General features: G+C 60.1%; 194 protein-coding genes, 4 tRNA genes, 2 rRNA genes and 1 pseudogene (2 of these 201 cut by a window edge). 70 read left to right on the forward strand and 131 right to left on the reverse strand.

Annotated features, from left to right (window positions below; genetic code table 11):
- The 4 genes from RB216_RS25380 to RB216_RS25395 all read right to left on the reverse strand — a co-directional run.
- Window positions 1-838: the 5' end (the start) of a xanthine dehydrogenase family protein molybdopterin-binding subunit gene (locus RB216_RS25380; protein WP_308908022.1), read on the reverse strand. Its footprint begins 1,346 nt before the window's first position; the window shows 838 of its 2,184 coding nt (coding positions 1-838); the start codon lies at window positions 836-838; its stop codon lies off the left edge, out of view.
- Window positions 835-1,824, reverse strand: a complete 990-nt coding sequence (locus RB216_RS25385) for an FAD binding domain-containing protein (protein ID WP_308908023.1) — start codon at window positions 1,822-1,824, stop codon at window positions 835-837. The genes RB216_RS25380 and RB216_RS25385 overlap by 4 nt, the downstream gene beginning before the upstream one ends.
- Window positions 1,821-2,327, reverse strand: a complete 507-nt coding sequence (locus RB216_RS25390; protein ID WP_028618020.1) for a (2Fe-2S)-binding protein — start codon at window positions 2,325-2,327, stop codon at window positions 1,821-1,823. Before RB216_RS25390 ends, RB216_RS25385 begins: the two co-directional genes overlap by 4 nt.
- Before the next feature lie 96 nt (window positions 2,328-2,423).
- Window positions 2,424-2,870: a DUF4879 domain-containing protein gene (locus tag RB216_RS25395; RefSeq protein WP_028618021.1), complete on the reverse strand. Its 447-nt coding sequence runs from the start codon at window positions 2,868-2,870 to the stop codon at window positions 2,424-2,426.
- Between the two features lie 173 nt (window positions 2,871-3,043).
- On the opposite strand from RB216_RS25395, the gene RB216_RS25400 reads away from it, so the two are divergent.
- Window positions 3,044-4,339, forward strand: a complete 1,296-nt coding sequence (locus tag RB216_RS25400) for an NCS2 family permease (RefSeq protein ID WP_028618022.1) — start codon at window positions 3,044-3,046, stop codon at window positions 4,337-4,339.
- Window positions 4,336-5,415: a tRNA (uridine(54)-C5)-methyltransferase TrmA gene (trmA, locus tag RB216_RS25405; protein ID WP_308908024.1), complete on the forward strand. Its 1,080-nt coding sequence runs from the start codon at window positions 4,336-4,338 to the stop codon at window positions 5,413-5,415. Before RB216_RS25400 ends, trmA begins: the two co-directional genes overlap by 4 nt.
- On the opposite strand, the gene RB216_RS25410 is transcribed toward trmA, so the two are convergent.
- The 9 genes from RB216_RS25410 to RB216_RS25450 form a co-directional block, all read right to left on the reverse strand.
- On the reverse strand, window positions 5,398-5,868 hold the full coding sequence (locus tag RB216_RS25410; protein WP_028618024.1) for a DUF2442 domain-containing protein: 471 nt from the start codon (window positions 5,866-5,868) through the stop codon (window positions 5,398-5,400). The two genes, trmA and RB216_RS25410, sit on opposite strands and share 18 nt — an antisense overlap.
- On the reverse strand, window positions 5,865-6,293 hold the full coding sequence (locus tag RB216_RS25415) for a DUF4160 domain-containing protein (protein ID WP_308908025.1): 429 nt from the start codon (window positions 6,291-6,293) through the stop codon (window positions 5,865-5,867). Before RB216_RS25415 ends, RB216_RS25410 begins: the two co-directional genes overlap by 4 nt.
- A 134-nt stretch (window positions 6,294-6,427) precedes the next feature.
- Window positions 6,428-7,744, reverse strand: a complete 1,317-nt coding sequence (locus RB216_RS25420) for a TolC family outer membrane protein (RefSeq protein ID WP_308908026.1) — start codon at window positions 7,742-7,744, stop codon at window positions 6,428-6,430.
- Entirely contained in the window at window positions 7,741-9,066 is a 1,326-nt protein-coding gene (locus tag RB216_RS25425; RefSeq protein ID WP_308908027.1) for an HlyD family type I secretion periplasmic adaptor subunit, read from the reverse strand. The genes RB216_RS25420 and RB216_RS25425 overlap by 4 nt, the downstream gene beginning before the upstream one ends.
- Window positions 9,063-10,799 (reverse strand): type I secretion system permease/ATPase, encoded by a 1,737-nt coding sequence (locus tag RB216_RS25430; RefSeq protein ID WP_308908028.1) that lies wholly within the window; start codon window positions 10,797-10,799, stop codon window positions 9,063-9,065. The genes RB216_RS25425 and RB216_RS25430 overlap by 4 nt, the downstream gene beginning before the upstream one ends.
- 161 nt (window positions 10,800-10,960) lie before the next feature.
- Window positions 10,961-11,581: a heme acquisition protein HasA gene (locus tag RB216_RS25435; RefSeq protein WP_028618028.1), complete on the reverse strand. Its 621-nt coding sequence runs from the start codon at window positions 11,579-11,581 to the stop codon at window positions 10,961-10,963.
- 81 nt (window positions 11,582-11,662) lie between these two features.
- Entirely contained in the window at window positions 11,663-14,320 is a 2,658-nt protein-coding gene (locus tag RB216_RS25440) for a TonB-dependent receptor (RefSeq protein ID WP_122683608.1), read from the reverse strand.
- Between the two features lie 148 nt (window positions 14,321-14,468).
- Window positions 14,469-15,467: a FecR family protein gene (locus RB216_RS25445; RefSeq protein WP_122683607.1), complete on the reverse strand. Its 999-nt coding sequence runs from the start codon at window positions 15,465-15,467 to the stop codon at window positions 14,469-14,471.
- Between the two features lie 63 nt (window positions 15,468-15,530).
- Window positions 15,531-16,052, reverse strand: coding sequence for an RNA polymerase sigma factor (locus tag RB216_RS25450; protein ID WP_028618031.1), 522 nt, complete (start codon window positions 16,050-16,052; stop codon window positions 15,531-15,533).
- 207 nt (window positions 16,053-16,259) lie between these two features.
- Between RB216_RS25450 and aroQ the strand changes: the two genes are divergently transcribed.
- Window positions 16,260-16,709 (forward strand): type II 3-dehydroquinate dehydratase, encoded by a 450-nt coding sequence (aroQ, locus tag RB216_RS25455; RefSeq protein ID WP_028618032.1) that lies wholly within the window; start codon window positions 16,260-16,262, stop codon window positions 16,707-16,709.
- Window positions 16,706-17,554: a shikimate dehydrogenase gene (locus RB216_RS25460; RefSeq protein ID WP_308908029.1), complete on the forward strand. Its 849-nt coding sequence runs from the start codon at window positions 16,706-16,708 to the stop codon at window positions 17,552-17,554. Before aroQ ends, RB216_RS25460 begins: the two co-directional genes overlap by 4 nt.
- A gap of 39 nt (window positions 17,555-17,593) precedes the next feature.
- On the opposite strand, the gene RB216_RS25465 is transcribed toward RB216_RS25460, so the two are convergent.
- A complete protein-coding gene (locus tag RB216_RS25465; RefSeq protein ID WP_028618034.1) occupies window positions 17,594-18,235 on the reverse strand; it encodes a TetR/AcrR family transcriptional regulator in 642 nt (213 codons plus the stop codon).
- Between the two features lie 78 nt (window positions 18,236-18,313).
- The gene (gene quiC, locus RB216_RS25470; RefSeq protein WP_028618035.1) at window positions 18,314-20,215 is read right to left on the reverse strand and encodes a 3-dehydroshikimate dehydratase QuiC; all 1,902 of its coding nucleotides are present in this window, start codon (window positions 20,213-20,215) and stop codon (window positions 18,314-18,316) included.
- Window positions 20,216-20,425: 210 nt separating this feature from the next.
- Here quiC and RB216_RS25475 point away from each other — a divergent pair, with 210 nt between their 5' ends.
- Complete coding sequence (locus RB216_RS25475; RefSeq protein WP_016976741.1) at window positions 20,426-21,760, forward strand: MFS transporter; 1,335 nt, start codon at window positions 20,426-20,428, stop codon at window positions 21,758-21,760.
- Between the two features lie 2 nt (window positions 21,761-21,762).
- On the opposite strand, the gene RB216_RS25480 is transcribed toward RB216_RS25475, so the two are convergent.
- Window positions 21,763-22,641 (reverse strand): DMT family transporter, encoded by an 879-nt coding sequence (locus RB216_RS25480; protein WP_016976739.1) that lies wholly within the window; start codon window positions 22,639-22,641, stop codon window positions 21,763-21,765.
- A gap of 178 nt (window positions 22,642-22,819) precedes the next feature.
- Between RB216_RS25480 and RB216_RS25485 the strand changes: the two genes are divergently transcribed.
- From RB216_RS25485 to RB216_RS25495, 3 genes are read left to right on the forward strand one after another with little or no spacing between them, the layout of a single operon-like run.
- The gene (locus tag RB216_RS25485) at window positions 22,820-23,236 is read left to right on the forward strand and encodes a lipoprotein (protein ID WP_068931992.1); all 417 of its coding nucleotides are present in this window, start codon (window positions 22,820-22,822) and stop codon (window positions 23,234-23,236) included.
- A gap of 53 nt (window positions 23,237-23,289) precedes the next feature.
- Complete coding sequence (gene ypfJ / locus RB216_RS25490; protein WP_308908030.1) at window positions 23,290-24,177, forward strand: KPN_02809 family neutral zinc metallopeptidase; 888 nt, start codon at window positions 23,290-23,292, stop codon at window positions 24,175-24,177.
- Entirely contained in the window at window positions 24,178-25,152 is a 975-nt protein-coding gene (locus tag RB216_RS25495; RefSeq protein ID WP_122683603.1) for an alpha/beta hydrolase, read from the forward strand.
- 64 nt (window positions 25,153-25,216) lie between these two features.
- Here the strand turns inward: RB216_RS25495 and RB216_RS25500 are convergent, their stop codons facing one another.
- Genes RB216_RS25500 through RB216_RS25510 form a run of 3 tightly spaced genes read right to left on the reverse strand, consistent with a single transcriptional unit; the run spans window position 25,217 to window position 27,278 of the window.
- Window positions 25,217-25,804 (reverse strand): HAD family hydrolase, encoded by a 588-nt coding sequence (locus RB216_RS25500; RefSeq protein WP_068931995.1) that lies wholly within the window; start codon window positions 25,802-25,804, stop codon window positions 25,217-25,219.
- Entirely contained in the window at window positions 25,801-26,670 is an 870-nt protein-coding gene (gene tesB, locus RB216_RS25505; protein WP_025858197.1) for an acyl-CoA thioesterase II, read from the reverse strand. Before tesB ends, RB216_RS25500 begins: the two co-directional genes overlap by 4 nt.
- Before the next feature lie 38 nt (window positions 26,671-26,708).
- Window positions 26,709-27,278, reverse strand: coding sequence for a GNAT family N-acetyltransferase (locus tag RB216_RS25510; protein WP_068931996.1), 570 nt, complete (start codon window positions 27,276-27,278; stop codon window positions 26,709-26,711).
- Window positions 27,279-27,353: 75 nt separating this feature from the next.
- Here RB216_RS25510 and RB216_RS25515 point away from each other — a divergent pair, with 75 nt between their 5' ends.
- The 3 genes from RB216_RS25515 to RB216_RS25525 all read left to right on the forward strand — a co-directional run bounded on the left by RB216_RS25515 (window position 27,354) and on the right by RB216_RS25525 (window position 33,272).
- Window positions 27,354-28,274 (forward strand): histone deacetylase family protein, encoded by a 921-nt coding sequence (locus RB216_RS25515; RefSeq protein WP_016976732.1) that lies wholly within the window; start codon window positions 27,354-27,356, stop codon window positions 28,272-28,274.
- 229 nt (window positions 28,275-28,503) lie between these two features.
- Window positions 28,504-31,827, forward strand: coding sequence for a type III effector HrpK domain-containing protein (locus RB216_RS25520; RefSeq protein ID WP_308908031.1), 3,324 nt, complete (start codon window positions 28,504-28,506; stop codon window positions 31,825-31,827).
- A gap of 218 nt (window positions 31,828-32,045) precedes the next feature.
- On the forward strand, window positions 32,046-33,272 hold the full coding sequence (locus RB216_RS25525) for a TIGR03862 family flavoprotein (protein ID WP_028618044.1): 1,227 nt from the start codon (window positions 32,046-32,048) through the stop codon (window positions 33,270-33,272).
- A 131-nt stretch (window positions 33,273-33,403) separates the two neighbouring features.
- Here the strand turns inward: RB216_RS25525 and rhlE1 are convergent, their stop codons facing one another.
- On the reverse strand, window positions 33,404-34,738 hold the full coding sequence (gene rhlE1 / locus RB216_RS25530; protein WP_068931999.1) for an RNA helicase RhlE1: 1,335 nt from the start codon (window positions 34,736-34,738) through the stop codon (window positions 33,404-33,406).
- A 48-nt stretch (window positions 34,739-34,786) separates the two neighbouring features.
- Window positions 34,787-35,683 (reverse strand): drug/metabolite exporter YedA, encoded by an 897-nt coding sequence (gene yedA, locus RB216_RS25535; protein WP_016976726.1) that lies wholly within the window; start codon window positions 35,681-35,683, stop codon window positions 34,787-34,789.
- 160 nt (window positions 35,684-35,843) lie between these two features.
- On the opposite strand from yedA, the gene RB216_RS25540 reads away from it, so the two are divergent.
- Both RB216_RS25540 and RB216_RS25545 read left to right on the forward strand, forming a co-directional pair.
- Window positions 35,844-36,305: an Lrp/AsnC family transcriptional regulator gene (locus RB216_RS25540; RefSeq protein WP_028618046.1), complete on the forward strand. Its 462-nt coding sequence runs from the start codon at window positions 35,844-35,846 to the stop codon at window positions 36,303-36,305.
- A 41-nt stretch (window positions 36,306-36,346) separates the two neighbouring features.
- A pseudogene (locus RB216_RS25545) lies at window positions 36,347-36,565 on the forward strand (DUF6124 family protein); the annotation flags it as partial.
- A 202-nt stretch (window positions 36,566-36,767) separates the two neighbouring features.
- Here the strand turns inward: RB216_RS25545 and RB216_RS25550 are convergent.
- From RB216_RS25550 to RB216_RS25560, 3 genes are all read right to left on the reverse strand, one after another.
- Window positions 36,768-37,379: a 3'-5' exonuclease gene (locus tag RB216_RS25550; RefSeq protein WP_028618047.1), complete on the reverse strand. Its 612-nt coding sequence runs from the start codon at window positions 37,377-37,379 to the stop codon at window positions 36,768-36,770.
- 25 nt (window positions 37,380-37,404) lie between these two features.
- Window positions 37,405-37,881 carry a LabA-like NYN domain-containing protein gene (locus RB216_RS25555; protein ID WP_308908032.1) on the reverse strand — a complete coding sequence of 159 codons (477 nt, stop codon included), beginning with the start codon at window positions 37,879-37,881 and terminating at the stop codon, window positions 37,405-37,407.
- Between the two features lie 117 nt (window positions 37,882-37,998).
- Window positions 37,999-38,736, reverse strand: coding sequence for a DUF2076 domain-containing protein (locus RB216_RS25560; RefSeq protein ID WP_305382973.1), 738 nt, complete (start codon window positions 38,734-38,736; stop codon window positions 37,999-38,001).
- Window positions 38,737-38,912: 176 nt separating this feature from the next.
- On the opposite strand from RB216_RS25560, the gene RB216_RS25565 reads away from it, so the two are divergent.
- Window positions 38,913-39,572, forward strand: a complete 660-nt coding sequence (locus RB216_RS25565; RefSeq protein WP_025999910.1) for a YciC family protein — start codon at window positions 38,913-38,915, stop codon at window positions 39,570-39,572.
- A 40-nt stretch (window positions 39,573-39,612) separates the two neighbouring features.
- Window positions 39,613-40,701 (forward strand): endonuclease/exonuclease/phosphatase family protein, encoded by a 1,089-nt coding sequence (locus RB216_RS25570; protein WP_068932003.1) that lies wholly within the window; start codon window positions 39,613-39,615, stop codon window positions 40,699-40,701.
- On the opposite strand, the gene hrpB is transcribed toward RB216_RS25570, so the two are convergent.
- Window positions 40,702-43,209, reverse strand: coding sequence for an ATP-dependent helicase HrpB (gene hrpB / locus RB216_RS25575; RefSeq protein ID WP_308908033.1), 2,508 nt, complete (start codon window positions 43,207-43,209; stop codon window positions 40,702-40,704).
- 251 nt (window positions 43,210-43,460) lie between these two features.
- Here hrpB and pmcY point away from each other — a divergent pair, with 251 nt between their 5' ends.
- Window positions 43,461-43,880 (forward strand): periplasmic Zn2+ metallochaperone PmcY, encoded by a 420-nt coding sequence (gene pmcY / locus RB216_RS25580; protein ID WP_010206751.1) that lies wholly within the window; start codon window positions 43,461-43,463, stop codon window positions 43,878-43,880.
- A gap of 15 nt (window positions 43,881-43,895) precedes the next feature.
- Entirely contained in the window at window positions 43,896-44,789 is an 894-nt protein-coding gene (locus tag RB216_RS25585; RefSeq protein WP_016978609.1) for a cation diffusion facilitator family transporter, read from the forward strand.
- On the opposite strand, the gene RB216_RS25590 is transcribed toward RB216_RS25585, so the two are convergent.
- The gene (locus tag RB216_RS25590; protein WP_028618051.1) at window positions 44,786-45,814 is read right to left on the reverse strand and encodes a DUF6515 family protein; all 1,029 of its coding nucleotides are present in this window, start codon (window positions 45,812-45,814) and stop codon (window positions 44,786-44,788) included. The two genes, RB216_RS25585 and RB216_RS25590, sit on opposite strands and share 4 nt — an antisense overlap.
- Window positions 45,815-46,211: 397 nt before the next feature.
- Here RB216_RS25590 and RB216_RS25595 point away from each other — a divergent pair, with 397 nt between their 5' ends.
- Window positions 46,212-46,691 (forward strand): Lrp/AsnC family transcriptional regulator, encoded by a 480-nt coding sequence (locus RB216_RS25595; protein ID WP_003194418.1) that lies wholly within the window; start codon window positions 46,212-46,214, stop codon window positions 46,689-46,691.
- Window positions 46,692-46,880: 189 nt separating this feature from the next.
- Window positions 46,881-47,090: a DUF2788 domain-containing protein gene (locus RB216_RS25600; protein WP_025999909.1), complete on the forward strand. Its 210-nt coding sequence runs from the start codon at window positions 46,881-46,883 to the stop codon at window positions 47,088-47,090.
- Here the strand turns inward: RB216_RS25600 and RB216_RS25605 are convergent.
- The 4 genes from RB216_RS25605 to RB216_RS25620 all read right to left on the reverse strand — a co-directional run bounded on the left by RB216_RS25605 (window position 47,085) and on the right by RB216_RS25620 (window position 53,561).
- The gene (locus tag RB216_RS25605) at window positions 47,085-47,720 is read right to left on the reverse strand and encodes a pseudouridine synthase (RefSeq protein ID WP_122683591.1); all 636 of its coding nucleotides are present in this window, start codon (window positions 47,718-47,720) and stop codon (window positions 47,085-47,087) included. The two genes, RB216_RS25600 and RB216_RS25605, sit on opposite strands and share 6 nt — an antisense overlap.
- Before the next feature lie 71 nt (window positions 47,721-47,791).
- A complete protein-coding gene (gene amn / locus RB216_RS25610; protein ID WP_164672983.1) occupies window positions 47,792-49,264 on the reverse strand; it encodes an AMP nucleosidase in 1,473 nt (490 codons plus the stop codon).
- Between the two features lie 66 nt (window positions 49,265-49,330).
- Window positions 49,331-50,977, reverse strand: a complete 1,647-nt coding sequence (locus tag RB216_RS25615; RefSeq protein ID WP_308908034.1) for an acyl-CoA dehydrogenase family protein — start codon at window positions 50,975-50,977, stop codon at window positions 49,331-49,333.
- A gap of 193 nt (window positions 50,978-51,170) precedes the next feature.
- Window positions 51,171-53,561 (reverse strand): hybrid sensor histidine kinase/response regulator, encoded by a 2,391-nt coding sequence (locus RB216_RS25620; protein ID WP_308908035.1) that lies wholly within the window; start codon window positions 53,559-53,561, stop codon window positions 51,171-51,173.
- Window positions 53,562-53,837: 276 nt separating this feature from the next.
- Here RB216_RS25620 and RB216_RS25625 point away from each other — a divergent pair, with 276 nt between their 5' ends.
- From RB216_RS25625 to RB216_RS25640, 4 genes are all read left to right on the forward strand, one after another.
- Window positions 53,838-54,635, forward strand: coding sequence for a hydroxymethylpyrimidine/phosphomethylpyrimidine kinase (locus RB216_RS25625; RefSeq protein ID WP_308908036.1), 798 nt, complete (start codon window positions 53,838-53,840; stop codon window positions 54,633-54,635).
- A gap of 21 nt (window positions 54,636-54,656) precedes the next feature.
- Window positions 54,657-55,280 carry a thiamine phosphate synthase gene (gene thiE, locus RB216_RS25630; RefSeq protein ID WP_028618056.1) on the forward strand — a complete coding sequence of 208 codons (624 nt, stop codon included), beginning with the start codon at window positions 54,657-54,659 and terminating at the stop codon, window positions 55,278-55,280.
- 17 nt (window positions 55,281-55,297) lie between these two features.
- A complete protein-coding gene (hemL, locus tag RB216_RS25635) occupies window positions 55,298-56,581 on the forward strand; it encodes a glutamate-1-semialdehyde 2,1-aminomutase (RefSeq protein WP_016973898.1) in 1,284 nt (427 codons plus the stop codon).
- 225 nt (window positions 56,582-56,806) lie between these two features.
- Complete coding sequence (locus tag RB216_RS25640; protein WP_010206766.1) at window positions 56,807-57,361, forward strand: tetratricopeptide repeat protein; 555 nt, start codon at window positions 56,807-56,809, stop codon at window positions 57,359-57,361.
- Here RB216_RS25640 and RB216_RS25645 read toward each other — a convergent pair whose 3' ends face one another.
- From RB216_RS25645 to RB216_RS25670, 6 genes are all read right to left on the reverse strand, one after another.
- Entirely contained in the window at window positions 57,362-58,474 is a 1,113-nt protein-coding gene (locus tag RB216_RS25645) for a succinylglutamate desuccinylase/aspartoacylase family protein (RefSeq protein ID WP_308908037.1), read from the reverse strand.
- Between the two features lie 9 nt (window positions 58,475-58,483).
- Window positions 58,484-59,194: an ABC transporter permease gene (locus RB216_RS25650; protein WP_068932015.1), complete on the reverse strand. Its 711-nt coding sequence runs from the start codon at window positions 59,192-59,194 to the stop codon at window positions 58,484-58,486.
- Window positions 59,194-59,907, reverse strand: coding sequence for an ABC transporter permease (locus tag RB216_RS25655; RefSeq protein ID WP_028618059.1), 714 nt, complete (start codon window positions 59,905-59,907; stop codon window positions 59,194-59,196). Before RB216_RS25655 ends, RB216_RS25650 begins: the two co-directional genes overlap by 1 nt.
- Window positions 59,908-59,923: 16 nt before the next feature.
- Entirely contained in the window at window positions 59,924-60,682 is a 759-nt protein-coding gene (locus RB216_RS25660) for a transporter substrate-binding domain-containing protein (protein ID WP_308908038.1), read from the reverse strand.
- Window positions 60,683-60,720: 38 nt separating this feature from the next.
- Window positions 60,721-62,775 (reverse strand): oxidoreductase, encoded by a 2,055-nt coding sequence (locus RB216_RS25665; RefSeq protein ID WP_308908039.1) that lies wholly within the window; start codon window positions 62,773-62,775, stop codon window positions 60,721-60,723.
- Between the two features lie 228 nt (window positions 62,776-63,003).
- Entirely contained in the window at window positions 63,004-63,330 is a 327-nt protein-coding gene (locus RB216_RS25670) for a DUF1820 family protein (protein WP_003194436.1), read from the reverse strand.
- Between the two features lie 131 nt (window positions 63,331-63,461).
- On the opposite strand from RB216_RS25670, the gene miaB reads away from it, so the two are divergent.
- The 5 genes from miaB (at window position 63,462) to lnt (ending at window position 68,772) form a co-directional block, all read left to right on the forward strand.
- The gene (miaB, locus tag RB216_RS25675; protein WP_028618062.1) at window positions 63,462-64,790 is read left to right on the forward strand and encodes a tRNA (N6-isopentenyl adenosine(37)-C2)-methylthiotransferase MiaB; all 1,329 of its coding nucleotides are present in this window, start codon (window positions 63,462-63,464) and stop codon (window positions 64,788-64,790) included.
- Between the two features lie 113 nt (window positions 64,791-64,903).
- Window positions 64,904-65,908: a PhoH family protein gene (locus RB216_RS25680; RefSeq protein WP_016978598.1), complete on the forward strand. Its 1,005-nt coding sequence runs from the start codon at window positions 64,904-64,906 to the stop codon at window positions 65,906-65,908.
- Entirely contained in the window at window positions 65,901-66,359 is a 459-nt protein-coding gene (gene ybeY, locus RB216_RS25685; protein WP_308908040.1) for an rRNA maturation RNase YbeY, read from the forward strand. The genes RB216_RS25680 and ybeY overlap by 8 nt, the downstream gene beginning before the upstream one ends.
- A 41-nt stretch (window positions 66,360-66,400) precedes the next feature.
- Window positions 66,401-67,240: a CorC family transporter gene (locus tag RB216_RS25690; protein ID WP_010206772.1), complete on the forward strand. Its 840-nt coding sequence runs from the start codon at window positions 66,401-66,403 to the stop codon at window positions 67,238-67,240.
- 8 nt (window positions 67,241-67,248) lie between these two features.
- Window positions 67,249-68,772 (forward strand): apolipoprotein N-acyltransferase, encoded by a 1,524-nt coding sequence (gene lnt, locus RB216_RS25695; protein WP_305382993.1) that lies wholly within the window; start codon window positions 67,249-67,251, stop codon window positions 68,770-68,772.
- 91 nt (window positions 68,773-68,863) lie between these two features.
- Here lnt and RB216_RS25700 read toward each other — a convergent pair whose 3' ends face one another.
- Window positions 68,864-69,625 carry a YdcF family protein gene (locus tag RB216_RS25700; protein WP_126570782.1) on the reverse strand — a complete coding sequence of 254 codons (762 nt, stop codon included), beginning with the start codon at window positions 69,623-69,625 and terminating at the stop codon, window positions 68,864-68,866.
- A 114-nt stretch (window positions 69,626-69,739) separates the two neighbouring features.
- Window positions 69,740-70,057, reverse strand: a complete 318-nt coding sequence (locus tag RB216_RS25705; protein WP_028618066.1) for a hypothetical protein — start codon at window positions 70,055-70,057, stop codon at window positions 69,740-69,742.
- A 261-nt stretch (window positions 70,058-70,318) separates the two neighbouring features.
- Here RB216_RS25705 and leuS point away from each other — a divergent pair, with 261 nt between their 5' ends.
- From leuS to RB216_RS25730, 5 genes are all read left to right on the forward strand, one after another.
- Complete coding sequence (gene leuS, locus RB216_RS25710; RefSeq protein WP_122683569.1) at window positions 70,319-72,925, forward strand: leucine--tRNA ligase; 2,607 nt, start codon at window positions 70,319-70,321, stop codon at window positions 72,923-72,925.
- Between the two features lie 88 nt (window positions 72,926-73,013).
- A complete protein-coding gene (locus RB216_RS25715; RefSeq protein ID WP_028618068.1) occupies window positions 73,014-73,619 on the forward strand; it encodes an LPS-assembly lipoprotein LptE in 606 nt (201 codons plus the stop codon).
- 39 nt (window positions 73,620-73,658) lie between these two features.
- On the forward strand, window positions 73,659-74,696 hold the full coding sequence (gene holA / locus RB216_RS25720) for a DNA polymerase III subunit delta (protein WP_016978592.1): 1,038 nt from the start codon (window positions 73,659-73,661) through the stop codon (window positions 74,694-74,696).
- Between the two features lie 194 nt (window positions 74,697-74,890).
- Window positions 74,891-75,055, forward strand: coding sequence for an alternative ribosome rescue factor ArfA (arfA, locus tag RB216_RS25725; protein WP_003176285.1), 165 nt, complete (start codon window positions 74,891-74,893; stop codon window positions 75,053-75,055).
- Window positions 75,056-75,116: 61 nt separating this feature from the next.
- Entirely contained in the window at window positions 75,117-76,442 is a 1,326-nt protein-coding gene (locus RB216_RS25730; RefSeq protein WP_028618069.1) for a lytic murein transglycosylase, read from the forward strand.
- A gap of 130 nt (window positions 76,443-76,572) precedes the next feature.
- On the opposite strand, the gene RB216_RS25735 is transcribed toward RB216_RS25730, so the two are convergent.
- The 13 genes from RB216_RS25735 to RB216_RS25795 form a co-directional block, all read right to left on the reverse strand.
- Window positions 76,573-77,493 carry a S66 peptidase family protein gene (locus RB216_RS25735; RefSeq protein WP_308908902.1) on the reverse strand — a complete coding sequence of 307 codons (921 nt, stop codon included), beginning with the start codon at window positions 77,491-77,493 and terminating at the stop codon, window positions 76,573-76,575.
- 108 nt (window positions 77,494-77,601) lie between these two features.
- A complete protein-coding gene (gene lipA / locus RB216_RS25740; RefSeq protein ID WP_017735632.1) occupies window positions 77,602-78,603 on the reverse strand; it encodes a lipoyl synthase in 1,002 nt (333 codons plus the stop codon).
- A gap of 26 nt (window positions 78,604-78,629) precedes the next feature.
- The gene (lipB, locus tag RB216_RS25745) at window positions 78,630-79,277 is read right to left on the reverse strand and encodes a lipoyl(octanoyl) transferase LipB (protein ID WP_028618071.1); all 648 of its coding nucleotides are present in this window, start codon (window positions 79,275-79,277) and stop codon (window positions 78,630-78,632) included.
- On the reverse strand, window positions 79,277-79,552 hold the full coding sequence (locus RB216_RS25750) for a DUF493 domain-containing protein (protein ID WP_015886061.1): 276 nt from the start codon (window positions 79,550-79,552) through the stop codon (window positions 79,277-79,279). Before RB216_RS25750 ends, lipB begins: the two co-directional genes overlap by 1 nt.
- Window positions 79,553-79,636: 84 nt before the next feature.
- Window positions 79,637-80,794, reverse strand: a complete 1,158-nt coding sequence (locus tag RB216_RS25755; RefSeq protein ID WP_027605239.1) for a D-alanyl-D-alanine carboxypeptidase family protein — start codon at window positions 80,792-80,794, stop codon at window positions 79,637-79,639.
- A 180-nt stretch (window positions 80,795-80,974) separates the two neighbouring features.
- A complete protein-coding gene (locus RB216_RS25760; protein WP_028618072.1) occupies window positions 80,975-81,973 on the reverse strand; it encodes a septal ring lytic transglycosylase RlpA family protein in 999 nt (332 codons plus the stop codon).
- Window positions 81,973-82,983 carry a lytic murein transglycosylase B gene (gene mltB, locus RB216_RS25765; RefSeq protein ID WP_010206788.1) on the reverse strand — a complete coding sequence of 337 codons (1,011 nt, stop codon included), beginning with the start codon at window positions 82,981-82,983 and terminating at the stop codon, window positions 81,973-81,975. The genes RB216_RS25760 and mltB overlap by 1 nt, the downstream gene beginning before the upstream one ends.
- 17 nt (window positions 82,984-83,000) lie before the next feature.
- Window positions 83,001-84,104, reverse strand: coding sequence for a rod shape-determining protein RodA (gene rodA, locus RB216_RS25770; protein ID WP_050587903.1), 1,104 nt, complete (start codon window positions 84,102-84,104; stop codon window positions 83,001-83,003).
- 31 nt (window positions 84,105-84,135) lie between these two features.
- Window positions 84,136-86,034: a penicillin-binding protein 2 gene (mrdA, locus tag RB216_RS25775; protein WP_028618074.1), complete on the reverse strand. Its 1,899-nt coding sequence runs from the start codon at window positions 86,032-86,034 to the stop codon at window positions 84,136-84,138.
- 15 nt (window positions 86,035-86,049) lie between these two features.
- The gene (gene rlmH, locus RB216_RS25780; protein WP_003176297.1) at window positions 86,050-86,517 is read right to left on the reverse strand and encodes a 23S rRNA (pseudouridine(1915)-N(3))-methyltransferase RlmH; all 468 of its coding nucleotides are present in this window, start codon (window positions 86,515-86,517) and stop codon (window positions 86,050-86,052) included.
- 9 nt (window positions 86,518-86,526) lie between these two features.
- Window positions 86,527-87,021: a ribosome silencing factor gene (gene rsfS, locus RB216_RS25785; protein ID WP_010206793.1), complete on the reverse strand. Its 495-nt coding sequence runs from the start codon at window positions 87,019-87,021 to the stop codon at window positions 86,527-86,529.
- Window positions 87,022-87,090: 69 nt separating this feature from the next.
- The gene (gene nadD / locus RB216_RS25790) at window positions 87,091-87,735 is read right to left on the reverse strand and encodes a nicotinate-nucleotide adenylyltransferase (protein ID WP_122683563.1); all 645 of its coding nucleotides are present in this window, start codon (window positions 87,733-87,735) and stop codon (window positions 87,091-87,093) included.
- A complete protein-coding gene (locus RB216_RS25795) occupies window positions 87,735-89,000 on the reverse strand; it encodes a glutamate-5-semialdehyde dehydrogenase (RefSeq protein ID WP_016978581.1) in 1,266 nt (421 codons plus the stop codon). Before RB216_RS25795 ends, nadD begins: the two co-directional genes overlap by 1 nt.
- A 175-nt stretch (window positions 89,001-89,175) precedes the next feature.
- Here RB216_RS25795 and RB216_RS25800 point away from each other — a divergent pair, with 175 nt between their 5' ends.
- Both RB216_RS25800 and RB216_RS25805 read left to right on the forward strand, forming a co-directional pair.
- On the forward strand, window positions 89,176-89,859 hold the full coding sequence (locus tag RB216_RS25800; protein WP_028618077.1) for a DNA-3-methyladenine glycosylase: 684 nt from the start codon (window positions 89,176-89,178) through the stop codon (window positions 89,857-89,859).
- Window positions 89,860-89,964: 105 nt separating this feature from the next.
- Window positions 89,965-91,281 carry a bifunctional DedA family/phosphatase PAP2 family protein gene (locus RB216_RS25805; protein ID WP_028618078.1) on the forward strand — a complete coding sequence of 439 codons (1,317 nt, stop codon included), beginning with the start codon at window positions 89,965-89,967 and terminating at the stop codon, window positions 91,279-91,281.
- Here the strand turns inward: RB216_RS25805 and RB216_RS25810 are convergent.
- The 3 genes from RB216_RS25810 to RB216_RS25820 are packed head-to-tail and all read right to left on the reverse strand — an operon-like array spanning window position 91,278 to window position 92,956.
- A complete protein-coding gene (locus RB216_RS25810; protein ID WP_122683561.1) occupies window positions 91,278-91,868 on the reverse strand; it encodes an LON peptidase substrate-binding domain-containing protein in 591 nt (196 codons plus the stop codon). The genes RB216_RS25805 and RB216_RS25810 overlap by 4 nt on opposite strands.
- A 21-nt stretch (window positions 91,869-91,889) precedes the next feature.
- A complete protein-coding gene (locus RB216_RS25815; RefSeq protein ID WP_068937069.1) occupies window positions 91,890-92,606 on the reverse strand; it encodes an LrgB family protein in 717 nt (238 codons plus the stop codon).
- Window positions 92,603-92,956 (reverse strand): CidA/LrgA family protein, encoded by a 354-nt coding sequence (locus RB216_RS25820; RefSeq protein ID WP_308908041.1) that lies wholly within the window; start codon window positions 92,954-92,956, stop codon window positions 92,603-92,605. Before RB216_RS25820 ends, RB216_RS25815 begins: the two co-directional genes overlap by 4 nt.
- Window positions 92,957-93,133: 177 nt before the next feature.
- Between RB216_RS25820 and RB216_RS25825 the strand changes: the two genes are divergently transcribed.
- The 3 genes from RB216_RS25825 to RB216_RS25835 all read left to right on the forward strand — a co-directional run bounded on the left by RB216_RS25825 (window position 93,134) and on the right by RB216_RS25835 (window position 96,188).
- The gene (locus RB216_RS25825) at window positions 93,134-93,589 is read left to right on the forward strand and encodes a MaoC family dehydratase (RefSeq protein ID WP_028618082.1); all 456 of its coding nucleotides are present in this window, start codon (window positions 93,134-93,136) and stop codon (window positions 93,587-93,589) included.
- Between the two features lie 209 nt (window positions 93,590-93,798).
- Window positions 93,799-95,517: a C13 family peptidase gene (locus RB216_RS25830; RefSeq protein WP_308908042.1), complete on the forward strand. Its 1,719-nt coding sequence runs from the start codon at window positions 93,799-93,801 to the stop codon at window positions 95,515-95,517.
- A 29-nt stretch (window positions 95,518-95,546) separates the two neighbouring features.
- A complete protein-coding gene (locus RB216_RS25835) occupies window positions 95,547-96,188 on the forward strand; it encodes an oxidoreductase (protein WP_068937066.1) in 642 nt (213 codons plus the stop codon).
- 110 nt (window positions 96,189-96,298) lie between these two features.
- Here the strand turns inward: RB216_RS25835 and RB216_RS25840 are convergent, their stop codons facing one another.
- The 4 genes from RB216_RS25840 to RB216_RS25855 are packed head-to-tail and all read right to left on the reverse strand — an operon-like array spanning window position 96,299 to window position 100,507.
- Window positions 96,299-96,583, reverse strand: coding sequence for a YceK/YidQ family lipoprotein (locus RB216_RS25840; protein WP_028618085.1), 285 nt, complete (start codon window positions 96,581-96,583; stop codon window positions 96,299-96,301).
- The gene (ubiX, locus tag RB216_RS25845) at window positions 96,576-97,205 is read right to left on the reverse strand and encodes a flavin prenyltransferase UbiX (RefSeq protein ID WP_028618086.1); all 630 of its coding nucleotides are present in this window, start codon (window positions 97,203-97,205) and stop codon (window positions 96,576-96,578) included. Before ubiX ends, RB216_RS25840 begins: the two co-directional genes overlap by 8 nt.
- A complete protein-coding gene (mpl, locus tag RB216_RS25850) occupies window positions 97,202-98,551 on the reverse strand; it encodes a UDP-N-acetylmuramate:L-alanyl-gamma-D-glutamyl-meso-diaminopimelate ligase (protein ID WP_122683554.1) in 1,350 nt (449 codons plus the stop codon). The genes ubiX and mpl overlap by 4 nt, the downstream gene beginning before the upstream one ends.
- A gap of 57 nt (window positions 98,552-98,608) precedes the next feature.
- On the reverse strand, window positions 98,609-100,507 hold the full coding sequence (locus tag RB216_RS25855; RefSeq protein ID WP_028618088.1) for a sigma-54-dependent Fis family transcriptional regulator: 1,899 nt from the start codon (window positions 100,505-100,507) through the stop codon (window positions 98,609-98,611).
- A 271-nt stretch (window positions 100,508-100,778) separates the two neighbouring features.
- Between RB216_RS25855 and exaC the strand changes: the two genes are divergently transcribed.
- The 9 genes from exaC to RB216_RS25900 all read left to right on the forward strand — a co-directional run bounded on the left by exaC (window position 100,779) and on the right by RB216_RS25900 (window position 110,031).
- Window positions 100,779-102,299 carry an acetaldehyde dehydrogenase ExaC gene (gene exaC / locus RB216_RS25860; protein ID WP_028618089.1) on the forward strand — a complete coding sequence of 507 codons (1,521 nt, stop codon included), beginning with the start codon at window positions 100,779-100,781 and terminating at the stop codon, window positions 102,297-102,299.
- Window positions 102,300-102,378: 79 nt separating this feature from the next.
- A complete protein-coding gene (gene eat, locus RB216_RS25865) occupies window positions 102,379-103,812 on the forward strand; it encodes an ethanolamine permease (RefSeq protein ID WP_028618090.1) in 1,434 nt (477 codons plus the stop codon).
- A 52-nt stretch (window positions 103,813-103,864) separates the two neighbouring features.
- Entirely contained in the window at window positions 103,865-105,259 is a 1,395-nt protein-coding gene (locus RB216_RS25870) for an ethanolamine ammonia-lyase subunit EutB (protein ID WP_028618091.1), read from the forward strand.
- A complete protein-coding gene (gene eutC, locus RB216_RS25875; RefSeq protein ID WP_028618092.1) occupies window positions 105,256-106,089 on the forward strand; it encodes an ethanolamine ammonia-lyase subunit EutC in 834 nt (277 codons plus the stop codon). Before RB216_RS25870 ends, eutC begins: the two co-directional genes overlap by 4 nt.
- A gap of 92 nt (window positions 106,090-106,181) precedes the next feature.
- Window positions 106,182-106,640: a GNAT family N-acetyltransferase gene (locus tag RB216_RS25880; protein WP_017735604.1), complete on the forward strand. Its 459-nt coding sequence runs from the start codon at window positions 106,182-106,184 to the stop codon at window positions 106,638-106,640.
- A 284-nt stretch (window positions 106,641-106,924) separates the two neighbouring features.
- Entirely contained in the window at window positions 106,925-107,581 is a 657-nt protein-coding gene (locus RB216_RS25885) for a DedA family protein (RefSeq protein WP_122683552.1), read from the forward strand.
- A 6-nt stretch (window positions 107,582-107,587) separates the two neighbouring features.
- Window positions 107,588-108,403 carry a M90 family metallopeptidase gene (locus RB216_RS25890; RefSeq protein ID WP_028618094.1) on the forward strand — a complete coding sequence of 272 codons (816 nt, stop codon included), beginning with the start codon at window positions 107,588-107,590 and terminating at the stop codon, window positions 108,401-108,403.
- A gap of 109 nt (window positions 108,404-108,512) precedes the next feature.
- The gene (gene ppa, locus RB216_RS25895; RefSeq protein ID WP_003219382.1) at window positions 108,513-109,040 is read left to right on the forward strand and encodes an inorganic diphosphatase; all 528 of its coding nucleotides are present in this window, start codon (window positions 108,513-108,515) and stop codon (window positions 109,038-109,040) included.
- A gap of 214 nt (window positions 109,041-109,254) precedes the next feature.
- Complete coding sequence (locus RB216_RS25900) at window positions 109,255-110,031, forward strand: LexA family transcriptional regulator (protein ID WP_068937062.1); 777 nt, start codon at window positions 109,255-109,257, stop codon at window positions 110,029-110,031.
- 274 nt (window positions 110,032-110,305) lie between these two features.
- On the opposite strand, the gene RB216_RS25905 is transcribed toward RB216_RS25900, so the two are convergent.
- Complete coding sequence (locus tag RB216_RS25905; RefSeq protein ID WP_028618097.1) at window positions 110,306-110,542, reverse strand: hypothetical protein; 237 nt, start codon at window positions 110,540-110,542, stop codon at window positions 110,306-110,308.
- A gap of 453 nt (window positions 110,543-110,995) precedes the next feature.
- Between RB216_RS25905 and ycaC the strand changes: the two genes are divergently transcribed.
- From ycaC to RB216_RS25920, 3 genes are all read left to right on the forward strand, one after another.
- Complete coding sequence (ycaC, locus tag RB216_RS25910) at window positions 110,996-111,628, forward strand: isochorismate family cysteine hydrolase YcaC (protein ID WP_016978556.1); 633 nt, start codon at window positions 110,996-110,998, stop codon at window positions 111,626-111,628.
- 150 nt (window positions 111,629-111,778) lie between these two features.
- Window positions 111,779-112,345 (forward strand): hypothetical protein, encoded by a 567-nt coding sequence (locus tag RB216_RS25915; RefSeq protein WP_028618098.1) that lies wholly within the window; start codon window positions 111,779-111,781, stop codon window positions 112,343-112,345.
- A 29-nt stretch (window positions 112,346-112,374) separates the two neighbouring features.
- Window positions 112,375-112,809 carry a hypothetical protein gene (locus RB216_RS25920; RefSeq protein WP_028618099.1) on the forward strand — a complete coding sequence of 145 codons (435 nt, stop codon included), beginning with the start codon at window positions 112,375-112,377 and terminating at the stop codon, window positions 112,807-112,809.
- Between the two features lie 15 nt (window positions 112,810-112,824).
- Here the strand turns inward: RB216_RS25920 and RB216_RS25925 are convergent, their stop codons facing one another.
- Complete coding sequence (locus tag RB216_RS25925) at window positions 112,825-113,856, reverse strand: PDDEXK nuclease domain-containing protein (RefSeq protein WP_308908043.1); 1,032 nt, start codon at window positions 113,854-113,856, stop codon at window positions 112,825-112,827.
- 186 nt (window positions 113,857-114,042) lie between these two features.
- Here RB216_RS25925 and RB216_RS25930 point away from each other — a divergent pair, with 186 nt between their 5' ends.
- The 6 genes from RB216_RS25930 to RB216_RS25955 all read left to right on the forward strand — a co-directional run bounded on the left by RB216_RS25930 (window position 114,043) and on the right by RB216_RS25955 (window position 120,305).
- The gene (locus RB216_RS25930) at window positions 114,043-114,687 is read left to right on the forward strand and encodes an NAD(P)H-dependent oxidoreductase (protein WP_308908044.1); all 645 of its coding nucleotides are present in this window, start codon (window positions 114,043-114,045) and stop codon (window positions 114,685-114,687) included.
- Window positions 114,626-115,003 (forward strand): MerR family transcriptional regulator, encoded by a 378-nt coding sequence (locus RB216_RS25935; RefSeq protein ID WP_236317678.1) that lies wholly within the window; start codon window positions 114,626-114,628, stop codon window positions 115,001-115,003. The genes RB216_RS25930 and RB216_RS25935 overlap by 62 nt, the downstream gene beginning before the upstream one ends.
- A gap of 158 nt (window positions 115,004-115,161) precedes the next feature.
- Complete coding sequence (locus tag RB216_RS25940; protein WP_003176346.1) at window positions 115,162-115,404, forward strand: exodeoxyribonuclease VII small subunit; 243 nt, start codon at window positions 115,162-115,164, stop codon at window positions 115,402-115,404.
- On the forward strand, window positions 115,401-116,288 hold the full coding sequence (gene ispA, locus RB216_RS25945; protein WP_028618102.1) for a (2E,6E)-farnesyl diphosphate synthase: 888 nt from the start codon (window positions 115,401-115,403) through the stop codon (window positions 116,286-116,288). Before RB216_RS25940 ends, ispA begins: the two co-directional genes overlap by 4 nt.
- A 110-nt stretch (window positions 116,289-116,398) precedes the next feature.
- Window positions 116,399-118,297: a 1-deoxy-D-xylulose-5-phosphate synthase gene (gene dxs, locus RB216_RS25950; protein ID WP_028618103.1), complete on the forward strand. Its 1,899-nt coding sequence runs from the start codon at window positions 116,399-116,401 to the stop codon at window positions 118,295-118,297.
- A 118-nt stretch (window positions 118,298-118,415) separates the two neighbouring features.
- Window positions 118,416-120,305: a TonB-dependent receptor domain-containing protein gene (locus tag RB216_RS25955; protein ID WP_028618104.1), complete on the forward strand. Its 1,890-nt coding sequence runs from the start codon at window positions 118,416-118,418 to the stop codon at window positions 120,303-120,305.
- Here RB216_RS25955 and RB216_RS25960 read toward each other — a convergent pair.
- From RB216_RS25960 to nrdR, 11 genes are all read right to left on the reverse strand, one after another.
- Window positions 120,302-121,087 (reverse strand): cobalamin-binding protein, encoded by a 786-nt coding sequence (locus RB216_RS25960; RefSeq protein WP_028618105.1) that lies wholly within the window; start codon window positions 121,085-121,087, stop codon window positions 120,302-120,304. The two genes, RB216_RS25955 and RB216_RS25960, sit on opposite strands and share 4 nt — an antisense overlap.
- Window positions 121,084-121,503 (reverse strand): nuclear FMR1 interacting 1 family protein, encoded by a 420-nt coding sequence (locus RB216_RS25965; RefSeq protein WP_028618106.1) that lies wholly within the window; start codon window positions 121,501-121,503, stop codon window positions 121,084-121,086. The genes RB216_RS25960 and RB216_RS25965 overlap by 4 nt, the downstream gene beginning before the upstream one ends.
- Window positions 121,500-122,117: a GTP cyclohydrolase II gene (gene ribA, locus RB216_RS25970; RefSeq protein WP_016978544.1), complete on the reverse strand. Its 618-nt coding sequence runs from the start codon at window positions 122,115-122,117 to the stop codon at window positions 121,500-121,502. The genes RB216_RS25965 and ribA overlap by 4 nt, the downstream gene beginning before the upstream one ends.
- A gap of 230 nt (window positions 122,118-122,347) precedes the next feature.
- Window positions 122,348-123,067 carry a substrate-binding periplasmic protein gene (locus RB216_RS25975; RefSeq protein ID WP_028618107.1) on the reverse strand — a complete coding sequence of 240 codons (720 nt, stop codon included), beginning with the start codon at window positions 123,065-123,067 and terminating at the stop codon, window positions 122,348-122,350.
- Between the two features lie 66 nt (window positions 123,068-123,133).
- Complete coding sequence (gene thiL, locus RB216_RS25980; RefSeq protein ID WP_068937055.1) at window positions 123,134-124,099, reverse strand: thiamine-phosphate kinase; 966 nt, start codon at window positions 124,097-124,099, stop codon at window positions 123,134-123,136.
- Between the two features lie 18 nt (window positions 124,100-124,117).
- The gene (gene nusB, locus RB216_RS25985; RefSeq protein ID WP_010206836.1) at window positions 124,118-124,618 is read right to left on the reverse strand and encodes a transcription antitermination factor NusB; all 501 of its coding nucleotides are present in this window, start codon (window positions 124,616-124,618) and stop codon (window positions 124,118-124,120) included.
- A complete protein-coding gene (gene ribH / locus RB216_RS25990; RefSeq protein WP_003176356.1) occupies window positions 124,615-125,091 on the reverse strand; it encodes a 6,7-dimethyl-8-ribityllumazine synthase in 477 nt (158 codons plus the stop codon). Before ribH ends, nusB begins: the two co-directional genes overlap by 4 nt.
- Before the next feature lie 90 nt (window positions 125,092-125,181).
- Window positions 125,182-126,273 carry a bifunctional 3,4-dihydroxy-2-butanone-4-phosphate synthase/GTP cyclohydrolase II gene (gene ribBA / locus RB216_RS25995; protein ID WP_016978541.1) on the reverse strand — a complete coding sequence of 364 codons (1,092 nt, stop codon included), beginning with the start codon at window positions 126,271-126,273 and terminating at the stop codon, window positions 125,182-125,184.
- 15 nt (window positions 126,274-126,288) lie between these two features.
- Window positions 126,289-126,951: a riboflavin synthase gene (locus RB216_RS26000; protein ID WP_028618109.1), complete on the reverse strand. Its 663-nt coding sequence runs from the start codon at window positions 126,949-126,951 to the stop codon at window positions 126,289-126,291.
- Window positions 126,952-126,996: 45 nt separating this feature from the next.
- Window positions 126,997-128,133, reverse strand: coding sequence for a bifunctional diaminohydroxyphosphoribosylaminopyrimidine deaminase/5-amino-6-(5-phosphoribosylamino)uracil reductase RibD (gene ribD, locus RB216_RS26005; protein ID WP_016978539.1), 1,137 nt, complete (start codon window positions 128,131-128,133; stop codon window positions 126,997-126,999).
- Window positions 128,130-128,594, reverse strand: coding sequence for a transcriptional regulator NrdR (gene nrdR / locus RB216_RS26010; RefSeq protein WP_010206843.1), 465 nt, complete (start codon window positions 128,592-128,594; stop codon window positions 128,130-128,132). Before nrdR ends, ribD begins: the two co-directional genes overlap by 4 nt.
- Before the next feature lie 140 nt (window positions 128,595-128,734).
- On the opposite strand from nrdR, the gene RB216_RS26015 reads away from it, so the two are divergent.
- From RB216_RS26015 to trxA, 3 genes are all read left to right on the forward strand, one after another.
- Entirely contained in the window at window positions 128,735-129,190 is a 456-nt protein-coding gene (locus RB216_RS26015; protein ID WP_028618110.1) for a YbaY family lipoprotein, read from the forward strand.
- On the forward strand, window positions 129,187-129,843 hold the full coding sequence (locus RB216_RS26020; protein WP_028618111.1) for a class I SAM-dependent methyltransferase: 657 nt from the start codon (window positions 129,187-129,189) through the stop codon (window positions 129,841-129,843). Before RB216_RS26015 ends, RB216_RS26020 begins: the two co-directional genes overlap by 4 nt.
- 151 nt (window positions 129,844-129,994) lie before the next feature.
- Window positions 129,995-130,867, forward strand: a complete 873-nt coding sequence (gene trxA / locus RB216_RS26025) for a thioredoxin (RefSeq protein WP_028618112.1) — start codon at window positions 129,995-129,997, stop codon at window positions 130,865-130,867.
- Here the strand turns inward: trxA and RB216_RS26030 are convergent.
- Window positions 130,864-131,205 (reverse strand): hypothetical protein, encoded by a 342-nt coding sequence (locus tag RB216_RS26030; protein ID WP_028618113.1) that lies wholly within the window; start codon window positions 131,203-131,205, stop codon window positions 130,864-130,866. The genes trxA and RB216_RS26030 overlap by 4 nt on opposite strands.
- Window positions 131,206-131,335: 130 nt before the next feature.
- Between RB216_RS26030 and RB216_RS26035 the strand changes: the two genes are divergently transcribed.
- The 5 genes from RB216_RS26035 (at window position 131,336) to RB216_RS26055 (ending at window position 135,251) form a co-directional block, all read left to right on the forward strand.
- The gene (locus tag RB216_RS26035; RefSeq protein WP_028618114.1) at window positions 131,336-131,941 is read left to right on the forward strand and encodes a DUF2796 domain-containing protein; all 606 of its coding nucleotides are present in this window, start codon (window positions 131,336-131,338) and stop codon (window positions 131,939-131,941) included.
- 6 nt (window positions 131,942-131,947) lie between these two features.
- A complete protein-coding gene (locus tag RB216_RS26040; protein WP_068937053.1) occupies window positions 131,948-132,658 on the forward strand; it encodes an ABC transporter ATP-binding protein in 711 nt (236 codons plus the stop codon).
- A 1-nt stretch (window position 132,659) separates the two neighbouring features.
- A complete protein-coding gene (locus RB216_RS26045) occupies window positions 132,660-133,925 on the forward strand; it encodes an ABC transporter permease (RefSeq protein WP_068937052.1) in 1,266 nt (421 codons plus the stop codon).
- 11 nt (window positions 133,926-133,936) lie between these two features.
- Window positions 133,937-134,458 carry a DUF3299 domain-containing protein gene (locus tag RB216_RS26050; protein ID WP_028618117.1) on the forward strand — a complete coding sequence of 174 codons (522 nt, stop codon included), beginning with the start codon at window positions 133,937-133,939 and terminating at the stop codon, window positions 134,456-134,458.
- A 94-nt stretch (window positions 134,459-134,552) separates the two neighbouring features.
- On the forward strand, window positions 134,553-135,251 hold the full coding sequence (locus RB216_RS26055; protein ID WP_028618118.1) for an OmpW/AlkL family protein: 699 nt from the start codon (window positions 134,553-134,555) through the stop codon (window positions 135,249-135,251).
- A 113-nt stretch (window positions 135,252-135,364) separates the two neighbouring features.
- On the opposite strand, the gene RB216_RS26060 is transcribed toward RB216_RS26055, so the two are convergent.
- Both RB216_RS26060 and RB216_RS26065 read right to left on the reverse strand, forming a co-directional pair.
- Window positions 135,365-136,249 carry a sugar nucleotide-binding protein gene (locus tag RB216_RS26060; RefSeq protein ID WP_122554833.1) on the reverse strand — a complete coding sequence of 295 codons (885 nt, stop codon included), beginning with the start codon at window positions 136,247-136,249 and terminating at the stop codon, window positions 135,365-135,367.
- Window positions 136,250-136,335: 86 nt separating this feature from the next.
- The gene (locus tag RB216_RS26065; RefSeq protein WP_028618120.1) at window positions 136,336-138,420 is read right to left on the reverse strand and encodes a mechanosensitive ion channel family protein; all 2,085 of its coding nucleotides are present in this window, start codon (window positions 138,418-138,420) and stop codon (window positions 136,336-136,338) included.
- 170 nt (window positions 138,421-138,590) lie between these two features.
- Between RB216_RS26065 and RB216_RS26070 the strand changes: the two genes are divergently transcribed.
- Genes RB216_RS26070 through RB216_RS26080 form a run of 3 tightly spaced genes read left to right on the forward strand, consistent with a single transcriptional unit; the run spans window position 138,591 to window position 141,566 of the window.
- On the forward strand, window positions 138,591-139,370 hold the full coding sequence (locus tag RB216_RS26070) for an endonuclease/exonuclease/phosphatase family protein (RefSeq protein WP_122683525.1): 780 nt from the start codon (window positions 138,591-138,593) through the stop codon (window positions 139,368-139,370).
- Window positions 139,367-140,629, forward strand: coding sequence for a cardiolipin synthase ClsB (clsB, locus tag RB216_RS26075; protein WP_068937047.1), 1,263 nt, complete (start codon window positions 139,367-139,369; stop codon window positions 140,627-140,629). Before RB216_RS26070 ends, clsB begins: the two co-directional genes overlap by 4 nt.
- Window positions 140,619-141,566 (forward strand): lysylphosphatidylglycerol synthase domain-containing protein, encoded by a 948-nt coding sequence (locus tag RB216_RS26080; protein ID WP_308908045.1) that lies wholly within the window; start codon window positions 140,619-140,621, stop codon window positions 141,564-141,566. Before clsB ends, RB216_RS26080 begins: the two co-directional genes overlap by 11 nt.
- A gap of 5 nt (window positions 141,567-141,571) precedes the next feature.
- Here the strand turns inward: RB216_RS26080 and RB216_RS26085 are convergent, their stop codons facing one another.
- The 3 genes from RB216_RS26085 to RB216_RS26095 all read right to left on the reverse strand — a co-directional run bounded on the left by RB216_RS26085 (window position 141,572) and on the right by RB216_RS26095 (window position 144,557).
- Complete coding sequence (locus RB216_RS26085; protein ID WP_028618124.1) at window positions 141,572-142,327, reverse strand: alpha/beta hydrolase family protein; 756 nt, start codon at window positions 142,325-142,327, stop codon at window positions 141,572-141,574.
- Window positions 142,317-143,426, reverse strand: a complete 1,110-nt coding sequence (locus RB216_RS26090) for a DUF3182 family protein (RefSeq protein ID WP_308908046.1) — start codon at window positions 143,424-143,426, stop codon at window positions 142,317-142,319. The genes RB216_RS26085 and RB216_RS26090 overlap by 11 nt, the downstream gene beginning before the upstream one ends.
- Window positions 143,427-143,597: 171 nt before the next feature.
- Window positions 143,598-144,557 carry a GlxA family transcriptional regulator gene (locus RB216_RS26095; protein WP_308908047.1) on the reverse strand — a complete coding sequence of 320 codons (960 nt, stop codon included), beginning with the start codon at window positions 144,555-144,557 and terminating at the stop codon, window positions 143,598-143,600.
- 96 nt (window positions 144,558-144,653) lie between these two features.
- Here RB216_RS26095 and RB216_RS26100 point away from each other — a divergent pair, with 96 nt between their 5' ends.
- Entirely contained in the window at window positions 144,654-145,205 is a 552-nt protein-coding gene (locus tag RB216_RS26100; protein ID WP_028618127.1) for a cysteine hydrolase family protein, read from the forward strand.
- Window positions 145,206-145,238: 33 nt separating this feature from the next.
- Here RB216_RS26100 and tam read toward each other — a convergent pair whose 3' ends face one another.
- Complete coding sequence (gene tam / locus RB216_RS26105; RefSeq protein WP_308908049.1) at window positions 145,239-146,000, reverse strand: trans-aconitate 2-methyltransferase; 762 nt, start codon at window positions 145,998-146,000, stop codon at window positions 145,239-145,241.
- A gap of 101 nt (window positions 146,001-146,101) precedes the next feature.
- On the opposite strand from tam, the gene RB216_RS26110 reads away from it, so the two are divergent.
- Complete coding sequence (locus tag RB216_RS26110) at window positions 146,102-147,022, forward strand: LysR family transcriptional regulator (RefSeq protein WP_028618129.1); 921 nt, start codon at window positions 146,102-146,104, stop codon at window positions 147,020-147,022.
- A gap of 57 nt (window positions 147,023-147,079) precedes the next feature.
- Here the strand turns inward: RB216_RS26110 and RB216_RS26115 are convergent, their stop codons facing one another.
- Complete coding sequence (locus RB216_RS26115) at window positions 147,080-147,595, reverse strand: single-stranded DNA-binding protein (RefSeq protein WP_003232445.1); 516 nt, start codon at window positions 147,593-147,595, stop codon at window positions 147,080-147,082.
- 9 nt (window positions 147,596-147,604) lie between these two features.
- The gene (locus RB216_RS26120) at window positions 147,605-148,999 is read right to left on the reverse strand and encodes an MFS transporter (protein WP_010206876.1); all 1,395 of its coding nucleotides are present in this window, start codon (window positions 148,997-148,999) and stop codon (window positions 147,605-147,607) included.
- A gap of 178 nt (window positions 149,000-149,177) precedes the next feature.
- Between RB216_RS26120 and uvrA the strand changes: the two genes are divergently transcribed.
- Window positions 149,178-152,012 carry an excinuclease ABC subunit UvrA gene (gene uvrA, locus RB216_RS26125; protein WP_028618130.1) on the forward strand — a complete coding sequence of 945 codons (2,835 nt, stop codon included), beginning with the start codon at window positions 149,178-149,180 and terminating at the stop codon, window positions 152,010-152,012.
- A 67-nt stretch (window positions 152,013-152,079) separates the two neighbouring features.
- On the opposite strand, the gene bfr is transcribed toward uvrA, so the two are convergent.
- From bfr to RB216_RS26380, 51 genes are all read right to left on the reverse strand, one after another.
- Window positions 152,080-152,544 carry a bacterioferritin gene (gene bfr / locus RB216_RS26130; protein ID WP_003176400.1) on the reverse strand — a complete coding sequence of 155 codons (465 nt, stop codon included), beginning with the start codon at window positions 152,542-152,544 and terminating at the stop codon, window positions 152,080-152,082.
- A gap of 155 nt (window positions 152,545-152,699) precedes the next feature.
- The gene (locus tag RB216_RS26135) at window positions 152,700-154,148 is read right to left on the reverse strand and encodes a catalase (protein WP_308908050.1); all 1,449 of its coding nucleotides are present in this window, start codon (window positions 154,146-154,148) and stop codon (window positions 152,700-152,702) included.
- A gap of 238 nt (window positions 154,149-154,386) precedes the next feature.
- Complete coding sequence (gene rplQ / locus RB216_RS26140) at window positions 154,387-154,773, reverse strand: 50S ribosomal protein L17 (protein WP_003176402.1); 387 nt, start codon at window positions 154,771-154,773, stop codon at window positions 154,387-154,389.
- Between the two features lie 41 nt (window positions 154,774-154,814).
- Window positions 154,815-155,816, reverse strand: a complete 1,002-nt coding sequence (locus tag RB216_RS26145) for a DNA-directed RNA polymerase subunit alpha (protein ID WP_003176403.1) — start codon at window positions 155,814-155,816, stop codon at window positions 154,815-154,817.
- A gap of 22 nt (window positions 155,817-155,838) precedes the next feature.
- Window positions 155,839-156,459, reverse strand: a complete 621-nt coding sequence (gene rpsD, locus RB216_RS26150) for a 30S ribosomal protein S4 (RefSeq protein WP_003176404.1) — start codon at window positions 156,457-156,459, stop codon at window positions 155,839-155,841.
- 18 nt (window positions 156,460-156,477) lie between these two features.
- Window positions 156,478-156,867 (reverse strand): 30S ribosomal protein S11, encoded by a 390-nt coding sequence (rpsK, locus tag RB216_RS26155; protein ID WP_002555466.1) that lies wholly within the window; start codon window positions 156,865-156,867, stop codon window positions 156,478-156,480.
- Window positions 156,868-156,897: 30 nt separating this feature from the next.
- Window positions 156,898-157,254 carry a 30S ribosomal protein S13 gene (gene rpsM, locus RB216_RS26160; protein WP_003194635.1) on the reverse strand — a complete coding sequence of 119 codons (357 nt, stop codon included), beginning with the start codon at window positions 157,252-157,254 and terminating at the stop codon, window positions 156,898-156,900.
- A 129-nt stretch (window positions 157,255-157,383) separates the two neighbouring features.
- The gene (rpmJ, locus tag RB216_RS26165) at window positions 157,384-157,500 is read right to left on the reverse strand and encodes a 50S ribosomal protein L36 (RefSeq protein WP_002555468.1); all 117 of its coding nucleotides are present in this window, start codon (window positions 157,498-157,500) and stop codon (window positions 157,384-157,386) included.
- Between the two features lie 28 nt (window positions 157,501-157,528).
- Window positions 157,529-158,857: a preprotein translocase subunit SecY gene (secY, locus tag RB216_RS26170; protein WP_003194637.1), complete on the reverse strand. Its 1,329-nt coding sequence runs from the start codon at window positions 158,855-158,857 to the stop codon at window positions 157,529-157,531.
- Complete coding sequence (rplO, locus tag RB216_RS26175) at window positions 158,858-159,295, reverse strand: 50S ribosomal protein L15 (RefSeq protein WP_003176407.1); 438 nt, start codon at window positions 159,293-159,295, stop codon at window positions 158,858-158,860.
- Window positions 159,296-159,298: 3 nt separating this feature from the next.
- A complete protein-coding gene (gene rpmD / locus RB216_RS26180; RefSeq protein WP_003186033.1) occupies window positions 159,299-159,475 on the reverse strand; it encodes a 50S ribosomal protein L30 in 177 nt (58 codons plus the stop codon).
- Between the two features lie 2 nt (window positions 159,476-159,477).
- Window positions 159,478-159,978 carry a 30S ribosomal protein S5 gene (gene rpsE, locus RB216_RS26185; RefSeq protein WP_003176409.1) on the reverse strand — a complete coding sequence of 167 codons (501 nt, stop codon included), beginning with the start codon at window positions 159,976-159,978 and terminating at the stop codon, window positions 159,478-159,480.
- Window positions 159,979-159,981: 3 nt separating this feature from the next.
- Window positions 159,982-160,332 (reverse strand): 50S ribosomal protein L18, encoded by a 351-nt coding sequence (gene rplR / locus RB216_RS26190; RefSeq protein ID WP_003186037.1) that lies wholly within the window; start codon window positions 160,330-160,332, stop codon window positions 159,982-159,984.
- 10 nt (window positions 160,333-160,342) lie between these two features.
- On the reverse strand, window positions 160,343-160,876 hold the full coding sequence (gene rplF, locus RB216_RS26195; RefSeq protein WP_003194640.1) for a 50S ribosomal protein L6: 534 nt from the start codon (window positions 160,874-160,876) through the stop codon (window positions 160,343-160,345).
- Window positions 160,877-160,888: 12 nt separating this feature from the next.
- On the reverse strand, window positions 160,889-161,281 hold the full coding sequence (gene rpsH, locus RB216_RS26200) for a 30S ribosomal protein S8 (protein ID WP_010206883.1): 393 nt from the start codon (window positions 161,279-161,281) through the stop codon (window positions 160,889-160,891).
- A 206-nt stretch (window positions 161,282-161,487) separates the two neighbouring features.
- Window positions 161,488-161,793: a 30S ribosomal protein S14 gene (rpsN, locus tag RB216_RS26205; RefSeq protein ID WP_003176414.1), complete on the reverse strand. Its 306-nt coding sequence runs from the start codon at window positions 161,791-161,793 to the stop codon at window positions 161,488-161,490.
- Window positions 161,794-161,806: 13 nt separating this feature from the next.
- The gene (gene rplE / locus RB216_RS26210; protein WP_003194642.1) at window positions 161,807-162,346 is read right to left on the reverse strand and encodes a 50S ribosomal protein L5; all 540 of its coding nucleotides are present in this window, start codon (window positions 162,344-162,346) and stop codon (window positions 161,807-161,809) included.
- A gap of 22 nt (window positions 162,347-162,368) precedes the next feature.
- Window positions 162,369-162,683: a 50S ribosomal protein L24 gene (gene rplX, locus RB216_RS26215; RefSeq protein WP_003176416.1), complete on the reverse strand. Its 315-nt coding sequence runs from the start codon at window positions 162,681-162,683 to the stop codon at window positions 162,369-162,371.
- 11 nt (window positions 162,684-162,694) lie between these two features.
- A complete protein-coding gene (gene rplN, locus RB216_RS26220) occupies window positions 162,695-163,063 on the reverse strand; it encodes a 50S ribosomal protein L14 (protein ID WP_002555479.1) in 369 nt (122 codons plus the stop codon).
- Between the two features lie 23 nt (window positions 163,064-163,086).
- Window positions 163,087-163,353, reverse strand: coding sequence for a 30S ribosomal protein S17 (rpsQ, locus tag RB216_RS26225; protein ID WP_003176419.1), 267 nt, complete (start codon window positions 163,351-163,353; stop codon window positions 163,087-163,089).
- A 2-nt stretch (window positions 163,354-163,355) separates the two neighbouring features.
- Window positions 163,356-163,547, reverse strand: a complete 192-nt coding sequence (rpmC, locus tag RB216_RS26230) for a 50S ribosomal protein L29 (RefSeq protein WP_002555481.1) — start codon at window positions 163,545-163,547, stop codon at window positions 163,356-163,358.
- Window positions 163,547-163,960: a 50S ribosomal protein L16 gene (rplP, locus tag RB216_RS26235; protein WP_003176421.1), complete on the reverse strand. Its 414-nt coding sequence runs from the start codon at window positions 163,958-163,960 to the stop codon at window positions 163,547-163,549. The genes rpmC and rplP overlap by 1 nt, the downstream gene beginning before the upstream one ends.
- Before the next feature lie 12 nt (window positions 163,961-163,972).
- Window positions 163,973-164,659 carry a 30S ribosomal protein S3 gene (gene rpsC, locus RB216_RS26240; protein ID WP_003176422.1) on the reverse strand — a complete coding sequence of 229 codons (687 nt, stop codon included), beginning with the start codon at window positions 164,657-164,659 and terminating at the stop codon, window positions 163,973-163,975.
- Between the two features lie 13 nt (window positions 164,660-164,672).
- Window positions 164,673-165,005: a 50S ribosomal protein L22 gene (rplV, locus tag RB216_RS26245; protein ID WP_003103908.1), complete on the reverse strand. Its 333-nt coding sequence runs from the start codon at window positions 165,003-165,005 to the stop codon at window positions 164,673-164,675.
- Window positions 165,006-165,016: 11 nt separating this feature from the next.
- Entirely contained in the window at window positions 165,017-165,292 is a 276-nt protein-coding gene (rpsS, locus tag RB216_RS26250; RefSeq protein WP_003232420.1) for a 30S ribosomal protein S19, read from the reverse strand.
- A gap of 16 nt (window positions 165,293-165,308) precedes the next feature.
- Window positions 165,309-166,133, reverse strand: coding sequence for a 50S ribosomal protein L2 (rplB, locus tag RB216_RS26255; RefSeq protein WP_003186055.1), 825 nt, complete (start codon window positions 166,131-166,133; stop codon window positions 165,309-165,311).
- Between the two features lie 14 nt (window positions 166,134-166,147).
- Entirely contained in the window at window positions 166,148-166,447 is a 300-nt protein-coding gene (rplW, locus tag RB216_RS26260) for a 50S ribosomal protein L23 (protein WP_002555488.1), read from the reverse strand.
- Window positions 166,444-167,046, reverse strand: a complete 603-nt coding sequence (gene rplD / locus RB216_RS26265) for a 50S ribosomal protein L4 (protein ID WP_003176424.1) — start codon at window positions 167,044-167,046, stop codon at window positions 166,444-166,446. Before rplD ends, rplW begins: the two co-directional genes overlap by 4 nt.
- A gap of 12 nt (window positions 167,047-167,058) precedes the next feature.
- Entirely contained in the window at window positions 167,059-167,694 is a 636-nt protein-coding gene (gene rplC / locus RB216_RS26270; RefSeq protein WP_003194649.1) for a 50S ribosomal protein L3, read from the reverse strand.
- Between the two features lie 81 nt (window positions 167,695-167,775).
- A complete protein-coding gene (gene rpsJ / locus RB216_RS26275) occupies window positions 167,776-168,087 on the reverse strand; it encodes a 30S ribosomal protein S10 (protein ID WP_003186070.1) in 312 nt (103 codons plus the stop codon).
- Window positions 168,088-168,246: 159 nt separating this feature from the next.
- Entirely contained in the window at window positions 168,247-169,440 is a 1,194-nt protein-coding gene (gene tuf / locus RB216_RS26280; protein ID WP_003176426.1) for an elongation factor Tu, read from the reverse strand.
- Between the two features lie 30 nt (window positions 169,441-169,470).
- Window positions 169,471-171,576: an elongation factor G gene (gene fusA / locus RB216_RS26285; protein WP_010206921.1), complete on the reverse strand. Its 2,106-nt coding sequence runs from the start codon at window positions 171,574-171,576 to the stop codon at window positions 169,471-169,473.
- A gap of 30 nt (window positions 171,577-171,606) precedes the next feature.
- Window positions 171,607-172,077: a 30S ribosomal protein S7 gene (gene rpsG / locus RB216_RS26290; protein WP_002555493.1), complete on the reverse strand. Its 471-nt coding sequence runs from the start codon at window positions 172,075-172,077 to the stop codon at window positions 171,607-171,609.
- A gap of 118 nt (window positions 172,078-172,195) precedes the next feature.
- A complete protein-coding gene (rpsL, locus tag RB216_RS26295) occupies window positions 172,196-172,567 on the reverse strand; it encodes a 30S ribosomal protein S12 (protein WP_002555494.1) in 372 nt (123 codons plus the stop codon).
- A gap of 216 nt (window positions 172,568-172,783) precedes the next feature.
- Complete coding sequence (gene rpoC / locus RB216_RS26300; protein WP_028618132.1) at window positions 172,784-176,983, reverse strand: DNA-directed RNA polymerase subunit beta'; 4,200 nt, start codon at window positions 176,981-176,983, stop codon at window positions 172,784-172,786.
- A gap of 64 nt (window positions 176,984-177,047) precedes the next feature.
- Entirely contained in the window at window positions 177,048-181,121 is a 4,074-nt protein-coding gene (gene rpoB / locus RB216_RS26305; protein WP_019819139.1) for a DNA-directed RNA polymerase subunit beta, read from the reverse strand.
- 219 nt (window positions 181,122-181,340) lie between these two features.
- Window positions 181,341-181,706, reverse strand: coding sequence for a 50S ribosomal protein L7/L12 (gene rplL / locus RB216_RS26310; protein WP_028618133.1), 366 nt, complete (start codon window positions 181,704-181,706; stop codon window positions 181,341-181,343).
- Window positions 181,707-181,784: 78 nt separating this feature from the next.
- Window positions 181,785-182,285 carry a 50S ribosomal protein L10 gene (gene rplJ / locus RB216_RS26315; protein WP_016977599.1) on the reverse strand — a complete coding sequence of 167 codons (501 nt, stop codon included), beginning with the start codon at window positions 182,283-182,285 and terminating at the stop codon, window positions 181,785-181,787.
- A 199-nt stretch (window positions 182,286-182,484) separates the two neighbouring features.
- Window positions 182,485-183,180, reverse strand: a complete 696-nt coding sequence (gene rplA / locus RB216_RS26320; RefSeq protein WP_003176434.1) for a 50S ribosomal protein L1 — start codon at window positions 183,178-183,180, stop codon at window positions 182,485-182,487.
- Window positions 183,180-183,611 (reverse strand): 50S ribosomal protein L11, encoded by a 432-nt coding sequence (rplK, locus tag RB216_RS26325; protein WP_003176435.1) that lies wholly within the window; start codon window positions 183,609-183,611, stop codon window positions 183,180-183,182. The genes rplA and rplK overlap by 1 nt, the downstream gene beginning before the upstream one ends.
- 117 nt (window positions 183,612-183,728) lie before the next feature.
- Window positions 183,729-184,262, reverse strand: a complete 534-nt coding sequence (gene nusG / locus RB216_RS26330; RefSeq protein ID WP_003176436.1) for a transcription termination/antitermination protein NusG — start codon at window positions 184,260-184,262, stop codon at window positions 183,729-183,731.
- A 9-nt stretch (window positions 184,263-184,271) separates the two neighbouring features.
- Window positions 184,272-184,640 (reverse strand): preprotein translocase subunit SecE, encoded by a 369-nt coding sequence (gene secE / locus RB216_RS26335; protein WP_003194658.1) that lies wholly within the window; start codon window positions 184,638-184,640, stop codon window positions 184,272-184,274.
- A 45-nt stretch (window positions 184,641-184,685) separates the two neighbouring features.
- Window positions 184,686-184,761 (reverse strand) — tRNA-Trp (locus tag RB216_RS26340).
- Between the two features lie 161 nt (window positions 184,762-184,922).
- Window positions 184,923-184,998: transfer RNA gene (locus RB216_RS26345), tRNA-Thr, on the reverse strand.
- A 26-nt stretch (window positions 184,999-185,024) separates the two neighbouring features.
- Window positions 185,025-185,098 (reverse strand) — tRNA-Gly (locus tag RB216_RS26350).
- A 24-nt stretch (window positions 185,099-185,122) separates the two neighbouring features.
- Window positions 185,123-185,207: transfer RNA gene (locus tag RB216_RS26355), tRNA-Tyr, on the reverse strand.
- Between the two features lie 143 nt (window positions 185,208-185,350).
- On the reverse strand, window positions 185,351-185,797 hold the full coding sequence (locus tag RB216_RS26360; RefSeq protein ID WP_028618135.1) for a hypothetical protein: 447 nt from the start codon (window positions 185,795-185,797) through the stop codon (window positions 185,351-185,353).
- A 7-nt stretch (window positions 185,798-185,804) separates the two neighbouring features.
- On the reverse strand, window positions 185,805-186,554 hold the full coding sequence (locus RB216_RS26365) for a pantothenate kinase (RefSeq protein WP_068931339.1): 750 nt from the start codon (window positions 186,552-186,554) through the stop codon (window positions 185,805-185,807).
- Complete coding sequence (birA, locus tag RB216_RS26370; protein ID WP_236317705.1) at window positions 186,544-187,503, reverse strand: bifunctional biotin--[acetyl-CoA-carboxylase] ligase/biotin operon repressor BirA; 960 nt, start codon at window positions 187,501-187,503, stop codon at window positions 186,544-186,546. The genes RB216_RS26365 and birA overlap by 11 nt, the downstream gene beginning before the upstream one ends.
- 166 nt (window positions 187,504-187,669) lie before the next feature.
- A 5S ribosomal RNA gene (rrf, locus tag RB216_RS26375) occupies window positions 187,670-187,785 on the reverse strand.
- A gap of 156 nt (window positions 187,786-187,941) precedes the next feature.
- Window positions 187,942-189,658 (reverse strand): 23S ribosomal RNA (locus tag RB216_RS26380) (it continues 1,176 nt past the right edge of the window).

Below are 189,658 nucleotides of genomic sequence, written 5' to 3' on the forward strand. Positions count from 1 at the left end.
GCAGAGTGCGCGGGCGATAGCCGAACGTGAACATTTGCTGGCGCGTCAGCGTTACCCGCACCGAACGCTTGAGCGCCAACGAGGCCATCACTGCCAGCGGCAATTGGTACTGCGGACGCAGGCCGGAACCAAACGCGCCGCCGACAAACGCGGCAAAGATGCGCACCTGGCTTTTCTCCAGGCCGAAAACTTTTTGCACATAGGCCTGACAGTTCTGCGGGCCCTGGGTCTTGTCATGGATATGCAGGGTGCCGTCCGGCTGATACAGCACCGTGCTGGCGTGGGGTTCCATCGGGTTGTGGTGTTCGATGGGCGTGCTGTAGTGCACGTCCAGGCTGACGGCCGCGTCGGTCCATACTGCCTGGAAGTCACCGCGGGGTTTGGGCGGGGTTTGCGGCGAGGCGTGAGCCTGTTGCTGCATGGCCAGCAGGTCGGTTTCGAAGGCTTCGGTTTCGTACTCGATCTCCACCAGAGAGCCGGCATGCCGCGCCAGCTCAAGGTTGTCGGCGATCACCAGGGCCAGGGGCTGGCCGCTGTACAGCACGCGGTCGTTGTAGAGCGGACGAAACGGCGAGCCGTCGGCGGCGTCGGCGTCCTGGAAAGCGTCGTCGTAGCTGGCGATTCTTGGCCGGTTGAGGTGATCAATTACCGCCACCACCCCCGGCAGCGCCAACGCCCTGGAAGCGTCGATACGCAGCACGCGGCCCTTGGCGACGGTGCTGGACACCACGCTGCCATGCAGCAGGCCGTCCTCGGGAAACTCACCGGCGTAACGCGCTTTGCCTGTGACCTTGAGCAGACCGTCGACCCGGTCCAAGGGTTTGCCGATGGTGGTCATGGGCGTTCTCCTGCAACAGCGGCGTCACTCAGGGCACGAATGATGCCCCGGCGCGCCAACTTGATCTTGAAGCCGTTGTGTTCCAGAGGTTCTGCGTCTTGCAGCAGCGCGTCGGCGGCGTGGCTGAAGGTTTCGCGGCTGACGAGCTGGCCGATCAGCGCGGCTTCCACCGCGCGATCACGCCAGGGTTTATGGGCTACGCCACCCAGGGCCAGACGTGCGTCGACGATACGGTCGCCGTCCAGCTCCAAAGCTGCAGCGACGGACACCAGGGCGAACGCATAGGAAGCGCGGTCACGAATTTTCAGGTAGTTGCTGTGGTTTGCCATATTGTCGGCGGGCAGTTCGATGGCGGTAATCAGCTCATCGTCAGCCAATTGGTTGTCACGCTGCGGCGCATCGCCGGGCAGGCGATGGAAGTCGGCAAACTCGATAACGCGAGCACCTGCACGTCCCTCCACATGCACCCGCGCTTCCAACGCCGCCAACGCCACGCACATGTCGGAAGGGTGCGTCGCGACGCACTGTTCACTGGCGCCAAGGATGGCATGAATGCGATTCAGACCCGTGCGTGCCGGGCAGCCGCTACCGGGCTCGCGTTTGTTGCAAGGCACCGTGGCGTCATAGAAGTAGTAGCAACGGGTGCGTTGCAACAGGTTGCCGCCGGTACTGGCCATATTGCGCAACTGCGGCGAGGCGCCAGCGAGGATGGCCTGGGACAGCAATGGATAACGTTGTTCGATCAGCGGGTGCCAGGCGAGGTCGGCATTGCTGACCAGGGCACCGATCAACAGTCCGCCAGCGGCGGTTTGCTGAATGTCATGCAGCGGCAGGCCGGTGATATCGATAAGGTGATCGGGGCGACTGATGTTTTCTTTCATCAGGTCCAGCAGGTTGGTACCCCCGGCAATAAAACGCGATGCAGCGCTGCTGAGGTGCACGGCCTCCTGCACGCCGGTCGGCCTGCTGTAATGGAAGGGGTTCATGATTTGCCCTCCAGGACTTCCTCGATGGCATCGCGGATATTGCTGTAGGCGCCACAGCGGCACAGGTTGCCGCTCATCAGTTCCTGGATTTGTGCGGTGTCGTGGGCACGGCCTTCATTGGCCAGGCCCACGGCGGAACAGATCTGGCCGGGGGTGCAGTAGCCGCACTGGAAGGCGTCGTGCTTGATAAACGCCTGCTGCATCGGATGCAGCTGGTCGCCGTCGGCCAGGCCTTCGATAGTGGTCAGCTCAGCGCCGTCGCACATCACCGCCAGGGTCAGGCAGGCATTGATCCGCTTGCCATCGCGCAACACCGTGCAGGCCCCGCATTGGCCGTGGTCGCAGCCTTTTTTGCTGCCGACAAGGTCGAGTTGCTCGCGCAGAAGGTCGAGCAATGTGGTCCAGGGCAATACATCCAGTTGGCGATCCTGGCCATTGAGGCTCAGACGTATCGAGTGGCTGACGAACGGTTGGGCCGCCGCGCCATTGGGGGTTGCGCTCATAAACACCTCACGGGTTGGTGGACATCCGCGGCGTTCAGGGAAATCGCCGTCTCAGGGGTACGACTTCCCGGGGTAATGAGCGTTCAAGGTGATTGATCAGCGGATATTGAGCAGCGTCGTCAGGGTGTTCTGCGGGGGGTTGATCGAGGAATTGCTGTATTGGAACCAGCCCTGGGCCTCCACGTTCAGGTCAAACACATAGATGTAGCCCATCAGCGTGCCGGCCCCATTGCAGGCCTCGCTGATGTTGCCCACCTGGCAGACCGCCGTGCGCTGCCCATTGAGCTCTGCGCCATTAAAGCGGCCCATGGGGTTGTTGCCCAGGCCGACTTCCATGACTGACACCTTGGTAGGCCCACGGTGCGTACACATCTGTGTGCTCTGCGCGCGCTCGGGGATGCTTTCCTTACACGCTGCCGACTCGACCTGGAACACACGCACTTCGCTCAACGGCGGTGCAGCTGCGCCCCAGGCCGGTGCTGCGCCGAGCAACAGGCTGATACAGGGGATCAGGGCTAGACTCCACGGGCTGGCGTTTTTCATGCTGCAAATGACCTTGGTTTAAACGTCGGCGCAGTATGCCTCAAGGCCTCGGCTGCTGGTATGATGCGCCGCTTTTTCCGATCCTCTCTGAAACCACAGGCGCTTGGCGCAGTTTGTGCTTTGACTTAGAGGTCAACAAATCACGACGCCACAGCGCGTCACTGGGAGCAGGCATGCTGGAAAAGCTGTTTCAACTCAAGGCACACAACACCAACGTGCGCACCGAGATTCTCGCGGGCATCACGACATTCCTGGCCATGGCCTACATTCTGTTCGTGAACCCGAGCATCCTCGGCGAGACCGGCATGGACAAAGGCGCGGTGTTCGTCGCGACCTGCCTGGCGGCCGCCATCGGTTCGACCGTGATGGGCCTGATCGCCAACTACCCGATCGCCCTCGCGCCCGGCATGGGCCTCAACGCCTTCTTTACTTACACCGTGGTCCTGCACATGGGCCATACCTGGCAGGTTGCGCTGGGTGCGGTGTTTATCTCGGCGGTGCTGTTCTTCCTGCTGTCGATCTTCCGTATTCGTGAATGGATCATCAATGCTATCCCACTGCCGCTGCGCTCGGCGATTGCCGCCGGTATCGGCCTGTTCCTGGCATTGATCGCCCTGCACAACGCCGGGATCGTGGTCAGCAACCCAGCCACCATGGTCGGCCTGGGCGACCTGAAACAACCTGCGCCGATCCTGGCTACCCTCGGTTTCGTGCTGATCGTTGCACTGGAGGCCCTGGCCGTGCGCGGTGCGGTGCTGATCGGCATCCTGGCGGTGACCATCGCCTCCATCGTATTGGGCTTCACCCCGTTCATCGGTGTGACCTCGGTACCACCGTCCCTGGCCCCGACCTTCCTGCAGCTGGATATCAAAGGCGCGTTGGATATCGGCTTGGTCAGTGTGATCTTCGCGTTCCTGTTCGTGGACCTGTTCGATAACTCCGGCACCCTGATCGGCGTGGCCAAGCGTGCCGGCCTGATGGGCAAGGACGGCCATATGCCAAAAATGGGCCGTGCACTGATCGCCGACAGTACCGCCGCCATGGCCGGCTCACTGCTGGGTACTTCGACCACCACCAGCTACATCGAATCGGCTGCGGGCGTGAGCGCTGGTGGCCGTACCGGCTTGACCGCCATCGTGGTTGCGGTCCTGTTCCTGCTGGCGTTGTTCTTCTCGCCACTGGCCGCCAGCGTACCGGCCTACGCCACCGCGCCAGCACTGCTGTTCGTGGCGGTGCTGATGACCCAGGGCCTGGCCGAAATCGACTGGGACGACATCACGGTTGCAGCGCCAGTGGTGGTCACCGCCCTGGCAATGCCTTTCACCTATTCCATTGCCAACGGCATCGCCTTCGGTTTCATCGCCTGGACCGCCATCAAGCTGCTTTCGGGCCGCTACCGTGAGCTGAACCCGGCACTGGTGATTCTGTCGATTCTGTTTGTGATCAAGCTGGGCTGGTTCAACGCATGACTTTTGACGCCGCAAGCTACACCGCTCAACTGCAAGACAAGGTCACGCGTTTGCGTGACCTTCTGGCCCCGTTCGACGCGCCAGAGCCGCAGATCTTCGACTCGCCGCGGCAGAACTTCCGCCTGCGCGCGGAGTTCCGCCTGTGGCGCGAAGGCGGTGAGCGCCACTACGCGATGTTCTCCCAGGACGACAAGCGCACGCCGATCCTGATCGAAGAATTCCCCATCGCCAGCCTGCGCATCAACCAGTTGATGCCGCAACTCAAGGCCGCCTGGCAAGCCAGTGCAGCCCTGAGCCACAAGCTGTTCCAGGTGGAGTTCCTCACCACCCTGGCCGGCGACGCGATGATCACCCTGTGCTATCACCGCCCGCTGGACGAGCATTGGCACACCGCCGCAAACCAGCTGGCGGCTGACTTGAATGTCAGCATCATCGGCCGCTCCAAGGGCAAGCGCGATGTGATTGGCCATGACTACGTGGTGGAAAAACTCGACGTCGGCGGCCGCACTTTCAGCTACCGCCAACCTGAGGGCGCCTTCACCCAGCCCAACGGCACGGTGAACCAGAAGATGCTCAACTGGGCTTATGAAGCCCTGGGTGATCGCCCGGATGATCTGCTGGAGTTGTATTGCGGCAACGGCAACTTCACCCTGCCCCTGGCTACGCGTGTACGCAAAGTACTGGCTACCGAAATCAGCAAGACCTCAGTGAATGCAGCCCTGAGCAACCTCGATGAAAACGCGGTAGATAACGTCACGCTGGTGCGTCTCTCTGCCGAAGAACTCACCGAAGCGCTGAACGAAGTGCGTCCGTTTCGTCGCCTGCACGGTATCGATTTGAAGAGTTACGAATTCGGCAGCGTCTTCGTCGACCCACCGCGCGCCGGCATGGACCCGGACACCTGCGAACTGACCCGACGCTTCGACAACATCCTGTACATCTCCTGCAACCCGGAGACCTTGGCGGCGAATATTGCGCAACTGCACGACACGCACAAGATTACCCAGTGTGCGCTGTTTGACCAGTTCCCGTGGACCCACCATATGGAGTCTGGGGTGTTATTGACCCGGCGGTAACTCAACGTCCTCTGGTTCTTTCTTGCGCGGCCGTCCGCCCTTCTTGCCATTGGCGCGGGCGGCGGCGGCTTTGGCAGCGCTGCTTTTGCGGCCATTGCGCGAGGCGACCAGGCTGGTGGCCAGGTCCATCAGCGGTTTGCTGGTGGCGATCAGGCCCGTGACCGAAACATCCAGGTCCTGGGCCTCACAGCACAGCGCCTTGCCGCCAAAGCCGACTTCCAGTTGCGCAAAGTCCTCCAAGGAAAACCCCGCGAACTCGGGCAGGCCAGCCACCGGCAGTACAACGCGACTGCCGTCGCTGAAGCCGATGGAAATGCAGTTGTCTTCATAACGCACAGAACTGGCGCGGGCATAAAGGTGCCGTGTCTTGCGCCCTCGGGCTATCGCCTTTTCGACGTCGGCCTCAGTGAGTGGTTTATAGGGTACAGCTTTGGCTTTTACGATTTGCTTCATAGTTCAATCTCCACAAAACCCGGCGCCCTGACCAGCTTCAAAATTGTTTTCTGCCCCACAACATCGTGCCGGGCGCGCGCGATAACATAAACACCCGGCTGAATGATGAGCCCAGGCAACACCTCGCGCGCCTCCCAATCCCAGGAGTGATTCTCCAGGCAGACCGTCTGCAGGTATTCCCACCAGATCCTGCGTGCCCGCGCCAGGTAGTGCCGCTGCATGATCGCCCCGCGTATTTCTTTCAAAACCGCCATGGGTGGTTGCCGTCGCTCAGGCTCTACGTCCCACAACTCCACTTCCCCATGCAGAAAGCTGAAACGAAAACGCGCATCCCATTCGTTCCCCCACACATGTACATGGGGCGGGCAGTGCTCATCCCTGATAAACACCGAAATCACATATCCTTTGTAAGTGCCTACTCTCATCGTAACCCATCCGTTAGGTTATTTTCCGCCTGGTAACAATTTTCCCCTGTCACCCGACAACCGGCTCCATTTCCCGAAGCTGATTCACAGATTAGTAAGCACAAAAAACCCGGCGAATGCCGGGTTGTAACCACTCATGCCGAAGGCTGGAAATACCCCGCCAAGGCCCGCAAGTCCTGCTCGCTCAGCAACCCCGCGTAATACTTCAGCTGGATCCTCGCCAGCAGATACGCATGTCGCGCGTTTGCCAGGTCGCGGCGGGCGGTGAAGAGTTGTTGTTCTGCGTCGAGCACGTCGAGGTTGACCCGCTCACCGCCGGCCACACTCTTTTTCGTCGCAGCGACTAAAGCCGTAGCAGAGCTGACGGCCATTTCATAAGCACGCACTTTGGCCGCGCCGCTGGTGTTGAGGTTGAACTGTTTGCGCAACTCCACCAGCGTGGCCGAGGTTTGCGCGTCCAGCTCGTACTGGGCCTGGGACAGCTGGTTCGCCGCCTGCCGCGTGGAGGCCGATACGCCGCCACCGGCAAACAGCGGCAGGCTGACCTGGATGCCGACGGTGTTGGTGTCGTACTTTTGGTTGTAGCTGCTTTCCGAGTCGGAGTTGGTCTGGCGGCTGGTGGCGTACAGGCTGACCTTGGGCAGGTGACCAGCGCGTTTGCGCTCCACTTCATAGGAGGCCACGTCCAAGGCGTGGTGCTGGGATTTGAGTTCAGGGTTGTTGGCCATGGCCAGTTCACGCCAGGTCTCGAAACGATTGGGCTCCAGGGGCGCAATCTCGAATTGGCGCGTCAGCGGCGCCAGTTCTTCGATTTGCAGCGGTTGGCCGACAATGGCTTCCAGCTCGCGCAGGGCACTGTCCTGGGCGTCTTGCGATTCGATTTCTTCGGCCTGGGCCAGGCTCAGCCGCGCCTGAGTTTCCAGCACATCGGTGCGCGTGCCTTCGCCGCCTTTGAGCAGGCGGTCATTGAATTGCAGGCGCTCGGCATACGCGCGTTTCTGTGCACGGCTCAACTCGATACGCTCCTGGGCCAGCAACGCCTGGCTGTAAGCATTGAGCACCCGCACCGCCAGTTCCTGGCTCTTGCCGCGAAAGCGCTCGTCGGCCATCAACGCCTGGGCGGTGCCCTGACGAAAACGCGCGTAGGCTTCGTAATCCAGCAGCGGTTGCTGCAAGGTCAGGGTCGACGCATAACTGCGGTAATCACGGTCGCTTTTGACATCTCCCGCCGTCACTTCGGACTCGTTGCGCGAGTTGTTATAGCTCCACGACAAGTTCGGCAACAACGCGGCCCGACCGATCGCACGGTTTTCTTCACCGCCTTCACGCTCCTGTATCGCGGCCTGAAACGTCGGATCATTGCGCAGGGCCAAGTCGTAGGCATCCAGCAAACCCAGGGCATGCGCCGCCGAGGAACAACCGAAACACAAGGTCAACAACAGCGCCTTCATTCTTCCACCAGGGCCATATGAGTGCGATCCATCAGGGGTTTGAACAGGTAGTTGAGCATCGAGCGCTCGCCGGTCTTGACGAAGGTTTCCACCGGCATGCCCGGGCGGATCTGCACGCCGTCCAATTGCTGCATGCCGGCCGCGCTGACTTGGGCGCGCAGCGTGTAATAGGGCTCGTCGGTGCGCTCATCGACCTGGCGGTCCGCCGAGACCAATGTCACCTCGCCGGCCACCCGAGGTGTGGTGGACTGGTTGAAGGCCGAGAACATCAGTTCCACCGGCAGGCCGGGGTGCACCTTGTCGACCATCTGCACCGGCACCCGCGCCTCCACCAGCAAGGGCTCGCCCTGGGGCACGATGTCCATCAGCGCCTGGCCGGGCTTGATCACGCCGCCTTCGGTGTAAACGTCCAACCCCACCACCACGCCGCTTGCGGGCGCACGCACCAGGCTGTTGGCCAATTCGAACTCGGCCGACGCCAGGCGATTGCGCAGGTCATCGCTGCGGGTGCGGGTCTCGGCCAACTGGCCGCGCAGGTCTTTCTGAAAGTCTTCGCCGAGCTGGCGGATGCGCAGGCGCAGTTCCATCACCTGGCGTTGCAGTTGGCCGATGCGACCGTAGTCCTCGGCGATGGCGCCGTCGATCTGTGAGTAGAGTCGCTCACTGTCGAGCAGGCGATTACGTGGAATGTACCCCCCCCGCGCCAACTCACGCAGGCCCTGCAGTTGCTCATTCAACGCCGCGCGCTGCTGGACTTTGCTTGCTTGCGAATCCCGCGTGCCCCGCAGTTGCGACTCGGCCCCGGCGATGGTTTCACGCAGGCCTTGTTGCTCGGTGGCCAAGGCCTGGGCGCGGCTATTGAACAACTGCCGTTGCAGGCTCAGGGTGGCCGCCGCCTCCGGATCGTTGAGCAATTCGGGGCCGAAGGTGATCGCCGACAACCCTTCACTTTCGGCGCTCAAGCGCGCCTCGCTGGCCAGGGACGCCAGGTACTGGCTGCGCAGGGACTGCATCTGCCCGCGCAACGGGGTTTCCTTCAAGCGCAACAACACCTGGCCCGCGCTAACCACGTCACCGTCGCGCACGTCGATACGCTCGACAATGCCCCCGGCCGGGTGCTGCACGGTCTTGCGATGCCCCGACACCATGACCTTGCCCGGCACTGCCACGCCCTTGTCCAACGGTGCCAACGCGGCCCAGCCGAGGAAGCCGGCAAAACCGCCGAGTACCAACAGCCAGCCCAGGCGCGAGTACTTTTTGTCATCCAGCGCCAGCACGTTGCTTGGTGCGTCGCTGACCAACACAGGTTTGCTCTGGTTCATGCCTGTTTTCCTTCACCGAGGCGGTAGCTCATGCTCATGGTCGATACCGGCTTGGGCGCTGCCGGTTTCTGCCGTGCCTCCAGCACACGCGCCGTCGGCCCGAAGGCCTGCAGCTGACCTTCCTTGAGGATCAGCAACTGGTCGGTCAGCGTCAGTACGTTGGGTTTGTGGGTGATCAGGATCACTGTTCGGCGCTGCTGCTTGAGCTGGGTGATCGCTTGGAGCAGAGCTTGCTCGCCGACTTCATCAAGGTTGGCGTTGGGCTCATCCAGCACGAGCAGCGCGGGCAGGCCGTACAGCGCACGGGCCAGCGCGACGCGTTGCTTCTGGCCACCGGACAGCCCGGCGCCGCCCTCTCCCAATTGCGTGTCATAGCCTTGGGGCAGTTGCAGGATCAGCTCATGCACGCCAGCCATTTGTGCCGCCGCGAGGACTTTATCCGCATCGACCTCAGCAAACCGCGCGATGTTTTCCGCGATGCTGCCGGCGAATAGCTGGATGTCTTGAGGCAGATAGCCGATGTGCGGGCCCAATTGCTGCTTATCCCACAAGGCCAGATCGGCACCGTCCAGCCGCACCTTGCCGGCCAGGGGCGCCCAAGCGCCTACCAGTATCCGCGCCAGGGTTGATTTGCCGCAGCCCGACGGCCCGATTACGCCCAGGACTTCGCCGGCGGCCAGATTAAAGCCCAGATTGGCCAGCGCGGGCCGACGGCTGCCGGGGGCAAAGGCGCTGATTTGTTCGACGCTCAGTTGGCCTTTGGGCACCGGCAGCGCCATGCGCTGCGGGCGCGCGGGATTCGCCGCCAGCATCTGCGACAACCGATCGAAGGCCAGGCGCGCCGAACCCCACTGTTTCCACACGCCGATCAACTGGTCGATAGGGCTCAGCACGCGGCCCATCAGGATCGAGCCAGCAATCATCATCCCCGGCGTGATTTCGCCCTGCACTGCCAGCAGGGCGCCCAGGCCCAGCACCAGGGATTGCAACGCCAGGCGCACGCCCTTGGACCACGCGGTAACGGTGGCGGTCTTCTCACTCGCCAGGTTCTGCTGCGCCAAAAACGCCTGATGCTGGCCGAACCAACGCGCACGCAACGTGGCGAGCATGCCCATGGCTTCGATGGTGTCGGCATTACGCAGGTTGGCCGTGGCCTGCTGGCTGGCGCTGATGGACAGTTGGCTGGCCAAGGCCATCGGCGCCTGGCTGACGTGATGGTTGACCCATGCCAGCACGATCAATAGCAGCGCGCCGACCAGCGCCAACACACCGAGCCAGGGATGGAACAGAAAAATCACCAGCAGGTACACCGGAAACCAAGGTGCATCGAAGAACGCGAACAACGCCTGGCCGGTGGCGAACTGGCGCAGCGTGGTCAGGTCATGCAACGCCTGGCCCGCCGCCTGGGTGCCGCCCTTGAGTTGCGCTTCGAACGCGGCGTCGTACACCCGCTGGTTCAAGCGCATGTCCATCTGCGTACCGAGGCGGATCACCACCTGGCTGCGCACCCATTCCAACGCGCCCATCAGGCCGAACAGGCCGAGGATCATCAGCGTCAGCATCAACAGGGTCATCTCATTGCCCGAGGCCAGCACCCGGTCGTACACCTGCAACATGTACAGCGCCGGAGCGAGCATCAGCAGGTTGATCACCGCCGAGAACAGGCCGATGTTGAAGAAGCCACTTTTATAGGCCGTGAGGGCGGCCAGGGTTTCGTTGCCGGCGTGGCGCATCTGGGGATTCTCATGGGGTTGAGCGGGCAGCGCCGCTGCGTTGACAGGCAAAGCGACGCTGCGCAGAATTCGGCACCGCCGTCGCTGAAGAGTTAGAAGGCTTGGCGACAGCGGTGTGTAAAACGGCGAATGGGAGAGCGATCTGCCATTCGCTTTTTTGCTTAAGCGGCCAGGGCGAAGTCCTGAGGCACATCTTGCACGCCCACCAGCGCCACATCGGACGCTGCGACCGCAGCCGAATCCACATGGGCCACACCGGCAGCCGCCAGTTGGTCGAACGTCGAGTTGATCGACAGGCTTGGGTCGATGTCCTTGAGCAGGGAGTCGATCGCCGACGCCAGTGCCGAGCTGTCGCCGCTCATCAGGCCGTACACGATTTTGTGCACCTGGCCGTCACGGCCTTCGGATTGCAGGCTCGACAGGCCCAGGTTGGTGAAGCTGACTTCCTGCTCGGCGAGGCTGTAGGTACCGCCGGCCGCACCGCCCGTCAGGACAGTGCCCAGGTCCAGGGAGTCGATCGAACCCCACAAGGTGTGCGACGGCGGATTGAACAAGGTGTAATGCAGGTCACCGTTAGCAACCACTGCCGCGTTGCTGACAGTGCTCGACACACCGTATTGGGTGCCGTCGAACGGGCCAGGATTGAAACCACCAGTGTTCGAACCTTCTTTAACCGAACCCTCACGGTGGTTCAGGTCACCAAAGTAAGCCGACCAGTCGCTCAGGTACTGGGCAACGGTGTTAGTGGCGTAGGCCGTGCTGTATGAAATAGAAATGCTCATGCAAAACTCCAAGTCATGGGGTGGTATCTCCACAGCAAGCCACTGCCTGCTGTGGTTTTGCCCGTCACTGGGCAAAATCGGTCAGAACTGATATTCAACGGTGCCCTGCAAGGTGCGCCCACGCCCCAGGGTGAAGGCCAACACGTCGCCCAACGGCACCAGGTAGGCGCGGTCGGTGACGTTTTCCATGGCCAGGCGCAGGGTCAACTGGTCGGTGGCGCGGTAGCTGCTGTAGAGGTCATAAACGGTGTAGGGCTTCCAGTCGGCCGGGTAAACGCCGGTTTGCGAGGTGGTCACACCCGCGCCGCCTTTGACGTAGTAACCGCCGCTATAGCGAGCGCGAACGCCCACATCCAACTTACGCTCAAGGAAGCGCGCGCCCAGCGTCGCAGTGCCGCGGTCCATCGGCATGTGCTCGGAGGAGCCCAGGATCGCACTGCAGCTCTGCCCCGCATTGGCCACATCGTCGGGCACCATCGCAGTGACTGGCGCCCGGCTGCCGGGCCCTTTCTGGATCTTGGTCACACCGCCCAGCCACGCGGTCTTGCTGCAGAATTTATTGCTGCCGAGCATGCGCGTGTAGTTGAACTGGCCGTAGGCGAACCCGGCGTCGTAATCCAACTGGTATTCAAGGCCGCGAAAACGGGTGGTCTCCAGGTTATTCACATACGCCGCATTGCCGATATTGGCGATGCCATAACCCGGCGGCTGCACCCCCAGGGCCATATAGGAAAAGTCGTCCACGCGGGTGTTGAAGTAGGACACTTTCATGCCCACACGGTCTTCGGAGAACAGCAGGTCCTCCTTCAATACATTGAAGCCAACCTCCCAGGACGTGGACGTCTCAGGCTTCAAGTAGGGGTTGGGGAAGATCGACTCGGAGCCCCCGCCATGGGGCCGACCGCTGACCAACGATTCGGTGACTGCCGGCGGGCGCCAGCCCTTGCCGTACGTGGCAAAGAGTTGCAGCCAGTCCACGCCGGGCTTGATCGACAGGCCGAAGGTCGGCGAAAAATGCCCCTCTTCCCGATCCACGTCATACGTCATGGGCAAGCCAACTTGCCGCGTGGTGCCAATGATGAACGTACGGGTGTTCAAACCGGTTTCGCCCCGCAGACGATAGCGGTCGTAGCGCAACCCGGCGTTGAGGTTCAGCCAATTGTCGTAGTCGTAGTCCAGGCGAGTGAACAGGCTGCCCATCGCCCGGTCGCCCCTGGGCGTGATGCTTTCCGCCGCAGAGGCCGTCACGGCCGAGTCGGCGGCCACCATTTGGTTGGAGTCCGGGCGGACCTTGTCGTAGAAAAACTCCAGGCCATAGTTGACCTTGATCACGGACAGTTCGCTCAAGGCAAAGGTCGAAATATTCTGCGCCTGGAAACCATAGGTGTTGGTCTGGTAAGTGACGTCGTAGCCCTTGCTGCTGCCACGGGTCAGCGTGGTTTGATCATTGCGGGTATCGACGTAATACAGCTTGGCCTTGAAATCGATCAGCGGGTTGTCCGGCGTGTAGCTGTAGTCCAGCGCGAAGTTCTGCGCCGTGACGTCACTGCTGCCGAGCTTCTCCCAGAGCTGGGCTTTTTCGGCGGTCATCATGTTGACGTCGTCGTAGCCGACTTCGGTGGTCAGGTAGCTCAGTTGCAAACGCTGATCCACTGGCAAGTTGAGACCCAGCTTGAGCAGTCGCGAACGCATGACCGAACCGGTGTATTCCACAGTGGAATGCTTGATCCGGTCTTCACTGGCCGGCAGGAAGGAACTGCCGGTGCGCAGCTCGCCAATGCTGCCCTTGGTGCCGGGCTTATAGTCACCGAGGTGGCGCTCACTGGCCGCCACCAACATGTCCCACACGTCGGTGCCCACGGCAAACGCCGAGCTGCCGATAAAGTGCGTGCCGTTGCTGCGCCCGCCCAGCCCTGTGGTCAAGCGGATACGCCCGCCGATTTCCTTGCCGCCCTTGAGCAGGTCCGCCGCTTCCACGGTGCGAAAGTTGGCGACCCCGCCGATCACTCCCGCCCCGCCCATCGTCGAAGTGGCGCCCTTCTCGATCACCACTTCAGACAGCAACTCCGGGTCGACATACAGCGTGCCGTTGCGTTGCTGGTGGCCACTTTGCTGATAGTTCTGGCGCATGCCGTCCACCGACATGTTGACCCTGCCGTAGTCCTGGATGCCGCGAATATTCACCGACAAACCAGGGTCTTGCTGGCTGACCGCCGAGTAGACGCCCGGTGCCTCCTCCAGCATTTCAGCGGCGTGCCGGGGCGGGTTTCGATCCAATTGCTCGCGCCCGACCACACTCACCGAGCGGGGCGATGAATACACCCAGTCGTTGGGGTGCAGGCCGGTGATCGTGGTGGTTCCCAGCGCCAAGGCGGCGCCGCTCTGCTCAACGCGGGTCAGGGTGACTTGGCGCTCGCCGTTGAAGCGGTACTCCACCGGTGCATTGCCCAACAAACGCGCCAAGCCTTCCTGCACGCTGTACTGCCCTTTCACCGCCGTACTCTGCAAGCCTTCCAGACGCTGGCTGTCGAACAGCACTTGCAGGCCGGCCTGGTCGGCGAACGCCAGCACCGCACTGCCCAAGGATTGCGCAGGGATATCGATCATCAGCACGGCCGGTTGTGCAGCCTTCGCCTGAGGTTGCGCGGCGTACACCGGGGCCGCAGCGGCGAACAGGCCCAAGTGGATGGCCAGGGCTAACCGGCTAACGGTGATACGCCCCTTATTGAGTGCTGACATTTCTGTTGTTCCCTGCGCTAAGCGTTTTTTGTTTATGCGAATGCTTCTCACCTAGCAAGACGTACGAGGCGCGGGAAGTCAGTAAGGGTTTTTGAAAGTTTTTCAGGAAGAGGGATTTCAAGCGGTGGGAGCAGGCCCCACCGGGTCATCAATAGATCAGGCTGAGGCCAGCCAGGTCCAGGCGTTGCACCTGGAGTTCCTGGGTAAGTGTGGCAAGGGCGGTGTCGAGCATATCGAGGCGGAACACGCCGCTGACTTCACGCTCGCCCAACGCCGAGTCGGCCAACACCACGCGCCCGGGACGGTAGCGGTTGAGTTGCTCGATGACGTTGGCCAACGGCTGGCGATCAAAGATCAACACACCGCGCCGCCAACTGGTGGCGCGCGCAACATCGAGTTGGTCCAAGGGGACGATGCCTTGCTGAGGGCTGTAGCGTACGGCCAGGCCTTCCTGGACCACCCTGTCGGACGGCCCCTTTTTCGGCGTTGCGCTCAGGGACACCTCAACACTGTGTTCCAGCACGCCGACCCACGCTTGGCTGTCGTCTTCACGCTCCACCACAAACCGCGTGCCCAGCGCGCGGGTTTGCCCACCGGCACTCTGCACCACGAACGGCCGGGTTTCCTCGCCGACCATGGGCGCCACGTCAAAGATTGCCGAACCCTGGAGCAGGCTGATGCGACGTTGCACGCCGTCGTAGTCCAGGCGGATGGCGCTGGCCGAATCCAGCTCGACCTTGCTGCCGTCGGCCAAGTGCACGGTGCGCACCTCGCCTTTGGCGGTGATGTAGTCCGCTTGCATGCGCAGCAACACCTGCGGCCCGCGCACCCAGCCAACACCCGCCACCACCACGACCAACGCGACGACGGCCGCACGTTGCCATGGCCTGCGCCGTTGGGTTCGGCGCACAGCCGCAGGCGCCACTGACGGGCGCTGGCGGTGCACGGGATCTTCCTTATACACATCGCCCAATGCTGCCCATGTCTGTTCGGCAAAACGCAACGCCGCTTCGTGGCGGCTGTCGCAGGCGATCCAATGCTGCAGCTCGGCCTGCTCCTGTTCGGTCAGGGCTCCGGCGTGCAAGCGCACCGCCCACTCGGCGGCCGCCTCGGTAATGCTGTGCTGTTGCGGACCCTGGCTATTCACGTGTGAATCTCGAATTTTTCGTTATGTAACGCTGTGACGTCTGAAGTGGCGCATTTCGGTAACTCATTCGTCGGATGGCGCGACTTCGCCGTCCTGCAAGCGCTGCATCACGTAGGCCAACGCCTTGGCCAGGTGCTTTTGTACGGAGCTGTCGGAGATGTCCAGGTGCCGGGCGACCTGGGCGTGGGTCATGCCTTCGATGCGGTTGAGACGGAAAATCTGCTGGGTGCGTTCCGGCAATTCCGCCAGTGCCTGCTTCAATGCCTGTCGCTGTTGCTGCGCCATTGCCTGAGCCTCCAACCCGGCCACTTCATCTTCAATCTCGGCCAGCGCCTCATGGGGCACGGAGTCTGTCTTGCGCCGCGCTTCCTGGCGAATATGGTCGATCAGCAGATTGCTCGCCGTTCGATAGAGATAGCCCTGGGAGTTGTCGATGCGCTCGCCGGCCGGCTTTTCCGCCAGGCGCAGGAAACTCTCCTGCACCAGGTCTGCGGCCAACTGCGGGTCCCGTACCTTGCGCGCCAGATACCCGCGCAGGGTATCGGCGTGCTTGAGGAACAGGCCCTTGAGATCCACGTCCGACAAACCGACTCCCTGGAATGTAAAGGAAACAGGCGGGCATATTAAGCGTTGTCGAGAATGATTTTCAATTGATATCTAATCTGATCCGCTTGTGTGAAAGGTCTGATTAACAGTTCGGTAATCGAACACATCCGTCACCATCAATTGACCAAATTAACTAACCGGTACATTTTATCTGCACAACTAACAAGAACTGTGGAGATACATCCCATGTCGCCTATCGTGCTGGTGCTCAACGGCCCCAATCTCAACCTGCTCGGCACCCGCGAACCCGCCACCTACGGCTATGAAACCCTGGCCGATGTCGCCGCCCTGTGTGGTCGCAGCGCCGAACAGCTCGGGCTGAAAATCGAATTCCGCCAGACCAACCACGAAGGCGAATTGCTCGACTGGATTCACGGCGCCCGTGCGCGTTGCGCCGGTATCGTGATCAACCCGGCAGCCTGGACCCACACCTCCGTGGCGATTCGCGATGCGCTGGTGGCCAGTGAAGTGCCGGTGATCGAGGTACACCTCTCCAACGTGCATGCCCGTGAAGCGTTCCGGCATCACTCGTTTGTGTCGCCCATTGCCAAGGCCGTCCTCGCAGGCTTCGGCAGCCACGGCTACCACCTGGCCCTGGAACATTTCAGCCAATTGCTCAAAGGGTCGGCCCGATGAAACCGCGTATCCTCGCCGGGCTGATCGGCGCTGGCATCCAGGCCTCGCGCACGCCCGCCCTGCATGAGCAAGAAGGCGACGCCCAAGGCCTGCGCTACCTGTATCGCCTGATCGACCTTGAGCCGCTGCACCTGGACATCAACGCCCTGCCCGACTTGCTGGACGCCGCCGAGTTGATGCACTTCACCGGCCTGAACATTACCTACCCGTGCAAGCAGGCGATCCTACCGCTGCTCGATGAACTGTCCGACGAGGCCCGCGGGATTGGCGCGGTCAACACCGTGGTGTTCAAGGACGGCAAGCGCATCGGCCACAACACCGATTGCCTGGGGTTCGCCGAAGGCTTTCGGCGCAACCTGAAGGATGTGGCACGCCAACGCGTGGTGCAGATGGGCGCAGGTGGTGCGGGCGCGGCGGTGGCGCATGCGCTGCTGGCTGAAGGTGTGGAGCAGTTGAGTATTTTTGACGTGGACATCAGCCGCGCCCGCGACCTTGTGGATAACCTTGCGCAGCGCTTCGGCGCCGGTCGGGCCCAAGTTGGCAATCAACTGGAAAATGCCCTGGCCGAGGCCGATGGCTTGGTCAACACCACGCCGATGGGCATGGCCAAGCTGCCGGGCATACCCGTTCCGGCCACCTGGCTACGCGCTGAATTGTGGGTGGCGGAGATCGTGTATTTCCCGCTGGAAACCGAACTGCTGCGCGACGCCCGCGCCTTGGGTTGCCGCACCTTGGATGGCGGCAACATGGCGGTGTTTCAGGCGGTGAAGGCATTTGAGCTGTTCAGTGGGGAAGTGCCGGATGCACAGCGTATGTTGGCGCATTTCCAGGCCATGAATACCTAACTGCCGAAACCGGATCAAAAAATGTGGGAGCGGGCTTGCTCAAGCCTGCAAGTAACGCATCACCGACTCACAAATCATGTCCCGATGCCGCTGTTTAACCGCCTCATCCGACAGATCGATCTGAAAAATCTCACTGAAGGTATGGCGGTTGGACACTCGGTAAAAGCTGAACGAGTTGATCAGCAGGTGCACGTCCAACGGCTCCAGCCCTTCCCGGAACAAGCCCAGCTCGGCACCACGGCGCAAGGTTTCGCCCAGCCCTTCAAGGATCTTGCTGTTCATCGCCTTGATGGTGTCGGTGCGCTTCACATATTCGGCATTGTGGATATTTTCGATACTGACGATGCGCACGAAATCCACGTTCTGGTCATGGTGATCAAAAGTGAATTCCACCAGCCGCCGGATCGCCTCGCGGGGCTCCAGCGCCGTGAGGTTCATGCGTGTTTCGGTGTTGCGAATGTCGCCGTAGAGTTTCTCCAGCACCTCGACGTACAACTGCTCCTTGCTGCCGAAGTAGTAATAGATCATGCGCTTGGACGTGTGGATACGCTCGGCGATCGCGTCCACGCGAGCGCCGGAAAGACCTTGCTGGACAAACTCGACGATGGCTTCCTGGAGTATGTTTTCGCGGGTCTTTTCCGGATTGTTCTTACGACTCTTGCGAGGTGCCTCGGTGGTCATGGTGCGCTCACGGCCAGTGTTATGCAGGCCGTGATTATGGGCCGCGATGCGGCCTGAAAGAAAGCACCTGACCCGCCGTTATAAACGCGCCTGACGCACCGCACCGCTGCGCGATTTTGCCATCGCCGCCAGACGCACCGCCACATTGGCCGCGCCGTAGCCGGCATAACCGTTCTTGCGCTGGATGATCTCGAAGAAAAACCGCCCTTCGAACGGCTCGGTGTACACATGAAACAACTCACCGCCCTGGGCGTCGCGGTCGTACAGCACGTTGTAGTACGCCAACTCGCTGAGGAACTCGTCATCGAAATCGAAACGCGCCGCCAGGTCGTCGTAGTAGTTGAGCGGGATATCCAGCAGCGGTACACCCGCCTCTTTGGCGCGGCGCACCTCGGCGAAAATATCCGCGCAGTCGAAGGCAATGTGGTGCACGCCGGAGCCGCGATAGCTCGACAGCGCGTGGGAAATCGCGGTGTTGCGGTTCTCGGAGATGTTCAGCGGCAGGCGGATCGAGCTGCAACGGCTGCGCAGGGCACGGCTTTTCACCAGACCGTAGGGGTCGGGCAGCACCACTTCGTCGTCGGCTTCGAAATCCAGCAGGCTCTTGTAGAACAGCACCCAACTGTCGAGGCTGTCGGCCGGCAACGCCATGGCCATATGGTCGATGCGCAGCAAGCCGCCGCTGGATGAGGCGGTAGGTTGCAGGTTGAAGTCAGTGTCGTAGAGGCCGCCTTCACTCTGGTCCACCAGGTAAATCAGGCTGCCATCCGGCGCACGTACCGCCGCCAGTTCCAGCTCATTGGGCCCGACCAGGCCGCGATACGGCTGGCCTTTGTACGCCACCGCCCGCTCCAGGGCCTTGGCGCTGTCCTTGACCCGAATCGCCGTGGCGCACAACGACGGTCCATGAGCCTCGAAGAAGTTGTGGGCGAAGGAATAGGGTTCACAGTTGAGGATCAGGTTGATATCACCTTGGCGCAGCAAGCTCACGCTCTTGGAGCGATGCTGCCCGGCCTTGACGAACCCCAGGCGCTCCAGCCAGACGGTCAGCTTGGCGCCGAGGCTTTCATCCACGGCAAATTCAAGGAACTCGATGCCGTCGTACTCGCTGGCGGCCGGGGTATCGAACAGAATCTCGACAGGCTGTGCAGGGGCTTCCTGCTTCAGGCGCTCGCGGGTTTTCTCTTCCAGGTACAGCAAGGAGCGCAGGCCATCCGCCGCATTCGCGCGGGTCGGCGCGGCGCGGAAGCCGTCGTTGAAAATCTCCAGGGACAGCGGCCCGGTGTAACCACTCTTGATGATCGGCGCAAGGAACCCCGCCAGGTCGAATTCGCCTTGGCCGGGGAAGCAGCGGAAATGCCGGCTCCACTCCAGCACGTCCATGGCCAGGATCGGCGCGTCGGCCATTTGCACGAAGAAGATCTTGTCGCCGGGGATCTCGGCAATCGCACTCGGGTCGCCTTTGAGCGACAGGGTGTGAAAGCTGTCGAGCAATACGCCGAGGCTGGGGTGATCGACCTGACGCACCAGGTTCCAGACCTGCTGCCAGGTGTTCACGTGCTTGCCCCAGGCCAACGCTTCGTAGCCAATACGCAGGCCACGGCGGCCGGCGTGTTCGGCGAGCAGGCTCAGGTCATCCAGCAAAATACGCTCGTCACCCACACTGTCGGCCGAGGCATTGCTGCACACCAGCACCAGGTCGGTGCCCAGTTCCTGCATCAAATCGAATTTGCGCTCGGCACGTTCCAGGTTGCGCGCCAGGCGGTCGCGGCGGCAGCCTTCAAAGTCGCGGAACGGTTGGAACAAGGTGATGGCAATGCCGAGGTCGGCACACATTTGCCTAACTTCGCGGGGGCTGCCGTCGTAATACAACAAGTCGTTCTCAAAGATCTCGACGCCATCGAACCCGGCGGCGGCAATGGCTTCGAGCTTTTCCGGCAGGGTTCCGCTCAAGGAAACAGTGGCGATGGAACGTTGCATGGGCGACTCCCGGCAATTGTTGTTTATGGCAAATTATTCGCCCCTAGCCTAACCGCAGCAATTAAAATGTACGAACCAGTTAGTTTTTGGTGCGATTATCGAACACTATGCCCCTTTGGCGAATTGACGATTTTTTAGCCACTGCGCACCATCGATGACGTAACAGACCCAGAACACACCATAAAAATTTCAAAAAACGGGTACGACCTCATGCCTCTGCAAAACTCCGCCCTGGCCGCGCGCCACGGCACCCCGCACGCCGGCATCGGCGACAAGATCCGCGGCGCCCTCGCCGTGGGCAAAACGCGCTGGGGCATGTTGGCCCTGGTGTTTTTCGCCACCACCCTCAACTACATCGACCGCGCCGCGCTGGGCGTCATGCAGCCGATCCTCGCCAAGGAGATGAGCTGGACGGCGATGGACTACGCCAACATCAACTTCTGGTTCCAGGTCGGCTACGCCATCGGCTTTGTGCTGCAGGGCCGCTTGATCGACCGGGTCGGCGTAAAACGCGTGTTCTTCTGCGCGGTGCTGTTGTGGAGCCTGGCGACTGGCGCCCACGGCCTGGCGACCTCGGCAGTCGGCTTTATGGTGTGTCGCTTTATCCTCGGGTTGACCGAAGCCGCCAACTATCCGGCGTGCGTCAAGACCACGCGGTTGTGGTTCCCGGCGGGTGAACGTGCGGTGGCCACCGGTATCTTCAACGCCGGCACCAACGTTGGCGCGATGATGACGCCGATGCTGCTGCCATTGATCCTCCACGTGTGGGGCTGGCAGGCAGCGTTCCTGTGCATGGCATCGCTTGGCGCGATCTGGCTGGTGTTCTGGGGTTTGAAGTACTACAACCCGGAAGACCATCCGACAGTTAAACAATCCGAATTGGACTACGTGCAACAGCAAGTCGAACCGGAACAACCAGGCGTACCGTTCAGCCGCATCCTGCGCATGCGCGGCACCTGGGCCTTCGCCATCGCCTACGCACTGACCGCGCCTGTGTTCTGGTTCTACCTGTACTGGCTGCCGCCGTTCCTGAACCAACAATACAACCTGGGCATCAACGTGACCCAAATGGGCATTCCGCTGATCATCATCTACCTGACGGCCGACTTCGGCAGCGTGGGGGGCGGGATTCTGTCGTCGTTCCTGATCGGTCGTGGCATGAACTCGATCAAGGCGCGCCTGCTGTCGATGCTGCTGTTTGCCTGCTGCATCGTCGGCGTGATCATGGCCGCCGGCTCTAGCCAGTTGTGGGTCGCAGTGTTTGCCATCTCCCTGGCGATCGGTGCGCACCAGGCCTGGACCGCCAACATCTGGAGCCTGGTGATGGACTACACGCCCAAGCACATGATGAGCACGGTGTTCGGCTTCGGCGGCATGTGCGCGGCGATTGGCGGCATGTTCATGACCCAGATCGTCGGCCACATCCTGACCGTGACCAACAACAACTACACCGTGTTGTTCACCCTGATCCCGGCGATGTACTTCATTGCGCTGACCTGGATGTACTTCATGGCGCCACGCAAGATTCCCACCGTAGACGTCTGACTCTACCTACGCCGCTGCTGCCAGGCAGCGGCCAACCCGCTCATGCAGATCACCCCGATGCCGACCACCGTGGTCACATCGGGGGTATGGTTGAACACCAGCCAGCCCAACAACCCCGCGAACACGATCTGGCAATAGCCGAACGGCGCCAGCAAGGCCGGCGCCGCGAAGCGGAACGCCTGGGTCAGCATCAAGTGTGCGGTCATGCCACAGGTGCCCAGCGCCAGCATCAATGCGCCATGCCATAGCGTGGGGATCTGCCAGAAGAACGGCACCATCGCACTCATTACCAAGGTATTGCACAGGCCAGCAAAGAAGTTGCTGGTGGTGGGCGTGTCGTATTGGCTGAGAATGCGCGTGAGCAGTTGGTAGAAGCAGAAGAACAGCGCCGAACACAGCGGCAGCAACACCGCCGGAGTGAACAGTTCGCCACCGGGGTGGATGATGATCAGCACGCCGACAAACCCGCAGATCACCGCGAGCCATTGGCCACGAGTCACGTGTTCACCGAGCAGCGGCACCGACAGCGCCGTCACCAGGATCGGCGCGAGGAAGTTCACCGCCGTGGCTTCCGCCAGCGGGATGTAATGCAGCGCCGCCGTAAAAAACAGACTGGTGCCCAACAGGCACAGCGCCCGCACCACCTGCATCCCGGGTCGCTTGCTGCGCAGCACGCGCAAGCCTGACTGCGGCAGGAAAATCCCGGCCATTAACAAGGTGTGCACCAAGTAACGTGCCCACACCACCATCACGATCGGGTAGAACCCCGCCAGGTATTTGGACAAGGCGTCGTGACTGGAAAACAGAAACGTCGCCAAAACAATCAGCAAAATGCCCTTGAAGGGATGGTTGACGCCGGATAAAGGGGTACTGACGGTCATCGGATTCTCGTGTGTGGCGCGCGGTCGAGCTCAACCCGGTAATCTAGCAGCCGGGTCGGAGCCTGCTCTAAGAGCATAACCAAACACCGTGCGAACAGCGCACTAAATCACCGGTTTCGAGTCCAACGCTGCACGTTGACCGTCCAGTTGTACACTTTTCAACCAAGGCCTTGCTGCTATGAAAAAAATCCTCTTTGCTCTTTCTGCCCTTGCCCTGCTCACCGCCTGCAATCAGGAAACCAAGGAAGCGCCCAAACCCGCGCCGGCTTCCGTACAAGCCACCCTGGTGCCGCAAACCCCGCCCACCGACAAATGGGTCGGCAAATGGATCGGCGTCGAAGGCCTCTACCTGACCATCGCCAAGGACGACAGCATCGGCCGAGGTCACTACCTGCTGACCATGAAATACGGCCTTGATGATGACGACGCCGGCACCTTCAAGGGTGAGGCCAACGAAGACGGCATCGCCTTTACCCGCCCGGACGGCCCCCAGCAACTGAGTGCCGGCAACGGTGAAGCCACCGGTTTGAAATGGTTGGCGGATAAAAAGGATTGCCTGATTGTCGATACCGGCGAAGGTTATTGCCGCGATTAACGGCCATACTCTTTCCCAATCAATGTAGGACCGTTCACCGAGAGGATTGCCCCATGCTATGGAAAAAAGGCCGACGCAGCGACAACGTGGTGGATGCCCGCGATGACAGTGGCGGCGGCGGTGGCGGTATGCGCTTTGGCGGCGGCAAGGGCCTGAGCCTGACGGCCATTGTGCTGATCGTCGGCATCGGCTGGCTGACCGGCCAGGACCCCTTGCAGATCCTCGGCCAGTTGACCGGCCAGATGGAACAGGCGCCGTCAGTAAGCACGCAATCGCGCCAGGCGCCGCCGGCCAACGATGAGCAAGCGGATTTTGTCCGCGCGGTGCTGGGCGATACCGAAGACACCTGGGGCCAGGTGTTCCAGGAAAACGGGTTGGCGTACAAGAACCCGAAACTGATTCTGTTCCGCGGCCGGGTGAACTCCGCCTGCGGGGGGGCCACCTCGGCCAGCGGCCCGTTTTATTGCCCGGCTGACCAGCAGGTGTACCTGGACCTGGATTTCTTCCGGGAAATGTCGCAACGCTTCCAGGCCGCCGGAGACTTTGCGCAGGCTTACGTGATCGCCCACGAAGTCGGGCACCACGTGCAGACGCTGCTGGGTATCTCTTCGAAGATTCAGGCGGCGCGCCAGCAAGGCCGGCAGATGCAAGGCGACGGCGGCCTGCTGGTGCGCCAGGAGCTGCAGGCCGACTGTTTTGCCGGGGTATGGGCCAACCGTGCGCAAAAGCGCCTGAACTGGCTCGAACCCGGCGACATTGAAGAAGCACTGAATGCGGCCAACGCCATCGGCGATGACCGCTTGCAGCAACAGGGTCAGGGGCGCGTGGTGCCGGACTCATTTACCCACGGCTCCTCGGCACAGCGGGTTCGCTGGTTCAAGACCGGCTTCGCCCAGGGCCAGATCACTCAATGCGACACTTTTACCGCCAAGAGTCTTTAGATGAATAAACGATTGGGATTGCTGCTGGGTTTGTTGGTCACCTGTTCCGCCTTCGCCGCCGAGCATGGCGTAAAAGAAGTCAGTCCCGATCGTTTCCACCTGGAGGCCGGAGACCTCAGTCTAGGTTTAAGCCAGGACTGGAATAAACCGCTGCCCCAGGTCACCCGCGCCTTGATCATCGTGCATGGTCGCCTGCGCAATGCGCAGACTTACCTGCAAAGCGGTGAAGACGCCGCCGAGCATGCGGGCCAGGCCGCCCATACACTGGTGATTGCGCCGCAGTTTCTAAATGAATCCGACGTGAAGCGTAACCACCTGGACAACCAGCTGCTGCACTGGAATGGCAACGACTGGATGGCCGGCGAACCCTCCACCGGTCCGGGGCAGATCAGCTCCTATGGCGCTCTCGACCAGATCATCAAGCACTTAGGCAACCGCAAGCTGTTCCCGGCGCTCAAGGAAATCGTGGTCGCCGGTCACTCCGGCGGCGGCCAGGTGGTGCAGCGTTTCGCGCTCACCGGCCACGACCACCCAACCCTGCAGACCGAAGGCATCAGCCTGCGCTACGTAGTGGCCAATCCATCCTCCTACGCCTATTTCACCCCACAGCGCCCGGTGAAATTCGACACGGCCAGTTGCCCAGGCTTCAACGACTGGAAGTACGGCCTGCAGAACCTGCCGGCCTACGCCAAGGGGCAGAGCGCCGAGCAACTGGAACAGGCATATGTATCACGCAACATCACCTACTTGCTGGGCCAGCAAGACACCGATCCGAACCACCCGGCGCTGGATAAAAGCTGCGCAGCCGAGACCCAGGGCGCGTATCGCCTGATTCGCGGGCACAACTATTTTGACTACCTCAAGCAGCGTCATCCGCAGTTGAGCCACACGTTGGTCGAGGTGCCGGGGGTGGGGCATAACGGGGATGGGATGTTTACGTCACCGCAAGGCCAGCGGGTGCTGTTCGTCCAATAACTGACGGAAATAAAACGGTGGGAGCGGGCTTGCTCGCTCCCACATTGAATCGTCAGAGACCGATCTAAATCATCCGGCGCAACACCGAGCAATCCTCAGCATGCCAATCGGCCAACTCCGGCCAAGGATTCTCCGGCAAATTCACCAACACCGTGCGCGCCCCCGCCGCTCGGCCACAGTCCAAGTCGAAGCGGTAATCGCCGACCATCACCATCTCACTCGGCGCCACGTCCCAAGCGGCCGCCAGCTTCAGCAAGCCATCCGGGTCGGGCTTGGGTTGCGCATCATCACGCCCCAACACGTCCTTGATGGCAAAGCAGTCCGCCAGGCCGATCGCGTCCAGAGTGACGTGCGCCAGCTCGCGTGCATTGCGGGTCAGGATGCCCAGGCGGTAACCACGCCCGGCCAACTCGCGCACCAGATCGACTGCGCCTTGCGCCGCAACTGAACCCAGCGCCAACTCGCGCTCATGCTCCAGCAACCAGGCATGCTTGGCCGCCGCGACATCGGCAGGCAACGCCGCCAAGTGAGTGAGGATGTCGTCCTCGGGCGGAATCTCCAGGGCCACGCGAATGGCCGCGAAGTCATGCACGGCGACCGTGAGGGTGCCGTCCATGTCGAACACCCAGTGTTTGATGTCCGACAGACTCATGCCCAATCCTTGCGATGGCGAATCAGGCCTTCCTGGGTCACCGACGCCACCAGTTGCCCGGCACGGTTGTACACGCTGCCACGGGAGAAACCACGGGAATTGCCGGCCCATGGGCTGTCCATGGCGTACAGCAACCAGTCGTCGGCACGCAGGTCGGCGTGGAACCACAGCGCGTGGTCGAGGCTGGCGACCTGCATGTCTTTCTGCCACACGGTCTTGCCATGGGGCAGCAAGGAGGTGGTCAGCAGGCCGAAGTCCGAGGCGTAGGCCAGCAGGTATTTATGCAGCGCCGGCGCATCAGCCAGTGCGCCGTCGGCGCGAAACCACACGTACTTGACCGGGTCGGACGGCTGCGGGTTGAACGGGTCTTTTTCGGTGACCGGGCGCACTTCGATCGGCTTGGGGCACAGCAGCTTGTCGCGCATGTGCTCGGGGATCAGGTGTGCGCGTTGCTGGGTCAGCTCCAGCTCCGACGGCAGGTTTTCCGGGCCCACTACCACGGGCATGGTGGTCTGGTGGTCGAAGCCTTGTTCGTCGTACTGGAACGAGGTGGTGCACGTGAAGATCGGGTGGCCCTTCTGGATCGCGGTCACGCGGCGCGTGCTGAAACTGCCGCCATCACGCACACGGTCCACCGAATACACCACCGGCAACTTCGCATCGCCGGGGCGCAGGAAGTAACCGTGCAAGGAATGCACGTGCCGCGCTTCTTCTACGGTCTGGCTGGCAGCCGACAACGACTGGCCGAGCACTTGGCCGCCGAACAGTTGGCGAAAACCCAGGTCCTGGCTGCGGCCGCGAAAGAGGTTTTCCTCGATCGGCTCCAGGGTCAGCAAGTCCACCAGATCTTCCAATACTTGGCTCATAGAGCAACTCCTAAAATCTACGGGGCATTCCGGGCTGCCTATCCGTGCAGCGTGTCCAACCATTGGGCGCGGGTGATGCGGTACAAAACATGATGGCGCAGCGGGTCATCGGCTGCGACCTTGGGGTGTTCAAAATCTGCCAGCGGATCGTAATGCATACCGATGGCTTGCATGACTTTTTGTGATGGCAGATTGGCTTCCGTGGTGAAGGCGACGATTTCGTCCAAATTCAAACGATCAAACCCACAGCGCAACGCGGTCCACGCGGCCTCGCTGGCATAGCCCAGGCCCCAGTGCTCGCGGGCCAGGCGCCAGCCAATTTCAACCGCCGGGGTAAAGTCGGCCTCGAAGCTGACATTCAGCAATCCGGTGAGGCCGATGAATTCCCCGGTGTCCTTGCGCTGCAACGCCCACAGGCCAAAGCCATATTCGGCGAAGTGCCCGCGAATGCGGCCAATCAACGCGGCGCTTTCCAGGTGACTCAGCTTGGCCGGGAAATAACGCATCACCTGCGGGTCGGCGCACATGCGCGCAAACTCCACCAGGTCGCTGTCGCGCCATTGGCGCAGCACCAGGCGTGCGCTTTCCAATTCCAGTATCGGCTCCATGGGTCCCCTCCCTTGCCATGTGCGTGAGTGTACAGCGCTGTTAAGATCCGTCGCAGGTTCCCGTCAGAAAATCCTATGCCTTTGCCATTGATCTACCACGATGACTACAGCCCCGAGTTCCCGGCGGACCACCGCTTCCCCATGGACAAATTCCGCCTGTTGCGCGACCACCTGGTGGACAGTGGCCTGACCGAGGACAGCCAGTTGCTGCGCCCACAACTCTGCCCACCCGAGATTCTGGCCCTGGCCCATGACGCTGGGTATATCGAGCGCTACATGGGCGGCGAATTGTCCCGCGAAGACCAGCGCCGCCTCGGCCTGCCCTGGAACGAAGCCCTGGCCCGGCGCACCGTGCGGGCGGTGGGTGGTTCGATACTCGCGGCGGAGCAGGCGCTGGAGCACGGCCTGGCCTGCCACCTGGCCGGCGGCACGCACCACGCCCACTACGATTACCCGGCGGGTTTCTGCATCTTCAATGACCTAGCGGTGATCAGCCATTACCTGCTGGCCAGCGGCCGGGTCAATCGCGTGCTGATCTTCGATTGCGATGTGCACCAGGGCGATGGCACCGCGCGCATCCTCCACGACACGCCAGACGCTATCACCGTGTCGCTGCACTGCGAAAAGAACTTCCCCGCGCGCAAGGCCCAGAGCGACTGGGACATTCCGCTACCCATGGGCATGGGCGATGCCGACTACCTCAAGGTGGTGGACGACGCCCTCAACTACCTGCTGCCGCTGTACCAACCCGACCTGGTGCTGTACGACGCCGGCGTCGATGTGCACAAGGACGACGCCCTCGGCTACCTCAAGCTGACAGACCAAGGCGTCGCCGCCCGCGATGAAAGCGTGATGCGCCACTGCCTGGGCCGCGACATCCCGGTGATGGGCGTGATCGGCGGCGGCTACAGCAAGGACCGCCCCGCCCTCGCCCGCCGCCATGGCATCCTGCACCACAGTGCGCAACGGGTGTGGACGTCATCAGGTTGTCATTGAACTGTGGGCGTTACCCACAATCCCTGTGGAACCACCTGTGGATAACTTGAGCGTAAGGGCCTGAAAGCCATTAGCCGTATGGCCTGTAAGAAACTGTACGTTTTTTGACCAGATACTTTTCCACAGCCGTGAAACGTTGTGGAACTTAGCGCCGGCGGCCGTTTTGCAACAAAACTGCCGCACGCCGTCGTCAACCTGAAGGCCTCTCTCGCTTTCAGAGTACCCCGCGATGGCAACTTACAAGATCGGCAGTAGCACGACGCCCAGTAATGACGACGCCCTGAAGAAAGTCGCCGCCACCTTTGACGCAGCAATGTCCCGCGCCGTGTCCGGTTTCAAGGAAGCCGCCCACCCCGGTAATTTCAAAGTCCTGGCGGTGACCGACAACACCAAGGACAAGAAAATCGCTGACGTCAAAGCCACCGGCGACCAAGAGGCGATTAAGCGCCTCGACGACCCGAACCTGGCCGACATCAGCAACACCGGCGTGCCGCTGGCCAACATCGCCAGCATCACCAAGATTTCCGACAACGTCCTGGAGCTGAAAACCCGCGACGGCAAGGACATCATCATTATCAAGCAGATGACCCCTTACCTGTTCGACGGCATGGCCGGCAAAGTCGACGCCGTGGACGCGCTGAACAAGAGCAAGGCCGACGGCTACCGCATCGCCCAGGCCGGCGACACCGCGCCGGGCCTGGACACCTACAAAAGCATCGGCCCGGCGGACGAAGTGGGGCCAGGGATGATTCGTTACGAAACTCTGTCAGGCGACAAGGTCGTCGTTAGTAAGGAAACCAACAGCGACCTGTACGAAAAGGTTAAGTCCGACGGCGAAACCTGGGGCCTGATCAACGACAGCAAGAATGAAGGCTATCGCCTGGCCGGCGCCGATGAAGCCGGCAGCGTGAGCCTGGTGGGTACACCGGAAGAACTCGGCCACGGGTTGATCCGCTACGAAACAGCTTCCGGCGACAAGGTCATCGTGTCCCAGGCCGTCAGCCCCGACCTGTACGCCTCGGTGGTGAAAGAATCCAACGGTATCTTTGGCGTCGACGGCGCCGTGGACACCAACTGGATCGACAACTCCAAGTACGCCAGCGCCAAGGACTGGGACAAGATCGTCGGCAACACCAGCGGCACGCCAACCCAGGAAGAGCGTGATCTCGACCGTCCGCGCGCCGCCTCGAAAATGCTCAGCGACAACTGGGACAAATGGGGCCTGCACGACCGCCCCATCGACTTCTCCAACCCGCCCGCCGACCTGCCGCCCGAAGCCCAGGCCTGCCTCAAGTACCTGGCCGGCAGCCCGAGCCTGATGAACGCCCTCGACAGCGGCGGCCTGGGCAAAAGCGATGGGGTGATTACCCACGCGGATGTGGATAAGTTCATCAGCCAATCGAACAAGGATCTGTCAGCCGCCTCGAAGTCCTACAGCACCTTCCTCAGCAAGAACCCAGACGCCACCGGTCTGGCCAAGGAAAACGCCAAGTCCGCCGCCATCGTCATGGCCAATATTTCCCTGGTGAGCAGCGCCGGCCCGGAAATGCAGGGCCCCAACCAGCGCGCCAACAACGGCAGCCTGAACACCGCCAACCTCAAGGCGATCAAGGATGACTCGGGCCTGAGCCCCGAGCTGACCGGCGCCGCAGGCTATTGGTCCACCCCCGGCATGCTGCGCACCCTCGACATGGCCGGCGACCTGCCCGCCACCGCCAAGGCCGACGGCATCACCCAACAGAAAAACATCGGCGCGTGGCTGGAAAACCAGGCGCCCAAGGACGACCACGGCGTGTTGATGATGCTCAGCAACGCCGCGGTACGCAGCTCGGTGGCCGACGTCGACACCTCCAAACTGACCAAGGACGTGCTCGAACACCCGGAGAACTACGACGGCAAGACCAAAGCCGCCGTGATGATGGAAATCAGCGACGCCCGCGCGCGCATGGCCGCCAGCGACAAGGTGGGCGACGGCGACCTGTATGCGGGGATTACGGCGGACACCGAATACCACCTCAACCCGACCAAATCCAAGGTCACCGACCAGCTCGATGCCGCCATCGGCAAGTTGTCCAGTGACCCGGATGTGAAGACCTTCCTCTCGCAAAACCAAGCGTCCGGCATGCGCGATATCGTCAACAGCGACCCGGCGATCAAGCATGAACTGCAGGCCTACCAGGACGGCCAGATCAACAGCGGCAATGTGCTCAACACCGCCCTGAACACCAAAGGGGCTGATGGCAAACCGTTGTCGCTCATGGACGCCCTGAGCCTGGCCGGCACCGACGCCACCCTCACCGACCTGGCATTGGGCGGCGATGGGCATGTGGACCTCAGTGTCATCGCGCAAAAGTCCGGCAAGTCCGGGGACATCGAGCAGTTCTTCAAGGACCACATCCTCAACGGCAAGGACCTGGAAGACGCCCTCGCCCAGCCGAATGCCGACCCGATGACCGCCATTGGCCAGTACGCCGCCCACGCCGAGCTGCTCAAGGAATTCCTCGGTGACAAGGTCTCGGCCCAGGACTCATCGACGGTGCAGCAGTACGTCAACCAGGCGGTGTCCGACTCCCTGGTCAACGGCGCCAACGACGACGTGCTCAAGGGGGCGTTCGGCGATGCCAATGGCAACTTCGACGAAGCCAAGACCACGGCCATCATCGAGAAAGCCATGGCCGACGACCCGGAGATGTTCAAAGACGCCACGGGCGCGCAGATCAAGCCACAGGACGTGATCTCGTTGATCCGCTCGATGTGGGACGTGAACCGTCAAGGCCAGAAGATCAGCGACGTACTGCCCAAGGCCGTGGACGGGCTGAAGCTCAACGCCAGCGATTCGTACAAACAAGGCCTGCTGCACATCGGCAGCGCCTTGCTGGCCGGCGGCGTACTGGCGGCGCGCTCGGCCACGGGCGGCAACAGCCCGGCGGATAACGCCGGGCGCGTGGCGGCGGGCATGCAGTTTGCCGGCCTGATTACCGAGGGCGGCACCAAGTACGCCAAGGAAGCCGGCTACGGCATGACCTGGAAACCCACCCCGATCGACCCGAACAAACCCCAAGGGATCGGCGACTTCCCCACCGGCAAAATGGTGCAGAACACCGACGGCCTCAACCGCCTGGGCAACCTGGGCAAGATCGTCGGCGGGACCGGCAGCTTTATCGGCGGGGTGTTCGGCCTGATCAGCGGGGTCAACAGCGCGTTTGCCGGGGATAAACTCAACGCCGGTTTCTCCCTCACCAGCGGCGCCCTGGGCACCGGCGCGGCAGTCGCCTCGATCATCGAAGGCGGCGCGGGTCTGTTCGGCATTGCCGATGCGGCGGCCATCGCGGGGACCTTCGCCGGCGTACTGGGTTGGGCCACCGCCGGTCTGGGCATCGTGACCAGCTTTGTGTTTCCGATCATCGAGGTGGTGAAGCGGGAAAAACAACAGGACGCGTTCTTTGGCAACCTGGTACCGACCCTGGATAAATATGGCCTCACCGGCGGCCCGATCACCGACGCCGACCGCAAGGATGAATACCCACCGTACGCCAACACCGGTTTTGCCTGACCAAGCCTGGCAACACCTCTCCCTGTGGTGAGCGGGCTTGTCCCGCGCTGGGCTGCGCAGCGGCCCCAAAACCTGCTACTGCGTTCTTTCTGAGAAGACGCGGCGGCTTTTTGGGGGCTGCTGCGCAGCCCAGCGCGGGGCAAGCCCGCTCACTACAACACCACAATTGCACGGTATTGCTTACAATGGGCGCCCTTTGTTTTTGACCAGGCCTGCCGATGTCCGCTACTGCTCCTTCCCACGTTGCCATTATCGGCGGCGGCCCTGCCGGGCTGATGGCCGCCGAAGTCCTGAGCCAGGCGGGCGTGCGGGTGGACCTGTACGACGGCATGCCCTCGGTGGGGCGCAAGTTTCTGCTGGCCGGCGTGGGCGGCATGAATATCACCCACTCCGAAGCGTACCCGGCATTCCTGTCACGCTACGCCGAACGTGCGCCGCACATGGCGCCGTTGCTGCGTAGTTTCGGGGCTGAGGCGTTGTGTGAATGGATTCATGGCTTGGGCATCGAAACGTTTGTCGGCACCTCCGGTCGTGTGTTTCCCACCGACATGAAAGCCGCACCCCTGTTGCGCGCCTGGCTCAAGCGCCTGCGCGACCAAGGCGTGGTTATCCACACCCGTCATCGTTGGCTGGGCTGGAATGCCGAGGGCGACTTACTTATCCACAGCCCCGAAGGCGAAAAAACTGTCCACAGCGACGCCGTGCTGCTGGCCCTTGGCGGCGGCAGTTGGTCACGGTTGGGATCTGACGGCGCCTGGCTCAGGTTGCTGGAAGACAAAGGCGTGCCTTACGCCCCGCTGCAACCGAGCAACTGCGGTTTCGAGGTGTCGGCCTGGAGCGAGTTGATGGTCAGCAAATTCGCTGGCGCGCCGTTGAAAAACGTCGCCATTGGTTTAGGGGAAGACAAGCCTCGTCTGGGTGAATGCGTCATCACCGCCAGCGGGATCGAAGGCAGCTTGATCTACGCGCTGTCGGCGCCGATTCGCGAAGCGATCAACAGGGACGGCTCGGCCACCGTGCATATCGACCTGCTGCCGAGCAAGCCGCTGGACAAGGTTCAGGCCGCGTTGGCGAAACCGCGTGGCTCACGCTCGATGAGCAAGCATCTGCACAGTCAATTGGGGTTGGATGGGGTGAAAGCCGCACTGCTGCGCGAGTTGGCGCCGGCTGACCACTTCAATGATCCGGCGCAGTTGGCGGTGGATATCAAGGCGCTGCCCTTGACCCTGGTGAAGACCCGGCCGATGGATGAAGCGATCAGCACCGCGGGCGGCGTGCCGTTCGAGGCGCTGGATGAGCGATTGATGCTCAAGCCATTGCCGGGGGTGTTCTGTGCGGGGGAGATGCTGGACTGGGAAGCGCCAACGGGCGGGTATCTGTTGACGGGGTGTTTTGCCAGTGGCAGAGCGGCTGGGCGGGGGATGTTGGAGTGGCTTCACCGCTGAGATTTGCGGTGAATTCCGAGCCGCCTTCGCGGGCAAGCCCGCTCCCACATTTAACCGAGTTCCAACGTTGGAATGCAGTCAATGTGGGAGCTGGCTTGCCTGCGAAGAGGCCATCAGCAGCGCTGAAAAACTTACTTCTTCTTACGCGGCCCGGTATTGAACACCGGCACCTTGCGCACCGGCTTGATCGATGGCTCAGCCGGCGCGACGTCGCCGCTGTCCACCCACTTGCCCAGGTTACGCTTACCGCCCCCACCCGACGCTTTAGGTTTCTTCGGTTTTTTCGGTTTCTTCACCACCTGCCCGCTGGCATCGGTGTCCGGCACACGATGCTCCGGCTCGAAGTCCGGCTCCATCTTGCGGGTCAAAGTCTGACGCGTCAGCATTTCGATGGCCGACAGCATGTTCACTTCATCGGCACACACCAGGGAAATCGCTTCCCCGGTGTTACCCGCACGCCCGGTACGGCCGATGCGGTGGATGTAGTCTTCGGCCACGATCGGCAAGTCGAAGTTGACCACCAGCGGCAGGTCTTCGATATCCAGGCCACGGGCCGCCACGTCGGTGGCCACCAGGATCTGCACTTCGCTGGATTTGAAGCGGTCCAGCGCACGCTGGCGCGTGGCTTGCGGCTTGTCGCCATGGATGCCGTCGGCATTGATGCCCAGGCCCTGCAACTTATCCACCAGCGCATCCACGCCGTTACGGGTCTTGGCGAACACCAGCACTTGCTTCCAGCGGCCTTTGCGCATCAGGTGCACAAACAGCTCCGGCTTGCGCTTCTTGTCCACCGGCACCACCCACTGCTTCACGGTGTTGGCGGCGACGTTGCGCGGGCTGACTTCGATGCTCAGCGGGTCGTTGAGCATCTGCCCGGCCAGCGTGCGGATCTCATCGGAGAAGGTCGCGGAGAACAACAGGGTCTGGCGCTTCTTCGGCAGCATGCGGTAGATGTTCGCCAGCTCTTCGGAGAAGCCCAGGTCGAGCATGCGGTCGGCTTCGTCCAGCACCAGGGTTTGCAGCTGGTTGAGTTTCAGCGCGTTCTGGCGGAACAGGTCGATCAGGCGGCCAGGGGTGGCGACCAGGATGTCGACGCCCTTGCGCAGCTTCATCATCTGCGGGTTGATGCTCACGCCGCCGTACACCGCGTAAGTGGTCAGCGGCAGGTTTTGTGCGTACTCGGCGACGCTGGCGTGCACCTGCTCGGCCAACTCGCGGGTCGGGCACAGGATCAGCGCGCGTGCCGAGTTGGCGGCGACTTTCGGCCCTTCCATCATCAACAGTTGCAACAACGGCACGGCGAAACCGGCGGTTTTGCCGGTGCCGGTCTGGGCCGCGGCCATCAGGTCGCGACCGGCCAGCACCGCCGGAATGGCTTGCGCCTGCACCGGCGTCGGGGTCTGGTAGCCAAGCGTCTCAAGGGCGCGCAGCAAGGGTTCGATCAGGCCAAGGGTGGCGAAAGTCATGTGTTTACCGTAGGAAAAATTCAGCGCAAGGTCGCAATGCGCCGCAGTTTACCTTATTTCCGCCTTCGGCTTGCGCCACTGGGGCAGGCTGATCAGCAGGACGGCGCTGATAATCACCAGCATGGCCAAGGCTTCTTCCAAACCGATGGTCTCGCCAACGAACACAATCCCCAGTAACACCGCCACCGCCGGGTTCACATAGGCATAACTGGTGGCCGCCGCCGGGCGCACATGCTTGAGCAGGTACATATAGGCGTTGAAGGCGATGATCGAGCCGAACACCGTCAGATAGGCCAGGGCCAGCCAGCCTTCCAGCGGCGGCGCGGCCTGCAGGCGTTCACCGGATAGCGCGCTGACGAACAACAGCGCCACACCGGCGACCAGCATCTCCGCAGCACTGGCCATGGCGCCCTGGGGCAACGGCAATTGCCGGCTCCACACCGAACCAAACGCCCAGGAAGCCGCCGCCACCAACAGCAACACGGCACCCATCGGGCTCGATTGCAACGTGCTGCCCATATTGAGCATGGCGATGCCGATGATCCCCAGAATCACCCCCGCCCACTCCAAGCGAGTGTTGCGCGCGCCCCAGAAATACCCACACAGCAAGGTGAACAACGGCACCGTCGCCACGGCCAGCGCCGCCACGCCGGACGACACGCCCATGTGTTCCGCCACGCTGACACCGCCATTGCCCACGGTGAGCAGCAAAAGACCAATCATCCCGGCTGCTTTCCACTGCGGCCACGTCGGTGCCGGCACGCCACGCCAGCGCAGGAAGCCATACATCAACGCCCCGGCCGTGCAAAACCGAATCCCCGCCAGCAACAACGGCGGCCAGTACTCCACGCCGATGCGAATCACCAGATAGGTGGAACCCCAGATCACATACAGCGCAAAAAAGGCGGCGATCAACGGTAAGGGAAAGCGACGTGGGCCAGGCATTGGGCGGCTCTATGGCAGGAGATGGGAGGCTTATTCTAAAAAGACAGGTCGTTAAACATAAGTTACAAAACCTGTTTAAAACGCCAATACACTTTTCAAAGCATGGTTGTGAAGGCTATAAACCGTGCTTTCGAAAGTCACGCGCAACCGGAGCCTTATCATGGACAAATACGACCGCATGCTCCTCAGCGCTCTGCTCGAAGACGGCCGCGCGTCCTACGCGCAACTGGCCCGCACGGTAAACCTCTCCGCCCCCGCCGTGGCCGAGCGCGTGGCCAAGCTGGAGACCAGTGGCGTGATCACCGGGTATCAGGCCAAGGTGGACTTGTCCAAAGTGGGCTTGCCGATTCAGTGCGTGATTGAGCTGCGGTTGACCAATCACGGCAGCCAGAAGGTGTATGACGCGCTGGCGGAAATCCCTGAATTGACGGAGTGCCATCGGGTGACCGGCGATCCGTGCGTGATCATGCAGGCAGCGGTGGGGTCGATGCCGGAGCTGGAGAGCTTGATCAACCGCGTGGCGAAGTTCGGGTTCAGCAAGACCTCGATTATTTTGTCGAGCGCGATAGAGCGGCGGGTGCCGTTGGGGCAGTTGGAGGGCAATGGGAAAAATGGTGGCTGAACCGCCGCCATCGCTGGCTTGCCGGCGATGGCGTCAGTTGCATCAAAGCCTGCGCCCCGGATGCGCCCCATTTCATTCTGAATGACAACCTGAGCTTCGAAGACGCCCTCGCCCATGCGGCGGATTTGCTGCATTGCGCGGTGGAGACGGTGCAGGATTCGGCTGAGTTGCTGAGCGCGCAGCAGCGGGCGGTGATGCATTTGGTGGGGATGGCGAAGGGGGTGGTGGATCGGGCGTTGGAGTGTGTGCAGCCACAATAGCCTGACAACCGATACGTTGTGGTGAGCGGGCTTGTCCCGCGCTGGGCTGCGGAGCAGCCCCAATTAAGGGCGCCGCGTTCTTTCAGTTAGAACGGAGTGTCAGGTTTTGGGGCTGCTACGCAGCCCAGCGCGGGGCAAGCCCGCTCACCACAAAAAGCCCGCTCACCACAAAAGCACCCTCCCACACGGATTTGTGGCGAAGTCAGAACCCGCGATGCTTCTTCAGGTGCTCATTGATCTTCGCCGCCGGCACTTTCTGCAAGGTGCACAGCAGATCATGGGACAGTTCACGCAAGCCATGGGTCCCGCGCAGTTCCTGGGCCAGGTGGGCCGTGAGGTTGGCGGCCATCTCCGCATCCGCCATCGCCCGGTGAGCCTTGCCGGTGTGGGGCAGTTGGGCGTAGGCGTTCAGCGTGCCGAGCTTGTGGTTGGGCGCCGATGGCATGAGGCGGCGGGCCAGCAGCAGCGAACAGGCGAACTTCTGCAAACGGGTACGGCGGATCAGACCCAGCTCAAAGTCCCAGAACTTTTGGTCGAACGCGGCGTTGTGCGCCAGCAACGGCGTGACGCCGACGAATTCATTGACCTCATTCATCACCCGCTCCGCCGGCGGCGCGCTGCGCAGCATGGCGTTGCTGATGCCGGTGAGTTGTTCGATGAACGCGGGCACGTGCACACCGGTTTTCATCAGGCTCTGGTAGCGGTCCACGATCTGGCCACGCTCAAGGATGACCACCGCGATTTCCGTGGCCCGGCAACGGCTGCTCGGGGTGATGCCGGTGGTTTCAAAGTCGATGACCGCTATACGTTCCAAACCTGTTCCAACTCCGTCTTAGCATTTATTTGAGCAACAACGCGCCTTCGATCGGCACATACCGGCTGGCGGCGCGTATCAATGAATTGGCCGTCAGCCCCGGTACACCGTAGGCCACGGCCTCGACGCCATGCTTGTGGATAACCCGGTCGAGAAGCATATCGAAATCACCGTCGCCGGAGGCCAGCACGATTTCGTCGACGTGGTCGGCAGCGCCCATGATGTCGAGGGTGATGCCCACGTCCCAGTCGCCCTTGGCCGAGCCGTCGCTGCGCTGGATGTAGGGCTTGAGTTTTACCGTAAAGCCCAGGTTGCGCAGGATCTGCTGGAATTGCTGCTGCTTGCTGTCGCCACGGTCGATGGCATACGCATACGCCTCGACTATCTGCCCGCGCGAGCTGATGTCAGCCCACAACGCAGCGTAGTTGAAGTGGCAACCATAGGCCTGGCGGACGGTGTAATAGAGGTTTTGCACATCGGCGAACACTGCAATTTTCTTCACCGCACTTCCTCATGACAGCCAGGCGCCAGGGCCCGGAAAGGGTGCAAGTATGCCAGCCGCGAGAAGGTTTCCGGGAAAAATCAGACCGGGGCAACGAGTCGCCCCGGTCTGGGTGGGTCAGACGAAGGAATCGTCGTCGCCGAAGGAGGAAGAATCGTCGGAATAATCGCTGTCGGCAAAGCTGTCCGAATTGTTGCTGCCCCAGCTGTCGCTGCCGGCGTACTTCTGGTCATCATTGCCCCAGTTGCCGTTGTCACTGGCAGGCGCTGGCTCCTCACGAATGATTTCTTCCACGACTTGCGGCTGTTGCGAGTTGTGGTTGAACAGGCTGCTGATGCCTTCGGCCAGCAATACACCACCGGCCACGCCGGCTGCGGTTTTCATCGCGCCGCCGAGGAAGCCGCTGCCCACCGGAGCGGCTGGAGCAGGCTGTTGATAATTCTGCTGCGGGGCAGGTTGGCTGAACCCAGGCCGCGCCGGTTCGCGCCAGCCGCCACCAGAAGACGGCGGTGCACTTTGAGCCGGCGGCTGATCACGGGAACCACCGCCGCCAAAGATGCTCGACAGGAAACCGCCGCTGCTCGCCGGAGCAGGCTGCGCGGATTTGGCCCGCTGCAGTTCATCCTGCAATTGCTGGATCTGCTGCGCCTGCTGCTTGTTCTGCGCGTCGAGGCTCTTGAGCGCGTGTTCCTGCACCAGGATCGACTGGGTCATGTAATACCCGGCCGCCGGTTGGCGCGTCATGTGCTCCTTGATCCGCGCTTCGGCCTGGGCGTCGCGGGGGGCTGAGTCCGTTTCGGCTTGTTGCAACCGTGAAAACAGTCCATCGATCAGGGTTTGCTCTTCGCTGTTCATGGCGACCTCGTTAGATTGCCGGTAGAAATCGTGGTCTCGCCTTTAATCAGGCGCCGTCCTAGTTATGGGGGTGTTACGAGTTGTTTCAATGGTCTTTACTCAAGGTTTACGTTTGCTTACCTCCGGTGATGATCGGTTAAAGTGTTGCCCTTGCTTTCAGGCCTGCGATGAACTTGATGAATCCGTTAGACGTGCTGCGCGACTCCTTCCGTTTCACCCAACGCAACTTGGGCGCCATCGTCCAACTGTGTCTGCCGTTGGTGATTTTCGAAGCCCTGCTGCAACAGGTGCTCAACCACGTCGTCGGCCCGGATGCGTTTCCCGGCTACAGCGTGGTGGTGGGGTTGCTGGTGTACCCGCTGTATACCGGCGCGCTGATCCTGTTTCTGGATGCTCGCACCCGTGGCGAGTCGCCGCGCACTAAAGATGTCTGGGCCATGGCCCTTACCCTGTGGCCGCGCTTCGCCCTGCTGACGGCGATGAGCACCCTGCTGATTCTGCTGGGCCTGTCGCTGTATTTCCTGCCGGGGCTGTGGCTGATGGTGGTGCTGGCGTTTGCCGAGTACCTGCTGGTGCTGCGCGGCATGCCGGCGTTGGAGGCGATGAAGGAAAGCTTCCGCCTGAGCCGTGGGCATTTCTGGCTGATCCTGGTATGCCTGCTGTGCGTGATGACGCCGCTGTGGTTGCTCAAGGGCGCCAGCGTTGCAGCGTATCCAACGCCTGCGCCGCTGATTGGCTTGCTGTTGGACAGTGCCCACAGCTTCCTCCAACTGTTTACCAGCGTGGTGCTGTTTCGTTTATTCATGCTGATCGGTGGCGATGCCGACGCGCGGTGATATGCTCCGTGCCACCTCTGAAACGCTATAAGCCGAGCCGATGACCCGTTTATTGCGCATCACCTTGCTGAGCCTGCTGATCATCGCAGGCTTGCTGACCGCCCTGATCTACAGCCTGACCTGGCGCCCCGAGGCGAAGGAAACCCTGCCGGTGAGTTGTGTCGCGCCGCGTGCGCCCACGCTGCTGCCGGGGCAGGCGCTCAAGGTCATGACCTGGAACGTGCAATACCTGGCCGGCAAGAACTACGTGTTCTGGTACGACACCGCCGACGGCAGCGGCCCGGACGACCGCCCCACCGTGGAAGACATGGCCGCCAGCCTCGACGAAGTGGCACGGGTCATCCGCGACGAACAACCCGACATCCTGCTGTTGCAGGAACTCGACGAAAACGCCAAGCCCTCCCATTACCAAGACCAGCTTGCCCTGTTGCAAGAGCGCCTAGTCGACCTCTACCCCTGCAGCGCCCAGGCCTTCGACTGGAAAGCCGACTTCGTGCCAGACCTGCACATCTTCGGCAGCGTCGGCCGCAAACTGGCGACCCTCAGCCGTTACCAGATCGAACACGCCGAACGCCTGCAACTACCGGCACCCGAGGCCAATATCATCAGCCGCCAGTTCCAACCCAAGCCGGCTTTGCTGCTGACTTACCTGCCTTTGAGCGATGGCGGCCAACTCGCGGTGCTCAACACCCGCCTGGATGGCGATGCCCCTGGGCGCAGCGCGGTGCAGGATCAGGTGAAAACTACGGTCAAACTGCTGGATAAATTCGAGGGCCGTGGCACGCCCTGGCTGATCGGCGGGGATTTCAATCTGCTGCCCTTGGGGCAATTCCTACGCCTGGACGCCACCAAACGCGGGCAGTATTCGCCGGACAGCGAGCTGCATTTGCTGTGGGACAAATACCCAATGATCCCGAGCAACAGCCAATCCAGCGGGATTGATCGTGAGAAATGGCTGACGAACTTCCCCAACGACCCGAGCGTGGACGGCCCGGATCGTACGCTGGATTACCTGTTCTACAGCCCGCGGATCAAACGGGTGGAGGCCAAGGTGCGGCAGGAGGATACGTTGCGTATTTCCAACCATTTGCCGGTGATTGCGCGGTTTCTGCTGCCTGCCGCCCAATAGTCACTTGCGCGGTTTGATCCGCGCCGTCGCCTCCGCCACCAGCGGGTCATCCGGCCAATAGTGCTTCGGGTACCGCCCCTTTAAATCCTTCTTAACTTCGGCATAGGTACTGCGCCAGAAGTTCGCCAGGTCCTGCGTCACCTGCACCGGCCGACGCGCCGGGGACAGCAAATGCAGCTTCACCACTTGGCGCCCTCCAGCAATGCGCGGGGTGTCGGCCAGCCCGAACAATTCCTGCAAGCGCACCGCCAGGATCGGCGGCTGTTCGCTGTAGTCCAAACGCACTGACGAACCCGACGGCACTTTCACATGCTGCGGTGCCAGTTCGTCCAAACGTTGGGGCAGTGGCCAGGGCAGCAGGTTGTGCAGGAAGCTGGAGATATCCAGGTGGGCAAAATGGCTCAGGCGCGAGACTTTGCCCAGGTAAGGCATCAGCCAGTGTTCGAGGCTGTCGAGCAAAGCTTTGTCACTGATGTCGGGCCATTCGCTGGTTTTACCGGCGTCGAGCTGGCGCAACAGCATGACCCTGGCCTGCCATTGGCGCAGTTCCGGCGTCCACGGCAGCAGTTCCAGGCCTTTGCGGCGTACCAGGTTGACCAGCGCCTGGCTGCGGGCGGATTCGTCGAGGCCGGTCAGCGGTTCGCGGCTGAGCACCAGTTCACCCACCTTGCGTTGGCGTTCGGCGCGCAGGACACCTTCGCGTTCGTCCCAGTCGAGTTGGTCGACATTGCGCACTTGCTCGGCCAGCACCGTGTCGAACAGCACCGGATCAAAATCCGCCGCCAGGTAGATACGCTCTTCGCGCTGGCCCTGGCGACTGCCCAGGTCGGCGATGACCAGCCAGGCCTGTTTCATCAGGCTGTCGGCTTCGGCGAACAGCGCCGCGCGGCCGTTGGCCAGGCGATATTCTGCACCGCCGGGGCGACGTTGCTGGGCGACGCGGTCCGGGTAGGCCAGCGCCAGCAAGGCACCGAGCCAGCGCGGGTGGTCGGGGTCGGCAACGGCTTGAGTGGCCTGGCCTCTTAAGTAACCACGATATTGTCGCGCCAGTTGCCTGGCCCGCTGCACGCCGCCTTGGGTGCCGCGTGCGCGTTCTTCGCCGGACAACAGCGCCAATCGACTGTGCAAATCCGCACCGCCACCGCGCAGGATGTCGCGCTCTCCCAGCAATGCGGCCACGTCGCAGGCCGTCGCCGCCAATCCAAAATCCTGCCCGCGCAGCAGCAGATGGGCGATACGCGGATGGGCCGGCAACTCGGCCATCTTCTGCCCATGGGCGGTGAGTTTGTCTTCATTCAAAGCACCGAGGCGCACCAGCAAATCCTGGGCCTGGGCATACGCGGCGGTCGGCGGCACATCCAGCCACACCAGTTGATGGGGTGTGACACCCCAACGCGCGAGCTGCAAAGCCAGTCCGGCCAGGTCGGCGGCGAGGATTTCCGCACTGCCGTAAGCGGCCAAACCTTCATGCTGGTCTTCGGACCACAAGCGATAACACACGCCCGGCTCCAGGCGCCCTGCCCGGCCGGCGCGCTGGGTGGCGCTGGCGCGAGAGATACGTTGGGTATCGAGGCGGGTCATGCCGCTGCCGGGGTCGAAACGCGGCACTCGCGCCAGCCCGGCATCAATCACCACACGCACGCCGTTGATGGTCAGGCTGGTTTCGGCGATGTTGGTCGCCAGCACTACTTTGCGTTTACCGGCGGGTGCCGGATCGATAGCGGCGCGTTGGGCGTTGAGGTCCAGTTCGCCATGCAGTGGGCACAACAACACATCGGTGCGCTCGCCGAGGGCGTCGGCCAGTTGCTGGTTGACCCGACGAATCTCGGCCTGCCCCGGTAGGAAAACCAGCACGCTGCCGGTTTCGTCATGCAGGGCTTCGAGAATGGTCTGCACCACGCGCGGCTCGATGAACTCACCGGGCTGGTAAGGTCGGCCCCAGCGCATCTGCACCGGGAACATGCGCCCTTCGCTGCGCAGGATCGGCGCGTCGTCCAGCAGACTGGCCAGGCGTTCGCCTTCTAGGGTGGCGGACATCAGCAGGATTTTCAGCGGTTGATCATCGCGAAACAGTTCGCGGCCGTTGAGGCTCAGGGCCAGTGCCAGGTCGGCATCGAGGCTGCGTTCGTGGAATTCGTCGAAGATCAGCAAACCCACGCCGTCCAGCGCCGGGTCATCCTGCAGGCGGCGGGTGAGGATGCCTTCGGTAACCACTTCGATGCGCGTATTGGGGCCGACCTTGCTGTCCAGACGAATGCGATAGCCGACGGTTTCGCCGACCTTCTCGCCCAGTTCACTGGCCAGGCGTTCGGCCGCCGCACGGGCTGCAAGACGGCGGGGTTCGAGCATCAGGATGGTCTGTCCGGCCAGCCAGGGTTCGTTCAATAACGCCAAGGGCACGCGGGTGGTTTTACCGGCGCCGGGGGGCGCTTCGAGCACGGCTTCATGGCGATTCGCCAAGGCGTCACGCAGTGCAGGTAAAACTTCATCAATCGGCAACGAATTCATACTGGCTCCAAAGCAGAGCGGCGAGTATAACGGCGAACTGCCGAGTGCCGACGTTGGTCTGAAAAACACCACCGGCTGCGCCTGGCAACGCGGTCAAAGGTGGGAGCTGGCTTGCCTGCGATGCTGACAACTCGGTCTTTCAAATAAACCGAGGTGATGCCATCGCAGGCAAGCCAGCTCCCACATTAGAGCGGTGTTGCTCGGCAGTATTGTCATATAGTCCCGTATCAATCGTGTTCAGGAGAGTTTCCATGCGTATCGCTTCCCGTGTCATTGGCGGTGTCCTCGCCGTCACCCTGCTGAGCCAATTGACGGCCTGCGGTTCGATCTTCTACCCGGACCGCCGTGGCCAGATCGACGGCAAGATCGACCCGACCATTGCCGTGCTCGACGCCGTGGGCCTGCTGTTCTATGTGATCCCCGGCCTGATCGCGTTCGGCGTGGACTTCGCCACCGGCGCTATCTACTTCGAACCGGGCAAGACCGCCCAGGTCGATCCGCAGAAACTCCACGAAGCCATTGGCGCCGACGGCAAGGTCGACAACGCCAAGCTGCAAAGCATCATCCAGAAAGAAACCGGCCGCAGCCTGCCGCTCGACGACCCGCGCATGATCCAGTTCAAGGGCAGTGTGCAACAGCTCGCCAGCCTGGGCCTGCAACCCGCCGCTTAAGGATCCGAGCCGCCTATGACCAGCAGTCCCGAACACGCCAGGCTCTTGCGCCTGGCCACCCGCGCCTCGGTGGGCGTGGCTTGTGCGCTGATTATCACCAAGGCCATCGCCTGGTGGCTCAGCGGCTCGGTGAGCATGCTTGCCGGGTTGACCGATTCACTGCTGGATGGCGTGACCTCGCTGCTGAACCTGGTGGCGGTGCATTACGCGTTGCGCCCGGCCGATGACGATCACCGTTATGGGCACGGCAAGGCGGAGTCGCTGTCGGGCATGGCGCAGGCGCTGTTTATCGGCGGCAGTGCGGTGTTGATCGCGTTCCAGGCCTATCAGCGTCTGCAACATCCGGAACCGGTGGGCGCACCGTGGTTGAGCATTGGCGTGATCGTGTTTTCCCTGGTACTGACCGTGGCTTTGCTGATGCTGCAACACCGGGTGATCCGCGAAACCGGCTCCAACGCCGTGCGCGCGGACTCATTGCATTACCGCTCCGACCTGATGCTCAACGGCAGCATCTTGGTAGCGCTGGTGCTGGCAGGGTTTGGCTACCATCAGGTCGATGCCTGGTTCGGACTGGGCATTGCCGCTTACATCTTATGGAGCGCCATCCAGATCGCCCGTGAAAGCTTTGCGGTGTTGATGGATGAAGAACTGCCGCCGGACGTGAGCCAGCACATGCTCGAACTGGCCCGTGGCGTACCGGGTGTATTGGGCGCGCATGATTTGCGCACGCGGATTTCCGGCAGCCACTGGTTTGTGCAACTGCACCTGGAATTGCCGGGGGAATTGACGCTATCAGTGGCCCACGGCATCAGCGACCAGGCCGCCGATGCTATTCACAAGGCCTACCCGCGCGCCGAAGTGCTGGTGCACGCCGACCCGCGGGAAGTGGTCACAGGCAATAAAACCTAGTACTGCACCTGATAACCGCGGCTGCTCAGGCAGTTGCCCTGGGCCTGGCGGTAGGTTTGCACCACCGCCGGATCGGGGGCGTAGGTGACTTGCTGCGGGTCGAAGCCACTTTGCTGCACGGCCCAGCGATAACAGTCATAACCGTCCTGCTGCACCTGGGCCGGTGACTGGCCGTTGGCCGGATACGCCACCACATCATAACCATTGCCTTGCGGCGCGGGCTGCGGTGCCGGTACTGCGGCTGGCGGTTGCACTACCACGTATTGCTGGGAGCTGCTTTCGTAGGTGTAGTAGGAACCCGCCGCGAGGAAGAACAGCGCGCTGCCGATCCACACTTCACGCGCGTAGTCCGGCAGGTAATGCACACGGATGCCGTAGGGCGGCGTCACCACCACATAGCGCGGGCCTTGCGGGCGATACCAATAGCCGCCGGAGTAGAAGTAGTCCTGGCCACGGTAAGGCACGCGGTAATTGCGATCAGGGAAGCGGTCGATCACATAACCTGGGCGATGCTGCGGGCCTGGGCCCCAGCCGTTGCCATGGCCGTCAGGGCGACCGGGCCAGCGGTTGTCGCCGGGGCGCGAGCCTGGGCCGCCGGCTTCCCAGTGTTGGTTGCCGTCATTGCGTCGAGGGATGTCACGGTAATAGCCCTGACGCGGTTCCTGGGTCTGGCGCACGGTGTCGGGGCGACTCTGGATCGGCAGGTTGTTCGACGGCTGTGGTTGTGGCTGGGGCCGCCCCTGCTCATTGCCCTGGGGACGCCCTTGCCATTGGCCACCACCGTTCTGGCCTGCGCGATCAAAATGCTGATTCTGCGGGCGCGGCTGGTTGTTTTGCTGACGTGGTGGGTTGTTCTGCGGACGCGGCTGTTCATTACCGCCTCCTGGCCGTCCGCCCTCCGGCCCTCTTTCATGCTGACCACCGCCCTCACCACGCGGCCCGGTATCACGTTCGTCGGCCACTGCCTGGGCGCCAACGGTGACCATCAGCAAACCTACACCTGCCAAACGCCAGATGCGCTTCATGCTATTCCTCACTGCGGATTAGGGCCTGTCCATGAGACTGGAAAAGCCAGGCCCGGTTCTCGGACAGGTTATCAGCAGGCAAAAGAAAAGGGGTGACCCGTCGGCCACCCCTTGAGAACTTCGTCCTGGCTCAACGCTTTTGACGTTGGCTCACCTCACGCCGTCTTGTGGACAGTGTGCAGCCTGGAGGCCGGCTCAACCCTGCTGGGGTGGCGGCCGCAGCGGGCCTGATTGGGCGGGCTGCTTTGGACTGTTGTCCAGGCGGTGATTCTGTTGATAAAGATACCCGCCAGCGCCCGGCAGATGATTGCGAAGATTGCGTCAATAAACAGTGCTTGCGCAATTTTTAACCCTTCATGGATAATTCACCGCAATAGTTACGACAAAGGCCATCCCAATGAGCAAGCTTGACCGATACGACCTGAGTATTTTGGCGGAATTGCAACGTGATGCGAGGATCTCCAACCAGGAGTTGGCCGAACGCATCGGCTTGTCGCCGTCGCCGTGCTCGCGCCGGGTCAAGCAGTTGGAGGACGACGGCTACATCGCTCGCCAGGTCGCCTTGCTCGACCGCAAGATGCTTGGCCTGAGTCTGACCGCCTATGTGCTGATCGGCATGGACCGCCACACGCCCGAACGTTTCGAGAACTTCGAAGCGGCAATCCGCACCCTGCCACAGGTGCTGGAATGCAGTTTGGTCACCGGGATGGATGCGGACTATCAGTTGAAAGTGGTGGTGCCGGACATGGATCACTATCAGAAACTGCTGCTAGGTCACCTGACCCGCATTGAAGGTGTGACCAGCGTGCGCTCCAGTTTTGTGTTGAATCAGGTGCTTAACAGCACCGAATTGCCGCTGACGCACCTGAGAACCTGACCCCCAACCTGTAGGAGCCAGCTCGCCGGCGATGAGGCCCTTGAACCAAGCGCCGATCGTTCGGACGCCATCGCCGGCAAGCCGGCTCCTACAAGGGGCGTGCGTCGCACCGACGCAGGTCAACCTTGAGCGCATCGCGCGGCCTTATACTGCCCGCCTGCCTTTGTCGGAAAATTCGCCATGAACAACATCGACCCCGCCCTCTTCGAAGAATGGATGATGACCGGCCTGGTCACGATCCTGATCATTTTCATGGGCTTTATCGTCTGGGACCTGGCGAAGAAGTCCAAGGCCGGGCGTTTTGGCTCGTTCATCCTATTCTTCGTCTTGGGCCTGGGCGTGGCCGCGTTCATCATCAAGAGCGTGGTGATCGGCCTGATCGAGTCCGGCGCCTTATAAGCGCGCCGGCACTTCCTTCCACTGGCCTTGATCCAGGCCGTCAATCGTCCAATCGCCAATGCGCACGCGCACCAGACGCAGGGTGGGCAAGCCCACGGCGGCGGTCATGCGCCGCACCTGGCGGTTACGCCCCTCGCGAATCACCAATTCAAGCCAGTACGTCGGTATGTTTTTGCGAAAGCGCACCGGCGGGTTACGCGGCCATAACTCGGGCTCATCCAACTGCCGCGCTTGCGCAGGCAAGGTCTTGCCGTCATTCAGTTCGACACCGTCGCGCAAGCGTTGCAGTTGCTCTTCGGTCGGTTCGCCTTCCACCTGCACCCAGTAGGTTTTCGCCAACTTGTGCTTGGGGTCGGCAATCCGCGCCTGCAACTGGCCATCGTTGGTCAGCAACAACAAGCCTTCGCTGTCACGGTCCAGGCGGCCCGCCGGGTAGATGCCGGGGATGTCGATGAAATCTTTGAGCGTCGCGCGCCCGCCTTCGTCGCTGAATTGGGTCAGCACGTCAAAGGGTTTATTGAACAGGATCAGTTTCGGCTCGGCCGGTGGCGCCTTGGCGACACGCCGCGCTGCGGAATACGGAGGTTTCACGCCAGGGCGGCGCGAATCGGGACGGGTGGGACGGGACATGGCAAAGGAACATCTAACGGTCAGGACCGACAATGCTAGTGGCCTGACCGTTAAATGACCATCCCAACCGCTTAGCGGAACGGCGGCTCGTCGAAGCTGCGCAGTTTGCGCGAGTGCAGCGAGTTGAGTTCGGTACGCAGCAAATCCACCGCCTCGATGCCGATCTTCAAGTGCTGACTGACCGCACGCTCATAGAATGCGTTGGCCGAACCGGGCAGCTTGATCTCACTGTGCAGTGGCTTATCCGACACACACAGCAAAGTGCCGTACGGCACCCGCAAGCGATAACCCTGGGCGGCGATAGTGCCGCTTTCCATGTCCACGGCCACGGCGCGGGACAGGTTGATCAGCGGCCGCTCCTGTGCCCAGCGCAGTTCCCAGTTACGGTCGTCGTAGGTCAACACGGTGCCGGTGCGCAGGCGTTTTTTCAGCTCTTCGCCTTTTTCGCCGGTGACGTTGGCTGCCGCTTGCTGCAAGGCCAACTGCACTTCGGCCAGGGCCGGGATCGGGATGTTCGGCGGCACGACGCGGTCGAGAATCCCGTCGCGGCGCATGTAAGCGTGAGCCAGCACGTAATCGCCGATGGTCTGGGATTGGCGCAGGCCGCCGCAGTGGCCGATCATCAGCCAGCAATGCGGACGCAGCACGGCCAGGTGGTCGGTGATGTTCTTCGCGTTGGACGGGCCGACGCCAATGTTGACCAAGGTCACGCCGTGGCCGTCAGTGGCTTGCAAGTGATAAGCCGGCATCTGATAACGGTGCCACACCACCCCGGCAGCAATCGCGGAGGCTTCACCGTGGTCCATCGCTTTGTCGATCACCACGTTGCCCGGCAACACCATGCGGATAAAACGCGGGTCGCTGCGCAGTTGTTCCAGGCCATGCACGATGAACTGGTCGACATAACGGTGGTAGTTGGTCAGCAGGATCCACGGCTGCACATGGCGCCAATCGCTGCCGGTGTAGTGCACCAGGCGGCGCAGGGAAAAGTCCACGCGCGCCGCATCGAACAACGCCAGGGGCAGCGGGTCAGTGTTTTCCCAGTCGTACAGGCCATCGGCGATGCCATCAGTGGCGGCCGACAGGTCGGTACTCGGGAACACGCGGGCCAGGGTCGCCGCAGTCACGCCGGAGCCGGCCAGTTCATCGCCCTGCTCCACTACGTAAGGGTATGGAATGTTCTGCTGGCTCACACCGACTTCCACCGTCACGGTGAAGTCGTGCATCAGCGGCACCAGTTGCTCCAGCAGGTATTTACGAAACGCCGCAGGATGGGTGACGGTAACGCTGTAGGTCCCTGGTAACTGAACCTTGGCATACGCCCGGGTGGTCTGTGGGACTTCGCCGTGGCAGTGGTAGGTCAGGCGCAGTTCCGGGTAGCGGAACAACGCACGTTGTTCGGCGTCGGGTTCGACGCGGTCCTTGAGGTATTGCTTGAGGGCTTGATTGAGCGCGCCCGTGGCACGCTCATGCAGGGCCGCCAGCCGGTCCACGGCTTCTTCAGCGGTTTGAACGACAACAAAAGCTTCGGTCACGGTAAGCATCCTGTGTTCTGACTTGCAGGCCTTTATCTTGCCTGTATCCCCGTCAGACGCAAACTTTGAATGCAATCAACAAGGTGTGGACCTGGCGACAATCGCCGCCACGTCGACGCCACGCGGCAGGGTGCCATACACTCGACCGGACGATTCGCCCAAGCGACTGGCGATAAACCCATCGCTGACCGCCGCATTGCCGGCTTCCAGCAACAGCTTGGCCTGCAACGCCACGGCGATGTCTTCGGTAAGCTGGCGCGCACGGTATTGGATGTCCTGGGTGTCCATAAAGGCTGACTTCAATTGCTCGATATGCCGCGCCAGTAGCTTGTCGCCATGCCCATCCCCCAGCTCGACAAACAGCGCTTCCAGCACGCCCGGCTCTTTTGACAACGCGCGCAGCACGTCCAGGCACTGCACGTTGCCAGAACCTTCCCACGTCGAATTCACCGGCGCCTCACGGTACAGGCGCGGCAGGATGCTGTCCTCGACGTACCCGGCACCGCCCATGCACTCGGCGGCTTCATTGATCATGGCCGGGGCGCGTTTGCAGATCCAATACTTGCCCACGGCTGTCACGAGCCTGGCGAACTTGGCTTCCTGCTCATCGCCTAAATGATCCAATGCGCGGCCCATGCGCAGGCTCAGGGCCAACGCGGACTCGCTTTCCAACGCCAGGTCCGCCAGCACGTTTTGCATCAAGGGTTGTTCGCTGAGCACCCGCCCCCCCACCAAACGATGGGCACAATGATGGCTGGCCTGGGTCAGCGCCTGGCGCATCAATGCGCTGGAGCCGACCATGCAATCGAAGCGGGTCATGGCGACCATTTCGATGATAGTTGGCACGCCACGGCCTTCCTCACCGATCATCCAGGCCAGGGCGCCACGGAACTCCACTTCGCTGGAGGCGTTGGAGCAGTTGCCCAGTTTGTTTTTCAGGCGCTGGATGTAGAACTCGTTGCGCGTGTCATCCGGGCGGTGCCGGGGCAGTAGGAAGCAGGTCAGGCCCTTGTCGGTTTGCGCCAGGGTCAGGAAGGCATCGCACATCGGTGCCGAGCAGAACCACTTGTGGCCCACCAGTTCATAGGCCTGGCCCGGACCGCCGGCACCCACCGGATAGGCGCGAGTGGTGTTGGCGCGCACGTCGGTGCCGCCCTGTTTCTCAGTCATGGCCATGCCGATAGTGGCACCGGCCTTGTGAGCGATGCCGACATTGCGCGGGTCGTATTGGGTATTGAGGATTTTCGGTAGCCAGGTCTTGGCCAGGTCCGGTTGCAGGCGCAGGGCAGGCACGCAAGCGAAGGTCATGGTCAGCGGACAGCCGGTGCCGGCTTCGGCCTGGCTGTGCAGGTAGGTCATGGCGGCGCGGGCCACATGAGCGCCGGACTGCGGATGCGCCCACGGCAGCGACGGCAAGCCATGTTCGACGGCCGTGCGCATGAGTTCGTGGTAAGCCGGGTGAAACTCCACCAGGTCGATGCGATGGCCATAACGGTCATGGCTGTTGAACACCGGTTTGTTCTGGTTCGCCAGGAACCCGGCCTCCATCAACGGCCCACCGGCCAGTGCGCCGTAGGCATCGATACGCGCTTCTGCCCAGCCAGCACCAAAGCGGCGCGACCATTCCTGCAGGGGCAAATCGATACGGTACAGGTTGGTGCCGTCCAGGGACGGTGGCTGGTTGGTGACGTCGTGGGTTTCGGCAAACTGATGCAGGTTCATGACGGGCCTCCTGGAAAAAGGCCCATTTCGATTGAGGCTGTTTGTAGGAGCGAGCTTGCTCGCGAAGAACGTGAGAGCACCGCGTTTTTACAGGGTGCTCGCGTTATCGTTGACGTTCTTCGCGAGCAAGCTCGCTCCTACACGGTGCCCGTCGATTGAGGCCGGTTTTTTCAGTTAAACACCGTCATACCGCTTAAAAAAGTGGCATACCCGCCGAATGTCCGGCGCTTTCGCCCTCTACCGGACACAGCAACCGACGCTCCAACACCGCCTGCAAGGCCTCGAAACGCACAGGTTTGGCCAGGCGATCGGAGAGGCCGATGCCATGGCAGCGCTCACGCTCCGACGCATTCAGCGACGTACTTAAGGCGATTACCGGTAACTCACCGCAGCCGGGCAATGCACGGATCTGACAACACAACGAGAAGCCACCTTCAGGGATATCCAACAGTACTGCGTCGAAATCTCCTGCTTGCAAGGCAGCCAACGCGTTCGGGCCGGTGTCCACGGTTTTCACCCGGTATCCGAGTTTGAGCAGCATGCCGCGCACCACCAGTTGGCCGACGCTGTTGTCGTCCACCAGCAGCACCGAGCACTCCTGAGGTGCGCGCTGCTTATCCGGCGCAGGTCGGGATTCAGGTGCTAGGGGACTGACCTCCACTTCAAGCTGGAAGCGGCTGCCTTTGCGCGGCTCGGAATGATGGGTGAGACGCCCGCCCAGCAGCTCGATCAGTTGCCGGCAGATCGCCAGGCCGATACCCAGGCCACCGTACTCGCGGGTCATGGAGCCATCCAGTTGGAAGAACCGCTGATACAGGGTCGCTTCGTCGAGGAAAGCAAAGCCGATTCCGGTGTCGGTGACGATAAAGCTCAAGCGCAGGCCACCGCCACTCTGGGGCACACCGACCACGCGCAGGCGCACCGCGCCTTCGTGGGTGAACTTAAAGGCGTTGTCCAGCAGGCAATCCAGGCACTGCAGCAGTTTGTCGGCGTCGCCCAGTACGCGGTCTGGCAACTCGTCCGCCACATCGATGGAGAACGCCAGGCCTTTGCTCTGGGCGCTGGCGGTGAACTGCTGGCGCAAGGTGTCGAGCGTACCGCGCAGGCTGAATACCTGGGGTTGGGCGCTCAAGCGGCCGGCCTGCAATTCGGTGAGGGTTAGGATGCCGTTGACCATGCGCATCATGTCCCGCGCCGAACCGGCGGCGGTTTGATGGTATTGCGCCAGGTCCGCGTCCAGGGGCACGGTCTGCATCAGTTCGAGGGAGCCAATCACGCCGTTCATGGGCGTACGCAGTTCGTGGGTCAGGGTGGCGAGGAACTCGTCCTTCAGTCGGTTGCTGCGGGCCAATTGCTGGTTGAGCACTTCAAGTTTTTGGCTGGCATCGAGCAGGATCTGCGCTTGTTGCTCGCGCATGGAATTGATGCGGTCGGCCAGAGCCAGGGACAGCAGCGCCACTTCAATCGCCGAGCCGATCTGGCTGGCATACATGGTCAGGAATACGTTGGGCAGATAGCCCAGCACCATCAGCGTATTCACCACTCCACCTAGCAGGAACGCCGACCAGGCGATGATGAAATAGCGCGCCACCCGCTGGCCGCAATACCAGGCCTTGATGGCGGCGACAAAAATAGTCACGGTAAACACCAGTGCCAAACCGGTGGCCAGGCGCAGTGCCAGCGCGTAGCTGGTCATCAACGACAGCAGCATCACTACGCCACCGCAGGCCACCAGCGCCAGCAACAGCCGGTTGATCCAGCGACTGTGCTGGGCAGTGTGCAAAAAGCTGCGCGCAAACAGGCTGCCGAACAACGCCGCCGAGCCGATCAGGAATGGCGTCGCGGCATTCGCCCACCAAGGATTGTTCGGCCAGAAATACTCCACCGCCGCACCGTTGACCGACAGCTGATACATGCCAAACGAGGCGATATAAAAGATGTAATAGAGGTAGCTGGTGTCGCGCACGCTGAGGTAGATGAACAGGTTATAGACCAGCATCCCCAGCAACACGCCATAGATCAGGCCCAGCACATACAGGCGCAGCGGCTGTTGCTCCAGGTAGGCGGTGCTGGACCACAGCGTCACAGGCGCCTGGATCGATCCTTCGCTTTGCAGGCGCAGGTACACGGTTTTTGCCTCGCCCGGCGTGAAGTCGACCTTGAACAAGTAGTTGTTCTGGCGGATCTCACGGGCGGAAAACGGCAGCGCATCCCCAGTACGTCCTGCCAGCCGATAAGTGCCGGTGTTGTCGGGCAGGTAGAGGTCAAGATGGTCGAGCGGCGGGTACGCCAACTCCAGCAACCAGGTGCGCTGCGCTTCGGGATTAGTGGGTAGGTAATGCAGATTGACCTTGAGCCAGAACACCGAGCGCGAGTAGCCAGCATTCAGGGTGTCTTTATCGTGGGGCTTGAACTGCGCGGTGGCGGACGGCGCGATCACATCCGCGATGGTGAGGGCATCGGTCGGGTCTTCGATCACTTGCATCACTCGCCCCAACGGCAGGCTTTGTGTGTCCTGGTTAAACTCGATGGCGTTGGCGAGCATCGGCAACCCGCACAACAATAAAATCAGCAAATAGCGCATAGAGCCCCAGCGTGGCCTGTCCGGTTATGTCAAAAAGCCCCCCATTCCTTTTGAGAAGACGTACACCGGCAATACAGTTAGTAGTTTGGATCCACTCTAGCATAGCCACTAAAGGCTATTGGACACCATTGAAATAATTTTTTGAAAGGCTCTAGAACGAGGCTTTCAGCGATATTAAGCGAGTGCAAAACCGCCAAAAAAGCGTCACTGCGATGGCAAAATTCAACCATCGCCAGACGGCCCCGCCAAAAGCGTTTGGTGGTAAGCTCGCGCACCATGAATATCTACAGCTCTCGTCCCGTTGTCCTCTGTCTCTCCGGCCATGACCCCAGTGGTGGCGCCGGCTTGCAGGCAGATATCGAAGCCCTGCTCGCCCAGGGTTGCCATGCGGCTCCGGCCGTCACCGCCTTGACCGTGCAAAACACCGTCAATGTCATCGATTTCCGCGTGCTCGACCGCGAGTGGGTACTGGCTCAGGCCAATGCTGTACTCGGCGATTCCGAAGTGGCGGCGGTCAAGCTGGGCATGCTCGGCTCTACCGCGATGGTCGACACCGTAGTCGAACTGCTGCAGGCGCATCCGCACCTGCCGGTGGTGTGCGACCCGGTGCTACGCGCCGGCGGCGGTGGCAGCCTGGGCAAGGACGAAGTCGGTTATGCAATGCGCGAGCGGTTGTTGCCGCTGTCGCTGATTGCCACGCCCAACCTGCCGGAAGCGCGCATCCTCGCGGAGCTGCCTGAAGGCACCGCAGACGAATGCGCCGAGAAGCTGCTGCCGTACATCAAGCACCTGCTGATCACCGGCGGCCATGGCGACGAGCACGAAGTGCACAACCGCCTCTACAACCGCGACGGCACGCGCCAGACCTTTACCTGCCAGCGCCTGCCCGGCAGCTATCACGGTTCGGGCTGTACGTTGGCCAGTGCGTTGTCCGGCCGGATTGCCCAGGGCGAAGGCTTGGTGAGCGCCGTGCAATCGGCCCTCAACTACACTTGGCGCACCTTGCGTGATGCCGAACAACTCGGCCAGGGCCAGTTTGTACCGCGCCGGTTGCCGCTGGATTTTTGCTCGTAAGACGACAGAGGGGCCTGCCCGATGAAACTACGTGGCCTTTACGCCATTACCGACAGCCAACTGTTGGCCGGTAAATTCCTCGCCTACGTCGAAGCAGCGTTGGACGGTGGCGTGACCCTGCTGCAATACCGCGACAAAAGCAGCGACGAAGCCCGACGCCTGCGTGAAGCAGAAAAGCTGCGGGAGCTGTGCTCGCGCTACAAGACCCAGTTGATCATCAACGACGACGCCGAACTGGCCGCCCGCCTCGGCGTCGGCGTGCACCTGGGCCAGACCGACGGCCCGCTGACCCCGGCCCGTGCCCTGCTAGGCTCCAAAGCCATCATCGGTTCCACCTGCCACAGCCAGATCGAACTGGCCGAGCAGGCCGCCAAGGAAGGCGCCAGCTATGTCGCCTTCGGCCGCTTCTTCAATTCCAACACCAAGCCCGGCGCACCGGCCGCCACCACAGAGATGCTGGCCCAGGCCCGTGCGCGTTTGCAGTTGCCGATCTGCGTGATCGGCGGCATCACCCTGGAAAACGCCGCCCCCCTGGTAGCCCACGGCGCCGACCTGCTGGCGGTGGTGCATGGCCTGTTTGGCGCCGACAGCACCCAGGAAGTCACGCGCCGCGCCCGTGCGTTCAACGCCCTTTTTCAGATTTGATTTAAGAGAGCCCGATCATGTCCCGTTCCGAAACGCTGTTTGCCAATGCCCAGAAACACATCCCCGGCGGTGTGAACTCCCCCGTGCGTGCGTTCAAGAGCGTGGGCGGCACGCCGCTGTTCTTCAAGCATGCCGAAGGCGCCTACGTCACCGACGAAGATGACAAGCGCTACGTGGACTACGTCGGCTCCTGGGGCCCGATGATCCTCGGCCACAGCCACCCGGACGTGTTGGACGCGGTGCGCAAGCAACTGGAACACGGCCTGTCCTACGGCGCGCCGACCGCCATGGAAACCGAGATGGCCGATCTGGTCTGCTCGATCGTACCGTCGATGGAAATGGTGCGCATGGTCAGCTCCGGCACCGAAGCCACCATGAGCGCGATCCGCCTGGCCCGTGGTTTCACCGGCCGCGACAGCATCATCAAGTTCGAAGGCTGCTACCACGGTCACTCCGACAGCCTGCTGGTGAAAGCCGGTTCCGGCCTGCTGACCCAAGGCGTGCCAAGCTCGGCCGGTGTGCCGGCGGCGTTCGCCAAACACACCCTGACCCTGCCGTTCAACGACATTGCCGCCGTCGAGCAGATGCTCAACGAAGTGGGCCAGGACGTGGCCTGCATCATCGTCGAGCCGGTGGCCGGCAACATGAACTGTGTACCACCGGCGCCAGGCTTCCTCGAAGGCCTGCGCGAGCAGTGCGACAAGCACGGCGTGGTGCTGATTTTCGACGAAGTGATGACCGGTTTCCGCGTCGCGCTCGGCGGCGCACAGGCTCACTACGGCGTCACGCCGGACCTGAGCACCTTCGGCAAGATCATCGGCGGTGGCATGCCGGTGGGCTGCTTCGGCGGCAAGCGCGAAATCATGCAGCACATCGCGCCACTGGGCCCGGTGTACCAGGCGGGCACCTTGTCGGGTAACCCGCTGGCCATGGCCGCCGGCCTGACCACCCTACGCCTGATCAGCCGCCCGGGCTTCCACGCCGAGCTGACCGACTACACCACGCGCCTGCTCGACGGCCTGCAACAGCGCGCCGATGCCGCTGGCATTCCGTTTGTCACCACCCAGGCGGGCGGGATGTTTGGCCTGTACTTCAGCGGCGCTGACGATATCGTCACGTTTGATGACGTGATGGGCAGCGACGCCGATCTGTTCAAGCGCTTCTTCCACCTGATGTTGGAAGGCGGTGTGTACCTGGCGCCAAGCGCTTTCGAAGCCGGCTTCACCTCGATCGCCCATGGCGAAGCCGAGTTGAAACTGACCCTCGATGCCGCCGAACGCGCCTTTGCCGCATTGAAATAATGGGTCGTACAAATCAGGCACCGCGCAAACGGTGTCTGATTTGCTACTTTGCTTACAGAGATTTCCGCGTTTTTTAGAGAAATCACCTGCAATCCGGCAGATAACTTGCCCAAGCAGCAGAAAAACGAGTAAAGACTTTGTAAGCAGAGGCCTGCTTATTTCATAATGCGCGCTTATTGGATCCCCCGAGGGTCCGCGCGCCCCGTCAGAGGTAAGTCGATTCCCATGAAACGCACCGGCCGCACCCTGGTTCTGGGCTGCCTGTTGCTCCTTCAGCCGCTGCTGGCACATGCACAAGCAGGCGGCAACTCGTTGTTAATCCCAGCGATGGGTCGTTGCACCCTCAATACCCAGCCAGACAGCCAGGCCGAAGCCCTGAGCGCGTGCCAGAAACAGGCCGACGGCGGGGATGCGCAGGCGCAATACGAGTTGGGCGAGTACTTCCACGACAGTAAAAACCCGGCCCGCGACCTCAACAAGGCCTTGAGCTACTTCGAGAAAGCCTCGTTGCAAGGGCACGCCCAAGCGCAATTCGAACTGGGCAACATGTTCTTCAAAGGCGAAGGCGTGCCGGCCAACAACGTCCAAGCGTATATCGTGCTGAAAATGGCCGCCGTCAACGGCGCAGAAGACGCACTGGACACCGCCGACGAAGTCGCCGAGCACATGCAGCGCGATGAGTTGGAAGTGGCGACCCAGGTGCTAGGGCAGATTTTCCGCAATTATCTGCAGGAATTGCAGAGTGCCGACGGGCGTTCGCCCTTCTCACCACTGCCCTGATCAAGGCGACAACAAATAACCCTGTCGGTATGCCTTTTGGCCGGCGACATGGGCGATTGTCATACCGGTGCTAGCCATTCGCCGTATTGATCGAACATACAAAAGCCCTGCATGTGTGCAAGCCACCGGCGTCACGCGATCGGTGATCGGGTCGATGATTTCCGCCACGATTTGCCCTGCCTTCAGGTAGTCTCCCACCTGCGCGCAGAACACGATCAAGCCTCCCGTCGGGCTGGTCACCGGCTCTACCCCTGCCAACGGGGTCGGTAGATTGAGCAATGGCGGCAATGGAGGCGCTTGGCTATCAATCGCACCACGCTCAATTAGAAAGTTAATCAACGCCTGGCAATCCTGACGAGCCAGCCCATGATCCACATCAGCAACCCCTCTTAATTCCACGGTCACAGCGAACCCAGGTGCCGAGAAGCGCCCGGCAAACCGCGTCTGCATTTGCTCCCAAAACAACGTAAAGCACTCATCGAACGACTGCCCACCGGCTTCTTTGGTCAAAAAGCAGGCCTCCGCGCCCAGATAGCGGGCCAGCGGCTCCACCTGTGACCAGAAATCCGGCGACAGATACAAGTGCTGCACGGCGTCGAAATCACAATGCAGGTCCAGCACGATATCGGCGTCACAAGCCAGCGTCTGCAGGATCACGCGCATGGATTGCAACTGCGTCGCCGATACCTGGCTGGCAAGCGTTTGCCGCAAGGTCGAGCGGATCAGTTGTAGATTGCTGGAAGGATCATCAGTCAACAGACCCTGCACGTCATCACCGACCTGCTGGCTGACATCAAGGAAGAAACGGTTGAAGTTCTCACGGCTGTCGTTATCGAAGCGCCCCTGCGGCACGTCCATGAGTACCTGCTCCAAACCCAGCGGATTGGCTACCGGCACCAGCACGACCGACCAAAGTAGCAGCCCGGCCGCCTCCATCTGTGCCAGTTGCTGCTTCAGGTGCCATAACACCAGCATCCCCGGCAACTCATCAGCGTGCAGCGACGCCTGGAGGTAAACCTTACCTGCCGGATTGGCTGGCTCGTAATGAAAACTCTGGATCTGCCGGGTCATACCCGGCACGGCCGCCAGTAATTCATGTACGCGAGTCTGCATAGCAGCCCCCTATCGGCCCGGATCGAGAAAGCGCAACCAACGTCGTTCAGCCAGGCGAAACAGACCGACCAAGACAAACGTGATGCACAGGTAAAGAGCTGCGGCAAGGCCGAAGGACTGGAAGGTCAAGAAGGTCGCAGCGTTGGCATCCCGGGCAACTTTGAGGATGTCCGGAACCGTGGCCGTAAACGCCAACGTGGAGGAATGCAGCATGAAGATCACTTCATTGCTGTAGTACGGCAATGCCCGGCGCAAGGCCGAGGGCATGACCAAGTGGATATACAGCTTCCAGCTGTCAAACCCCAAGGATCGCGCGGCCTCGATTTCACCGCGCGGTATTGCTCGAATGGCGCCGGCCAGTATTTCGGTGGTGTAGGCCCCAGTATTCAGGGCGAACGCCAGCAGCGTGCAGTTCAGTGCCTCGCGAAAAAAACTATCCAGCAGTGGCTGCTCACGCACCGCGGTAATGCTGTAAATCCCGGTGTAGAAAATCAGCAACTGGATATAAAGCGGCGTGCCACGGAACAGATAGGTGAAGCTTTGCACCGGCCAACGCCAGCGGCGCCGGGACGACGCCCTGGCGATGGACAGTGGCAGTGCCAGCAACAGGCCAAAACACAGCGAGGCGCTGGTCAGCCATAAGGTCATTGCCAGGCCGGTCACTTGTTGACCGTCGGAATAGAGGAGTGGTCGCCAATATTCCTGGATCAGCTCAATCATCATGATGCCTCCTGCACACCGGCACCGTAGCGGCGTCCCAGCCAGCGCAACGCGGCGTTTGAAACGCTGCTGAGCACCAGGTAGATCAACGCTGCAAACAGCAAAAAAGCTAACAATTGCTGGCTGCTCTTGCCCGCCACCTGGGCCACTTTCACCAGGTCCGCCAAGCCGATGATCGACACCAGCGCGGTGGCCTTGAGCAACACCATCCAGTTATTGCCCAGCCCTGGCAGGGCAAAGCGCATCATCTGCGGGAATATCACGTGCACAAAGCCTTGATAGAAGGTCATGCCAAGGGCCTTGGCGGCCTGATACTGGCCAAGAGGCACGGCCAGCAAGGCGCCGCGAAAGGTCTCGGTGAAATAGGCGCCGTAGATAAACCCCAGGGTGAGCACGCCCGCGCTGAAGGGGTCGATTTCGATGTAGGCCCAACCCAGCGCATTTGTCAGACGACTCAAGCCTGTTTGCAGCCCATAGAAGATCAACAACATCAACAATAGGTCCGGCACCCCACGGATCAGGGTGGTGTAGAGCTGTGCGCAGATGCGCCAGGCCCTGACCTTGGACAACTTGGCGCCGGCCCCCAGCAAGCCGAAGACCAGCCCCAGCAGCAATGACAGCAACGCCAGTTGCAGCGTTACCCAGACACCGCGCAATAACAGCGGTGCAAAACCGTCCAGGGTCGCGGCGAATTGCGTAAAAGTGGGTAGCATGTTGCGCCCTCGCCGGTCATTGGCCGCTGAACATGTCCACACCCGGGAAATACTGCTCTTGCAGCCGGGCATAGGTGCCATCGGCGTGCAATGCCGCCAGCCCCTTATCCAGCAGGGTTTTCAAGGCCTGATTGCCTTTGGCGATGCCGATGGCACTTTTGGAAGGCATCAGTTCGCTTTCAATCAACGGCCCCAGCACAAACCCCGCTCCTTGGTTGGATCGCAAAAAACCGCTCTGCGCCTGCTGGGCGTCCTGCAATGAAGCGTCCAAACGACCCGCCACCAGGTCGGCATACACCTGCTCCTGATCGGCATAAGCCACGATTCTCAAGCCTTGCTTGGCGAGCATTTGCCGGGCGTAGGTTTCCTGGGTGCTGCCCTGCAAATAGCCTACGGCCTTGCTCTTGGACAGCTCGGTGCCTGGGCGGAACACCATGGCGGTGGGGCTGGAAAAAACCTCCGAGGAGAAATCGATCACCTTTTGTCGTGCGTCAGTGACCGTCATTGAAGCCAGGATCGCATCAATCTTGCCGGCATTCAGGCTGGGGACCAGGCCGTCGAAGTCGCTTTCGACCCATTGGCAGCGAACGTTAAGGTTAATGCAAATGGCAGTACCCACATCAACTTCGAAACCTGTCAACGCCCCCTTAGTGTCCTTGTAGGCAAACGGGGCGTAGTTAGGGTCAACACCAAAACGTATTACCGTATATTCATTGGCAAAGAGAAATGTATTTATAAACAGTGTTGCGAATAACGTCAGGATTATTTTTTTCATTATTATAGGCCTCGTCATTAATGAAACAGCAGGACTGACTACACTTCGATAAAAGGAATTTCTCGACGTACAACTAATGAATCAGCAGGCGCATCAAACTCTCGTGCCATGCGATGCCCTGAATACACAGCGGCTGCAATGGTGCCTGGCGCCACGCAGTCGCCGATTAACGCCAGCGTGGTGATACCGGCCGCGCGCATTTGTTCGGGGCCGTTATGCAACGCCTGATACAGCGCTTGCTCGGGCGCTCGTGAGGTGACCAACAACAAGGACGCGGCGGGAACGAAGCGGGTTCGCTCGGTGTAGACACACCCGGCGACCACGCCCTCCGGCATGCCGCCGACCAGCGTGTGAGACGCGATGATCGTGACACTCAACTCCAGCAGGCGACGCTGGATGCGATGCTGTTCAAGGGTGTTATGGGTCCAGGCCGCTACATCCGCCGCCGGGGTAACGAAGATTACGTCCACACCCCGCACCACCAAATGCTCGGCCAGCACGCTGCCCATGTAGTAGTGATCATCGTCGAACAACAGCACCGGTGACGGCGGCAACACACCGGCCATCACGTCGTCCGGCGTCAGTACGGGCAGGCGCTCCAGGCCCGGCATAGGGTGACGCAGGGCGCGTCCCAAGCCGTCCCGCCGCCAGTGGGAGCCGGTGGCGATAAACACGTGCTCGGCAGCGAAGTCGAGCACATCCTGGACTTGCATGGGGCTTTCCCGATAAATCTCGACCGACGCCAGGCGGCTCAAGGCATCCAGTCGATAGTCGATGACCCGAGCCCAACTCGCCAGTCCGGGAAGGCGCGCCTCCAGCGTCACGCGCCCACCCAGCGTGCGCAGGCTGTCGGCCAGCGCTACATCCATTCCTCTCGCCCCCAATATCCGTGCGCACTCAAGCCCTGCGGGCCCGGCGCCGACCACCAGCGCGCGCCCAGGCTGAGGCGCTCGCTGGACCGACTCGGGGTGCCAGCCGCGCCGCCACTCCTCGCCCATGGTCGGGTTCTGGGTGCAACGTAAAGGCGTGCTGGTGTGATCACCACTGACACACACGTTGCAGCCTATGCACTCACGAATTTCCTCCGCGCGCCCCTCTTCAATCTTCTTCGGCAAGAAAGGATCGGCAATCGAAGGGCGGGCTGCGCCGATCAGGTCGATTACCCCACTGCGGACCAGGGAGACCATGGTGTCCGGCGAAGTAAACCGCCCGACGCCAACCACCGGCTTGCGGGTCAGCGCCTTAAGCCCCTGCAGGAAGTCCGCTTGGTAACCTTCCGGAGCAAAGCGCGACGTCATGCTGTCGTTGGACCAGTCGGCGACATTCACATCCCATAAATCCGGCAAGTCCGCCAACATCGAGAAGATCTCAGCGCCTTCGCCCTCGCGACTCAAGCCACCCGCCATCTGCTCATCCACCGCCAGGCGTACTGCCACGGCACACCGGTCACCCACTGCGTCGCGGGTGTCTTCAATCAGTTCGCGCAACAGGCGCACCCGGTTCTCTAACACTCCGCCGTACTCATCAGTGCGCCGGTTGTTACGTGGCGTAAGGAAATGGAATGGCAGGCCCAGATCATGCCCGGCGTAAACATAGATGATGTCAAAACCCGCGTGCCGCGCACGCAGCGCAGCTGCCCGGTGCAGTGCACGCAGTTGCTGGATATCGGCACGGCTCATGGCCCGCGCCTGCACGGGGTCATAACCCCGCACCGGTGTGTTGGAGGGTGCCCAGGGGATTTCACGGCTGTAGCGGTTGGGCGCGGAGTAACCGTTGAACGCCAACTCGACGCCGGCCAGAGAACCGTGGTGGTGAACCGCCTCACACATCCGCGCAAGTGCCGGAATGTCGCGCTCATCCCACAACCGCGCTTCTATGTAGGGCGAGAACTCGCTCAGCGGGCTGATCTCACACTCCTCGGTACAGACCACGCCCCACCCACCCTCGGCTTTTAACCCACGCATGCGGGCCATAGCCGATGGATGCACATGACCCATGCCATTGCAGTGGGGCACTTGATAAAAGCGATTGCGGGTGCGAACCGGGCCGATTTGTACCGGTTCAAACAGTATGTCGTAACGAGGATCGCGCACAGGGCTACTCCCGAACAGGTACGTTCGTTAATGACTGCGTGATTAAGAAACTCGGTGTTAACTAGTGGCGAGGTGTAACTGTGCTGAAGTAAGGGAAACTTCGAGGCGCTTTATTATTAATGCATCTATGACGCCCTCTGCGCACAGACGAAAACTGCTACTTTTCCAGCAGAATGTCCATGCACAACAGGAACATTTCAGAAGTGTCCTACAAATTTACAATGGACTTTACTTTTCAGGCATCGGCATCGGAAACGGCATCACGTTACTGGTGCCACGCGCTTCGCTGATCTTCGGCGTGCCCAAACGCTCGACCTCATCGATGCGCACAATCGAATGCATCGGCACAAAGCTGCGCACCACGCCTTCGAACTGCGCCTTGAGCTTCTCTTCGCCCGGGTCGACGACCAACTGGGTGCGCTCGCCAAAGACGAACTCTTCCACCTCCAGGAAACCCCACAGATCGCTCTGATAGATCTGCTTGGCGTACATTTCGAACACCTGGCCCTGGTTGAGGAAAATCACCTTGTAGATTGGAGCTTCACGTTTGGTCATGGTGGGCGAATAACACATCGGGGATATAAAAGAGGGCGCGAACTATAGCATGGCACCCGATGCACAACGCTAGGAACCAATGGGCATGCCCCCTATAATGCGCGGTTCTTTACCACCAGTTGACGATTCCCATGGCCAAGAAGCTTTACATCGAAACCCACGGTTGCCAGATGAACGAGTACGACAGCTCGCGCATGGTCGATCTGCTGGGCGAACACCAGGCCCTGGAAGTCACCGCCCGCGCCGAAGATGCCGACGTGATCCTGCTCAATACCTGCTCGATCCGCGAGCGGGCCCAGGACCGTGTGTACTCGCAGTTGGGCCGCTGGCGCGAATTGAAACTGGCCAACCCGGACATGGTGATCGCCGTCGGCGGTTGCGTGGCTAGCCAGGAAGGCGCCGCGATCCGCGACCGCGCGCCCTATGTTGACGTGGTCTTCGGCCCGCAGACCCTGCACCGCCTGCCGGAAATGATCGACGCCGCGCGCTTTACCAAGCTGCCGCAGGTAGACGTGTCATTCCCTGAAATAGAAAAATTCGACCATTTGCCCGAGCCGCGCATCGACGGGCCGAGCGCCTACGTGTCGGTGATGGAAGGTTGCAGCAAGTACTGCACCTTCTGCGTGGTGCCCTACACCCGTGGTGAAGAAGTCAGCCGGCCATTTGACGATGTGCTGTCGGAAATCATCCACCTGGCCGAAAACGGCGTGCGCGAGGTGACCCTGCTGGGCCAGAACGTCAACGGCTATCGCGGCCAGACCCACGACGGCCGCCTGGCCGACCTGGCGGAATTGATCCGCGTGGTCGCCGCCGTGGACGGTATCGAGCGCATCCGCTACACCACCTCGCACCCACTGGAGTTCTCCGACAGCCTGATCCAGGCCCACGCCGAAGTGCCGGAACTGGTCAAGCACCTGCACTTGCCGGTGCAATCGGGCTCGGACCGCATCCTCTCGGCGATGAAGCGCAACCACACGGCCCTGGAGTACAAATCCAAACTGCGCAAACTGCGCGCGGCGGTGCCAGGTATCTGCATCAGCTCGGACTTTATCGTCGGCTTCCCCGGCGAGACCGAGAAAGACTTCCAGCAGACCATGAAGCTGATCGAAGACGTCGGCTTCGACTTTTCCTACTCGTTCGTCTACAGCCAGCGCCCCGGCACCCCGGCGGCCGACCTGCTGGACGAAACCCCGGAAGCGCTGAAAAAAGAGCGCCTCAACGCGCTGCAACACCGCTTGAACCAGCAGGGTTTCGAGATCAGCCGACAAATGGTCGGTTCGACCCAGCGCATCCTGGTCACCGACTACTCGAAAAAAGACCCCGGCGAATTGCAGGGACGTACCGAGAACAACCGAATCGTAAACTTCCGTTGCGATAATCCGACCCTGATCGGCCAGTTTGCCGATGTGCACATCGACGCGGCGCAGCCCCATTCGCTGCGTGGGTCGTTGATCCCATAATCACTTTTTGAATTATCGCCAGCCAACATGTGCCGTTTAAGTGCTTTCGCACACAGCCGGCTGGCGTTATTCTCTATTTCACCTCAACAGCCAAAGGGCGGCTAAAAGCGACCTTGAACGCACCCATAGCAGAACCCCATCGTTTCATCCTCGAGCCCTTTGAGGCTCTCCGTTTCGCCAACCTGTGCGGACAGTTCGACGAGCACCTGCGCCTGATCGAACAACGCCTGGGCATCGAGATCCGCAATCGCGGCAATCAGTTCGAGCTCATTGGTGAAGCCCTGCACACTAAATCCGCAGAAAACCTGCTGCGACGTCTCTACCGCGAAACCAAGGGTAGCGAGCTGTCGCCAGAAATCGTGCACCTGTATTTGCAGGAATCGGCTGTGGAAGACTTGGCCAACAATCCGGTGGCTGAAGCCAGCGTGGCCCTGCGTACCAAAAAAGGCATGATTCGCCCAAAGGGCTTGAACCAGCAGAAGTACGTCAAGGCAATCCTGGGTAACGACATCAACTTCGGCATCGGCCCTGCCGGTACCGGCAAGACCTACCTGGCCGTGGCCTGTGCAGTGGATGCCCTTGAGCGCGAGCAAGTGCGCCGCATCCTGCTGGTGCGCCCAGCGGTCGAGGCCGGCGAAAAGCTCGGTTTCCTGCCCGGCGACCTTGCCCAGAAGATCGACCCGTACCTGCGGCCGCTCTACGACGCGCTATACGAGATGCTCGGCTTCGAATACGTGGCCAAATTGATCGAGCGCCAGGTGATTGAGATCGCCCCGCTGGCCTACATGCGCGGCCGCACCCTGAGCAACAGTTTCATCATCCTCGACGAAAGCCAGAACACCACCGTCGAGCAGATGAAGATGTTCCTGACCCGCATCGGGTTCGGCTCCACGGCCATTATCACCGGCGACATTACCCAGGTTGACCTGCCCAAGGGCACCAAGTCGGGCTTGAGCCATGTGATTGAAGTACTCAAGGACGTGCCGGGCATCAGTTTCACGCACTTCTCGCCCAAGGACGTGGTGCGCCATCCGCTGGTACAGCGCATTGTCGAAGCCTACGAGCGCTTCGAACACCGCGATGACGGGCTGTCCAAGGACGTTCGCCGCGATGCTTGAGCTTGACCTGCAGCTGGCCACCGATGCGCCCGTCCCCAGTGAAGCCCAGTTCCGCGAATGGTGTGCCCTGGCCCTGCGCCAGCGCACCGCCGATTCGGAACTGACCATTCGACTGGTGGACGAGCCCGAGGGCCGTGAACTGAATCACACCTGGCGCCAGAAGGATTATGCGACCAACGTGTTGTCCTTCCCTGCCGACGTACCGGATGAGCTGCTGGATATCCCACTGCTGGGCGATCTGGTCATCTGTGTCGCCGTGGTGGAGCGCGAGGCAAAAGAACAAGGCAAGGAACTTGAGGCCCATTGGGCCCATCTAGTCATCCACGGCTGCTTGCATCTCTTGGGTTACGACCATATAGACGATGACGAAGCCGAGGAAATGGAAACACTGGAACAAACGTTGCTTGCAGAATTGGGTCATCCGGACCCGTATGCGGACGACGAAGTTTAAAAACACTCAACTGTAACAATAAAGGATTCAGAGTAATCGCTATGAGCGAAGACCGATCGAGCAACGGGCAGAAGTCATGGCTGGGTAAGCTGACCCAGGCTTTTGCCCACGAGCCGAAAAACCGCCAGGAGCTGCTTGAGCTGCTGCGCGAGGCCCATCAGAACAAGTTGCTGGACAGCGAAGCGCTGGCCATCGTCGAAGGCGCCATCCAGGTGGCTGACCTGCAAGTACGCGACATCATGGTCCCGCGCTCACAGATGATCAGCATCAAGGCGACCCAGACCCCACGGGAATTCCTCCCGGCCGTGATCGACTCGGCGCACTCGCGCTACCCGGTGATCGGTGAAAGCCATGACGACGTCATGGGCGTCCTGCTGGCCAAGGACCTGCTGCCGTTGATCCTCAAGGAGAACGGCGACAGCTTCAACATCAAGGACCTGCTGCGTCCGGCCACCTTCGTGCCCGAGTCCAAGCGCCTGAACGTGTTGCTGCGTGAATTCCGCGCCAACCACAATCACATGGCCATCGTGATCGACGAATACGGCGGCGTAGCTGGCCTGGTGACGATTGAAGACGTGTTGGAACAGATCGTCGGCGACATCGAAGACGAACACGACGTCGAAGAAGACAGCTACATCAAGCCGCTGCCCAGCGGTGACTTCCTGATCAAGGCGCTGACGCCGATCGAGAACTTCAATGAGTTCTTCGACAGCGAATTCTCCGATGACGAGTTCGATACCGTGGGCGGCCTGGTGATGAGTGCGTTTGGCCATCTGCCAAAACGTAACGAGACCACCGAGATCGGCGCGTATCGCTTCCGTATCCTGAATGCCGACAGCCGTCGCATCCACCTGATCCGCCTGACACCTATTGCCCGCTAAGGAATGACATGCAGCGCCTAACCCGCCCCGGCTGGCCCGGTAATTTGCTGGCCGTGGTGGCCGGCGCCATCACCACCCTGGCGCTGGCGCCGTTCGACCTGTGGCCGTTTGCGCTGGTCGCGGTCGGCTTGTTCTATGTCGGGCTGCGGGACCTGAGCCCGCGCCAGGCATTGGGCCGCGGTTGGTGTTTCGGCTTCGGCTTGTTCGGCGCCGGCACTAGCTGGATCTACTACAGCATCCACCACTTCGGCGGCGCTTCGGTGCTGCTGGCGGGTTTCCTGATGCTGCTGTTTACCGCCGCTATCGCGTGGTTCTTCGCCCTGCCCGCCTGGTTGTGGGCGCGCTGGTTGCGGCGCAATGAGGCGCCGTTGGCGGATGCGTTGACGTTTGCCGCCTTGTGGGTGGGCCAGGAAGCATTTCGCGGCTGGTTCCTCACTGGTTTCCCGTGGCTATACTCCGGCTACAGCCAGCTTGACGGCCCGCTGACGGGCTTGGCCCCAGTGGGCGGCATGTGGCTGATCTCCTTTGCCCTGGCACTGACAGCAGCGCTGCTGTGCAACCTGCCGCGTCTGCTGGCTGGCAAGCGCAACGCATTTATCGGCGCAGGCCTGGTGTTGCTGGTCGCGCCCTGGGCCATCGGCCTGGCGCTCAAGCATCACACCTGGACCAGCCCCTCCGGTGCGCCACTGACCGTGGCCGCCATCCAGGGCAACGTCGAACAAAGCATGAAATGGGACCCGGAGCAGCTCAACGCACAGCTCGCGCTGTACCGCGACATGAGCTTCACCTCCAAGCCCGTCGACCTGCTGGTGTGGCCGGAAACCGCCGTGCCGGTGCTCAAAGAGTCTGTCGAAGGCTACCTGGGCATGATGGGCAAGTTCGCCGCCGACCGGCACACCGCGCTGATCACCGGCGTGCCAATCCGCCAGGAAGTGCATCACCAGAAGCGCTACTTCAACGGCATCACCGTGGTTGGCGAAGGCGACGGCACCTACCTCAAGCAGAAGCTGGTGCCCTTTGGCGAGTACGTGCCGCTGCAGGACATGCTGCGCGGCCTGATTGCGTTCTTTGATCTGCCAATGTCGGACTTCGCACGCGGACCGTCCGACCAGGCGATGCTGCAGGCCAAGGGCTATCAGATTGCGCCGTTCATCTGCTACGAAGTGGTGTACCCGGAGTTCGCCGCAGGCCTGTCGGCGCAGAGCGATTTGCTGCTGACCATCAGCAACGACACCTGGTTCGGCCGCTCCATCGGCCCGTTGCAGCACCTGCAAATGGCGCAGATGCGTGCACTGGAAGCCGGTCGCTGGATGATCCGCGCCACCAACAATGGCGTGAGCGGCCTGATCAACCCGTTTGGGCAGATCACCGCGCAGATCCCGCAATTCGAACGCGGCATCCTCTACGGCGAAGTGGTGCCGATGCACAACCTCACGCCGTACCTGCAATGGCGCTCATGGCCGTTGATCATTGTGTGCCTGGGGCTGTTTGGCTGGGCGCTGCTCGCGGGCCGGATGTCCAAAACCGTCTAACGCCTGTAGGAGCTGGCTTGCCAGCGATGGCGTCCTCAAAGTGAACACATGTCTCAAGGGACTCATCGCTGGCAAGCCGGCTCCTACATGTTCAGCGGTAGAACAAACGGTAACCTATCTGCCCCGCCGCTTCGTTGATCAACTGCCCGCTGCGCCACACCGCTACGAACTCCGGCATCCACCCGCCCAGTGGCCGTGCGTTGTCCACGCCCAGAAAACCCACGGGCGCCGGCACCACGGTAAAGCCCGCTCTCTCAAAGCTCCACACCGAACGCGGCATGTGCCAGGCCTGGGTCACCACCACGACGCGCTTGATGCCCGCTGGCAGCAGAATCTCTGCGCTCATCTGCGCATTTTCCCAAGTGGTACGGCTGCGCTCTTCCTTCCAGCGCACCGCTACACCGAAGTCATCCTGCATCGACACTGCCATCAACTCCGCTTCGCTGGGCGGTGTGCCGTAATGCAGGCCGCCGCTGGTCAGCACCGGCAAGCCGGAAGCCTTGGCCAATCGTGCGGCGTAGCGCTGGCGCTCCAGGCCGATCCCGGTGGGCTGGTCGGTGCCCCAGGCCGGGTCACCGCGCTCACGTCCGGAGCCCAATATCACTATCGCGTCGGCGCGCTGGGCCAGCGTCGACCAGTCTTCCCGGGGCAATGCCGGTTCGGTTTCCAGGGCCCGTGCGCCCCGCTCCACCACAACCGGCAGGCTGATCAACCACAGCCCCCCAAAACCCAGGGCAAAGCAGCACGCGGCCAAGCGCGGGCGGCTGCGACGAAACCACCAGGCAAGTGCCAACAGCAGCAAGAGAATGCCGGGCGGCAGGAGCAGTTGTTTGATGAAATAACGAATAGGCATCGGGCATCTCCATAGATGCCCGAAGCCTAAGGTGTAACGGGGTTTAGCGACAATCTTTACGGTGACATGCTTTACAGTGAAACGGCGTGGTGAAGCCGTCCAAGGGGCAGTGAATTACTTGTAGCGGGCGGACCGGAGCCTTTCCGGGCCACGACCGGCCGACAAGTCCTTGAGCCACACCACTTTGGCTGAGTGCGCAGGCTCCTTGATTGGCGGGGTTGCCACCAGAGGAGGCGCACTGCGCCCATTCCTTTCCAGATATACCTTGATCAGTTCCAGCTCCGCGCAACTAAGACCGCGCAGTTCCAACTCCACAGGCCGTTCATCACGCAATCGGCCTGCTGTCCTCGCTGCATCCAATGCACGACCCAAGCGGTCGATCAGTCCTTCGTAGACATCCGGTTTCGATACGATTCTTTGCGATTCAACCATCCCCTCACCTCATTGAAGAAAGACTTGCTCCCCAATAAACAGCGTAGTCCTCGTGGCTGTGCGCGCCTGGCGCCGCGACAGACGGCCCTGCCTGCGCAATCAGGGTTTCCCTCGATAGAGTGGGGTCATGTATGCTACGGCGCTTCCTGTAACTCCACTTCCCGCAGGGTTTGGGCACGGACGCGCCGCTTTTTGGTGTCGATCAACCTGAACGTTGCACCGAAGAGGATTAGGCCACCCCTATTCAGTTCAAAAGTAGCCATGCACGAACAATATCAGCCCCGTGAAATAGAAAATGCCGCCCAAACCTTCTGGGACGAGCAAAAGTCCTTTGAAGTCAGTGAACAGCCAGGCAAGGAGACTTTCTATTGCCTATCGATGTTCCCTTACCCCAGCGGCAAGCTACACATGGGGCACGTGCGTAACTACACCATCGGCGACGTGATTTCCCGCTACCAGCGCATGCAAGGCAAGAACGTCCTGCAACCCATGGGTTGGGACGCCTTCGGCATGCCGGCGGAAAACGCCGCGATGAAAAACAACGTGGCCCCCGCCAAGTGGACCTACGAAAACATCGCCTACATGAAGACCCAACTGCGCAGCCTGGGCCTCGCGGTGGACTGGTCCCGCGAAGTGACCACCTGCAAGCCGGACTACTACCGCTGGGAACAATGGCTGTTCACGCGCCTGTTCGAAAAAGGTGTGATCTACAAGAAGAGCGGCACCGTGAACTGGGATCCGTTGGACCAGACCGTACTGGCCAACGAGCAAGTGATCGACGGTCGCGGCTGGCGCTCCGGCGCGCTGATCGAAAAGCGCGAAATCCCGATGTACTACTTCAAGATCACCGCCTACGCGGATGAGCTCTTGTCGAGCCTCGACGATTTGCCGGGCTGGCCTGAACAGGTCAAGACCATGCAGCGCAACTGGATCGGCAAATCCAAGGGCATGGAAGTGCAGTTCCCGTACAACGTCGATTCGATCGGCGAAGCGGGCGCACTCAAAGTCTTCACTACCCGTCCGGACACTTTAATGGGAGCGACCTACGTCGCCGTGGCCGCCGAGCACCCGCTGGCCACCCAGGCCGCACAGAACAATCCTGAACTGCAGGCGTTCATCGCTGAATGCAAAGGCGGCAGCGTGGCTGAAGCCGACGTCGCCACCCAGGAGAAAAAAGGTCTGCCGACCGGCCTGTTCGTCGAACACCCCCTGACCGGCGAGAAGCTGCCGGTGTGGGTCGCCAACTACGTGCTGATGCACTACGGCGATGGCGCCGTAATGGCAGTGCCGGCTCACGACGAGCGCGATTTCGAATTCGCCACCAAGTACAGCCTGCCGATCAAATCCGTTGTGCGCACCAGCTCGGGCGATACCAACCCGGCCCCGTGGCAAGACGCCTACGGCGAGCACGGTGAGCTGATCAATTCCGGCGAGTTTGATGGCCTGGACTTCCAAGGCGCCTTCGACGCCATCGAAGTCGCCTTGATCAAGAAAAACCTCGGCGCCTCGCGCACCCAGTTCCGCCTGCGCGACTGGGGCATCAGCCGCCAGCGCTACTGGGGCTGCCCGATCCCGATCATCCACTGCGAAAGCTGTGGCGACGTGCCAGTACCGGAAGACCAACTGCCAGTCGTCCTGCCGGAAGACGTGGTGCCGGACGGCGCCGGTTCGCCATTGGCGCGCATGCCCGAGTTCTACGAATGCAGCTGCCCGAAATGCGGCCAGCCTGCCAAGCGTGAAACCGACACCATGGACACCTTTGTCGAGTCCTCGTGGTACTACGCCCGCTACGCCTCGCCGCACTATGAGGGCGGCCTGGTAGAAAAATCCGCGGCTGACCACTGGCTGCCGGTGGACCAGTACATCGGCGGTATCGAACACGCCATCCTTCACCTGCTGTACGCGCGCTTCTTCCACAAGCTGATGCGTGATGAAGGCCTGGTGAGCTCCGATGAGCCGTTCAAGAACCTGCTGACCCAGGGCATGGTGGTCGCCGAGACTTACTACCGTCGCGAAGCCAACGGTGCCTACACCTGGTTCAACCCGGCGGACGTCGAGCTTGAGCGCGACAGCAAGGCCAAGGTCATCAGCGCCAAGTTGATCGCCGACGGCCTGCCCGTGGAAATCGGTGGCACCGAGAAGATGGCCAAGTCGAAGAACAACGGCGTTGACCCACAGTCGATGATCGATCAGTTCGGCGCCGATACCTGCCGCCTGTTCATGATGTTCGCCTCGCCGCCTGACATGAGCGCCGAATGGTCCGACTCCGGCGTCGAAGGCTCGCACCGCTTCCTCAAGCGCGTCTGGCGCTTGGCGCACGCCCACATCAGCCAGGGCCTGCCGGGCAAGCTGGACGTGGCCGCCTTGAGCGACGAGCAGAAACTGATTCGCCGCAGCACCCACCTGGCCATCAAGCAAGCCAGCCAGGACGTGGGCCAAAACCACAAGTTCAACACCGCCATCGCCCAGGTGATGACGCTGATGAACGTGCTGGAAAAAGCGCCACAAGCCACCGAACAGGATCGCGCACTGGTACAGGAAGGCCTGGAAACGGTCACCCTGCTGCTGGCACCGATCACGCCGCACATCAGCCACGACCTGTGGAACCGCCTGGGCCACAGCGACGCCGTCATCGATGCGCGCTGGCCGGTGCAGGATGACAGCGCCCTGGTACAGGACACGCTGCAACTGGTAATCCAGGTCAACGGTAAACTGCGTGGCCAGATCGACATGCCGGCCACGGCCAGCCGCGAAGACGTCGAGGCTGCTGCCCGCGTCAACGAGAACGTGCTGCGCTTTACCGAAGGCCTGACGATCCGCAAAGTGATCGTGGTGCCTGGCAAACTGGTCAATATCGTCGCTAGCTAATCGGATCGGGCGCAGGGTTCTAACCCTGCGCCGAACAAAGCCTTCAGGGCCTCGATAAGGCCCACATGGTTTCAAGGGGAGCAACAAAATGATCAAACGCAATTTGCTGGTGATGGGCCTTGCCGTGCTGCTGAGCGCTTGCGGCTTCCAGCTGCGCGGCACCGGCACCAACGACCTGGCGATCAAGGAACTGGACGTCAGCGCCCGCAATGCCTACGGCGAAACCGTGACGCAGTTGCGCCAGGTTCTGGAAAACAGCGGCGTGCACGTCTATACCGGCGCGACGTACAAACTGTTCCTGGTAGACGAGAGAGAAACCCAGCGTAACCTGAGCTACGCCAGCGCCGGGCGTGCATCCGACGTCGAGCTGAGCACCGAATTGAGCTTTCAAATCCAGGGTCGCGACCATCTGCCGTTGATGGGTGACAAGATCCAGGTCCAGAAGGTCGTGAGCCACGATGGCAACAACCTGGTGGGCTCGGACTCGGAAATCGTCCAGGTGCGCAAGGAAATGCGTCGCGAGCTGGTTCAGCGCATGATCCTGCGTCTGCAACTGCTGACGCCGGTGCAATTGGAAGCCCTGCAGCAACAAGCTGACAACAAGGCCAAGGCCGATGCTGACGCGCTGAAAGCCGCCAAAGAGTACGAAGACAACACACCGAAACAATCGCCTGTTGAAGTTCCTGTCGAGTAAGCCAGACGGGGCGCCCCAAGCGCCCCGTTCGCCCTGCCTATGAAACTTGCTCCCGCCCAACTCGCCAAACACCTGCAAGGTGGCCTTGCGCCTGTCTACATCGTCAGCGGTGATGACCCGCTGCTGTGCCAGGAAGCCGCCGACGCCATCCGCACGGCTGCACGTCAGCAAGGCTTCGACGAACGCCAGGTCTTCAGCGCCGACGCCAGCTTCGACTGGGGCACGCTGCTGCAAGCTGGCGCGAGCATGTCGCTGTTTGCCGAGAAACGCTTGCTGGAGCTGCGCCTGCCTTCGGGCAAGCCGGGCGACAAAGGTGCCGCCGCCCTGATGGAGTACTGCTCGCGACCGGCCGAAGACACGGTGCTGTTGATCAGCCTGCCCAAGCTCGACGGCAGCGCGCAGAAAACCAAATGGGGCAAGGCCCTGGTGGAAGGGGCGCAAACCCAGTTCATCCAGATCTGGCCAGTGGACAGCAACCAGTTGCCGCAATGGATACGCCAGCGCCTGTCCCAATCGGGGCTGTCGGCGACCCAGGACGCAGTGGAGCTGATCGCGGCTCGGGTCGAAGGCAACTTGCTGGCCGCCGCCCAAGAGATCGAAAAGCTCAAGCTGATGGCCGAAGACGGGCAGATTACCGTCGAGACCGTCCAGGGCGCCGTGGCGGATAGTGCGCGCTTTGATGTGTTCGGGCTGGTGGATGCGATCCTCAATGGCGAACCCGCCCACGCCCTGCGCATGCTCGAAGGCCTGCGCGGTGAAGGCGTGGAGCCTCCGGTGATTCTCTGGGCCCTGGCCAGGGAACTGCGCGTACTGGCCAATATTGCCCTGCAATACAGCCAGGGCACGCCGTTGGACAAGGCCTTCAGCCAAGCCCGACCGCCGGTTTGGGACAAGCGCAAACCGCTGATGAGCAAAGCGCTGCAACGGCACTCTGCACAACGCTGGGCGCAGCTCTTGCTGGAAGCGCAGCGCATCGACGCTCAGATCAAGGGCCAGGCGGCCGGTTCGCCGTGGATGAGCCTGAGCCGTTTGTCGCTGCTGATGGCCGGCCAGCGCCTGACCCTTCCCGCCGAGTAACCACCGCTCTCTGTAGGAGCCGGCTTGCCGGCGATGGGGCCGTTGACGGTAACGGTGATCCCAAGACCGCCATCGCCGGCAAGCCGGCTCCTACAGGTGATGCGTGACCTTCCTACCTATCGCCGGGCTTTACAGCAGTCCAACATCGGCAGATGATTTGCACCGCTCCATCCCACCTATCGAGAGTAACGACCATGAGCAAAAAGCCATCCAAGCATGGCCCCAACAAGGCCAAATCCATCATCGCCCAGCCACTGTTCCGCAGCCGTCAGGAACGCGCCGGCAAGGGCAAAGGCAGCTACCGCCGCGAAGCCTTCCAGTCTAATAGCTGGGAGGCTTCTTACTTTCTGGCTGCCTGAAGGCAAGCGCCCCTCCGACATGATAAGGTCTGCACCTGATTTGTAATCCCTGGACCTGTGCATGCCCTCTAGTCTTTCCCGTCGTTGGCACCTTCGCCAATTGATCGCTGCCTCCAGCCTCATTCTGCTCGTCGCCTGCGCGGAAAAACCCACTGCCGCCGACGCTCAACCCCTGCCCAAGCTCCAGACCGCCCCTGTGGTAGCGCCCGCTGTTGTGGCCCCGCTGGCGGTGGATAATCTGGACATCCAGCCGACCCAGACCTTTGCCGAATGGCAGGCTGGCTTCCGTGTGCAAGCCCTGCAGGCCGGCATCACCGCCGCTGTATTCGATAACGCCTTCGCCAATGTCACCCCCGACATGGCAGTGATCCGTGCCGACCGCAGCCAGCCGGAGTTTTCCCGCCCGGTGTGGGAATACCTCGACGGCGCCCTCTCGCCGCTGCGTGTGCGTAACGGCCAGGCGCTGCTGATCAAGTACGCCGATACCCTGCAAAGCATCGAACAACGTTATGGCGTTGACCGCCAGGCGCTGGTATCGGTATGGGGCATGGAGAGCAACTTCGGCCAGTTCCAAGGCAATAACTCGGTGATCCGTTCCCTGGCGACCCTCGCTTACGAAGGGCGTCGCCCGGCATTCGCCCAGGCGCAATTGCTGGCCGCGTTGCAAATCATCCAGCACGGCGATATCCAGGCCGACCAGATGAAAGGCTCCTGGGCCGGCGCCATGGGCCAGACCCAATTTATCCCGACCACCTACAACACCCACGCCGTGGACTTCGACGGCGACGGTCGCCGCGATATCTGGAACAGCCCGGCTGACGCCCTCGCCTCCACCGCGCACTACCTGCAGAGCTCCGGCTGGCAGAAAGGCCAGCCATGGGGCTTTGAGGTGAAACAACTGCCGGCGAACTTCGATTACGCGCTGGCCGATGGTGGCATCCGCAAAACCGTTGCCGAGTGGATGAAACTCGGTATTCAGCTGCCCTTTGGCGCGAGCATGCCGCCGAACGTCGACCAACTGTCCGCCGCTCTGCTACTGCCCGCAGGTTATCGTGGCCCGGCGTTCCTGGTGCTGGATAACTTCCGTGCGATCCTCAAGTACAACAACTCGTCGTCCTACGCCTTGGCGGTCGGCCTGTTGTCGGAACGTTTCGGTGGTGGTGGTGTGATTCGTGGCGATTGGCCGAAGGATGAGCGGCCATTGAGCCGCTCGCAGCGTATCGACCTGCAGACGGCCTTGAGTGCCAATGGCTATGACGCGGGCAACCCGGATGGGATTATCGGCGCCAATACGCGCAAGGCGATTCGTGCGGCGCAGCAGGCGCTGGGCTGGCCGGCGGATGGGTATCCGACGGTGAAGTTGCTGGAGTCGCTGCAGAACCGTTAGATCGGCTTATGGCTGCTACCGCTTTCGCGAGCAAGCCCGCTCCCACATTTGACCGAGTACATACATTTGGAATGCGGTTGAATGTGGGAGCGGGCTTGCTCGCGAAGGCGGTTTAACGGGCGACAACAGGCTACGGCTTTAACACTACATCCTGCTCCAACACCAACTGCTGCTCCCCCGCATCCAGCCGTACCAACGCACCCATCGGCAGCGTCAGGTTCGGATCGCAATGCCCACTGCGCCAGCCGGACAGCACCGGAATGCGCAACGGTTCGAAGGTCTGCTTGAGCAGGCGCTCCAGCGCGGCACTGTCCACACCCGCCACATCCCCGACCAGCACACCGGCCACCTGCGCCAGCTTGCCCGCCAGGCGCAGGTGCGTCAGCAGTCGGTCAATGCGGTAGATCGGCTCGTTGACGTCTTCGATCAGCAGGATGATGCCTTCGGCGTCGATCTCAAAAGGCGTGCCCATGACTGCCGCGATCATCGACAGGTTGCCACCCAGCAGACGCCCGCAGGCGATACCCGGTTCAATAGTGGTTAGCGGGTAGGCTGCGGGGTGCGCCAGTACGCTGCCAGCACCCAACTGGCCACGAAGCATGCTGAACAATGAAGACTCGGTAGGTGGCTGCTTGTCACCCAACAGGTCGGCGTTGAGCATCGGACCGTGGAAGGTCACGAAACCGGCGTAGCGACTGATGGCCAGGTGCAACGCGGTGATGTCGCTGTAGCCTACGAATGGCTTGGGGTTGGCGCGCAGCAGGCCGAAGTCCAGACTATCGAGCAGGCGTGGCGTGCCGTAGCCGCCGCGCAGGCAGAAGATGGCGTCGATGTCAGGGTTGGCAAAGGCGTTGTGCAGGTCGTTGAGGCGGGTTTTATCGCTGCCGGCGAGGTAGCCGTCGCGTTCATAGACGCCGGGGAAGATTCGCAGCTCGTAGCCGCGAGTGCGCATCCACTGGCCGGCTTTTTCGACGTCCAGGGTGGCGGGGCCGGCGGGGGCGATCAAGGCGACGGTGCCTTCGCTGCGAAGGGCAGGTACTGCAGCGGTCAGTTGAGTCATCCATGGTTCTCATCAGTTGATGGGGCCGCTTCGCAGCCCAGCGCGGAGCAAGCCCGCTCACCACAGCAAGCCCCTCCCACATTGGGGCTGCGGCGCGACTTAAGAAACCAGGCTTGCCTTGACCAGCTTGGCCTGCTCGTCCGCGTGGTACGAGGAACGTACCAGCGGGCCCGACGCCACGTTCTTGAAGCCCATCTTGTAACCTTCCTCGGCGAACCAGGCGAAGGTGTCCGGGTGCACGAAACGCTGCACCGGCAAGTGGCTGCGGGACGGTTGCAGGTACTGGCCCAGGGTCAGCATGTCGATGTCGTGTTCGCGCATGCGCTTCATGACTTCGATGACTTCTTCGTCAGTCTCGCCCAGGCCCAGCATCAGGCCGGATTTGGTCGGGATGTGCGGCATCATCTGCTTGAATTTCTGCAGCAGGGTCAGCGACCACTGGTAGTCCGAACCCGGACGCGCAGCCTTGTACAGGCGCGGCACGGTCTCCAGGTTGTGGTTGAACACATCCGGCGGCTCGGCGGCGGTGATTTCCAGCGCCACGTCCATGCGGCCACGGTAGTCCGGGACCAGGGTTTCGAGCATCACGTTTGGCGACAGTTTGCGGATTTCGCGGATGCAGTCGGCAAAGTGCTGGGCACCGCCGTCGCGCAGGTCGTCGCGGTCTACCGAGGTGATCACCACGTACTTGAGGCGCAGGTCGGCGATGGCGATGGCCAGGCTTTCCGGCTCGTTGACGTCCAATGGCTTCGGACGGCCGTGGCCGACGTCGCAGAACGGGCAACGACGGGTGCAGATGTCACCCATGATCATGAAGGTGGCGGTGCCGCCGGAGAAGCATTCGCCCAGGTTCGGGCAGGACGCTTCTTCGCACACGCTGTGCAGCTTGTGTTTGCGCAGCAGGGCCTTGATACGGTCGACTTCCGGCGAAACCGGGATGCGCACGCGGATCCAGTCAGGTTTCTTCGGCAGTTCGGTGGTCGGAATGATCTTCACCGGGATGCGTGCAACCTTCTCGGCGCCGCGCAGCTTGACGCCGGCTTCCACCTTGGCACGCGGGGCCGGGGCCGGACGGTCGGTAACGTCCACCGTCGGGATCATGGTTTGCACTGCATCAGTAGTCATAATCAGTCGATTCCGCCCGTAAGGGTCGTCTGCTCAGCATAGTCGAGGTGTTTGACGAGCTGCGCACGCAGCCGGGCACTCACCTCGGCAAATTTAATCGGTGAAGCATGGTCACTCAGTTGCGTCATCGCCAACCCGGCGTAGCCACACGGGTTGATCCGCCGGAACGGGGCCAGGTCCATGTCCACATTCAGGGCCAGGCCATGAAAGGAACAGCCGTGGCGAATCCGCAGCCCCAGCGAGGCGATTTTCGCGCCGTCGACATACACACCCGGTGCATCGGGCTTGGCCGCGGCGGTCACGCCGTAACTGGCCAAAAGCTCGATCAGGCATGTCTCCATGCGGCTGACCAAGTCGCGTACGCCAAACCCCAGCTTGCGCACATCCAGCAACAGGTATGCGACAAGTTGACCCGGGCCATGGTAAGTCACTTGGCCACCTCGGTCGACCTGCACCACCGGAATATCACCCGGCAGCAACAGATGCTCGGCCTTGCCGGCCTGGCCCTGGGTGAAGACCGGCGGGTGTTCCACCAGCCAGATTTCATCGGGGGCCGAGGTGCCGCGTTCATTGGTGAACCGCTGCATGGCGTGCCAGACGGGCTCGTAGTCCATCCGGCCGAGCTCGCGAAAGCCCAGGACTTGAGACATCACAGCACCATGTGCACGAAGCCGGTGGCCCGCAGTTCGCTGTTGATGTTGTAGAGCTGGTCTTGATCGGTCGCAACGATGTGCAACTGGATCGTGGTGTATTTGCCGGTTGAGCTTGAGCGTTCATCCACGCGCTGATCGTTGATCGTTGCGTGTTTGCGCACGATCTCGAGGATTAGGTCTTTACGGCCGACACCGGTATCGCTGATCACCTTGATGGGATAGTCCACCACCGGAAATTCGATCTTTGGCGCCTTTACTTCTTTATCGGTCATGGCAGAACGGCCTCGTAAGCGGTAAGCCGTGGCGACGGCAAAGCCCCGCGTCGGATCAACGCGGGGCTTTGCAGGTGCACACAATCAGTTGAACAAGCCGTAGAAGAATAGACGGATGCTATCCCACACGCGGCGGAAGATACCACCTTCGTCGACGGCGTCCAGTGCGATCAGGTCGGCGCTGTGCACCACCTTGTCGTCCAGTTTCACTTCGACCTTGCCAATCACGTCACCCTTGGCGATTGGAGCAACCAATTGCGGGTTCATGGTCATGCTGGCAGCGAGCTTTTTCAGCTGGCCTTTGGGCATGGTCAGGGTCAGGTCTTCAGCCAGGCCGGCCTTGACTTGGGAGGTTGCGCCTTTCCACACCGGCGCGGTCGCCAGTTCAGCACCCTTCTGGTAGAAGGTCTGGGTTTCGAAGAAGCGGAAACCGTAGGTCAGCAGTTTCTGCGTTTCGGCCGCACGGGCCTGCTCGCTGTTGGTGCCGAAGACCACGGCGATCAGGCGTTGGCCATCACGTACGGCGGACGACACCATGCAGTAGCCGGCTTCGTCGGTGTGGCCGGTTTTCAGGCCATCGACGGTCTTGTCACGCCACAGCAACAGGTTGCGGTTAGGCTGCTTGATGTTGTTCCAGAAGAACTCTTTCTGGGAGTAGATCGCGTAGTGCACCGGGTCGACACGGATGATCGCGCGCGCCAGGATCGCCATGTCGTGAGCCGACGAGTAGTGCTCTGGGTTCGGCAGACCGGTCGGGTTCATGAAGTGGCTGTTGGTCATGCCCAGGTCGGCCACGGTTTTGTTCATCATGTCGGCGAATGCGTCTTCGCTACCGGCGATGTGCTCGGCCAGGGCGACGCTGGCGTCGTTACCCGACTGAATGATGATGCCGTGCAGCAGGTCGCTCACGGTGACTTGCGAGCCGACCTTGATGAACATCCGCGAACCGCCGGTGCGCCAGGCGTTTTCGCTGACAGTAACCGGGTCGTTCTCGCCGATCTGGCCGCGACGGATTTCCAGGGTCGCGATGTAGGCAGTCATCAGTTTGGTCAGGCTGGCCGGCGGCAGGCGCTGGTCACCGTTGCTCTCGACCAGCACGTTGCCACTGGCGGCATCCATGAGGACCCAGGACTTGGCGGCCAGTTGCGGGGAAGCCGGCACCATTTCAACGGCCCAGGCGGCCGGGGTGATGATCAGCGAAAGAAGCAGGCACGTGCGTTTGGCTAAGGTGGTGATGTTCATCCGTCTCTCGAAATTGCTTATGGAAACTTGCCCTCGCGGGCAAAACTTATTCAGACAGCCCGTTGCCAGACTGTCGCGTGTTCGGTTGCCCGCTCACCCCTTGCCCCTGGGTTTTTATTGTCTAACGAGCCAACAACCAGGGTTCGAGCCCGCGCACGAGCCTGAACCATCAATTCTCTATTATTCGGCAGTGACGACGCTGGGTTGCCCCAGGTTGGCCATGCGCACGCTGTTCTGAACGTGTGCCACTTCGCTCGGCGAGCCGATCGGGCCCATGCGTACACGGTGCAAGGTTTGCTGGTTACGCACGATGGAACTAATGAACACCGGCGCGTTGACCATGCCACTGAGCTTGGACCTTAACAGTTCTGCCGCATCCGGGTTGGCGAAAGCGCCGACCTGCAGGTATTGCCCGCCAGCCATGGACGCACCAGGCGCCGCATGGGGCACGACCACCGTATCAGGCGCGTGCTGTGCCGGCGGCGGTGTCCATTGCTCGATCTTGCCGGTGGAAGCAGTCACTTGCGGCTGTTGGGTTTGCGGCTCATTGAGCATCAGCGGTGCCGGCTTGCCACGCTGGGCCCAGTACTGCGCCGGGTCGATGCCTTCGACCTTCACGCGCGCAGTGCCGGTTTCGGCGTAACCGAGTTTCTTTGCGGCGGCGTAGGACAAGTCGATGATGCGGTCCGAGTAGAATGGGCCACGGTCGTTCACGCGCAGGATCACTGTGCGATTGTTGTCCAGGTTGGTCACGCGCACATAGCTGGGCAGCGGCAAGGTCTTGTGCGCCGCGCTCATGCCGTACAGGTCATACACTTCGCCGTTGGCGGTGTTCTGGCCATGGAACTTGGTGCCGTACCAGGACGCCGTACCCGATTGCACGTAGGTCTTGGACTCCTGCAACGGGAAGTAGCTTTTGCCCAGCACGGTGTAGGGGTTGGCCTTGTACGGACCGGTGTGCAGGGTCGGCGTAGCATCCGGGATCTTCGACACGTCGACGTCCCACCACGGCGCGCCGTCTTTGTGCGCGCGGTTGATATCCAGACCCGGCTGGGAACGGACAACCGCGCCCCCGGACTTCGGCGCCGGGCCACGGCTGGTGGAGCAACTGACGACCAGCAGGGACAACGCGGCGAACGCCACCAGCTTGAGCGGTTGATTGAACGGCGATGCCCGCATTACTTGTTGCCCCGTGCTTGGACCAGCATGTCTGACAGCTGATGCACGGCCATGGCGTACATCACACTGCGGTTATAACGCGTGATTGCGTAGAAATTCTTCAGGCCCATCCAGTATTCCGGGCCGTTTTCGCCTTCAAGGCGGAACGCCGTGACCGGCATATCATCCGGCAGCGCATTCTGACTCGACCAGCCCAGCGCCCGCAACTCCCCGACCGTCTTGGCCGGCTCGATGCCCTGGGTCAGGCCTTCATCGGCGCGGTCACCGGTGACATCGGCGCGGATCACCACCGGCTCGCCGGCTACCCAGCCGTGGCGCTTGAAGTAGCTGGCCACGCTGCCGATGGCATCGTCGGGGTTGCTCCAGATGTTGATATGCCCGTCGCCGTCAAAATCCACCGCATAGGCGCGGAAGCTGCTCGGCATGAACTGCGGCAAGCCCATCGCACCGGCGTAGGAGCCTTTGAGTGTCAGCGGGTCGACCTGTTCTTCACGGGCCAGCAGCAGGAATTCGCGCAGTTCCTTGCGGAAGAAGTCAGCGCGCGGCGGGTAATCGAAGCCCAGGGTCGACAAGGCGTCGATCACCCGGTAGCTGCCGGTATTGCGCCCGTAGAAGGTTTCGATGCCAATGATCGAGACAATCACCTGGGCCGGTACACCGTACTCCTGCTCGGCGCGGGCCAGTACGGCCTCGTGCTGGCGCCAGAAATCCACACCCCGCGCCACACGGGCGTCCGTCAGGAACATCGGGCGGTATTCCTTCCACTGCTTCACACGTTCGGCAGGGCGGGAGATGGCGTCGAGGATCGCCTGCTTTTTCTGGGCTTCGCGGAACACGCCCATCAGTTGTTCACCGGCGAAACCATAGTCGCGGGTCATTTCACCGACAAACTCGGCGACCTGGGGTGAACCATCGTAGTCACCGGCCTGCGCCTCTTGCGTTGCGCCCAGCAGGCCAATCAGGCCCATCCAGGACGCGTGCCGAGTCGCCCAGCCGCGCATTACTTGCATTGACATCTTCACCTTATTCAAACCTGCGCGATCCATTTGCGATGCGTATGAATCGACATCAAAACCCCAAACGCTGACAGCAATGTCACCAGCGAAGTTCCGCCGTAGCTAATGAACGGCAACGGCACCCCAACCACCGGCAACAGGCCACTGACCATACCGATGTTGACGAAAACGTAAACAAAAAAAGTCATGGTCAAGGCACCGGCCAGCAATTTGCCGAACAGTGTCTGCGCCTGGGCGGTGATCACCAGGCCGCGACCAATCAACAGCAAATAGATCAGCAACAGCGCGCAAATGCCCACCAGGCCGAACTCTTCGCCCATTACTGCAATGATGAAGTCGGTATGGCTTTCCGGCAAAAAGTCCAAATGCGACTGGGTACCCAGTAACCAACCCTTACCAAATACTCCACCGGAGCCGATGGCGGCCTTCGACTGGATGATGTTCCAGCCGGTGCCCAGCGGGTCGCTTTCCGGGTCGAGAAAGGTGAGGATCCGCTGCTTCTGGTAGTCGTGCATAAAGAAGAACCACATGGCGATGGCCACGGGTACGGCGGCGGCCAGTACGCTGAGGATCCAGCGCCAGCGCAATCCGCCCATGAACAGCACGAACGCACCGCCCGCCAGGATCAGCAGCGAGGTGCCGAGGTCGGGCTGGCGCACGATCAGGATGAAGGGTACGCCGATCAGGATCAGGCTGATCCCCACGTGCTTGAGCTGCGGCGGCAAGGTGCGCTTGGACAGGTACCAGGCGATGGTCGCCGGCATCAGGATCTTCATGAATTCCGACGGTTGGAAGCGAATCACCCCCGGAATGTTGATCCAGCGGGTCGCGCCCATGGCGTTGTGGCCCATTACGTCCACCACCACCAAAAGCAACACGCCTGCCACATAGCCGAGTGGCACCCAACGGGCCATGAAGCGCGGCTCAAGCTGAGCGATTACCACCATCGACAACAAGCCCAGGCCGAACGACGAGGCCTGCTTGATCAGCAGGTCCCAGTTCTTGCCGCTGGCCGAATACAGGACAAACAGGCTGCCCGCCGCGAGGGTCAGCAGCAGGATCAGCAACGGGCCATCAATGTGCATGCGCTGCAGCAACGTCGCACGGCGACGCATCACATCCTCACTGGAGAGGATGCGGTCAAAATTACTCTTCACGGGCCGTAACCTCGGTGCTTGAAGGGGGGCCGCCATATTCGGGCTTGAGCCTGCCGTCGTCGGCCAACAGCCAGGCGTCCATCACTTGACGCACCACGGGCGCCGCGACGCCGGAGCCGGACTCGCCGTTCTCGACCATCACCGCTACCACGATTTTCGGGTCGTCCGCCGGGGCGAAGCCGACAAACAAGGCGTGGTCTCGGTGGCGTTCCTGAACCTTGGTGCGGTCGTATTTCTCGCCCTGCTTGATCGCCACGACCTGGGCCGTACCGCTCTTGCCGGCGATGCGGTATTGAGCGCCAATCGCGGCCTTGCGCGCAGTACCACGGGCGCCGTGCATCACTTGCTGCATGCCATGGTTGACCTTGGTCCAGTCGGACGGGTCGCGCAGCACGATGTCCGGGATCGGGTTTTCGTCCAAAGGCTTCTCGCCCTCGATGGTCTTGGCCAGGTGTGGACGGTTCCAGATGCCTTTGTTGGCTACCAGTGCCGTGGCCTGGGCCAATTGCAGCGGCGTGGCTTGCATATAACCCTGGCCGATACCGAGAATCAGGGTTTCACCCGGGAACCACGCCTGGCGGCGGGTTGCGCGCTTCCATTCGCGCGACGGCATCAGGCCAGGTGACTCTTCGAACATGTCCAGGGAGACTTTCTGACCGAGGCCGAATTTGCCCATGTAGGCAGAGAGGCGGTCGATCCCCAGCTTGTGCGCCAGGTCGTAAAAATAGGTGTCGTTGGAGCGCATGATCGCGGTGTCCAAGTCGACATAGCCGTCACCGGTGCGGTTCCAGTTACGGTATTTATGATCGTAGTTGGGCAGCATGTAGTAGCCGGGGTCATAGACTCGACTGGAGGCCGTCACCACACCCGCGTCCAACCCCGCAATCGCCACCGCCGGCTTGATCGTCGATCCCGGCGGATACAGGCCGCGAAGCACGCGGTTGAACAGTGGCCGGTCGATGGAATCGCGCAATTCGGCGTAGGCCTTGAAGCTGATGCCGGTCACGAACAGGTTGGGGTCAAAGCTCGGCTGACTGACCATCGCCAGCACTTCGCCCGTCTTCGGGTCCAGGGCAACCACCGCGCCACGACGACCACCCAGGGCCATTTCGGCAGCTTCCTGCAGTTTGATGTCCAGGCTCAGCACGATGTCTTTGCCCGGCACCGGGTCGGTACGCTTGAGCACCCGTAGCACGCGGCCACGGGCGTTGGTCTCGACTTCTTCGTAACCCACCTGGCCGTGCAACTCCGGCTCGTAGAAACGCTCGATGCCGGTCTTGCCGATATGGTGGGTGCCGCTGTAATTGACCGGATCGAGGGTCTTCAGCTCTTTCTCGTTGATCCGCCCCATGTAGCCGACAGAGTGGGCAAAGTGCGGCCCTTGCGGGTAATGCCGCACCAACTGCGCCACCACTTCCACACCCGGTAGACGGAACTGGTTCACCGCGATCCGCGCGATCTGTTCTTCGGTCAGCTCGAACAGGATGGGCACCGGCTCGAACGGCCGGCGCCCCTGTTTCATGCGTTTTTCGAAGATCACCCGGTCTTCCGGCGTCAGCTGCAGCACCTCGACGATCACATCGAGGATCTGCTGCCAGTCGCCGGACCGCTCGCGGGTCATGCTCAGGCTGAAGCTGGGCCGGTTATCCGCCACCACCACGCCATTGCGGTCGAAAATCAGCCCACGGGTTGGCGGAATCGGTTGCACATGCACCCGGTTGTTTTCCGACAAGGTGGAGTGATAGTCGTACTGGATCACCTGCAGGTAATACAGGCGCGCGATCAGCACGCCCAACAACGCCACCACCATGATTGCGCCAAACACCACGCGAGCGCGTACAAGACGTGCGTCTTTCTCGTGGTCCTTGATGCGGATCGGCTGGGTCATCGGGAGAGGCGCAGATTATTTGTGGTAAGGGTGCCCGGACAGAACTGTCCAGGCGCGATACAGCTGTTCACCGATCAGAATCCGTACCAACGGGTGCGGCAACGTCAGCGCCGACAACGACCAACGCTGATCTGCTCGCGCACAGACTTCCGGCGCCAGCCCTTCGGGGCCGCCGACCATGAAGTTGACGGTACGCGAATCCAGGCGCCAGCGATCCAGTTCCACCGCCAACTGCTCGGTGCTCCAGGGTTTGCCGTGCACTTCAAGGGTGACGATGCGCTCGTTGGGGCCGACCTTGGCCAACATGGCTTCGCCTTCCTGACGGATAAAGCGCGCCACATCGGCATTCTTGCCCCGGGTGTTAAGCGGTATTTCCACCAGCTCAAGCGACAGCTCAGCGGGCAGACGCTTGGCATACTCGTGCCAGCCTTCTTCCACCCACTTGGGCATGCGTGAACCGACAGCGATCAGACGCAGGCGCACAGCCGTTCCTTATTCCTGGTCTTTGTTCAGCTTGTCGAAGTGCGCGTGGCCCACTTCCGGGCTGTGGTGCTTGCCATCGGCGGCACGGCTCTGCTCGGCGCCTTTCCACAGACGCTCCAGGTCGTAGAACTGGCGGGCGTTGGAGGTCATCATGTGAACGATCACGTCGTCCATGTCCAGCAGCACCCAGTCGCTGTCGCCCTTGCCTTCTTCACCCAATGGCTTCACGCCCTGGGCTTTGACGGCTTCGCGGACCTTGTCCAGCATCGCGCCGATCTGGCGGTTCGAGGTACCGGTGGCGATGATCATGTAGTCGGTGATGCTCTGCTTGTCGCGCACGTCAAGCACCTGGATGTCCTGGGCTTTAACGTCTTCCAGGGCGGCCACGGCGACTTTTACCAGCTCTTCGCCGGCCAGCTCAGGGCCGGTGTGGGCTTCTACTGGCAACGGAGCGCTTTTGAAGGTGCCTTTGCGCTTAACTTTGCTTACGTCTTTGTTCGTCATATAAAACTCGTTTTGCTCGTATGTTCGGGCGCTCGCTGCACATTGATTCGTGCGTTCAAGTGCGCCTTTTCAGTTCGACGCACGGTAAAGCCCGTGCGCATCGATGTAGGCCAGGACCGCGTCAGGCACCAGGAAACGTACCGACTTACCGCTGGCCAGCAGTTGACGGATCTGGGTGGCGGACACCGCAAGCGGGGTCTGCCAGACGAATGCAATATTCCCGTTCGGCCCGGTCAGGGCCAAGGGGTCACTTACCGACCGCGCGGCCAGCAGGTTGCGCAAGGCATCCGGCGGTTCGCTGTCGGCATCCGGGCGTTGCAAAACCAGGATGTGGCAATGCTGGAGGAGTTCCTCCCAGCGATGCCAAGAGGGCAGGCCGCAAAATGCGTCCCAGCCCAAAAGCAGAAACAACTGGTCATCCACGGCCAACTCGGCGCGCATCAGTTCCAGGGTGTCAACAGTGTAGGACGGTTTGTCGCGCTTGAGCTCGCGGTCGTCCACCACCAACGGCGATATGCCCTGCACCGCCAGGCGCACCATTTCCAGGCGCTGCTGCGGTGACACCTGCGGCGTATCGCGATGGGGCGGCCGAGCGTTGGGCATCACACGCAACTCGTCCAGCGCAAGGGCATCCGCGACTTCCAGGGCACTGCGCAAATGGCCGATGTGCACGGGGTCGAAAGTACCGCCGAGCAGCCCGATGCGTTTACCCATCAAGTGCGCACATGACCGTCGCCGAACACCACGTACTTCTCGCTGGTCAGGCCTTCCAGACCAACCGGGCCGCGTGCGTGCAGCTTGTCGGTGGAGATACCGATTTCCGCCCCAAGGCCGTACTCGAAGCCGTCGGCAAAACGCGTCGAGGCGTTGATCATCACCGAAGCGGAATCCACTTCGTTGAGGAAACGCCGGGCATCGCTGAAATGCTCGGAAACAATGGCGTCAGTGTGCTTGGAGCCGTAGGTGTTGATGTGTTCGATGGCTTCGTCCAGGTCGTCGACCAGCTTGATCGACAGGATCGGCGCCGTGTATTCGGTGTACCAGTCCAGCTCGGTCGCCTCAATTACGTCCGCGCCCAACAGCGCACGGGTGCGCTCACAACCGCGCAGCTCAACACCTTTGTCACGGTAGATGGCAGCCAGCGGCGGCAGCACGCGCTCGGCAATGCCGACGTGCACCAGCAGGGTTTCCATGGTGTTGCATGGGGCGTAGCGGTGGGTCTTGGCGTTGTCGGCGATGCGGATCGCCTTGTCAATGTCGGCGGCGATGTCGATGTAGACATGGCACACGCCATCCAGGTGCTTGATCACCGGCACCTTGGCGTCGCGACTGACGCGTTCGATCAGGCTCTTGCCACCGCGTGGCACGATCACGTCGACGAATTCCGGCATGGTGATCAGCGCGCCCACGGCGGCGCGGTCGGTGGTTTCTACCACCTGCACCACTTCGGCGGGCAACTCGGCCACGGCCAGGCCCTGCTGGATGCACGCGGCGATGGCACGGTTGGAATTGATCGCCTCGGAACCGCCACGCAGGATGGTGGCATTGCCAGACTTGAGGCACAGGCTCGCGGCGTCGATGGTCACGTTCGGGCGCGACTCGTAAATGATGCCGATCACGCCCAGGGGCACGCGCATCTTGCCGACCTGGATGCCGGACGGCAGGTAACGCATATCGCGGATTTCACCGATGGGGTCAGGCAGCTTGGCTACCTGACGCAGGCCTTCGATCATGTCGTCGATACGTGCCGGGGTCAGCGCCAGGCGGTCCAGCAGGGCCGGTTCCAGGCCATTGGCGCGGCCGTTGGCCAGGTCTTGCTCGTTGGCGGCGGTGAGCTCGGAGCGCGAAGCATCCAGAGCGTCGGCGGCGGCCAGCAGGGCGCGGTTCTTCTGCGCGGTGCTCGCACGGGCGATCAACCGCGAGGCCTGACGGGCAGCGCGACCCAGGCGGGTCATGTAGTCAAGAACGGACTCAGTCATGGTCAGGGAGTCTTGGCAGAGAGGAAAGCGGCAGATTATAGCTGTGACGCCGCCCGACTGACAGCGGTGAGGGGCGGATGGTCGAAATGAACTGTAAAAACCTGGGGTTCAGCGGTAATTAAGGTAGGAGTTGTTATGATTCCGTCACATTTAGCCGTATTTACCCCTGACTGCCATGCCCAGCTCATCGCCCCAACTCCCCGCAAGCGCCCTGCCCGATAGCTTTTTCGACCGTGACGCACAAACGCTCGCGCGAGATTTGCTCGGAAAAGTCATACGCCATCGCGTCGGAAAAATCTGGCTTTCGGCGCGAATTATTGAAACCGAAGCCTATTACGTGGCCGAAAAAGGCAGTCACGCGTCATTGGGCTACACAGAAAAACGTAAGGCTTTGTTTCTGGACGGCGGCCATATCTACATGTACTACGCCCGTGGCGGCGATTCCCTGAACTTCAGCGCCCATGGACCGGGCAATGCCGTGTTGATCAAATCGGCCTATCCGTGGGTCGATGAATTATCCGGCCCGGCGAGCCTTGCGCAGATGCTGCTGAACAACCCGAATGCCGACGGCAGCCCGCGCGCGTCGCAAAAGCTGTGCGCTGGCCAGACACTATTGTGCAAAGCCTTGGGGCTGAAGGTGCCGATGTGGGACGCCAAGCGCTTCGATCAGGAACTGCTCTACGTTGAAGACGTCGGCCAGACCCCGACCCAGATTATCCAGACCACGCGCCTGGGCATCCCCAGCGGCCGTGATGAACACCTGATGTACCGCTTCGTCGATGCTGGCTACGCGCCTTATTGCACGCGGAACCCGCTGCGCCGCGGTCAGGTCGAAGGCCGCGACTACTTTTTGACTTAACACGACCTGTAGGAGTCCGGCTTGCCGGCGATAGCGATCTCAAGGTCGCCATCGTCGGCAAGCCGGACTCCTACAAGGTGCACGAACCTGGATGGAGGGGATTGTATGGGCCAATGGCTCGATAGCATTACCGGCTGGTTGACCCTGAACCCCGAATGGCTGGCGGTCGCGGTGTTTATCGTCGCGTGCGTGGAGTGCCTGGCCATCGCCGGGTTGATCGTGCCGGGCACGGTGTTGTTGTTTGCCATTGCCGCCCTCGCCGGCAGCGGTGCGTTGTCACTCAGTGAAACCCTGTTGCTGGGTTTCCTCGGCGGTCTACTGGGTGATGCGGTTTCCTACTTCCTGGGCCGACATTTCCATCAGAACATCCGGCGCTTGCCCGGCTTACGTCACCACCCTGAATGGATGAACGGCGCCGAGACCTACTTCCACAAGTACGGCATCGCCAGCCTGTTGGTCGGCCGCTTCATCGGCCCGCTGCGGCCTATGCTGCCGATGGTGGCCGGGATGTGCGACATGCCCTTCCCGCGCTTTGCGATTGTCAGCATCGTCGCGGCCGCAGGCTGGTCGGTGGCGTATCTGCTGCCAGGCTGGGCAACCGGCGCGGCTTTCCGTCTGCCTTTGCCCGAAGGTTTCTGGCCCGAAGCGGCAGTAGTTGCGGGATGCCTTGCGGTATTGATTGGACTGAGCCTGAACAGCAGCTTGCGCGGCCATCGTCGCGCCACCTTATGGATTGGCTGTGCCAGCCTGGTGCTGTTGATTGCGTTGTTTATTGGCTACCACTCGCTGGACAACTTCGACAAAGGCCTCAGCGCCCTGGTGCAGGAACACCGCAGCCCCTGGCTGGACGAGGTGATGGTACGCATCACCCAACTGGGCGAATTCAAGAAGATGTTCTTCGCCAGCGCCGTGTTCACCGGTCTCTTGCTCCTGGCGCGACAATGGCGCCATGCTGTGTTTGTCGGCGCAACGCTGGCCGGGGCTGCGGTGATCAACACGGGGACCAAGCTGTTTTTCGCGCGAGGCCGCCCGGAAATTCTGACGGACCCGTTGACCAGTTTCAGCATGCCCAGTGGCCATGCGTCCGGGGCGTTCGCGTTTTTCCTGGCCCTGGCGATCCTGGCCGGTCGCGGGCAACCCGTGCGGTTGCGCCTGACCTGGATGTTGCTGGGCTGCATTCCCGCCGCGTTCATTGCGCTGTCGCGGGTTTACCTCGGTGCCCATTGGCCCACGGACATCCTGGCTGGCACACTGCTGGCGATGACGGTGTGCGCGTTCAGCCTGGGCGTCAGCCAGTACCGAAGCCCGCTGCCGGCCATGTCGCAAAAAACCTGGTGGCTGTTGCTGCCGGCGCTGGTCGCGGTGCTGAGTTTCATCGCGCTCACCGGTACGCCCCACGCCCTGCTGCGCTACGCCTATTAAGTGAACAGTTCGCCCTGCAACTCGTCGAGCAGCATCTGGATCGCATCCAGGCGCTGCTGCGGGTCATCAAGTTGCAGCAGGTCGATCTTGTCGGCCTCGGTAAAGGGCAGCAGATACGCCAACTGATTGCCCAAGGCTTGCTGCCCGTCGGCGTGGGCGTCCATGTCTAGCGAGGCCACCATCGGGTGCTCGGCCAACGCTTGGAGCAGCGCCAGCAGGTCGGCGTCTTCCTCTTCCAAGGGTTGATCCGGCAGTTCTTCGAGCCATTGCACCTCGGCCACCAGTAACTGATCTTTCTGCACGCCAGCGTCCCGCACGCGGAAGCGGCGCCCGCCCTCGACACGAATCCCCAACAAGCCATTGTCTTGTTGTTTGAAGTCACGGATCAGCGCTTCACAGCCGATCAATGCGTAGTCGCCGGGTGCAGTGCCCACCTCCTGGCCGTCAAGAATGCACACCACGCCGAAGCTTTCGCCCTTTTTCATGCAACGCGCGACCATGTCCAGGTAGCGCGCCTCGAACAGTTGCAGGTCGAGGGTGCAGCCAGGGAACAGCACGGTATTGAGCGGGAACAGCGCCAGACTCATAAAGGTTTCCTTAAACCCGGTTTAAACGATCACCGACACGGCCAACGGCAGGAATACCGCCGTGGCCACGCCCATCAGACTCATCGCCAGCGCTGCAAAGGCGCCGCACTCTTCGCTTTCCTGCAGGGCCACCGAGGTGCCCACCGCGTGGGCCGTCATGCCCAGCGCCATGCCGCGCGCCTCGGGACTGTGCACACCCAGGCGGGACAAATACGCCGGACCGATCATCGCGCCGATCACGCCGGTGATCAGCACAAATACCGCCGCCAGCGCCGCCACCCCGCCAATCTGTTCAGCCACCAGCATGGCGATCGGCGACGTCACCGACTTGGGGGCCATGGTCATCAGCATCATGTGTTCGGCGCCAAACCACCAACCCAGCAGCACACACAGGCCGGTGGCCAACACCCCACCTATCACCAGCGTAGTAAAAATCGGCCAGAACAATTGGCGAATGCGCCGCAGGTTCAGGTAAAGCGGCACCGCCAGGGCCACCGTCGCCGGGCCGAGCAGGATGCCCATGATCTCGGTGCTCTTGCGGTACTCGGCGTAGCTCAGGCCACAGCTGATCAGCACGCCGATCACCAGCAGCATGGACACCAGCACCGGTTGCAGGAAGATCCAGCGGGTTTTCTCAAACCCTGCCAGTACCAGCTGATAAGCGCCGAGGGTGATGCCGATGCCGAACAACGGGTGATGAATCACCGCCGTCCACGCGCCCTGCCAGTCGAAGATCATTGATCCTTCTCCTTGCGCTTGACCATCTGCTGCATCAACACACCGACGAAGCCCATGGCGATCACCAGCGACAGCACCAGCGCGCCAACAATGGCCCAGAAATCCGCGGCAATGTCCTTGGCATACACCATCACCCCCACCGCCGGCGGCACCAGCAGCAACGGCAAGTAACGCAATAGACTGCTGGCGGCCAGGCTCAAGGGCTCGCCGACTTCGCCCTTCCAGATCAGGAAACCCAGCATCAGCAGCAAGCCGATGATCGGCCCCGGCAGCACCGGCAACAGCAAATGATTCATCGCCGTGCCGATCAGTTGAAACAGCACCAGCCAGGTCAGGCCACGTAACAGCATCCGTTCTTCCCCCTCAAGACTCGCCCGCATTATAAGCACGCCCGCCCTATGCACCGGCATTCGCCAAAAGCATGGTGGGTTGACCGAGCCGATTGGCCATGATGATCTACATTGGTTCTCTGTAACCCATAAAAAACCAGACGTTGTACACAGCGTGATGAACCAAGGAGAGACGCAATGCCCTATGTACCCGTAGCGCAGCTCAAAGATTATGTCGGCAAGGAACTGGGACGTTCCGAATGGCTCACCATCGACCAGGCGCGTATCAACCTGTTCGCAGAAGCCACTGGCGATCATCAGTTCATCCACGTCGACCCGGTCAAGGCCGCGCAAACCCCGTTCGGCAGCACCATCGCCCACGGTTTCCTGTCGCTGTCACTGATGCCCAAGCTGATGGAAGACCTGCTGATCGTGCCCGAAGGCCTGAAGATGGCCGTCAATTATGGCCTGGACAGCGTGCGTTTCATCCAGGCGGTCAAGGTCAATTCCAAGGTACGCCTGAACGTGAAGCTCAATGACGTCACCGAGAAAAAGCCCGGCCAATGGCTGCTCAAGGCCACTGCCACCCTGGAAATCGAAGGCCAGGAAAAACCGGCTTACATTGCGGAGTCGTTGTCACTCTACTTTGTGTAACCCCCCGCCCTGTAGGAGCTGGCTTGCCAGCGAAAAACGCACAGCCGCCGCATTCCCTCCGAATGCCTGCGCCATCGTTGAAGAGCATCGCCGGCAAGCCGGCTCCTACGGGTCTGTGGAGAGGCAAAATCCTCACCACAGCGTATGTAAATTTATGTATGAAACTCGCAGCTGCGGCATACTCGGCGCTCAATTATCCGGATCCCGCTATGCGCCCACTCGCTCCCCTCGCCCTTGCCCTGTTGCTCACCGCTTGCGGAGACGGCGAATCGCTGTTGCCGCCCGATGCGCGCCTGCCCGACGGCGGCCGTTACCGGGGCGATGTGGTCGATGGCTTGCTGCAAGGCCAGGGCCGCGTGGACTATCCCAACGGCAGTTGGTACGCCGGCCAGTTCGACAAAGGCCAGTGGCACGGCAAGGGCGAGTGGCATGGCAGCAACGGCGAAGTCTATAAAGGCCAGTTCAAGCAGGGCCTGTTCGACGGCCAGGGCAGCCTGACCACGGCGGGCAGCCACTATGTGGGCGGTTTCAAGAATGGTCGACGCAACGGTGAAGGCACCCTTAAAGAGGGGCAAATGACCTACCGCGGCGAGTTCAAGGACGACCAGTATTCCGGCCTCGGTCGCCTGGAACTGGCCGACGGTAGCCAATATCAGGGCCAATTCGCCCACGGCAAGCCGAATGGCGAAGGCCAGCGCAACGACGACAGCGGCAACCAGTTCAGCGGTCATTTCGTTGATGGCCAGTTGGAAGGTAATGGCACGTTCAACAGTGCCGACGGCGACATCTATGTCGGCCAGTTCAAACAAAACCAACTGAACGGCAAAGGCCGCTACGAGAACGCCGACGGCGACGTGTGGATCGGCCAGTTCAAGGAAGGCGCGCTCACCGGCAAGGGCGAATTGATCGGCGTCGACGGCAGCCACTATGTCGGCCAGTTCAGCGATTGGCGTTTCACGGGTGAAGGCCGCCTGAACCTCACCGACGGCAGCTTCTATATCGGCGGTTTCGACAGCGACAGCTATCAAGGTAAAGGCACCCTGGTCCTCACCGACGGCACCGTACAGGCCGGCACCTGGGTCAACGGCATGCGCGTGCGTGACGCCGACGGCAAACTGCTGCCCGACCCGCTGGAGATCGGCGTGCTCGCCCAGGGCCGCTTGCTCGACGCCGCCCTCGCCGCCGTGCCCACCTCCACTCCGGCCGTGGAGTTGTACACCCTGGCCGTGGCCGGCGACGGCAAGCAGAGCGTGTTCCTGCGCGAAGCCGATTATGTCAGCAACATGCTCGCCACCCGCTTTGGCGCACGCGGACAGATTCGCCTGGTCAACCACCGCGACCACATTGCCGACCGCCCCCTGGCCACTCGCGAAAGCCTGCGCCGCGCCGCGCAGACCCTGGCCGACCGCACCGGGCCGGAAGACCTGGTGTTTATCTACATGACCAGCCACGGCACCCACGAACACGAGCTGGTGCTGGACCAACCGCGCATGGAGCTGGCCGACCTGCCCGCCGATGAGTTGGCCGCCGTGCTGGCGCCGCTCAAGAACCGGGACAAGATCGTGGTGATTTCCGCCTGCTACTCCGGTGGTTTCATCCCGGCCTTGAAGGATGATCGTACCTTGATCATGACCGCGTCCCGTGCCGATCGCGTGTCCTTCGGTTGCTCCGAGGAAGCTGACTTCACCTACTTTGGCGACGCCCTCTTCGCCCAAGCCTTCAACCAGACCGACGACTTGCAGCAAGCCTTCAAGCTGGCGCAACTGCATGTGGCCGAACGCGAACAGGCGGACAACTTCGAAGCCTCCGAACCGCAAATCTGGGCTCCCAAGGGCGTGATCGCCCACTGGCAATTATTACGCAAACAGCAGGCACGAAAGGCGCTCGAAAGCGTCTCAATGAATAGCAAGGAAGCCAAAGGCAACTAAGCTGTAATGTGTAACGAGGGGGAAACACCATGTACCTGACACCGCAGCATATCTTGCTCGCTGGCGCCTCTGGCCTCACCGGCGAACACCTGCTCGACCGCCTGCTCAACGAACCTACCGTGACCCGGGTGCTCGCGCCCAGCCGCAAGCCACTGGCCGAACACCCGCACCTGGAAAACCCGGTGGGCGACCCGGCAGTGTTCCTGCCGCAACTGAGCGGCCAGGTGGATATCGCCTTCTGCTGCCTGGGCACTACCCTCAAACAGGCGGGTTCCGAAGCGGCTTTTCGCGCCGTCGACCTGGACATGGTCGTGGCCTTCGCCAAACGCGCGCGGGAAATGGGCGCACGCCACCTGATCGTGATCAGCGCGATTGGCGCCGACCCGAAATCCTCGATCTTCTACAACCGTGTCAAAGGGGAAATGGAAGAGGCGTTGAAAGCCCAGGACTGGCCACAACTGACCATCGTGCGGCCATCGTTGCTGTTGGGGGAACGGCTGGAACCGCGCTTGGCCGAACAACTGGCCGGGCCGTTGTCGAAGCTGATTCCCGGCAAATACCGTGGCATCGAAGTGTGCGAACTGGCCCGGGCCATGTGGCGCCTGGCGCTGGAAGAGCAGGATGGGGTGCGGGTGGTGGAGTCGGATGAGTTGCGCAAGCTAGGTAAATAATAGGTTTCAAATACCTGTAGGAGCGAGCTTGCTCGCGAAGAACGCCCAGGCGCCGAGTTCTTCCAGGACACCCGCGCTTTCCTTAACGATCTTCGCGAGCAAGCTCGCTCCTACAAACCGCCTGTGGCGTTGAAGCCAACGCCCAACACCGTCAACACCGACAGCGGCAACAACAACGTATCGAGCAACGCACTCGCCGGCAGATCCACACCGGGATAAGCCGGCGCCTCGGCACCAAATCGGTCCTTGGCGCAGCAACCGCCATTCATTGCATACAAATCCAACCGCGTGCCGGCATACACCACCGGCGCGCCAGGTTGCGCCGCGTCCAACGTGCGCGCCGTGGCGCAGCCCGTCAGTTGCAGCGCCAGCACGATCAGCAGCGCCTTATTCATCGCTGCTCAAATGGTGCTCGCCCCAACGCGGCAGCATGTCCTGGGGAATGTTCAGCAGGTTGAGAATGCGCGCCACCACAAAATCCACCAGGTCATCGATGGTCTGCGGCTGGTGATAGAAACCCGGCGAGGCCGGCAAAATCGTCACGCCCATGTTCGACAGCTTGAGCATGTGCTCCAGGTGAATGCTCGAATACGGCGCTTCACGGGGCACCAGGATCAACTGGCGGCGCTCCTTCAAGGTCACGTCCGCTGCGCGCTCGATCAGGTTGTTGCAGGCACCCGTGGCAATCGCCGACAGGGTTCCGGTGGAACACGGCACTACCACCATCGCTGCCGGCGCACCCGAACCAGACGCCACGGGCGACATCCAGTCCTCTTTGCCATACACCTTGATCTGCCCCGCCGCCGCACCGGTGTATTCGGTGAGGAAGGCCTGCATCGTCTGTACCTTGGGCGGCAGCGCCACGTCGGTCTCGGTGGCCATCACCAGTTGCGCGGCCTTGGAGATCAGGAAGTGCACCTCACGGTCTTCACGCACCAGACAATCCAGCAGGCGCAAACCATAAGGCGCACCGGAGGCGCCGGTCATCGCCAGCGTGACGCGTTCCGGGCCACTCATTTCAGCGCCTCGGCCAGTTTGCCGTGCAGGCCACCAAAACCGCCGTTGCTCATGACCACCACGTGGGTGCCCGGCTTGGCCTGATGCTTGACGTGTTCAATGATGCCTTCGATGGAGTCGCAGACGATGGACGGCACAGTGCACAGGGCAGCAATCGCCGGCAGGTCCCAACCGAGGTTGGCCGGCGCGTACCAGACCACTTGGTCGGCATCGTTGACGCTTTCCGGCAGGCCATCGCGGTGGGCACCGAGCTTCATGGAGTTGGAGCGCGGCTCGACAATCGCGATGATCGGCGCATTACCGACCCGTTTGCGCAGGCCATCCAACGTAGTAGCAATGGCCGTGGGGTGGTGGGCAAAGTCGTCATAAATGGTAATCCCATTCACATCAGCGACTTTTTCCATGCGGCGCTTCACGCTTTTGAAAGCGCTCAACGCTGCAATGCCCATGGACGGCACCACGCCTACATGTCGCGCAGCTGCGAGGGTGACCAAGGCGTTGGCGACGTTGTGCTGGCCGGTCATGTCCCATTCGACGATGCCTTGGGCTTGGCCTTCGAACAGCACTTCAAATCTGGAACCGTCTTCGCTGAGCAGCTTGACCTGCCACTGCCCGCCCGCGCCAGTGGTTTGCACCGGGGTCCAGCAGCCCATCTCGATCACACGCTGCAAGGCGGGTTCGGTGGTCGGGTGGATCACCAAGCCTTCGCTTGGAATGGTGCGCACCAAATGGTGGAACTGACGCTCGATGGCCGGCAGATCGGGGAAGATGTCGGCGTGATCGAATTCCAGGTTGTTCAGGATCGCCGTGCGCGGGCGGTAGTGAACGAACTTGGAACGCTTGTCGAAGAAGGCGCTGTCGTATTCATCCGCCTCGATCACAAAGAACGGCGTATCGCCCAGGCGCGCCGACACCGAGAAGTTCTGCGGTACACCGCCGATCAGGAAGCCCGGGCTCATGCCCGCATGTTCCAGCACCCAGGCCAGCATGCTGCTGGTGGTGGTCTTGCCATGAGTGCCCGCAACCGCGAGTACCCAGCGGCCTTGCAGCACATGGTCGGCCAGCCACTGCGGGCCGGACACATAAGGCAAACCTTTATTGAGTACGTATTCGACCGCCGGGTTGCCACGCGACATAGCGTTGCCGATCACCACCAGGTCCGGGACCGGATCGAATTGCGATGGGTCGTAGCCTTGGGTCAGCTCGATGCCCTGGGCCTCGAGTTGCGTGCTCATGGGCGGATAGACATTGGCGTCGGAGCCTGTCACGTGATGGCCCAGCTCTTTGGCCAGTACTGCCATCGAGCCCATGAACGTGCCGCAAATACCGAGAATATGAATGTGCATAGTCGACCTCGTAAAACATCGAGGCAGGTTAGCGCAGGGGGGCGAAAATCGCACCCTTTAGCTGAGGGCGTGACGTGCGATGCCGTGCCTGCGCAGCTTTCTATACAGTGTGTTGCGGCTGACGCCCAGTTGCTCTGCCGTGTGCGTCATGTGCCAACGCTGTTGCTGTAAAGCAGTGAGCAATGCAAGGCGCTCGGCGTCTTCCAACGGCGATTCCATCGATTTGGCCTGCGTGACCGACACGGGTCGGGCCTGACGAATCTGCGCGGGCAAATCCTCCAGGCCGACACGCCCACCCTCACACAGCGCCACCAGGGTGCGCAGTACCGTGCGCAACTGCCGGACGTTACCCGGCCAGGCAAACGCCAACAACGCCCCACGCGCCGACGGGTCGAGGGCGACCGACTCACCATTGGCCTCCTGGGCCAGCAGGAAATCCAATAGCTGGGACTTATCGCTACGCTCGCGCAAAGGCGGCAAGCCGACTTCCAGGCCATTGAGCCGGTAATACAAATCTTCGCGGAAGCTGCCGTCCTGCACACGCTCCAGCAAATTCCGGTGGGTGGCGCTGATAATTCGTACGTTCACCGCCTGGGGCTCACCGCCGAGCGGGACCACCAGCCGATCCTCCAGCACCCTTAACAGCCGGGTTTGCAACGCCAGGGGCATGTCGCCGATTTCATCGAGGAACAGGGTGCCGCCGTCGGCTTGCTGCAACTTGCCTTGCATGCCCTCTTTGCGCGCGCCGGTAAAGCTGCCGCCGCGATAGCCGAACAGCTCGCTCTCGATCAGGCTTTCCGGGATGGCGGCGCAATTGAGTGCGACGAACGCCTTGTCGGCACGTTGGCTGGCCAGGTGCACCGCCTTGGCGAAGGCTTCTTTGCCGGAACCGGTTTCGCCGTTGATCAACAACGGGACATCGCGTTCGAACACCCGCAGCGCCTTGCGAAAATCTTGTTGCAGCGTCGGATCGCCCAGGCAAATGCCGGGCAACGGCGCAGGCGCAGGCTTGATGAAAGGCGCCGGTACGCTGCGCACTTGCCCGCGCAATGCGGCAAACAGTTGTCGACCATCGCGGGTGCGCAATGGCCAACTGGCCGTGGCATTGGCGCTGGCGCGGCCGAGCAATTGATCCAGGGAACAGTCGAAAAACCCCTCCACAGGCTGTCCCAGCAAACCGCCCCGCAACTGCCCAAGCAGGTTCAGGGCACTTTGGTTCACTGCGCAAATTCGCCCTTCGCCATCGAACGCCAATAGCCCTTCACTGAACAGCCCCACCGACTCGGCCTGCAGGTGAAAACGCAACAGCCAATGGTTTTCGAAATGGCGCAGGAAGTAACAACTCTCGATCATCTTTGCCGACAGGTTCACCAGCGCCATGGTGTGGAACTGGCTCTGGCGCGACACCGCCTCCCGCGCCGAGGACACATCCAACACCGCCAGCAGATCCCCATGAGGGTCGAACACCGGGCTCGCCGAGCAGGTCAGCCCGGTATGCCGGCCACGGAAGTGTTCGTCACGATGAATGGTCAGGGATTGGCGCTCCACCAGGCAGGTGCCGATGCCATTGGTACCTTCGCAGGCCTCGCTCCAATCCGCACCCAGCCACAACCCGGCGCGCTCGAAAATCTTGCGCTCGGACGGCGCGGTAACACAGTTGAGGATCACCCCGCGCGCATCCGTGAGCAACACCGCATGGCCGGCGCCCGAGAGCTGTTGATGCAGGCTGTTCATCTCGCTGCCGGCGATGTGCAGCACTTGCTGCAGACGCTCGCGGCTTTCCAGCAAGCGACCATGTTCAAGCACAGTGGGTGCAATGGTTTGCGCAGGGTCGAGGTGGTAGTCCTCCAGGCAACGCAGCCAGGAGCGGGCGATGGATGGATCGCTGGATGGGTCGCGGCCATGCGCCACGGTGAGGACTTGCTGGGCATGGCGACTGAAATGATCGTTGTGCATTTCTTATTATTCTCCCTGCGTGAGAACTGCCAGCATCCCCCAGCCATCCAGCCAATGCAATCCCAGGGCGACCCACCGGTCACAGGCTGTACCGTTTGCGGCACAAACTGTCACATCGCCTGTATCGCGCCTGCCACAGCAACGCCTTGCTACAAAGCCTAACCCGTTGATTTACCTGGCGGGCGAAGCGGTGGCCCAACCTTTGCTCTACGCTTTGTAAGCGCAGCAGCGCTGCACTCCGAATAAACATAAAAGCCAGGAGATACCCACCATGCGTTACGCACACCCCGGTACTGAAGGCGCCATCGTTTCGTTCAAGGCCAAGTACGGCAACTACATCGGTGGCGAGTTCGTTGCGCCGGTCGATGGCAACTATTTCACCAACACCTCGCCGGTCAATGGCAAGGCAATCGCCGAATTCCCGCGCTCCACCGCCAAAGACATCGACAAGGCCCTGGATGCCGCTCATGCCGCCGCCGACGCCTGGGGCAAGACCTCGGCCCAGGACCGCGCGCTGGTCCTGCTGAAAATCGCCGACCGCATCGAACAGAACCTCGAACTGCTGGCCATCACCGAAACCTGGGACAACGGCAAGGCCGTGCGTGAAACCCTCAACGCCGACATCCCACTGGCCGCCGACCACTTCCGCTACTTCGCCGGCTGCATCCGCGCCCAGGAAGGCACCAGCGCCGAAATCAACGAACACACCGCGTCCTACCACTTCCATGAACCGCTGGGCGTGGTCGGCCAGATCATCCCGTGGAACTTCCCGATCCTGATGGCCGCGTGGAAACTCGCGCCGGCCCTGGCCGCCGGTAACTGCGTGGTGCTCAAGCCCGCCGAGCAAACCCCGCTGGGCATCACCGTGCTGCTGGAGGTGATCGGAGACCTGTTGCCACCTGGCGTGTTGAACGTGGTTCAAGGCTTCGGCAAAGAAGCCGGCGAAGCCCTCGCCACCAGCAAGCGCATTGCCAAGATTGCCTTCACCGGCTCGACGCCCGTCGGCTCGCACATCATGCATGCGGCGGCCGAGAACATCATTCCGTCCACCGTGGAACTGGGCGGCAAGTCGCCGAACATCTTCTTCGCCGACATCATGAAAGCCGAGCCATCCTTTATCGAGAAAGCCGCTGAAGGCTTGGTGCTGGCGTTCTTCAACCAGGGTGAAGTGTGCACCTGCCCTTCCCGTGCGCTGGTGGAAGAATCGATCTACGACGACTTCATGAAAGTCGTGATGAAGAAAATCGAGTCGATCAAACGCGGCGACCCGCTGGACACCGACACCATGGTCGGCGCCCAGGCGTCCGAGCAGCAGTTCGACAAGATCCTGTCCTACCTGGAAATCGCCAAAGGCGAAGGCGCGCAACTGCTGACCGGCGGCAAGGTCGAGAAGCTCACCGGCGACATGGCCGGCGGCTATTACATCCAGCCGACCCTGCTCAAGGGCACCAACGAAATGCGCGTATTCCAGGAAGAAATCTTCGGCCCGGTGGTGAGCATCACCACCTTCAAGGACGAAGCCGAAGCCCTGGCAATTGCCAACGACACCGAGTTCGGCCTGGGCGCCGGCGTGTGGACCCGCGACATCAACCGCGCCTACCGCATGGGCCGCGCGATCAAGGCGGGCCGCGTGTGGACCAACTGCTATCACCTGTACCCGGCGCATGCCGCGTTTGGTGGTTACAAGAAGTCCGGCGTGGGCCGTGAGACGCACAAGATGATGTTGGATCACTACCAGCAGACCAAGAACTTGCTGGTGAGTTACGACATTAATCCACTCGGGTTCTTCTGACCCTCTCGTGGGCACCGGTCCACCGGTGCCCACGCCTGTTCGCGCTCAACCAAAACAATAAGAACGGACGGTACTTCTCATGCCTAGCGAACCTACTGGATCCTCCGTCGACTTCGAAAAAGTCGACTCTCAATACTTCCAACAACGCGAACTGAAAAAAGGCGCCGCCGGCTGGGTGTTGCTGGTCGGCCTCGGCGTTGCCTACGTGATCTCCGGCGACTACGCCGGCTGGAACTTTGGCCTGGCCCAAGGCGGCTGGGGCGGGATGTTCCTCGCCACATTGCTGATGGCCACCATGTACCTGTGCATGTGTTTTTCCCTGGCCGAACTGTCTTCCATGATTCCTACCGCTGGCGGCGGCTACGGTTTTGCCCGCAGCGCATTCGGGCCGTGGGGCGGGTTCCTCACGGGCACTGCGATCCTGATCGAATACGCCATCGCCCCCGCCGCCATCGCGGTGTTTATCGGCGCGTATTGCGAGTCGCTGTTCGGTATCGGCGGCTGGATGATTTACCTGGCGTTCTACATCATCTTTATCGGCATCCACATTTTTGGCGTGGGCGAAGCCCTGAAGTTGATGTTTGTGATCACCGCCGTGGCCGCAATTGCATTGGGTGTGTTCCTGGTCGCGATGGTGCCGCACTTCAATGTCGCCAACCTGTTGGACATTCCGGTGACCGAGGCCAAGGGCGCCAGCACTTTCCTGCCGTTTGGCTATGTAGGTGTGTGGGCCGCAATTCCCTATGCCATCTGGTTTTTCCTCGCGGTAGAGGGTGTGCCCCTGGCCGCCGAAGAAACCAAGAACCCAAAACGCGACCTGCCTCGCGGCCTGATCGGCGCCATTGTGGTGCTGACCAGTTTTGCCCTGCTTATCCTCGTGATTGCACCGGGCGGCGCGGGTACTTACGCGCTGATCAAATCCGGCAACCCGCTGGTTGAAGCACTGGCATTGTCTTACGGCGGCTCGACCTGGATGGGCAGTTTCGTCAACCTGGTCGGCCTGGCGGGCCTGATCGCGAGCTTTTTCTCGATCATCTACGCCTATTCGCGGCAGATCTTCGCACTGTCCCGCGCCGGCTACCTGCCGCGCAAACTGTCCCAGACCAATAAAAGCAAGGCGCCGGTACTGGCCTTGGTGATCCCCGGCATCATCGGCTTTGGCTTGTCGCTGACCGGCCAGGGTGACCTGCTGATTCTGGTGGCGGTGTTTGGCGCAACCATTTCCTACGTGCTGATGATGGCCGCGCACATCACCCTGCGCATCCGTCGCCCCAAAATGGACCGTCCGTACCGCACACCGGGCGGCATCTTTACCTCCGGCGTTGCGCTGGTGCTGGCCTGCGTGGCCGTGGTAGCGGGCTTTCTGGTGGATCCACGGGTGGTGATTGGCGCCGCGATCATCTATGGAGTATTAATTGCTTACTTTGCTTTCTACAGCCGGCATCACTTGGTAGCAGGCACGCCTGAAGAAGAATTCGCGGCGATCCAGGCCGCAGAGGCCGCCTTGCACTAACTGCCGTAAACCTCGACGCGGGCAGTCGCCCGCGTCGTCAAGGAGACACTGTATGGCAAGCTTTTCCCACGCGGTCGGTGCACAAACCTACCGTTTTGACAGCCTCAAGGATGTGATGGCCAAGGCCAGCCCCGCGCGTTCCGGGGACTTTCTGGCCGGCGTCGCAGCACAGAACGACGGTGAGCGGGTGGCGGCGCAGATGGCGCTGGCAAATATCCCGCTGAAGCACTTCCTGCAAGAAGTGCTGATCCCCTACGAAAGCGACGAAGTCACCCGCCTGATCATCGACACCCACGATAAACAAGCGTTTGCCGCGGTCAGCCACTTGACCGTGGGCGGTCTGCGCGACTGGTTGCTCAGCGATGCGGCCGACGAACATTCCTTACGCGCCTTGGCGCCAGGTCTGACACCAGAGATGGCCGCCGCCGTGTCCAAGATCATGCGCGTACAGGACCTGGTGCTGGTGGCGCAGAAGATCCGCGTGGTCACGCAATTTCGCGGCACTATGGGCCTGCGCGGGCGTTTATCCACACGCCTGCAACCGAACCATCCTACAGACGAACCGGCGGGCATCGCCGCGAGCATTCTGGACGGCCTGCTTTACGGCAACGGTGACGCCATGATCGGCATCAACCCGGCCACCGACAGCATCGCCTCGATCTGCGCCATGCTGGAGATGCTCGACGCGATCATTCAGCGCTATGAGATTCCGACCCAGGCTTGCGTACTCACCCACGTCACCACCTCCATCGAGGCCATCAACCGTGGCGTGCCGCTGGATCTGGTATTCCAGTCGATCGCCGGCACCGAGGCGGCCAACGCCAGTTTCGGCATCAGCCTGAGCGTGTTGCAGGAAGGCTACGAGGCGGGTTTAAGCCTCAATCGCGGCACGTTGGGCCAGAACTTGATGTATTTCGAGACCGGCCAGGGCAGCGCCTTGTCGGCCAATGCGCACTTTGGCGTCGACCAACAAACCTGCGAGACCCGCGCCTACGCGGTAGCCCGACATTTCAAACCGTTTCTGGTGAATACCGTCGTAGGATTTATCGGTCCGGAGTACCTCTACAATGGCAAGCAGATCATCCGCGCCGGCCTCGAAGACCACTTCTGCGGCAAGCTGCTCGGCGTGCCCATGGGTTGCGACATCTGCTACACCAACCACGCCGAAGCCGACCAGGACGACATGGACACCCTGCTGACCCTACTGGGCGTGGCCGGGATCAACTTCATCATGGGCATCCCCGGCTCCGACGACATCATGCTCAACTACCAAACCACTTCGTTCCACGACGCGCTCTACGCCCGGCAAACATTGGGTTTAAAACCGGCGCCGGAGTTTGAACAGTGGCTGGCAAAAATGGGTATTTTCACGCAAGCCGACGGCAAGGTGCACTTCGGCAACAGCCTGCCACCGGCCTTTCGCCAAGCTTTGGCGCAACTGGGATGAAGGAGCCGCCCGTGCAACTCGACCTGCCTGACAACCCCTGGCTGGAACTGCGCCGCCTGACCCCGGCGCGCATTGCCCTGGGCCGCACCGGCACCAGCATTCCTACCAATGCGCAGCTGGATTTTCAGTTTGCCCACGCCCAGGCGCGGGACGCGGTGCATTTACCTTTTGACCATGCGGGCCTCAGCAGCCAGCTGGCCGAGCGCGGGCGTGAATCGCTGTTGCTGCACAGTGCCGCTGCCGACCGACACAGCTACCTGCAACGCCCGGACTTGGGTCGGCGCCTGAGTGATGAATCCGCCCAAGCGCTGCGCGACCATGCGTCAGCCAACCCCGGCGGCGTGGATTTAGCCGTGGTGGTGGCCGATGGTTTATCCGCCCTGGCCGTGCATAAACATACCCTGCCCTTTCTGACACGCATGGAAGAACAAACCCACGGGGAAGGTTGGTCCTTGTCGCCGGTCATCCTGGTGGAACAAGGCCGCGTGGCGGTGGCCGATGAAATCGGGCAATTGCTTGGTGCCAAGATGGTGGTGATCCTGATCGGCGAACGGCCGGGGCTCAGTTCACCGGACAGCCTGGGGCTGTACTTCACCTACAACCCCAAGGTCGGCCTCACCGACGCCTATCGCAATTGCATCTCCAATGTGCGCCTGGAAGGCCTGAGCTATGGCATGGCCGCCCACCGTTTGCTGTACTTGATGCGAGAGGCGTGTCGTCGCCAGCTGTCGGGGGTCAATCTCAAGGACGAGGCGCAGGTCCAGACCATTGAATCGGATGATCCGGACCTGATGAAAGGCAATTTCCTGCTCAGTTCACCGGATGACTGATCGCGGCACGATTGCGCTTTTTCGCGCCATTAGGCAGCATCGAGTCACGGCCGCTTGTGTGGTCATACCCCATTTGGAAGTTGAGGCCTGGCATGCGGATTACTCAAGCGACCCTGGAACACCTGGACCTGTTGACCCCGCTGTTCGTCAAATACCGTGAGTTCTACGGGGCCTTGCCCTTCCCGGATTCGTCACGGGCCTTTCTGGAGAAGCGCCTGCGCCGCAAGGAATCGGTGATTTACCTGGCTCTGGCGGATGATGACGACAAAAAACTGCTGGGCTTTTGCCAGCTGTACCCGAGCTTTTCGTCGTTGTCGCTCAAGCGGGTGTGGATCCTCAATGACATCTATGTGGCTGAAGACGCACGCCGGCAACTGGTGGCGGATAACCTGATGCGCACGGCGAAAAAAATGGCCAAAGAGACCCACGCGGTACGGTTGCGGGTATCGACCAGCAGCGACAATGAAGTGGCGCAGAAGACCTATGAGTCGATTGGGTTTCGCGAAGATACGGAGTTCAAGAACTACGTATTGCCGATCAGCGAAGACTGAACACCCCCATCACCTGCAGGAGCCGGCTTGCCGGCGATAGCATCACCTCGGTCTCACTGCTACACCGAGGCGCCTGCATCGCTGGCAAGCCAGCGCCTACAGGTGAGCAGCGACCGCCGCGGCATTGCGACATCCCCCGCTACAAAACCAACACGCTTTTCACCGCTCAATCCGTATAATGCGGACCTTTCAGGGTTGTAAGAATTGCGGCATACACTTGTAGCCTTATTACCCGAGCTTCCGCACAGGCCTGCTGAGCCGGGCCACTCACACAGGTGCCATCCATGGATTTCAACCCGCTCGACCTTATCCTGCATCTCGACGTCTACCTCGACCTGCTGGTAACCAATTACGGTCCGTGGATCTACGCCATTCTGTTCCTGGTCATCTTTTGCGAAACCGGCCTGGTGGTCATGCCGTTCCTGCCGGGTGATTCGTTGCTGTTCATCGCCGGCGCCGTGGCCGCAGGCGGCGGCATGGACCCGGTGCTGCTGGCCGGCCTGCTGATGCTGGCGGCGATCCTGGGCGACAGCACCAATTATGTAATTGGACGAACGGCAGGAGAACGCTTGTTCAGCAACCCGAACTCGAAAATCTTCCGCCGCGACTACCTGCAAAAGACCCACGACTTCTATGACAAGCACGGCGGCAAAACCGTAACCCTGGCGCGCTTCCTGCCGATCCTGCGCACCTTCGCGCCGTTCGTTGCCGGCATCGCGAAAATGCCCTACCCGCGCTTCTTCGGCTTCAGCGTATTCGGCACCATCCTGTGGGTCGGTGGCCTGGTGACCCTGGGTTACTTCTTCGGCAACGTGCCCTTTATCAAGAAAAACCTGTCGCTGCTGGTGGTGTTCATCATCCTGCTCTCGCTGGTGCCGATGATCATTGGTGTGTTCCGCAGCCGGTTTGGCAGCACATCCTCCGAAGCCAAGCCGCAGTAACCTGCGATGTGGTCCCTCAGCGCCTGGCGTCGCCGGCGCTTGCTGGCCAAGCACCCGATTGCCGAAGACACTTGGCAGCGGGTGCGCCACCACCTGACCTTCCTCGACGGCATCAGTGCCGAGCAGGACCAGTGGCTGCGCGAAGCCTGCGTGGTGTTTCTTGCGGAAAAACACCTGACCGCCCTGCCCGGCGTCGAACTGCACCAGGAACAACGCCTGCTGCTCGCCGCCCAGGCGCAACTGCCGCTGATGAATCTGGGTGACCTCGACTGGTACCAGGGCTTCCACGAAATCGTGCTGTACCCCGACGACTTCGTCAGCCCGCAGCGCCATCGCGACAGCAGTGGCATCGAACACGAATGGGACGGCGAACACAGCGGCGAAGCCTGGCAACAGGGCCCGGTGATCCTCGCCTGGCCCGGTGTGCTGGCCAGTGGCAACTGGGAAGGCTACAACCTGGTCATTCACGAACTGGCACACAAGCTCGACATGCTCAACGGCGACGCCAACGGCCTGCCGCCGCTGCACAACGACATGCGCGTGCAGGAATGGGCCAGCGTGATGCAGAGCGCCTACGACGACCTCAACCGTCAGCTGGACGCCAACCCGGACGCCGAGACTGAGATCGACCCCTACGCCGCCGAAAACCCGGCTGAATTCTTTGCCGTCACCAGCGAATATTTTTTCAGCGCCCCGGATTTGCTGGTCAGCCACTATCCCCAGGTGTACGCGCAACTCAGCCGCTTCTATCGCCAGGATCCGCTGGCCCGCCTCACCCAACTGCAAGCCAGCGACCCGCGCTACCAGCCACAAGACGAATGACCGTACGACGTCTGGCGCATGGCATCGGCGTCAGAATGTGCCTATAATCGCCGCCACTTTTAGGCCAATCCGGCCATGTTTAATGGCCAATTAACGGGGGCAACGCCCAATGAGCTACAGCAAGATTCCGGCTGGCAAAGACCTGCCGAACGACATCTACGTCGCCATCGAGATTCCGGCCAACCACGCGCCGATCAAATACGAAATCGACAAAGACAGCGACTGCCTGTTCGTTGACCGTTTCATGGCCACCCCGATGTTCTACCCGGCCAACTACGGTTTCATCCCCAACACCCTGGCCGACGACGGTGACCCCCTCGACGTGCTGGTCGTAACCCCTTACCCGGTTACCCCAGGCTCGGTAATCCGCGCGCGCCCAGTCGGCATCCTGAACATGACCGACGACGGCGGCGGCGATGCCAAAGTTATCGCAGTGCCACACGACAAGCTGTCCCAACTGTACGTGGACGTGAAGGAATACACCGACCTGCCGCCCCTGTTGCTGGAGCAGATCAAACACTTCTTCGAGAACTACAAAGACCTCGAAAAAGGCAAATGGGTGAAGATCGACGGTTGGGGCAACGCAGATGCCGCCCGCGCCGAGATCCTGAAGTCGGTCGCTGCCTACAAAGGCTGATACCCGCTCCTCATTGCCCCGGCAATTGAAAAAGCCCCGATCATTCGGGGCTTTTTTTGTGGGAAAAATTAAACAGCAAGTTCATTTATTTATAGAAGATGTTTAATTTAAGTTTTAATCCGACGTATCAGACTACAACTAAGCAAAGACCTACATGACCAACTCAACGCATGGTTTATTTGATCTGTTTTCCCGGTCAGTAAGCTTTGTGTTTATGAATACATCAGGTGATCGTTTAAAAGCGCTACTGCGGGAAGTCCATCTTTCCGCCTCCGACTTCGCCAAGAACCGCGGCGTCACGCCTCAACACGTGAACAACTGGTTCAAGCGCGGTGTACCCATGGGCCGACTCAACGAGATCGCAGAACTGCTGTGCATCTCCAGCCGTTGGCTGCGCACCGGCGAAGGCCCCAAACACCCACCGGCCAACTTCCTGCTGGAAGGCCCGACGACCCGAAAAGGACTGCCCACCACCCGCGAAGGAAGCGGCAAATACCTCACAGGCCCCGCCTGTCATCCAGAAAAAATCGACGTGGAGATCGACCTCCACCCCTCATTCATCTCCACCGAACGCATCCGCGTCACCCTGCACATCCTGCAAGCCCTCACCGTCAAACCCGACCGCGCCCTGTGCGCCTACATGGTCGACAACAGCATGATCGACATCATCCAACAAGGCGCCACCCTCGCCATCGACCGAGGCCGCACCCAAATCATCGACGGCGAGATCTATGCCGTAGAACACGACGGCATGCTGCGCATCAAATACCTCTACAACCGACCTGGCGGTGGGTTGAGGATGCGTAGCCACAATGCCGGTGAACATCCCGACGAGTACCTGACGTACGAGCAACGGTTTGAGCAGAACTTCCAGATTGTGGGGTGGGTGTTCTGGTGGTCCACGCTGAATAACCGACGTCCGCCCGTGCCGCTGGATGAGCACTTATTGGGCTGGGAAGGCTCTAAATCGGATCCGGAGGTGGGCATTTGAGGTGAATGTGGGTATCATGCGCCGCACATTTGGCAGGGGGTGGCTTTAGGCTATTCACCCTGCTCGGCGATGCGGAGGAGTTCCCGCTGATGCCCCTACTATTCAGCCCGACGCAACGTGGGCTGAGCGATTTGAAGGCTGGTGAGGCTTGTCAAAAACAAGCTGAAGCAGTCCCCGAGAAGCCGGCCACAAGCCGGCTTTTTAATGTCTGCAAGAAACCCAAGTCAATTGTCCAACAGGCTATTGGACAATTGAATGACCCAAAGCGGGCAGTTTAGCTAGGCTGCAAACACTCCACCGCCCGATCCGCCACCATCTTCGCCAACTCCACCAAATGCATCACCGCCCTCTGTGGCGCACCCAGCGGTTCCCCAAGTACCTGTGACGTAGCCACCGCACACTGCAGCAACTCCGCCACACGCACCCAGGCATCCTCAAAGCTCAGTTCTTCATTGACTACAAATGGGTTGGCTGCACGCGACGAGCGTGAATCCGAACAATCGTTATCCATAGCAAAACATCTAGCGGTAAGTGAATACCACCGTCTTTTCGCGACTAAACGAGTAGAGGTGGCGGCTGTACGCAGGTTAGTCGACCGGCCGCTAGGCACCGGCGCACCCGGAGGTGCCCTGCGCACAGCCACCATAAAGTGCAGGTGAGAAGACACCTGTCTTTGGGATGGCGCGTGCGCCTAGCGAAGTCCGGGCGACTAAACCCGATCACTGAATAAACCAATGACGACCCGCAGCCTAGTCACGCACTCCCGCTGGCGCAATGCGCTTGGGATTCTCTCGGAAACGTCCTTCAAATGAAAGGGACTGATACTGCTGGCCCTCCAACCATTGTCACCTCTGAGTTGACGGTATTACCGGTTTCACCCGATTTATCCCCCGACCCCCACCCATTAATCTGTGCCCATGTTGAACGCAACGCCCAACCAACCTAAACATAAAAGGATTCAACCATGAGCACTGCAACCTACAACCGCCTCAACAAAGACGACGCCATTGTTCTGCTGGTCGACCACCAGACCGGCCTGATTTCCCTGGTGCAGGACTTCTCGCCCAACGAGTTCAAGAACAACGTGCTGGCCCTGGCCGACCTGGCCAAGTTCTTCAACCTGCCGACTATCCTCACCACCAGCTTCGAGCAAGGCCCAAATGGCCCGCTGGTGCCAGAGCTGAAAGAGATGTTCCCGGACGCGCCCTACATCGCCCGCCCAGGCCAGATCAATGCGTGGGACAACGAAGATTTCGTCAAGGCGATCAAGGCCACTGGTCGTAAGCAGATCATCATTGCGGGCGTGGTGACGGATGTGTGCGTGGCGTTCCCGACCTTGTCGGCGCTGGCGGAAGGGTTTGAGGTGTTTGTGGTGACCGATGCATCGGGCACGTTCAATACCACGGTGCAGCAGGCGGCGTGGAGCCGGATGACGCAAGCGGGTGCGCAGTTGATGAACTGGTTCTCGGTGGCGTGTGAGTTGCACCGCGACTGGCGCAACGATATCGAAGGCCTGGGGAACCTGTTGTCCCAGCGCATTCCCAACTATCGCAACTTGATGAATGGTTACTCGGCGTTGACGGCGCGTAAGGACTAACTCAACCGCTGCACACACTAAGCCTGCCTTAAAACGCAGGCTTTTTTTGGTTAACTAGCAATGCGCCATTAGCACACTCGCCCTAATTGTGACGGCACCGCCTCACCACTAAAGTCCTTCGCTTATTTCGAGCCTCAAGGAAGGACGCTATTGAATACCTTAACCAAAGTCGGACGCTGCCTGGCACTGCTGCCCGTCTTGCTGATCAACACAACGTCGGTAGTGGCCGATGAAGAAACACCGATCGGCGACTGGTCGATCATCTACGGCAGCGGCCGCGCCCATAAAAATGTGATGTATGTGGCCGACCGTACCTCCGTGGTGCCGTCGAACCACAACAAGGGCGCGAAACTGGTGGCCGTCACGGTGGTGTATGAAGAACCGGGCAAGCCGATGATCGATGTGTACAACATCGAAGTGCAGTGCTCCACGCGCAAGGTGCGCTTTCTCAATGGCCAGTCGGTTGCACCGTTTTCCTACACCCTTACGCACTTGAAAGTCTCCAACACGTGGCAGACGCCAAAGGAGTTCTGGCTCGACCGCACGCTCGCGTATGTCTGCGAACCGGGCAAGAGCAAGGACACCATCGCCATGGGCAAGATGACCCACCTGCAGATGATCCAGACCACCAAGGCCATGTTCGAGCAGTTGGGGCCGACTCAGGAGAAGAGCCAGATGATCGATGACCTCGACGACATGCTGGGCAACAAGCGCTGAGCAACACTCACCTACAAGAAGGATTCACGATGCCTACATGGACAAGGCTGTTGCTGGCTGGGCTTTTGTTGCCCGCCGTGCTGTTTATAAACGGGTGTCACTTGATTGCACAGTCGCGCTGGGAAGGCCGTGACGTGCAAGAGGCGCTGGATTTATTCGGCAAGCCCGACTCGATGAAGAAGCAGAATGCGCCCAATGGCGACACGCAGGTGGTGATGACCTGGCACAAATCCTCTTCATGGACGACCACTGAAGCCGCCGGGACTTCAATGAATCACACCGGGAACGGGATGGTGTACACGGAGTATTACCAGCAGGTCGGGCACAGTTCGGATTGCAAGCTGGAAGCCACGGTGGATAAGGCGAAGAAGATCGTGCTGTTCCGGATTGAGGATGGCCGGATCCTGCATGGCAAGTGCCTGAATGTGCCATTTGTGCCGGGGTATATTCCGCCGGGGTTTTGAGGCTATCAGTCGGTTTTAACCCGCCAGCTCCCGCTCGATCTGCTCGATGCTTGGCAGGCTGGTTCGCAGCTCTGCGGGCAACGACTCAACCAGTTGATATTCCGCTACACCAATCGGTCGATTGTTATCGCGCAACGCATATTCGGCGGCGACTTCGTTCTTGCTCTTGCACAACAGCAGGCCGATGGTGGGCCCATCTTGTGGATGTTTAAGCTGGGCATCGACGGCAGCCAGATAAAAGCTCAGCTTCCCCAGGTGCTCGGGTTTGAACTTGCCGGCTTTCAGTTCGATGACCACATAGCAGCGTAGCTTCACGTGATAGAACAGCAGATCGACAAAGAACTCATCGCCTCCGACATCCAGCAGTACTTGCTGGCCGACAAAGGCGAAACCGGCGCCCAGCTCCAACAAAAAGTCGGTGACGTGCTTGATCAAGGCGTTTTCTATGTCGCGCTCCTGCGCGTCCAGGGCCAGGCTGAGGAAGTCAAAACGGTAAGGGTCTTTCAGCGACTCACGCGCCAGGTCGGATTGTGGTTTGGGCAGGTGGGTCTCGAAGTTGCTGACCGCCTTGCCACTGCGCTCCAACAAGCGGTTTTCGATTTGCATCACCAGCGAGTTACGCGACCAGTTGTTCTCTATCGCCTGGGCTATGTACCAGCGGCGGGTTTCGGGGCCGGGGAGTTTGTCGAGCAACACCACATTGTGGCCCCAAGGCAATTGTGCAGCAGCCTGTTGCACAAATTCAGCATCTGGCCACGCCTCGGCAAAAGCACGCATGTACTTGAGATTACGCGGCGAAAAACCCTTCATTCGTGGAAAGGCCGCACGCAAATCCTGGACAAGTCGATCTATGACTTTGCTGCCCCAGCCCTGCTCCGCCTGGCGGGTCAAAATGTCGTGGCCGATCTGCCAATAGAGCAATACCAATTCCCGATTCACTGCCAGTGTTGCGCGCTGTTGCGCCGCATGAATACGGCCTTTCAGGTCGGTCAGCCAGTCACTGTAGCCCGCTGGAGGTGTAGTCAAGCCGATACAGGGTTCGCTCATGCCATGTCACTCTGGAGTTTTGAGGCAGGCTAGTCAGGCACATTGACTGTCACAAGGGGCGAAGGTCGTTCCAAGAAGGACCCTTCAATAACTACAGAAACGTCCTGCTGGCCATTGCGGACTACTGACTTGACTCTCCCCTATACAGCAGCCTTTACCCTGGAACGCCCTGTTCAGGACCTCCCCATGACCCCGCGTACCCTGGTGATCCTCGGCCATCCTTCCGCCTCCAGCTTTTGTTCAGCCCTGGCCTATACCTACATCCAGGCGGCAAAAACCGCCGGCCATGAAGTACGTGTCCTACGCTTGGGCGACTTGGCTTTCGACCCCGTCCTTCATCACGGTTACACCCGGATTCAGCCGCTGGAGCCCGACCTGCTCAGCGCGCAATCCGACATTCTCTGGGCCACTCACCTGACATTTATTTTCCCGATCTGGTGGGGTGGCATCCCGGCGTTGATGAAGGGTTTTATCGACCGAATCTTCCTACCCGGTTTTGCCTTTAAATACCGAGCGGGCAAGGCTTTTCCTGACAAACTGCTCCACGGCCGAACGGCACATTTACTGGTGACCCTGGACACGCCGCCATGGTATTACCGTTGGTTCTATCGCATGCCGGGCATTCATCAGATGCGCAAGACCACGCTGGGGCTTTGTGGTGTCAAGACTGCAAAGACGCTGCTGTTAGGGCCGGTGCTGGGCTCCACTGCGGCGCAGCGGGATACATGGCTGAAACAGGCCGGCGCTTTAACGGAAAAAAGGAGTTTTCATGTACATCGGCAAAGCCGCGCAGTTGTCGGGCACGACCATCAAGGCGATTCGTCACTATGAGGCAATTGGGCTGCTGCCTGCGCCACAGCGTCAGGGCCAATACCGGGTCTATTCGGCGCAAAACGTTGAGCTGCTGATGTTTATCAAGTGCGCGCAGCAATTGGGGTTCAAGCTCAAGGAGTTGCAGGAAATTCTTGCAGGCCACATAGGCGATGGATTGCCTTGGGAGCGGGCGGACCAGGCAATCGCAGACAAGAAGCAGGAACTAGCCCTGAAAATTGCCGCGCTACAGGAAATGCACGTGGGATTGCAGACATTTGAAGCACAGTTGAAAACATCACAAGAACAGTGCTCGTCAATGGCGCACAGATCCTGACCGGCGGTGAGCCGAATAAAATGGGTATTCGGCTCATTTGATGAGCCGAATAGGGCGCTTATTCGGCTCACCGCCTGAACACCCTCCCCCACTCATTTGCCCAGAATCCCCATGTCTGCTAGTGTCGCGCCGGTTTACCGTCTACCGGAATAGCCGCCATGGCCCGCAAAAAAGTTGCACTCGATTTCGAACAATCCCTCGCCGACCTGCAAACCCTGGTCGAGCGTCTGGAGAACGGCGAGTTGTCGCTGGAAGACTCGTTGACGGCGTTTGAGCAAGGCATCGGCCTGACCCGCGACTGCCAGAGCGCCTTGGCGCAGGCGGAGCAGAAGGTGCAGGTGCTGCTGGAACGTGACGGGGAGTTGGCCGAAGAACCTTTCGATGCGGAACAGCCCGAATGATCGACGCGTATCAGGCCAGTAGCCAAGCCCGGGTCAATGCGGCGTTGGAACCCTTGTTTGTTGCGCCAAGCCCCGAACTCAAGCGTCTTTACGAAGCCATGCGCTACAGCGTGATGAATGGTGGCAAGCGCGTGCGTCCGTTGCTTGCGTATGCGGCGTGCGAAGCTTTGGGCGCAGACGCCGAGCAGGCCAATGGCGCGGCCTGTGCGGTGGAGTTGATCCACGCCTATTCCCTGGTGCATGACGATTTGCCGGCGATGGACGACGACGATTTGCGTCGCGGCCAGCCAACCACCCATAAAGCCTTTGATGAAGCCTGCGCGATCCTCGCCGGCGACGGCCTGCAAAGCCTGGCGTTCAGCGCACTACTGGACCCGACGCTGAGCAGCGTCAACGCCGAGATCCGTTTGCGCATGGTCACGGCGCTGGCCGTGGCAGCGGGTCCGGCCGGCATGGTGGGTGGCCAGGCCATCGACTTGGGTTCGGTCGGCCAGAAGCTCGATCAACAAGCCCTGGAGTACATGCACCGCCACAAGACCGGCGCCTTGATCGAAGCCGCCGTGCATCTGGGCGCGCTGGCCAGTGGGCGTGCCGAAGGCGCTCAGTTGACGGCGTTGAGGACCTACGCGCTGGCCATCGGCCTGGCGTTCCAGGTGCAGGACGATATTCTCGACGTAGAAAGTGACACGGCCACCCTGGGCAAACGCCAAGGCGCCGATATCGCACGGGACAAACCGACGTATCCGGCACTGCTTGGGCTGGAAGCCGCCAAGGCTTATGCCCTGGAACTGCGTGACCAGGCCCTGAACGCCCTGCGACCTTTCGACGCGGCAGCAGAGCCACTGCGTGACTTGGCGCGGTATATCGTCGAACGTCGGCACTGATAACGGCGGCCTTTGCGGCCGCATATCGGCCAAGTTCGGTGCTCTGCGTGGGCAGTTTGCGATGCTTGAGGTAAACTGCCGCCTCTTCTATACCTATAACGATTCGCCTGATGCCCACGACGTTTCAAGAGATTCCCCGCAAGCGCCCGTCCACGCCCCTGCTTGACCGTGCTGTCACGCCGGTCGGCCTGCGTCGACTGGGTGAAGCCGAGCTGGAAACCCTGGCCGATGAGTTGCGCCTGGAATTGCTCTACACGGTCGGCCAGACCGGTGGGCATTTCGGTGCCGGCCTGGGCGTCATCGAGCTGACCATCGCCCTGCATTACGTATTCGATACCCCGGATGACCGGCTGGTGTGGGACGTGGGCCATCAGGCGTATCCGCATAAAATCCTCACGGGGCGCCGCGAGCAGATGGGCACCCTGCGCCAGAAGGACGGCATTGCCGCCTTCCCGCGCCGCGCCGAGAGCGAGTACGACACCTTTGGCGTCGGCCACTCCAGCACCTCCATCAGTGCCGCGCTGGGCATGGCGATTGCCGCCCGCCTGCAAGGCAGCGATCGCAAGGCGATTGCGGTCATTGGTGATGGCGCGCTGACCGCCGGCATGGCGTTCGAAGCGCTGAACCATGCGCCGGAAGTGGACGCCAACATGTTGGTGATCCTCAACGACAACGACATGTCGATCTCGCGCAATGTCGGTGGCCTGTCCAATTACCTGGCCAAGATCCTCTCCAGCCGCACCTACGCCAGCATGCGCGAAGGCAGCAAGAAGGTGCTCTCGCGTCTGCCTGGCGCGTGGGAAATTGCCCGCCGTACCGAAGAATATGCCAAGGGCATGCTGGTACCGGGCACCCTGTTCGAAGAGCTGGGCTGGAACTACATCGGCCCGATCGACGGCCACGACCTGCCCACCCTGATCGCCACGCTGCGCAACATGCGTGACCTCAAGGGCCCACAGTTCCTGCATATCGTCACCAAGAAAGGCAAAGGCTTCGCCCCGGCGGAAGTCGACCCGATCGGCTACCACGCCATCACCAAGCTGGAACCGCTTGACGCTCCCGCCGCTGCGCCGAAAAAGGCCAGCGGGCCGAAGTATTCCGGTGTGTTCGGCGAATGGCTGTGCGACATGGCCGCCGCCGACCCGCGCCTGGTAGGCATTACCCCGGCGATGAAGGAAGGCTCCGACCTGGTAGCCTTCAGCGAGCGTTTCCCGCTGCGCTACTTCGATGTGGCGATTGCCGAACAGCACGCGGTGACCTTCGCCGCCGGCATGGCCTGTGAAGGCGCCAAGCCGGTGGTGGCGATCTACTCCACCTTCCTGCAGCGCGGTTACGATCAGTTGGTACATGACGTGGCAGTGCAGAACCTCGACGTACTGTTCGCCATCGACCGCGCTGGTTTGGTGGGCGAAGACGGCCCGACCCACGCCGGCAGCTTCGACTTGTCTTACCTGCGTTGCATCCCCGGCATGCTGGTGATGACACCGAGCGACGAGAACGAACTGCGCAAGATGCTCAGCACCGGCCACCTGTACAACGGCCCGGCGGCTGTGCGTTACCCACGCGGTAATGGCCCGAATGCAGTGATCGAGAAAGACCTTGAGCCTATCGAGATCGGCAAGGGCATCGTGCGTCGCCAAGGCAGCAAGACTGCGTTCCTGGTGTTCGGCGTGCAACTGGCGGAAGCGCTGAAAGTAGCCGAGAAAATCGACGCTACCGTGGTCGACATGCGCTTCGTCAAACCGCTGGATGAAGACCTGGTGCGTGAGATTGCCGGCAGCCATGAGCTGCTGGTGACCGTCGAAGAAAACGCCATCATGGGCGGTGCCGGTGCGGCCGTCAGCGAGTTCCTGGCGCGGGAGAATATCCTCAAGTCGGTGCTGCACCTGGGCCTGCCGGATGTGTACGTCGAGCACGCCAAGCCTGCGCAGATGCTGGCGGAATGCGGGTTGGATGAGGTCGGCATTGAAGCGTCAGTGCGCGAGCGCATGGCACTACTCCGCCTGTAACACCCCGAACACTTGTAGGAGCTGGCTTGCCAGCGATAGCGGCCGCACATTCAACATCAATGTGTCAGACAGACCGCCATCGCCGGCAAGCCGGCACCTACAACGCTATGGACAGCCCATGAATCGTCTGCACTTTGCCCTGCCCTTTCTTCTTCTGCCTGCCACCGACCTGCTCGCCGACACCCGCGACGACGCCTTGAAACTCCCCGATGTGGTCATCAGCGCCAACCGGCAGGTCCAGTCCCGCAACGACAGCAGCGCCGCCAACACCGTCTTCACCCGCGACGATATCGACCGCCTGCAACCCACCAGCGTGACTGACCTGCTCAGCCGCGTGCCTGGCGTACAAGTCGCGCCGACCGGTGGCCGTGGCAGCCTGCCGGGGATTTATATCCGTGGCACCAAATCCGCACAAAGCCTGGTGCTGGTGGACGGCCAGCGCATCGCCAACACCACTTCCGGCGACAGCGGCCTGCAGTACCTGAACGTCGATCAGATTGAACGGGTTGAAGTGCTGCGCGGCTCGCGCTCGGTGATCTATGGCAGCGATGCGATTGGCGGCGTGATCCAGGTGTTCACTCGACGTAATGCCGAGCAGGGTCTACAGCCGCGCTTGAAAATGGGCTTTGGCAGTCACCAAACCTGGGAGCGCAGCCTCGGTCTGTCCGGTGGCGATGAACACACGCGCTTCAACCTCGGCGCGAGCCTGGATGAGACCGCCGGAATTAACTCGACGCACACGTCATTTCCCAGCGATGGCGACCATGATGCCTACCGCAACCAGTCCATCAGCCTGAACCTTAGCCACGCCTTCAACGATGAGCTGGAAGCGGGTTTCAATCTGTTGGATAACCGTGGCAAGTCGGAGTACGACAACAGCTTCGGCCGCTACGACTTCGCCACCGGGCAAACGCTGGGGCAAAAGCCCTACACCGACTACACCGTGAGCAGCGCCAGCGGCTACGTGGATGCCAAACTCAACGAACGCTGGCAATCGCGCCTGGAACTGGGCCACAGCGAGAACCGCGATACCAAGCGCGACACCCTCAGTGACGATTTCAGCGTGTTCAACACCTACCGCGACTCGATCAACTGGCAGAACGATCTGACACTGAATGAGCAAAACAGCCTGATACTCGGCGGTGACTGGTACGAAGACCGCCTCCATGGCTCTACCACCTTTACCGAGAACAGCCGCTGGAACCGCGCAGCCTTTGTGCAGCATCGCTTCCACGGCGAAGGGTTTTCCACCGAGCTGGGCCTGCGGCGCGACCAGAACCAGCAGTTTGGCGGGCAGAACAGCTGGAGCGGCACCCTGACCTTACCGATCAACTCGGACAATGATCTGCTGCTGAGCTACAGCGAGGGCTTCCGCGCCCCTACGTTCAATGACTTGTACTACCCGGACGAATACGGCTTCAAGAACAGTAACCCTGACCTGAAGCCCGAAACCTCGAAAAGCTACGAAGTGCAATGGCGTAGCCAACTCAGCGACACCAGCCGCCTGGAAGCTTCGCTGTACCGCACCGATATCCAAGATGCGATCGTGTTCGGCAGCGACGGCCCGCAAAACGTCAGTTCGGCGCGCATCAACGGCTTCGAAGCCGCGCTCAAGCAAGAGCTGTTCGGCTGGCAAAGCAGCTTGGGACTGGCAATGATTGATCCACGAGACCGCGATTCCGGACGTACGCTGGCGCGTCGCGCCAGGCGCACCGTGAGCCTGGACCTGGATCGCCAATTCGACCAATTCGGCATCGGCGCCAGCTGGCAGGCAGTCAGCAGCAGCTACGACGACCCGAAAAACCAGCAGCCGTTGGGTGGCTATGGGTTGCTCGGGTTGCGCGCCAGTTGGGCGCTGAACCGCGAAATCATGCTGAACATGAAGGTCGATAACCTGCTGGACAAAGCCTACAGCCGGGCGCTGTATCAGTATCAAGGCCAGCAATTTGGCTACCGGGAAGAGGGCCGTGCGCTGATGGTTGGCGTGACTTGGACGCCGGACCTCTAGCGAGGCGCGATCACCTCACACAACCGCGCCACCGCCTCCAGCATCTGCCCGCTGGGCCGCTCCAGGCCCTTATCCGGCACCACTCGCACCCGTTCCGCCATCGCTGGCCAGACCTTCCAGGCCTCCTTCTGTGCTTGATCCCCGACCAGAATCAATTCGGGATCACGCTGCAACACCGACTCAATACTCACCTGCGGCGCGGGCAGCCTGAGGTCATCGAACACATTGCGCGCACCGCACACATTCAACGCATCGCTGATGATCTGCCCGCCGCCCACGGTATACAGCGGCTGGTTCCACACCTGGTAAAACACACGCAATGGCTCGGCACGCTGATAGCGCTGACGCAGTTCGACCAAGCGTTGGCGTAATTGCGCGGCCAATTGCCGGCCGGCTTCAGCACGGCCCAATTGCTCGGCGATGGCCTGGACCTGGGTGGTGAGTTGTTCAAGGCTATGGGGCTCAGCGACATAAACCGGGATGTTCAGCCGCTGCAACTGCGCACGCTGGGCCGGGCCGACGCTGCCGGGCCACAGCAGGATCAGATCCGGCTTGAGGCTGAGCAGGCGCTCCATGTCCAATTGGCCGTAACGCCCCACTGACGGCACTTGCGCCAGCGCAGCCGGACGATCGCCGCCATCGAGTACCCCCACCAGCACGTCGGCAGCACCCAATTCAGCGACGATTTCAGTCAGGGACGGTGCCAGGCTGACCACCCGCTCGGCCGCCAAAGCCTGGGCAGAGCACGCCAGCAGCAAAACCGCCAGCCAGCGACGTCTCATCCCAGTTGACGGGGGATGCGGTAGAGGTAGAACAGCACCAGCGTCGACAGTGCCAGCAGGAACAGCGGCACCGCCTCCAGGCCGACGAACACCGCCAGCGCGCCGATCCAGGCCGGGACGGCTGCCACCAGCAACGCCGTACGCCGACGGGCCGCCAAGGTCATCCAGGCAGCCGGTTCTTCCGGGGTATCGAGGGCTTTGGAGGTGGCGATCAACGCGTGCTTATAGCCGTGGAAGTAACGCAGGCTGAGAAACATCGAGGCCACGCCGGCAATGAAGAACGGCATGGCCAGCACCGGGAGCAAGGATTCGGCTTGGCCGAACACCAGGTTGATCACAAACAGGGGGAGCAGCGCCAGGGCCAGGTACTGCCACCAACTGAAGGACAGTCGCCGTTTCACCTGGCCTCGGGTCACGCGCGGTCGACCTCGCCCTGGTGCTCGTTGCCCATCATGTGGTCGAGCTTGCTGGCCTTGGTGGCCAGGTAGAGCTTGTTGTGCGGGTTGTGCCCGGTGTGCAGCGGCACGCGCTCGGCCACGGTGATGCCCATCTCGGTCAAGGCTTTGACCTTGCGCGGGTTGTTGGTCATCAGGCGCAGGGACTTGACGCCCAGGTGCTCCAGCATCGGCAGGCAGATCGCGTAGTCACGCTGGTCGGCAGCAAAGCCCAGGCGCTCGTTGGCTTCAACGGTATCGGCGCCGCCATCTTGCAGCTCGTAGGCGCGGATCTTGTTCATCAGGCCAATGCCACGGCCTTCCTGACGCAGGTACAGCAGCACGCCACGGCCTTCACGGGCGATGGCCCGCATGGCGGCTTCCAGTTGCGAACCGCAGTCGCAGCGCTGGCTGAACAGCGCGTCGCCGGTCAGGCATTCGGAATGCACACGCCCCAGCACCGGCGCGCCATCAGCGATATCGCCCAAGCTCAGCACAACGTGCTCGCGCCCGGTGGCTTCTTCGAGAAAGCCGTTCATGGTGAACGTGGCAAAAGGGGTAGGCAGCTTGGAAGCGGCGACGAAAACGACGGGCACCGTGTGCTCCTGATTTCAGTTTTTACGATGGCGGCCATTGTAACAGCAGGTTCCTACAGACGCTTAAGCTGAATTATCGCTGATAAAGATCAATAGGTTCGATTGGCCTTCTTATTGATTCTATGTAGGAGCGAGCTTGCTCGCGAAAAATCGTCAACGATGACGCAAGCATTCTGAGTGACCGCGGCGTGCTTGCGTTTTTCGCGAGCAAGCTCGCTCCTACAGGGGATCTAGAACGGATAGGGTTGTTTCCAGTGCTCGAAAATCGCCTTTAACTCGCCGCTTTTCACCAGGGCCGCCATGCGCTGGTCGAAGACGCCCATCAAGGCGCGGCCCCGTTCGTTATCGGCAAACCCGATGTATAACGGGAGTTCGGCGATGTGAGTCAGTGCGAACTTCGACGGATCACCTGCCTGATTGAGCACGTACTTGGCCTCGGTCAGCGCATCGATGTAGAAGTCGGCCCGCGCGTGTTCCAGCATCGGCAAAATACCGTCGCGGCGCTCGATCTGGTTGAAACGGTGCACATTGGGCAAGTACTCCTCGTACTTGTAGCCACGCACCCAGGCCAGGCGGTAATTGCCCAGCGTGGCTACCGTCGGCGCTGGCGTGCTGGCCAGGCCGAGGGCGTAGATGTGGTCGGAATCGAAATTCCAGTGGGGGTACAACACACCCGTGGCTTCATCGCGATAGGACCCGACCCAGCCATCCACTTCGCCGCGCTGGGCCAGGCCGACCGAGCGGGTGTAGGGCACCGAGCGCGTCTGCAGCGTGATTCCGGCAGGTTCGAACACCTTGCGCAGCACGTCCCAGGCCAGGCCGCTACCGTCTTTGTTGGTGTAGTCGTTCCACTCTTCACTGGCCAGCATGACCTTGCCGGGCACGCCCTGTGCCTGGACCAACGACGTAAAGGCACACAGCACTATCAGCAGCCAACGGCGCACATCCATGGTGGCGACCTCCTACAGGGCCTTGCATCCTTAATTACGCTATAGAGGGTAGCGCAGCTCGCCGATTCAGGGCATCCCGCGAAAATGTTGATAACCACGAATGGCTGGCGTGATGTCTTGCCCGTTGGCGTCCAGCAGTGTCACGCCCTGCCCCGCCTCGACCCGTCCGATCACATGGACCGGCCAGCCGTCGGCCAGCAACGGCGCCAGCTCGACGGGTGGCAGGGTGAACACCAGCACATAGTCATCGCCCCCGCTCAACGCCGCTATGCGCGCCGCGTCATCGCCGACAAACGCCAACAGCGCCTGAGACAAAGGCAAGCGCTGACGCTCGATCAACAGACTGACAGCCGAGGCTGTGGCGATATGCCCGCAATCAGCCAGGAGGCCGTCGGAAATATCCATGGCAGACGTAGCCTTGCCGCGCAGCGCCAGCCCCAGGCCCAACTGCGGTTGCGGCGACCAGTAGTGGGCCAGCAGTGGATCAGCGATGGCCGCGTCAGCACTGCGCTCGCCCAATACCAACGGCAACGCGCCGGCCGCATTGCCCAGCTCGCCGCCGACACACAGCAGGTCACCCGGCTGCGCACCGCTGCGGGTCAAGGCTCGCCCGGCGGGTACGCGACCAAACACAGTCAGGGTCAGGCTTAACGGCCCACGGGTGGTATCGCCGCCCACCAGGCCCACGCCGCAGCTTTGCGCCATCAGGTTCAAACCCTGGGCATAGCGTTGCAGCCAATCGGCATCGACCGTCGGTGTGGTGAGAGCAAGGGTAAAGGCGAGGGGGTTGGCGCCCATGGCGGCCAGGTCGCTTACCGCCACGGCCAACGAGCGCTGGCCCAGCAGGAACGGGTCGCAGGGGTCGGCAAAATGCACCCCGGCCACCAAGGTATCGGTGGAGATTGCCAGCTGCTCCGCGGCGGGGAGCGCCAGCAAGGCGCAGTCGTCACCAATCCCAAGTGCAATGCCTTCGCCGCCTTGCGCACAGGGCGCGGCGGCGAAGTAATTGCGGATCAGCTCAAACTCGCCCATCAAGGATTCAAGCGCGGTTTAGCGCTTGTACGCCTTCACTTCGGCTTCACGCAGGCGCGGGGCCAGCTTGTCGAGCACGCCGTTGACAAACTTGTGGCCGTCGGTCGAACCGTAGACTTTCGCCAGTTCGATACCTTCGTTGATCACCACGCGGTACGGCACGTCGACGCGATACAGCAGTTCCCACGCGGACAGGCGCATCACGCACAGTTCAACCGGGTCCAGCTCTTCGATGGTCAGGTCCAGGCAAGGTGCCAGGGCCGTGTCGATCTCGGTCAGGTGCGCATGCACACCGTGCAGGATGTCGTGGAAGTACGGCAGGTCGGCGAAGGTGAAGTCGTTGTCGACGCGAAACTGTGCTTCGATCTCGTTCAACGAAGCGCCCGCCAGGTGACGCTGGTACAGCGCCTGGGTCGCCAACTGACGAGCAGCGCGACGCTTCTCGTTCTTGGACGGCTTGCCAGCATCGGCTGGACGTGGCTCACGCGGGTTGAAGTTGTCGCTCTCGTCGGAAATCACTTGGCCTCCAACTGCGACAGCAGGCTGACCATTTCCAGGGCGGACAGGGCAGCTTCAGCGCCTTTGTTACCGGCCTTGGTGCCGGAACGCTCGATGGCTTGCTCGATGGAATCAACGGTCAGCACGCCGAAGGCGACTGGCACACCGAACTCCATGGACACCTGGGCCAGGCCCTTGGTGCATTCACCGGCCACATATTCGAAGTGCGGAGTACCGCCACGAATGACTGCGCCCAGGGCAATGATTGCCGCGTACTCACCCTGTTGGGCAACTTTCTGCGCAACCAGTGGAATTTCGAAGGCGCCAGGGGCACGGATGATGGTGATGTCGCTCTCGCTCACACCGTGGCGAACCAGGGCGTCCACGGCACCGCTTACCAGGCTTTCAACCACGAAGCTGTTGAAGCGGCCAACCACAAGGGCGTAGCGGCCTTTGGGGGCGATGAAGGTACCTTCGATGGTCTTCAGGGTCATTCGACAAATCTCTTAAAGAGCCGGGACGCGTGTATGACGCGTCCCTTAGTGATATTTGAACCGCGAACAAGGGGCGAAAATCGCCAGCCTTTATTCGGAGGGCACGTATTCTACTACTTCCAGGTCGAAACCGGATATCGCATTAAATTTCATTGGCGCACTCATCAAGCGCATTTTGCGCACGCCCAGGTCACGCAGGATCTGCGAACCGGCGCCGACGATGCTGTAGGTGGTCGGTTTTTTCACCGGCGCGTGGTCAGCCGTTTCGCGGATATGCGCCAGCAAGACATCGCCATCCAGCGGGTGACCGAGCAACAGCACCACACCGCTGCCAGCCTCGGAGACCGCAGCCATAGCGGCGCGCAGGCTCCAGCGGCCCGGTTGCTTGACCATCAGCAGGTCGCGCAATGGGTCCATGTTGTGCACACGCACCAGGGTCGGCTCTTCGGCGCAAATGCTGCCCAGGGTCAGGGCCATGTGCACGTCGCCTTCCACTGAATCACGGTAGGTCACCAAATTGAATTGGCCCAGTTCGCTGTCCAGTGGCTGCTCGGCAATCCGCTGAACGGTACGTTCGTGGATCATGCGGTAGTGAATCAGGTCGGCAATGGTGCCGATCTTGAGGTTGTGTTCGGCGGCAAAGGCTTCGAGTTCGGTACGACGCGCCATGGTGCCGTCATCGTTCATCACTTCGCAGATCACCCCGCTCGGCTCGAAACCGGCCATGCGCGCCAGGTCGCAGGCGGCTTCGGTGTGGCCGGCACGGGCCAGGGTGCCGCCCGGTTGGGCCATCAACGGGAAGATGTGGCCGGGGCTGACGATGTCTTCGGCCTTGGCGTCTTTCGCGGCGGCGGCCTGCACGGTGCGGGCGCGGTCGGCGGCGGAGATGCCAGTGGTGACGCCAGTGGTGGCTTCAATCGAGACGGTGAACTTGGTACCAAAACCCGAGCCATTGCGCGGCGCCATCAACGGCAGCTTGAGCAACTCACAGCGCTCACGACTCATGGGCATGCAGATCAGCCCGCGGGCGTGCTTGGCCATGAAGTTGATGTGCTCAGGCAGGCAGGCCTCGGCGGCCATGATGATGTCGCCTTCGTTTTCGCGGTCTTCGTCATCCATCAGGATGACCATCTTGCCTTGGCGGATGTCTTCAACCAGTTCTTCGATGCTATTGAGCGCCACGCGGCACCCCCTTGGTCAGGATTTCAGGTAGCCGTTAGCGGCCAGAAAGCTTTCAGTGATGTTACCGGATGCAGGCTCTGCGGCCTTTTCGCCCAGCAACAGGCGCTCCAGGTAACGGGCAAGCAAGTCCACCTCCAGGTTCACCCGGCGACCTGGCTGGTAAGACGCCATGATGGTTTCGCTGAGGGTGTGGGGAATGATGGTCAGTTCAAATTCGGCGCCATTCACGGCGTTCACAGTCAGGCTGGTGCCGTCGACGGTGATCGAGCCTTTATGGGCGATGTACTTGGCCAGCTCTTTCGGCGCGCGGATGCGAAATTCCACGGCCCGCGCGTTTTCGCTGCGCGCGACCACTTCGCCGACGCCGTCGACGTGGCCGCTGACCAGGTGACCGCCGAGGCGAGTGGTCGGGGTCAGGGCTTTTTCCAGGTTGACCGGGCTACCGGCCTTGAGGTCGTTCATCGCGGTGCAGTCCAGGGTTTCCCGGCTGACATCGGCGGCAAAACCGTTGCCTGGCAGCTCGATGACGGTCAGGCACACGCCGTTGATGGCAATGCTGTCGCCCAGCTTGACGTCGCCCAGGTCGAGCTTGCCGGTTTCAACCGACAAGCGAACGTCGCCGCCTTTTGGGGTCATTGCACGAATGCTGCCGATGGATTCGATGATGCCGGTGAACATGGCCTTCTCCTGGAAAACGTTACCGCGCTGGGCGCAGGCAGAAAATTATACGCTCGCTGCTGGCACAGGGATGGCAGTGACTCGCCAGTCATCGCCCACAGCGCGCATTTCAGTGATCTTGAGTTGGGGGGCATCGGCCAGTTTCTCAAGCGGCCAGTCCAACAAAGGCCGCGCGGCGGAACCGAGGAACTTGCCGGCGATGAAAATCACGTATTCATCCACCAGGCCTTGCTGGGCAAATGCACCGGCCAGGCTTGGGCCGGCTTCCACCAGTACTTCGTTGACGCCACGGGCCGCCAGCGCCACCAGCGCCGAGCGCAGGTCGACCTGGCCATCGACGCCCGGCACTACCAGGCACTCGGGGCCACGGGGGAATTGGTTTTCCGCGGTCACGCAGGTGATGACCAACGCCGGGCCAGCCTTGAAAAACGGCGCATTGAGCGGCACCCGCAGGCGGCCGTCGATCAGCACGCGCAACGGCGGGCGCGACATGGCCAGGGCGGTGGTGGCTTCATCCAGGCCGAGTTCGGCGGCGCGCACAGTCAGGCGGGCGCCGTCGGCCAGCACCGTGTCGGCGCCAGTCAGCACCACACTCGCCTCGGCGCGCAGGCGTTGCACAGCGGCGCGGGCAGCCGGACCGGTGATCCATTGGCTTTCGCCACTGGCCATCGCGGTGCGGCCATCCAGGCTCATCGCCAGCTTGACACGCACGAAGGGCAGGCCGTGTTCCATGCGCTTGAGGAAACCCGGATTCAGCGCGCGTGCTTCAGCTTCCAACACACCGCTGCGCACCTCGATACCGGCTTGAGCCAGGCGCTGCATGCCGCGCCCCGCCACTTCCGGGTTCGGGTCCTGCATCCCGGCCACCACGCGGGCGACACCCGCGGTGACCAACGCATCAGCGCAAGGCGGCGTGCGCCCGTGATGGCTGCACGGTTCGAGGGTCACGTACACCGTGGCACCTCGGGCCTTGGCACCGGCGGCGCGCAGGGCATTGGGCTCGGCATGCGGTTCGCCGGTCCGCTCATGCCAGCCTTCGCCGACAATCTGCCCATCACGCACAATCACGCAACCCACACGTGGGTTGGGATGGGTGGTGTACAGGCCCTTGCGCGCCAGTTCCAGGGCGCGGGCCATGTAATGGGCGTCGAGCACAGCTTGTTCGGCAGACGGTGGGTTCATTCTTTGGCAGGCTCACGGGCCAGGCGGTCGATCTCTTCGCGGAACTCATTGAGATCCTGGAAGCGTCGATACACCGAGGCGAATCGGATGTAGGCAACTTCGTCGAGCTTTTGCAGCTCGCCCATCACCAGTTCTCCAACCACCAGACTCTTGACCTCGCGTTCGCCGGTGGCGCGCAGCTTGTGCTTGATATGCACCAGCGCCGCCTCCAGCCGCTCGACACTCACCGGGCGTTTTTCCAGGGCGCGCTGCATACCGGCGCGCAGTTTTTCTTCGTCGAAAGGCTGGCGGCTGCCGTCGGACTTGATCAGACGTGGCAATACCAGTTCGGCGGTTTCGAAGGTGGTGAAACGTTCACCGCAGGCCAGGCATTCGCGCCGGCGACGCACTTGATCGCCCTCGGCGACCAGACGCGAGTCAATGACCTTGGTGTCGTTGGCACCGCAGAAGGGACAGTGCATGGTAGGCAGGCAACAAATAAAGGGAGGGCCATGGTAGCGCATCCCTGTGGCAAGACAAGCCATAGCCTTTACGGTATATAGGCTGACTATTATGTTTCATATTTTTAAAGCCACGGATTTTGTCCTTTCTGGAGCCGTACATGCAGTTACGACCACTTGTTTTGCTCACCCTGTTCAGTTTCCTGGTCGCCTGCAGCAGCGAAGCCCCCAAGCCGGCCGCACCTCAGCCCACGCCGGCACAAGAGAAAAAAGTTCCCGGCATTGAAGACATGGGCCCCCTGCCCGCCTACCAGCGGGAAATCAGCGGCAGCCTGACCAACATTCCGGCCGGTGCCGAAGTCGAAATGGCCCTGCTGGTGATCGACGATCGTTCGCGCCCACAGCAATTGCTCGCCAGCAGCGTGCTGACCGGCAACGGCCAGCCCCTGGCTTTCCGCCTGCGCTTTAACCCCGAGGCGTTCCCAGCCGGTGCGCGGGTTGAATTGCGCGGGCGCGCGAGCCAGTCCGGCCAACTGATCCTGCACCTGCCCGCCGTGCGCATCACCCAAGCGATCACCCAGACCACCGGCCCCCTGCAACTCGTCAAGGCACCATGACGCCACCGCTGGACCTGCAAGCGGCCCTGAGCGAACTGATCGGCGACGCGCAGCTGGTGCCCTGCCCATTGCCGGGCACCGAGCTGTCGTTGTGGCTGCTGGATGCAGACAACATGGACCGCGCCTTCAGTCCCGAAGAAACCCAGCGCATCCTGCATGAACCGCCCTACTGGAGTTTTTGCTGGGCCAGCGGCCTGGCGCTGGCGCGGTACCTGGCGGCGAAACCCGAGTGGGTCGCCGGCAAGCGCGTGCTGGATTTTGGCGCAGGCTCCGGCGTGGCCGGGATTGCGGCGGTCAAGGCCGGCGCGTTGGAAGTAGTGGCCTGCGACCTCGACCCGCTGGCCTTGGCGGCCTGCCGGGCGAATGCCGCGCTCAACGACGTGGAGCTGGGCTACTCCGCCGATTTTTTCGCCGAAGCCGACCGCTTCGACCTGATCATGGTCGCCGACGTGCTCTACGACCGCGCGAACCTGCCGCTGCTCGACCAGTTCCTGACCCGAGGCCGCGAAGCGCTGGTGGCAGATTCGCGCGTGCGCGACTTCCAGCACCCGGATTACCAGCGGCTGGCGATTCTTGATGCGCTGACGTTGCCGGATCTGGCGGAGCCTTGGGAGTTTCGCAAGGTGAGTCTGTACCATTCCCGGCGCTCGTGAGACCTTCGCGAGCAAGCCCGCTCCCACATGTGACCGCATTCCCCCTGCAGGAGCGGGCTTGCTCGCGAAAGCGGTGCCGAATCCGCCGCACTTTCAGCCAGGCTCGCCAGCCCTTATAGTTGCCCCATTCCCGCTTTATTCGAGACGCCTCATGAGTCAGCCCACGCCGTATATCTTCGATGTCACCACCGCCACCTTCGACCAGGCAGTGATCCAGAACTCCTTCGAAAAACCCGTGCTGGTGGATTTCTGGGCCGAGTGGTGCGCGCCGTGCAAGGCGTTGATGCCGATGCTCGCGAAAGTTGCCGAGAGTTATCAGGGTGAGTTGCTGCTGGCCAAGGTCGATTGCGAGGCCGAGCAGGATATCGTTGCGCGCTTTGGCATTCAAAGCCTGCCGACAGTGGTGTTGTTCAAGGACGGCCAGCCCGTGGATGGGTTTGCCGGGGCGCAGCCGGAGTCGGCGGTGCGCGCGATGCTGGAGCCCCATGTACAGATGCCGCCACCGGCGGCGGCGGATCCGTTGGAGCAGGCCCAGGCGTTGTTTGCCGAAGGTCGCATCACCGATGCAGAAGCCGTGCTGGTGACAGTGCTGGGCGAGGACAACACCAACGCTGCTGCGCTGATCCTCTACGCACGCTGCCTGGCCGAGCGCGGTGAACTGGGCGAAGCCCAGACCGTGCTGGACGCGGTGAAAAGCGACGACCACAAAGCCGCCCTCGCCGGGGCCAAGGCACAGATCACCTTCCTGCGCCAGGCTGCCGATCTGCCGGATGCCGCCGAGCTGAAAAGCCGCCTGGCGCAAAACCCGCAGGATGACGAAGCGGCCTACCAACTGGCGATCCAGCAACTGGCGCGCCAGCAGTACGACGCGGCGCTCGAAGGTCTGCTCAAGCTGTTCATCCGCAACCGCAGCTACAGCGAAGGCCTGCCGCACAAGACCTTGCTGCAGGTGTTCGAACTGCTGGGCAATGATCACCCACTGGTGACCGTGTACCGTCGCAAGTTGTTTGCCGCGTTGTACTAATCGCCAACCCAGCTGTACAGCGGCGTATCGGCGCCGCTGGCCACTTTTACGTTCGAGCTGTGGCGCAGGCGCACCAGCAGGCGCTTGCCTGACGCCGCATCGCCGGCCAAGCCTTCCAACTGATCCAGCAACTCCAGGCCGCTGAGCTGGCCGGCCTTGCGCAACAGGTCCTGGGCATTCTGCCACAGGTCGTCATTCTGCTTGACCGGTGCCACTGTCGCTGCGGCGGGGACAGGCGTGGCCTGCAACTGCGCGCCCAGCCGTGCCCAATCGCCGTCGTCCAGCTCCAGGGTCAAGTCCACCGGCAAGTCGCCGACCGTTCCACGAATTCGCAACATCGTCCTTACTCCTGCACTTTTCTGACAAGCATGCTCCCATGCGGCTTGCGCAACGCCAAGCGGGCGGTCAAACTCAGCGGCAATTGTTATAAGATCACATAACAAAACTTTCATCTTCTGGAGCCTTCTCATGCGCCGTCTGTTGCTTGCTTTGCCGTTTGCCCTGCTGCCACTGGCGGTTGCCCACGCTCATGATGATCACGACCATGAACACGGCAGCCTTGGCGCCCACGAACATGGCGTCGGCCGTCTCAACGCAGTGCTTGACGGCCAGGCCCTGGAGCTGGAACTGGACAGCCCGGCGATGAACCTGGTGGGTTTCGAACACCTGGCCACCACCCCGGCGGACAAAGCCAAGGTCGTCGCCGTGCGCAAACAGCTGGAAAACCCTGTCGCCCTGTTCAACTTGCCCAAGGGCGCCGGTTGCGTGGTCAGCAGCCAGGAACTCAACAGCCCGTTGTTCGGTGACAAGCCGGAAGCCGATCATGACGACGACGATGATGACCACGCCACCGACGGCAAAGGCGCGGCTGCCCACGAGCATCATCACGACCACAGCGAAATCCACGCCCACTACCAGTTCACCTGCGCCACGCCGACGGCCCTGAGCAACCTTGACCTGACCCAGGTGTTCAAGACCTTCCCCGCCACCCAGAAAATTCAGGTACAACTGATCGGTCCGAGTGGCCAGCAAGGTGTGGAAGCCACGGCCACAGCAGCCACCTTGAAGTTCTGAGTTCCCATGACACACGCATTGATCGAACTGTCTGACCTGGGTTTCAACTGGCCCGGTCACCCCCAGTTGCTGGACATCCCCGCGTTCCGCCTGGAAGCGGGGGAAACCCTGTTTCTCAAGGGCCCGAGCGGCAGTGGCAAAACCACGCTGCTGGGCCTGCTCGGCGGCGTGCAGACACCCAACCAGGGCAGCATCCGCCTGCTCGGCCAGGAGCTGACCGAGCTATCGGCCGGCGCCCGCGACCGCTTCCGCGTCGACCACACCGGCTACATCTTCCAGCAGTTCAACCTGCTGCCATTCCTGTCGGTGCGCGAGAACGTCGAGCTGCCCTGCCACTTTTCCAAGTTGCGTGCACAGCGGGCGAAACAGCGCCACGGCAGTGTCGACCAAGCCGCCGCTGCTTTACTTGCGCACCTTGGGTTGAAAGACAAAAACCTGCTGGATCGCCGCGCCGACTCGCTGTCCATCGGCCAGCAGCAACGCGTCGCCGCCGCCCGTGCGTTGATTGGCCAGCCGGAGCTGGTGATCGCCGACGAGCCCACTTCGGCTCTGGACTACGACGCCCGCGAAGCCTTCCTACAGCTGTTGTTCGCCGAATGCCGCGAAGCCGGCGCCAGCCTGCTGTTTGTCAGCCATGACCAGAGCCTGGCTTCGCTGTTCGACCGCAACCTGTCGCTGGCCGAACTCAATCGCGCCGCCACGCCCGCAGAGGTTTGAGATGTATCTGTTCCGTCTAGCCATGGCCAGCCTGGCTAACCGCCGCTTTACCGCGATCCTCACCGCGTTCGCCATCGCGCTTTCAGTCTGCTTGTTGCTCGCGGTGGAACGTGTGCGCGTTGAAGCGCGCAACAGTTTCGCCAGCACTATCAGCGGCACCGACCTGATCGTCGGCGCGCGCTCCGGCTCGGTGAACCTGCTGCTGTACTCGGTGTTCCGCATCGGCAACGCCACCAACAACATCCGCTGGGACAGCTTCGAACATTTCGCCGCCAGCCCCCAGGTGAAGTGGGCGATCCCGATTTCCCTCGGTGACTCCCATCGCGGCTACCGCGTGATGGGCACCAACGAATCCTACTTCGAGCACTACCAATACGGCCGCAAGCAAAACCTTGAACTGGCCAGCGGCCGCGCCTTCGCCATCGACCCGTTTGAAGTGGTGCTCGGTGCCGAAGTGGCTGATGCGCTGCATTACAAACTTGGCGACAAACTGGTGCTGGCTCATGGCGTGGCGGTGGTCAGCCTGGTGAAACACGATGACAAACCCTTCACCGTGGTCGGCATTCTCAAGCGCACCGGCACGCCGGTAGACCGCACGTTGCACATCAGCCTCGGCGGCATGGAGGCGATCCATATCGACTGGCACAATGGCGTACCGGCCCAAGGCAAAGGCCGCATCAGTGCCGACCAGGCGCGCAACATGGACCTCACGCCGCAGGCCATCACCGCGTTCATGCTCGGCCTGAACAACAAGATTTCCACGTTTGCCCTGCAGCGCGAGATCAACGAATTCCGTGGCGAACCGATGCTGGCGATCCTGCCCGGCGTGGCGCTGCAAGAGTTGTGGAGCATGATGGGCACTGCCGAGAAGGCGCTGTTCGTGATCTCGCTGTTCGTGGTGCTCACAGGCTTGATCGGCATGCTCACGGCGATCCTTACCAGCCTCAACGAGCGCCGCCGCGAAATGGCAATTTTGCGCTCGGTGGGTGCGCGACCGTGGCATATCGCAACGTTGCTGATCTTCGAAGCCTTCGCCCTGGCACTGTCCGGCGTAATCGCCGGGGTCGGTTTACTGTATGTGTGCATCGCCGCCTCGCGCGGGTATTTGCAGGCCAATTACGGCCTGGACCTGCCGATGGCCTGGCCGAGCGAATATGAATGGACGCTGCTCGCCGGTATCCTGGCCGCCGCGCTGTTGATGGGCAGCGTGCCCGCGTGGCGCGCCTATCGGCAATCCCTGGCCGATGGCCTGTCCATACGTTTATGAGGAAGGTTGCGATGCGTCGTGCGCTATTTGCGTTGTTGCTGCTGGTGGCAGTTCCCACTTGGGCGGAAGATCAGCCCAAGGATTTGTCCTGGCAGGAGATGATCCCGCCTGACGCGCCGCCGGAAATCCCCAACATGAAACCGCTGCACGACTTGTCGAACATGGCCGATGCGTTATCGGTCGAGGCAGCGCCAGCGGCCAAGCAGGACTTGCCCAACGCCCCGGTGGTGCAAAGCCTCGACGGCCAGCACATCCGCTTGCCGGGCTACATCGTGCCGCTGGAAGTCAGTGAGGAAGGCCGCACGACGGAGTTCTTGCTGGTGCCGTATTTCGGCGCGTGCATCCATGTACCGCCGCCACCCTCGAACCAGATCGTGCATGTCAAAAGCGAAATCGGCGTGAAGCTCGATGAGCTGTACCAGCCGTACTGGATCGAAGGCGCGATGCAGGTCAAACCGTCCACCAGCGAACTGGCCGACGCCGGTTACCAGATGGACGCTGAGAAAATTTATATGTACGAGCTGCCCGAATAGCGCTGATCGCCCTTTCATTGAGCTGAGTCAAAAGACCGGACGGAACGATCTTTACCATTGGACGTACAACTTTTAAACGTCCTTTGGAGCTCCCATGAACAAGTCTCTGCTCGGCGCGTCCCTCTTCGCGCTCGCCCTCGTCGCCCCCGTTGCACACGCTCACGAAGCGGGCGACATTCTGGTGCGCGCCGGTGCAATCACCGTGAACCCGAAGGCGGACAGCGGCCATGTCAAAGTTGACCAGGGCCCATTGGCCGGCGCCAACCTGGGCGGCAAGGCGACCATGAGCAGCGATACCCAACTGGGCCTGAACTTCGCCTACATGCTGACCAACCACGTCGGTATCGAACTGCTGGCCGCCACGCCGTTCGAGCATGATGTGAAGATCAAGAACACCGCCCTCGGCGCCGCGAACGGCAAGCTCGGCACCCTGAAACACCTGCCGCCGACCCTGAGCATCGTGTACTACCCGCTGGACAACAAGTCGGCCTTCCAGCCGTACGTCGGCGCCGGTATCAACTACACCTGGATCTACGACGAACACGTTGGCAGCCGTGCCCAAGGCGCAGGCTTCAGCAACTTCAAGGCCGAAAATTCCTGGGGCTGGGCCGCGCAGATCGGTGCGGACTACATGATCAACGACAAGTGGATGATCAACGCCCAGGCGCGCTACATCGACATCAGCACCAAGGCGACTGTGGACAACAACGCCCTGGGCCAAGGCACTCGCGCCAAGGTCAATGTGGACGTGGACCCGATGGTTTACATGGTGGGTATCGGCTACAAGTTCTAAACCACACCGCCCCCCTAGTAGGAGCCGGCTTGCCGGCGATGCAGACACCTCGGTCTTTCAGTTAAACCGAGGTGATGCTATCGCCGGCAAGCCGGCTCCTACGCGCTTGGGGGTCAGGTATGACGGTAGAACCGATCCAGCAATGCCGGCAACCCCGCCCGCCATGCCCGTGGCTTGATGCCGAAGGTGTGAAGGATTTTCTTGCAGGCGAGCACCGCGTGTTGCGGTTCTTCGCTCGCATCCGGCCGGGCCGCGTGCGCCTGGGCGGTAGGGGATTCGATCGCCAGCGGATGGTAGTTGCGCGCTTCAGTGAGAATCGCCTGGCCCAGTGCCAACGGTGTAGTCGCCTCCTGGCCGGCGTAGTGATAAGTGCCCCACAGCGGTGCCGCGCAATCGAGCTGCTTGAGCACCGAGATAATCACCCGCGCCGCATCGTCCACCGGCGTCGGATTGCCGCGACGGTCGTCGGCCATCAGCAATTCATCCGGTTTCTCCGCCCGAGCCAGGAAGCGCCCCAAGGTACCGTCGACACTGTCATCCAACAGCCAGCCAAACCGCAACAGCACATGTTGCGGGCAGGTGGCGCGCACGCTCTGCTCGATGCGCCACAACGCCTGGCCGCGCAGGCCCAGGGGCACCGGCTCGTCCTTTTCGCTGTAGGCGGTGGCGCGGGAGCCATCGAACACGCGGTAGCTGGACGGTTGCAACAGGGTGATGTTGTGGTGCTGGCACAACTCGGCCAGGCGCTCGATGGCAAATTCCTGGGCAGCCAGGCGGGTTTCGCTGACCGCTTCTGCCTGGAACCAGTCGAAATAGTAGGCGAGGTTGATCAACGCATCGGGACGGGTGTCGTCGAGCAATTGGGTGAGGCTCGCGGCATCCCAGCCGTCTTGGGGCGGTTTGGGTGCGAGGAAACCGATGTCTTCCTCTGCACCGAGGCGAATCAGCGCCTGCCCGAGGGCATTCCCGCCGCCCAGTAACATAAGGCGCATTCGCATAGATTGAGCAGGCCCGGTCTGTTTGGAACGAAGGTTTTCTGGTCTTGGCCAGAATCGTTGCATTTTGCGGGTTTGTAGCGCAACCGTCACGGATTAACTATCTTCGCGCCAGCCTCGGTAGGTTCATGCTCAAGGGCCGTCCGCGCAGGCACCATGACCTGCTGTGGATAAGTCTGCGCGAAATGCACCTGGTCACAGTTATCCACAAGCTTTTTCAAGCGTTGGTTGAATGCACGGCTTACTGCATATTGCCCGCCCGACACCGTGCGGAACTGCGCCGTGAGCACCACGCCGTTGAGGTCCATCTTGTCGACGCCGAATACTTCCAGCGGACCTTGCAGGTTGTACTTGAGGAAAACGTCGTCACGGATCGACTGCCCCGCCTCGCGGATCAGTTCCACCGCCCTGTCCACATCCGTGTCGTAAGTGAACTGTACCGAGAAAAACGCATACGCAAATTGCCGCGACTGGTTGGTGACCGCCTTGATCTGCCCGAACGGCACCGAGTGCACAAAACCCTTGCCATCGCGCAGGCGCAGGGTGCGGATGGTCAGGCCTTCGACGGTGCCGGCGTGGCCGGAGTCGAGTACCACCCAATCGCCAATGGACAGGGTGTCTTCAATAATGATGAACAGCCCGGTGATTACATCCTGCACCAATTGCTGCGAGCCAAAACCAATGGCCAGGCCGACCACGCCGGCACCGGCCAGCAGCGGCGCGACGTTGATGCCGAGGTTGGCCATGGTGGTGATCGCGCAGATCACCACCAGGATGATCTTCACCGCATTGCGCAGCAGCGGCAGGATGGTTTTCACCCGCGTGCTCGGTTGGCGGCTGGAGCGTTTGTTGACCGGCGGTTTCAGCGCTTCTTGGATCGCCGTGTCGAGCACCACCCAGAACAGCCACGTCATCAGCAGGATCAGGCCGATGCTGCTGAGAGAATCGCTGATGGCCCGGCCCACCGAGTTGCGCTGGGCGAACTCGAACAGCGACACGCCCCAGATCCGCCCGAGAATTTCGATAAACGCAATGGCCATGACAATGCGCAGGATCGCGTGCAACAGGCTGAGGAAGCGTTCCTTGTACGCACTGCTGCGTTGGATCGCCACTTGGCTGCGGGACTTGAACAGGTGTTGCAGCACCGTGCTGAGGAACACCGTGCCGATCAGCAGGATCGTGGTGAACAGTGCGCAGCGCAGGACTTTCTGGTTATCGTCACCAGCACCGATCAGGTTGATCGCCGACACCAGCACCATCAACAGGATCGGCCAATACCACAGGCCGGAAAATATCCGCAGCGATTGTTGCAACGCCGGGTGTTTGAGGCGCTGGGCCAGTGGTCGATTGCGGATCAGATGGGCGACCGGACGACGCAGGCGGATCACCAGCATGCCGAAAATCACCGCCGCAAACAGCCCGGTAAACACGGCAATGCTGCTGGTGATATTGCCGCCCAACTGACGGGCGATTTGCGGGCTGGTCAGCGCATCGCTGAGGGCGGCGAGGAAGCCGATCAGGAACAGCGGTTTGGGGCAGTAGTCGCGAATAATCTGCACCGCCGGGCGCTTGTGGCCAACATTGAACATGACGATGACGCACAACAGCATCGAGGTGGAAAAGATACCGCTACTGGTGGCGTAGGCAAAACACAGCGCCAGCGCACGGCCTACAGAGGTGGGCAGAAAGTGGCTGACATACAGCGTCAGCGGCAGACAGATAAGCGCGGGAGTCGTATAGGGAATCACATACCCTAGCACCGCCAGCAGACGTTTGCGCCGCTCGAAGAACGAGCGACGGCCCAGGCGCTGTACGATAAATCGCCCCAGCAGCGTCATCGCCACAAAAGCGCCAACCCACACGCCGGACAGCAGCAGGAAATCCCCCGCCACGCTCCAGGGTGAGCGCGCAGCGGTCTGGTTGACCAGCCGCCCGACCTCGTCGGCCGCTCGGTCCGCGCGCAGGCGCCATTCATCGATCAGATTCTGATTGAGGTCGAGCTTTTGCTGGACATCATCGATGCTGGAACTGATTGCCCCCAGCAGCCCGCCCTCCACCAGCAATTCCGGCTTGGCCGGCGCTTCAGGTTCCGGCGCGGTGGCCGCCGCTTGCAGTGCGCCACTGCCACAAAACAGCAGTGCGCCGAGCAGTAATGCGGTCTTTAGATTCAGCAAAACACCGATCTCCTTCAGAAGGGTCTGTAAGGAACTGACGGGTTTGCGCGTTGATCGTTCCCCTTCAGCGGCATCATTGTGCCGTCTGTAGGACGTTGGAAACTTTCAGCCAAAAATCAGAGTCAGCCATAAACGGGGGCCAGGCCCCCACTTCTTTCACAGGAGCAATCATGGCTGCGATTCCCGACTGGGTGCCCATCACCCCCAGCGTCGCCATCACTCGCTTCACGGTGCTGACGGTCAATATCCACAAGGGCTTTACCGCCCTGAATCGACGTTTCATCCTGCCCGAGCTGCGTGAAGCGGTGCGCAGCGTGGGCGCGGATATGGTGTTTTTGCAGGAAATCCACGGCACCCACGAACGCCATCCACAGCGCTTCAGCGACTGGCCGAACATGCCGCAGTACGAATTCCTCGCCGACAGCATCTGGCCGCAGTTCGCCTACGGCCGCAACGCGGTCTACCCCCACGGCGACCACGGCAACGCGCTGTTGTCGAAATTCCAGATCGTGCGCCACGACAACCTCGATATCTCCCAAAGCGGCCATGAAAACCGTGGCCTGCTGCATTGCGTGCTGCGCCTGCCGGGCACCGGCCAGGAGATCCATGCGATCTGTATCCACCTGGGCTTGCGCGAGGTGCACCGCCAGCAGCAACTGCGCTTGATCGAGCAGCGCATCAGCGAGATCCCAGCCGACGCGCCGCTGGTGGTGGCCGGTGATTTCAACGATTGGCGCCAGAAGGCCGACCTGAGCAAGGCCGGTTTGAAGGAAGTGTTTATTGAATCCATGGGCAAACCCGCACGCACCTTCCCGGCGCGCCTGCCGTTGCTGCCGCTGGACCGGATTTATGTGCGCAATCTGAAGGTGCATAACCCTAGGGTGCTAACGACGCGGCCTTGGTCGCACCTGTCCGACCATGTGCCGCTGTCAGTGGAGGTCGAGCTATGAACGTGGCCGTGGAACATATCTCCACCGACCAGCCGCCGGACGAAGCCAAGGCCCGCGACCTGGACTACGGCTGGCAGCGTGGCAACCAGGTTGAGTTACTGGAGAACGGCGAGGCGTATTTTCCCAAGGTGTTCGAAGCCCTGCGCGCGGCCCGCCGGGAAATTCTGTTGGAGACCTTCATTCTTTTCGAAGACAAGGTGGGCCATGAGCTGCACGGCATCCTGATCGAGGCCGCGCAGCGTGGAGTCAAGGTGGTGGTGAGCCTCGATGGCTTTGGTTGCGGCGAACTGAGCCCGTCATTTCTGGGCGAGTTGGCGGACGCCGGCGTTACGGTGCAGATGTTTGACCCGGCGTCCAAGACCCTGGGCATTCGCACCAACTGGTTTCGTCGCCTGCACCGCAAGATTGTGGTGGTGGATGCGGAGGTGGCGTTTATCGGCGGGATCAACTTTTCCGCCGATCACTTGGGAGATTTCGGTCCCGAAGCCAAGCAGGACTACGCGGTGCAGGTGGTGGGTCCGGCCGTAGCAGACCTACATCATTTCGCTTTGGCGCAAAGTGGTCGCCAAGTCCGCACGCGACGGGGTTGGCGGCGGCGCCAGCAACGGCCTCCATTGTGGTCCACCGACCAGGGCGATGGCTTGGTGCGCTTGATTTACCGCGACAACGTGCAGCATCGCGATGACATTGAAGAAGCCTATATCCACGCGCTGAGCAAGGCGCAAACACGCGCGGTGATCGCCAACGCCTACTTCTTCCCCGGCTACCGCCTGCTGCGCGAAATCCGCAATGCCGCGCGCCGTGGCGTGCAGGTGCAACTGATCATGCAAGGCCAGCCCGATGTGCTGCTGGCCAAGCTGGCGGCGCGGATGCTCTACGACTATCTGCTCAAAGATGGCGTAGTGATCCACGAATACTGCCAGCGCCCGCTGCACGGCAAAGTCGCGTTGGTGGATGACGAATGGAGCACCGTGGGTTCGAGCAACCTGGACCCGTTGAGCCTGTCGCTGAACCTGGAAGCCAATGTGTTGATTCGTGACCGCGCGTTCAATCAACAACTTTACGAACGCCTGGAAACACTCGCGAAAGACCACTGCCAGACCATGCCGGAGAACCGCAAGCCGCGCCTGTGGCTGTGGCGGTTGACCGTGGGTTTCCTGGTGTTTCATGTGATGCGCCACTTCCCGGCCTTGACGGGATGGTTGCCGGCGCACAAGCCACGGTTGAAACCCATCGAGAGCCAGTCCAATGACCGCTGAATCCCGATTCAAGCGCTGGAAGAAACCGCTGTCCATCGTCTTCTTCCTGATGCTGATCGTGCTGTTCACCCTGCTCGCTCGGCGTATCGATTGGAGCGAAGTGGTGCAGACTCTGGGCGACTTCAAGGTGCGCACACTGGTGATCGCAGGCGCGCTGACGCTGTGCAGTTTTCTGGTGTACGCCAGCTTCGACTTGATCGGCCGCACCTACATTCGCCAGAACCTGGTGTGGAAGCAGATCCTGCCAGTGGGCATCATCAGCTACGCCTTCAACCTCAACCTGAGCGCGTGGGTCGGCGGCATCGCCATGCGTTATCGGCTGTATTCGCGCTTGGGGGTGAGTACCGGCAATATCGCCAAGATCCTCGGCCTGAGCCTAGCCACCAATTGGTTTGGCTACATGGCGATTGCCGGGGTGGTTTTCAGCAGCGGTTTGGTGATCATGCCGCCGGGGTGGAAGGTCAGCACCACGGCCTTGCAGGGCATTGGCGCGTTGTTGGTACTGGCCAGCCTGGGTTATCTGGTGGCCTGCCAGTTTTCGAAGAAACGTGCGTGGACGATTCGCGGCATGGAAATCAACCTGCCGTCGGTGCGCATGGCGTGCTTGCAGTTGCTGCTGGGCGCGTTGAATTGGTCGCTGATGGCGGCGGTGATTTTTACCCTGTTGCCGGCCAAGCTGGACTATCCGCTGGTGCTGGGCGTGTTATTGATCAGCGCGATTGCCGGAGTGCTCACCCACATTCCGGCCGGGCTGGGCGTGCTGGAGGCGGTGTTTATTGCGCTGTTGCAGCATGAGGCGTCGCGGGGCAGTTTGCTTGCCGGGCTGATCGCGTATCGGGCGATTTACTTCATCTTGCCGCTGCTGATCGCGCTAGTGATGTACCTGGGCGTGGAGGCCAAGGCGAAGGCGTTGCGGGTGAAGAAGACACCCGCCTGAACGCTTTAACGGGACTGAATGATGCTCAACCGCTCGCCCACCACCATCTCGGTGATCCAGTCCACCAGGATTGAGGTGTAAGCCTGCTGGGACACTGGGTCGCTGAGGGAATGGTCGGCGCCGTCGATGATTCGGTGGGTCAGGGAGTGGGTCTGCTGGCACGCCGCGCGGTAGCTCATGATGGTGGCATGGGGCACGTGGTCATCGGTTTCCGATTCGACGATCAGCACATCACCGGTAAACGCCGAACACGCGTGCAAGGCGCGATTGGTTTCGGCGTGGACCAACGTGCTGCGGTAATCCATCAGGTCCATCTTGTCCAAGTCACGCTTGGGCTTGAGCCATTCGTCATCCCGATACAGCGCCGGCACGCGCAGTGCCAGCCAGCGCACCGGGCGCAATGAGGTGAGAATCGCCGCGAGGTAGCCGCCGTAACTGGTACCCACCACTGCCACTGCCGAGGTGTCGATCGCCGGGTGGGACAGCAGTCGGTCATAGGCCGCCATCAGGTCGCGCAGGTTGTCTTCGCGGGTGACGCGGGACAATGGAATACCGGTGCCGGCGTGCCCGCGCAGATCGAAGGTCAGGCATACACAGCCCAAGCCGGCGATGCCTTTGGCCCGCTCGAGGTCTCGCTCCTGGCTGCCGCCCCAGCCGTGCACAAACAACACGCCGGGGACTTTGGATTTGGGGCTCAGGAAGGTGCCGCTCATCTGTTCGTCGTCGATATCGATCGCAATGCTTTCACTTCTAGCCGTCATAAGAGGTAACCGTCACGTACTTGAGAAGAAACTCGCTGCTTTGCGCCGGGCCGCGATACACCTCGATGGCATTGGCCGGCAGCGGTTGGTCCACATAGGTTTCCACCGAGGACACATGGATCGCACGCAGGCCAGGGTTGTTGATAAAACTTTGCAGCGCTGCGACTTCCGCGCTACTGGCCCCGCCCATGCGCCAGGATTGTTCGAGCACGCCGCTGCGGCGTTGGCCATTACTGTCCAGGCCTTGCGCGATGTCGTAATTACGCCGCGAGGCATAAAAGCCGGGGTAGGCCTCATCGGCGGCCGTGTCGAACACCTGGGCTTGTTCGATGGCTTCGCGTACGTCGTCGGCCAGTTCGAGTTGCAACAGGTCTTCGTAATAGCCGGGCACGACCAGCAGGTTGGAACCGCCGTAGACCTCTTCGCCCTGCCCATCTTTCGTCAGATATTGCTCGCCGCAGTAGCTGAACACGTGGTCGCCGATAAAACTTTGGCCAACGCTGTGAGTGACCACATCGTGCAGATCCTGCTCCAGAACAACCCCTTCGTTGAAGAGTTTTGCGGCCTCGGATCGCGCCAGCACGGCCTCGAATTCATCCAGGCTGTGGATAACTTCCTGGCCTCGGCCCGCGCAGGCGTGCACGGGTTTCAAGCGGATGGGGCCGCTGTGGAGCAAGCGTGTGGCGGCGAGCCGCGCGTCTTCCAGTGCGAAGACGCTCAAGCCGTCCAGCACGACATTGCGTACACGCTCGCAGAACAACGCCGACCAACCTTCCGGCGCTTTAGCGTCAGGGCCGAGCAAGCCATGACTGATGGCTTTGGTGCAAATAAAGTCGTGGTCGACGTAACCGCCCCACAAATCCTCCGGGCCTTTGATATTCAGCGCTCGCGCCTGGGCCTGACCGACCAGAGTTTGTGTGGGCAGCAGGTACAGCGCCCGCCCCGCGTGCAGATCAGGGTCGTAGCTGCCGCCGAATTTGAGCCCGAGAATCTGCGCCAACCAGCGCGCCAGGGCGCGGTTGGTTTCGACCTCATGTAGCGGCGCCCCCTCACGTGTGGAGTGAGCTACCACCAGCTTCTTGCGTTGAGTCGGGGTCATGCGTCCCCCTTGACCATCCCGCCATGTGTGTAGACGGAACGTTGCAGAGATCAGGCCAAAGCGCGTTCGCACGGGATTGCATTCAAATCAACCAGTTGCCGAAAAACCGATGGCAGTTGGCCTGTTTTATTCTGCACGACGACACGTTAACGCGGCGGCGTTCTGCACGATTCACACGCCGAAACGGCTGCGGTAGTCGCTGGGCGAAAGGCCGGTGATCTTCTTGAAGATGGCGCGAAAGGCACCGGGGTCCTGGTAACCCACGGTCCATGCGATATGGTCGATGGTGCCGTTGGTAAACTCCAGCATCTGCCGCGCCTTGCCCACCCGCAAGTGCTGACAGTACTCGGTGGGTTTCAAGCCCGTCGCGTTGCGAAAGCGCCGCAGGAAAGTGCGCTCTTCCAAACCCGCTTCCTGGGCCATTGCCGTAAGGGAAACATCCACCGCGCCACTGGCTTGAAGCCAGTGCTGAACCCTGAGGATGGCCGCGTCGCCGTGGCCGAGTATCGGCGCGAAGTTGCTGCCGCATTGGCTGGCGCTGTCACTGTGCTCGATCACCAGGAAACGCGCGGTATCGGCCGCGATGCTCGGGCCCATCAGGCGATCGACCAGGCGCAGGCCGAGTTCGGACCAGGCCATCAAGCCGGCGGTGGTGATCAGGTCGCCATCATCAACGATGGGCTTATCCGCCTCCAGGCGCACCGCCGGGTAACGGGCCGCGAAGGATTTGGCGGAAGACCAGTGCGTCGTGGCACTGCGTCCGTCGAGCAACCCGCTGCGCGCCAGCATGATCGAGCCAATGCACACACCGCCCAGTACCGTGCCTGACGCGTGTTGCTGGCGGATCCATTCCAGCAGCGCGGGCGGCGCCTGGTCTTCGGTGAATTCACCAATCGACGGCGGCACCAATACGGCCATCATCGGCTGGTCAGGGCCGGGATGGCTGCTGAATACGCGCGCCGGTTTGCCGGTAACATCCACCTGCCAATGGCTGACCCGCAGCAACGGCAATTGCGCGGACTGATGCTCGGCGGCGATGCGGTTAGCCACGCCGAACAAGTCGGTCAAGCCATGCACGGCCGCCAACTGCGCACCTTGGTAGATCAACACGCCCAGCTCGACGACCGCCATTGTCAGTTTTCCCCCTGTTATTGTCGGTGCAGCCAATCCCCGGTGCAGGCGCCAGCTAAGATACTGGGCCCATCAACCCATCACGAGGCAATACACATGGCCAAGCAAGCGCTCATCCTAATCGATATCCAGAACGACTACTTCCCTCAGGGCAAGTGGCCACTCGACGGCGTGGACGCCGCAGCAGACAAGGCCGCGCAGGTGCTGCAGGCGTTTCGCCAGGCGGGTGATGCGGTGATTCATGTGCGTCACGAGTTCACCTCCGAGGACGCGCCATTCTTCACGCCGGGTTCCGAGGGTGCGCACCTGCACAGCAAAGTGCTGAACGAAGGCAATGAGCCGGTGGTGCTTAAACACTTTGTGAATGCGTTTCGCGAAACCAACCTGCGCGCACTGCTGGAACAACGCAGCATCACGGACCTGGTGGTGGTCGGTAGCATGAGCCATATGTGCATCGACGCGGTGGTACGTGCAGCAGCGGACCTGGGCTATAAGGTCACGCTGATCCATGACGCCTGCGCCACGCGGGATCTGGAGTTCAATGGCAAGGTGATCCCGGCTGCTCAGGTGCATGACGCTTATATGGCATCACTGGCGTTCGGCTACGCAACCGTAGTATCGACCGATGAGTTCCTCGCCCCCGTGTAGGAGCCGGCTTGCCGGCGATAGCGTCACTACGGCCTACGCAGTGGCAATGATGAACAGGCGCGGAAACGGCAGCAACACCGTGCCATCAGCTAGGGCTGGATAGGCCTGTGTAACCCGCGCCTGGTATTCCTGCAGGAAGGCGGCTTTTTCGCTGTCGGTCAAAGGCGCGAGGAACGGTCTCAGCGCCGATGCCTTGAACCACTCCACCACCGCTGCGTGATCCACCAGCGGGTGCTGATAGGTGGTGCGCCACACATCGACCGTACTGCAATGCTTGCTCAGCAGTTCGTAGTAGTAGCTCGCGGTGTGGCGCTCGTTGTGTTTGACCGTTCCGATCTTGGCCGACCATGGCCCCTCTGCCGCGACTTCGCGGGCAAGCCGGTGGGCGGGCTCATCGAGGTTGTCCGGGGTTTGCACCGCTAGCGTACCGCCGGGCGTCAGTTGGTGGACCAAGTGGGGGTAAAGCGTGGCGTGGTCCGGTAGCCATTGCAGGGACGCGTTGGCCAGGATCACATCGAATGCTTGCGCCGGGTTCCAGGCGCCGATATCCGCCAGCTCGAAGTTCAGCGCCGGCAGCCGCTTGCGGGCGTCGGCCAGCATGTCGTCGGAGCTGTCCATGCCCGTGACGTGGGCTTGCGGGAAGCGTTCGGCCAGCACCTCGGTGGAGTTGCCGGGGCCGCAGCCCAGGTCCACGGCGGTGCGGACGTCAGTGTTTGGAATGGCCGCCACCAGGTCGCGAACGGGACGGGTGCGCTGCTGTTCAAACATCGTGTATTGCTTGGCAGACCAGGTCATCACGGCTTTCCTTCTTTTTGAGGTTGGCCACAGCGTAAATCTTGTGAGCCATGAGAACAAATGCCAGGATTGAAGCCCTCCCATACCTGAAAAGTATTCCTATGCTGGAGCTTCGCCAACTCAAGGCCTTCGTTGCCATCGCTGAAGAAGGCTACATCACCCGCGCGGCGGAACGCCTGGGCATGCAGCAGCCCCCGTTGACGCGGATGTTGCAAAACCTTGAGGCCGAGTTGGGCGTGGTGTTGATGGAGCGCCTGCCCCGTGGTGTACGCCCCACCACCGCCGGGCTCGCGTTGCTGGATGAAGCGCGGGAGATCCTTGCGCACGCTGAAGGGATTGCAGAGGTGGTACGCCGTGCCGCACGCGGTGAACGTGGGCGCCTGGCGATCGGCTTCACCAGTTCGGCGGCGCTGCATCCTTTTGTGCCGAGTGTGCTGCGGCTGTTTCGCGAAACCTTTGTCGGCGTCACAGTGGTGCTGGAGGAAGCTGGCACCGGCGAACTGCTGGATGCGTTGGTACACGAAAAACTCGACGCGGCGTTTATCCGCTCGCCTCTCAGTGGGACTCAGTCGCTGCAGGACGAACCTATTCTGGTGGAACCGATGCTGCTGGCGCTGCCCACCGAGCATCCGCTGGCGCTTGATGCAGGCTCTCCCCTACCCTTGAAGGCACTGGCGACCGAATCCTTCGTGCTCTATCGCCGTCGCGTGGGGTTGGGGTTGTATGACGCGATTCTGGTGGCGTGTCGTGAAGCGGGGTTCAGCCCGCAGGTGGTCCAGGAAGCACCGCGCATGACGGCGACATTGAGCCTGGTGGCGGCAGGACTTGGTGTGTCCATCGTGCCAGCGTCGATGCAGCGGCTGCGCGGGGACGGCATCGTGTATCGGGAGCTGACGGAGTGCCAGAGCCTGGTGGCGCCGCTGCATTTGGCGACGCGTATCGATGACGGTTCGGCCGTGTTAGGCCGGTTCAAGGATATGGTTGTTATCGCCGCTTCGACTGACGCTGATCACGGCCAATAAAAAACCCCCGAGGCCTGAGCCAAACGGGGGTTTTGCGTGTTCCGGACTTTAGAGTCCTCAGAACGGGATATCGTCATCAAAGCTGTCGAAATCCGGAGCCGGCTGCGGAGCGGCCTGCTGTGGCGCTGGACGCGACTCACGCTGTGGCTGCTGGCTTGGCTGTGGACGCGACTGCTGTGGACGCGGTGCCGAGTTGGACATGCCGCCCTGGCCCTGTTGGTCGCCCTGTGGACGGCCGCCCAGCAGTTGCATGGTGCCTTGCATGTCGACCACGATTTCAGTGGTGTAACGCTTGATGCCGTCTTTTTCCCACTCGCGGGTTTGCAACTTGCCTTCGATGTACACCTGCGAACCTTTACGCAGGTACTCACCAGCGATCTCAGCAACCTTGCCGAACATCGACACACGGTGCCATTCAGTTTTCTCGACCTTCTGGCCGGTCTGCTTGTCGGTCCACTGTTCGCTGGTCGCCAGACTCAGGTTGGTCACGGCGTTACCGTTAGGCAAGTAGCGAACCTCGGGATCCTGGCCGCATGTACCGACCAATATGACTTTGTTAACCCCACGGGCCATAACGTTCTCCTAGGCTGGGCGCGCTGTCGGCACTGGGTTGACCAGTTGCTCGAGCGTCGCGCGATCCAATAATTCGGTGTCCAATTTGATGTAAATGGCCGCTTCTTCCGCGACCACGACTGCATCTGTTACCCCTACGACTGCCTTGAGGCGCTCTACCAGACCACTTTCGCGGATCGCCTCAGGCGATAGCGGCAAACGCAGGCTCGTGACGTAGGGAGGTTCGCGCATGGTAACAGCAAAGGCCAGCCAAAGTGCAGCCAGCCCGGCGCATCCAAGGAACACAACCGACAAACCGCCATGCTGGAACATCCAGCCCCCCATGATGCCGCCCAGTGCAGAACCGAGGAACTGGCTGGTGGAATACACCCCCATCGCCGTGCCCTTGCCGCCAGCGGGTGAAACTTTACTGATCAGCGAAGGCAATGAAGCCTCCAGCAGGTTGAACGCGGTGAAGAACACCACCGTGCCGATTACCAGCGCCCGCAGGCTGTCGCCGAACTGCCAGAAGAATAGCTCAGTGAGCATCAGCGTCGTGACGGCGCCGAGCAGGATTCGTTTCATTTTGCGTTTTTTCTCGCCATAGATGATGAACGGGATCATGGCGAAGAACGAAATCAGCAGCGCAGTGAGGTAGACCCACCAGTGCTGCTCCTTGGGCAGGCCGGCTTTTTCAACCAGCGCCAGGGGCAAGGCGACGAAGCTGCACATCAGCATCGCGTGTAATACGAAGATACCTAAATCCAGGCGCAGCAGGTCAGGATGCTTGAGCGTCGGCAAGAGCGCCTTGCGTGCGACGCCCGACTCGCGATGCTGCAGCGTGCCGGTGGAGCGCGGCACCATAAAGGCAACGATCACGATGCCAAACAGCGCCATACCGCCGGTGGCAAGGAATAGGCCATGCAAGCCGAACGCACGGGTCAGCAAGGGACCGACCACCATGGCCACGGCAAACGACAGACCGATAGTCATGCCGATCATGGCCATGGCTTTCGTGCGATGTTGTTCGCGGGTCAGGTCCGATAGCAAGGCCATCACCGCTGCGGAAATCGCGCCGGCGCCTTGCAGGATCCGTCCGGCAATCACACCCCAGATAGAGTCGGATTGGGCCGCGAGCACGCTGCCGAGGGCGAACACGATCAGCCCGAGGTAGATCACCGGACGACGGCCAATGCGGTCGGAAATGATCCCGAACGGAATCTGGAAAATCGCCTGGGTCAGGCCATAGGCGCCAATGGCCAGGCCGATCAATGCGGGGGTCGCGCCTGCGAGATCCATTCCATAGGTCGCCAGCACCGGCAACACCATAAACATGCCCAGCATACGGAAGGCGAACACCAGGGCCAGACCGCTTGCCGCTCGGGTCTCGCCGCTACTCATGCGTTCGCTGTGGGGATCGTGCATGGAAAAACCTCGTGTGAACCGGCGGCGATTCTACCAGTCCCATCGATTGAGAGGGTATATGCGGCGCTTTGCCGCGCAGCTTTCATCTAAGGCTGCAAGCGGCCTTTTGACAGTGTATATTCATCCAGTCTTTAGCCGTATACTCCGGCATTATTCACGCCCGCCGTGCGAGGCCATCTTGGACAAGATCCTGATTCGTGGGGCTAGAACCCACAACCTGAAGAACATCGACCTGACCCTGCCCAGGGACAAACTGATCGTCATCACCGGCTTGTCCGGGTCCGGCAAATCGTCCCTGGCGTTCGACACGCTGTATGCCGAAGGCCAGCGTCGCTATGTGGAATCGCTGTCGGCCTACGCCCGCCAGTTCCTGTCGATGATGGAAAAACCCGACGTCGACACCATTGAAGGCCTGTCGCCAGCGATCTCCATCGAACAGAAATCGACCTCCCATAACCCGCGCTCCACCGTGGGCACCATTACCGAAATCTACGATTACCTGCGCCTGCTGTATGCACGCGTGGGTATTCCGCGTTGCCCGGACCACGACATTCCCCTGGAAGCCCAGACCGTCAGCCAGATGGTCGACCTGGTGCTGGCCCAGCCGGAGGGCGCCAAGCTGATGCTGTTGGCGCCAGTGATCCGTGAGCGCAAGGGTGAACACCTTTCCGTCTTCGAAGAACTGCGGGCCCAGGGTTTTGTGCGCGCACGCATCAACGGCAAGCTGTATGAGCTGGATGAAGCGCCGAAGCTCGACAAGCAAAAGAAGCATTCGATTGATGTAGTAGTCGACCGCTTCAAGGTGCGCGCCGACCTGCAGCAGCGCCTTGCGGAATCCTTCGAAACCGCGTTGAAGCTGGCCGACGGCATTGCATTGGTTGCACCGATGGACGACGAGCCGGGCGAAGAGATCATCTTCTCCGCGCGCTTTGCCTGCCCGATTTGCGGCCATGCAATCAGCGAGCTGGAACCCAAGCTGTTCTCCTTCAACAACCCGGCCGGCGCCTGCCCGACTTGCGATGGCCTGGGCGTGAAGCAGTTCTTTGACATCAAGCGCTTGGTCAATGGCGACCTGACGCTGGCGGAGGGCGCGATACGCGGCTGGGACCGGCGCAACGTCTATTACTTCCAGATGCTCGGGTCGTTGGCCTCGCATTACAAGTTCAGCCTGGAAGTGCCGTTCAACCAACTGCCGGCGGATCAGCAGAAGGTCATCCTGCATGGCAGCGGCTCGCAGAACGTCGACTTCAAATACCTGAACGACCGTGGCGATATCGTCAAGCGCTCCCACCCGTTCGAAGGCATTGTGCCAAACCTGGAGCGTCGCTACCGCGAGACCGAATCGGCCAGCGTGCGCGAAGAGCTGGCGAAATTCCTCAGCACCCAGCCGTGCCCGGATTGCCGTGGTACTCGCCTGCGTCGCGAGGCGCGGCATGTGTGGGTGGGCGAGAAGACACTACCGGCGGTGACCAACCTGCCAATCGGCGATGCCTGTGAGTACTTTGGTGTGCTCAAGCTGACCGGTCGCCGTGGCGAAATCGCTGACAAGATCCTCAAGGAAATCCGCGAGCGCTTGCAGTTCCTGGTCAACGTTGGCTTGGATTACCTGTCGCTGGATCGCAGTGCCGACACCTTGTCCGGCGGTGAAGCCCAGCGGATTCGCCTGGCCAGCCAGATTGGTGCTGGCCTTGTGGGTGTGTTGTACATCCTCGATGAACCGTCGATTGGCTTGCACCAGCGCGACAACGATCGCCTGCTGGGCACCTTGAAACACCTGCGGGATATCGGCAATACGGTGATCGTGGTCGAGCACGATGAAGATGCAATCCGCCTGGCGGATTATGTGGTCGACATTGGCCCGGGGGCGGGTGTGCATGGCGGGCATATAGTCGCTGAAGGCACGCCGGCCGAAGTCATGGCTCATCCGGACTCACTGACCGGCAAATACTTGTCTGGTCGTGTGAAGATTGCAGTGCCGGCCAAACGCACGCCACGTAACAAGAAGCTGGCGTTGCACCTTAAGGGCGCGCGTGGCAACAACTTGCGCAATGTCGACCTGGAAATTCCACTGGGTCTGCTGACCTGCGTGACTGGTGTTTCCGGCTCGGGTAAATCGACGCTGATCAACAATACGTTGTTCCCCTTGAGTGCCACCGCCCTGAACGGCGCGACCACCCTGGAAGCCGCTGCCCACGACAGCATCAAGGGACTGGAACACCTGGACAAGGTGGTCGATATTGATCAAAGCCCCATTGGTCGTACACCGCGCTCCAACCCGGCGACCTACACCGGCTTGTTCACGCCCATCCGTGAGCTCTTTGCCGGGGTTCCGGAATCCCGCTCACGGGGTTACGGGCCGGGCCGGTTCTCGTTCAACGTCAAGGGCGGGCGCTGTGAAGCGTGCCAGGGCGATGGCCTGATCAAGGTGGAAATGCACTTCCTGCCAGACATCTACGTGCCGTGCGATGTATGCAAGAGCAAGCGCTACAACCGCGAAACCTTGGAGATCAAGTACAAGGGCAAGAGCATCCACGAAACCCTGGAGATGACCATCGAAGAAGCACGCGTGTTCTTCGACGCGGTCCCGGCGTTGGCGCGCAAGCTGCAGACGCTGATGGACGTGGGCTTGTCGTACATCAAGCTGGGGCAGTCGGCGACCACGCTGTCAGGTGGTGAGGCGCAGCGGGTGAAGTTGTCTCGCGAGCTGTCCAAGCGCGATACCGGCAAGACCCTGTACATCCTCGATGAGCCGACCACCGGCCTGCACTTCGCGGACATCCAGCAACTGCTGGACGTGCTGCACCGCTTGCGCGACCACGGCAACACCGTGGTGGTGATCGAGCACAACCTTGATGTGATCAAGACGGCAGATTGGCTGGTAGACCTGGGGCCGGAAGGTGGCTCCAAAGGTGGCCAGATCATTGCCGTGGGGACGCCGGAGCAAGTCTCCGAAATGCCGCAGTCGCACACCGGTTACTACTTGAAACCGTTGTTGGAACGCGACCGGGCCTGACTTTTTCGGGCCCAAAGAAAAGCCCCTGTCACTTTGCGGTGACAGGGGCTTTTTTTGTAGCCGGGAATCAGAACTGCGATTGCAGGTAATTCTCCAGGCCAATCAGCTTGATCAGGCCCAACTGCTTTTCGAGCCAGTAGGTGTGATCTTCTTCGGTGTCATTCAACTGTACCCGCAGGATTTCCCGGGTGACATAGTCGTTGTGCTGCTCACAGAGCTCGATGCCTTTGCAGAGCGCGGCACGGACCTTGTACTCGAGGCGCAGGTCGGCAGCGAGCATGTCAGGCACCGTGGTACCCACATCCAGATCATCAGGACGCATACGCGGCGTGCCTTCGAGCATGAGGATACGGCGCATCAGTGCGTCGGCGTGCTGTGCCTCTTCTTCCATCTCGTGGTTGATCCGTTCGTAGAGCTCGGTAAAGCCCCAGTCTTCGTACATGCGCGAATGGATGAAATATTGGTCACGAGCAGCCAGTTCGCCCGTCAGCAACGTGTTGAGGTAATCGATTACGTCGGGGTGACCTTGCATCGCCCTACATCTCCCTGCTTGAAAGTCTGTAGTTTGAACCATGATGACTTGAAGGTCACGGGATCAACGGCAGAAAAGTGATGTTTTTCGGAGAAAAGTAGCTGAAATAACGCAAAAACCGCCCAAATGAGGGCGGTTCTGCTTATCGTTTAGAGTCAGTTAAGCGATACACCCAACGCCTTTGCGATTGCTTCTCCATAAGCCGGATCGGCCTTGTAGAAGTGCTGCAGTTGGCGCTGAACCACGTCACTGGAAACGCCACCCATCGCGCCGGCAATGTTGTTGGTGAGCAAGGCCTTCTGCTCATCGTTCATCAAGCGGAACAGCGCACCGGCGTGGCTGTAGTAATCCGTGTCTTCACGGTGATCGTAACGGTCAGCCGCGCCACTCAGGGCCAATGCAGGCTCCGCATACTGGGGGGCTTGCTTTGGTGCATCGGCGTAGCTGTTTGGCTCATAGTTAGGCGCTGCGCCGCCATTGCTACCGAAGGCCATCGAACCATCGCGCTGGTAGCTATTCACCTGGTTACGCGGCGCGTTCACCGGCAGTTGCTGGTGATTAGTGCCAACACGATAGCGATGCGCATCAGCGTAAGCGAACACACGACCTTGAAGCATGCGGTCTGGCGACAGACCAACACCAGGAACCATGTTGCTTGGGCCGAATGCAGCTTGTTCCACTTCAGCGAAGTAGTTCTGCGGATTGCGGTTCAATTCCAACTCGCCGACTTCGATCAACGGGAATTCCTTCTGCGACCAGGTTTTGGTCACATCGAAAGGGTTCTCGTAATGAGCGTTGGCCTGGGCCTCGGTCATGATCTGGATGCATACGCGCCATTTCGGGAAATCACCGCGCTCGATCGCGCCAAACAGATCACGCTGGGCGTAATCAGGGTCAGTACCAGCCAAGCGAGCAGCTTCAGCCGGCGCCAGGTTCTTGATGCCCTGCTTGGTCTTGTAGTGCCACTTGACCCAGTGACGCTCACCCTTGGCGTTGATCAGGCTGTAGGTGTGACTGCCGAAGCCGTGCATGTGACGGTAGCCGTCAGGGATGCCACGGTCCGAGAACAGGATAGTGACCTGGTGCAGCGCCTCAGGGGAGTGCGACCAGAAATCCCACATCATTTGCGCGCTTTTCAAATTGCTTTGCGGCAAGCGTTTCTGTGTGTGGATGAAATCCGGGAACTTCAAAGGATCGCGGATGAAGAACACAGGGGTGTTGTTACCCACGATGTCCCAGTTGCCTTCTTCGGTGTAGAACTTCAAGGCAAAACCACGTGGGTCGCGCTCGGTATCAGCCGAACCACGCTCACCGCCAACGGTGGAAAACCGCAGGAAGGTAGGGGTTTGCTTACCAACGGACTCGAACAGCTTGGCGCTGGTGTATTGCGTGATGTCTGTAGTGACCGTGAAAGTACCGTAAGCCCCCGAACCCTTGGCGTGCACACGACGCTCAGGAATGTTTTCACGGTTGAAGTGAGCGAGCTTCTCGATCAGGTGAAAATCGTCGAGCAGCAATGGGCCCCGCGGGCCGGCGGAACGGGAATTCTGGTTGTCCGCAACGGGGGCGCCGCTGGCGGTGGTAAGGATTTTATTCTGGCTCATGCACAATTTCCCTCAGGTCGGACTTGGAACTGCCGGCTAATCGGCTTGGAAGGAGTATTGATCATCAACATGACACCTACAAATTCATTAAATTGTAGGCGTCGATAGATATTTCCTACCGAACACTCCATCTCCCATAGTGCCAAGCACAATCCTCGGAAGCTTGTATTGAACACGCTTTTATCACAGGCACAAAAAACCGGGCACTAGGCCCGGTTCTTCGATACAGCTTGTCGTCTTACTCGGCGCTTACAGCTTCGCCGGCAGTAGCACGATCAACCAACTCGACGTACGCCATAGGCGCGTTGTCGCCAGCGCGGAAACCGCACTTGAGGATGCGCAGGTAGCCACCCTCACGGGTAGCGTAACGCTTGCCCAGGTCGTTGAAGAGCTTACCAACGATAGCTTTCGAACGAGTACGGTCGAAAGCCAGACGGCGGTTAGCCAGGCTGTCTGTCTTGGCCAAAGTAATCAGCGGCTCAGCAACGCGACGCAGTTCTTTAGCTTTCGGCAGTGTAGTTTTGATCAGCTCGTGCTCGAACAGCGACACCGCCATGTTTTGGAACATGGCCTTGCGGTGCGAGCTGGTACGGCTCAGGTGACGACCACTTTTACGATGACGCATGGTTCATTCCTTACCAAACTCACGTTCGGTGATTACGACGATCAGGCAGTCGCCTTGTCGTCCTTCTTAAGACTTGCAGGCGGCCAGTTGTCGAGGCGCATGCCGAGGGACAGACCGCGGGAGGCCAGAACGTCCTTGATTTCAGTCAAGGATTTCTTGCCCAGGTTCGGAGTCTTCAACAGTTCTACTTCGGTACGCTGAATCAGGTCGCCGATGTAGTAAATGTTTTCCGCCTTAAGGCAGTTAGCCGAACGTACAGTCAGTTCCAGATCGTCAACCGGGCGAAGCAGGATCGGATCGATCTCGTCTTCCTGCTCGATTACCACTGGTTCGCTGTCACCTTTGAGGTCGACGAACGCAGCCAACTGCTGTTGCAGGATGGTTGCAGCGCGGCGGATAGCCTCTTCAGGATCCAGAGTACCGTTGGTTTCCAGATCAATAACCAGCTTGTCCAGGTTAGTACGCTGCTCGACACGGGCGTTTTCCACCACGTATGCGATACGGCGAACCGGGCTGAACGAAGAGTCAAGCTGCAAGCGACCAATGCTGCGGCTTTCATCTTCATCGCTCTGACGCGAGTCGGCCGGTTCATAACCACGACCACGAGCTACGGTGAGCTTCATGTTCAGGGCGCCGTTAGACGCCAGGTTAGCGATTACGTGATCGGGGTTAACGATCTCGACATCATGATCCAGCTGAATATCGGCAGCGGTAACCACCCCCGAACCCTTCTTCGACAAGGTCAGCGTAACTTCGTCACGGCCGTGCAGCTTGATAGCCAGACCTTTAAGGTTCAACAGGATTTCAATTACGTCTTCCTGTACACCTTCGATGGCGCTGTACTCGTGGAGCACACCGTCAATCTCGGCCTCGACTACTGCACAGCCGGGCATTGAGGACAACAGGATGCGGCGCAGCGCGTTGCCCAGGGTGTGGCCAAAACCACGCTCGAGAGGCTCGAGAGTAATTTTGGCGCGGGTTGGACTGACAACCTGCACATCAATGTGGCGGGGTGTCAGGAACTCATTTACCGAAATCTGCATGGATGCACCTATTTTCTAGCCCTTACTTGGAGTAGAGCTCGACAATCAGGCTTTCGTTGATGTCGGCGGACAGATCACTGCGAGCAGGAACGTTCTTGAAAACGCCCGACTTCTTCTCAGTGTCTACTTCTACCCATTCTACGCGGCCACGTTGGGCACACAGATCGAGAGCTTGGACAATGCGAAGTTGGTTTTTTGCTTTCTCGCGAACTGCGACCACGTCACCAGCACGAACCTGGTAGGACGGAACGTTTACGGTCTGACCGTTAACGCTGATCGACTTGTGCGATACCAGCTGACGGGATTCGGCACGAGTCGAACCAAAGCCCATACGGTATACAACGTTGTCCAGACGGCATTCGAGCAGTTGCAGCAGGTTTTCACCGGTTGCACCTTTTTTGCCAGCAGCTTCTTTGTAGTAGCCGCTGAACTGACGCTCGAGAACGCCGTAGATACGACGGACCTTCTGCTTTTCACGCAGTTGGGTGCCGTAATCGGACTGGCGACCGCGGCGTTGGCCGTGGATACCAGGTGCTGCTTCAATGTTGCACTTCGATTCGATCGCGCGCACGCCGCTCTTCAGGAAGAGATCGGTGCCTTCGCGACGAGCGAGTTTGCATTTTGGACCAATGTAACGAGCCATTCTTTACAATCTCCTGGATTACACGCGGCGCTTCTTCGGCGGACGGCACCCGTTGTGCGGGATTGGCGTCACGTCGGTGATGCTGGCGATCTTATAGCCACAGCCGTTCAAAGCACGGACAGCTGACTCACGACCTGGACCTGGACCCTTGACGTTAACGTCGAGGTTTTTCAGGCCATATTCCAGCGCAGCTTGACCAGCACGTTCAGCAGCTACTTGAGCAGCAAACGGGGTGGACTTGCGGGAACCGCGGAAACCCGAACCACCGGAGGTAGCCCAAGAAAGCGCGTTACCTTGACGGTCGGTGATGGTCACGATTGTGTTGTTAAAAGAAGCATGGATGTGGGCGATGCCATCAACCACTGTCTTTTTAACTTTTTTACGAGGACGAGCAGCAGGTTTTGCCATGATAATTTTCCTGTCGATTCGCTGGGGCGATTACTTGCGGATCGGCTTACGCGGACCTTTACGGGTACGCGCGTTAGTCTTGGTACGCTGACCGCGTACTGGAAGACCACGACGATGACGCAGACCGCGATAGCAACCGAGGTCCATCAAACGCTTGATTTTCATGTTGATTTCGCGACGCAGGTCACCTTCAGTGGTGAACTTCGCCACTTCGCCACGCAGCTGTTCAATCTGCTCGTCGCTCAGATCCTTGATCTTAGCGGCTGGGTTTACCCCAGCAACTGCGCAAATTTTCTGCGCAGTAGTGCGACCAACACCATAGATGTAGGTCAGCGAGATAACAGTGTGCTTGTTATCTGGAATGTTAACGCCTGCAATACGGGCCATTCAGTGGGACTCCAATTGACAGCTACCTACGCCCCGGAAGCCAAGAAATAGGGCGCGAGATAATATCGCTGTAATAACAAATAATCAACCCGGCAGCGCACTAGCTGCCGGGCTTCAAGCGGATCACACTCAGCCTTGGCGCTGTTTGTGACGCGGTTCCGCGCTGCAAATTACTCGAACAACACCTTCGCGGCGAATAATCTTGCAGTTACGGCACAGCTTTTTCACCGATGCACGAACTTTCATCACCAACTCCTCGAACCTTATGGGGTACTCAGCGCAACATGCCGCTGCCGTAGCCCTTCAGGTTGGCTTTCTTCATCAGGGATTCGTACTGGTGCGAAACGAGGTGCGATTGTACTTGGGACATGAAGTCCATCACAACCACGACCACGATCAGCAACGAGGTCCCGCCAAGGTAGAACGGAACGTTTGCTGCAACCACCAGAAACTGGGGCAACAAGCACACGGCCGTCATATATAGAGCACCGAACAGGGTCAAACGAGTCAGAACGCCATCAATGTAGCGTGCAGACTGCTCACCTGGACGGATGCCCGGAATAAAGGCACCGGACTTCTTCAGGTTTTCCGCTACGTCTTTCGGATTGAACATCAACGCCGTATAGAAGAAGCAGAAGAAAATAATCCCTGCACTAAACAGCAGAATATTCAACGGCTGACCAGGAGCGATCGACTGAGAGAGGTCCTGCAGCCAGCCCATGTTTTCGGACTGACCAAACCAGGTACCCAACGAAGCCGGAAACAGCAAAATGCTGCTCGCGAAAATTGCCGGAATAACACCGGCCATATTCACTTTCAGCGGCAAGTGGCTGGTCTGCGCAGCAAAAACCTTACGGCCCTGCTGACGCTTGGCGTAGTGAACAGCAATACGACGCTGGCCACGCTCAATGAACACCACAAAACCGATAATCGCTACTGCCAGCAAACCGATGGCAACCAGGGCGAAAATGTTGATATCACCCTGACGTGCAGACTCGAAAGACTGCCCGATCGCTCTCGGAAGACCGGCGACGATACCTGCGAAAATCAACATCGAGATACCGTTGCCAACACCACGCTCAGTAATCTGCTCACCCAGCCACATCATGAACATCGCACCAGCCACAAATGTGGATACCGCGACGAAATGGAAGCCAAAGTCACCAGTGAACGCAACGCCCTGCCCTGCCAGGCCAACGGACATGCCGATAGCTTGAACCAAGGCGAGGACGACAGTGCCGTAGCGGGTGTACTGGCTAATCTTGCGACGGCCAGCTTCACCTTCCTTCTTCAACTGCTCCAGCTGCGGGCTGACGGCGGTCATCAATTGCATGATGATCGATGCCGAAATGTACGGCATGATCCCCAGTGCAAAGATGCTCATCCGTTCCAGCGCGCCGCCGGAAAACATGTTGAACAAGCTAAGAATGGTCCCCTCATTCTGTCGAAACAGGTCTGCGAGTCGGTCCGGGTTGATACCTGGAACCGGGATGTGTGCGCCTATTCGGTAGACGATAATCGCCAGGAACAGAAAACGCAGACGAGCCCAAAGTTCAGACATACCGCCTTTGCCGAGCGCTGAGAGAGCACCTTGCTTAGCCATTTATTCCTCGAACTTGCCGCCAGCTGCTTCGATAGCCGAACGCGCACCTTTGGTGGCGCCGATTCCCTTGCCGATAGTGACAGCGCGAGTCACTTCACCGGACAGCATGATTTTCACACGCTGTACGTTGACGTTGATCACGTTGGCATCTTTCAGGGTCTGCACAGTAACGATGTCGCCTTCCACTTTAGCCAGCTCGGACAGACGCACTTCTGCGCGGTCCATGGCCTTCAGGGATACGAAACCGAACTTAGGCAGGCGACGATGCAGCGGCTGTTGACCGCCTTCAAAGCCTGGAGCAATGGTGCCACCGGAGCGGGAGGTTTGACCTTTGTGGCCACGGCCACCAGTCTTACCCAAACCGCTACCGATACCACGGCCCGGACGATGCTTTTCGCGACGGGAACCCGGCGCTGGACTCAGATCATTGAGTTTCATCGATTAACCCTCTACACGCAGCATGTAGTAAGCCTTGTTGATCATCCCGCGATTCTCGGGAGTATCCAGGACTTCTACAGTGTGACCGATGCGACGCAGACCCAGACCTTTAACACACAGTTTGTGGTTAGGGATGCGGCCGGTCATGCTTTTGATCAGCGTTACTTTAACGGTAGCCATGATCAGAAGATCTCCTTGACAGTCAGACCACGCTTGGCAGCGATGGACTCAGGAGATTGCATAGCTTTCAAACCTTTGAAAGTGGCGTGAACCACGTTTACCGGGTTAGTCGAGCCATAGCACTTGGCCAGAACGTTCTGAACGCCAGCAACTTCGAGGACAGCACGCATAGCGCCGCCAGCGATGATACCGGTACCTTCAGAAGCCGGCTGCATGTACACCTTCGAAGCGCCATGGGCGGACTTCATTGCGTACTGCAGAGTGGTGCCGTTCAGATCAACTTGGATCATGTTGCGACGAGCAGCTTCCATTGCCTTCTGGATCGCAGCAGGCACTTCACGTGACTTGCCACGGCCGAAGCCAACACGGCCTTTACCATCACCTACCACGGTCAACGCGGTGAAGGTGAAGATACGGCCGCCTTTAACGGTTTTGGCTACGCGGTTAACTTGAACCAGCTTCTCAATGTAGCCTTCGTCGCGCTTTTGGTCGTTATTTGACATAACTTAGAACTCCAGCCCAGCTTCACGAGCAGCATCAGCCAGCGCTTTCACGCGACCGTGGTACTTGAAGCCAGAGCGGTCGAAAGCCACTTGCGAGACGCCAGCGGCCTTAGCACGCGTAGCGACCAGCTGGCCAACCTTTGTGGCCGCGTCGATGTTGCCAGTGGCACCATCACGCAGTTCTTTATCCAAAGTCGAGGCGCTTGCCAGGACTTTGTTGCCGTCGGCCGAGATGACCTGGGCGTAGATGTGCTGCGACGAGCGGAACACGCAGAGACGCACGACTTCGAGTTCGTGCATTTTCAGGCGTGCTTTGCGAGCGCGACGCAGTCGAGTAACTTTTTTGTCGGTCATTTGCTATGCCCTACTTCTTCTTGGCTTCTTTACGACGGACGACTTCGTCCGCGTAGCGCACACCTTTGCCTTTGTACGGCTCTGGTGGACGGAAGTCGCGGATCTCAGCGGCCACTTGACCTACCAGCTGCTTATCGATGCCCTTGATCAGGATATCGGTCTGGCTAGGGGTCTCAGCAGTGATGCCCGCTGGCAGTTCGTAATCCACAGGGTGCGAGAAGCCAAGGGCCAGGTTCAAAACCGTGCCTTTTGCTTGCGCTTTGTAACCAACACCGACCAGCTGGAGCTTACGCTCGAAGCCTTGGCTTACGCCTTGGACCATGTTGTTTACCAACGCACGCGTGGTACCGGCCATTGCGCGAGTTTGTTGATCGCCATTGCGAGCAGCGAAACGCAGCTCACCAGCTTCTTCAACGATCTCAACGGACGAATGGATGTTCAGTTCAAGAGTACCCTTGGCACCCTTCACCGAAAGCTGTTGGCCTGCGAATTTGACTTCGACACCGGCTGGCAGCTTAACGGGGTTCTTAGCGACGCGAGACATGCTTATCCCCCCTTAGAACACAGTGCAAAGAACTTCGCCGCCGACACCGGCAGCGCGCGCAGCACGATCCGTCATCACACCTTTGTTGGTGGAGACGATAGACACGCCCAGACCGCCACGAACTTTCGGCAGATCTTCAGCGGACTTGTACTGACGCAGGCCTGGACGGCTAACGCGCTTCACTTCCTCGATGACCGAACGGCCTTCGAAGTACTTCAGCTCGATGGACAGCAGTGCTTTTACATCGCTGCTGATCTGATAACCCGCAATGTAGCCTTCGTCTTTCAGGACTTTGGCAACAGCTACCTTCAACTTGGAAGATGGCATGCTTACGACGGACTTTTCAGCCATCTGGGCATTACGGATACGAGTTAGCATGTCCGCTAACGGGTCCTGCATACTCATGGGCTAGACGCTCCTAATACAAAAAAATTAGCCTTGCGGCTACATATGTCGCCGAGAATCTCCGGGTAAAAAACACGGGCTCAGGCGAGCCGCGTATTTTAGACACACTCCGGAAATGAAACAAGCCCCAAAAGGGGCTTGTTCCAGATTCAAGGTCACCGGCGGTCAGTATCTTGCGATATTGGCCACCTGGACGTTGAAAGTACTTACCAGCTGGCTTTAACCAGACCTGGTACGTCACCACGCATTGCCGCTTCACGCAGTTTGTTACGGCCGAGGCCGAACTTGCGGTAAACGCCGTGTGGACGACCGGTCAGGCGGCAGCGGTTACGCATGCGCGAAGCGCTTGCGTCACGTGGCTGCTTCTGCAGGGCAACTGTAGCTTCCCAACGTGCTTCTGGACTTGCGTTCAGATCAACGATGATTGCTTTCAGTGCTGCACGCTTCTTGGCGTACTTGGCAACCGTGAGCTGACGCTTCAGCTCGCGGTTTTTCATGCTCATCTTGGCCATGGTCCTACTCCAATCAGTTGCGGAACGGGAATTTGAAAGCACGCAACAGGGCGCGACCTTCATCATCGTTCTTGGCAGTGGTGGTCAGGGTGATGTCCAGACCGCGGAGAGCATCGATCTTGTCGTAGTCGATTTCCGGGAAGATGATCTGCTCTTTCACGCCCATGCTGTAGTTACCACGACCATCGAAGGACTTGGCATTCAGGCCGCGGAAGTCGCGAACCCGAGGCAGGGAGATCGACAGCAGACGATCCAGGAACTCGTACATACGCTCACGGCGCAGGGTCACTTTGACGCCGATCGGCCAACCTTCACGGACTTTAAAGCCAGCGATGGATTTCCGAGCGTAGGTCACAACGACTTTCTGGCCGGTGATCTTTTCAAGGTCAGCAACAGCGTGCTCGATGACTTTTTTGTCGCCGATCGCTTCGCCCAGACCCATGTTCAGGGTGATTTTGGTAACGCGCGGAACTTCCATCACGTTCCCAAGCTTAAGTTCTTCCTTAAGCTTAGGGGCGATTTCCTTCCGGTAAATCTCTTGTAGTCGTGCCATGGTCTAATCTACCTAGCAGTGTTCAAGCATCAACCGCTTTTTGGGTCGACTTGAAGACACGAATTTTCTTACCGTCTTCTACTTTGAAACCAACGCGGTCAGCCTTGTTGGTTTCGCCGTTGAAGATGGCGACGTTAGAAGCATCCAGCGGAGCTTCTTTCTCGACGATACCGCCCTGCACGCCCGACATCGGGTTAGGCTTGGTATGACGCTTGACCAGGTTCAGACCACCGATAACCAGACGGTTATTAGCGAGAACCTTAAGCACCTTACCGCGCTTACCTTTGTCTTTGCCGGCGATCACGATGATCTCGTCGTCACGACGAATCTTTTGCATGTCGGATCTCCTTACAGCACTTCTGGGGCGAGCGAGACGATCTTCATGAACTTCTCAGTACGAAGTTCACGGGTCACTGGCCCAAAGATACGGGTGCCGATCGGCTCTTGCTTGTTGTTCAGAAGAACAGCAGCGTTGCCATCAAAGCGGATAATGGAGCCATCAGCACGACGTACGCCGTGACGAGTGCGGACTACAACAGCAGTCATCACTTGGCCTTTTTTCACTTTACCGCGAGGAATTGCTTCCTTCACGGTAACTTTGATGATGTCACCGATACCAGCGTAACGACGATGGGAGCCACCCAGCACCTTGATGCACATAACGCGGCGAGCGCCGCTGTTATCGGCCACATCGAGCATGGATTGAGTCTGAATCATATAATTTCTCCGACCCCTAGTCCTTAGACTTCCACAGCGCGTTCGAGAACATCAACCAGTGCCCAAGACTTGGTCTTGGCCAGCGGACGAGTTTCACGAATAGTGACTTTGTCGCCGATGTGGCACTGATTGGTTTCGTCGTGCGCGTGCAGCTTAGTCGAACGCTTAACATATTTACCGTAGATCGGGTGCTTAACGCGACGCTCGATCAGAACGGTGATGGTTTTGTCCATCTTGTCGCTGACAACACGGCCAGTCAGCGTACGGACAGTCTTTTCGGCTTCAGCCATGATCACTTACCTGCCTGCTGGTTGAGCACAGTCTTCACGCGAGCGATGTCACGCTTAACTTGCGAGAGCAGATGAGACTGCCCCAACTGGCCAGTTGCTTTCTGCATACGCAGATTGAACTGGTCGCGCAGCAGGCCGAGCAGTTGCTCGTTCAGCTGCTGTGCGGATTTTTCACGAAGTTCATTCGCTTTCATCACATCACCGTCCGTTTAACAAAGGAGGTGGCGAGCGGCAGCTTTGCAGCAGCCAGGGCGAAAGCCTCACGCGCCAGCTCTTCAGAAACACCCTCGATTTCATACAGGACTTTGCCTGGCTGAATCTGGGCTACCCAGTATTCCACGTTACCCTTACCTTTACCCATCCGAACCTCGAGAGGCTTTTTGGAGATCGGCTTGTCCGGGAATACACGGATCCAGATCTTGCCGCCACGTTTTACGTGACGGGTCAGAGCACGACGCGCTGACTCGATCTGACGAGCGGTGAGACGACCACGAGCTACAGACTTCAGCGCGAACTCGCCGAAGCTGACTTTGCTACCGCGCTGAGCCAGACCACGGTTGTGGCCTGTCATCTGCTTGCGGAACTTCGTACGCTTAGGTTGCAACATTTGGCGTACCCCTTACTTAGCAGCTTTTTTACGAGGCGCTGGTGCTTGTGGTTTCAGTTCTTCTTGGCGACCACCAATTACTTCGCCTTTGAAGATCCAAACCTTTACACCGATCACACCGTAAGTGGTGTGAGCTTCGTAGTTGGCATAGTCGATGTCGGCACGCAGGGTGTGCAGTGGCACACGACCTTCGCGATACCATTCAGTACGTGCGATTTCAGCACCGCCGAGACGACCGCTCACTTGGATTTTGATGCCTTTGGCACCAATGCGCATGGCGTTCTGTACAGCGCGCTTCATAGCGCGACGGAACATTACGCGACGCTCCAGCTGCTGAGCTACGCTCTGCGCAACCAGCATACCGTCGAGTTCCGGCTTGCGGATCTCTTCGATATTGATGTGCACAGGCACACCCATTTGCTTGGTCAGGTCCTGACGCAGTTTCTCAACATCTTCACCTTTCTTCCCGATAACGATACCTGGACGAGCGGTGTGGATGGTGATACGTGCAGTTTGGGCCGGACGATGGATATCGATACGGCTTACGGACGCGCTTTTTAGTTTGTCTTGGAGATACTCACGCACCTTCAGATCAGCGAACAAATAGTCCGCATAAGTCCGACCGTCTGCGTACCAGACGGAGGTGTGCTCCTTGACGATTCCCAGGCGAATGCCAATGGGATGTACTTTCTGACCCATCTCTTCGACTCCGTTACTTGTCAGCAACCTTGACAGTGATATGGCAAGACCGCTTGACGATGCGATCAGCACGGCCTTTGGCACGTGGCATGATGCGCTTCAGCGAACGCCCTTCGTTGACGAAAACGGTGCTGACCTTCAGGTCATCAACGTCTGCGCCTTCGTTATGCTCGGCGTTGGCTACGGCCGACTCCAGCACTTTCTTCATGATCTCGGCGGCTTTCTTACTGCTGAAAGCCAACAGGTTGAGCGCTTCGCCCACCTTCTTCCCGCGGATCTGGTCGGCGACCAAGCGGGCTTTCTGGGCGGAGATTCGAGCGCCCGACAACTTAGCGGCTACTTCCATTTCCTAACCCCTTAACGCTTGGCTTTCTTGTCTGCCACGTGCCCACGATAAGTGCGGGTACCGGCAAACTCGCCTAGTTTGTGGCCGACCATGTCTTCGTTCACGAGAACTGGGACGTGCAAGCGACCGTTGTGTACAGCGATGGTCAGACCGACCATTTGTGGCAGGATCATCGAACGACGCGACCAGGTCTTAACTGGTTTGCGATCGTTCTTTTCCGCCGCCACTTCGATCTTCTTCAGTAGGTGAAGATCAATAAAAGGACCTTTTTTCAGAGAACGTGGCACTGTCGTATCCCTCTATTTACTTGCGACGACGGACGATCATTTTGTCGGTACGCTTATTACCACGAGTCTTCGCGCCCTTAGTCGGGAAGCCCCATGGCGATACCGGATGACGACCACCAGAGGTACGACCTTCACCACCACCGTGTGGGTGGTCAACCGGGTTCATGGCAACACCACGAACGGTTGGGCGAACGCCACGCCAGCGTTTGGCACCAGCTTTACCCAGCGAACGCAGGCTGTGCTCGGAGTTCGAGACTTCGCCCAGGGTCGCGCGGCATTCAGCCAGCACTTTACGCATCTCACCAGAACGCAGACGCAGGGTCACGTAGACACCTTCACGAGCGATCAGCTGAGCCGAAGCACCAGCGGAACGAGCGATTTGCGCGCCTTTACCTGGCTTCAATTCGATGCCGTGTACGGTGCTACCAACTGGAATGTTGCGCAGTTGCAGAGCGTTGCCCGGCTTGATCGGTGCCAAAGCACCTGCGATCAGCTGGTCGCCAGCGCTCACGCCTTTAGGGGCGATGATGTAGCGACGCTCGCCATCTGCGTACAGCAGCAGAGCGATGTGAGCAGTACGGTTTGGATCGTATTCGATACGCTCGACAGTGGCAGCGATGCCATCTTTGTCGTTGCGACGGAAATCGACCAGACGATAATGCTGCTTATGGCCACCACCGATGTGACGAGTGGTAATACGACCATTGTTGTTACGACCACCAGACTTCGATTTTTTCTCGAGCAGCGGTGCGTGAGGAGCGCCTTTATGCAGCTCCTGGTTGACCACCTTGACCACAAAACGGCGGCCAGGGGAAGTCGGTTTGCATTTAACGATTGCCATGATGCACCCCTTCCTTACTCAGCACTGCTGCTGAAATCGAGATCTTGGCCTGGCTGAAGGGAGATAACTGCCTTCTTCCAGTCATTACGCTTGCCCAGACCGCGAGCAGTGCGCTTGCTCTTACCCAGAACATTCAGGGTAGTAACACGCTCTACTTTCACGCTGAACAGGCTTTCGACGGCCTTCTTGATTTCCAGCTTGGTTGCGTCAGTTGCAACCTTGAAAACGAACTGGCCTTTCTTGTCAGCCAGAACCGTAGCCTTTTCGGAAACGTGCGGGCCAAGCAGAACTTTAAATACGCGTTCCTGGTTCATCCCAGCAGCTCCTCGAATTTCTTCACGGCCGACACGGTGATCAACACCTTGTCGTATGCGATCAGACTAACTGGATCGGAACCTTGCACGTCACGTACATCAACGTGTGGCAGGTTGCGAGCAGCCAGGTACAGGTTCTGATCAACAGCTTCCGACACGATCAAAACGTCGGTCAGGCTCATGTTGTTCAGTTTGCCCAGCAGATCTTTGGTTTTCGGGCTCTCAACAGCGAAGTCCTGAACCACGACCAGACGGTCAGTACGCACGAGTTCAGCAAGGATGGAGCGCAGAGCTGCGCGATACATCTTCTTGTTGAGCTTCTGCGAGTGATCCTGCGGACGAGCTGCGAAAGTGGTACCACCGCCACGCCAGATTGGGCTACGGATAGTACCGGCACGAGCACGGCCAGTACCTTTCTGACGCCAAGGGCGCTTACCGCCACCACGAACGTCGGAACGGGTCTTTTGCTGCTTGCTGCCTTGACGGCCGCCGGCCATGTAGGCCACGACTGCTTGGTGAACCAGCGTCTCGTTGAACTCGCCGCCAAACGTCAGTTCGGAAACTTCGATCGCTTGAGCGTCATTTACATTTAATTGCATGTCAGCTTCCCCTTAACCGCGAGCCTTGGCCGCCGGACGTACAACCAGGTTGCCGCCAGTAGCGCCAGGAACAGCACCCTTGACCAACAACAGATTGCGTTCAGCGTCGACGCGCACTACTTCGAGGGACTGCACGGTCACGCGCTCAGCGCCCATATGACCGGACATTTTTTTGCCCTTGAATACACGACCAGGAGTCTGGCACTGGCCAATAGAGCCCGGGACGCGGTGGGAAACGGAGTTACCGTGAGTGTTGTCTTGGCCACGGAAATTCCAACGCTTGATCGTACCCTGGAAGCCTTTACCTTTGGACTGACCGGTTACATCAACCAGTTGACCAGCAGCGAAGATTTCAGCATTGATCAGATCGCCAGCCTGGTAGTCGCCGTCTTCGAGACGGAACTCCATAACAGTGCGACCAGCTGCAACGTTTGCTTTAGCGAAGTGACCTGCTTGAGCAGCAGTCACGCGCGAAGCACGACGCTCGCCGACAGTGACTTGCACTGCACGATAGCCATCGGTCTCTTCAGTTTTGAACTGGGTGACGCGATTCGGCTCGATCTCAATGACCGTGACCGGAATGGAGACACCTTCTTCGGTGAAAATACGGGTCATACCGCATTTACGACCGACTACACCAATAGTCATGTTGTAAACCTCATGAGTGTACGGGGCTTTCACCCGCTATGGCCGCCCATTTCAGAGCGTTACACGACTAAGACCCAAGTCTTAGCCGAGGCTGATCTGTACTTCCACACCGGCCGCCAGATCGAGCTTCATAAGTGCATCAACGGTTTTATCCGTTGGCTGGACGATGTCCAGTACGCGCTTATGAGTACGGATCTCGTACTGGTCACGCGCGTCTTTGTTGACGTGCGGGGAGACCAGAACGGTGAACCGCTCTTTACGGGTAGGCAGTGGAATTGGACCACGCACTTGTGCACCAGTACGTTTCGCGGTTTCCACGATTTCCTGGGTGGATTGGTCGATCAGGCGATGGTCAAAAGCCTTCAACCTGATACGGATTTGCTGATTTTGCATTGGATTTCAGACTCCGGCTGCTATTCCCAGCGAGCGCAATACGCCCGTTAAAAGGAGGCGCAATTCTATAGACGGCCCTGATAGGTGTCAACCCAATAAAAAAGGCCCCCGCTGAGCGGGGGCCTTTTCAAAACATCAGAGCTACCTCAGAAGAGATAATTACTCGATGATTTTAGCTACAACGCCAGCACCAACGGTACGGCCGCCTTCACGGATTGCGAAACGCAGACCGTCTTCCATAGCGATGGTTTTGATCAGGGTGACAACCATTTTGATGTTGTCGCCTGGCATTACCATTTCTACGCCTTCCGGCAGTTCGCAGTTACCAGTTACGTCGGTAGTACGGAAGTAGAACTGTGGACGGTAGCCTTTGAAGAACGGAGTGTGACGACCGCCTTCTTCTTTGCTCAGCACGTACACTTCAGCTTCGAACTTGGTGTGCGGCTTAACCGAACCTGGCTTAACCAGAACCTGGCCACGCTCAACGTCGTCACGCTTAGTACCACGCAGCAGAACGCCGCAGTTCTCGCCAGCACGACCTTCGTCGAGCAGTTTACGGAACATTTCAACACCGGTGCAGGTGGTGACGGTAGTGTCACGCAGACCAACGATTTCCAGTGGATCTTGAACCTTAACGATACCGCGCTCGATACGACCAGTTACAACAGTACCGCGACCGGAGATCGAGAATACGTCTTCGATTGGCATCAGGAACGGCTTGTCGATAACACGGACTGGATCTGGGATGTAGCTGTCCAGAGTCTCAACCAGTTTACGAACGGACGTGGTGCCCATTTCGTTGTCGTCTTTGCCTTCCAGAGCCATACGAGCAGAACCGATGATGATCGGAGTGTCGTCGCCTGGGAAGTCGTAAGTGCTCAGCAGATCGCGCACTTCCATCTCAACCAGTTCCAGCAGCTCAGCGTCGTCTACCAGGTCAGCCTTGTTCAGGTAAACCACGATGTACGGAACGCCTACCTGACGGGACAGCAGGATGTGCTCACGGGTTTGTGGCATCGGACCATCAGCGGCCGAGCAAACCAGGATAGCGCCGTCCATTTGAGCAGCACCGGTGATCATGTTCTTCACATAGTCAGCGTGACCTGGGCAGTCAACGTGAGCGTAGTGACGGATCAGCGAGTTGTATTCAACGTGCGCGGTGTTGATGGTGATACCACGAGCTTTTTCTTCTGGCGCGCTGTCGATTTTATCGAAATCAACGATTGCGGAACCGAAAACTTCGGAGCAAACGCGAGTCAGAGCAGCAGTCAGAGTGGTTTTACCGTGGTCAACGTGACCGATGGTGCCAACGTTGACGTGCGGTAGGGAACGATCAAATTTTTCTTTAGCCACGACAATTAACTCCTTGCCTAAAGGACTGAATCAGCCTTGTTTTTTGGATACAGTTTCAGCGATGTGCGCCGGAGCTGTGTTGTATTTTTTGAATTCCATAGAGTAGCTTGCGCGACCCTGGGACATGGAGCGAACGTCGGTCGCATAACCGAACATCTCACCCAGCGGAACCTCGGCGCGAATCACTTTGCCGGAAACCGTGTCTTCCATACCCAAGATCATGCCGCGACGACGGTTAAGGTCGCCCATGACATCACCCATATAGTCTTCAGGTGTAACAACTTCTACCGCCATGATTGGCTCAAGCAACTCACCACCGCCCTTCTGGGCCAGTTGCTTGGTTGCCATGGAAGCAGCCACCTTAAACGCCATCTCGTTGGAGTCGACGTCGTGGTAAGAACCGTCAAAAACGGTTGCTTTCAGGCCGATCAGCGGATAGCCGGCAACAACACCGTTCTTCATCTGCTCTTCGATACCCTTCTGGATGGCAGGGATGTATTCCTTAGGAACAACACCACCTACCACTTCGTTCACGAATTGCAGACCTTCCTGACCTTCGTCAGCAGGAGCAAAACGGATCCAGCAGTGACCGAACTGACCACGACCGCCGGACTGACGAACGAACTTGCCTTCGATTTCACAGTTCTTCGTGATGCGCTCACGATAGGAAACCTGAGGCTTACCGATGTTGGCTTCGACGTTGAACTCACGGCGCATCCGGTCAACCAGGATGTCCAGGTGCAGCTCGCCCATGCCGGAGATGATCGTTTGACCAGTCTCTTCATCAGTCTTGACGCGGAAAGATGGATCTTCCTGAGCAAGTTTGCCCAGAGCGATACCCATTTTTTCCTGGTCATCCTTGGTCTTAGGCTCTACGGCAACCGAAATAACCGGCTCCGGGAAGTCCATACGAACCAGGATGATTGGCTTGGCAGCGTCGCACAAAGTCTCACCAGTGGTGACGTCCTTCATGCCGATCAGGGCCGCGATGTCACCAGCGCGCACTTCCTTGATCTCTTCACGGGCGTTTGCGTGCATTTGCACCATACGACCCACGCGCTCTTTCTTGCCTTTAACCGAGTTGATCACGCCGTCGCCGGAGGCCAACACGCCCGAGTAAACGCGGACGAAGGTCAAAGTACCCACGAATGGGTCAGTTGCGATCTTGAACGCCAGAGCCGAGAAAGGCTCGCTGTCATCGGCGTGACGCTCCATCTCTTCTTCCTCGTTATCAGGGTTGGTACCCTTGATAGCAGGAATGTCGGTTGGAGCCGGCAGGTAGTCGATAACGGCGTCGAGAACCAGGGGAACACCCTTGTTCTTGAACGAAGAACCGCAAACAGCCAAGACGATCTCACCAGCAATAGTACGCTGACGCAGAGCAGCCTTGATTTCCACGTTGGTGAGTTCTTCACCTTCGAGGTACTTGTTCATCAGCTCTTCGCTGGCTTCGGCAGCAGCCTCAACCATATTGTTGCGCCACTCGTCAGCCAGTTCCTGCAACTCTGCAGGGATAGGCTTACGAACAGGAACCATACCTTTGTCGGAATCATTCCAGTAAACAGCTTCCATATTGATCAGATCGATCTGACCCTGGAAGTTGTCCTCGGAACCGATAGCCAATTGAATTGGCACCGGGGTGTGACCCAGACGCTGCTTGATCTGACCGATCACGCGCAGGAAGTTGGCACCAGCACGGTCCATCTTGTTTACGTAAACAAGACGTGGAACGCCGTACTTGTTGGCTTGACGCCATACGGTTTCCGACTGAGGCTCAACACCCGAGGTACCGCAGAACACAACGACAGCGCCGTCGAGTACGCGCAGGGAACGTTCAACTTCAATGGTGAAGTCTACGTGGCCTGGGGTATCGATTACGTTGAAGCGATGCTCGTCTTTGTACTGCTTCTCGGAACCTTTCCAGAAGGCGGTAATAGCAGCAGAAGTAATGGTAATACCACGCTCCTGCTCCTGAACCATCCAGTCTGTGGTCGCGGCGCCGTCATGCACCTCGCCCATTTTGTGACTTTTGCCGGTGTAAAACAGTACGCGCTCGGTGGTGGTGGTTTTACCAGCATCCACGTGAGCAACGATACCGATGTTACGGTAGCGGCTAATCGGAGTAGTACGAGCCATAAAGCCCTCGCAAAATTAGTGAAGCTAAGATTAGAAGCGGTAGTGCGAGAAAGCTTTGTTAGCTTCAGCCATACGGTGCACGTCTTCACGCTTCTTAACAGCAGCACCTTTACCTTCAGCAGCGTCCAACAGCTCGCCGGCCAAACGCAGAGCCATAGACTTCTCGCCGCGCTTACGGGCGAAGTCTACCAACCAGCGCATTGCCAGAGCGTTACGACGGGACGGGCGAACTTCGACCGGAACCTGGTAAGTAGCACCGCCTACACGGCGCGACTTCACTTCGACCAGCGGAGCGATGGCGTCGAGAGCTTTCTCGAAGATTTCCAGGGGGTCGCTGTTCTTGCGTTCTTTAACCTTTTCCAGCGCGCCATAAACGATACGCTCGGCAACGGCTTTCTTGCCGCTTTCCATCACGTGGTTCATGAACTTGGCCAGGATTTGGCTTCCGTATTTTGGATCGTCAAGCACTTCGCGCTTGGCTGCTACGCGTCTTCTTGGCATGGATAAGCCCTCAAACGGTCTTCAGGTTCGTTCGGAATCGGTGCCCTTGCGGGACGCCTCCGACCTTACTCTTATCGACTCAGAAAATAAGATGATTCAGTTTTACAAAAAGCCGCTACTACTTAGGCTTCTTGGTACCGTACTTCGAACGACCCTGGTTACGACCTTTAACGCCGGAAGTATCCAAGGAGCCGCGTACGGTGTGGTAACGAACACCTGGCAAGTCTTTTACACGACCGCCGCGGATCAGTACCACGCTGTGCTCTTGCAGGTTGTGACCTTCACCACCGATGTACGAGGAAACCTCGAAACCGTTGGTCAGGCGCACACGGCATACTTTACGCAGTGCCGAGTTAGGTTTTTTCGGCGTGGTGGTATACACACGGGTGCATACGCCACGACGTTGCGGGCAGTTCTGCAGCGCAGGTACGTCGGATTTCTCGACGATACGCTTACGCGGCTGACGTACCAGCTGGTTGATAGTTGCCATCTACTAGCTCCACTGTTGTCTTGCGACGCTATTGTCTTGCAAGAAAAGCAAAATGGCAGGAACGAATTCCCGCCAAATTTAGGGGTACAAGAGTCTAAAGAGGATCTTGCCCCCAGTCAAGGCAAGGCCCCGACATCCCCACTCCCCGAACCGGGGCAAAAATGCCTCGATCCGACGAGTGGGGCTGCCGGGGCCCAGACTTATCTAGTGCAGAACTCAGTTACCGCTAGAGTTCAGCGCTTCGGTCAGTGCAGCTTCCACTTCACTGGCGCTTACGCGCAGCGGCTTGTCAGCATCACGGCGACGCTTACGCTCGCTGTGGTAAGCCAAACCGGTACCGGCCGGGATCAGACGACCCACAACCACGTTCTCTTTCAGGCCGCGCAGGTAATCGCGCTTGCCGGTTACCGCTGCTTCGGTCAGTACACGAGTGGTCTCCTGGAAGGAGGCCGCCGAGATGAACGACTCAGTGGACAACGACGCCTTGGTGATACCCAGCAGCACGCGAGTGAACTTGGAGACAAACTTGTCTTCCGCGCCCAGACGCTCGTTCTCTACCAGTACGTGAGTCAGTTCCATCTGGTCGCCCTTGATGAAACTGGAATCGCCGGATTCAGCGATCTCAACTTTACGCAGCATCTGACGCAGGATGGTCTCGATGTGCTTATCGTTGATCTTCACGCCCTGCAGGCGGTAAACGTCCTGGATCTCGTTAACGATGTACTTGGCCAGCGCACTCACACCCAGCAGACGCAGGATGTCGTGTGGATCGCTCGGGCCGTCGGAGATAACTTCGCCGCGGTTTACCTGTTCGCCTTCGAAGACGTTCAGGTGACGCCACTTCGGAATCAGCTCTTCATACGGATCGGTACCGTCGTTCGGAGTAATGACCAGACGGCGCTTGCCCTTGGTCTCTTTACCGAACGCGATGGTGCCGCTGACTTCAGCCAGAATCGACGCTTCTTTCGGACGACGCGCTTCGAACAAGTCGGCAACACGCGGCAGACCACCGGTGATGTCTCGAGTTTTCGAAGTCTCTTGCGGGATACGCGCGATAACATCACCGATCGCGATCTTCGCACCATCCGCTACACCGACCAGGGCGTTGGCTGGCAGGAAGTACTGAGCGATTACGTCAGTGCCTGGCAGCAACAAGTCCTTGCCGTTGTCATCGACCATCTTCACGGCAGGACGGATGTCTTTACCGGCAGCTGGACGATCTTTCGCGTCGAGTACTTCAATGTTGGTCATACCGGTCAATTCGTCAGTCTGACGCTTGATCGTGATGCCTTCTTCCATGCCCACGTAGGTCACGGTACCTTTCATTTCGGTAACGATTGGGTGAGTGTGCGGATCCCACTTGGCCACGATTGCGCCAGCGTCGACCTTGTCACCTTCTTTAACCGAAATCACAGCACCGTACGGCAGCTTGTAACGCTCGCGCTCACGACCGTAGTCATCAGCGATTGCCAGCTCACCGGAACGGGACACAGCAACCAGGTGGCCATCCACTCGCTCAACGTGTTTCAGGTTGTGCAGACGGACGGTACCGCCATTCTTCACCTGAACGCTGTCGGCTGCGGAGGTCCGGCTTGCCGCACCACCGATGTGGAACGTACGCATGGTCAGCTGGGTACCCGGCTCACCGATGGACTGGGCAGCGATAACGCCGACCGCTTCACCGATGTTCACCTGGTGACCACGAGCCAAGTCACGGCCGTAGCACTTGGCACAGATGCCGTAGCGGGTTTCGCAGCTGATCGGGGAGCGAACGATCACTTCGTCGATGCTGTTGAGCTCGATGAACTCGACCCACTTCTCGTCTACCAGGGTGCCGGCAGGAACAATAACTTCCTCGGTACCTGGCTTGAATACGTCACGGGCAATAACACGACCCAATACGCGCTCACCCAGCGGCTCTACAACGTCACCGCCTTCAATGTGCGGTGTCATCAGCAGGCCATGCTCGGTGCCGCAATCGATCTCGGTTACAACCAGATCTTGTGCAACGTCTACCAGACGACGAGTCAGGTAACCGGAGTTAGCAGTTTTCAACGCGGTATCCGCAAGACCCTTACGAGCACCGTGAGTCGAGATGAAGTACTGGAGTACGCTCAAACCTTCACGGAAGTTCGCAGTAATCGGCGTTTCGATGATGGAGCCGTCCGGCTTGGCCATCAAGCCACGCATACCGGCGAGCTGACGGATCTGCGCAGCAGAACCCCGTGCGCCCGAGTCAGCCATCATGTACATCGAGTTGAAGGACTCTTGGTCAACTTCGTCGCCGTGACGGTCGATGACTTTCTCTTTCGAGAGGTTGGCCATCATCGCCTTGGAAACTTCGTCGTTCGCCTTCGACCAGAGGTCGATTACCTTGTTGTACTTCTCGCCCTGGGTTACCAGGCCGGAGGCGTACTGGCTTTCGATCTCTTTCACTTCATCGGTTGCAGCCGCGATGATGCGAGCTTTTTCATCCGGGATAACGAAGTCGTTAACACCGATGGAAACGCCGGAGATGGTCGAATAAGCAAAACCGGTATACATCAACTGGTCAGCGAAGATCACGGTCTCTTTCAAACCAACCACGCGGTAGCACTGGTTGATCAGCTTGGAGATCGCCTTTTTCTTCATCGGCAGGTTGACGACGTCGTACGACAGACCTTTTGGCACAACCTGGTACAACAGCGCACGGCCGACAGTGGTGTCGACGATACGAGTGTTGCTCACGCTGCCGCCGTCACGGTCGTTGACGGTTTCGTTGATCCGCACTTTGACCTTGGCGTGCAGTGCGGCTTCGCCGGCACGGAACACACGGTCAACTTCTTGCAGGTCAGCGAACACACGACCTTCGCCTTTGGCGTTGATCGCTTCACGGGTCATGTAGTACAGACCCAGTACAACGTCCTGCGACGGAACGATGATTGGCTCACCGTTGGCTGGCGACAGGATGTTGTTGGTCGACATCATCAACGCACGCGCTTCCAACTGGGCTTCCAGTGTCAGCGGTACGTGCACGGCCATTTGGTCGCCGTCGAAGTCGGCGTTGTACGCAGCACAGACCAGAGGGTGCAGCTGGATAGCCTTACCTTCGATCAGTACCGGTTCAAACGCCTGGATCCCCAGACGGTGAAGGGTCGGTGCACGGTTGAGGAGAACCGGGTGTTCGCGGATCACTTCAGCGAGAACGTCCCAAACCTCAGGTAGTTCGCGCTCGACCATTTTCTTGGCCGCTTTGATGGTGGTCGCGAGACCGCGCATTTCCAGCTTGCCGAAGATGAATGGCTTGAACAGCTCAAGTGCCATCTTCTTAGGCAGACCGCACTGGTGCAGACGCAGGGTCGGGCCTACGGTAATTACCGAACGACCGGAGTAGTCAACACGCTTACCGAGCAAGTTCTGACGGAAACGACCTTGCTTACCCTTGATCATGTCAGCCAAGGATTTCAGAGGACGCTTGTTCGAACCGGTGATAGCGCGGCCACGACGACCGTTGTCGAGCAGGGCATCGACAGCTTCTTGCAACATACGCTTTTCGTTGCGCACGATGATGTCCGGAGCGGACAGATCAAGCAGGCGCTTCAAGCGGTTGTTACGGTTGATCACGCGGCGGTACAGGTCGTTGAGGTCGGACGTCGCGAAACGACCACCGTCCAACGGTACCAGCGGACGCAGGTCTGGCGGCAGAACCGGCAGAACGGTCAGTACCATCCACTCTGGCAAGTTGCCGGAACCCTGGAAGGCTTCCATCAACTTCAGACGCTTGGACAGTTTCTTGATCTTGGTTTCGGAGTTGGTTTGCGGAATTTCTTCACGCAGGCGGCCAATCTCGTGCTCCAGGTCGATAGCGTGCAGCAGTTCGCGGACAGCTTCGGCACCCATGCGGGCATCGAAATCGTCGCCAAACTCTTCCAGCGCTTCGAAGTACTGCTCGTCGTTCAGCAGCTGACCTTTTTCAAGGGTGGTCATGCCTGGATCGATAACGACATAGCTCTCGAAATAGAGAACGCGCTCGATATCACGCAGGGTCATGTCCATCAGCAAGCCGATACGGGACGGCAGCGATTTCAGGAACCAGATGTGGGCAACCGGCGAAGCCAGTTCGATGTGCGCCATGCGCTCACGACGAACCTTGGCCAATGCAACTTCAACGCCGCACTTCTCGCAGATAACGCCACGGTGCTTCAAGCGCTTGTACTTACCGCACAGGCACTCGTAATCCTTTACCGGGCCAAAGATCTTGGCGCAGAACAGGCCGTCACGCTCAGGTTTGAACGTACGGTAGTTGATGGTTTCCGGCTTTTTAACTTCACCGAACGACCACGAACGGATCATCTCAGGCGATGCCAATCCAATACGGATGGCGTCGAACTCTTCGACTTGACCCTGGTTTTTCAGCAAATTCAGTAGGTCTTTCAAGGCCTTTCCTCCTGGCGGAGCAGAGAGCGGGCTAAACAGCCCCGCTCTCGATTCGCGTCACGTGTTATTCGGTTTCCAGATCGATATCGATGCCGAGGGAACGAATTTCTTTGATCAACACGTTGAAGGACTCGGGCATGCCCGGCTCCATACGGTGATCGCCGTCCACGATGTTTTTGTACATCTTGGTCCGACCGTTCACATCGTCCGACTTCACTGTGAGCATTTCTTGCAGAGTGTAAGCAGCACCGTATGCTTCCAGTGCCCAGACCTCCATCTCCCCGAAACGCTGACCACCGAACTGAGCCTTACCACCCAGCGGCTGCTGGGTAACGAGGCTGTACGAACCGGTAGAACGAGCGTGCATCTTGTCGTCTACCAAGTGGTTCAGCTTCAGCATGTACATGTAGCCAACAGTAACCGGGCGCTCGAACTTGTTGCCGGTACGGCCGTCGAACAGCTGCATCTGGCCGCTTTCTGGCAGGTCTGCCAGTTTCAGCATGGCCTTGATTTCGCTTTCCTTGGCACCGTCAAACACCGGGGTAGCCATTGGAACACCGCCGCGCAGGTTCTTCGCCAGATCCAGGATTTCCTGGTCGGAGAAGGTGTCCAGCTCTTCGTTGCGACCGCCGATCTCGTTGTAGATCTCGTGCAGGAACTTACGCAGGTCTGCGACCTTGCGCTGCTCCTCGATCATACGGTTGATCTTCTCGCCCAGACCTTTGGCCGCGAGGCCCAGGTGGGTTTCAAGGATCTGACCAACGTTCATACGCGAAGGTACGCCCAACGGGTTGAGGACGACGTCGACCGGGGTGCCATTGGCATCGTGCGGCATGTCTTCAACCGGCATGATCACGGAGACCACACCTTTGTTACCGTGACGACCGGCCATCTTGTCGCCCGGCTGGATGCGGCGACGGATTGCCAGGTAAACCTTGACGATTTTCAGCACGCCTGGAGCCAGGTCATCGCCCTGCTGCAGTTTGCGCTTCTTGTCTTCGAACTTGTCGTCCAGCAGACGGCGGCGATCAACGATGTAGGCCTGGGCCTTCTCGAGCTGCTCGTTCAGAGCGTCTTCAGCCATGCGCAGTTTGAACCACTGGCCGTGCTCAAGACCGTCGAGGATTTCGTCGGTGATGTCCTGACCTTTCTTCAGACCTGCGCCGCCTTCAGCCTTGTGGCCTACCAGGGCGGAGCGCAGACGTTCGAAGGTCGCGCCTTCAACGATACGGAACTCTTCGTTCAGGTCCTTGCGGATCTCGTCGAGCTGGGTCTTCTCGATGGACAGTGCTCGAGCATCACGCTCGACGCCGTCACGGGTGAAGACCTGTACGTCGATGACAGTACCTTTGGTACCGGTAGGTACACGCAGGGAGGTGTCTTTAACGTCGCTGGCTTTTTCACCGAAGATGGCGCGCAACAGCTTCTCTTCCGGAGTCAGTTGGGTCTCGCCTTTCGGAGTGACCTTACCGACCAGGATGTCGCCTGCGCCTACTTCAGCACCTACGTAAACAATACCGGCTTCGTCCAGTTTGTTCAGTGCAGCTTCACCCACGTTGGGGATGTCTGCAGTGATTTCCTCTGGCCCAAGCTTGGTGTCACGGGCCACACAGGTCAGTTCCTGAATGTGGATCGTGGTAAAACGGTCTTCTTGAACAACACGCTCGGACAGGCAGATGGAGTCTTCGAAGTTGAAGCCGTTCCATGCCATGAATGCGATGCGCATGTTCTGACCCAGTGCCAGTTCACCCATATCGGTGGACGGGCCGTCGGCCATGATGTCGCTACGCTGAACGCGATCACCCTTGCTCACCAGCGGACGCTGGTTGATGCAGGTGTTCTGGTTCGAGCGGGTGTATTTGGTCAGGTTGTAGATGTCGACACCGGCTTCGCCAGTTTCAACTTCGTCATCGGCAACACGAACCACAATACGGCTGGCATCAACAGAGTCGATCACGCCGCCACGACGAGCCACGACGCAAACGCCGGAGTCACGGGCTACGTTACGCTCCATGCCGGTACCTACCAGCGGCTTGTCAGCGCGCAGGGTCGGTACAGCTTGACGCTGCATGTTGGAACCCATCAACGCACGGTTGGCGTCATCGTGCTCCAGGAACGGGATCAGCGACGCTGCAACCGAAACTACCTGCTTCGGCGAAACGTCCATCAAGGTGACGTCTTCCGGCGCCTTGACGGTGAACTCGTTCAAGTGACGAACAGCTACCAGCTCGTCGATCAGGACTTTCTTGTCGTTCATCGTGGCCGAAGCCTGAGCGATCACGTGATCAGCTTCTTCGATGGCGGACAGGAACACGATCTCGTCGGTGACCAGAGCGTCTTTCACCACGCGGTACGGGCTCTCGAGGAAGCCGTACTGGTTGGTGCGCGCATAAGCAGCCAGGGAGTTGATCAGACCGATGTTCGGACCTTCCGGCGTTTCGATCGGGCAAACACGACCGTAGTGCGTCGGGTGTACGTCACGCACTTCAAAGCCAGCACGCTCACGGGTCAGACCGCCCGGGCCCAGTGCAGAAACACGGCGCTTGTGGGTGATCTCGGAGAGCGGGTTGTTCTGGTCCATGAACTGCGAGAGCTGGCTGGAACCGAAGAACTCTTTCACCGCTGCAGCCACTGGCTTGGCGTTGATCAGGTCTTGCGGCATCAGGCCTTCGCTTTCAGCCATCGACAGACGCTCTTTGACCGCACGCTCAACACGTACCAGGCCAACGCGGAACTGGTTTTCGGCCATTTCGCCTACACAGCGAACACGACGGTTACCCAGGTGGTCGATGTCATCGACGATGCCTTTACCGTTACGGATGTCGACCAGGGTCTTCAGTACCGCGACGATGTCTTCCTTGCACAGCACGCCCGAACCTTCGATTTCGGTACGACCGATACGACGGTTGAACTTCATCCGGCCGACCGCAGACAGGTCATAGCGCTCAGGACTGAAGAACAGGTTGTTGAACAGGGTCTCGGCAGCGTCCTTGGTTGGTGGCTCACCAGGACGCATCATGCGATAGATCTCGACCAGCGCTTCCAATTGGTTGCTGGTGGAGTCGATCTTCAGCGTGTCGGAGATGAACGGACCGCAGTCGATGTCGTTGGTGTACAGGGTCTCGATGCGAACGACCTGAGCCTTGGCGATTTTGGCCAGGATCTCGGTGTTCAGCTCGGTGTTGCACTCAGCCAGGATTTCGCCTGTAGCCGGGTGAACGATGACCTTGGCGGTAGTACGACCCAGGACGTAGTCCAGAGGCACTTCCAGCTCTTTGATACCGGCTTTTTCGATCTGGTTGATGTGGCGCGCAGTGATACGGCGGCCAGCTTCAACAATGACCTTGCCTTTTTCATCCTGGATGTCCAGGACGGCAATTTCACCACGCAGACGCGAAGCGATCAGCTCCAGCTTGAGGGTTTCATCCTTCAGGCTGAACACGTTGGTGGTATAGAAAGCGTCCAGCACTTGCTCAGTGGTGTAGCCGAGCGCGCGCAGCAGTACCGAGGCAGGCAGCTTGCGACGACGGTCGATACGCACGAACACGCAGTCTTTCGGGTCGAACTCGAAGTCCAACCACGAACCGCGGTACGGAATGATCCGCGCGGAGTACAGGAGCTTGCCGGAGCTGTGCGTCTTGCCGCGGTCGTGGTCGAAGAACACGCCCGGGGAACGGTGCAGCTGGGAAACGATCACACGCTCGGTACCGTTGATAACGAAGGTACCGTTCTCAGTCATCAATGGGATTTCGCCCATGTAGACTTCTTGCTCTTTGATGTCCTTGATCGCTTTGTTCGACGATTCTTTGTCGAAAATGATCAGGCGCACTTTTACCCGCAAAGGTACGGCGTAAGTAACACCGCGCAACACGCATTCTTTGACATCAAATGCCGGTTCGCCCAGGCGATAACCGACGTACTCCAGCGCAGCATTGCCGGAGTAGCTGATGATCGGGAAAACGGATTTGAAGGCCGCATGCAGGCCCACGTCGCGGAACTGATCTTTGGTCGCTCCCGCCTGCAAGAATTCACGATACGAATCCAGCTGGATAGCCAGAAGGTACGGGACATCCATGACGTCCGGCAACTTGCTAAAGTCCTTGCGGATACGTTTTTTCTCAGTATATGAGTAAGCCATCAGCGTTCCCCAGCTTGGTCACCTGCTTGTTTGGCCCTCCCGACGGGAGCAGCCAGAAAATCTCGCAAACCCCATGGTTTGCACCACCGCATCGGGTGGCTACAGCGCGTTAATGGCGGCGACCGAGTCGACAGCCAAGAACGGAAAAAGGCCGGTGGCAAGAGCCACCAGCCATCAGCCTTCAGCTTAACGCTTGGGCTGGAGACGCAAGGTCGATGCTTACTTCAGCTCGACTTTAGCGCCTGCTTCTTCCAGTGCTGCTTTGGCTTTGTCAGCTGCGTCTTTCGACACTGCTTCCAGAACCTGGGCAGGAGCGCCGTCAACTACAGCCTTGGCTTCTTTCAGGCCCAGACCGGTCAGTTCACGTACTGCCTTGATCACGTTTACTTTCTTCTCGCCAGCTTCCAGCAGCATGACGTTGAATTCGGTTTGCTCTTCAGCAGCAACAGCAGCAACAGCTGGGCCAGCGGAAGCAGCGGCAGCGGAAACGCCGAATTTTTCTTCGAAAGCTTTGATCAGCTCAACAACCTGCAGAACCGACATTTCAGCTACGGCGTTGAGGATATCGTCTTGGGAGATAGACATTGCTGTATTTCCTGAATTGGGGGACGGCCTACTCGGCCATCGAAATAAACAAAAAACCGCGAGAGAAGTTGCTCAGCCTTAGGCTGCGGCAGCTTCTTTTTGCTCGCGAACTGCGGCCAGAGTACGAGCCAGCTTGCTGGTAGCGCCTTGAATCACGCTCATCAGCTGGGAAATAGCTTCGTTACGGGTCGGCAGTGTTGCCAGTACGTCGATTTGGTTAGCTGCGAGGAACTTGCCCTCGAACGCAGCTGCCTTGATCTCGAACTTATCCTGACCCTTGGCGAACTCTTTGAACAAACGGGCAGCAGCGCCAGGATGGTCGGTGGAGAACGCAATCAGGGTCGGGCCGGTGAACACGTCGTTGAGGACACTGTATTCAGTGTCAGCAACAGCGCGCTTGAGCAGGGTGTTACGTACAACACGTACGTATACGCCAGCTTCACGAGCCTCTTTACGGAGTCCGGTCATAGCGCCTACTGTCACACCACGGGCATCAGCCACGACAGCGGACAGAGCAGCTTTGGCAGCCTCGTTGACTTCAGCGACGATGGCCTTCTTGTCTTCGAGATTAATTGCCACGGGTTTAACTCCTGCTTGTTACCGTTTCATCTGGCCGGAGCCGGATGTCGTTTTGGTGTCTGATTCGGTAAGGAACCGGGAGCACCATCTGCGTAGGCTTGTGGTTTAAGACTTGCGTCGCCTACGGTCTTGGATAGCCCCCGCCAGGCAGGGACCCCAATTTTTTCAATTGACGCGATCTCTCGCGCCAATCTGTGTCTTATACGTCCAGCGAGCCTTGGTCGATGACCAGACCTGGGCCCATAGTGGTGCTCAGGGTAACGCGCTTGACGTAGATACCTTTCGAGGAAGCTGGCTTGATACGCTTCAGATCAGCGATCAGGGCTTCAACGTTTTCCTTCAGCTTGACGGCATCAAAGCCGACTTTGCCAACGGAGGTGTGAATGATGCCGTTTTTGTCGGTGCGATAACGAACCTGACCAGCCTTGGCGTTTTTAACCGCGGTAGCTACGTCTGGAGTTACGGTGCCAACTTTAGGGTTAGGCATCAGGCCACGTGGACCCAGGATCTGACCCAACTGACCTACAACGCGCATTGCATCCGGGGAAGCAATAACTACGTCATAGTTCAGGTCGCCGCCTTTCATTTCGGCAGCCAGGTCGTCCATGCCAACGCGATCAGCGCCAGCGGCCAGAGCAGCTTCAGCTGCTGGGCCTTGAGTGAAGACAGCTACACGTACAGTCTTGCCAGTACCGTGTGGCAGCACAGTTGCGCTACGAACGACCTGGTCGGATTTACGTGGGTCAACACCCAGGTTTACAGCAACGTCAACGGACTCGCTGAACTTGACAGTCGACAGCTCGGTCAGCAGGGCAGCAGCGTCTACAAAGTTGTAGGACTTGCCCGCTTCGATTTTGCCAGCGATAGCCTTTTGGCGCTTGGTCAGCTTAGCCATTACACACCCTCCACGTTAAGGCCCATGCTACGAGCAGAACCGGCGATGGTACGCACGGCTGCATCCATATCAGCTGCAGTCAGATCCGCGTTTTTGGTTTTCGCGATTTCTTCCAGCTGAGCACGAGTCACGGTGCCAACCTTAACGGTGTTAGGACGAGCGGAACCGCTAGTCAGACCAGCAGCTTTCTTCAACAGAACCGAAGCCGGGGTCGACTTGGTTTCGAAGGTGAAGCTACGGTCGCTGTATACAGTGATGATCACTGGAGTCGGCAGACCTGGCTCAAGACCCTGAGTACGGGCGTTGAAGGCCTTGCAGAATTCCATGATGTTCACGCCGTGCTGACCCAGAGCCGGGCCGACAGGTGGACTAGGGTTGGCCTGAGCGGCCTTCACTTGCAGCTTGATGTAAGCGGTAATCTTCTTGGCCATGAGGCACTCCAATTACGGGTTCAAACGCCTCGAAAGGCTCCCCGGTTACTTGCGCGTTTATCCCAGTGACGACAAAACCCCACAGCCTAAGGCTGCGGGGTTGGGATGCTTGTTCAGCTAGACCTTCTCGACCTGACTGAACTCTAGCTCCACCGGAGTAGAGCGACCGAAAATGAGCACCGCCACTTGGATCCGGCTCTTTTCGTAGTTAACTTCTTCGACAGTACCGTTGAAATCAGCAAACGGACCATCTGTGACACGAACAACCTCACCCGGCTCGAACAACGTCTTCGGCTTAGGCTTGTCACTACCATCAGCAACGCGACGCAGAATCGCTTCTGCCTCTTTGTCAGTGATAGGAGCAGGCTTGTCAGCGGTACCGCCGATAAAGCCCATAACACGAGGGGTATCCTTGACCAAGTGCCAAGTACCTTCATTCATGTCCATCTGAACCAGCACATAGCCAGGGAAGAACTTGCGTTCGCTTTTGCGCTTCTGGCCATTCCGCATTTCAACCACTTCTTCAGTGGGAACCAGAATTTCGCCGAAGCCATCTTCCATGCCTGCCAGCTTTACGCGCTCTAGCAAAGAGCGCATAACATGCTTCTCGTAACCCGAGTAAGCATGCACAACGTACCAACGCTTAGCCACGGGACACCCTTAGCCAACAATCAAGGAAACAAGCCAGCCGAGCAGGGAATCAAGCCCCCACAACAGCAACGCCATAACCAGAACAACAGCCACAACAATCAACGTGGTCTGCGTGGTTTCTTGGCGAGTCGGCCAAACGACTTTACGAATTTCGGTGCGAGCTTCCTTTACCAGGACCGCGAAAGACTTGCCTTTAGCAGTCTGCAGGCCTACAAAGGCAGCAACAGCAGCAAGAGCAAGCAAAGCGAGGACGCGGTACAGGATCGGCGAAGCAGAATAGTACTGATTGCCAACAACGCCTACGACCACCAAGGCAACTACAGCGAGCCACTTGACCAGATCGAAACGAGAGCTTTGAGCTTCAGCCTTAGGAGTCATCTATGAAGATCCTGTGAAAAGAAAGCCAGATACACCACGTGAATCTGGCAGGTCAGGAGGGAATCGAACCCCCAACCTACGGTTTTGGAGACCGTCGCTCTGCCAATTGAGCTACTGACCTAAAACAAAATCAGGCCGACCATTATGCAGGCCTGAAAAAGACTTTACAACAACCAACCCCACTAGACTTGAAATCACCCGACGATAAAGCCAGACGCAACACCAACAAGCCGAGGCAGCTGTTAAAACAAAGGCAGATATTTTCATATCTGCCTTGTCATATGGAGCTCTTGAGCGGATTTGAACCGCTGACCTCACCCTTACCAAGGGTGTGCTCTACCAACTGAGCTACAAGAGCGAAACACCTTGCACAACCTGCAAACTTGGAGCGGGTAGCGGGAATCGAACCCGCATCATCAGCTTGGAAGGCTGAGGTTCTACCACTAAACTATACCCGCGGAGCTTGCAGCTCACGCTAAAAATGGTGGAGGGGGAAGGATTCGAACCTTCGAAGTCGTAGACGTCAGATTTACAGTCTGATCCCTTTGGCCGCTCGGGAACCCCTCCTAAGCGAGCCGGCATTTTACATTACGCCGACCTTCTGTCAAGCATTTTCTCATTTAAAAATATGAGGTTAGCTGCATTGACCTTCGCTTCACGCTGTAGACCTTAAAGGTCTTCACTGCGAAGCGGGCGCCATTCTATGCAAACTATTCGAGAGATGCAACGCCTTCGCACAACATTATTTTATGTTTTAACTCATTGAATTCCTTAGCAAGGTTCTCAAAAGGCAGATCCTCAGCCAGGCGTCGGCTTTCAGGGGCTACGCGCAGCCAATAGCCGGAAGCTTCAGCCGTATTCAGCAATTGAAGCTTGGCCTTTATATCCAGGCTTGTGAGCCGCTGCTCTACAGTCTGAGCCTGTCGCTGATCCGCGAAACCACCGATGTACAAACAGGTATTTTGCGCCTCTGCTGCTTTTGCACGATCTCTGCGCACCACGGCATCAGAGGACTCACTGAGCAAGCGGATGTCCTGCTGCCCCCCCTTATAAAGGCTTAAGGGCGTGACATCTTTGGCGCGCAACGGCGCTTCTTGCTGATGCCAAATGTAGTAGAAGGCGTTAAGGACAAGTAAGAGCAAAAACAACCAACGCATAATCACCTCAGGACAAAGGACAAGCCATCGCCAAACCGACAAAAACCAGATCTGGAACGAGTCGGGCCTGCGGCACTGCACCTGCCACCAAATCGGCGTCTCCTCCGGTGAGAAACACAGTGAAATCATCGCCCCAGTAGCTTCGCGCCAACTCCAACTGAGTCATTACAAACCCTCTGAGCATAAGCGTACAACCTCGCTCCACCGCCTCTACCGTCGTGCGACCTGGAGATAGGCGCTCCAGCGCCCTTTCAGCCGCAGCGTCGTCGTAGCGTATCTTGCGTGTATGAGTTCGCAGCTGGTTGCGCATGAGGGGCATACCAGGACAAATGAAACCGCCGAGGTGCTCGCCATCCGCCGCAATAAAATCCGCCGTGGCTGCCGTGCCGAAATCAAGCACCAGGCAAGCGCCGCGCGCCAGCTTGAATCCGCCCAGCATTGCCAACCAGCGATCAAGACCCAGACGCTCAAAATCTTCGTAGCCGTTGCGTACTCCGGCCATCTCACGTGCTGGAGCAGCGCAGGAAACGGCAACTCCGAAAGCCTCATGCAGAGCCGCAACGAGCTTGCTTGTTTCTTCCAAGGCACGAACGCTCACCAATCGGCAGTGCGTCAGCAACAGCCCGGGAAGCGCCACAAGACTGTCAATCAATGCCAGATCAGAACCGACAACCCCTTCCGCCGATGCACTCGTACCACCCAAATCAAGCACACGCCACTTGATAAAGCTATTCCCACAGTCGAGCTCAAGAATCATCACGCAACCTCAGGCTTAACTCACCACCACTGTATATTTTCTCAACACCATCAACGCTTAAGCGCAGCGCCCCCTGGTGGTCTACACCCAGTACAACGCCATCGACTTGGCTGACACCCGCGACAAGAGATACCGACCGCCCCTGCCAGGCGTGATTCTGCTCCCACTCATCTTTGAGTGCGACAAAACCACCCTGCCGGTGCCGCTCAAGGTAGCCTTGCAGTTGCAGCCCCAACTGCGCCACCAACGCATTGCGATTCACCGGAGAACCTGTCTGCAACTGTATCGAAGTCCATTGCTGGTCCACCTCGTCAGCCCTTTGCATATTCACGTTGATGCCTATTCCGAGGACAACGTGGCAGATATCAGCGGGGTCTCCTACCAATTCCAGCAAAATCCCGGCAATTTTCTTCTGCCCTACCAAAACGTCGTTTGGCCACTTCAGAGCAGCGCCCTGCACACCCGACTCGCGCAAGGCCTGCATGACCGCCAAGCCCACAACCAGGCTCAGCCCCTCCAACTGTCGCAGGCCCGACTCGATGCGCAATACGAGGCTGTAATACACATTTTGTGCGTATGGACTTACCCACTTCCGACCTCTCCTACCCCGGCCGGCTGTTTGTTGCTCCGCAAGCACCAGGAACGGCGCCGAGTGCCCGGCATCAACAAGACGCAAGGCTTCGGCATTAGTGGAGTCAACGGAGTCAGAGATACAAATGGGCCACGTCAAGGAGGGCGCATTCAACGCAATATCTTCAGCAGCCAAGAACACCAGCGGTGACGCCAACTGATACCCCTTACCTCGCACCTTATGTATGGGCAGATTGAGTTCTGCCTCCAGGTGCTGGAGTTGCTTCCAGACAGCACTGCGGCTGACACCCAGGGCGGCGCCAAGCGCTTCCCCCGAGTGGAATCGGCCATCTTTCAGAAGTTTTAACAGCGTCAGCATGCAAATATCGCCTCACAATGAGGCACGCATGATAGCCATGCGCAGGGTCATTGCATAGAAACGCGGGACTTTAGTACTGAAGGTCGTCGAAATGGACGCCTTTGTGCTTTTCGACCGCCCAAAACAAAACCCCATCTGCTTTCGCAAATGGGGTTTCGGAATTTAATCTTGACGATGACCTACTCTCACATGGGGAAACCCCACACTACCATCGGCGATGCATCGTTTCACTGCTGAGTTCGGGATGGGATCAGGTGGTTCCAATGCTCTATGGTCGTCAAGAAATTCGGGTACTGAGTCGTGGCTTATGCCTCGCTTCAGCAAATTGGGTATGTGACAGCTTTCGGTGTTTTGTGAGCGTCGAACTTTCGGTTCATTTTCGTCTTCACACACCGCAATCTGATGCTCGTTAGAGTAGTCAAATTGCTTGGGTGTTATATGGTCAAGCCTCACGGGCAATTAGTATTGGTTAGCTCAACGCCTCACAGCGCTTACACACCCAACCTATCAACGTCGTAGTCTTCGACGGCCCTTCAGGGAACTCAAGGTTCCAGTGAGATCTCATCTTGAGGCTAGTTTCCCGCTTAGATGCTTTCAGCGGTTATCTATTCCGAACATAGCTACCCGGCAATGCCACTGGCGTGACAACCGGAACACCAGAGGTTCGTCCACTCCGGTCCTCTCGTACTAGGAGCAGCCCCTCTCAAATCTCAAACGTCCACGGCAGATAGGGACCGAACTGTCTCACGACGTTCTAAACCCAGCTCGCGTACCACTTTAAATGGCGAACAGCCATACCCTTGGGACCGGCTTCAGCCCCAGGATGTGATGAGCCGACATCGAGGTGCCAAACACCGCCGTCGATATGAACTCTTGGGCGGTATCAGCCTGTTATCCCCGGAGTACCTTTTATCCGTTGAGCGATGGCCCTTCCATACAGAACCACCGGATCACTAAGACCTACTTTCGTACCTGCTCGACGTGTCTGTCTCGCAGTCAAGCGCGCTTTTGCCTTTATACTCTACGACCGATTTCCGACCGGTCTGAGCGCACCTTCGTACTCCTCCGTTACTCTTTAGGAGGAGACCGCCCCAGTCAAACTACCCACCATACACTGTCCTCGATCCGGATAACGGACCTGAGTTAGAACCTCAAAGTTGCCAGGGTGGTATTTCAAGGTTGGCTCCACGCAGACTGGCGTCCACGCTTCAAAGCCTCCCACCTATCCTACACAAGCAAATTCAAAGTCCAGTGCAAAGCTATAGTAAAGGTTCACGGGGTCTTTCCGTCTAGCCGCGGATACACTGCATCTTCACAGCGATTTCAATTTCACTGAGTCTCGGGTGGAGACAGCGCCGCCATCGTTACGCCATTCGTGCAGGTCGGAACTTACCCGACAAGGAATTTCGCTACCTTAGGACCGTTATAGTTACGGCCGCCGTTTACCGGGGCTTCGATCAAGAGCTTCGCGTTAGCTAACCCCATCAATTAACCTTCCGGCACCGGGCAGGCGTCACACCCTATACGTCCACTTTCGTGTTTGCAGAGTGCTGTGTTTTTAATAAACAGTCGCAGCGGCCTGGTATCTTCGACCGGCATGAGCTTACGGAGCAAGTCCTTCACCCTCACCGGCGCACCTTCTCCCGAAGTTACGGTGCCATTTTGCCTAGTTCCTTCACCCGAGTTCTCTCAAGCGCCTTGGTATTCTCTACCCAACCACCTGTGTCGGTTTGGGGTACGGTTCCTGGTTACCTGAAGCTTAGAAGCTTTTCTTGGAAGCATGGCATCAACCACTTCGTTAACTAAAAGTTAACTCGTCATCAGCTCTCGGCCTTAAGATCCCGGATTTACCTAAGATCTCAGCCTACCACCTTAAACTTGGACAACCAACGCCAAGCTGGCCTAGCCTTCTCCGTCCCTCCATCGCAATAACCAGAAGTACAGGAATATTAACCTGTTTTCCATCGACTACGCTTTTCAGCCTCGCCTTAGGGACCGACTAACCCTGCGTCGATTAACGTTGCGCAGGAAACCTTGGTCTTTCGGCGTGGGTGTTTTTCACACCCATTGTCGTTACTCATGTCAGCATTCGCACTTCTGATACCTCCAGCAAGCTTCTCAACTCACCTTCACAGGCTTTACAGAACGCTCCTCT

This window comes from Pseudomonas canadensis (assembly GCF_030980095.1).
GTDB classification, from domain to species: Bacteria; Pseudomonadota; Gammaproteobacteria; order Pseudomonadales; family Pseudomonadaceae; genus Aquipseudomonas; species Aquipseudomonas canadensis.

Excerpts from the sequence above, each read along its gene's own strand:
- RB216_RS26040 (WP_068937053.1), top strand. The coding sequence starts at position 131,948 with ATGACACACGCATTGATCGAACTGTCTGACCTGGGTTTCAACTGGCCC.
- RB216_RS26135 (WP_308908050.1), bottom strand. The coding sequence starts at position 154,148 with ATGAGCCAGAATAAAATCCTTACCACCGCCAGCGGCGCCCCCGTTGCG.
- RB216_RS25870 (WP_028618091.1), top strand. The coding sequence starts at position 103,865 with ATGGCAAGCTTTTCCCACGCGGTCGGTGCACAAACCTACCGTTTTGAC.
- pmcY (WP_010206751.1), top strand. The coding sequence starts at position 43,461 with ATGCGTATCGCTTCCCGTGTCATTGGCGGTGTCCTCGCCGTCACCCTG.
- leuS (WP_122683569.1), top strand. The coding sequence starts at position 70,319 with ATGCACGAACAATATCAGCCCCGTGAAATAGAAAATGCCGCCCAAACC.
- RB216_RS25570 (WP_068932003.1), top strand. The coding sequence starts at position 39,613 with ATGACCCGTTTATTGCGCATCACCTTGCTGAGCCTGCTGATCATCGCA.
- rplQ (WP_003176402.1), bottom strand. The coding sequence starts at position 154,773 with ATGCGTCATCGTAAAAGTGGTCGTCACCTGAGCCGTACCAGCTCGCAC.
- rplD (WP_003176424.1), bottom strand. The coding sequence starts at position 167,046 with ATGCAATTAAATGTAAATGACGCTCAAGCGATCGAAGTTTCCGAACTG.
- miaB (WP_028618062.1), top strand. The coding sequence starts at position 63,462 with ATGGCCAAGAAGCTTTACATCGAAACCCACGGTTGCCAGATGAACGAG.
- rpoB (WP_019819139.1), bottom strand. The coding sequence starts at position 181,121 with ATGGCTTACTCATATACTGAGAAAAAACGTATCCGCAAGGACTTTAGC.
- rplB (WP_003186055.1), bottom strand. The coding sequence starts at position 166,133 with ATGGCAATCGTTAAATGCAAACCGACTTCCCCTGGCCGCCGTTTTGTG.
- rplW (WP_002555488.1), bottom strand. The coding sequence starts at position 166,447 with ATGAACCAGGAACGCGTATTTAAAGTTCTGCTTGGCCCGCACGTTTCC.
- RB216_RS25955 (WP_028618104.1), top strand. The coding sequence starts at position 118,416 with ATGAATCGTCTGCACTTTGCCCTGCCCTTTCTTCTTCTGCCTGCCACC.
- rpmJ (WP_002555468.1), bottom strand. The coding sequence starts at position 157,500 with ATGAAAGTTCGTGCATCGGTGAAAAAGCTGTGCCGTAACTGCAAGATT.
- eat (WP_028618090.1), top strand. The coding sequence starts at position 102,379 with ATGCCTAGCGAACCTACTGGATCCTCCGTCGACTTCGAAAAAGTCGAC.
- rpsJ (WP_003186070.1), bottom strand. The coding sequence starts at position 168,087 with ATGCAAAATCAGCAAATCCGTATCAGGTTGAAGGCTTTTGACCATCGC.
- ypfJ (WP_308908030.1), top strand. The coding sequence starts at position 23,290 with ATGCTATGGAAAAAAGGCCGACGCAGCGACAACGTGGTGGATGCCCGC.
- RB216_RS25660 (WP_308908038.1), bottom strand. The coding sequence starts at position 60,682 with ATGAAAAAAATAATCCTGACGTTATTCGCAACACTGTTTATAAATACA.
- RB216_RS26365 (WP_068931339.1), bottom strand. The coding sequence starts at position 186,554 with ATGATTCTTGAGCTCGACTGTGGGAATAGCTTTATCAAGTGGCGTGTG.
- rplX (WP_003176416.1), bottom strand. The coding sequence starts at position 162,683 with ATGCAAAAGATTCGTCGTGACGACGAGATCATCGTGATCGCCGGCAAA.
- nadD (WP_122683563.1), bottom strand. The coding sequence starts at position 87,735 with ATGGGTAAACGCATCGGGCTGCTCGGCGGTACTTTCGACCCCGTGCAC.
- RB216_RS25810 (WP_122683561.1), bottom strand. The coding sequence starts at position 91,868 with ATGAGTCTGGCGCTGTTCCCGCTCAATACCGTGCTGTTCCCTGGCTGC.
- RB216_RS25390 (WP_028618020.1), bottom strand. The coding sequence starts at position 2,327 with ATGAGCGCAACCCCCAATGGCGCGGCGGCCCAACCGTTCGTCAGCCAC.
- rpsN (WP_003176414.1), bottom strand. The coding sequence starts at position 161,793 with ATGGCCAAGATGAGCATGAAAAACCGCGAGCTGAAGCGTCAGCTCACG.
- RB216_RS25755 (WP_027605239.1), bottom strand. The coding sequence starts at position 80,794 with ATGAACATCACCACCTTAGCCAAACGCACGTGCCTGCTTCTTTCGCTG.
- RB216_RS26020 (WP_028618111.1), top strand. The coding sequence starts at position 129,187 with ATGACGCCACCGCTGGACCTGCAAGCGGCCCTGAGCGAACTGATCGGC.
- RB216_RS26050 (WP_028618117.1), top strand. The coding sequence starts at position 133,937 with ATGCGTCGTGCGCTATTTGCGTTGTTGCTGCTGGTGGCAGTTCCCACT.
- rpsQ (WP_003176419.1), bottom strand. The coding sequence starts at position 163,353 with ATGGCTGAAGCCGAAAAGACTGTCCGTACGCTGACTGGCCGTGTTGTC.
- RB216_RS25400 (WP_028618022.1), top strand. The coding sequence starts at position 3,044 with ATGCTGGAAAAGCTGTTTCAACTCAAGGCACACAACACCAACGTGCGC.
- RB216_RS25885 (WP_122683552.1), top strand. The coding sequence starts at position 106,925 with ATGGATTTCAACCCGCTCGACCTTATCCTGCATCTCGACGTCTACCTC.
- RB216_RS25595 (WP_003194418.1), top strand. The coding sequence starts at position 46,212 with ATGAGCAAGCTTGACCGATACGACCTGAGTATTTTGGCGGAATTGCAA.
- RB216_RS25760 (WP_028618072.1), bottom strand. The coding sequence starts at position 81,973 with ATGCGGGCATCGCCGTTCAATCAACCGCTCAAGCTGGTGGCGTTCGCC.
- RB216_RS25940 (WP_003176346.1), top strand. The coding sequence starts at position 115,162 with ATGGCCCGCAAAAAAGTTGCACTCGATTTCGAACAATCCCTCGCCGAC.
- RB216_RS26115 (WP_003232445.1), bottom strand. The coding sequence starts at position 147,595 with ATGGCCCGTGGGGTTAACAAAGTCATATTGGTCGGTACATGCGGCCAG.
- ribD (WP_016978539.1), bottom strand. The coding sequence starts at position 128,133 with ATGAACCCACCGTCTGCCGAACAAGCTGTGCTCGACGCCCATTACATG.
- RB216_RS25650 (WP_068932015.1), bottom strand. The coding sequence starts at position 59,194 with ATGATTGAGCTGATCCAGGAATATTGGCGACCACTCCTCTATTCCGAC.
- rplK (WP_003176435.1), bottom strand. The coding sequence starts at position 183,611 with ATGGCCAAGAAGATTACCGCTTACATCAAGCTGCAAGTGAAGGCCGCT.
- holA (WP_016978592.1), top strand. The coding sequence starts at position 73,659 with ATGAAACTTGCTCCCGCCCAACTCGCCAAACACCTGCAAGGTGGCCTT.
- rplP (WP_003176421.1), bottom strand. The coding sequence starts at position 163,960 with ATGTTGCAACCTAAGCGTACGAAGTTCCGCAAGCAGATGACAGGCCAC.
- rpsE (WP_003176409.1), bottom strand. The coding sequence starts at position 159,978 with ATGTCAAATAACGACCAAAAGCGCGACGAAGGCTACATTGAGAAGCTG.
- RB216_RS25480 (WP_016976739.1), bottom strand. The coding sequence starts at position 22,641 with ATGACCGTCAGTACCCCTTTATCCGGCGTCAACCATCCCTTCAAGGGC.
- RB216_RS25585 (WP_016978609.1), top strand. The coding sequence starts at position 43,896 with ATGACCAGCAGTCCCGAACACGCCAGGCTCTTGCGCCTGGCCACCCGC.
- RB216_RS25925 (WP_308908043.1), bottom strand. The coding sequence starts at position 113,856 with ATGAGCGAACCCTGTATCGGCTTGACTACACCTCCAGCGGGCTACAGT.
- rpsC (WP_003176422.1), bottom strand. The coding sequence starts at position 164,659 with ATGGGTCAGAAAGTACATCCCATTGGCATTCGCCTGGGAATCGTCAAG.
- rplE (WP_003194642.1), bottom strand. The coding sequence starts at position 162,346 with ATGGCACGACTACAAGAGATTTACCGGAAGGAAATCGCCCCTAAGCTT.
- RB216_RS25395 (WP_028618021.1), bottom strand. The coding sequence starts at position 2,870 with ATGAAAAACGCCAGCCCGTGGAGTCTAGCCCTGATCCCCTGTATCAGC.
- mpl (WP_122683554.1), bottom strand. The coding sequence starts at position 98,551 with ATGCACATTCATATTCTCGGTATTTGCGGCACGTTCATGGGCTCGATG.
- aroQ (WP_028618032.1), top strand. The coding sequence starts at position 16,260 with ATGTCGCCTATCGTGCTGGTGCTCAACGGCCCCAATCTCAACCTGCTC.
- clsB (WP_068937047.1), top strand. The coding sequence starts at position 139,367 with ATGAACGTGGCCGTGGAACATATCTCCACCGACCAGCCGCCGGACGAA.
- RB216_RS25565 (WP_025999910.1), top strand. The coding sequence starts at position 38,913 with ATGAATCCGTTAGACGTGCTGCGCGACTCCTTCCGTTTCACCCAACGC.
- secY (WP_003194637.1), bottom strand. The coding sequence starts at position 158,857 with ATGGCTAAGCAAGGTGCTCTCTCAGCGCTCGGCAAAGGCGGTATGTCT.
- RB216_RS25620 (WP_308908035.1), bottom strand. The coding sequence starts at position 53,561 with ATGCGCTATTTGCTGATTTTATTGTTGTGCGGGTTGCCGATGCTCGCC.
- RB216_RS25975 (WP_028618107.1), bottom strand. The coding sequence starts at position 123,067 with ATGGATGTGCGCCGTTGGCTGCTGATAGTGCTGTGTGCCTTTACGTCG.
- exaC (WP_028618089.1), top strand. The coding sequence starts at position 100,779 with ATGCGTTACGCACACCCCGGTACTGAAGGCGCCATCGTTTCGTTCAAG.
- RB216_RS25715 (WP_028618068.1), top strand. The coding sequence starts at position 73,014 with ATGATCAAACGCAATTTGCTGGTGATGGGCCTTGCCGTGCTGCTGAGC.
- RB216_RS25830 (WP_308908042.1), top strand. The coding sequence starts at position 93,799 with ATGCGCCCACTCGCTCCCCTCGCCCTTGCCCTGTTGCTCACCGCTTGC.
- ybeY (WP_308908040.1), top strand. The coding sequence starts at position 65,901 with ATGCTTGAGCTTGACCTGCAGCTGGCCACCGATGCGCCCGTCCCCAGT.
- ribH (WP_003176356.1), bottom strand. The coding sequence starts at position 125,091 with ATGACCCTGAAGACCATCGAAGGTACCTTCATCGCCCCCAAAGGCCGC.
- RB216_RS25415 (WP_308908025.1), bottom strand. The coding sequence starts at position 6,293 with ATGAGAGTAGGCACTTACAAAGGATATGTGATTTCGGTGTTTATCAGG.
- RB216_RS25825 (WP_028618082.1), top strand. The coding sequence starts at position 93,134 with ATGCCCTATGTACCCGTAGCGCAGCTCAAAGATTATGTCGGCAAGGAA.
- RB216_RS25920 (WP_028618099.1), top strand. The coding sequence starts at position 112,375 with ATGCCTACATGGACAAGGCTGTTGCTGGCTGGGCTTTTGTTGCCCGCC.
- RB216_RS25540 (WP_028618046.1), top strand. The coding sequence starts at position 35,844 with ATGGACAAATACGACCGCATGCTCCTCAGCGCTCTGCTCGAAGACGGC.
- RB216_RS25840 (WP_028618085.1), bottom strand. The coding sequence starts at position 96,583 with ATGAATAAGGCGCTGCTGATCGTGCTGGCGCTGCAACTGACGGGCTGC.
- RB216_RS25880 (WP_017735604.1), top strand. The coding sequence starts at position 106,182 with ATGCGGATTACTCAAGCGACCCTGGAACACCTGGACCTGTTGACCCCG.
- RB216_RS25440 (WP_122683608.1), bottom strand. The coding sequence starts at position 14,320 with ATGTCAGCACTCAATAAGGGGCGTATCACCGTTAGCCGGTTAGCCCTG.
- RB216_RS25500 (WP_068931995.1), bottom strand. The coding sequence starts at position 25,804 with ATGAGTCTGTCGGACATCAAACACTGGGTGTTCGACATGGACGGCACC.
- RB216_RS25900 (WP_068937062.1), top strand. The coding sequence starts at position 109,255 with ATGAATACATCAGGTGATCGTTTAAAAGCGCTACTGCGGGAAGTCCAT.
- amn (WP_164672983.1), bottom strand. The coding sequence starts at position 49,264 with ATGCTTACCGTGACCGAAGCTTTTGTTGTCGTTCAAACCGCTGAAGAA.
- nrdR (WP_010206843.1), bottom strand. The coding sequence starts at position 128,594 with ATGCACTGTCCCTTCTGCGGTGCCAACGACACCAAGGTCATTGACTCG.
- yedA (WP_016976726.1), bottom strand. The coding sequence starts at position 35,683 with ATGCCTGGCCCACGTCGCTTTCCCTTACCGTTGATCGCCGCCTTTTTT.
- RB216_RS26085 (WP_028618124.1), bottom strand. The coding sequence starts at position 142,327 with ATGACGGCTAGAAGTGAAAGCATTGCGATCGATATCGACGACGAACAG.
- thiL (WP_068937055.1), bottom strand. The coding sequence starts at position 124,099 with ATGGGCGAGTTTGAGCTGATCCGCAATTACTTCGCCGCCGCGCCCTGT.
- RB216_RS26060 (WP_122554833.1), bottom strand. The coding sequence starts at position 136,249 with ATGCGAATGCGCCTTATGTTACTGGGCGGCGGGAATGCCCTCGGGCAG.
- rpsD (WP_003176404.1), bottom strand. The coding sequence starts at position 156,459 with ATGGCTCGTTACATTGGTCCAAAATGCAAACTCGCTCGTCGCGAAGGC.
- RB216_RS25560 (WP_305382973.1), bottom strand. The coding sequence starts at position 38,736 with ATGAACAGCGAAGAGCAAACCCTGATCGATGGACTGTTTTCACGGTTG.
- RB216_RS25510 (WP_068931996.1), bottom strand. The coding sequence starts at position 27,278 with ATGGAGCCGATACTGGAATTGGAAAGCGCACGCCTGGTGCTGCGCCAA.
- secE (WP_003194658.1), bottom strand. The coding sequence starts at position 184,640 with ATGACTCCTAAGGCTGAAGCTCAAAGCTCTCGTTTCGATCTGGTCAAG.
- RB216_RS26055 (WP_028618118.1), top strand. The coding sequence starts at position 134,553 with ATGAACAAGTCTCTGCTCGGCGCGTCCCTCTTCGCGCTCGCCCTCGTC.
- RB216_RS25670 (WP_003194436.1), bottom strand. The coding sequence starts at position 63,330 with ATGACCAAACGTGAAGCTCCAATCTACAAGGTGATTTTCCTCAACCAG.
- RB216_RS26030 (WP_028618113.1), bottom strand. The coding sequence starts at position 131,205 with ATGTTGCGAATTCGTGGAACGGTCGGCGACTTGCCGGTGGACTTGACC.
- RB216_RS26045 (WP_068937052.1), top strand. The coding sequence starts at position 132,660 with ATGTATCTGTTCCGTCTAGCCATGGCCAGCCTGGCTAACCGCCGCTTT.
- rpsK (WP_002555466.1), bottom strand. The coding sequence starts at position 156,867 with ATGGCAAAACCTGCTGCTCGTCCTCGTAAAAAAGTTAAAAAGACAGTG.
- RB216_RS25430 (WP_308908028.1), bottom strand. The coding sequence starts at position 10,799 with ATGCGCCACGCCGGCAACGAAACCCTGGCCGCCCTCACGGCCTATAAA.
- rodA (WP_050587903.1), bottom strand. The coding sequence starts at position 84,104 with ATGCGTCGCCGTGCGACGTTGCTGCAGCGCATGCACATTGATGGCCCG.
- RB216_RS25495 (WP_122683603.1), top strand. The coding sequence starts at position 24,178 with ATGAATAAACGATTGGGATTGCTGCTGGGTTTGTTGGTCACCTGTTCC.
- RB216_RS26000 (WP_028618109.1), bottom strand. The coding sequence starts at position 126,951 with ATGTTCACCGGCATCATCGAATCCATCGGCAGCATTCGTGCAATGACC.
- RB216_RS26070 (WP_122683525.1), top strand. The coding sequence starts at position 138,591 with ATGGCTGCGATTCCCGACTGGGTGCCCATCACCCCCAGCGTCGCCATC.
- rplL (WP_028618133.1), bottom strand. The coding sequence starts at position 181,706 with ATGTCTATCTCCCAAGACGATATCCTCAACGCCGTAGCTGAAATGTCG.
- rpmD (WP_003186033.1), bottom strand. The coding sequence starts at position 159,475 with ATGGCTACCGTTAAAGTAACGCTGATCAAAAGCATGACCGGCCGCATC.
- mrdA (WP_028618074.1), bottom strand. The coding sequence starts at position 86,034 with ATGACCCAGCCGATCCGCATCAAGGACCACGAGAAAGACGCACGTCTT.
- rhlE1 (WP_068931999.1), bottom strand. The coding sequence starts at position 34,738 with ATGACTTTCGCCACCCTTGGCCTGATCGAACCCTTGCTGCGCGCCCTT.
- RB216_RS25460 (WP_308908029.1), top strand. The coding sequence starts at position 16,706 with ATGAAACCGCGTATCCTCGCCGGGCTGATCGGCGCTGGCATCCAGGCC.
- RB216_RS25855 (WP_028618088.1), bottom strand. The coding sequence starts at position 100,507 with ATGCACAACGATCATTTCAGTCGCCATGCCCAGCAAGTCCTCACCGTG.
- ppa (WP_003219382.1), top strand. The coding sequence starts at position 108,513 with ATGAGCTACAGCAAGATTCCGGCTGGCAAAGACCTGCCGAACGACATC.
- RB216_RS25385 (WP_308908023.1), bottom strand. The coding sequence starts at position 1,824 with ATGAACCCCTTCCATTACAGCAGGCCGACCGGCGTGCAGGAGGCCGTG.
- RB216_RS25805 (WP_028618078.1), top strand. The coding sequence starts at position 89,965 with ATGGGCCAATGGCTCGATAGCATTACCGGCTGGTTGACCCTGAACCCC.
- ubiX (WP_028618086.1), bottom strand. The coding sequence starts at position 97,205 with ATGAGTGGCCCGGAACGCGTCACGCTGGCGATGACCGGCGCCTCCGGT.
- tesB (WP_025858197.1), bottom strand. The coding sequence starts at position 26,670 with ATGAGCCAAGTATTGGAAGATCTGGTGGACTTGCTGACCCTGGAGCCG.
- RB216_RS25705 (WP_028618066.1), bottom strand. The coding sequence starts at position 70,057 with ATGGTTGAATCGCAAAGAATCGTATCGAAACCGGATGTCTACGAAGGA.
- thiE (WP_028618056.1), top strand. The coding sequence starts at position 54,657 with ATGAAACTACGTGGCCTTTACGCCATTACCGACAGCCAACTGTTGGCC.
- lnt (WP_305382993.1), top strand. The coding sequence starts at position 67,249 with ATGCAGCGCCTAACCCGCCCCGGCTGGCCCGGTAATTTGCTGGCCGTG.
- rplC (WP_003194649.1), bottom strand. The coding sequence starts at position 167,694 with ATGACTATTGGTGTAGTCGGTCGTAAATGCGGTATGACCCGTATTTTC.
- rsfS (WP_010206793.1), bottom strand. The coding sequence starts at position 87,021 with ATGACGAACAAAGACGTAAGCAAAGTTAAGCGCAAAGGCACCTTCAAA.
- rpmC (WP_002555481.1), bottom strand. The coding sequence starts at position 163,547 with ATGAAAGCGAATGAACTTCGTGAAAAATCCGCACAGCAGCTGAACGAG.
- RB216_RS25655 (WP_028618059.1), bottom strand. The coding sequence starts at position 59,907 with ATGCTACCCACTTTTACGCAATTCGCCGCGACCCTGGACGGTTTTGCA.
- RB216_RS26120 (WP_010206876.1), bottom strand. The coding sequence starts at position 148,999 with ATGCACGATCCCCACAGCGAACGCATGAGTAGCGGCGAGACCCGAGCG.
- rpsG (WP_002555493.1), bottom strand. The coding sequence starts at position 172,077 with ATGCCAAGAAGACGCGTAGCAGCCAAGCGCGAAGTGCTTGACGATCCA.
- RB216_RS25605 (WP_122683591.1), bottom strand. The coding sequence starts at position 47,720 with ATGTCCCGTCCCACCCGTCCCGATTCGCGCCGCCCTGGCGTGAAACCT.
- dxs (WP_028618103.1), top strand. The coding sequence starts at position 116,399 with ATGCCCACGACGTTTCAAGAGATTCCCCGCAAGCGCCCGTCCACGCCC.
- RB216_RS25640 (WP_010206766.1), top strand. The coding sequence starts at position 56,807 with ATGAAACGCACCGGCCGCACCCTGGTTCTGGGCTGCCTGTTGCTCCTT.
- RB216_RS25930 (WP_308908044.1), top strand. The coding sequence starts at position 114,043 with ATGACCCCGCGTACCCTGGTGATCCTCGGCCATCCTTCCGCCTCCAGC.
- RB216_RS25750 (WP_015886061.1), bottom strand. The coding sequence starts at position 79,552 with ATGACCGATAAAGAAGTAAAGGCGCCAAAGATCGAATTTCCGGTGGTG.
- rplV (WP_003103908.1), bottom strand. The coding sequence starts at position 165,005 with ATGGAAGTAGCCGCTAAGTTGTCGGGCGCTCGAATCTCCGCCCAGAAA.
- rpsH (WP_010206883.1), bottom strand. The coding sequence starts at position 161,281 with ATGAGTATGCAGGACCCGTTAGCGGACATGCTAACTCGTATCCGTAAT.
- fusA (WP_010206921.1), bottom strand. The coding sequence starts at position 171,576 with ATGGCTCGTACTACTCCGATTAGCCGCTACCGTAACATCGGTATCGTT.
- RB216_RS25645 (WP_308908037.1), bottom strand. The coding sequence starts at position 58,474 with ATGCAGACTCGCGTACATGAATTACTGGCGGCCGTGCCGGGTATGACC.
- RB216_RS25820 (WP_308908041.1), bottom strand. The coding sequence starts at position 92,956 with ATGCTGTTACGTGGCCTGACCTGGCTGGTGCTGTTTCAACTGATCGGC.
- RB216_RS25905 (WP_028618097.1), bottom strand. The coding sequence starts at position 110,542 with ATGGATAACGATTGTTCGGATTCACGCTCGTCGCGTGCAGCCAACCCA.
- RB216_RS25615 (WP_308908034.1), bottom strand. The coding sequence starts at position 50,977 with ATGAACCTGCATCAGTTTGCCGAAACCCACGACGTCACCAACCAGCCA.
- arfA (WP_003176285.1), top strand. The coding sequence starts at position 74,891 with ATGAGCAAAAAGCCATCCAAGCATGGCCCCAACAAGGCCAAATCCATC.
- RB216_RS25410 (WP_028618024.1), bottom strand. The coding sequence starts at position 5,868 with ATGAAGCAAATCGTAAAAGCCAAAGCTGTACCCTATAAACCACTCACT.
- RB216_RS25835 (WP_068937066.1), top strand. The coding sequence starts at position 95,547 with ATGTACCTGACACCGCAGCATATCTTGCTCGCTGGCGCCTCTGGCCTC.
- RB216_RS25935 (WP_236317678.1), top strand. The coding sequence starts at position 114,626 with ATGTACATCGGCAAAGCCGCGCAGTTGTCGGGCACGACCATCAAGGCG.
- RB216_RS25625 (WP_308908036.1), top strand. The coding sequence starts at position 53,838 with ATGAATATCTACAGCTCTCGTCCCGTTGTCCTCTGTCTCTCCGGCCAT.
- RB216_RS26110 (WP_028618129.1), top strand. The coding sequence starts at position 146,102 with ATGCTGGAGCTTCGCCAACTCAAGGCCTTCGTTGCCATCGCTGAAGAA.
- RB216_RS26095 (WP_308908047.1), bottom strand. The coding sequence starts at position 144,557 with ATGGCGGTCGTCGAGCTGGGCGTGTTGATCTACCAAGGTGCGCAGTTG.
- RB216_RS25795 (WP_016978581.1), bottom strand. The coding sequence starts at position 89,000 with ATGACTGAGTCCGTTCTTGACTACATGACCCGCCTGGGTCGCGCTGCC.
- hrpB (WP_308908033.1), bottom strand. The coding sequence starts at position 43,209 with ATGAATTCGTTGCCGATTGATGAAGTTTTACCTGCACTGCGTGACGCC.
- lipA (WP_017735632.1), bottom strand. The coding sequence starts at position 78,603 with ATGATCCCGACGGTGGACGTTACCGACCGTCCGGCCCCGGCCCCGCGT.
- RB216_RS25960 (WP_028618105.1), bottom strand. The coding sequence starts at position 121,087 with ATGAGACGTCGCTGGCTGGCGGTTTTGCTGCTGGCGTGCTCTGCCCAG.
- RB216_RS26015 (WP_028618110.1), top strand. The coding sequence starts at position 128,735 with ATGCAGTTACGACCACTTGTTTTGCTCACCCTGTTCAGTTTCCTGGTC.
- RB216_RS25520 (WP_308908031.1), top strand. The coding sequence starts at position 28,504 with ATGGCAACTTACAAGATCGGCAGTAGCACGACGCCCAGTAATGACGAC.
- rplR (WP_003186037.1), bottom strand. The coding sequence starts at position 160,332 with ATGACCGACAAAAAAGTTACTCGACTGCGTCGCGCTCGCAAAGCACGC.
- RB216_RS25890 (WP_028618094.1), top strand. The coding sequence starts at position 107,588 with ATGTGGTCCCTCAGCGCCTGGCGTCGCCGGCGCTTGCTGGCCAAGCAC.
- RB216_RS25425 (WP_308908027.1), bottom strand. The coding sequence starts at position 9,066 with ATGAACCAGAGCAAACCTGTGTTGGTCAGCGACGCACCAAGCAACGTG.
- birA (WP_236317705.1), bottom strand. The coding sequence starts at position 187,503 with ATGCTGACGCTGTTAAAACTTCTGAAAGATGGCCGATTCCACTCGGGG.
- RB216_RS25730 (WP_028618069.1), top strand. The coding sequence starts at position 75,117 with ATGCCCTCTAGTCTTTCCCGTCGTTGGCACCTTCGCCAATTGATCGCT.
- RB216_RS26035 (WP_028618114.1), top strand. The coding sequence starts at position 131,336 with ATGCGCCGTCTGTTGCTTGCTTTGCCGTTTGCCCTGCTGCCACTGGCG.
- eutC (WP_028618092.1), top strand. The coding sequence starts at position 105,256 with ATGAAGGAGCCGCCCGTGCAACTCGACCTGCCTGACAACCCCTGGCTG.
- RB216_RS25815 (WP_068937069.1), bottom strand. The coding sequence starts at position 92,606 with ATGATCTTCGACTGGCAGGGCGCGTGGACGGCGGTGATTCATCACCCG.
- ispA (WP_028618102.1), top strand. The coding sequence starts at position 115,401 with ATGATCGACGCGTATCAGGCCAGTAGCCAAGCCCGGGTCAATGCGGCG.
- RB216_RS25800 (WP_028618077.1), top strand. The coding sequence starts at position 89,176 with ATGCCCAGCTCATCGCCCCAACTCCCCGCAAGCGCCCTGCCCGATAGC.
- RB216_RS25435 (WP_028618028.1), bottom strand. The coding sequence starts at position 11,581 with ATGAGCATTTCTATTTCATACAGCACGGCCTACGCCACTAACACCGTT.
- RB216_RS25700 (WP_126570782.1), bottom strand. The coding sequence starts at position 69,625 with ATGCCTATTCGTTATTTCATCAAACAACTGCTCCTGCCGCCCGGCATT.
- rpsL (WP_002555494.1), bottom strand. The coding sequence starts at position 172,567 with ATGGCAACTATCAACCAGCTGGTACGTCAGCCGCGTAAGCGTATCGTC.
- bfr (WP_003176400.1), bottom strand. The coding sequence starts at position 152,544 with ATGCAAGGTCACCCCGACGTAATCGATTACCTCAACACGTTGCTGACG.
- hemL (WP_016973898.1), top strand. The coding sequence starts at position 55,298 with ATGTCCCGTTCCGAAACGCTGTTTGCCAATGCCCAGAAACACATCCCC.
- RB216_RS26360 (WP_028618135.1), bottom strand. The coding sequence starts at position 185,797 with ATGCGTTGGTTGTTTTTGCTCTTACTTGTCCTTAACGCCTTCTACTAC.
- ycaC (WP_016978556.1), top strand. The coding sequence starts at position 110,996 with ATGAGCACTGCAACCTACAACCGCCTCAACAAAGACGACGCCATTGTT.
- tam (WP_308908049.1), bottom strand. The coding sequence starts at position 146,000 with ATGACCTGGTCTGCCAAGCAATACACGATGTTTGAACAGCAGCGCACC.
- RB216_RS25690 (WP_010206772.1), top strand. The coding sequence starts at position 66,401 with ATGAGCGAAGACCGATCGAGCAACGGGCAGAAGTCATGGCTGGGTAAG.
- rplN (WP_002555479.1), bottom strand. The coding sequence starts at position 163,063 with ATGATTCAGACTCAATCCATGCTCGATGTGGCCGATAACAGCGGCGCT.
- quiC (WP_028618035.1), bottom strand. The coding sequence starts at position 20,215 with ATGCAACGTTCCATCGCCACTGTTTCCTTGAGCGGAACCCTGCCGGAA.
- RB216_RS25465 (WP_028618034.1), bottom strand. The coding sequence starts at position 18,235 with ATGACCACCGAGGCACCTCGCAAGAGTCGTAAGAACAATCCGGAAAAG.
- RB216_RS25590 (WP_028618051.1), bottom strand. The coding sequence starts at position 45,814 with ATGAAGCGCATCTGGCGTTTGGCAGGTGTAGGTTTGCTGATGGTCACC.
- RB216_RS25485 (WP_068931992.1), top strand. The coding sequence starts at position 22,820 with ATGAAAAAAATCCTCTTTGCTCTTTCTGCCCTTGCCCTGCTCACCGCC.
- trxA (WP_028618112.1), top strand. The coding sequence starts at position 129,995 with ATGAGTCAGCCCACGCCGTATATCTTCGATGTCACCACCGCCACCTTC.
- rplO (WP_003176407.1), bottom strand. The coding sequence starts at position 159,295 with ATGAAACTCAATGATCTGAGTCCAGCGCCGGGTTCCCGTCGCGAAAAG.
- RB216_RS25420 (WP_308908026.1), bottom strand. The coding sequence starts at position 7,744 with ATGAAGGCGCTGTTGTTGACCTTGTGTTTCGGTTGTTCCTCGGCGGCG.
- RB216_RS26145 (WP_003176403.1), bottom strand. The coding sequence starts at position 155,816 with ATGCAGATTTCGGTAAATGAGTTCCTGACACCCCGCCACATTGATGTG.
- rplF (WP_003194640.1), bottom strand. The coding sequence starts at position 160,876 with ATGTCTCGCGTCGCTAAGAACCCCGTTAAGCTGCCAGCCGGTGTCGAA.
- mltB (WP_010206788.1), bottom strand. The coding sequence starts at position 82,983 with ATGCAAGTAATGCGCGGCTGGGCGACTCGGCACGCGTCCTGGATGGGC.
- RB216_RS26100 (WP_028618127.1), top strand. The coding sequence starts at position 144,654 with ATGGCCAAGCAAGCGCTCATCCTAATCGATATCCAGAACGACTACTTC.
- rplA (WP_003176434.1), bottom strand. The coding sequence starts at position 183,180 with ATGGCTAAGCTGACCAAGCGCCAAAAGGCTATCGCTGGCAAAATCGAA.
- RB216_RS25525 (WP_028618044.1), top strand. The coding sequence starts at position 32,046 with ATGTCCGCTACTGCTCCTTCCCACGTTGCCATTATCGGCGGCGGCCCT.
- rpsM (WP_003194635.1), bottom strand. The coding sequence starts at position 157,254 with ATGGCCCGTATTGCAGGCGTTAACATTCCAGATAACAAGCACACTGTT.
- lipB (WP_028618071.1), bottom strand. The coding sequence starts at position 79,277 with ATGTCTCAAGTCCTGGGCTTTCGCGAGCTCGGCCGGATGGACTACGAG.
- RB216_RS25475 (WP_016976741.1), top strand. The coding sequence starts at position 20,426 with ATGCCTCTGCAAAACTCCGCCCTGGCCGCGCGCCACGGCACCCCGCAC.
- RB216_RS25515 (WP_016976732.1), top strand. The coding sequence starts at position 27,354 with ATGCCTTTGCCATTGATCTACCACGATGACTACAGCCCCGAGTTCCCG.
- RB216_RS26080 (WP_308908045.1), top strand. The coding sequence starts at position 140,619 with ATGACCGCTGAATCCCGATTCAAGCGCTGGAAGAAACCGCTGTCCATC.
- RB216_RS26090 (WP_308908046.1), bottom strand. The coding sequence starts at position 143,426 with ATGACCCCGACTCAACGCAAGAAGCTGGTGGTAGCTCACTCCACACGT.
- trmA (WP_308908024.1), top strand. The coding sequence starts at position 4,336 with ATGACTTTTGACGCCGCAAGCTACACCGCTCAACTGCAAGACAAGGTC.